Below are 230686 nucleotides of genomic sequence, written 5' to 3'. Positions count from 1 at the left end.
CTTTCTACAACTGCGGGCAGGTATGCCTGGCGCTGAAGCGGCTGTACGTGCATGCGTCGGTCCATGACGCGCTGTGCGACGCGCTGGCCGACCTGGCCGGGCGCACGGTGGTAGGCAATGGCGCGGAAGCAGGCGTCACGATGGGCCCGCTGCAGAACGCCATGCAGTACGACAAGGCCGACCGCTTCCTGGCCAGCGCGCGCCGCGACGGCAAGATCCTGGCGGGTGGCGCCTTGCTCAAGGGCGATGGCTACTTCGTCGCCCCGACCATCGTGCGCGACCTGACCGACCAGAGCGAGCTGGTGACCGAGGAGCAGTTCGCGCCGATCCTGCCGGTGCTGAAGTTCGACAGCATCGACGAGGCCGTGGCGCGCGCCAACGGTACGCCGTATGGGCTGGGTGGCTCGGTGTGGTCCAGCGACGAAGAGCGCGCCTATGGGGTGGCGTGGCGTCTCGACGTGGGTACGGCATGGGTCAACCACCACCTGCATTTCGGCCCGCACATCCCGCTGGTGGGCGCCAAGGAGTCCGGCGTCGGCGTGGAATTCGGGCCGGAAGGGCTGGCCGAGTATGCGCAACTGAGCGTGATCAATATCGCGCGCGCGCAGGCCTGCTGACGCGGCCACGCCCGCTGCGCGGCGGGCGACACAGGCAAGAAGAAAACCGGAAGTCGCGCAGCGCGACCGCGTCTATGCGGGTGGCAACGGCGTCGCCGGCGGCAACCTGGATTCGGACGTAGGCATTATTCGCTATGGGCGCTTCATGGAGGTCGGTGTTCTGACACGCCAAATCAATTAAGAAGACAGAGGAGACCAAGATGCATAGCAACAAGCAACGCCTGCTGGTGAGCATGGTGGCCGCGGCCAGCGTGGCGCTGCCGGCGCCGATGGCATTCGGCGCCGAAGGCAACGCCGCTCCCCGCCCGGCAAAAAAGGCGCACAAGCCGGCGAACGCCGCCGCGCGCGTGGACGGCGCCGCGATCCGCGCCAACGAGGCCGGCACGCCGAACTGGCCCAGCTACGGCCTGGATTACGCCGAGACCCGCTTCAGCAAGCTCGAGCAGGTCAACGCGGGCAACGTCAAGGACCTGGGGCTGGCCTGGTCCTACGACCTGGAATCGACGCGCGGCGTGGAGGCGACGCCGCTGGTGGTCGATGGCGTGATGTACGTCTCCGCACCGTGGAGCGTGGTGCATGCCATCGACGCGCGCACCGGCAAGCGCCTGTGGACCTACGACCCGCAGGTACCGCGCGACCAGGCCTACAAGGGCTGCTGCGACGTGGTCAATCGCGGCGTGGCGCTGTACCAGGGCAAGGTCTTCGTCGGCGCGTTCGACGGCCGGCTGGTGGCGATCGATGCCGCCACCGGCAAGAAGGTGTGGGAGCAGGACACCATCGTCGATCGCAGCAAGTCCTATACGATCACCGGCGCGCCGCGCGTCTACAAGGGCAAGGTGATCATCGGCAACGGCGGCGCAGAGTACGGCGTGCGCGGCTACATCACCGCCTACGATGCCGAGACCGGCAAGCAGCAATGGCGCTGGTACACGGTTCCGGGCGACCCCGCCAGGCCCTTCGAGAACGAAGCCATGGCAAAGGCCGCGGCCACCTGGGACCCCAGCGGCAAGTACTGGGTCAACGGTGGCGGCGGCACGGTCTGGAACACCATGGCGTTCGACCCCGGCCTGAACCTGATGTACATCGGCACCGGCAACGCCGGCCCGTGGAGCCGCAAGCTGCGCAGCCCGAAGGGCGGCGACAACCTCTACGCGGCCTCCGTGGTGGCGCTGAACCCGGACACTGGCGAATACGTCTGGCACTACCAGGAAACCCCGGGCGACAACTGGGACTACACCTCGACGCAGGACATCATCCTGGCCGACCTGAAGATCGACGGCCAGCCGCGCAAGGTGATCCTGCACGCGCCCAAGAACGGCTTCTTCTTCGTGATCGACCGGACCAATGGCAAGTTCATCTCGGCCAAGAACTTCGTCGACGTCAACTGGGCCTCGGGCTATGACAAGGACGGCCGGCCGATCGAGACGCCGCAGTCGGACACTTCGGGCAAGCCGGCGGATATCGTGCCGGGGCCGTTCGGCGCGCACAACTGGCATTCGATGTCGTTCCACCCGAAGCTGGGGCTGGCCTTTATCCCGGCGCAGCACGTGCCGCTGACGCTGGCCGACAACAAGGAGTGGGCCCACAACCAGAAGGACTCTCCCGAGGCGCATCGCGGCGTGGGCTGGAACCTGGGCATGCTGGTCAATGCCGAGCCCCCCAGGAGCAAGCCGATGGGGCGGCTGATCGCGTGGGACCCGCTGGCGCAGAAGGCGGTATGGCACCAGGACCATGCCGGCCCGTGGAACGGCGGCACGCTCGCGACCGCCGGCAACCTGGTGTTCCAGGGCACGGCGGACGGGCGGCTGGTGGCGTATCACGCCGGCACCGGCGAGAAGCTGTGGCAGGCGCCGACCGGCTCCGGCGTGGTGGCGGCGCCGGTGACCTACCTGCTCGACGGCAAGCAGTATGTGTCGGTGGCGGTGGGCTGGGGCGGCGTGTATGGCCTGAGCCAGCGCGGCAGCGACAGGCAGGCGCCGGGACGGGTCTACACCTTTGTGCTCAACGGCAAGAAGCCGATGCCCGAGTCGGCGCCCTACGCGATGGCGCCGCTGCTGAGCGGGGTGAAATACGACCCGGCCAAGGTCGCCGACGGGCAGAAGCTCTACGTCAACAACTGCGTCTTCTGCCATGGCGTGCCGGGTGTCGACAAGGGCGGCAATATTCCCAACCTGGCCTATGTCGGCGCGCCGATGATCGAGCACCTGGACAAGATCCTGTTCAACGGGCCGTTGGTGCAGAAGGGCATGCCGGATTTCACCGGCAAGCTGACGGCGGAGGACGTGGTCAAGATCCAGGCATTTATCCAGGGCACCGCCGACGCGGTGCGGCCGAAGAAGCCCTGACGGAAGTGCGCGCGCGGGCCGGCACTGGCCCGCGCGCTTCGTGCACGCCAAAGTGGCTGTTCGCCAAATCGGAATTGTTTGGGGCCGCGAATCGCGAGGAAATACCGCCTGGACAAATTTAGCCGTGGTGAGCAGTGAAATGAAAATCCAAGCAACGGAAATCGTGATGGAGGGTGGCGCCGGCGGCGGTTTCTCTCTCGACAATCCCGCCCTCGAAAGCATCGGTGTCCGCATCACGCAGTGGCGCCCCGATTACGTGGAGCTTGAACTGCCGGTCACGTCCAGCATGCTGAACCGCAGCCGCGTGGTCCATGGCGGCACGATCTGCACGCTGCTGGACGCCGCCACCGGCTATGCCGGCCTATTCTCGGCGCCGGGCGAGGCGGCGCGGCATGCGGTGACGCTGTCGCTGACTTCCAACTTCCTGAGCAACGGCACGGGCAGTGTGTTGACGGCCAAGGGCACCGTCGATCGGCGCGGGCGCTCGATTTTCTTTTCGCGTGCCGAGGTCTGGCTTGACCAGGAGTTGCTGGTGGCGACCGGCGTTGCCACGATGAAATACCTGAAGTAGGCCCACGGGGCGTTCGCGCCCCTTTCTCTTCTTCGGAGGCGGAGCCCGTCCGCCCGATCCGTTCCTCCGGTGCTCCGCGCACCACCCTGGCATCCTTCGCGCGTCTACCCCTTGCGCTTGCCTCGATACTGTATAAATATACAGTTATCGTAAATATCCTATTTCCTCGCTTCCCGCGAGCGACACCGACTTCACATGCCTGCGCAATCGTACGCAGCCCCGCCCATGGCGGCGGAGGGCGTTCTTTTCCCTGCGCCGACGCCGGCCAGGTCCGCAGCCCCGGCAGCCCCGGCAGCCCCGGCAGCCCACGCTACCCGGCAGCAGGCGCTGTCGGCGCTCGAGCAGCGCTATCCCGGCCTGTGGCGCGCCGGCCAGCTTGGCCGTGCCGGCAGCGCCGCGGTGTGCCCGACCGGGTATGACGCGCTCTCGGCCGAACTGCCGGGCGGCGGCTGGCCGGCGGGCGGACTGACCGAACTGCTGACCACGCAGGGCGGCGCGGGCGAACTGCGCCTGCTGCTGCCGGCGCTGCGCGTGCTGGCCGGGGCAGGGCGCCGCATCGCGCTGGTGGCGCCGCCTTGCTTGCCCAATGCCATGGGCCTGGCCGCGGCCGGCCTGCCGGCGCGCCAGCTGTACTGGCTGCGCCCGCCAGCCGGCGCGGCCAAGGCTGCGCAACAGGCCGACATGCTGTGGGCGGCCGAGCAGGTGCTGCGCAGCCAGGCCTTCGGCGGCGTGCTGGTGTGGCTGCCCGCGGCCCGGCCCGAGGCGCTGCGCCGGCTGCAGGTGCTGGCCCAAGCCGGCGACGCGGTGGTGTGGGCGCTGCGCCCGGCCGCGGCGCTGCGCGAGTCGTCGCCGGCGGTGCTGCGCCTGCTGCTGGCGCCGCAGCCTGGCAATGTGCTGTCGATCACCTTCCACAAGCGACGCGGGCCGGTGCGCGATACGCCGTTGCTGCTGCGCCTGGGCGGGATGGAGGCAGCCATGCGCACGGCCGCCTGGCCCGTGCCCGCCGGCGCCCCGGCCGCCGCGCCTTCCGTTGTGTCTTCGTCTTCTCAGTCTTCTACCGATGCCGTACTGGATCGCGGTGCACCTGCCGCGCCTGCCCCTGGACGCACTGCAGCCCAACTGGCCTGAGCCGGCTGCCTCCAGCCCATCCTCCGTCACCGGCACGCTGCACCATGCGCTGCCGGTGGCGGTGATGGCGCAGGAGCAGGTGGTGCTGGCCAACGGTCCCGCGATGCAGCTGGGCGTGCGCTACGGCATGCGCCGCGGCGGCGTGCAGGCGCTGTCGGCGGACATCGTGCAGCTGGAACGCGACCTGGTTGCGGAAGAGGCGCTAATGGAAACGGTGGCGCTGGCGCTGCTGCGCTTCACGCCGGCCGTGACCTTCGACGAGGAACCGGAAGCGGCCACCGTGATGCTCGACGTCACCGCCAGCCTGCGCCTCTTTGGCGGCCACCGCGCGCTGTGCCGCGCGGTGCGCGCCTGCGTGCGCCAGCTCGGCACCATTGCCCAGGTGGGCAGCGGCCCGACCGCGCACGGCGCCGCCTGGCTGGCGCGCCAGCCGCTGCGGCGCACCCGCCGCGGCGTGGTGCGGCCCGCGCGCCGGGCGGTGGGCATGGCGCGGCTGCACCGGCTGCTCGACCGCCTGCCGGTCGAGGCGCTGCACACGCTGGCCGACCCGGCCTGGCTCGACGGCATCGGCTGCCGCACGCTGGGCGAGGTGCGGCGCCTGCCGCGCGCCGGCCTGACCCGGCGGCTGGGCCCGGCGCTGCTGGCGCGGCTGGACCAGGCCTATGGCGAGGCCCCGGCGCGCTTTGCCTGGTACGCGGCGCCGCCCACGTTCGCGCAGCGCATGGACCTGCCCGGGCGCATCGAATCCGCCGAAGGCGTGCTGGCCGGCGCGCAGCGCCTGCTGCTGGCGCTGGCCGGCTGGCTGGCGCTGCTGCAGGCCGGCGTCACGCGCTGCGCGCTGGTGCTGGAGCATGAGCGCTACCGGCGCGGCGTCGATACCGAAGGGACGCCGGTCGCGCTCGGCCTCGCCCAGCCCAGCCGCGATCCCGCGCACCTGTCGCGGCTGCTGCGCGAAAAGCTCGACAAGCTCAACTTCCACGCCCCGGTCACCGGCCTGGCGCTGCGCGTGGAAGCGATGCAGGCCTGCGTGCCGCAGAGCGACGCGCTGTTCCCAGAGCCCGGCGGCTCGCCGGAAGACCTGGGCCGCCTGCTCGATACGCTGATGGCGCGGCTGGGCCGTGACAACGTGCTGCAGCCGCGGCCCTTGGCCGACCACCGTCCCGAGCGCGCCAACCGCTGGGTGCCGGTCGACGAACCGCAGCCCGGTGGCAAGGCTGGCGGCATGCCCGGCCCGCTGCCGGAGCGCCCGCTGTGGCTGCTGCCGCAACCGCTGCCGCTGCCGGTGCAGCAGCACCGCCCCAGCCACGGCGGGCCGCTGGCGCTGCTGAGCCGGCCCGAGCGCATCGAGGCCGGCTGGTGGGACGGTGCATTAGCCACGCGCGATTACTTCATCGCCGAGCGCGCCGACGGCCTGCGCTGCTGGATCTATCGCGAGCGCCCCGGCCACGGCGCGGACGAGGGCAGCGAGTACCGCTGGTTCCTGCACGGGCTGTTCGCATGACGCCGGTGATCCCTTCGCTGCCCGGCCTGCTGCCGGCGCTGCCGGACTACGTGGAGCTGCACTGCATCTCCAACTTCACCTTCCTCACCGGCGCCTCGCACCCGGGCGAGCTGATCGAACGCGCCTTCGGCCTGGGCTACCGCGGGCTGGCACTGACGGATGAATGCTCGGTGGCCGGCACCGCGCGCGCGCACGATGCGATCCAGACGCTGCGCAAGCGCCTGCACGACGCGGTGGCACGCAGCGCGGCGCGCGGCGCGGAGGCGGACATCGACGAGCCGCTGCTCGATCCCGAAGGCGACGCCGATACCGGCGAGGACGACCCTGCCGCGCACGCCAGCCGCCACCAGCGGCTGCAGGCGCTGGCCGCCGCCGCCGACGGCTTCGCGCTGCTGATTGGCAGCCGCTTCAGCCTGCCGCCTGCGGATCGCTCCGACCGCCCCGACCGCCCCCCGCTGCGGTTGGTGCTGATCGCCCGGCACCGCGACGGCTTCGGCAACCTGTCCGAGCTGATCACGCTGGGCCGCCGCCGCGCGCAGAAGGGCAGCTACCGGCTGCACCCCGAGGACATCGCCGCGCCGACCGGCGACGAAGCCCACCTGCGCGGCATGCCGGGCTGCCTGGCGCTGCTGCTGCCCGACTATTGCGCCGATCCCGAGCTGCTGCGCGAACAGGCGCAGTGGTGCCGCGACGTCTTCGGCGAGCGCGCATGGATCGCACTGGAACTGCTGCAAGGCCATGCCGACGGCTTGCACCGCGCGCGCCTGGAAGCCGTGTCGGCGCAGACCGGCGTGCCGCTGGCCGCCGCCGGCGCGGTCACCATGCACGTGCGCTCGCGCAAGCCGCTGTCGGACGTGATGACCGCGATCCGGCTCGGCCAGCCGCTGGCCGAATGCGGCATGGCGCTGGCGCCCAATGCCGAGCAGCACCTGCGCATGCGCCAGGTGCTGTCGCGCCTGTACCCGCGCGATGCGCTGGCGCAGACGCTGAAGATTGCCGCGCAGTGTGATTTCTCGCTGGGCATGCTGCGTTATGAATATCCCGAGGAGCTGGTGCCGCCGGGCTTCACGCCGATCTCTTACCTGCGCGAGGAAGTGAAGCGCGGCAAGGCCGAACGTTTTCCCAATGGCTTGAAGCCGGAATGGGAAAAGCAACTGGAGGAAGAGCTGCAGCTGATCGAGGAAAAACAGTACGAGCCCTTCTTTCTCACCGTGCACGACATCGTGCGCTTTGCCCGCGCCAACGGCATCCTGTGCCAGGGCCGCGGTTCGGCCGCCAACTCGCTGGTGTGCTTCTGCCTGTATGTGACCGAGGTCAGTCCCGAGCAGGCCAACCTGCTGTTCGGCCGCTTCCTGTCGCGCGAGCGCGATGAGCCGCCCGATATCGACGTCGACTTCGAGCACCAGCGGCGGGAGGAGGTGATCCAGTACATCTACCAGAAGTACGGCCGCCACCGTGCTGCGCTGGCGGCGTCGCTGATCACTTACCGTTCGCGCAGCGCGCTGCGCGACGTTGGCCGCGCGCTGGGCATCGACGCCAGCGTGGTCGAGCAGGTGGTCAAGGGCCAGGCCTGGTGGGACGGCCCCGGCTTCGTGGAGAAGATCGCGCGCTACGGGCTCGATCCCGACTCGCCGGCAGTGCAGCAGTGGGCCAGCCTGACCGCGCAGCTGCGCGGCTTTCCGCGCCATCTGTCGCAGCACGTGGGTGGCTTCGTGATTGCGCGCCACAAGCTGTCGCGGCTGGTGCCGATCGAGAATGCGGCCATGGCGGACCGCAGCGTGATCCAGTGGGACAAGGATGATCTGGAATCGCTGGGCCTGCTCAAGGTCGATGTGCTGGCGCTGGGCATGCTGTCGGCGATCCGGCGTGCGCTGGAGATGATCCCCAACCCTGACAAGACGCGTGCGGGCTTGCCGGCGCGCATGGAAGACATCCCCAAGGAAGACCCGGAAACCTACGACATGATCTGCAAGGCCGACACCATCGGCGTGTTCCAGATCGAATCGCGCGCGCAGCAGTCGATGCTGCCACGATTGCAGCCACGCGCGTATTACGACCTGGTGGTGGAAGTGGCGATCGTGCGCCCCGGCCCGATCCAGGGCGGCATGGTCCACCCTTACCTGAAGCGGCGCGAGGCGTTCCGCTTGACGAAGAAGCCGCCGGTCTACTTCAACGCCGTGATCGAGAAGGTGCTGGGCCGCACGCTGGGCGTGCCGATCTTCCAGGAGCAGGTGATGCAGCTGGCCATCGACGCAGCCGGTTTCTCGCCGGGACAGGCCGACCAGCTGCGGCGCTCGATGGCCGCGTGGCGCAGGCGCGGCGACCTGCGCCAGCACCAGGACGCGCTGGTGCGCGCGCTGACCGGCAATGGCTATCCGGAATCGTTTGCGCTGGCGATCTGCAAGCAGATCGAGGGGTTTGGCGAATACGGCTTCCCGGAGAGCCATGCGGCCAGTTTTGCCAAGCTGGTGTATGTCAGCTCGTGGCTCAAATGCCACCATCCGGCGGCTTTCCTGTGCGCGCTGCTGAACAGCCAGCCGATGGGATTCTATTCGCCGTCGCAGCTGGTGCAGGATGCGCAGCGGCATGATGTGGTGGTCTTGCCGGTGGACGTCACGTCGAGCCGGTGGGAAAGCACGCTGGAGCCGGTGGAGGCCGATGCCGCGCAAACGCATCCGCGCGTGCGCCTCGGCCTGAGCCGCGCCAAGGGCATGCGCGAGGAGGCCGCGCGGCGGATCGAGGATGCGCGTGCGCAGCGTGCGTTCGACAGTGTGGAAGACCTGGCGCTGCGTGCCGCGCTGGATCGGCATGATATCGACGTGCTGGCCGCTTCAGACGCGTTGGCGCCGCTTGCGGGTCATCGTCGGCAGGCGCGGTGGCAGGCACGCGCGGCGGCCGAGCATGCGGCGCACCGCGATCTGCTGTACGAGGCGCCGCCGGCGGAAGATGCGCTCGTGCTGCCCGCGCCGCGGCTGGGAGAGGATGTGACGGCGGACTACGCCAGCCTCGGGCTCTCGCTCAAGTCGCATCCGCTGGCGTTGTTGCGGGACAGGTTGAAGGCGATGCGGTTTGCTACCGCGAGTCAGCTGCAGCGCTGTGGCAATGGGCGGCGGGTGAGGGCTTGCGGGATTGTCACGGTGCGGCAGCGGCCTGCTACGGCCAGTGGAACTATTTTTGCGACGATCGAGGATGAGACTGGTACGGTCAATCTGATCTTATGGCCGGATCTGGTGGAAAGGCAGCGGAAGGAGGTGTTGGGGGCTACGTTGCTGGGGGTAGTGGGGACCTGGCAGCGGCAGGGGGACGTGCGGCACCTTGTGGCTAAGGAACTGGTGGATCTTAGTCCTTTGCTGGGGAGGTTGATGGTGGGGAGTCGGGATTTTCATTGAGGTCTTTGTTTTTTTGTTTTTTGTCCTGCGGCCTGCATCTGGTAGATATTTGATATGCCCTGGTTTCGCCCCTTTAGGCCGCCGAGGCTGCGGCGCGCGTCGATGCGCAGCACCAGCGGGAATTCCCTGGACACGGCGTATTCCGCAAACAGCTTGCCTTCCGGCGCGGGATTGATATTGCCCATGCCATCCGGGTGCGGCGATTCGTTTTGCCCGCGCCGGCCAAAGTTGTACGACAGCGCAATGCCGGCGCGCCAGTTCTTGCCGCGCAGCACGTTGACACCAATCCCTTCGCCGATCATTGCAAAGGCCAGGTCACGGTAGCAGATATCAATGCTGGGACCGCCCACGAAGATATATTCGGACGACCCGTCATAGCGCGGCCGTACCATGGCCGCGGCGCCCAGTCGAACCTGCCAGTCCGGGATGTCGTCCTCGAACAGTTTCTGCAGCGGGACGCCGGCAGAGAATTGCCATTCAGCCAGAGGCGCCGGGGTCTGGGGGCACGCCGCGGCGGGAAAGAGCGCTGCGCAAGAAGCCGCCAGCAGGGCGGCGAGGCACGGGGACGGACGCTTCAGGGTGGGGACGTTCACGGCAGCCTCCAGGCCCGCGGCGCGGACAGACAGGTCGCGGGCACTGCCCCGTGGCGACATCTCTCCATCGGAAGGCCGCTTGCGCAACCACCGGCGTGCCGTCCGGCCGTCAGTCCAGCAGCTTGTCGGGCGTCAGCGGCAGGTCGCGCACGCGCCGTCCGGTCGCGTGGTACACGGCATTGGCAATGGCGGCGGCGACCCCCACGATGCCGATCTCGCCGATGCCCTTGGTGCCCAGCGCATTGATATGCGGGTCGTGCCCGTCCAGCATGTCGACGTCGATCTCGCCCACGTCGGCGCTGACCGGTACATGGTATTCGGCGAGGTTGGCATTGGCCACGCGGCCGGTGGCGAGGTCCAGTTCGCTTTTCTCATGCAGCGCCATGCCGATGCCCCAGACGATGCCGCCCACCAGCTGGCTATGCGCTGTCTTGCGGTTCAGCACGCGGCCCACGTCGTAGCAGCCGGCCACGCGATGCACGCGGACCTCGCCCAGGTCGGGATCGACATGCACTTCGGCAAAGACCGCGCCGAAGGCGTGCATCGAGTACTGCTTGCGCTCATCGCCCGGCCTGGCGCTGGCGTGGGCCTCGACAGGCTGGCCGCCGGCGCGCGTGACGGCGGCGCCGACCGGCTCGCGGCGCGACGGGTCGCTGCGCAGCCGCAGCCAGCCGTCCACGACCTCCACGTCATCCGGGCGAGCGCCGTAGAACGGCGAGGCGGGATCGGCCACGGCCAGCGCCACCAGCTTGCCGCGCGCAGCGGCGCAGGCCTGCTGCACCGCCGGCGCGACGCTGGCTGCCGACTGCGATCCGCCCGAGACCGGCGCCTCCGGAAAATCCGTATCGCCCAGTTCAAAGCGCACGCGCTCCAGCGGCAGGCCGAGCGCGTCGGCCGCCACCTGCGTCATCACGGTATAGGTGCCGGTGCCAAGGTCCTGCGAGCCGCTGCGCACCAGCGCGGTCCCGTCCGGCAGGATGCGCGCCAGCGCGCTCGCGGCCGAACGGTTGGCAGGGTAGGTGGCGGTGGCCATTCCCAGGCCCACCAGCTTGCCGCCGGCCTGCATCGAACGCGGCTTCGGATTGCGGCGCGACCAATCAAAGCGCTCGGCCGCCACGCGATAGCATTCGCGCAGCGATTTGCTGGAGAAGGGCATCTGCTTGTGCGGATCGGTATCGGCGTGGTTGCGCAGGCGCAACTCAAGCGGATCGATGCCGAGCCGATCGGCCAGCTCATCCAGCGCGCACTCCAATGCGAAGCTCCCCGGAGCCTCGCCCGGCGCGCGCATGAAGGTCATGGTGCCGACCTGCAGCCGTACCACCCGGTGGCTGGTCTGCAGGTTGGGGCATGCGTAGAGCGATCGCGTCAGCACGGCGCAAGTCTCGAGCCATTCCTCGAGCTGCGCGCTGCCGATGACGACGTCGTGGCGCATCGCCTGCAGGCGGCCATCGCCGCCGGCAGCGGCGAGTACGCGCTGTTCGGTGACGGGCCGCGCGCCCACCGGCCCGAACATCTGCACGCGCTCGATTACCAGCTTGACCGGCCTGGCGGCCGCGCGCGCCGCCATGGCCGCCAGCACCACGTGCGACCACATCGAACCCTTGCAGCCGAAGCCGCCGCCGACGAAGGGGCAGCGCACGCGCACCTTGCCGGCCGGGATGCCGAACGTGGCCGCTACCGCCTTGCGCACGCCGCTGACGTACTGGGTGGAGTCGTACAGCGTCAGGTTGTCGTCGTCCCAGGCGGCGATGGTGGCATGCGGTTCCATCGGGTTGTGGTGCTCCATCGGCGTGGTGTAAACCGCGTCGACCGTCGCGCTCGCTGAATGCAGCGCGGCGTCGACATCGCCGCGATGGCTGTCGGCCTCGCCAGCGTCTTCGCCCCGCGGCCTGGCGGCGTGCAGGCGCGCCTGCGCGAAATCCAGCACGGCCGGCTGCTCGCGGTAGCGGACCACCAGCCGCGCCGCCGCATCGCGCGCCTGGTCCAGCGTATCGGCCACGACCACGGCGATGGGCTGGTTGTTGTAGTGGACCGCGGTGTCCTGCAGCAGCGTCATTACGTGTCCGGCGGTCGGCGTATCTGCCCCGGCCTTGCCGCCCCTGGGCAGCTTCGGCGCGTTGAAGGGCGTCATGACCAGCCGGACGCCGGGCAACTGCTGGCACGCGGCGCTGTCGATCGATTCCACCTTGCCATGCGGGATAGTGCTGGTGACCATCACCGCGTGGACCAGTCCCGGCAGGACATGGTCGGCCGTGTAGCGTGCGCGGCCGGTGACCTTGAGCACGCCGTCGGTGCGGTCGATGGGAGCGCCGGTAACGCTCATTGCAATGCTCCTTCAGGCGCCTTGCGGGCGGGCTGCCACCTGCAGCGCGCGCACCACGGCGCGTTGCGCCAGCCCGACCTTGAAGGCGTTGTGCTCATACGACCGGGCGCCGTCGAGCAACAGGCGGGCGGCTTCTGCCGCGCTGTGCGCGCTCAGCGGCCGGCCGGTCAGCGCCTGCTCGGCTCCGGGCACGCGCCAGGGCTTGTGTGCCACGCCGCCCAGCGCAATCCGCGCGCTGCGCACGGTATGGCCGGAAAATTCCAGCGCCGCGGCCACCGAGACCAGCGCGAAGGCGAAACTGGACCGGTCGCGCACCTTCAGGTAGTGCGCATGCGCGGCGTAGGGCGAGGGCGGCAGTTCCAGCGCCACGACCAGTTCGCCGGGCGCCAGCGTCGTGTCGATCTCGGGCTTGTCTTCCGGCAAGCGATGGAAGTCGGCGATCCTGATGCGGCGCTCGCCGCCGGGCGCGCGCACGACAATGACGGCCTCCAGCGCGGCCAGCGCCACGCACATGTCGGACGGATGCACGGCGATGCAATGCTCGCTCGCGCCAAGGATCGCGTGCATGCGGTTGATGCCGTCGAGCGCACCGCAGCCCGAGCCTGGCTTGCGCTTGTTGCAGGCCGGGAATCCCGTGTCGTAGAAATAGTGGCAGCGCGTGCGTTGCAGCAGGTTGCCGCCGACGGTGGCCATATTGCGCAGCTGCCCGGACGCGCCGGACAAGAGCGCCTGCGCCAGCAGCGGGTACTGCTCGCGCACCAACCGCAGGTTGGCCGCGTCGGTGTTGGTAAGCGTCGCGCCGATGCGCAGGCCGCCGTCTGGCAGCGCCTCGACCCGCGCCAGCGGCAGGCGGCTCACGTCGACCAGCTGTCGCGGCGTTTCGACACCAGCCTTGACCAGGTCGATCAGATTGGTGCCGCCGCCGATATAGCGCGCGCCCGGCTGGCTGCCCAGCCGCAGCGCTTCGTCAATGGTGTCGGGCCGCGCGTAGGAGAATGGCTGCATGCCGCGGCCTCAGTGCGCGCCTGGCTTGCCGCCGGCCTCGCGGATCGCGGCGACTATCTTGGGATAGGCGCCGCAGCGGCACAGGTTGCCGCTCATGCGCTCGCGGATCTCGTCGTCGCCAAGCGGCAGCGTGGGCGCTGCCAGCGGCCGCACCGCGCTGGCCTCGCCGGCGCGCGCCTCGGCCAGCATGCCGACGGCCGAGCAGATCTGCCCCGGCGTGCAGAAGCCGCACTGCAGTGCGTCATGCGCGACAAAGGCTGCCTGCACCGGGTGCAGCGCGTTGCCGCCGGACAGGCCTTCGATGGTGGTAAGGTCGCGGCCCTCCTGCATCACCGCCAGCGTCAGGCAGGCCTGGATGCGGCGCCCGTCGCTGAGCACCGTGCAGGCGCCGCACTGGCCGCGGTCGCAGCCTTTCTTGGTGCCGGTCAGGTGCATCACTTCGCGCAGCGTGTCGAGCAATGTGGCGCGTGGCTCGAGTTGCAGGGTGTGGGACTGGCCGTTGATCCTGAGCGTGACGGGTCGCGCGGCACTGCCTGCGGGCGCGGTGGCATCGCGCCGGGAGGGCTCCTTGTGTTCGGACATCGTGCTGGCCTCTTGTGGACTGGGCGGCACCACGGGGATGGCGTCGCGCCTGATAGTGCAGCAAGAAGGACAGCAAATTCGGTGCCCGTCGGCGGGGCAGGCTTGTACCAGCAGTGGCAGGGAAGCGGGGCCGCCGCGTGCGTCATAACTCCACGTGGGCTTGTAGAAATTACGCTCGCGCCAGCCGGCCAGCAAAAAGAAAAGCGGCGCACAATGGCGCCGCCCCTGGCATTGTTTGCGAAACCGGAAAGGCTTAGCCCTTCAGCACGCTGCCGATGGCCTTCGCCACGATGCCCACGTTGCGCTCGTTCAGGCCGGCCACGCACATGCGGCCGGAGCGCAGCAGGTAGACACCGTGCTGCTCGCGCAGGCGCTCGGCCTGGTCGGTGCTCAGGCCGGTGTAGGTGAACATGCCGCGCTGCGTCAGGTAGCGCGACAGCGCCTCGCCGCTGACATGGTCGCGCAGGTTGTGGTGGATCGCTTCACGCATGCGCGCGATGCGGCCGCACATCTGGGCCAGTTCTTCTTCCCACAGCTGGCGCAGCTCGGGCGTGGTGAGCACCTTGGCCACCACGCGCGCGCCGTGCGTCGGCGGGTTGCTGTAATTGGCACGCACCGCGCCGGTCAGCTGGCCGAGCACGTTGGCGGCTTCGCCGGCGGTGTTGCAGAACACGCTCAGGCCGCCGCAGCGCTCGCCATACAGCGAAAAGTTCTTCGAGAACGAATTGGCCACCAGGCACGGCACGTCCTGCGCCACCAGTTCGCGGATCGCAAAGGCGTCGTCCTCCAGGCCGGCGCCGAAGCCTTGGTAGGCCATGTCGACGAAGGGCAGCAGGTTGTTGGCCTTGACCAGCGCGATCAGCTGGCGCCACTGGTCCTGGTTCAGGTCCACGCCGGTCGGGTTGTGGCAGCAGGCGTGCAGCAGCACGATGCTCTGCGCGGGGATGGCGCGCAGCGCTTCCATCATCGCGTCGAACTTCAGGCCGCCGGTGGCGTCGTCGTAGTACGGGTAGGTGTTGACCGTGAACCCCGCGCGCTCGAACACCACGCGATGGTTTTCCCAGCTCGGGTCGCTGATCCAGACCTGCGACTGCGGGTAGTAGCGCTTGAGGAAGTCCGCGCCCACGCGCAGCGCGCCGGAGCCGCCCAGCGTCTGCAGCGTGGCGATGCGGCCGGCGGCGCGCGCCGGCGAGTCTTCGCCGAACACCAGCGCCTGCACCGCGCTGCGGTAGCCCGCCAGGCCCGACATCGGCAGGTAGGGGCGCGGGCCCATGTCGGCCAGCAGCGCGGCCTCGGCCTTGGCAACCGCCTGCATCACCGGCAGGCGGCCGTCATCGTCAAAGTAGATGCCGATGCTCAGGTTGACCTTGTCGGTGCGGGGATCTTTCTGGAAGTCCTCGTTGAGCGAGAGGATCGGGTCGCCAGGGAAGGCTTCGATGTGTGCGAACATGGGATGCGATGGAATCAGGTCGGAGAGGGCTGCTGCGTGGCGCAGGCAGGCGCCGGGCACCGCGCAGCAAGGATTCTAACCGGCGGCGCCCGCGGTTTGCAGGCGCCGCACTGGCCGTTCAGCGCAACTGCTGGGCGGCGACGCCGTCCTGCAGCAAGGCGGCTGCTTTCTTCTGGCGCACCAGGTAGCTGACGCCGAGCACCACCAGCCACACCGGGATCAGGTAGACGGAAAGGCGCAGGCCTTCGGTCAGGTACATCACCACCAGGATGCCGCCCAGGAACACCAGGCACAGGTAGTTGGTCAGCGGGTAGCCCCAGCTCTGGAACTTCGTGGCCTGGCCGGCGCGGCGCTTGTCGGCCCGGAACTTCAGGTGGATCAGGCTGATCATGGCCCAGTTGATGATCAGGGCCGACACCACCAGGCCCATCAGCAGCTCAAAGGCCTTGCCCGGCATGAAGTAGTTGATCACCACGCACACCGCGGTGGCCAGCGCCGAGAAGGCCAGCGCCGTCAGCGGGATGCCGCGCTTGTTGACCTTCAGCAGCGCCTTGGGCGCATTGCCCTGCTGGGCCAGGCCGTACAGCATGCGGCTGTTGCAGTACACGCCGCTGTTGTAGACCGACAGCGCCGCGGTCAGCACCACCACGTTCAGCACGTTGGCAACCCAGTTGCTGTTCAGCGCATGGAAGATCAGCACGAACGGGCTGCCCCCGGTGACTACGTTCTCCCACGGGTACAGCGACAGCAGCACTGCCAGCGCGCCCACATAGAAGATCAGGATGCGGTAGATCACCTGGTTGGTGGCCTTGGGAATGGTCTTCTCGGGCGAATCCGCTTCCGCTGCGGTAATGCCCACCAGCTCGAGCCCGCCGAACGAGAACATGATCACCGCCATGGCCATCACCAGGCCGCCCATGCCGTTGGGGAAGAAGCCGCCGTGCTGCCACAGGTTGGCCACGCTGGCCTGCGGGCCGGCATTGCCCGACATCAGCAGGTAGCCGCCGAAGCCGATCATGCCGATGATGGCCGCGACCTTGATGATCGAGAACCAGAATTCCATCTCGCCGAAGGACTTCACGCTCGACAGGTTGATCGCGTTGATCACCAGGAAGAACACCAGCGCCGAGACCCAGGTCGGGATTTCCGGCCACCAGTACTGCACGTAGATGCCGACGGCGGACAGTTCGGCCATGCTCACCAGGATGTACAGCACCCAGTAGTTCCAGCCGGAGAGAAAGCCGGCGAAGTGGCCGCAGTACTTGTCGGCGAAGTAGCTGAAGGAGCCGGCGACCGGCTCGTCCACCACCATCTCGCCGAGCTGGCGCATGATGAAGAACGCCACGATGCCGGCGATCGCGTAGCCCAGCAGGACCGAGGGTCCCGCCATCTTGATGGTCTGGGCGATGCCCAGGAAAAGGCCGGTGCCGATGGCGCCGCCCAGCGCGATCAGCTGGATATGCCGGTTCTTCAGGCCACGCTTGAGCGTGCCGTCATTGCTGCTTGCATGCATTCAGTTGTTTCCTCTACCCATTCTCATGGAATGCGGGCCCGCGCCTCTGGCTGTTTGGAGTCGGACGCTTGGGCCGGGGGGACGCAACCACCCGCGCGGCAGGGTGACTGCCGCGTGAGTGGTTCGCTTACCGGAACCGGCTGGTGCCTGGCACAGGCGGCCGGTCAGTGAAGGCCGATCCGGTCAGGCCTCGACCTTGAGCGTGCCGCGCTCGATCTGGTCGCGTTCCAGCGACTCGAACAGCGCCTTGAAGTTGCCTTCGCCGAAGCCTTCGTCGCCGCGGCGCTGGATGAACTCGAAGAACACCGGACCCAGCGCGGTCTTGGAGAAGATCTGCAGCAGCAGGCGGGGCTTGCCGCCTTCCGTGGTGCCGTCCAGCAGGATGCCGCGCGACTTCAGTTGCTCGACGGGCTGGCCGTGGCCGGGCAGGCGCGTGTCCAGCGCTTCGTAGTAGTAGTCGTTCGGCGCGGTCATCAGCGGCACGCCCGCGAGCTGCAGATTGTCGATGACCTCGATCAGGTTGTCGGTCAGGAAGGCGATGTGCTGGATGCCCTCGCCGTTGAAGGCCATCAGGAACTCTTCGATCTGGCCGGCGCCCTTGGACGATTCCTCGTTCAGCGGAATGCGGATTTTACCATCCGGCGCGGTCATGGCCTTGGAGGTCAGGCCGGTGTACTCGCCCTGGATGTCGAAGTAGCGGATTTCACGGAAGTTGAACAGCTTTTCATAGAAGTTGGCCCAATAAGCCATGCGGCCACGGTAGACGTTGTGCGTCAGGTGGTCGATCAGCTTGAGGCCGTGGCCGACCGGGTGGCGGTCGACACCCTCGATGAACTCGAAGTCGATGTCATAGATCGACTTGCCTTCCTCGAAGCGGTCGATCAGGTAGAGCGGCGCGCCGCCGATGCCCTTGATCGCGGGCAGGCGCAGTTCCATCGGGCCGGTCGGGATCTCCACCGGTTGCGCGCCCAGTTCCAGTGCGCGGGCATAGGCCTTGTGCGAATCCTTGACGCGGAAGGCCATGCCGCAGGCGCTCGGGCCGTGCTCGGCGGCAAAGTAGGCGGCGTGGCTGTGCGGCTCGCGGTTGACGATGAAGTTCACCTCGCCCTGGCGGTACAGCACCACGTCCTTGGAGCGGTGCTTTGCCACCAGCGTGAAGCCCATCTGCTCGAACAGCGGCTCGAGCACATTCGGGGTGGGCGAGGCGAATTCCACGAATTCGAAGCCCATCAGTTGCATCGGGTTGTCAAACAGGTCGGCCATGGCTTTCTCACTAAGGGAAGTTAATGATTGGATCGGTGCGGCGCCCGCAGAGTGCCGTCGGGCAGGACGGGCGCGCGCCGAAGATCGGGATTCCGGTTCAGCGCTCCGCGCCGTTGGCGCTGGCGCCCGGCGTGCCAGGCTGGGAAGGCAGGTTCATGGTCATGGGGGCGTTCAGAACCGGTCAGTCGGGAAATATTATTGCAGTGGCGACGCTGCCAGGATCGGGTGGCGCCGCCGCCAGTCATGCCGGCGTACCTGGTCTTGGCGCTGGCTTTATGTCGCTGGCTTGGGATGCAGTGTATATTCTGCCCAGCAAAATTGGATTTCGTTAGCCACGCAGGGAAACCCTAGCTTATGAAATCAAATTGCTTGAATCTCTGAAGTGAGGAAATCAAAGTGCAAACGATCGAGCTGGACCGTACCGATCGCCGACTGCTGGCGGTCTTGCAGGAGCGCGCGCGCGCCTCGAACCTGGAGCTGGCCGAGGCAATTGCGCTGTCTCCGGCACAAACGCTGCGGCGCCACCGCCGCCTGGAAGAGGCCGGGCTGGTCAAGCGCTACGAAGCGCGGCTGGATGCCGCTGCCCTCGGCCTGGGTGTCGTTGCCTTTATCCACGTGACGATGGAGCGCGGGCATATCCGCGAGCTGTCCAACTTCAAGCGGCTGGTGGCGGAACTGGCGCAGATCCAGGAGTGCTTTTCCGTGACCGGCGATATCGACTACGTGCTGAAGGTGGTCGCGAAGGACCTGAAGGCGTTGTCTGACTTCCTGCTCGATACGCTGATGCGCATCCCGGGCGTCAGCGCGGTCAAGTCCAGCGTCTGCCTGGACGAGATCAAGTGCACCAGCGCCGTGCCGGTGGAAGCCTGAAACCGGATGGGTTCCCGTTACTCCGGGACCGTGTCGATCCGGTCGCACGCCACGTTCATTGCGCGGCAAACGGCACACCAGGCCGCACAGGAGCCGGGCTTGCCGGCGTTCGGCGCATCTTCGGCGGGCGGCTCGGATCGCACCGCATGCACCGTCATCGACGGCCGCGGCGGCGGAAGGCGGCCGCTGCAGGCGCGTGCCACCGCTTCGTCCAGATCCTGCAGGCCCACCGGCTTGACGATCACCGCATTCATGCCGGCAGCCAGCGCGGCGGCGTGGTCTTCCGCCACGGCACTGGCGGTGCAGCCGACGATGGGCACGTCGCGGACCGCGTCATCACGGCCCCGCACCGCACGCGCGAACGCCAGGCCGTCCATCACCGGCATCGCGCAGTCGCAGACCACGACGTCGAACACTGCGCCATCGAGCCTGGCCAGCCCGTCACGGCCGTCCTTCGCGGTAGCCACATGGTGGCCCAGGTACTCCAGCTGGCGCTGCAGCAGCAGACGGTTGGGCGCGTGGTCGTCGATCACCAGGATGCGGGCATGGCAGCGCGCGCAGCCCGGCATTGGCACCGGCTGCGCCGGCTCGGCAGCGACGGCGTCGGCCAGCGCCAGCGGCAACGACACCGTCACGCGCGTGCCCTGGCCCGGCTGGCTGGCCAGCGCAATCTGTCCGCCCATCGCGCTCGCCAGGCGCCGGCAGATCGCCAGGCCGAGCCCGGTGCCGCCTGCGTGCGCGCGCGACTGGTCGTGTACCTGCGCGAACGGCTCGAACAGCCGCGCTTGCGCCGCCGGTGGTATGCCGATGCCCGTATCGGTAACAGTCAGCGTCACGCCTTGCTTGCCGTCCTCGGCCGGCTCGGCTTCGAGCTGGATATGGATCGTCCCGCGGTCGGTAAAGCGCACGGCGTTGGACACCAGGTTGCCCAGGATTTGCCGGAAGCGCAGGCCGTCGACCTGGTGCAGCGGCGCGACGCCGGCGCCGGTTTCGCCGGTCAGCGTCAATCCCTTCTGCTCGGCCACGGGACCGAATATCAGCAGGGTGTCGTTGACCAGCGCCGGCAGCGATGCCGGCGCCGGGTGGACGCTGAACTTGCCGGCCTCCATCTTTGACAAGTCCAGGATGTCGTCGATCAGCGCCAGCAGGCCGAGCGCCGACTGATGCGCGGTCACCAGCTGCAGGCGGTCGCGGTCAGGCAGCTGGCATTGCGCCAGTGTCAGCTCCAGCATGCCGGTGATCGCGTTCATCGGCGTGCGGATCTCATGGCTGACCGAAGCCAGGAAGGTGGATTTGGCGCGGTTGGCGGCTTCCGCCTCGGCCTTGGCGAGTGCCAGTTCGGCCAGCATGTCGTGGCGTTCGGTCAGGTCGACGCAGCCGCCCGCGAGGCCCTTGACCTTGCCGTCGGCGCCGCGCAGCGGCGTAATCCAGTTGAGCACATGATGGCTGCGCCCGTCGAGTTGCAGGCAACGGTCCTTTCGCAGCGGCGCGCCATCGTCGAGGACCTTGCGGTAGTCGCGCGCCAGCTCGGCCATGTCGGTGACGATGGGATGCGCATGGCCCGGCGCATCGAGCGGCTGGCCGCGCAGCAGCTCGCGCGTGACGCCGACGAGTTCCTCGTAGCTGCGGTTGCAGGTGATGAGCCGCAGCGAGGCATCGCGCAGGTAGACCGGCTGCGGAATGCCGTCAAGCAGCGCCGACTGGATCGCTATATGGTCGTTCAGCGCGCTCTCGGCCGCGCGGCGCCGGCGAACCTCGCGATGGAGCACGGCGATCCATGCCAGCAAGCATGCACTGAGGCCGCAGAACAGCATCGCGGCCCAGCCGTACAGGCGTTCATGGGCAGGCGACGCGGCGCGCAGCGGCGCCATGGTCTGGCCCACGGCGCCGGTCGAGAAAGCGAACAGGACCATCGCGGCCCAACGATGCAACACGGCAATGGCGTGGCGGGGTGGCGATGGGGCGCGGCATGCCGTGCTGGGGGATTTCGAACGGACCGGCAAGCAGGAAAGGAGGGAAAGGCAGGACAGGCGGGGCAAGGCGAACCAGGAAAATGCGGCTGGTATTCACTCTATGAGCCAAGCTGCACCACCTCATTCAGACAATGCCGAAAATGCCTGTGGAAATTTCCGATTCGAGTGCCGACAGTGCCTAACGCGCTGCCAAGGGCGGGCCTGCAGCGGGGATTTAGTGTGCGCCCACGCCGAAGTTATGCATGTCCGGCGACGCTCTCTGCACATTGCGAGTGTGATTGCGGCGCTATGATTCGCCCTGCCAACCGCAATGCCTGCGCGCTCCATCCATGCGGCATCGCTCGCGACCGAAACACGGGCCGGCATAGGACAATCAGCACAACCCGCTTGCCCGCTCACGAAGATAGGAAGATTCCTTTCACGCCTCGGAATCTTCAGGTGTATTCGTGGGCAAATGCTGCGCACAATTCTGCAACGCCTGACTTCTTCGCGCCCTTCGCGAAGGCACAGAAAAGTTTGCAATGGAGTAAATGCAGTGGCCACTATCCTGATCGTCGACGATCATCCGCCCGTGCGAGTCGTCCTCAAGACCCACTTGTCCCAGGTGCTGGGCGTCACGCATGTACTGGAAGCAGACAATGGCCAGGCCGCCGTGGAAATCGTGCGGCAGTGTGCGCCCGACGTGGTGATCCTCGACCTGGACATACCGAAGATCAACGGCCTTGACGTGATTCCCCGCCTCAAGGCCGTGCATCCGGGCGTGCGCATCCTGGTGATCTCGGGCCAGGACCAGAATACCTTTGCCCCGCGCGCGCGCCAGGCGGGCGCGCATGGCTTCGTGAGCAAGACCCAGGAGATTTCGGAAATCGTGCGCTGCGCCGAATCGGTGCTGGCGGGCTACACGGTAATGCCCGAACTCGAGGGCGGAAAATCCGAGTTCGGCGATGAGGCATTGCGCCTGGCCAGCCTGTCGGACAAGGAGCTGATTATCATGCAAATGCTGGCGAAAGGGATGAGCAACAAGGAGATTGGGGAAGTCCTGTTTATTTCCAATAAGACTGTCAGCACCCACAAGACGCGGATTATGGAAAAGCTGGGGGCGCGCTCGATCGTGGATGTCATCGATTTTGCGCGGCGCCACCATATTGCGATCGGCTAGCATGGCGGGCTTGGTTTCATTCGCATTGCCCAGGGAGTTGCCATGAACTGCGCGCTGCTGATTGCCGCCCTGCACGACGGACAGTGGGCCGCCAGCGTGGCGTCGCTGCTGCAGCGGCTGGGGTTTGCACCGCACCTCGCCGCGCCGGGTTCGGCACTTGCGCAGGCATCGGCCGGCAAGGCCGGGCTGGTCATCGCGGGGCCGGGCGCGCCCGTGCCGCCCACGCTGCTGGAAGGCTGGCATGCCGCCGGCGCGCTGTGCGCGGTCGCGGTACCGCCCGGGAAACCGGCGGACCATGGTGCCTTCGTGGCCCGATTGCCGGTGCCTACAACCGAAGCGGCGATTCTTGCCATGCTGGCCGAGCGCCATTACATTGCGCTCCCTGCGCACGAGGCGGCTGCGATCCCGGCTGCGATTGCCGCGCAGACCCTCGGCGACAAGGGGTTCGCAGCCGAATTGCTGCAGGCGCTGGTGACGTCGGCGCAGGACGACCTGGCACAATTGCGCGCCGCCGGCACCGAACTGGAAACGTGCGGCAGCATCGCACATCGGATGAAATCGTCTGCGCACTATGTCGGTTGCGACTCGCTGCGCGGGCTGGCGCAACGCATGGAAGACGCCGCCCGCGGTGGCGATGCCGGCACGGTGATGGCACTCCGCGCGGTTTTCGAACCGACCTGCGCGCGCCTGGTTGAGTTGCTGGCGGCTCTGGCGGCCAGGACATAAGGCCAGGCCAGTTGATGTGATTATCAGGCACGGTGATTTACCGGATTGGCGCAGGCGCGCCGCTTGATTATGCTGGATTGACGCTGGCGGGTTATTCTGGATATCCGGTAATGAATGCCGCCGATTCATTCCGGGTGGGTATGGAAGGATTTTGGCGCGGCAATTCCAGCCAGATTTTCCCTGGCTGGTCGCCGGCATTTTCCGGGGACGGGTCATGAACCATGCGTTGGCGGCATTGCCGGAATCGGCCTTCTATTTCCACCTGGCTGCGGTGGCCCTGCTGCTGCTGTCGTTCTTTTCCGGCCGCGCCATCTTGCAGGTGCTGGCCACACGCGAGGGGCGCCGCGAACGGGCGCAGCGCCTGGCCCGCGTTGCCATTGGCCGGCTGGCCGCGCTCGGCGCCATCTGGACGGCGATTGTCTATGGGCACGGCGCATGGGAGCGCGCCGGTGCCCACAACTGCCGGCACCTGCCGGCGGTGGATGCGGCTGTGCGCTACGCCGCGGAATATTGTTACCTGCGCCATGACCGGTTGCTGTTGCGCGTGTATGGCGAAGGGCGGGGCGATGGGCGTAGGGACGGGCGCGAGCACTTGCTGGCGCACCGCACCATCACCAGCGTCGGTCCGATCCACGTGAGCTGGGATGGCCAGGCGCTGGTTTACGCGTCCCCGGCCGCGGGAACGCAAGGACGGCTGGCGCTGCCACCCACTTGGCGCGACCGGTTGCTGGCGCGGCTGCCCTGAAGCCCTCGCATAGCCTTGCTCGATCAGCAAGGCTGCGGCGGCTTCGATCAGGGCCCCTGGCGGGTACTCGCGCTGCGCTCGGTCTGGGACGGCATGCCGGCCATTGTAGCAACGTGCCGGAGCCTGCCCCCAGGGGGCGCCGTCAGTGCGGAGCGGCCGCCGGGATATCGGTGCTGCAGCTGGGCGACGCGTCGTCGTGCGAATGCACGTGCAGCGCGCCCGGGACATGTCGGCTCTCCAGGCCCTTGGCCTGCAGCCACCGGGCGGTGGTGGCGGCGGCGCGGTCGATCAGTTCGCCGCAGCGCGTGTAGTCGTAGGGCGAGATATCGAGCGGGCACAGCGGGGGCACCACGCTGATATGCGCCCGGTCGGCAAAGTGCTGCAGGTCGTTCACCAGTTGGCGCGCCACCAGCAGCGACAGCGCATTGAAGGCATGTTCCAGCGCGCCGCGCGGCGCCCGGCGCTCGGCGCAGGTGAAGCCCGCGGGCAGCACGATCACTCGGGTGGCGCCGAGGGCGACCGCGGTGGATACGGGGGTATTGTTGGCCACGCCGCCGTCGATCAGCGTGCGGCCTTCGAACTGCACCGGCGGGAACACGCCGGGAATGGCGGCACTGGCCAGCACCGCATCCACGATGTTGCCGCGCGAGAGCAGCACCTCATCGCCGCTGTTCATGTCGGTCGCGACCACGTGGAGGGGCAGCTCGGCCGCTTCCAGCCGGCGCGGCCCGAAATGCCGCGCCAGCAGCGCACGCAGGCCCGCCGACTCGACCAGGTGTCCGCGGCTGCGCCCGACCATGCCGAGCACGCTGCGCCAGCCCCACGGCATGATGTCGGCGCGGCGGATGCCGCGCCACAACTGGTCCAGCTGGCCGGCGCCGGCAACGCCTGGGTTGCAGGCGAAATAGGCCCCGTTGATCGCGCCTGCCGAGGCGCCAATGACGATGTCGGGCGTCACGCCCCATGCCACCAGCTCGCGCAGCATGCCGACCTGGATTGCGCCGAGGCTGCCGCCGCCGGCAAATACGAAGGCTGTCTTGTCCATGGCTGTCGTGATGGCGCGGTGCGTCCGCGCTGTCTCCCCTTGCATGTCGGCTCGCGTGTCGCGACCCTGGCAAAAGCATAACCGACACCGGACCGGCTCGGCATGATGGTGTCCCCGAAGCGCCGGTCCGTCACGTCGGCGTTCTGTGCCTGAATAATGCAATTAACCGCCAGGCGCAAATTTTCCACAACTTCAGGCACGGCTGGCCTCAGGAGGATCCTCGCTGGCAGTACCCGGGGCCCCGGCAGAGCATGCCGGGACGCGGAAAGTTCTGGGTGCGCTATTCCAGGAATTCGTCGGGAGCAATCCCGAGCTGGCCGGCCATATGGTCGACGAGGGCCTGCAAGCGCGCGACCTTCTCCGAGAGCGCTTGGTGTTCCGCGCGCAGTTGGGCAAGTTCGCCGGTAGTCCCGGCGCCCGCGTCGGCACTACCTTGGCCGCCGCCGTAAGCCGCCTCCTGCGCGGCTTCCAGCCCCGCATCGCCGCCCAGCAGGTGCATCCAGCGGTGCTCGCGCGCGCCGGGCGCACGCGCCAGCCGGACCACGAAGGGCGGCTCGCGCTCGGCCAGTTCATCCAGGAACCCCTCCACCGCCGAAATATCGGCAAACGCGTGCAGGCGCGCCGTGTTCAGGCGCAATTCCGCCGCGGTCTGCGGCCCGCGCAGCAACAGCATTGCCAGCAGCGCGACTGACTGGCTCGGCACGGCCAGCGCGCGCTGCATATTGTGCTCGAAGCGCGGCACGCGGCTGCTGCTGCCCTCGAAGACCAGGCTCAGGTGCTTGAGCCCGTCGATGGCGTCGAGGATCTCGGGCTCGCTCACGTTCATGACGGGCGCGCGGGCGGTCTTCTGGTTGCAGCCGGAGGCGAGGGCATTGAGCGACAGCGGATAGGTGTCGGGGACGGTGTGCTGTTTTTCCACCAGCACGCCGAGCACGCGGCCTTCCACGGCTGACAGGGGCCGCGGCGCGGGGCGGGCGGGGCGTTCGCCAGGCTGGCTGGCGTCGGAGACGGAATCGGGTTGCATCAAGACTCTGGGTTGGACTCGGGCGGCGCCTGCCGGCCTGGCGGCGCGCTCCCATTCAAGCGCAAGGCAGCGCCAGGCGCAACTATGCCATGCCGGCGCTGCCGCGCCGCGGTTTGCGCCTGGTTCGTCCCTCGCATTCTGCGGCGTGCCGTCTACTATCGATAGGCCGCGCTGCCACCGGCTGCGCGCGTACCGACTACTGGGGGGCCAACATGGCGATTTCACAGGCGGAAGCGATGGCAACAGGTGCCACCGATGGCGAGGCTGGCGGAGCGGGCGCAACGTCCGACGGCGCCGGCCTGGAAGCGCCGTACTCCACTCTGGAGTCGCGCTGGCACCAGATGTTCCCGCAGCTTGGCGCCGAAGACATGGCACGGGTGAAGCGCTTCGGCACGCCGCAGCGCTGGCGCGCCGGCGAGAAGCTGTTCTCGATCGGCCAGACCGGGCGTGGCATGTACCTCGTCACCAGCGGCTGCGTGCGCATCGTGCGCCGCGACGGGCTGGGACGCGAGCACACGATCACTGAACAGGGACCTGGCCACTTCCTGGCCGAGGTCGGCACGCTCAGCGGCCGGCCGGCCCTGGTCGACGGCGTCGCCTTGAGCGACACCGACGGCTACGCAATCACGCCCGAGCGCCTGCGCGCGCTGCTGGTGGCCGAGGCCGAGCTGGGCGAGCGCATCATGCGCGCGCTGATCCTGCGCCGCGTCGGCCTGATCGAGTTCGGCAGCGGACCGGTCCTGGTCGGCCACGGCACCGAGCCGCTGCTGCTGGCGCTGCAGGCGTTCCTGCGGCGCAACGGCTACCCGCATACCGTGATCGACATGGACGTGGACGGCGACTGCTCGCTGCTGCTCGAGTACGCCCACGCGCCCGCGAGCGACTTCCCGCTGGTGATCTGCCCCGACGGCCGCGTGCTGCGCGCGCCGGACGAGGGCCAGCTGGCGTCATGCCTGGGGTTGTTGCCGGAGTTCGACCCGCACCATGTCTATGACGTGGTCGTGGTGGGCGCGGGGCCGGCTGGCCTGGCCACAGCGGTGTATGCGGCATCCGAAGGGCTGTCGGTCGCGGTGATCGACTGCCGCTCGCCTGGCGGCCAGGCTGGCGCCAGCGCGCGCATCGAGAACTATCTGGGCTTTCCCACCGGCATCTCCGGGCAGGCGCTGGCCGGACGCGCCTTCGTGCAGGCGCTGAAGTTCGGCGCGCATATCGCCATCCCGCTGGAAGTGAAGGCCCTGCATTGCGGCACCGACCCGATCCGGCTGGAGCTGGTCGACGGACGCATGATCCCGACCCATACGGTGGTGATCGCCACCGGCGCGCAATACCGCCGGCCCGGCATCGAGTCACTGGAGCGTTTCGAAGGGCGCGGTGTTTACTACTGGGCCTCGCCGGTGGAGGCCAAGCTGTGCCGCAACGAACCCGCGATGCTGGTCGGCGGCGGCAACTCGGCCGGGCAGGCCGCGGTCTACCTGGCGTCGAATGCCGCGCACGTGCATATGCTGGTGCGCGGCCCCGGGCTCGCAGCGACCATGTCGCGCTACCTGATCGACCGCATCGGTTCGCTGCCCAATGTCACGCTGCATACCCATGCGCATATCACCGCGCTGATGGGCAATGGCTGGTTGTCTCGGGTGCGCTACGACGCGCCGGGCGAAAGCCCCACGCCGGTGGAAATGGACGTGCGCCACCTGTTCCTGTTCATCGGCGCGGACCCTAACGCGAGCTGGCTGCGCACCTGCCATGTCGAGGTCGACGACAAGGGCTTTGTGCGCACCGGAGGCGGCGAACTTGGCTGCGCGGCGGCGGTGCCCTATCCGCTGCAGACCAGCGTGCCGGGTGTCTTCGCCATCGGCGATGTGCGCTCGGGCTCGACCAAGCGCGTCGCGGCCGCGGTGGGCGAGGGCGCCGCGGTGGTGGCGCAGATCCACGACTACCTGGCCAAGGTCCAGCTGGCGGCGGCCCGATAGCGCAAGCTTCAGCCTTTTGCTTCGCGCGCAAGCAAATCGCGCTTGCGCGCAACGCCCCAGCGGTAGCCTGACAGGCCGCCGTCGCTGCGCACGACGCGATGGCAAGGAATCGCCACCGCCAGGTGGTTGGCCGCGCAGGCCTGCGCCACCGCGCGTACCGCCCGCGGCGCGCCGATGCGGGCCGCGATCTCGGCATAGCTGGCGGTGCTGCCCGGCGGGATTTCTTGCAGCGCTTGCCAGACGCGCTGCTGGAAGGCGGTGCCGCGCACGTCCAGCGGCAGCGCCAGGCCGGTCGCTGGCGCCTCGACAAAGCCCACCACCTGCGCCACCAGTTGCTCGAACCGCGCGTCGCCGCCGATCAGGTTGGCGCGCGGAAACTGGTCCTGCAGATCCTGCAGCAGCGCCTGCGGATCGTCGCCCAGCAGGATCGCGCAGACGCCGCGCTTGCTCTGCGCGACCAGGATCGCTCCCAGCGCGGACTGGCCGATGGCGAAGCGGATATCCGTGCCGGCGCCGCCAGCGCGGTAGCGCGACGGCGTCATGCCGAGTACCGCGTCCGCGGTCTCGTAGAAGCGGCTGTTGGAGCCGAAGCCGGCGTCGTAGATGGCCTCCGTCACCGATTCGCTGCTGCCCAGTTGCGTGCGCAGCTTGCTGGCGCGGTGCGCGGCCGCGTAGGCGCGCGGGGTCAGGCCGGTCGCGGCCTTGAAGAGCCGGTGGAAATGGTAGGGGCTGACGCCGGCGGCGCGCGCCAGTTCGGGCAGCGCGGGCAAGGTATCGGCCGCTTCGATGCGGCGGCATGCGTCGGCCACCATGGCGGCGTGCTGTGCGGCCAGCGCGGGCGGCGCGGCGCGGCGGCTTGGCCGGTAGCCTGCGGCTTCGGCCGCCGAGGCGTTGTCGAAGAACTCGACATTGGCCGGATGCGGCAGCCGCGACGGGCTGCTGGGCAGGCAATAGACGCCGGTGGTCTTGACCGCGTAGACAAAGCTGCCGTCGGCGGCGGGATCGCGCGCCAGCACGCGCGCCCAGCGCGGGTCGTTCTCGATGGCGGATTTGTTGTCGGTGCTGCCGGCGTTGTGGCGCGGCCCTGGCATGGATGCAGGCATGTCGATCCTCAGCTGGCGTCGTGAAAGATGATGCCGAGCGTGTAGCGCTGGCCCGCATGCAGCCGGCTGACGCCATGCCGCAGGTTGACCCGGTAGCTGCCGCGGCTGCCTTGCACGGGCCGCTGGCTGACGGCGAACACCACTGCATCGCCCTGGCGCAGCGACACCACTTCGGCGCGCGACTGCATGCGCGGGCGCTGCTCGGTCATCACGAACTCGCCGCCGGTGAAATCGCGTCCGGGCTCGGACAGCAGCACCGCCACCTGCAACGGAAACACATGTTCGCCGTACAGGTCCTGGTGCAGGCAGTTGTAGTCCCCCGGGCCGTAACGCAGCAGCAGCGGCGTGGGACGCGACTGGCCGGCCTGGTGGCAACGCGCCAGGTAGTCCGCGTGCACGGCGGGAAAGCGCGTGTCGACGCCCATCGCGGCGTTCCAGCGGTTGGCGACGGGCACCAGGCGCGGGTACAGCGCCATGCGCAAGGCGCCGACGATGTCGGGCAAGGGATAGGCGAAGTACTTGTACTCGCCCTGGCCGAAGCCGTGCCGCGCCATCACGATGCGCGAGCGGTACAGCCCGTCCTGCTGGTAGCGCGCGGCGAGCGCCCGGCATTCCGCTTCGGCGAGCAGGCCCCGGATGGCGGCGCAGCCGTACGCGTCGAGCTCGCGTTCCAGCGTGGCCCAGTCGATGCCATCGACGCGCGCGCCGATGGGCGCTCGCACTGGCGGCTGGCGCCCGATTTCCTGCGGGGCCGGCACGGGGCGGCGTGGCCCGCCTACCGCCATCGCGCGTGGCTGGTGGCGCTGTGCCTGCTTGGTCGTCACTGCCGTTCTCCGGTGTTGGCTTGCATGGTGCCCACTTTAGGCCGGGTAGCCGGCGGTGGCACTCCGGGTCTTGCTTTTGAATTCTGCACGAGAAATCGCCTTGACAAGACAGATCTGTCTACAAATAATGAGACAGGTCTGTATCATTGCAACTCGTTTCGAGCGCCGATCCAGGCCGCCAACCCGTCCACCTTTTGCTTTGCAGGAGAACGCCGATGTCCGCCCAACCCGAAATCCGCCCGCCACTGCCTCCTTTCACCCACGATTCCGCCGTCGCCAAGGTCCGCGCCGCCGAAGATGGCTGGAACAGCCGCGACCCCGAGCGCGTGGCGCTCGCCTATACCGTCGACAGTGCCTGGCGCAACCGTGCCGAGTTTGTTAAGGGCCGCGCGGATATCGTCGCCTTCCTGCAGCGCAAGTGGCAGAAGGAACTGGACTACCGCTTGATCAAGGAGCTATGGGCGCACGACGGCAACCGCATCGCGGTGCGTTTTGCCTATGAATGGCACGACGATTCCGGCAACTGGTACCGGTCGTATGGCAACGAGAACTGGGAATTCGATGAGGCGGGACTGATGCGGCGCCGGTTCGCCTGCATCAACGATGCGCCGATCCGGGAGGCGGATCGCAAGTTCCACTGGCCGCTGGGGCGGCGCCCGGACGGGCATCCTGGGTTGAGCGAACTGGGCCTGTAAGCGAAGAACTGCTGTTGTTTGCTTCCCAACTGCTGTTGTTTGCTTCCCTCTCCCTGTGGGAGAGGAGAGCAAACAAGCGGCTTGCGGGTCAGCCCAGCGCTACTGCATCTTGTCCAGGTTGCCGATCCGCACCAGCATTTCCGTGAACATCTGCATGTCGAGGTTCAGGTCGGCCACTTCCTTGTACTCGCGCGCATTGTGCGCGGTGTACTTCTTGCCCGGCATCGCCGGCCCGAAGTTGATCGCATTGGGCATCAGCTTGGCGGTGGTGCTGCCCGCGGTCGCGACCGGCTTCGCTTCCAGTCCGGTCGTGTCGCCGAAGATATTGAGCAGCGTCGACAGCCAGGCGCCCTTGGGGTCGCGCGCCATCCAGTTGCCCTGGTCGTACTTGATCTCCACCGGCCCGTGCGTCGCGGCCCAGCCGAAGATGCGCTTGGTGATGCGGGCGCCCAGTTCATCAGGCGTGCGTCCGCGCGGCATGCGCACGTTGGTGACCACGTCGACATACTCGCCGCGCTCGCGCACCAGCGTGGGCGACATCGTCAGTGGCCCCATGAAGGCGTCGCGATATGCCAGCTCCATCTTGTTGCCGAGGTAGTCAAGCCCGTACAGGTCGTTCAGGTAGCGCACCGCGTTCAGGTAGTGGTTGTCGGCAAAGCGCACGCCGCTGGCCTGCAGGAACAGCGCCAGCCGCGGCAGCGGGTTGACGCCTTCTTCCGGACGCGAGCCGTGCGCGGAGGCGCCGGTGACCTTGACTTCGACTTCATCGCCCTCGCGCTTCACATCGATCGAGAACTTGCCGCGCGGCGCGTTGCGGCGCACGAAGTCCGCCTTCGCCTGTTCGAGCGCTGCGGCCACCGCGGCGGCATCGCCGCCGGCAATGCGCGCGGTGGCGGTCTCGGGAATGGCATTGGCCGAGGCGGCGCCGCGCATGGCCACGATGGCGGGGCCCTTGCTGTCTGCCTTGCCGCGCTCGGCCTTGCCGTCGGCCGACTTGATGCCGAACGAGACCGTCAGGGTGCCGGCGCCTTTCTCCGCGACCACGGCGGGGTACTTGCTGTCGAGCACGATGTTGTACTCCGGCAGCGTGGTGTGCTGGCGGTAGTACTTCATGCCGTCGCCGCCGGTCTCCTCGGTGGTCTCGATCATCAGGCGGATGGTGCGTTCCAGCGGCACGCCGCTTTCCTTGACGGTCTTCATCGCATACAGCACGGCTGCGATCGAGCCCTTGTCGTCGATGGTGCCGCGCCCGTAGAGCTTGTCGCCCACGCGCGTGAGCCGGAACGGATCGAGGCGGGTGCCGTCGTCCAGCACCCATTCCTCGGCCACGGCGGGAACCACGTCGGCGTGCGTCAGGATGCCGAAGGTGTCCTTGCCGCCGCCAGGCAGCGTGACTTCGAACACGCGGTTGTCCACGTTGCGGTAGGCCAGCCCGAAGTCGCGCGCCATGCCTTCCACCAGCTTGCCGAACTCCACGATGGCGGGGTTGTCGTGCTGGGCGATCTTTTCATCGCGCACGGTGCGCAGCGCCACCATCTTGCCGAAGGTGTCGATCACCGCCGTCTCGTTATGGACGCGGTTGTAGACGCCCAGCAGGCGGCCGATATTGACCAGGTTGTCGCCAGCCAGCGGCGCCCTGGCCTGCCAGGCGGCGACGGCCGGGGCGACCGCCGGCTCGGCCTTGGCGGCGGATGCCATGAAGGCCTGCAGGTCGGGCGGCGTGGCGGCGCGGGTGCTGCTCACCAGCGCGTCCAGCGCCGGCTTCTTCAGGGTTTGCGCCTGCCCCGGGTGCGCGATCAGCAGCGATAGCGCAAGCAGGGCAGCCCACCGGCGTGGCGTCGGCCGGTGGTGCGGGCGGCAAGTTGAGGTCATTGCGAAGCAGGGTGTCAGGTTGGATGCCGCATGATAGGGCACTCGCCGGGGTTTGCTGAAGAAATATGGCGTCGAATGCGCGCGCGCGGTGTGCCCCGGGCCGCAATAACCGATTCCAATGCTGTATCAATAGCCAAAGACAATCGGTTCATTTGAAATGATGAATTGTACAAATCACATCCATGTCGACAGAATGAGGCCTTCGCTGCAACACGCAGCCGAACAACCGAATGAACCCAGACCAAGGAGTGATTCCGATGCTGCAATCCCGTGAAGGCCAACGCGTTCCCAATGTTTCTTTCCGCGTCCGTGACGACAACGAGTGGAAGACCATCACCACCGGCGAGCTGTTCAGCGGCAAGACCGTGGTCGTGTTCTCGCTGCCGGGCGCCTTCACGCCCACGTGTTCGTCCACCCACCTGCCGCGCTACAACGAGCTGGCGCCGGTGTTCGCCAAGCACGGCGTCGACGACATCCTGTGCGTATCGGTCAACGACACCTTCGTGATGAACGAATGGGCCAAGGACCAGGAGTCCGGCAACATCACCATGATTCCCGACGGCAACGGCGAATTCACCGAGGGCATGGGCATGCTGGTGGACAAGGCCGACCTGGGTTTCGGCAAGCGCAGCTGGCGCTATTCGATGCTGGTGCGCGACGGCGTGGTCGAAAAGATGTTCATCGAGCCGGAAGAGCCGGGCGACCCGTTCAAGGTTTCCGACGCCGACACCATGCTGAACCACATCGCGCCGGGTGCGCGCAAGCCTGACCAGGTGGTGGTGTTCTCGAAGGTGGGCTGCTCGTTCTGCGCCAAGGCCAAGCAGCTGCTGGACGACAACGGCTTCGACTACATCGACGTGCCGCTGGACAACAAGGTGCGCGGCAAGGTGCTGGGCGCCGTGTCCGGCGAGATGACCGCGCCGCAGGTCTTCATCAACGGCAAGCTGGTCGGCGGCGCCGAGGCGCTGCAGCGGTACCTGGCCAGCTAAGTGGCTAACTAAGTGGCCAACCAAGTGGCCAACTAAGCCGCTCAGATCCCTTCCTTTCCGCTTGCGCGGACCGGCAGTCGCCGGACCCGATGGCACCGTCTTGCCCGCGTTCGCCGGCAAAGGGCGGGGCGGTGCCATCCAGCCCGTTGATTGACCCCTGAATCACGCCATGACAACCAAGGAACCGTACGCCATGACTACCATCCAGACCGACGTCGCCGTGATCGGCGCGGGCACCGCCGGCCTTGCCGCCTACCGCGCCGCGATTGCCGCCGGCAAGCGCGCCGTGATCATCGAAGGCGGCCCGTATGGCACCACCTGCGCCCGCGTTGGCTGCATGCCTTCGAAGCTGCTCATCGCCGCCGCCGAGGCCGCGCACGAACTGCGCCACACCGCGCCGTTCGGCGTGCACGTGGATGGCCAGGTCCGCATCGACGGCCGCGAGGTCATGGCGCGCGTGCGCGGCGAACGCGACCGCTTTGTCGGCTTTGTCGTGCGCGGCGTGGAGAATATCCCGGAAGCCGACCGGATCCGCGGCTACGCCCGCTTTATCGACAACACCACGCTGGAAGTGGACGGCCACACGACCGTGCGCGCCAGCCGCGTGGTCATTGCCACCGGCTCCAGGCCTGCGCTGCCGGCACCGTTCAAGGCCTTTGGCGACCGCCTCATCGTCAATGACGATGTGTTCGCATGGGAAGAACTGCCGGGCAGCGTGGTGGTGTTCGGGCCGGGCGTGATCGGGCTGGAGCTTGGGCAGGCGCTGTCGCGCCTCGGCGTGCGGGTGCGCGTGCTTGGCGTCAGCGGTTCGCTCGGGCCGCTGACCGATCCGGCGATTCGCGCCTATGCCGCCAAGGCCTTCAACGATGAGTTCTACCTCGACCCGGAGGCCAGGGTCAGCGAAATGGGCCGCGATGGCGACCAGGTGGTGGTGACCTATGCCGACCGCGAAGGCCGCAGCGCGACCGAGCGCTTCGACTACGCGCTGGCGGCCACCGGCCGCGAGCCGAACGTGCGCGGCCTGGGCCTGGAAAACACCGGTCTGGCGCTGGACCAGCGCGGCGTGCCGGTGTTCGATCCCGAAACGCTCCAGTGCGGCAATGCGCCGGTGTTTATCGCCGGCGACGCCAACAACATCCTGCCGCTGCTGCACGAAGCTGCGGACGAGGGCAAGGCCGCCGGCGAGAACGCCGCCAGCTATCCGCAGGTAAGGCGGCTGTCGCGCCGGGCGCCGCTGGCAGTGGTGTTCTCCGACCCGCAGATTGCGATGGTCGGCCAGCGCTATGCCGACCTGGCCGAGGGCAGCTTCGTCACCGGCGAAGTCAGCTTTGAAGACCAGGGCCGCAGCCGGGTAATGCTGAAGAACCGCGGGCTGATGCATGTCTACGCGGACAAGGCGAGCGGTCGTTTCCTGGGCGCGGAATGGATCGGCCCGCGTGCGGAAAACATTGCGCACTTGCTGGCGTGGTCGTACCAGCAGGGCCTGACCATCGAGCAGATGCTGGGCATGCCGTTCTACCACCCGGTGGTGGAAGAAGGCTTGCGCACGGCGCTGCGCGACGCGGCGGCCAGGCTTGCGGCGTGACCGGCGCGCACGATTGCTAGACAGGTCTGTCTGTCATAGTATTGACGTAGCGAGGCCGGCTGGCGTTTCCTCGCCGCCGGCCTGTTTGCCGATTCCCCTCACAGACCTTTCGCCGTGCCACCATGGCCAACCCCTCCGCCCGCGACCGCATCCTCGACACCGCCGCCCGCCTGTTCTACCAGGAGGGTTATCGCGCCACCGGCATCGACCGGATCATTGCGGAATCGGGCGTGGCCAAGATGTCGCTGTACCGGCATTTCGCTTCCAAGAACGACCTGATCTCGGCGTTCCTTGAGCGGCGCCATGACGAGTGGATGGCCTGGTTCCGCGGCAACGTCGAGGCCCGCCTGGCCGCGCGCCCGCATCTGGACGTGATTGCCGACGCGCTGGCCGACTGGTTCGCCGCGGACTTCCGCGGCTGCGCCTTCATCAACGTGGTCGCCGAGGCCGGCGGCGATGCCCGCGCGGCCGAGCAGGCTGCCGCACACAAGCAAGAACTGGCGTCATTCGTTGCCGATATCGCCACGCGACTCGGGCTGAGCGAGCCAGCACAGGTGGCGCAGGAAGCCATGCTGTGCATCGAAGGCATGATCGTGCGCTACCAGATGCACCGCGACCCGGCTGTGATCGAGGCCGGGCGGCGGTTGCTGGGCAGGTTGCAGGGCGACTGAAAACAGGCTGGCGCCGCGGCGGCATGCGATGCCGCTTGCCTTTCGGTCTGGCCGGGTAGCGCCGGCGTGCCACAAATGCCTTCGCTTTTTCCTGAGGCATCCCTGGAAAAAATGTATCGCCTCTGACACATTCAGGCTACAATCGAAATTTAATTGCGAATTGTTCGTATTCGCAATTAAGAATTTCCAATGGCAAGCCACCGGCGTCTGTGTGCACGCCACGCTACATTTCCGTTCCTGAGTGATGTCCTTCAATCCGATCTCCCGGGCCAGGCCAACCCTTGCCCCTACCCGGCTGGCGCCTCCCCGCGGCCTTTCGCTGACCACCCTGGCCCTGAGCCTGCATGCCGGCGGCGTGTTTGCCCAGTCGGCGGCCACACCGCAGGCTGCCTCCGGCGCGGCCGCCGAATTGCCAGCCGTGACCGTGCGTGCGTCTGCCGCGGATGAAACCGCAACCGGCTCTGTGCACGGCTTCGTTGCCAGGCGCAGCGCCACCGCGACCAAGACCGATACGCCGGTGATGGAGACGCCGCAGTCGATCACGGTGATCACGCGCGACCGGATGGAAGCGCAGGGTGCGCAGTCGGTGCAGCAGGCTATCGGCTATACCGCCGGCGTCTATGCCGGGCCGTACGGCAATGACGCGCGCGGGGACTGGGGCAAGTTCCGCGGCACGGACTTCACGCAGTACCGCGACGGGCTGCTCAACCAAGTCGGCTTCTACAACAACGTGCGCGCCGACGTTTACGGGCTGGAGCGCATCGACGTGCTGCGCGGCCCGTCGTCGATGCTGTTCGGGCAGGGCGCGGTGGGCGGCATCCTGAACCTCGTCAGCAAGCGTCCGCAGGCCGAGGCCGCGCGCGAGGTCGGCGTGCAGTTCGGCAACTACAACCGCAAACAGGTGCAGGCTGACCTGACCGGCCCGCTCGATGCCGAGGGCAAGTGGATGTACCGGCTGGTGGCGCTGGCGCGCGACAGCGACACGCAGGTGGACTACGTGCCCGACAACCGCTACCTGATCGCGCCGTCGCTGACGTACCGTCCCAATGCCGATACCTCGTTCACGCTGCTGACCAATTTCCAGCGCGACGAAAGCGGGACCTCGGTCGGTTTCTTCCCGTGGCGCGGCACGCTCTATCCGAACCCGGGCGGGCAGATTCCCGATCACCTGTTCATCAGCGAGCCGGGCTACGACCGCTACAACGCCGAGCAGACCTCGGTCGGCTACGAGTTCCAGCACAAGGTCAACGATGCGCTGACGGTCCGCCAGAACCTGCGCTACTCGCACAGCACCGTGGATTACCGCAGCATCTACGCCGCCGGCTTCACCGGCGCGACGCACGGCTGGGTGCCCGGCAGCAGCACGCTGATGCGCCGCACGGTCTACCTGAACCAGCCGACGCTGAATGCCTTCGTGGTCGACACGCAGGCACAAGGCAACTTCCGCACGGGCCCGGTCGACCATACGCTGCTGGCCGGCATGGACTACCAGCATGCCGAGATCACCGGCCGTTCGGGCGTAGGCGGCACCGCTGCGCCGCTGGATGTATTCAACCCGGTCTACGGCAATTTCACGCTGCCTGGCACGCGCGACCTGAACCCCAGCAAGCAGATCCAGACCGGCGTGTATGTGCAGGACCAGCTGTCGTGGAACAAGTGGCTGCTGATGCTGGGCCTGCGCTATGACTGGTCGCGCGCGGCGCAGGACAACACGCCTGCGGCCAGCCGCGAAGACAACGAACTGACCAAGCGCGCCGGCCTGATGTACCGCTCGGACATCGGCCTGAACCCGTACGTCAGCTACACCGAGTCGTTCCAGGGCCTGCCCGGTTTCAACCGCTCCAACCAGGCCTTCAAGCCGCTGCGCGGTTCGCAGTGGGAGGCGGGGATCAAGTACCAGCCGCCGGGCAAGAATGCTTCGCTGACCGTGGCGGCGTTCGACATGCGCGAGAAAAACCGGAAGGCGGCCGGGGTGGTCAACGGCATTCCTGACCAGGTGCAGGTGGGCGAGGCCCGCACCCGCGGCATCGAGGTCGAGGCACTGGCCTCGCTGACCAATCGCCTTGACCTGATCGCGACCTATACCTACCTGGATGCGCGCGTGATCGAAGGCAGCGCCGCCGAGGTCGGCAAGCGCCTGGCCAGCACGCCGTCGAACATGGCGTCGCTGTGGGCCAATTACCGCTTCAAGCTGTTCGGGCTGCCGGGCTTCGTGGCCGGCGGCGGCGTGCGCTATGTCGGCCCGAGCTATGACGGCACCGACCAGAACCGCGTCGGCGGCGTTACGCTGTACGACGCCATGATCGCCTACGACCACGGCCCGCTGCGCGTCGCGCTGAATGCCAACAACCTGTTCGACAAGCAGTTCCTGACCACCTGCCTGGCACGCGGCGATTGCTACTTCGGCGCGCGCCGTACCGTGGTCGGCAGCGTGACGTACCGCTTCTGACGCGGCCGGCTAGGCTGCCAGCGCGGTATCGATGGCCCGCTGCAGCCGCTCCATGCCGAAGGTCACATCCTGCACCGTGCCGTTGACGAAGAACGCGGGCGTGCCCCGCACCCGGCAGCGCGTGCCGCCGTGCTGGTCGGCGCGGATGTGCGGCAGGTGCCGGTGCGTGGACATGTCGTTGTCGTAGCGATCGAGATCCAGGCCGGCCATGCCGGCGTAATGGCGCAGGGCGTCGGGCTTCAGCCCCTGCGGGTGCTCGTAGAGCATGCGGTACATCTGCCAGAAGCGATCCTGTGCCGCCGCGGCCTCGGCGCACTCGGCCGCCGGCTCGGCGGAAGGGTGCCAGTTGGCCATCGGGTAGTGCCGGTAGACAAAGCGCACCTGCGGGCCATAGTGCTCCAGCAGGATCTTCATGGCGCCGTAGGCGATGCGGCAGTAGGAGCATTCGAAGTCGCCGTATTCGACGACGGTGACCCTGGCGGTATCGGGGCCGACGGCATGGTCGGCGGCGGTGACGGCGACTTCCAGCATTGGCGTTCTCCGGTGCGTGCGCGGCAAGGCATGCGCGGATTCGCGGTGGGAGGTTCCAGTGTAGACGCCGCAGACGCCAGGCCAAGGGCCCGGCGCCGGCTACGGCACGATCGACAAGAACAGGTAGGCCGCCAGGATCACCAGGTGCACGGCGCCCTGCAGGATTAGATTGGTCAGCCGGGCCCTGGCGGATCGTCCTTGGCAGCGCAAGGCGGCCGGGTGGGCGGGCGCTCGCGTAGCGCCGGATGGTTACGCAGGATCCAGCGCGCGGCAAACAGTAATGCGACAAGGAACCCGAAAAAATACGCGCACAACGCGATGACGTTTTGCATGATGGACTGACCCGGGGATGTCGGCTCTTGTGGCCGGTGTGCGCGGCAGTATGCGCAGCATTCGCAACGTCCGACACCCTCTTGAGGGAGGGCTCGCGGCGTTTGGTGCCGGCCTTGAACCGGATTTGAACCGGCCTTGAACCGGATTTGAACCGGATTTGAACCGGACTTACATCGGCCTGGCACCGTCTGCAGGCGGGTCAGTCGGCGTCCGGGATCGGCGCGCCGGTGATCTTGGGCGCCGGTTCTGCCTCCATGGCCGCGGCGGGAAGCAGCTTCAGGAAGGTGCGGGCGACTTCGGGGTCGCGACAGGCAAGCCACTCGTCCCATTGCTCGCGCGGGATGACGACCACTGAACGTTTCTCATCGCCTGGCTTGTGGAAGCGCTCCATCACCGGATGCTGCCCGGAGTTCACCGTCAGCATAGTGAAGGACAGGCTCGCATCGGGCCAGCCGCGCCACAGGCCGGCGATGCCGAAGGCGGGCTCGCCGGGCAGCCAGACGCGCCAGCGCACCGGCTTGCCGGGCGGGCCACCCGGCATCGCGACCTCGGGGTAGGCGTACTCGTAGAACGCCGTAGCCGGCACCAGGCACAGCTGCCCCTGGCGCCAGTAGCGGGCGAAGGCAGGGCGCTCGCCGACGGTTTCGCTGCGCGCGTTTGTGGTGTCGTAGCGGCGCGTGCCGGGCGGGATGCGCTGCCGCGGCACCATGCCGAACGACGCCAGCCCGGCATGCCGCACGCCGTCGTCCGTGGCGCGCACGATCGGCGCCAGGTAATCGGGATAGGTCTCGGCCTTGAAGACGCCCGGCGGCGGCTCCACGCCAAAGATGTCGCGCAGGATCTGGCGCTGGACCGGGGCGTAGTTGGTGCACATGCGCTGGCCTCCTTGCCGTGATGCACGTATCGTCGGCGCCGGGCCGCATGGCGTCAAGCGCACCGCGCGTTGCGTCCGGGGCATGGCAAAAACCGTCAGGCGCGCTGGCGGAATCGGTTATTGCCCGCCGGCCCGGCAGTGCCGCACACTGCTGCGGCAGCCGCGCCACGCGGCACCGATGATCACAGACCATCACAGACGATAACAGGCACCATGTCCCGGGCAGCGTCCGAGGCAGGAGCCGGACAAACTGGAGACACCATGCGCGACTACGCCCAGGCCTACGACGGCTTTTCCTATGACGAGGCGGTGGCCCGGCAACTGCACGGCAGCCTCGATGCGATCAACGCCTGCGTGGAATGCTGCGACCGCCATGCCGAGGCTGGCCGCATCGCGCTGTACTGGGAAGGCCGCGACGGCAGCGCGCGCAGCTGGACGTTTGCCGAACTGCAGGCGCTGTCGGCGCAGTTTGCCGGCTTTTTGAGGGCACAGGGCGTGCAGCCGGGAGATCGCGTGGCGGGGCTGCTGCCGCGCAGGGCCGAGCTGCTCGTGACCATCCTGGGTACCTGGCGCGCCGGTGCGGTGTACCAGCCGCTGTTCACGGCGTTCGGTCCCAAGGCCATCGAGCACCGGCTCAATAGCTCGGGCGCGAAAGTGGTGGTCACGGATACCGTCAACCGTCCCAAGCTCGATGAAGTGGAGGGCGCGCCGCCGGTCGTCACCGTGGCCGGCACCAGCGAGGCGCCCGGGGACGCAGCTTCCGGCGATTTCAGCTTCTGGGCCGAGCTGGCGCGCCAGCCTGCCAGCTTCGAGCCGGTCATGCGCGGCGGCGACGATCCCTTCCTGATGATGTTCACCTCGGGCACCACCGGGCCGGCCAAGCCGCTGCTGGTGCCGCTGAACGCCATTGCCGCGTTTGCCGGGTACATGCGCGACGCGGTCGACCTGCGCGACGAAGACGCCTTCTGGAACCTGGCCGACCCGGGCTGGGCCTACGGCCTCTACTATGCGGTGACGGGGCCGCTGTCGCTGGGGCACGCCACCACCTTCTACGATGGCCCGTTCACCGTGGAAAGCACCTGCCGCGTGATCCGCAAGTACGGCATCACCAACCTGGCGGGATCGCCCACCGCCTACCGGCTGCTGATCGCCGCCGGGCAGGCCGTGTCGGAACAACTGCGCGGGCAGCTGCGCGCGGTCAGCAGCGCCGGCGAGCCGCTGAACCCCGAAGTGATCCGCTGGTTCGCCAGCGAGCTGGACGCGCCCATCCACGACCACTATGGCCAGACCGAACTCGGCATGGTGCTGTGCAACCATCATGCGCTGTCGCACCCGGTGCGCATGGGCGCCGCGGGCTTTGCCAGCCCGGGCCACCGGGTGGTCGTGGTCGACGACGAGCAGCGCGAACTGCCCGCCGGGCAGCCCGGCACGCTGGCGCTGGACCTGGAGCGCTCGCCGATGTGCTGGTTCGGCGGCTACCATGGCACGCCCACCAGTGCGTTCGCCGGCCACTATTACCTGACCGGCGACTCGGCCGAACTCAACGACGATGGCAGCATCAGCTTTATCGGCCGCGCCGACGATGTCATTACCACCTCGGGCTACCGCGTCGGCCCGTTCGACGTGGAAAGCGCGCTGATCGAGCATCCGGCCGTGGTCGAGGCCGCGGTGATCGGCAAGCCGGACCCCGAGCGCACCGAGCTGATCAAGGCCTTCGTCGTGCTCGACCGGCAGCACGCGGCCACGCCCGAGCTGGCCGAGGCGCTGCGCCAGCATGTGCGCAAGCGCCTGGCCGCCCATTCCTATCCGCGCGAGATCGAGTTCGTCGCCGAGCTGCCCAAGACCCCAAGCGGCAAGGTCCAGCGTTTCATCCTGCGCAACCAGGAGGTGGCGCGCGCCCGCGAGGCGGCCGCGGCCTGAGCCCGGACGCCCCTGGACCGCTTCCTATAATGAGGAAGCGGTTGCCAGGTCCCCGGCGGTGATGGAGGCCGCGGCGCCGCGCCAGGCGCGCCCGCAGGCCGGGCGCACGTCTTCTCATCTCCAGACCATTCGGGCGAGGCGATCAAAATGCAGACTAGCGAAGCGGTGCTGACGCAGGCGCGCGCAGCCTTGGCGCATGTGCCTTATCAGGGGCATGTTCTCCATCCCACCATCCAGTTGCGGCTGTCGGACGGCGCGCTGATCCTGGAGGGCGAGGTAGCCGATATCGTCGACAAGACCCGCGCGGCCACCGCGCTGCGGCGCGTGGACGGCGTGACCAGCGTGATCGACCACCTGCGCGTGATGAACGGCAGCGTCACCGTCGGCGACGGCGAACTGCGCGATGCGGTATGCGAGCGCCTGCTCAATGCCATCGAATTCCGTAGCTGCAGGATCTGCGCGCGCGTCAAGGGCCAGCACGAGACCGTGCGGGAGCCCGTGGGCGAACGCAGCGGCTGGATCGAGGTCGAGGCGCATGACGGCGTGGTGACGCTGTGGGGCCAGGTGATCAGCCTGTCGCACATGCGCCTGGCCGGCGTGCTGGCCTGGTGGTCGCGCGGCTGCCGCTGCGTGGTCAATGAGCTGGTGGTGGCACCCGCCGAAGCCGACCGCGACGATGAGATCACCGAGGCGCTGATGCTGGTGCTGGAGACCGATCCCTTTGTCGACGCGGCCCAGGTCAGCGTGCGTACCGAAAATCGCGTGGTCACGCTGGAAGGCTGCGTCGCCAGCGAGAATACGCGCCGGCAGGTCGAGCGCGACGCGTGGTACGTGCAGGGCGTGGAGGACGTGGTCAACCACATCTCGCTGCGCGCCTGACCTTGCCCCTTGCCGCCGCCTAGCCCGGCATGCCGCGCCGGGCCGCCGCATCCTCCATGCGCCAGTAGCGCCGCCGCGCGCGCAGCGCGAAGCGCGCGCGATAGTCCGACATCGACATCGCCGCGATGCGCTGGAACAACCGCCTGAACGCGGCCGCGTCGCTGTAGCCGCAGGCTTCGGCGATCGCCTGCGTGCCGTGCAGCGTCACCTCCAGCAGCATGCGCGCGCGCTCCACGCGCAGCGTGTGCAGGTAGTCCAGCGGCGTCATGCCGGTGACCTGCCGGAAATGCCGCAGCAGGGTCCGCTCGCTGACCGCCGCGGCCTGCGCCACCGCAGCCAGCTGGTAGGGCTCGGCCACATGTTCCTGCAGCCATTGGACAGCCCGGTAGACCGGGCTGTCCGCCGTGCGGCTGAGCCAGCGCTGCGACACCAGCGCCGGCACGCTGCGCTGGCGTTCGGGCTGGTACAGCATCAGCTGCGCGGCGGCCTGCGCCAGGTCGGGGTCGTGCAGGTGGCCCAGCACGCGCAGCATGAATTCCACCTGCAGCGCGGGCGCCACGCATGAGAACACCTGCCCGTGCACGCTCATGGCCTGGTCCCCGCCCAGGTCCGCGCGCGGGAACTGGTGCGTCATCCAGCTCTGGTACATCCACGGCGCGCCGCTGCGGGCGCCGTCCAGCAGGCCGAGCTGCAGCGGCAACAGCATCCCCGACGAACACGCGGCAAGCCAGCCGCCGGCTGCCACATGGCGCTCGACCATGCGCAGCGCGGCGGTATCGCCGCGGACGATGTCGCCGAGCTGGTGCGCATTGCTGGCCAGCAGGGCCGGGATCACCAGCAGCGAGCGGCTGCCCGCGGCGCGGATGCGGCGCGTGGAGGCTTCCAGGCCCGGCAGGTCGGCCGACAGCATGCGGCCGTTGGCGCCGCACAACTGCCAGCTCAATGTCGGCGCGGCATCGGGGCGCTGCAGGCTGGCCACGCCGGCGACGGTGCGCAGCACGTCGAGCGTGGTGAAGAGGGTGCCGGGCATCGCATGGGGCAGCCATAGCAGGCGGACATGCAAGGGTGTTGCGGACGCGGCGGGGGTGTCGGGGACCAGTGGATCAGTGGGGGCGCGCATGTCAGGGGCAATTGGTGCAGGGTCGATCGCGGGCCAGGCGTGGCGGGATCGGCATTGTGATTGGCGATATTGATCCTCCCCATGCCCGCTGGCAAGGGCTAGCATCTTGCACGTTGTGCCGTGCATGCCGGCGTTGCGACACGGCATGGCCCCAACAAGCTTCCAAGATCCCAACAAGACCAACCCGAGGAGATTCCATGCCGTTTTCCGTTCGACACGTTGCCGTTGCCGCCGCCCTGGCACTTGCCGGCGCAGGCCACCTGGCCGCTGCCGCCCAGCCTGATGCTGCGCTGCTGGCCGCTGCCCGCACCGCCCAGCCGGCGGTGGTGCAGTCGCTCAAGGAGATGGTGTCGATCGAATCCGGCAGCGCCAACGCGCAGGGCCTGGCCCAGATGGCCAGCTACACCGAGAAGCGGCTGCAGGCGCTGGGCGCCAGGGTGGAGCGCGTGCCGGTCGCCAAGGGCCCGGGCACCATGGTCAAGGGCACGTTTATCGGCAACGGCAAGCGCCGCATCATGCTGATCGCCCACATGGACACGGTCTATCCGGAAAACACGCTGGCGACGCAGCCGATCCGCGAGGAGGGCAACCGGCTCTACGGCCCCGGCATTGCCGACGACAAGGGCGGCATTGCGGTCATCCTGCATTCGCTGGAGATCCTGAAGAACAAGGGCTGGCGCGACTACGCGCAGATCACCGTGCTGTTCAACCCCGACGAGGAAGTGGGTTCGGTCGGCTCCGGCGAAACCATTGCCACGCTGGCCGCGCAGCATGACGTGGTGCTGTCGTGCGAGCCCACTGCCGCCAAGGACGTGGTCAAGGCCGAGTCGCTGCTGCTGGGCGCGTCCGGCACCGCCACCGCCACCATGCAGGTCAAGGGCCGCGCCGCGCATGCCGGCGCCGCGCCCGAGCGCGGCCGCAATGCGCTGGTCGAGCTGGCCTACCAGCTGCAGCAGACCCGCGACGTCGGCGCGCAGGTGCCCGGCTCGCAGCTGAACTGGACCCAGGCGCAGGCCGGCACGGTGCGCAACCAGATCCCCGAAAGCGCGGTGGCCTATGGCGACGTGCGCACCACGGCCAGCGGCGCCGCCGAGAGGCTGAAAGTCGCGCTGCAGGACAAGGTCAGATCGGGCCAGCTGGTGCCCGACACGCAGACCACGGTGACGATGGAAGAAGGCCGCCCGCCGTTCATCGCCGACGCCCGCGGCCGCGCGCTGGCCAGGCGCGCGCAGGAGATCTACGCGGAGCTGGACGGCCGCACCCTGGCACTGGCCGAAAGCACCGGCGGCGCCACCGACGCCAGCTACGCCGCGCGCTCGGGCAAGCCGGCGGTGGTGGAGAGCTTCGGCCTGGCGGGATACGGCTACCACGCGCGCGACGAGTACATCGAGCTGGATTCGATCGTGCCGCGGCTGTACCTGATGACGCGGATCCTGGAGGATATTGGACGCAACTGAGCGGGGGCAACTAAGCGGGCGCAACTGAGCGGGGCGCGCCACCGAGGCCCGGGCCGGTGTGCGTAGGATGGCACCCGCGGGCGCCGAGGTGGCGCGTCAGGTATGAGCCATGCGCCGCCGGCGGCCACAGGCCCCGGCATCCTGCTACAGTGTCAACGCCGCCCGCAAGTGGCGGCCATGACAAGACATAGTGGGGAGACCGCAGCATGAACCGCAAAGGCCTGGTCGATGCCGCCTCGGCATTGGAAGACCTGGCGGCCGGCAATGTGCCGGCTGCCGCGCAAGTCGCGACAGGCGCCGCCGCGCTGGAGAAGATCCATGCCGATTACCCGGGCTGGCGCGACGTCGGCGATGCCCTGTTCGGCCTCAAGGCCCTTGCCAGCGGCAGTGCCATGGACCTGGACGCCAATGGCCGCCAGCGCGCCGGCCGCCTGGCCGACGTCGTGCGCAGCCTGATCGACCAGATCTGAACGGCCCGGCTACAGCATCGACTCGATCGGCAGGATCGACAGGAACCAGATGCCGAGCCGCCGCCACCAGCTGGTGTTGGGTTCGGTGTCGTAGCGCACCACCTCGTTGCCGCGCCGCTCCAGCCAGTACAGCTTGCCCTGCTCGTCGAGCTTGACCTGGTAGGCCGCTTCCGGCACCACCGTGGCGAAGGTCGATTCGATGCGGCCGGCCAGAGCCGGGCTGTCGATGACGAAGCCCAGCTCGGTATTGAGGTGGGCCGAGCGCGGGTCGAAATTGAACGAGCCGACGAACACGCGGCTGGCATCGACGCCAAAGGTCTTGGCATGGAGGCTCGAGCCGGAACTGCCGAACGGGCCGGCGCGGTTCTCTTTCTTGTCCGGTGTCGCCGACCGCCGCAGCTCATACAGGTCCACGCCTGCCTCCAGCAGCGCCTTGCGGCGCTTGGCATAGCCCGAATGGACGGCGGCGACATCGGTGGCCTCCAGCGCGTTGGTCAGCACGCGCACGGCAACGCCCTTTTCGGCCAGCTGCGAGAAATACGCGGTGCCCGCGGTGGAGGGGACGAAGTAGGGCGAGACCAGGTCCAGCTCGCGCTGGGGCTCCCCCAGGATCTCGCGCAGCTGGTGCGCGACCAGCGTGTCGCGTCCCGCCTCGCCAAGGGCCTTGGCGGGATCGTCGCTGACGATGCGCGCCCTGGCCCACTCGAACTCCAGCGTGCCGTCGAGCATGTGCCGCACGTCGGGCACCTCGCGCAACGCCGCCACGTAGGCCGCAGCGGCCGGGTTCTGCTCCACCGCGCGGGCGTTGCCGGCCAGTTCGTCCAGGCGCTCCATGCTGACCGGCGGCACCAGCCGGTCCACCGGGTATGCCGAAGCGCTCGCCCAGTAGCGGTCGAAGTCGTGCGCCACGTCGGCGGCGGCGGGGCCGATCGCAATCACGTCGAGGTCGGCGAACAGCACGCCGTCCGTGGCCCCGAAGTATTCGTCGCCGACATTGCGCCCGCCGATGATCGTGGCGACGCCGTCGGCGGTGAACGACTTGTTGTGCATGCGCCGGTTCAGGCGCCGGAAATCGGTCAGGAAATTGAGCGCCTTGGGCTGGCGCAGCACGAACGGGTTGAAGATCCGCACTTCGGCCTGCGGGTGCGCGTCCATGGCCGCGAGCAGCTCGTCCATGCCCGACAGCCCGTTGTCATCGAGCAGCAGGCGCACGCGCACGCCGCGGTCGGCGGCCTCGTGCAGCGCCTCCAGCAGCAACGTGCCGGTCAGGTCGTTGCGCCAGATGTAATACTGCACGTCGAGCGTGCGCTGCGCCGTGCGTGCCAGGTGGATGCGCGCGGCGAAGGCGGCCTGGGCGTTGTTCAGCGGGTGGATGCCGCTGAGCCCGGGGTGGCCGGCCAGCGCGGCCGCGATCGCGCGGCCCAGCGGCGTGGCCGCGGCCTCGGCGGGCGTGATGGCGGTGGATTCGGTGCGATTGTCCAGCGGCGGCAGCGCGCAGCCGCCCAGCAGGGCGGCGCAGCACAGCACGAGCGAACTGGCGTGCAGGCGGTGGTGGGGCACGAACGCAGCGTCTGTGGGCAATGGCATGGCGATGGTCGGCGCGTCCCGCGGGCGGGGCCGCGCGTGTCGGCAATGTCCGCCATGTTGCCATGCCCTGACCCTCTCCCGCGAGCGGAGATACTCAGGTGCGAAACACCTGCGACTTACGAAGCCGCCACTACCCCACAGGCAATGCGTCCGCCCGCATTGCCGGTCGGCTGCGTCTTGTAGTCGTCCGGATCCTTGTGCACCACCACTGCGCGCCCGATCACGCTGTTGGCTCCGGTACCCACCGACAGGTCCGGCAGCAGCATGCTGACCCTGGCATTGCCGCTCGAGTCGGCAGTGATGTTGTTCATGTCGCCGGCGTGGTGATCAGGCATGGTCATCTGGCCGTGCGGCTTGCCACCCGGATTGAAATGGCCGCCGGCGCTCATCGCGTCGGGCGCGGAACAGTCGCCCTTTTCATGGACGTGGAAGCCATGGACGGTATTCGGCGGCAGTCCGGTGATCGAGGCGGTCATCAGCACGCCGCCCGGCTGCTGCTGGAAAGTCACGGTGCCGGCGGTATTGGTGCCGCTCTTGGGCTGCAGCGCGGCCGCGGCGCGGGCACCGCTCGTGGTCGACGACGATGCGGCGGCAGCGCTGGCGCTGGCGCCGGTGGCGCTGGATGAGGCCGAGGCGCTCTTGCCGGAACCGGCGCAGCCGGCCAGCACCACGGTGGCGGCAACGCAGGCGGCCAGGGGGATAAGCACTTGTTTCATCGGAATCCTCTTCTCGTCGTGATTTCGGATGAAACAGTATAGGACGGGCAACGCGCTCGCGGCTTCCGGTTTTGTCCTGCCAGGCACGTTTCGGAGGCTCCGGCGCTTGCAACTTGCGCCAGGGCGCGCTCAGGCCGCCACCGCGAGGCGCTGCTGTACCGCACCAAAATGCGGGTGGCGCGAGAACAGGTCCGCCGCCCAGTTGACAAACACCCGCACCTTGGCCGACAGGTGCCGGTTCTGCGGATACATCGCCGAGATCGGCAACTCGTCGGTCTGCCAGTCGGCCAGGATCTCGACCAGCCGGCCGCTGGCCACGTAAGGCTCGGCCATGGCGCGCGAGATGCGGGCGATGCCATGGCCTTCCAGCGTGCAGCCCACGTAGACCTCGGGATCGTTGGTAGAGATCGCCGAGGGCAGCAGTACCTCGCCGCGCTCCGTGCCGCGCGCCATCGGCCACGGCATCTCGCGTCCGGTGCGGTTGGACAGGTAGTTCACCGCCTTGTGCTGCGCCAGCTCGGCCAGGTCGCCCGGCGTGCCGGCGCGGTTCAGGTAGATCGGCGAGGCGTAGAACGCCAGCTTTACATGGCCGATGCGTCGGGCCACCATCGATTCGTCCAGCGGGATCCCCACGCGCAACACCACGTCGACGCCTTCCTGCAGCAGGTCGATGGGCTTGCCGTTGATGGTCAGTTCGAGCTTCAGGTCGGGGTAGGCCTGCAGGAAGTCATTCAGTGCAGGCACGAGAACCAGATTGGCCAGCGGCGCGGTGGTGTCGACCGACAAGGTGCCGCGCGGCGAATTGTTCTGCCGAGTCAGCGACTGCTCGGCTTCTTCCACGTCCGCCAGGATGCGCACGCAGCGTTCGTAGTAGGCCGCGCCGTCGTTGGTCACGCTGATGCGGCGCGTGGTCCGGTGCAGCAGCTTGACGCCGAGGTGCGTCTCCAGGTTCTGGATCAGGCGGGTCAGCGTGGCCTTGGGCAGGTCCAGCGATTCGGCGGCGCGCGCAAAGCTGCCGACGTCCACGACCCGTGTGAATGCCTGCATTGATACGAGACGGTCCATGATGAGGTTCCGACGAGAGATCCGAACGGCGTGCCGCGCGCGCTCGTGACGCGCACGGCGTGGCTTGTGGTTGTGATTGGGGGAGTGCTGCCGGCTGGCTGGCGCCGGATGCGCGGGGGCGCGGGCCGGCGTGGGTTTGTCAGGGCGAGCAGCGCCCGCAACGAAGGCAGGGTTGCGGGTCGCCATGCGTGCCAGGAACTGGAGTGAATCACATTTTCGATGACCTTGTCACGCGTGGGGTTTCGGTCATCGGGAGTGGTTCGATTATTCCAATCCCGGAACAGTGCATTGGCGATCTCTCGCTTTATCCCATCCTCGTCAATCACCATAATCCGTTGCATCGCAACACTCAAGCGCATTGTTTTTCCCGTGCGCCGGACGCCATGCCAAACAAGCCAGGCCAACGCCAGAACGCCGCTCCCGCCGCCACCGGCCAGGGCGAGCCGCGCGTGGTCGAGCACACGGTAACGAGCGACGGCCGCGAGATCGCGGTGTGCGTGTGCTACCCGCCGGGCTATCCCGCGCCGGGCGCCGAGGCGGCCACGTGGCTGCCCTGGCTGGTGTACCTGCATGCCGGCGGCTTTGTCGATGGCGGCCTGGAGCGGGCGCGCAAGCTGGTGCAGGACCTGGCCAGGGCGGTGCCGGCCGTGGTGGTGACGCCGGCCTATTCGCTGGCGCCCGAAAACCCGTTCCCGGCCGCGCCTGAAGACGCGCACAGCACGGTGCAATGGGTGCTGCGCAACGCCCGGCGCCTGAAGCTGGACAAGACCCGCTTCGCGCTGGTGGGTGAGGAAGCCGGCGGTAACCTTGCGATCGCGCTGGCGCAGATGCTGCGCGACCGCGGCACCGCGCAGCCGCGCGGCCAGTGGCTGATCCGGCCGGTGACCGACCCCTGCCTGCAGCACGCTTCGTGCGCGGGCTTTGGCAGCGGGCAGGTGCTGATGGAAACGTTGCGGCGCATGGCCTGCAACTATCGCGATTACTTGCCGACGCCGGCGGACAGCGTGCATCCCTATGCCGCGCCGGCGATGGCTTCGCGCCTGGCCGGGCTGCCGCCCACGCTGGTCCAGGTCGCGGAACAGGATACGCTGCGCGCTGAAGGCGAGGCCTTCGCGCAGCGGCTGGGCAAGGCCGGTGTGCCGGCCCAGGCCATGATCATGCCCGGCGCCTGTGGCGACGGCGTGGAAGAGACCCATGACGCGTGTCAGGCATGGGTCGACGAAGGTGCGCGGTTCCTGCAGCGATGTCTGGCTGCGGCCGACGATACCTCACCCTGACCGAACGCCAGGCTGGCGCGAGCGCCAGCCGGCCTGGAGCCAAGCCCGCCGGCTGAGCCGCTCCAGCCAATCGCCAGCCGGCTCTGTATCGGCCAGAGCCAGGTCCGCCGGTTTGCATGGGCGGCCCTAAGTCCGACTATCCAATCTGAATCGGTTCCGATCCGCCCTGCGCGGACCGGCAGGCGGCGTTCGGCCATTTGCTTTTCCGGTTGAAGAAAACCCGAACAGGAGTTTGAGAAATGCAGCAGCATAAGCGACGTACCCTGATTGCCCTTGCCATCGTCGTGGTGCTCGGTGCCGGCGTGGCCGGCGCGGTCCTGCGCCCGTGGCACAGCGGCGAGGCCCATGCCAACACCCCGCCGCCGGCCCCGTCGATCGAAGTGGCCGCCGCGGTGGGCCAGACCATAACGGAGTGGGACGAGTTCTCCGGCCGACTGGAGGCGGTCGACCGCGTGGAGATCCGCCCGCGCGTGGGCGGCACCATCGATGCGGTCCACTTCCGCGAGGGCGCGCTGGTGAAGAAGGGCGATCCGCTCTTTACCATCGACCCGCGCCCCTACGCCGCCGAAGTGGCACGCGCCGAGGCCGCGCTGGCCGCCGCGCAAGTCCGCGCGGGGCACGCCAGGAGCGAGGGCGAACGCGCGCAGCGGCTGCTGGACGACAACGCCATCTCGCGCCGCGAGTTCGACGAGCGCATCCACGCCGCGCGCGAAACCAGCGCCAACGTGCGCGCCGCGCAGGCACAACTCGAAGCCGCGCGCCTGAACCTGACCTATACGCGCATCATCGCGCCGGTGTCCGGGCGCGTGTCGCGTGCCGAGATCACCGTGGGCAACCTGGTGGCGCCGGGCACGGCCACGCCGGCGCTGACCACGGTGGTGTCGGTGTCGCCGATCTACGCGAGCTTTGAGATCGACGAGCAGAGCTACCTGCGCTACACCGCGCCGGGCGCCGGCGGCGGGCAGGCCAACCTGCCGGTCTACCTCGGCCTGGCCAACGAAGACGGCCACCCGCACCAGGGCAAGATCCAGTCGGTCGACAACCGGCTCGATACCCGCAGCGGCACCATCCGCGTGCGCGCGGTGTTCGACAACGACGACGGCCGCCTGCTGCCGGGCCTGTACGCCAAGGTCAAGATGGGCGGCGGCGCGCCGCATGCGGCGGTGCTGGTCAACGACCGCGCCGTCGGCACCGACCAGGGCAAGAAGTTCGTGCTGGTGCTCGACAAGGCCAACAAGCTGGTCTACCGCGAAGTCGAGCTCGGACCCAACTACGAAGGCCTGCGCGTGATCCGCAAGGGGCTGAAGCCGGGCGAGAGCATCGTCGTCAACGGGCTGCAGCGGGTGCGGCCGGGCGACACGGTTCAGCCCAAGGCGGTGGCCATGGCATTCCGCAGCGAGCTGGAGCCGCGCCAGGCAACGCCTGACCGCAAGCAGGCCGCCGCCGGAAAAGGCGATGCGGACGCCAAGCCGGTGAGCTGATCCGCCTACCGACAGCAGAAAACCCCTAGCGCCCCCCTGCAGATGTGGATGGCGCCCGCCACGGCGGGCCGCCAGGGGGACCGCTACGCCAACGCAGGCAGAGACCAAGATGAACCTCTCCAAATTCTTTATCGACCGCCCCATCTTCGCCGGGGTGCTGTCGGTGCTGATCTTCCTGATTGGCGCCATCTCGATGTTCAAGTTACCGATCTCGGAGTACCCGGAAGTGGTGCCGCCGTCGGTGGTGGTGCGCGCGCAGTATCCGGGCGCCAACCCCAAGGTGATCGCCGAAACCGTGGCTTCGCCGCTGGAAGAGCAGATCAACGGCGTCGAGGACATGCTGTACATGTCGTCGCAGTCCAACAGCGACGGCCTGCTCACGCTGACCGTGACCTTCAAGCTGGGCACCGACCCGGACAAGGCGCAGCAGCTGGTGCAGAACCGCGTGTCGCAGGCCGAGCCGCGCCTGCCGGAAGACGTGCGCCGGCTGGGCATCACCACGGTCAAGAGCTCGCCGGACCTGACCATGGTGGTCCACCTGGTCTCGCCCAACGACCGCTACGACATGACGTACCTGCGCAACTACGCGGTAATCAACGTCAAGGACCGCCTGGCGCGGATCCAGGGCGTGGGCCAGGTGCAGCTGTTCGGCTCGGGCGACTACGCCATGCGCGTGTGGCTCAACCCCGAGAAGATGGCCGAGCGCCAGCTCGCCACCAGCGATGTCATCAAGGCCATCCGCGAGCAGAACGTGCAGGTGGCGGCCGGCGTGATCGGCCAGTCGCCGTCGCTGCCGGGCGCCGACCTGCAGCTGTCGGTCAATGCGCAGGGCCGCCTGGGCACGGTGGAAGAGTTCGGCGATATCGTCGTGCGCACCTCCGCCGACGGCGCGGTGACCTACCTGAAGGACGTTGCCCGCATCGAGCTGGGCGCGTCCGAGTACGCGCTGCGCTCGCTGCTGGACAACAAGCCGGCAGTGGCCATCCCCATCTTCCAGGCGCCGGGCTCCAACGCCATCCAGATCTCGGATGACGTGCGCAAGACCATGGAAGAGCTGAAGCAGAACTTCCCGGACGGCATCGACTACAGCATCGTCTATGACCCCACGCAGTTCGTGCGCCACTCGATCGAGGCGGTGACGCATACGCTGTTCGAGGCCATCGCGCTGGTGGTGCTGGTGGTGATCCTGTTCCTGCAGACGTGGCGCGCATCGATCATTCCGCTGCTGGCGGTGCCGGTGTCGATCGTCGGTACCTTCGGCCTGATGCATGCGTTCGGCTTCTCGATCAACGCGCTGTCGCTGTTCGGGCTGGTGCTGGCCATCGGTATCGTGGTCGACGACGCGATCGTGGTGGTGGAAAACGTCGAGCGCAACATCGAGGAAGGGCTGACGCCGAAGGAGGCCACCTACAAGGCCATGCGCGAAGTCAGCGGCCCCATCATCGCCATCGCGCTGACGCTGATCGCCGTGTTCGTGCCGCTGGCCTTCATGACCGGCCTGACCGGCCAGTTCTACAAGCAGTTCGCGCTGACGATCTCGATCTCGACCATCATCTCGGCGTTCAACTCGCTGACGCTGTCGCCGGCGCTGTCGGCCCTGCTGCTGAAGAGCCATGACGCGCCCAAGGACTGGCTGTCGCGCGGCATGGACCGCGTGTTCGGCGGCTTCTTCAAGCGCTTCAACAACTTCTTCGGCCGCAGCGCGGAAAGCTATGGCCGCGGGGTGAAGGGCGTGATCCGCCGCAAGGGTTCGGTGTTCGGCGTCTATGCGGTGATGCTGGCGCTGACCTGGGGCGTGTTCCAGCTGGTGCCCAAGGGCTTCGTGCCGGCGCAGGACAAGCAGTACCTGGTGAGCTTCGCCAAGCTGCCCGACGGCGCCACGCTGGACCGCACCGAGGACGTGATCCGCAAGATGAGCGAGATCGCGCTGAAGCATCCGGGCGTGGAATCGGCGGTGGCCTTCCCGGGCCTGTCGATCAACGGCTTCACCAACAGCCCGAGCGCCGGCATCGTGTTCGCCACGCTCAAGCCGTTTGAAGAGCGAAAGAGCGCAGAGCTGTCGGGCGCGGCCATTGCCGCCGACCTCAACCAGAAGTATGGGGCGATCCAGGATGCCTTTATCGCGGTGTTCCCGCCGCCGCCCGTGCAGGGCCTCGGCACCATCGGCGGCTTCAAGCTGATGATCGAGGACCGTGCGGCGCTGGGCTATGACGCGCTGTTCGAGGCAACCAATGCCTTCGCCACCAAGGCGCGCGCCACGCCCGAGCTGACCGGCATCTTCAGCAACTACCAGGTCAACGTGCCGCAGCTCGACGTCAAGCTGGACCGCGTCAAGGCCAAGCAGCTGGGCGTGCCGGTGACGGAGGTGTTCGACACGCTGCAGACCTACCTGGGCTCGGCGTACGTCAACGACTTCAACAAGTTCGGCCGCACCTATCAGGTCAAGGTGCAGGCGGATGCGCCGTTCCGCGCCCATGCCGAGGACATCCTGCAGCTGAAGACGCGCAACGCCGCCGGCGACATGGTGCCGCTGTCATCGCTGGTGCAGGTGAAGCAGGGCTTCGGTCCGGACAGCGTGGTGCGCTACAACGGCTTCACGGCTGCCGACATGAACGGCGGGCCCGCGCCGGGGTTCTCGTCAGGGCAGGCGCAGGCCGCCGCCGAGCGCATCGCCGCGGAAACGCTGCCGAAGGGCATGAAGTTCGAATGGACCGAGCTGACCTACCAGGACATCCTGGCCGGCAATGCGGGCGTCTGGATCTTCCCGCTGTGCGTGCTGCTGGTGTTCCTGGTGCTGGCTGCGCAGTATGAAAGCCTGACGCTGCCGCTGGCGGTGATCCTGATCGTGCCGATGAGCCTGCTGGCGGCGATGACGGGGGTGTGGCTGACGCAAGGCGACAACAACATCTTCACGCAGATCGGTTTCATCGTGCTGGTGGGGCTATCCGCGAAGAACGCGATCCTGATCGTGGAGTTTGCGCGCGAGCTCGAGCATAACGGCCGTACCGTGGTGCAGGCCGCGATCGAAGCGAGCCGCCTGCGCCTGCGTCCGATCCTGATGACGTCGTTCGCTTTCATCATGGGCGTGGTGCCGCTGGTGGTGTCCAGCGGTGCCGGCTCGGAGATGCGCCATGCGATGGGCGTGGCGGTGTTCGCGGGCATGCTCGGCGTGACTTTCTTCGGGCTGTTCCTGACGCCGGTGTTCTACGTGGCGCTGCGTTTGCTGGCCACCCGGGGCCAGCGCCGCGCGGCGGCGCAGGAGCAGGGCGCCGCCCGCCTGACCGCATCGGCTGAATAATGGTGATCAACATGAATGCTGCTGCAATGTCGACAACAAACTACTGGTTGCCGAAGCTGGCTACGCTGGCCGCCGCGCTGATCCTGGCCGGCTGCTCGCTGGCGCCGACCTACAAGGTGCCGGAGACCGCCACGGTGCCGGCCTACAAGGAAGCCGAGGCCGCGCAGGCCGAAGGCGCGCAATGGAAGACCGCGACACCGGCCGAAGGCCAGCATCGCGGCGAATGGTGGAAGATCTTCGGCGACGGCGAACTGGACCGCCTGATGGCCGCCGCCGGCGAATCCAACCAGGATCTCGCCATCGCCGCGGCGCGCCTGAAGCAGGCGCGTGCCTTCACCGGCGCGACCGAGGCGGATCTCTACCCGCAGCTCAGTGTGGGGCTCGATCCGACCCGATCCCAGCCGTCGGCCGCGTCGCAAGGCCTGCCTGATGGCACGCGGGTCTCGCCGCAGACCGTGCTGAAGGCCCGCGCCTTCGCCAGCTATGAGTTGGACCTGTTCGGCCGCGTCGCGTCCAGCGTCAATGCCGCGCGCGCCGATGGCGAGGCGGCCGAGGACCTGTACCGCTCGGTGCAGCTCGCGCTGCAGGCCGACGTGGCGCAGGCGTATTTTGCGCTGCGCACGCTCGACAGCGAACGCGACCTGCTGAATGCGACCATCCGGCTGCGTGAAGACGCGCTGAAGCTGCTGAAGAAGCGCTACGACGCCGGCGAGACCACCGACCTTGACCCGGCCCGCGCCGAGGCCGAGCTTGGCACCGCGCGCGCCGACCTGGCCGGCATCGAGCGCCGCCGCGCCAACCAGGAGCATGCGCTGGCGGTGCTGACCGGCGTGCCGCCCGCGGCGTTCTCGCTGCCGGCGCGGCCGTTCGATGCCGCGCCGATCGCGATCCCGGCCGGGCTGCCGTCCGAGCTGCTGGAGCGGCGCCCGGACATCGCCGCGGCGGAGCGGCAGATGGCTGCGGCCAACGCCCGCATCGGCGTGGCCAAGGCGGCGTTCTTCCCGCGCATCACGCTGACCGGGCTGTTCGGCTTTGAATCGGCCGACCTGTCCAACCTGTTCAAATGGTCGTCGCGCACCTGGATGCTGGGGCCACTGATCGGCTCGACCATCGCGCAGACGGTGTTCGACGGCGGCCGCAACAGTTCCAACCTGGCCGGCGCGCGTGCCGCGCACGAGGAAAGCGTGGCCGCGTACCGGCAGACCGTGCTGGTGGCCTTCCGGGAAGTCGAGGACAGCCTGGCCGATGTGCGCTGGCTGAGCCAGCAGGCGGGCGCGCTGGACAGCGCGCTGGGCGGCGCGCGCCGCGCGGCGCGGATCTCGCGCAGCCGCTACGATGCCGGCGCCGTCGACTACCTGACCGTGATCGATGCCGACCGCACCGTGCTGCAGTCCCAGCGCGAGGCCAATGCGGTGGCGGGCTTGCGCGCTGCCGCAACGGTGTCGCTGATCCGCCGGCTGGGCGGCGGCTGGGGGCCGGTGCCGGAGACGGTGGCGGCAACGCAGCCGGTGACCGCCACCGTGCCCGCGCAATGACGCGCCGCAGCGGCACGCCATGACGCGGTGCAACCGCGCGCCGCAAGGGCGTCGATAAGCGCGACAATAAGCGCACCAACAAGCGCACCAACAAGCGACGCCGATGCTGGCGCGATGCCCCGGAATCACTACACTGGAAGCATCGCGCCACGCGTCAGATTTGCGGGCGCCTGGGTTGCGCCGTCATGCTTCGCTTCAGGAAACCGGTCTGGGGATTGATCTTTGCCGCGCTCACGGTGGCGCTGCTGCTGGTGCCATTGCCGTGGGCGGACCGCACCAGCATCCACGACGAAGTGGTGATCGCCCGGACTCCGGCCGAGGTGTTCGACTACATTGCCACGCCGCAGCACTGGCCGGCGTGGTATCCCGCCTCGGGCGCGGTAGCGGGGGCCACGGACCATCCGCTGGCGCTCGGTGAGCGCGTGGCCGAAAGCTTCGTGGCGGGCGAGCGCAGCGCCGTGGTGATCTGGACCGTCACCATCAACCAGCGCCCGCGCGTCTGGGCGATTGCGGGCGAGGTGCCGGGCGGGCGCCGGGCCGGTACCATCACCTACAAGCTCACTCCGGCCATGACGCCGTCGCTGACGCCATCGGCGGAAAGCACGCGTTTCGAACGGGAATTCAGCTACCAGTCGCCCACGCTGCTCTTTGCGCTGCTCAATCGCCTGATGCTGCGCTCGCGCCTGCAGTCCGAGTCCGCCGAGGCCGTCAGGCGCCTGAAGGCGAGGCTGGAAGCACCGCAGGCGCCATAGCCTTGCACGGCGGGGCGATCGGCACTAAGTTGGAAACAGCGGCCCATGCCGCTGCAGGAGCTTTGCCATCACCATGACGTCCCGTACCCTTGGCCTTGATACCGCAGCCTGGATGTGGCGGCTGGCATTGGGCGCCGCGCTGGCACTGGCGTTGCAGTTCGGCGCGGCACCGCTGCGCGCCCAGCCGCATGAGTCGGGTCCGATCACGATCGGCGGATCGGCGCAAGTGCAGGGGCCGGTGCGGGTCCATGGCACCCTGACCGTCGCCGGCCACGTCTATGCCAGCGGCCCGCTGACCGCAGCATTCTTCACCGGCCCGGTCAGCGCCCGCTCGGTGCCGTATCGCGGCGGCTACCTGAAGGTGTTCAAGGGACCGTTGACCGTGCATGGCGACATGGTGGTCAATGGCGACCTGAACGTTGCCGGACCGCTGACCGTCGATGGCCCGCTTGCCGCCAGCGGCGGCATCGATGCCGACGGGCCGATGCGCGAGCGGGACTACGGCGACTACCGCCGCTGACTACCGCCGCTGCGGCCGTTGCACCAGCCCCGCTGCGTGGCGTTTCCCTGTTGCACAATACCGGCTTTGCAGTCACTGCAATCCGGACGGGGAACACGCATGGCAAAGCAGGGTGAGGGCGCTCTGGGCCTGAAGGGCATTGCAATGTTCGAGGCGGCCAAGGGCCTGCTGGTGATCGTCGCTGGCCTGGGGCTGGCCGCGCTGCTGCACCGCGATGCGCAGGCGCTGGCCGAAGCCATCATCCAGCGCCTGCACGTCAACCCCGCCAGCCGCTATCCCACCATCTTCCTGTCGCTGCTTGCGCATCCCGATAACGCGCGCCTGTGGGCGATCGGCGGCTCGGCGGCGGTCTATGCGCTGATGCGCTTCGCCGAGGCCTACGGACTTTGGCGCGGGCTCGCCTGGGGCAACTGGATCGGCATCTGGTCCGGCGGCATCTATATCCCGCTGGAGTTGTACGAAGCCTTTGTCCATCCGGGCTGGCTGCATGGCGGGCTGGCGGCGGCCAACCTGCTGGTGGTGCTGTACCTTGCGCAGGGATTGCTGCTGCGGCGCATGTCGGCCGGCTAGGGCGATCCGGCGGCCAGGGCGAGGTCGATCAGCAAGGGGTCGTGGTCGGAGGACCGGTATGCATCGGGGGCGTAGTAGGCCGGCACCGAAGGCGCGCCCGGGGCCGGCGCATAAGAGAACGCCGCCGGCTCGTCGGCATTGATATGCCACGGCTGCACGGCTACGACATGCCTCGCGGCCGCGGCATCCGCCAGCACATGGTCGAGGTAGCCGGCCTGTCCGTTGTAGACGTAGCTGTAGGCCTGCGGCCCCGCCAGCTTCGCCACCATGTCCGCATAGCCGCGCCGTGCCAGCAGCCGCACCGGATCTTCCATTGCATAGCTGTTCAGGTCGCCGATCACCAGCACGCCCGCGCCGGGGGCGCCGGTCGGCACCATGGCAATCCAGTCGGCCAGGGCGCCGGCGGCCTGCACGCGCGAGGGATTCCAGCATCCTTGCCCATCGCCCTGGTCGGCTTGCGCGCCAGCGGCTTCCGCGCAGTTCTTTGACTTGAGGTGGTTGACCACGACCGTCACTGGCGCGCCGCCGGCCTTTGCCCGGAAGCTGGCGGCAAGCGGCTGGCGGCTGCGGGCGCCCAGCCAGGTGGTGGCGGCACGGCCTACGATCTCCGTGGCGTGGGCATTGTACAGCAGGCCCACCGCGATGGCATCGCCGCCGAGCGCGGGCGTTCCGGGATCGACGACGCGCCAGTCGGGCCCGAGCCGCGCCGCCAGTTGCCGCACGGCGCTGTCCGGGCCAAAGCCGTTGTTCTGCAACTCCATCAGGCCGATCACGTCGGCATCCAGCGCACGCAGTGCGGCGGCCAGCTTGGCCTCCTGCCGGGCCAGCGCCGCGGCGGTCCGCGCGCCGCGGTTGTCGCCCGAAGCGAGGCCACCACTGCCGCCACCGCCGTTAAAGTAGTTCTGCAGGTTGAATGCCGCCACCCGCAGCGTTGCGGCGGGATGGCGCGCCGGCGCGCCCGGGCGCGGATTGGCGGCCTGGAACGCCGGCGCCCGCGCGCCGCGTACCGGCTGCAGGCGCCACTGCCCGTGGCGCTTCTCCAGCACGCCGGCCACGCCGCTGACGGTATCGCCGGTACGCAACGGATGGCTGGCGGCAAGCTGCGGCGGCGGGTACGGCACCACTTCCGGGTACTGGCGCGTCGAGCCATCGTCGAGCAGCAACCGGTTGCGCAAATTGGCCGCCGCGGCTTGCGCTGCGCCCGCGCCTGGCAAGGCGACCTGCGTGGGCGCGAACGGGCGCCCCACGCTCAGCGCCAGCGTGCCATAGCGCGCCAGTTCATGGGTTTCGCTGACCGTCAGCGTCTGCGGCATCCTGACCAGCATGCCGGCGCGGGCACGCAGGTCGGCATCGCTGGCCGGCAACACCAGCGTTGCCGGCGTGACCGGAATGCCGCTGGCGCAGACCGCCGGCGCATCGGACAAGGTCAGCTGTGTTTGTCCGAATTTTTCCTCGACCCTTCCGGACAGGCGCACGAGGTCGCCCGTGCGCGCCACTGCCCGCGGGGCATAGACGAACAGCCCTTCGGAAATGCCCGGCCGCTGCTGGCGCTGGGCGTCGGCCTGCTGCACGAAGAAGCCGCGCAGGCCGCGATCGCCGCTGAAATCCGCGGTGACCACCGCTTCGACCTCGACCATCCGGCCGGACCATGCGCCGCCGTCCTGGACCTGGGCAATGGCCGTCGCCGGCGCGCCGCATGGCTGCACGGCGCCAAACGCCGGCGCGGCACCGGGCAGGCAGAGAAGAATGGTGAGGGCAGGGATGCAAAAACTTTCGGGCAGCGGTCGCAAGCGGGTCGGCATGGCAGCTCTGGCAACGAAGTGGCAAGGTCCACGATGCTAGCCGAGCGGTGTAACGGAATGCTTTCCGCGGCATGCGGCGCCGTCGATCGTGCTAAGGTAGCAAGAACCCGCCGGCGTGCGCCGGCCTCCTACCCAAAGGTAATAGAACCGCCATGATCAAGGAAATCGCTCAACTCACCATCAAGCCCGGCATGGAGCAGCAGCTCGAACAGGGCGTCAGCCAGGCCAAGCCGCTCTTCCTGCGCTCGCGCGGCTGCCATGGCGTGCAGCTGTTCCGCTCGATCGAGCAGCCCGAGCAGTACACGCTGGTGGTCGACTGGGAGACCGTGGAGGACCACATGGTCCACTTCCGCGAATCGCCGGAATTCCAGCAATGGCGTGCGCTGGTGGGCGATACCTTCGCTGCACCGCCGAGCGTGCACCACGTATCGCAGGCCCTGTAAGCGCGCGATGAACACACGGCCGGAGCGTCCCCGCCATTTCTCGATGCTGCGCGAACTGCAGCTTGCCGACGTGTTCACGCTCGGCAATGCAGCCTGTGGCATGGGGTCGGTTTTCTTCGCCATGTTCTACGTGGCGGACCAGCAGCTGTCGCACTTCTACACGGCCGCGGCGCTGGCGCCGCTGGCCTTTATCTTCGACGTGCTCGACGGCCGCATCGCGCGCTGGCGCCATGCCCATTCGGCGCTGGGGCGCGAGCTCGATTCGCTGGCCGACGTGATCTCGTTCGGCGTGGGGCCGGCCACGCTGGCGTTTGCCGCCGGCATGCGCGGCGGCTGGGACCTGGCCATTCTGATCTACTTCGTCTGCTGCGGCGTGAGCCGGCTGGCGCGCTTCAACGTCACCGCCGAAACGCTGGCCGCCGGCAGCGACAGCGGCAAGGTGGCGTATTTCGAAGGCACGCCGATCCCGACCAGCGTGCTGCTCACCGCCGTGCTGGCATGGTGTGCCTGGCAAGGACAGCTGGGTGGCGACCTGCCTGGCGGCGCCTGGGTGCTGGGCCCTGCCGTGCTGCATCCGCTGGCGCTGCTGTTCGCGCTGTCGGGCACGCTGATGGTCAGCAAGACGCTGCGCATCCCCAAGTTCTGAAGAATGACCCGGTGCGTGCGGGAACCCGCGCGCACTGCGTGGGCTCACGCGCGAACGGGCTCCGCCATGCTTGCCGCACGCTTGCGGCTGGCCATCAGCGCCAGCAGCGCCGCCACCAGGCAGGCCGCGCCGGCGGCATACAGCGCCGGCGTATAGGTCAGCAGCAGCGTGCGGGTCATCCCCGCGCCGAACGCCGCCACGGCCGCGCCGATCTGGTGGGCCGCGAAGATCCAGCCGAACACGACCGGCGCGCGCTCGCGCCCGAACGCGGTGGCGGCCAGCTTGACCGTCGGCGGCACGGTGGCGATCCAGTCCAGCCCGTAGAACATGGCAAAGATCGACAGGCCGTACAGCGTGAAGGTCGAATGCGGCAGCCAGAACAGCGACAGGCCGCGCAGCGCGTAGTACCAGAACAGCAGCTTGCGGCTGTCATAGCGGTCCGACAGCCAGCCCGACAGGATCGTGCCGACGAAGTCGAAGGCGCCCATCATCGCCAGTGCCGACGCCGCCGGCACCGGGCCCATGCCGAAGTCGCCGCAGAGCGCGATGAAATGCGTCTGGATCAGGCCATTGGTGCTCAGGCCGCAGATAAAAAAGGTGCCGGCCAGGACCCAGAACGCCTGCGTGCGCGCCGCATCGCGCAGCACCGCGAACGGCGCGCGCAGCGTCAGCGGCGCCGGGGGGGCGGACGGCTGCACCGGCGCCGCGGCCGGGACTTCGCCGAACGCCGCCAGGCCCACGTCGGCGGGACGGTTGCGCATCAGGCCCAGCACCAGCACGGCCAGCAGCGCGCACGCGGCCAGCACGGGCAGCACGGCGACGCGCCAGCCCATATGCTCGATCAGCCAGGCGGCCACCGGCAGGAACGCGAGCTGGCCGGTGGCCGAACTGGCGGTCAGCAGGCCGATGACCAGCCCGCGCCGCGCGCTGAACCAGCGGTTGGCGACCACGGCAGCCAGCACCAGCGCGGTCAGCCCGGAGCCGACGCCCAGCATCAGCCCCCACGCCACGAAGAGCTGCCACAGCTCGGTCGACACCGTTGCCAGCGCCATGCCGCCCGCGATCAGCGCCAGCGCCGCGCAGACCACGTTGCGCACGCCGAAGCGCTCCATCAGGATGGCCGAGAACGGCGCCATCAGCCCGAACAGCGCAAAGCGGAAGGCAAGGATCGACGAGATCTCGTCGGTGTTCCAGCCCATCTCGCGCGCCAGCGGCGACAGGAACGCCCCGGGCAGGCCGAGCGCGGCCGAGGTGGTGAGCATCACCAGGAAGGTAAGGGCGGCGACCAGCCACGCGTAGTGGATGCCGCGCCGGTCGAGCCGGCGGGAAAGGGCTTGCGCGAACATTGGGTTTCTCTGACCTCGGAGTTGGGGTGGCGACAGGCGAAAGGGGCCCAGCCCGCCAGCCCATAGGTGGCAGGGGGAAGGGCCCGGCACGTGGTTAAGGGGCGGGCTAGGCGGAACTGCCCAGCAAACGGTTGCGGACGGCGTCGAGCATGGCCTCGGAAAGCGGATCGCCCGCGGTTGCGCGCGCCAGTGTCAGCGCGCCGACCAGCATGGCCATGCGGATCAGGGCTTCTTCCTCGCGCACCCGCGGGTCATCGCTGGCTACGGTCGTGGCCATCTCATCGACCAGTACCTTGAAGCCGTCCAGGTAAGCCTGCCGCACCGGCTTGTCGGCGGGCTCGCGCGCCACGTCCACCGCCAGCGATGAGGCAGCGCAGCCGGCGCCAGGGTTGGCGCAGTGCGCAGCCGTCAGGTACGGCTCGACCAGGTTGGCCAGCATGGTGTGCCGGTCGCCGTTGGCGCGCGCCAGCCGGCGTTCCCAGCGCGCGGCGGATTCTTCAAAGGCGCGCTTGCAGGCCTGCGCGGCGAGCGCGTCCTTGGAAGCAAAGTGGCCATAGAAGCCGCCGTGGGTCAGGCCGGCGCCGGCCATCAGCTCGGCGACGCTGACGCCGTTCAATCCGCGCTCGCGGAACAGCCGCGACGACGCTTGCTCGATCGCCTCGCGGTTCTTGTCGGCTTGTTCGCGTGATGCGCGTGCCATGTGAAGGACTCCTCGGAATTCTGCCTTGACTGCAGTTTAGATGATGGCCATACTTTATTCAATAGATGTCAGTCATCATCTATAGAACCGGAAAAACAGCAGCCATCCCCATTCAGGAGTTATTCATCATGCACAACCTTTTCGATCTGAGCGGCCGCGTTGCCGTCATCACCGGATCCACCCGCGGCATGGGCCTCGCCATGGCGCGGGCGCTCGGCAACGCCGGCGCCGCCGTGGTGGTATCGGGACGTGACGGCGAAGCCGCGCGCACCGTCGCCGCGCAGCTCGAAGCGGACGGCATCCGCGCCACCGGCATCGCCTGTGACATTGCCGACGTCGACAGCGTGCGCGCCTTCGCCGAGCAGGCTCTGGCCGCGTACGGCCGGGTCGATGCGCTGGTCCTCAACGCGGCGGCCGGCGCCACGCCGGGTTCGATGCTGACGCAAGGCCCCGAGCTGTTCGATGCGGCCATGGCCGGCAATGTGCGCGGCAACCTGATGCTGGTGAACGCGCTGGCGCCGCAGATGGCCGAGCGCCGCGATGGCTCGATCACTTTCATGTCGAGCATCGCGGCGAAGCGCGGCTCGGCGTTCCTTGGCCTGTACAGCGTGACCAAGGCAGCGATCGACCAGGCCATGCGCAGCCTTGCGCTGGAGCTCGGCCCGTCCGGCATCAACGTCAATGCCATTAACCCGGGCCCGGTGCGCACGGAATTCTCGCGCGATGCCTTGTGGGGCGACCCGGAGCGCGAAGCGCGGCTGGCCGCGGGCGTGCCGATGCGCCGCATCGGCGAGGCGGAGGACGTGGCGGGGCTGGCGGTGCTGCTGGCCGCGCCGGCCGGACGCTATATCCATGGCCAGAGCATCGGCGTGGATGGGGGCTTGTCGGCGCAGTAAGGCGATGCGCGGCCAGGCGCAGCGGCGCGATTGAACGGCCATCGGCAAATCACTATGATGAATTTCCCGATGGCCGATAAGGCCTGGAAATGCCGGCGTGGCGCCCCTGGCGAGCCGAGAGAGCGGAGCATTGCATCATGCAGACAACGAGCGCGAGCATTCCGTCGACCCTGGTGGCGGTGCGCCCGGACCGGGAAATCGCCACCAGCCAGAAGCTGCCGTATTTCGTTGGCATTTCCGGCACGACGGCAGGCGCGAGGGCATTGTCGATGCACCTTGTCGTGGTCCCACCCGGCGCGCACGCGGAAGCCCATGTCCATTGCGAGCACGAGACCGCCATCTACGTGCTGGAGGGCAGGGTGGAAACCCGCTACGGCCCCGGCTTGCGAGATTCCGTGGTCACCGGGGCGGGCGAGTTCCTGTTTATCCCGCCCGGTGTTCCGCACCAGCCATTTAATCTCAGCGCCACCGAGCCGGCCCGCGCCATCGTTGCCCGCAACAGCCCGGAGGAGCAGGAGCGGGTACTGCCGTACGATCCTGCCGCGGATACGACTACTCGGTCGCCGTAAAGCCGGAAGCCATGACTACAGGCTTCCACCGCCCCCGCTGGTCCTGGATGGTCTGACGCAGTGCCGCGGCCGGCTGGCCGTTCAGTTCCATGCCCAGCGTCGCCATCCTGTCGCGGAGGTCGCGCGCGCGGACCGCCTCCAGCAGCGCCTTCTCCAACCTTGCAACGGCGGCGGGCGGGGTGCCCGCCGGCACGAACGCAGAGTACCAACCGGAGGCCGTCTCGAAGCCGGGGGCGCCGGCTTCTGCCAGCGTCGGCACGTCAGGCAGCAGCGATGAACGCCTGGTGCCGGTAACGCCGAGGAAGCGGATCTTGCCGGCGCGGTACAGCTCCATCTGCCCGGCAATGGCGTCGATGCCGATGGGCAGCGTGCCGCCGATCTCATCGGTCAGCATCATCACCACGCCGCGGTACGCCGTGGGCGTCAGCGGCACGCCGATTTCCTTGCCGAGGGTGACGACGCCGAAATGAATGCTGCCGCCGAGGGTCACCAGTCCGACGCCGCCTTTCGAGGGATCGCGCTTCACCCACGCCAGGTATTCCTGCATGGTCCGGTACGGCTGGCCGACGCTGGTCGATGCCACCAGCGGCACATCTGCCAGGTACGCGACAGGGACCAGGTCCTTGTCCGGGTCGTAGGGCAGCTGTTTGTAGGTCAGTGGAAAGATCGTGAACGGCGGCGCCGGTGAAATCAGCAACGTCTTGCCGTCGCCGGGTGAGCGCCGGACATTGTCCAGCGCCAGCCGGGCTGAAGCGCCCGGACGATTTTCCACCAGGACCGGCGTGTCGAGGGAGGCGCGCAGCTTCTCGGCCAGCGCACGCGCAAAGATGTCGAGGGCGCCGCCAGGCGCGAATCCAACCACGATGCGCAGCGGGGTATCGGGGGGGGCCGCGAGCGCGGTGGCCGGCAAGACGCCCATGCCCAAGGCAAGGGAAATGCCGACTGCGAGGTTGCGCAGTGCGAATCGGACCGGCATGGTGTCTCCTTTGGGAAGCGAGAATACATCGATCATCAGAACGTCTGGAGCGCGGCGTGTTCGTCCAGCGGATAGATGGGGCGGCTCAGGTTGCGGAAGGGAAACTGGCTGTAGTCCGAGTTGCAGACGCCAGGGCCTGCCACCAGCACGATGTCCTTCGCGATCGGCTCGAAGCCGGCGCGGAAATGCTGGCGCGACTTGATCAGGACATACTTGCGGCGCGACAGGTCGATCCCGGCGTGGGTGAAGACGCCAGTATCGAATGGCTCCTGCGGCTTCTCGCAGACGACGACCAGCGTGCCGTCCACGTCAAGCACCGCTGTCCGGCCGAGGCTGAGCCGCATGCCCGTGAACATCGGCCCGGTCACCTGGTAGGCGCCATCGGTGATGGCGCGAACCTGTCCGGTCAGGCGTAGCGGCTTGCCTTTCAGGCCGAGCGCGGGCATGTCGGTCTTGCCGCCGACGTCGACCGTCACGGTCGTGCCCACACCCGCCTCGATCATCAGGGCTACGGCACCCGGATCCCAGAAGGGCCCGGCGACAACGTCCTTCAGTCCCTGCCGCAGCACCTCACCAAGCACCGTCATCTCGTCGGTCGGCCCGCCCGCACCGCAATTGTCGCCGTGGTCGACGAGGATCACGGGGCCGGCCTTGGCTTCGCGTGCGCGAGCGATGGACGTTTCCATGGGTTCGAGCGGAAAGACGAAGTCGGCGCGGCGCTCCCATGCTGCGGCGCTGAGTTCGTCGAGCAGCTGGGTGCCCGCCTCGGCATGGGCTGCATCGGCGACCACGACCACCGTCAGGCCGACATGTGGAATATCCGCAAGCGGAAAGCCGCCGAAGATCGACACGTTCAGCACCTCGCCATCGCGCTCCGCGGCGATGGCTCGATCCATGATGTCCTTCATCGGTTGCTCGCGCGGTGTCTGGCGCAGCATGTGGGTGAGCATCGGCAGCGTGCGCCACAGCATGACCGGGCGGACTTCGCCACGGATTGCCGCCATCAGCGTCTGCGCAGCGCGCGCTCCGGTCTCGTACACGTCCACATGCGGATAAGTCCGGTAGCCGGCAATGACCGTGGCATTGTCCACCAGTGCCTTGCTGAAGTTGGCATGGAAATCGAGCGATACCGCGATCGGCACCTCCGGCGCGGCGGCGCGGATCCGGGCAAGCAGTTCGCCTTCGGCATCCGCAAGGCCTTCGGCCACCATTGCACCGTGCAGGTCGAGCATGACGGCGTCGCAGCCTTCGCGCACGGCCTCGATGATGGTGGCCGACATCGATTCGAAGGCTTCCCGTGTCACCACGCCGCTAGGTACGGCATTTGCCATCAGGGGCATCACGAACTGGTCGCCCTGGGCGACCACCAGGTCCATGAACGCCGCCGCAGCGCTGTTGGTGCCCTGGCAGGCGCGCACGGCGTCGTCGCCATACAGCGGACCATCGGTGCTGCTGCTGCGGCTGAAGGCGGACAGCGGCGTGGGAATCGGCGAGAAGGTATTGGTCTCATGCCGCATCAGGGCGATGACGAAGCGCATTGGGCGAGCTCCAGAAAATGAGTCGGACGTGATGTCAGTTGGATTCGAGATTGACCGTGCGAGCGATGGCGCCGTAGCGCACGGTCTCGGCGTGGATCAGGCGGCGGCTCTCGGCGGGCGTGGTGAGGACCGGTTCGTAGGCGAGCGACTGCAGCCGCTCGACGAAATCAGGCTCCTGCATGCTGGCGCGCACCTCCCGGTACAGCCGCTCGACGACGGCTTCGGGTGTGCCGGCCTTGGCGACCAGCGCCAGGTTGGCGCGGACGAGCAGGGCATCCTTGCTGTCAGCGACCTGCCGCTGGAGCTTGGGGAACTGCGCGACCGCCGCCGTTTGCAGCACGGCCAGCGGCTTGACCTTGCCGTCGCCGACGTAGCTGATGGAGGAGCCGATGACATCCACATGGGCATCGGTCTGGCCGCCGATCAGGTCCGACATGGCCGGCGGAGAGCCGCGATACGGCACGATGGTGAAGTCCAGTCCGTTGCGTCGCTTCCAGTCCGCCAGGCCGAGATGCGCCGCGCCGGCGACAGCATTGATGCTGATCGAGACCTTGCCCGGGTGCTTGACGATGTAGTCCCTGAGCTCGGTCAGGTTCATCTGCTTGCGGTCCACCCGCGTGACGATCCAGTGCGGCACGGTACTCACGATGGTGACGGGCGTGAAATCCCGGTCGGGGTTGTAGCGCAAGCCCTTGACGGTATGCGGATTGATGTTCAGCGTGCCGTCGCTCGCGAGCAGCAGCGTATTGCCGTCGGCCTTCTCCTTCAGTACCGACATGACGCCCGGCACGGTAGCGCCGCCAGCGATGTTCTCGACCACCACCGGCTGCCCGAGCCGCTGTTCCAGCTTGCGCGCCAGGGTGCGGCCTACGATGTCATAGGAACCGCCCGCGGGAAACGGCACCACCAGCCGCAGCGGCCGATCCGGCCATGCCGCGGCAGCGGCGGGTTGAATCGCGACAAGCATGGTGCCCACCGTGGCGGCTGCCATGACCCCGCGTACGATCCTGGCAATAGTGTTCAGCGTGATCATCGGTTCTCCTCCTGGGGTCTTGCGCCGCCTTGTATTGATGGAATGCCGCCGACTATAAGGGATCGAGGTCTTTACCCAAAAGCGAATAAAAGTCACTGTAGATAAACCAAATGGTTAACTCTTAAAATGCGGCTATCTCCCCGTCACTAGTTTTCCACCGATGCCGAATGATCCTGCCCGCGCCGTCCGCGAATCCGCCCAGTCCATGCTTGGCCGCCTGAAACTGCGTCATCTCCGCCTCGTTCTTGCGCTCAGCGAAGCGGGTACGGCCGCGGCGGTGGCCGAGCGCCTGCACGTCAGTCCGGCTGCGGTGTCGAAGGCATTGGGGGAGATCGAGGATATTGTCGGCACGCCGCTCTATGTCAGGGGCCGACGCGGCCTGGTGCTGACCGAGCCCGGCCGCGAGATGGCGGCTCACGCCAAGGTGCTGCTGGCGCAGTTCGAGCGGCTGGCGGAATCGCTGCACGCGGTGCGTGCCGGCAGCCAGGGCGAGCTGCGCATCGCCTTTCGGACGATCTCGGTGCAGCCGCTGCTGGCGCAGGCCATGACCGATTTCCACCGTGACAATCCGCGCGTGGAAATCAGCGTGATCGAAGGCGGCATCGGCGAAATGACGGAGCAGCTTGTCGACGGCTCGCTCGACCTGCTGTTTGCCTACGACGACCCTCGCCTGTCCCGGCCGGAATTGCGGACCACGCCCGTGGTGCCGGCGCAGAAGGTCGTCATTGTGGCCAGCCGCGACCACCCGCTGCTGGCGCGCCGCAAGATCGCGGCACAGGCCTTGTCTTCAGAGCGGTGGTGCATACCTGCGGCCGGATCGCGCATGCTCCACCTGCTGCACACGGCCTTCCACGCCTTTGGCGTTGCGCCACCGGCATCGGGAATCCGCACGAGCGATGTCGCCGCGACCGCAAGCCTCATGCAGACAGGGCATTACCTGGCAGTCTTCCCCGAGCGCATCGCCGCGCAGCTCTGCGAGGCCAAGGTCGCACGCATTCTGCGCTTCGACCTGCGCAGCCACGTGGAGCCGGTGGTCGTGGTCTGGAATGGCGAAGTCACGCCGCGGCCCGCGGCGCAGCGTTTCCGTGACCTGGTCGTGGAACGGGCCAACCCCGGCGCCTGGCGGCACGAAGGCGTGCCGGTGCTGGGCGCGCGTGCCGTGGCCGCGGCGGGCATGGTGGATCGCGAACCGAAGCCGTCAGCGAATCGTAAGCCGCGCGCGTCCCACTGATGCCCAGATCGTGCCGCCCCAGCGCACGTTTACCCTAGTACGCGCCAGCACAAGTCTTTGGGGCGTATCGCCCTATCGGTCATGCACCGGCTCTTTCTAGTATGGATTCACCGCGCGGCACCGAAAGCACTGCGGCGCGGCATCCGGGCTTCCCTGCCTGGACGTGAATCGCCGGGCTCAATGACGGCGATTCATAAGAAACACGAATAGCCGATATCCCCCTCCCTGCCTGACCGGATACAGCCGATCACCGAGTGAGCGGCTGGGGATGCGGCTGCGAAAAAAATCCAGGAGACGACATGCTGCATGACCTGCCCGCCCGCCCCGAGACCATCCACTGGGGCTATTTCGATGCCACCAAGGCGCCCGCCCTGACCGTGAAAAGCGGGGACCTCATCCGCGCCGAAGCGGTGACCCATCACGCCGGCGATGCGCCAGACCTGATGATGGATGCCGCCATCCGCGAGATCTACCGGACCATCCCGCACGATGACCGCAACCCGGGCGTGCATATCATGACCGGGCCGATCTATGTCGAGGATGCCAGGCCCGGCGATATGCTGGAGGTGCGCTATCTCCAGATGATCCCGCGCTTTCGCTTCGGGGCCAACGTTGCGGCGCACTGGGGGCAGCTCTACCGGGAGTTCGAGAAAGAGCGGGTCACGATCTACGAGCTGGACCAGGCCTCCAACACCGCGCATGCGCTCTATGCCTTCGACTATCCCGGCAAGCTGACCACGCCCGGCAAGGTGGTCGACGACCGCGAATGCTGCCGCCAGCCGGCGCTTGCCGGTGTGCGCGTGCCGGTGCGCCCCCATCTTGGCACGGCCGGGGTCGCGCCCGACAAGCGCGGCCGGGTCACTACCGTCGAGCCCGGGCTCCATGGCGGCAATATCGACAACTGGCGTATCGGCGCGGGGGCCACCATGTACTATCCCGTCCAGGTCGATGGCGCGCTGTTCTCGATCGGCGACCCGCATATCTCGCAGGGCGACGGCGAAATCAGCGGCACGGCGATTGAAGCCTCGCTGAACGTGTTGTTCCAGGTGATCCTGCGCAAGGATTTCCACTTCCCTTCGCCGCTGCTGGAAACGCCCGACTGCTGGGTCGTGCACGGTTTCCACGAGGACCTCGATGAAGCCGGCAAGAACGCGGCCCGCGACATGATCCAGCTGCTGACCGAGCAACAGGGCCTGTCGCGCGACGACGCCTACTCGCTGATGAGCGTGTCGGCCGACTTCGGCGTGACGCAGGTCGTCGATGGCACGCAGGGCATCCATTGCACCATGCCGCGCGCGATCTTTCCCCCGAAAGGCAAGGGCTGAACTGGCATCCTCATCGAACCCTCGCACCGCCGGACGCCCACCGCCGCAAGGCGGGGAGGGCCCGCGCGGCTGCGGAACCGGAGATACGCGCATGCAATACGTCTACGTAGGACGCAACGAATGGGTGGCCCTGATCGTCGGCCTGGTCACCGGCACCCTGTATTCCTGGCTGGACTTGCCGATTCCCGCGCCCAATGTCACCGGCGGGATCTGCGCCATTCTTTTTACTTACCTCGGCTACCTGATCGTGCAGGCGTTGCGCAGGACGATCGCCTTCGGGCGCCCGCCGCAAGGCAGCCAGGGCAACGGAATTTCCTGAGAGCGGGAGAACGACATGGTCGAAATTGCATTGGGGACGACCGAGTTGCAGGCAGCGGCCGTCGGACTGGTGACTGGTATTGTCTACACTGCTGTTCGTGCGCCGATACCGGCGCCTAACGTGCTCGGCGGCATCTTCGCCATCTTCGGCACATTTGCCGGTTTCGTGCTGGTTGCCGCAATGCGGGGCCAACTGCTGGTCGGATAGCCCGGCGGGCTGAAGGACCTTGCATGAGATGCCTGAAGCGTTGGCGGACAACCATGTCCGCCAATTGCGCTGTTGCAGAACGCTGCCTGGGAGGCTGAATTGCACCTTTTGCGCTTTTCCACCGAAGCCTATCCGCACAACCGGCGCGGCGCCGCCTGGCGCGACGAACTCAGGGTCGCGCGCCTGCATTGCGAAAGCCTGTGCGCGGATCACACCCTGCACGGCACGATCCAGTCGCGGACAACGCCCGCGGGGGTCGAGCTGGCGTGCATCTCGTCGGTTCCACAGACCCTGAGCATTGCCGCGGGAGGCGGGCGCGGCATGATGCTGCTGATGCTGGTCGAAGGTAACGCCACCCTCGCCGCGCCGGACCTGCGCGAGCCGCTGCGGCCGGGCCAGCTGGCATGCGTGCCGCAGCAGGACTCCCGAAAGCTGGTGCTGAGCACCGGCTTCCGTCTGATGGCGGTACACATCGGCCAGGCCTTGCTCGGCGCAAGGATCACGGCCCCGCTGCCGGGCGCCGCGCTGGTGCTTTCCGGTGATTCGGCCGAGCTGTTTGCCCGGCTGCTGCAATCGATGGCGCTCAGTTTCGATACGGTAGTGGCCGCCGAGGGCAAGGCGCTCCAGCCGTTCGAGAACACCATCATTTCGTGCCTGGGCGCGGTCCTTGCGGACAGCCGGGCAACGCCGGCCGCGGACATGACGCCATCGCGGTCCGCCATCTTTGTGCGCGTCTGCAGCCGCATCAACGCCCGCCTTTCGGAACCCGAGCTCAGCCTTGCCGCCATTGCCGCGGACGAGCGCCTGTCGGCCCGCTACCTGCAGAAGCTCTTCGAGAAATCGGGCAGCAGCTTTTCATCCTATCTGCGCACCAGCCGGCTTGACCGATGCCGGGCCGATCTGGCCAACGCGCAGTATGAAAAGCTCTCGATTGCCGATATCTGCTATCGCTGGGGCTTCAACGACCCGTCCTATTTCAGCCACGCGTTTCGCGAACAGTTCGGGATCTCGCCGCGCGCATACCGCGACCAGATGGCGATCGCGCCCGCGCCCCGGCCACCGCAGAAAGTGTCGCGCGGACTTCCCGCGCACGCGAGGCTTGCGCCTGGCATGCGCGCAGCGCCGCCCGGTGATGGCCCGGTTGGCGCGCAACAAGCAGCCCCGGCCGTGGTTTCCATTGCCCAGGCGCGCGCGCATGCCGCACGCCACGAAGGCCGGCACCACTGGCTGCAGGCGACGGACAAGACCGTGCATTGGGGTTACCTGAGCCATGAACTGCAGCCGGTACTGGAGGTACAGTCGGGCGACACGGTCACGATCGAGACGCTGACCCAGCACGCATCGGACGACCGCGAGCGCATGATCGAGGGGGATCCCGGCGCGGAAAGCGTCTTCCACTGGACCGCGGAGCAGAAGAACGTGGACCGGCGCGGCGCCGGGCCGATCGATGCGTCGGTCTATGGCCGTGGTGCCGGAGAAGGCTTCGGCGTCCATATCTGCACCGGCCCGGTCGCGGTTCGTGGCGCCATGCCCGGCGATGTCCTCGAGGTGCGCATCCTCGACGTACGTCCGCGGCGGTGCGCCAACCCGCGCTTTGCCGGCAAGGCCTTCGGCAGCAACGCTTCGACCTGGTGGGGGTTTCACTACCGCGACATGCTGACGGAACCGCGCGAGCGCGAGGTGGTCACCGTGTTCGAGATCGATTGCGAACGTGCCGACGGTTGCGCGCGCGCGGTCTATAGCTTTCGCTGGACGCCGCAGCGCGATCCCTTCGGCGTGCTGCATCCGACCATCGACTATCCCGGCGTGCCGGTCGACCATGCCACCATCAGCAAGAACTACGACGTGCTGCGCGACGTGGCCATACCGGTCCGGCCGCACTTCGGCGTCATCGCCGTGGCGCCGGCGCAGGACGGGCTGATCGATTCCATCCCGCCATCGAGCTTCGCCGGAAACCTGGACAACTGGCGGGTCACGCGGGGCGCTACCGTCTACCTCAGGGTTGGCGTTCCGGGCGCGTTACTGTCGATTGGCGATCCCCATGCCTCGCAGGGAGACTCGGAACTATGCGGAACGGCCATCGAATGCTCGCTCACCGGAGACTTCCAGCTGGTCCTGCACAAGAGCACCATGATTGAACGCGGGGCTCCATTTGCCGACCTGAGCTACCCGTTGGTAGAGACCGCCGACGAGTGGATACTGCATGGCTTCAGTTCACCCAATCACCTGACCGAGCTGGGCAAGACGGCACAGAGCGATATCTACCTGAAATCCACGCTCGACGATGCCATGCGCGATGCCTTCCGCAAGGCGCGCCGCTTCCTGATGACGGTCAAGGGGCTGACCGAAGACGAGGCGGTCACCCTGATATCGGTCGCCGTCGATTTCGGGGTGACGCAGGTCGTCAATGGCAACTGGGGCATCCATGCCATCATCAAGAAGTCGTTGTTTGCCGGCACACCTGCCGGGCGTGATTACGGCCAGGGATGAGCCACGGCGAATCCTGTTCATGGCTTGCCGGTGGGCTTGCCTGCAGGTTTGTCGGCGAGCTTGTCCGCACGGGGCCGGATCAGCGTTTCGGGCCGCAACGCCTCGTCGAGCGCTTCGGCGGTCATCAGGCCCCGCGCCAGCACAACTTCGCGGATGGTGGTGCCCTTGGCATGGGCCTCGGCGGCGACGGAGGTCGCGTTCTTGTAGCCGATCACGGGATTGAGCGCGGTCACCAGGGCGATCGAGCGCTCGATGGTTTCGCGCAAGCGTTCAGGGTTGGCGGTAATGCCGTCGACGCACTTCTGCGCCAGCGTCAGGCAGCCATTGGTCAGGTGCCGGAAGCTGCGTAGCAGGCTGGCGGCAATCACCGGCTCGAAGGCATTGAGCTGCAACTGGCCGGCCTCCGCGGCAAAGGTGATGGTGGTGTCGTTGCCGAACACCTCGAAGGCGATCTGGTTGACGACCTCCGGAATGACGGGATTGACCTTGCCGGGCATGATCGACGAGCCCGCCTGCATCGGCGGCAGGTTGATCTCGCCGAAGCCCGCGCGCGGTCCGCTCGACAGCAGCCGCAGGTCGTTGCAGGTCTTGGACAGCTTGACGGCAATGCGCTTGAGCACGCCGGAGATCTGCACGAAGGCGCCGCAATCCTGCGTGGCCTCCACCAGGTTGGGCGCGAGGCACAGGTCGATGCCCGTGATCCGCCGCAACGCGGCCAGGGCCTTCGGCGCGTAGTCGGGATGCGCGGTGATGCCGGTGCCGATCGCGGTGGCGCCCAGGTTGATTTCGCGGATCAGCAAAGCGGTTTCGCGCAGGCGCGCCATGTCTTCCTCGAGCATGACCGCGTAGGTGGAGAATTCCTGGCCGAGCGTCATCGGGACCGCATCCTGAAGCTGGGTGCGGCCAAGCTTGAGCAGGCCGGAGAACTCCGTCGCCTTGCGGTCGAACGCGGCGCGCAGGACTTCCATCGCTTCGAGCAGGTGCTCGATGGCGAAATACGTGGCAATGCGCAGCGCGGTTGGATAGACGTCGTTGGTGCTTTGCGCCATATTCACGTGCTCGTTCGGGTGCAGGAACTGGTATTCACCCTTGCGGTGCCCCATGTGCTCGAGCGCGCGGTTGCAGATGACCTCGTTGGCATTCATGTTCGTCGATGTGCCGGCGCCGCCCTGGATCGTGTCGACAATGAACTGGTCGTGCAGCTTGCCTTCGCGCACGTCATGGCAGGCGGCCAGGATGGCGTCGCGCAGCGTGGCGGGCAGCAGGGCGAGTTCGGCATTGGCCTCGGCGGCGGCCTGCTTGACGGAGGCCAGCGCAATGATCAGCTCCGGCCACGATGAGATGGGGGTGCCGCTGATCTGGAAGTTCTCCCAGGCCCTGAGGGTGTGGACGCCGTAGTAGGCATCGGCAGGCACCTGGCGTTCGCCAAGCAGGTCGGCTTCGGTGCGATGGGTATTGGTCATGACGCGATTCGATAAGGGTTGATGCGGCTGCTCAACGTCGCAGGTGCTCCCGGGCCGCCTGCACTTCACTGGCCATCTCCTCCGCACGGCCACGGTAACGCGGCGAGAAATGGAACGGCGTCACCGCGCGGGCGCCAATGCATGACGCGATCCGGCCAGCCTGGGCGGCGGTCAGGTGGTTCTTGCGCAGGGCGTGGGCGCGATCCGCTTCCAGGAACACGCTCTCGATAAAGAGATGGTCGACGCCCTGCATCAGGTTCGACAGCGCCTGCATGTTGTCGCTGGTATCGCGCAGGTCGGTCGCATAGCGGATGCGCTGGCCAGGCGTGGCGTCAAGGATCAGGCGGCTTAGTTCGCCGACCGTTCGCGTTACCGCATGGTCGCCGCCGCTGTCGCGCCATTGCACGGGAATCGGCGTGTCGACGGGGGCACCGGTCAGGACCGCATGCTTAAGCTCGCGCAGCCACGCGCCTTTTGTCATGCCCGATGCGCCAAGGCGCTCCTTGTCGACGCCGAGCCGGACCTTTTCTTCGACGATGTAGGACAGGCAGGGAATGCCGTGGTCGACAAAGCAGGCGCGCACTCGGAATGTTGTCTCGTCATGCACGATATCGCCGCATTGCTCAGTCGTCGCGACTGCCACACTGGCAAAGCGGTCCCGGCTTGAAAACCGCGCGCTGCGGATGTGGCCATCCAGTGCAAGCTCGAACGCCTCAACGACCAACTCCAGGTCATAGCGGTGCACGACATTCCAGGTATAGGCACGCAGCTTATGCCCGACTTGCGCCACGAACCCGGGCCCGCCGTACAGCGCGATGGACGGCTTGCGCCCGAGCAGTACGCGCAGCAGGTGGTCGAAGCCGGAAAAGTGATCCATATGGGTATGCGTGACGAACACATGCGACACGCGCATCAGATTGCGCGGCATCAGCGCCGTGATGTCGCCCAGGTCGAAGAGCAAGGCGCGCCGTTCGTCGAGAAAGTCGACGAACAGGACGGGGTCGCCGAAGACGTCATTGACGAGGCGGGCTTGCAGCAGGGGACGCATGGTCACACGCGCGGGGGAAATCAGGAGAGGCAAGGTGCCTGTGCGGGCACATAGGCCGATTACCGGGCCCTTGTATCAGAATAGGACGCTCCGGTTTGCGGCGCTTCCACCGAATCCCTGTCTCCGACAGGTGGCCTTTTTTTCGCGTGCGCCGGGCGATTTCGCGGGGTTCTCATCCCTCACCGGCAGTGATGGAAGGCATCACCAAAGATGTTTTACGTGAGCGGTCCGGCCACCTGATTTAGGCATACCCAACCTTATCGGCATCCCTGCTGCAGATCAAGACATCACGCCGGCCGGCCCGCTGCATCGCTGACACGGCGGCCGGCACGGCGATGCTAGGCGGCCACGTGTTGCAGGGAGGCCAGGCGCGCAATCGCGTCCCGCAGTTCCGACTGCAGCCGTCCGACCAGTTCGGCCGCGGGCAGCGCTCGCGCCAGCGGCACCGCCTGTCCCGCCCACTGGGCCGCATAGTCGGCGCTTCCCGTGGCCTTGGCGGCAGCGTGGAGCGCCTTGCCGGCGTCATACGTGGTGGGGTAGTCGGGGATGGCGGGCGCGTCCGGATGCTCGCCCAGTGCCGTGAGGCGGTTCGCAAAGCCCCGGGCGGCGCGGCCGGAGATGGCGCGCGTGAGCGTGGTGGGGCGCTTGCTGTCCGCCGCGAGGGCGCTGCGATAGGCGGCGTCGACCGCCGTCTCGGGGCAGGCGATGAATGCGGTGCCAAGCTGCGCCGCTTGCGCGCCGAGCGCCAATACCGCGGCAATGCCCGCGCCATCCATGATGCCGCCGGCTGCGATCACCGGCAGGCTCGTCTTCTGCACCAGGACACGCACCAGCGCCAGCGTGCCGAGGCCCTCGTCGTAGGCGGCCGGATCGAACACGCCACGATGGCCGCCCGCTTCGATGCCCTGCGCGACAATGGCGTCGATGCCCGCCGCTTCGATCTGGCGCGCCTCTTGCAACGAGGTCGCGCTGGCCAGCAGCACGATGCCCGCGCTGCGCAGGGCATCGATCTTCTGCTGCGCGGGAAGGCCGAAATGAAAGCTCACGACTGCGGGTTTCTCTTCCAGCAGCATGCGCAGCATGTCCTCGTCTTCGACGAAGCTCTTGTAGATTTCGCGCAGCGTGGCGGGGGCCGTGCCGCCGTGCTTCAGGAAGTGCGGGGTGAGATAGTCCAGCCAGGTCTTTTCGCGCGCGGGATCGGGCTGGGCCGGCGCATGGCAGAACAGGTTGACATTGAACGGCCTGCCGGTCAGTGCCCGGGTCTCGCGGATCGCCTTGCGCGCGCCCTCGGCGTCCATGGCACCGACGCCGAGCGAACCAAGGCCGCCGGCCTCGGACACGGCAGCCGCCAGCGCGGGCGTGCCGACGCCTGCCATCGGCGCCTGGATGATCGGCGTGGAAATATGCAGGCGCGCAAGCAGGCCGCGGCCGTTGTCCAGGGGCTTCGATGTTTCCATGTGCAGTTCCTATGTTGAATCGCCCGGCGCCTAAACGCTCCGGGCAGAAAGCGGTTGCAGCCCGCAATGGCGCGCAAGCGGGCGCTGGTCAGTCATGGCGCAGTTCGCGCACGAAGGCCTCGTATGCGACGGGCTCATGAATGCAGGCGCTGGTCAGGCCCGGTCGCGATCGGTCGACGCACATTCTATCGACATCGGCGACGGTGCCGATAGGGCGGTGGCGCGCGCCTATTTCGATTGCGACGGGTTCGGCCCGCGTTCCAGGATCTTGTACAGGTGCGAGCGGGAAATCCGCAGTTGCTCGGCTGCGCGCTTCTTGTTGCCGCCATGGCGCGCGACCGCGTCCATCACCGCGGCATAGGCCAGTTCCTTCATGCCCGCGGCCGGGTCGCCCGGCGTGCGAAGTGCGGAAGAGGGCGATGGCAGCTCGTCCGCCGCGGAAGCCTCATATCGATGCGCTTGCCCGGCCGCATGCACATGGGGCTGGCTTTCCAGCCCCGATAGCCCGCGCGCCGATTCGCCGCGTGCGAAGTCCGCTACGCGCAGCGTCCGGCCATCGCAGAAGACCAGCGCTTCCTCGATGCGCTGGCGCAGTTGGCGCACATTGCCGGGCCAGGGCTGGCCGGCGAGGTGGCGCGCCACCTCGTGGTCGATGCCTGGCGCCGGCATGGCGTTGCGCGCGCAGAAGGCGTCGACGAAATGCTGCAGCAGAGCCGGGATGTCCTCGCGCCGCTGGCGCAGCGCGGGAATGCGAAGCACCACGCCGCTGAGCCGGTAGTACAGGTCGAGGCGGAAACGCCCGGCATCGATCAACTCGGGAATGTCGCGGTTGGTGGCCGAGACCAGCCGGAAGTCGACCCGCTGCGCGCGGCGGCTGCCCAGGCGTTCGACCATGTGGTCTTCGAGCACGCGCAACAGCTTGACCTGCATCTCCATCGGGATGTCGGCGACCTCGTCGAGAAAGACCGTGCCGCCCGCTGCCAGCTCGAGCTTGCCCGCCTGTCCCTGGCGCTGGCTCCCGGTAAAGGCGCCGGGCGCATGGCCAAACAGTTCGGATTCGATCAGCGTGGCTGGCAGGGCGGCCAGGTTCAGGCTGACCAGCGGACGGGCGCTGGCCGGCTCGGCTCCGGCGCCGTGGATGGCGCGGGCCACCAGCTCCTTGCCGGTGCCGCTTTCGCCCAGGATCAGCACCGGCACGTCAAGGCGTGCCACGGTCTGGATTTCGCGGCGCAGGCGCTGCATCGGCGCGCTTTCGCCGATCAGGCCAAAGGTCGGCTGCCGCTCGGGCAAGCCGTCGCGCAGGTGATCAAACTCGCGCTGGTAACGCGCCACTTCCGAACGCAGCTCGACCAGTTCCTTGTGCATGCGGCCCAGGGCTTCGGGCCCCTTGAACATGACCTGGCCGATGGCACCCACCACCTCGCCGTCCTGGCGGATCGGCATGCGGTTGACCACGCGGGTGGCGCCGTCGAGCTGCTGCAGCTGCCCGATCTCCGCCTTCCCGCTGGCCACCACCTGCGGCAGCCGCGAATTGGGGATGACCTCGGCCGCCGGGCGGCCGATGCCGGCACCGGTGTCGAGGCCCAGGAATTTCTCGTGGACGGGGCTGATGAAGCGCACCCGTCCCTCCTTGTCGACCACGGTGATGGCCTGGTAGGGATCGTTCAGGAAGTGGTCCAGGATCGCGCCGGCGAAGGGCACTGTGCCCAGGAAGTCGAGCAGCACGGCCTGTGTGTCGGTGCGATGCAGAAGGATCAGCTGGTGGTCGCCGTCTTCCAGGCTCAGGCCGATGAAGCGCCGGGTGCCTGCCTCGACGGGGAAAAGCCGGCGCCCCTCGCCCGGCGCCTGCGCGTGTGCGCATGCGGTGAACGCCGCGTCGGCAATGGCCGGGTCGGTACAGGCTCCGATCGCCGCCAGCCGGGAGCCGTCGCGAGAACAGACCAGCACCCCGAGCGCGATCCCGCTCATGTCTTGTGTCGTCACTGAGGACACTTGATGTCTCCATGCGTGCCTCTAATGCGGACACGTTTGTGTACTCATAGTGGACATCCTAACGGCGGCCGGGCATTTGTTCAATGAAATCAACGCGTAATCGAGCGCCCTGTGGCTGGCACGGCTCCTGCGGAAGTGTTGGCGACACATGTGCCGCGCAAAGACACAGGAGAGGACAGTGAGCTGGCAGCCCGAAATCGATGAACTGGCCTACCGCCGGCGGCTTGCCGCCCGGATGGGCGGCGAAGGCAAGGTGGAACGCCACAAGGCGGCCGGCAAGCTGACGGTGCGCGAGCGTATCGATGCCCTGGCCGATCCCGGCTCGTTCCGCGAGGTCGGGGGCCTGACCGGCAGCGGCCGCTATGACAGCAACGGGCGGCTGGTGGACCTGGTTCCCTCGAACCTGGTGATGGGCCGCGCGCAGGTCGGCGGCCGGCCGGCGGTGCTGGTGGGCGACGACTTCACCGTGCGCGGCGGCGCCAACGAAGGCGCAGTGGGCGACAAGCTGATCCACGCCGAAAAGATGGCGCACGACCTGCGGCTGCCGATGATCCGGCTGGTCGACGGCACCGGCGGCGGCGGTTCGGTGCGCAATATCGAGATCAAGGGCCATACCCTCATCCCCACCATGAAGGTCTGGCAGCACGTGGTGGAGAACATGTCCGTGGTGCCGGTGGTGTCGCTGGCATTGGGATCCGTGGCGGGCATGGGCGCGGCCCGCGTGGCCGCCAGCCATTATTCGGTGATGGTCAGGGAAACCTCGCAACTGTTCAACGAGGGCCCGCCGTCGGTGGTGGCCCGCGTGGGCGAGGAACTGAGCAAGAACGAGCTGGGCGGCAGCCAGATCCACACCCGCAACGGCGTGGTGGACGACGAGGTCGGCAGCGAGCAGGAAGCCTTCGCGTGCGCGCGCCGGTTCCTGTCGTATCTGCCGCCTTCCGTTTTCGAGCTGCCGCCGCGGAGCGAGCCCGACGACGACCCGGCGCGCCGCGACGAATGGCTGCTGTCGGCAATCCCGCGGGATAACCGGGCGGACTACAGCATCCGGCCCATCGTGCAGGCGCTGGTGGACGCCGATTCCTTCTTCGAGATCGGCATGCACTGGGGCTGCGCCGTCATCACCGCGCTGGCACGGCTGGATGGCTGGCCGGTGGCGGTGATCGCCAGCGACCCGTCCTTCCATGGCGGCAGCTGGGACAGCGCCAGCGCCGAGAAATTCACGCGCTTCGTCGACATGGCGCAGGCCTTCCACCTGCCGGTGGTCAACCTGGTCGATACGGCCGGGTTCCAAGTCGGCCTCGAGGCCGAAAAGGCGGGAATCATGCGCTACGGCGTGCGCGCGCTGTCGGCGCTCTACCAGGCCACGGTGCCGTGGTGCTCGGTGATCCTGCGCCGTGCCTACGGCGTGTCGGCAGCCGGCCACCAGCACATGGGGCGCTTCAATTTCCGCTACGCGTGGCCCTCCGCCAACTGGGGCGCATTGCCGATCGAAGGCGGCCTCGACGTTGCCTACAAGGCCGAGATCGAAGGCGCCGACGATCCGGTGCAGAAGCGCGCCGAGATCGAGCTGCGCGTGCGCAGCCTGACGTCGCCGTTCCGCAGCGCGGAAGCGTTCGTCATCGAGGACATCATCGACCCGCGCGAGACCCGCACGCTGCTGTGCGAGTTCGCCAACCTGGCGGCGCCGCTGCGCGAAGCCGGCATCAGCCGGTTCGGCATCCGGCCCTGAGCGGCCAGGCACCCACGGCACAGACATCGAAATACAAACGAGGAGACTGCATTGAAGAAGCTGTTGATCGCCAATCGAGGTGAGATCGCGCTGCGCGTGCTGCGTGCCGCACGCGATCTCGAAATCGGGACCGTCGCGGTCTATTCGCAAGACGACCAGGGCGCGCTGCACCGGATCCTGGCCGACGAGGCCGTTGCCCTCGATGGTGCCGGGCCGGCTGCGTACATCGACATCGCAGGCATCATTGCCGCGGCGAAAGCATCCGGTTGCGATGCCATCCATCCGGGCTATGGCTTCCTCAGCGAACGGGCCGATTTTGCCCAGGCCTGCCACGAGGCCGGCATCCGCTTTATCGGCCCCACCGTCGAGCAGTTGGCGCTGTTCGGCGACAAGGGGCGGGCACTGGAACTGGCGGCCGACAGCGACGTGCCGGTCATGCCGGCCACGCGCGGCGCAGCGTCGCTCGAGGAAATCACCAGCTTCTTCGACCAGCAAGGCGGCGCGGGCGTGGTGATCAAGGCGGTCGGTGGCGGCGGCGGGCGCGGCATGCGGGTGGTGCGCCGGCGCGAAGAACTGGCCGAAGCCTATGCGCGCTGCCGCTCCGAGGCGGGCTCGGCGTTCGGCATCGATGCCGTCTACGCCGAGCGGCTGGTGGCCCGCGCGCGCCATATCGAAGTGCAGATCGCCGGCGACGGCGCGCACGTCATTGCCCTCGGCGAACGCGACTGCACCCTGCAGCGCCGCTTCCAGAAGCTGGTGGAAATCGCCCCCAGCCCGGTGCTCAGGCCGCAGCTGCGCGAGCAGATCATCAAGGCGGCGCTCAGGCTGGCGCGCCGCGTCAACTACCAGAGCCTGGGCACCTTCGAGTTCCTGGTCGAGGAAACCGAATCCGGCGAGCAGAAGGATTTTGTCTTTATCGAAGCCAATCCCCGCCTGCAGGTCGAGCACACCATCACCGAGCAGGTCACCGGCGTCGACCTGGTCGCGCTGCAGATCGGAATCGCCGCGGGACAGACCCTCTCCGATCTCGGCCTGGACCCCGCTGCGCCGCCGCAACCCCGCGGCTATGCCATCCAGGTGCGCATCAACGCGGAAATGACCGACGCGCACGGCCTGGCGCGCCCTGCGCACGGCCGCCTGGAGCGCTTCGATCCGCCTTCGGGCCCCGACGTCCGCGTCGATTCCCATGGCTACGCCGGCTATGAACCGTCGCCCAACTTCGACACCTTGCTGGCCAAGCTGATCGTCAGCAGCGCGGCGCCGAAGTTCGATGCGGCCGTGCGGCGCCTGCAGCGCAGCTTGGCGGAGTTCCGCATCGCCGGCGTGCCGACCAACCTCGACCTGCTGCGCGCGCTGGTGCAGCGCGACGATTTCCTCGCGCAGGATGTCCATACCCGGCACTTCGAAGCGATCGTGCAGGAGCTGACCGCATCGGCGGAGGCCATCGCGCAGGCCGGGCGCGCGCAGGAAGCCTTGCTGGGCGGCCCGGCCCGTGCTTCGCACGCGCCTGCGCCGCGCCACGCCGATGCGGAAGAGGAGGTCGGCGAGGGACTGGTGGCGATCCGTGCGCCGCTGACCGGCAGGGTGGTGGAGATTGCCGTCGCGCTGGACGAGATCGTCAAGCCGGGGCAGACCGTCGCGGTGCTCGACGCCATGAAGATGGAGCATGCCATCGTCGCGGAATGCGGCGGGCGCGTGGTCGACCTGCGGCTGGAGCCGGGCGCGCTGGCCGCCGAAAACCAGGTGCTGATCGTGCTGGAGCAGCTCGAGGCCGATGGCATCGCCGTGGCTGCCGCCCAGCAGCTCGATCCGAACGCGATTCGCGCGGACCTGCAGCGCGTGCTGGACCGGCATGCCTACCTGGATGACGCCGCGCGCCCCGATGCCGTTGCCAGGCGCCGCTCGCGCGGGCAGCGCACCGCGCGCGAGAACGTCGCCGACCTGTGCGATGCGGATACCTTCGTCGAGTATGGAGCGCTGGCACTCGCCGCGCAGGCTTCGCGCCGCAGCCAGCAGGACCTCATTGCCAACACCCCGGCGGATGGCCTGATCACGGGCATCGGCAATATCAATGGCGAACTGGTCGGCAAGGATCGGGCGCGCAGCGCGGTGATGGCCTACGACGCCACGGTGATGGCCGGCACGCAGGGCAAGCGCAACCATATCAAGACCGACCGCATCGTGGAGGTGGCGCTGCGCGACGAGCTGCCGCTGGTGCTGTTTGGCGAAGGCGGTGGCGGCCGGCCCGGCGACGTGGATTTCCCTTCGGTATCCGGGCTGTACCAGCCGTCGTTCGCCGCCTTTGCCGAGCTAAGCGGCAATGTGCCGGTGGTGGGCATTGTCTCGGGGCGCTGCTTCGCCGGCAACGCAGCCTTCCTCGGCTGCTGCGACGTCATCATTGCCGACCGGTCGGCCAATATCGGCATGGCGGGACCGGCCATGATCGAAGGCGGCGGCCTCGGCATCTTCAGCCCCGAAGAGGTCGGGCCCGCATCGGTGCAGCATGCCAATGGCGTGGTCGATATCCTGGTCGACAACGAGGCCGAAGCCGTGCAGGCAGCGAAGCACTATCTGTCGATGTTCCAGGGCCGCGTGGCGCACTGGAGCGCACCGGAGGCGCTGGCGCTGCGCCATGTCGTCCCCGAGAACCGGCTGCGCGTCTACGACACCCGCAAGGCCATCGAGGGCATTGCCGATGCCGGCAGCGTGCTGATGCTGCGCAGCGGCTTCGGCGCGGGCATCCACACTGCGCTGGCCCGCGTGGAAGGGCAGCCCGTCGGCATCATGGCCAACAACCCCTATCACCTTGGGGGCGCCATCGATGCGGATGCCGCGGACAAGGCGTCGCGCTTCATGCAGCTGTGCGATGCGCATGGGCTGCCGATCGTCTCGCTGATCGACACCCCCGGGTTCATGGTCGGGCCGGAGGTCGAGGCCCGCGCACAGGTGCGGCACGTGTCGCGCATGTTCCTGACGGCGGCCAAGCTGCGTGTCGCGCTGCTGGCGGTGACGCTGCGCAAGGGCTACGGGCTTGGCGCCATGGCCATGGCGGGCGGCGGCTTCCGCTCGGCCAGCTTCACCGTGTCGTGGCCGACCGGCGAGTTCGGCCCGATGGGCCTGGAAGGCGCGGTCAGGCTGGGCTTCAAGAAGGAGCTTGAGGCCGTACCGGATGGTCCCGAGCGCAAGGCGCTGTTCGACCGGCTGGTGGCCCAGTCCTACGAGCGCGGCCACGCGATCAACACCGCGGCCGCCGTCGAGATCGACGCGGTGATCGACCCCGCGCAGACACGGAAGTGGATCGCACAGGGCATCGCCTCCGCGGAAGTGCGCAGCCGCAGGGAGCGCCGCGGCTTCATCGATGCGTGGTAAGCGCCGTGCCTGACGAGCCCACAGACAGAGCCAGGAGTTTTCATGATCAAGCATGGTATTGACCCGGCGCAGCTGGCGCTGGGTGGGTTGCGCGTGCTCGAAGTCGGCAGCGGGCCTGCGCTGGCGTACGCAGGCAAGCTGTTTTCCGATTTCGGCGCCGAAGTCATCAAGGTGGAAAGCCCGTCCGGCGACGCCTGGCGGCGGATGCCGCCCATGGTCAGCGCAGCGGGGGCCGCGCAGCCGGAAAGCGCGCTCTTTGCATGGCTGAACACCAACAAGCGCAGCGTCACCGCGCACGACGGTAACGCCGAGGACCGCGCATGGCTGGCCCATCTGGCGCGCACGTGCGACGTGGTGCTGGATGCCCGTGCGCTGGCTGAAGGCCCGGGCATCCTCGGCACGCCGGTCTGGCAGGGCATGGCCGATGAAGCGCGGGGGCAAGAGCCGATCGAGGTGGCACTCACCTGGTTCGGCGAAAGCGGACCATACAGCCATTACGCTGGCGCTGAAGCAGTATGCCGCGGACTTGCCGGCGCCGTGCATGGCAGCGGCCCCGCAGATGGGCCGCCACACATGCCGCACGACGTGCAGTCGGCGATCGTGGTCGGCTTGAGCGCATTCTCGGCCGCCGCCGCGGCGCTGATCGGGAGCGGGCAGGGCAGCCGCCGCTATGTGCTGAGCGCCCACGAATCCATCTTCAGCGTGGTCGAGATGGAAGCGGGCATGGTGCAGGACAAGCGCCATCCGCTCCAGCGCCTTGGCGTCAACCGGTTCTGCGGCACGCATCCGGCCGGGATCTACCAGACCGCCGAAGGGTGGATCGGCATCTTTACGCACACCCTGCCGCAGTGGAAGGGCCTGTGCGAGGCCATCGGGCGTCCGGACCTCGGCAGCGATCCGCGCTACGCAAGCGGCCCGGAGCGGATGGCGCGCGCGGACGAGATCGACGCGCTGCTTCTGCCTGCGTTCCTGGCGCGCACGGCCCGGCAGTGGTTCGAGATCCTGGGCAACAAGAAGCATCCCGCCGTGATCGTGCCGACGATGGAGACCCTGCTCGGCCAGGAAGTGCATCGGCAGCGCGGTGCCTTCGTGCCGGTCGGCGTGGGCGGCGCGTCGTTTGAAGGCCCGGTGGTGCCGCTACGCCTCGACGCGGCGGGTCCGCTGCCCGGCGGGAATGCGCCGGCAAAGGGCGAGCATGACCTGCACTATCGAACCTCGGGGCTGGATCATCGCCCGCGTCTGAGCCTCAGGCGAACGGCAGGGGAGCGCTTGCCGCTGCAAGGTATCCGCGTCATCGACCTGACGATGGGTTGGGCGGGACCGCTTGCGGCGCGGACGCTGGCCGACTTTGGCGCGGAGATCATCAAGGTCGAAAGTACCGGCTATCCCGACTGGTGGCGCGGCGCCAATTTCACCGAGGCTTTCTATCGGGACAGGCTGTACGAGAAGAACTCGAACTTCAACCTGATGAACCGCAACAAGCTGGGCATCACGCTGGACCTGACGCGCCCCGAAGGCAAGCAGTTGCTGCTGCAGCTGGTCGAAGGCGCCGACGCGGTCATCGAGAATTACTCCGCGGAGGTCTTGCCAAAACTAGGGCTGGACTACGAAGCGCTGCGCGCCAGAAACAAACGGCTTGTCATGCTGTCGATGCCGGCCTTCGGGCTCGGCAATGCGTGGAGCAATACCCGCGCCTACGGCGGCACGCTGGAGCAGGCCAGCGGGCTGCCGCTCTACACGGGGCACCCCGATGGCCCGCCGGCGATGACGTCATACGCCTACGGCGACCCGATCGGCGGCCTCAATGGTGGCGCGGCGATCCTGCTCGCGCTGTTTGCCCAGCAAGCGACGGGGCAGGGGCGGCACATCAACCTGTCGCAGGTGGAGGCCATGTTGCCGATGGCCGCGCCGTTCATGCTGGAGCAGTCCATCTCCGGCGCCGTATCGCCGCGCCAGGGCAATCGCCATCCGATGTACGCACCCCATGGTTGCTTCCGCTGCGCTGGCGACGATGCGTGGATCGTGCTGACTGTTACCGACGCGGACTGGCCCGCGCTATGCCGGGCGATCGGACGGGCGGACCTCTCCGCCGATCCGCGGCTGGAGCAGGGAGCGGGGCGGCGCGCCGAGGCGGACAGGATCGAGCAGGCGATCGGGTCCTGGTGCATGGCGCGGGACTCCGAACAGGCAATGCACCTGCTGCAACAGGCCGGGATCGCCGCTGGCGTGGTGCGTCCCATGTCGCAGGTGCTGCAGGACGCCCATCTGCGGTCGCGCGGATTCTGGTGCGAAGTCGAGCGCGCCCATATCGGCACCTACACCAGCAGCACTGCCTGGTTCAGGACCGGGCCAGGCCCTGTGCCCATCCGCAATGTCGCGCCGACGCTGGGCGAACACACCGAAGCGGTGTTGAGCCGCGTGCTTGGACTGGGCGCGGAGCAGATCGCAAGCCTGGAGCGGCAGGGCATCACCGGCACCGTCGCGAAACCAAAGCACGCGAAGGAAACGCCATAGGCCGGCAAGTATTCAGCACACCATTACTACGATACGGAGACGATATGAACAAACCGACATGGATCCAGCGCTGCCAGGCAAGCGCAAAGGCCGGCAAGTTCAGCATGGCGGCAGCCGCGCTGGGCATCCTGGCCGCGACGATGGCCGCGCCGGCTGCGGCGCAGAATAACGGCTGGCCCAGCAAGCCGATCCGCATGATTGTCCCGTTTCCGGCGGGGTCGTTCACGGATACCGTGGCGCGGGTGCTTTCGGAGCGCCTGACCAAATCCCTCGGCCAGCCCGTGGTCGTGGAAAACAAGGCCGGAGCGAACGGGCTGATCGGTGTCGGCGAGGCCGCCAGGGCCGCGCCCGACGGCTATACCTTGCTGGTCACCAACTCCAGCAGCATCACCATCAATCCGCAGATCTACAAGAAAGGGACTTACTCGCCGAAGGACTTCACGCCGGTCACCCTTGTCCTCGAAGCGCCATTCATCCTTGTCACCAATCCGGACTGGTCGCAGAAGAACTCGGTCGGGTCGGTACCGGAGCTGGTGCGCTACGCGACGCAGTATCCCGGCAAGGTCAGCTATGGCTCGGCCGGACCGGGCAATATCGCGCATCTCAGCTTTGCCATGCTGAACAACCGGGCGAAGATCAAGACCACGCACATTCCGTACAAGTCCGCGGCGCAGGCACAACTGGCCGTGATCAGCGGCGAACTGGATACTGCCTTCGATACTTGGACGGCACTGCCGCAGATCAAGGCCGGCAAGCTCAAGCCCATCGCCGTCAGCGCATCGAAGCGCATGGCGCAGTTGCCGGATGTGCCGACGCTGGAGGAACTCGGCATTGCGCCCTTCAACGTGACCTTCTGGATCGGCATGCTGGCACCGGCCGGCACGCCGCCGCAGATCGTCCAGAAGCTCCATTCGGTGATGCAGGGGGTTCTCGAGGACGGCAAGGCGAAGACAGCGCTGGGACAGCAAGGCGATGTCGTGATGATCGATCCGGCCAACTTTGCGAAGCGCGTGGAGAAGGAAGAGGGCAACTGGACGGCGGTGATCCAGCGTGAAGGCATCACGCTGGACTGACCCGGCAGACTGCACGGCGGCGGACGGGAATCCTGCGGGAAATGTGCATACATATGAAGCCCTCTTCAGCACGCTGAAGCGTTTTCCCGTATCGTGTCGGTCTGGTGCTGCCACTGGCGGCCACCGGTAACCGGCAACGACAGTGTCAAGCACAGCGCCCCTTCCCTCCGCGTCTGCCGCCGCCGCAGACAACGCCATGACAGCGCGCGAGCGCCGCGGCATGGCCGCCATCCTGATCGCGGTCGCCCTGGCGACCCTCGATACCGCCATCGCCAATACGGCGCTGCCCTCGATCGCCGCCGACCTGCGCGCCACGCCGGCGGCGTCGGTCTGGGTGATCAATGCGTACCAGCTGGCCATGGTCGCCACGCTGCTGCCGTTCGCGGCGCTGGGCGGCATCCTGGGGCACCGGCGCATCTATCTTGGCGGCGTCGCGGTATTCACCGTCGCGTCGGTCATCTGCGCGCTGGCGTGGTCGTTGCCGACGCTGGCGGCGGCACGTGCGCTGCAAGGCATCGGCGCGGCCGCGATCATGAGCGTCAACACGGCGCTGATCAGCTCGATCTTTCCGATGCACAGGCTGGGGCGCGGGGTGGGATTGAACGCGCTGGTGGTCGGGGTGTCGTTCGCGGTGGGGCCGACGGTGGCGTCGGTGATCCTGTCGTTCGGCACGTGGCCGTGGCTGTTTGCCGTCAACCTGCCGATCGGTCTGCTGGCGCTGGGGATCGCGCGCGGCGCGCTGCCGCAGACGCCGCGCGGCACGCAATCTTTCGACCGGGTCGCGGCGCTCCTCAACGTGGTGGCCTTTGCCGCGCTGATCTTCGCGCTCGGCGAGGGCGCGCAGCGCGCACCGCTGCACGAATCGCTCGCGGCCGCCGGCGTGTTCGTGGTGGCGTTCGGGCTGCTGGTCTGGCGCGAACGCGGCCGGCCCGCGCCGATGCTGCCGCTGGACCTGTTCCGCCGGCCGATGTTCGCGCTGTCTACGCTGACCGCGGTGTGCTCGTTCGCGGCGCAGGGGCTGGCGTTCGTGTCGCTGCCGTTCTACTTCCAGCATGTGCTGGGGCGAGGGCAGGTCGAGACCGGGTTCCTGCTGACCCCATGGTCGGTGGTGGTGGCGCTGATGGCTCCGCTCGCTGGCCGGCTTTCCGACCGCTATCCGCCCGGCCTGCTGGGTGGCGTGGGACTGGCGGTGCTGAGTGCGGGCATGGTGTCGCTGGCGCTGTTGCCGGACAATCCCAGCGCGCTCGATATCGGCATCCGCATGTGCATCTGCGGGGCCGGCTTTGGCTTTTTCCAGTCGCCCAACCTGAAGGCCCTGATGGCCAGCGCGCCGCGTGAGCGCAGCGGCGGCGCCAGCGGGGTGATTGCCACCGCGCGCCTGCTCGGCCAGGCCACCGGCGCCGCGCTGGTGGCGTTGTGCTTCGGCATCGGCGGAACCCACGGTCCGGGGCTGGCCCTGGCGCTGGGCGCCGCGTTTGCCGCGGTGGCGGCGATAGCGAGCTGGCTGCGGCTGGTCGCGCCCGACCCGCTGGCGCCGGCCTGACCCTTGCCTGACACTTGCATCGAGCATGGCCTTGTGTTTTGTATCGATCGATCTATAATTCGTTTCATAGCGAACGATACAAAATCGAGCGACCATGGCCAGACCCCGCAAATTCGACGAACAGACCGCGCTGACGGCGGCGCTGGATGCCTTCTGGGCGCGCGGCTACGAGGCCACGTCCACGCGCGACCTGACCAGTGCCATGGGTATGACCCAGCCCAGCCTGTACAACGCCTTCGGCGACAAGCGCTCGCTGTTCCTGCTGGCGCTGGAAGGCTATGTCGAAGCCAGCATGCGCGAGCGGATCGCCCGGCTGGGCACGACGCTGCCACCCGGCGCGGCCATTTCGGCGTACCTGTCTGAAAGCCTGGAGCGCTCACTGGCGGATCCGCTGCACCGCGGCTGCCTGCTGGTCAACACCGCACTGGAAGTCACGCCTGACGATCCAGGCCTGCAGCAGAAGGTCGCGGACGCATTCGCCGAAATCCGCGCATTCTTCCGCGACCGTTTCGCCGCCGCGCAGCAGCAGGGCGCGGCCAGCACCGGCGTGTCGGCCGACGACGCTTCGGCACAGCTGCTGGCGACGCTGCTCGGCATGCGCGTGCTGGCTCGCTCCGCCCCCCAGCGCGCCTTGCTCGAGGCGGCTGTGCGGCCGACGCTGGCGCTGCTCGGCCTGCCGCCACTGAGCGCGGCCGCGGTGCCCGGCACCGGCTGATTCCCGCCATCCCGGCCTGACCTTTCCCGTTTGTAGTTCCCGGACACGCCGCCCAGGCAGCGTGGCGGGCAGCTGCATGCCCTTTTTCCGGCGCCATGCCTGGCGCCGATGGCCCCGTTTTGCCCGGCGCAAGGGCGGGGGCCACACCGGAGATTCCCATGTCCAGACCTGCCGGCCTCTGCGCCGCCCCCACCGCGCCCGATCCCCTGGCATGGCGCGAGATCTACGCCGCGCTGTGCGGCCTGTGCGCGAGCCTCGTCGCCATCGGCCTGGCGCGCTTTGCCTACACCGCGCTGGTGCCGCCGCTGATCCAGTCGCACTGGTTCCCGGCCTCGCAGACCGTCGCGCTGGGCGCGGCCAACTTCGCCGGCTACCTGGCCGGCGCCTTGCTGGGCCGGCCGATGGTATCGGTCTGGTCCAGCCGCACGGTGCTGCGCGCGTTGATGCTTGCCGCCACGCTGGCATTCTTTGCCTGCGCGTGGCCTTTGTCGGTGGCGTGGTTCTTCGGCTGGCGCTTTGTCTCTGGGCTGGCCGGGGGCGGCATCATGGTGCTGGTGGCGACCTCGATCCTGCCGCATATCCCGGCGCCGCGCCGCGGGCTGGCGATGGGCACGATCTTCGTCGGGCTTGGCCTGGGTATCGCTGCCTCGGGCACGCTCGTGCCGCGCCTGCTGCAGTTCGGCCTGCGCGAGACCTGGCTGGGGCTGGGCGCGTTGGCGCTGGCGCTGACCGTGTTCAGCTGGTTCGGCTGGCCCGGCCCGCTGCCGCAATCCGGTGCGGGCGCGGCGGCAAAGGCACCGCCGGCAGCGGCGCGGCGTCGGCTGCAATGGCTCTACGCGCAATACGCGATCAATGCGTTCGGACTGGTGCCGGCGATGCTGCTGCTGGTCGACCTGGTCGCACGCGGGCTGGGGCGCGGCAGCGAGGTCGGCGCATCGTACTGGGTGCTCTATGGCCTGGGCGCGATCGCCGGGCCGCTGGTGTGCGGCTTTGCCGGCGAACGCATCGGCTTCGGCGTTGCCTATCGCGTCGCGCTGCTGCTGCAGGGACTTGCCGCGGCGATGCTGGCATTGTGCGGCGATCCGCTTGCGCTGGGCGGGGCGGCGGTGGTCCTCGGTGCCTTCACGCCCGGCATTGCGCCGCTCGGACTGGGCGCGATCCAGGAGGCGCTGCCGCACGACCCTGCCGCGCAGCGCGCCGCATGGAGCCATGCCACCAGTGCCTTTGCGCTGTTCCAGGCGCTGGCCGGCTACGGCTATGCATGGCTGTTTGCGCATTCGCATGAGAACTACGCGCTGATCTTCGGCTGCGGCGCGGCGGCGCTGGCACTGGCGCTGGTGTTGAGCCTGGCCGGCCAGCGCCGCGCGGCACCGTGAACGTCGCCGGCAGCAATCCCGGCATCGGCCTAGAATCCAGATTTCCCCCGGCCCCGCTGCGGGCCGGCATGACCTGCAAGGAGCAGCAACGCATGAGCCATCTGTTCGAACCGCTGGAAATCGGCAGCCTCCGGCTCGCCAACCGCATCATCATTGCGCCGATGTGCCAGTACTCGGCGCAGGACGGCAACGCCGGCGACTGGCACATGATCCATCTCGGCACGCTGGCGCTGTCAGGCGCCGGCATGCTGATCGTGGAAGCGACCGCGGTCTCGCCGGAAGGCCGCATCACGCCGCAGGACCTGGGCCTGTATTCGGACGACAACGAGGCGGCGCTGGGGCGCGTGGTGCAGGCGATGCGCGCGCATTCGCCCATCGGCATAGCGATCCAGCTCGGCCATGCGGGCCGCAAGGCGTCGAGCCATGCGCCGTGGGACGGGGGTCAGCAGATCGCGCCGGATGCGCCCGGCGGCTGGCACGCCGTGGCGCCGTCGGCGGTGCCGCATGGCGACGGCGAAGTGCCGCCGGCCGCGCTCGACCGCGCCGGCATGGACAAGGTGCGCGACGACTTTGTCGCGGCGGCGCGGCGCGCGGCACGGCTCGGGCTGGACGGCATCGAGATCCATGCCGCGCATGGCTACCTGCTGCACCAGTTCCTGTCGCCGCTGGCCAACCATCGCGACGACGAATACGGCGGCAGCCTGGAAAACCGCATGCGCTTTCCGATCGAAGTCTTCGACGCGGTGCGCGAAGCGTTCCCAGCGGAGCGGCCGGTGTGGATGCGCATTTCGGCCACCGACTGGGTGCCGGGCGGATGGGACATCGAGGGCACGGTGGCCTTGTCCAAGGCAGTGCAGTCGCGCGGCTGCGCGGCCATCCACGTCACCACCGGCGGCGTCTCGCCGCAGCAGGCGATCAAGCTCGGCCCGGGCTACCAGGTGCCGTACGCACAGCGCGTCAAGGCCGAAGTGGGGCTGCCGACGATCGCGGTGGGCCTGATCACCGAGCCCGAGCAGGCCGAAGCGATCATTGCCAACCAGGAGGCCGATGCGGTCTCGCTGGCGCGCGCCATGCTGTACGACCCGCGCTGGCCGTGGCATGCGGCCGCGCGGCTGGGCGCCAGCGTCCATGCGCCGAAGCAGTACTGGCGCTCGCAGCCGCGCGAACTGAAGGACCTGTTTGCCGGCGCCGCCTTCGGCCAGCGCTAGGCCCACCACATCTGCAGGAGGGTAGTGCCATGAAGCCTCGCATCACACTGGTCACGCTGGGCGTCGACGACCTGGAGCGCGCGGTGCGCTTCTATCGCGATGGACTGGGATTGTCGACACCGGGCATTGTCGGCCAGCAGTTCGAGCACGGCGCGGTGGCGTTCTTCGACCTGCAGTCCGGGCTGAAGCTGGCACTGTGGCCGCGCGCGAGCCTGGCGCACGACGCCGGGCTGACGGTGACACCGCGCGCGTCCACCGATTTTTCGCTGGCCCACAATGTCGGCGACAAGGCGGAAGTCGATGCCGTGATGGCGCAGGCGAAGGCGGCAGGCGCTACCGTGGTCAAACCGGCGCAGGACACGTTCTGGGGCGGCTATGCGGGCTATTTCCAGGATCCCGACGGGCACCTGTGGGAGGTCGCTTGGAACCCGGAAATGCTGCCCGCCGGCTGACCTGCCACGCCTCCCTTGCGGCGGCGCCCCAGCCGTGGTGCGCCGCCGCAAAGGGATTTCCATGATTGCCACGCCCGCGCGAACTCCCGACTATCCTTGGTAACAGACAGCCTTAGCATGGCGGCGGAGCGGCCCCCACGCAGTGCCTTTGCATCACGCTTCGCCGGCAGACCACCGAAGTAAAGCAATAAGAACAAAAGGCCAAGGGAGACATCCATGCAAGTCTATGACAGCCTGCTGTATGTGACTGCGATGGTGCTGGTGTGCTTGTACGTGTATCTGGGCGTGCTGTCGCGCAGTGCCGCGATTCGCCTGGGTTCGCCGGCGATCGTGGCGGGACTGGTGCTCGCTTACTCGCTGTCCCCGCTGCATTCGGGCGGCTGACGCCCGCAGCGGTGCGCGGCCATCCGGCTTGATGCGGGAGGGCCGTCCTAATCTGCTTCGGCCTGTGAATGGCCGCGGCGTGTTTCGCCCTGCGCGTCCTGCACATTCTGCGCGGGGGCATCGCGCAGCAGCGTGTCGATCGCCGCGTGCAATTCCTGCGGAACCACCGGCTTGTGCAGCAGCAGCGTGCCTGCCGCATGCGCGGTCCGCAGCCGGTCCGCCGCCGTATCTCCCGTGATGATGATCGCCGGCACATGACGGCCCAGCCGCTGCCGGATCGCGTCCAGCGCTTCCTGGCCGGTGCGATGGCCGCGCAGGCGGTAGTCGGCAAGCACCAGTGCAGGCTGGAACGCCGCGAGCATGGTCAGCGCCTCGTCCTCGGATTCGGCCGTGCGGCAGTCGCATTGCCATGCCCCCAGCAGCTCCGACATGGCGGTGCGGATCGCTTCGTCGTCGTCGATCACCAGCACGCGCAGCCCGTCAAGCCCGCCCGGTGCCACCGGGTGCGGCGTGTCTTCCGGCGTGCTCCACGCGCGCGGCATCACGAAGCGGAACACCGACCCCCGCCCCGGCCGCGAGCCCAGCGTGACGTGCGTGCGCATCGTCCGCGCCAGCCCCTCGACGATGGCCAGCCCCAACCCCAGCCCCTTGCGCTGGTCGCGCTCCGGATTGCCGAGCTGGTGAAACTCGCGGAAGATCTCGCGATGCTGTGCGGCGGGAATGCCGATGCCGGTGTCCCATACCTCGATCACGGCATGCAGCCGGCGCTGGCGGCACGCCACCAGCACGCCACCCTCCCGGGTATAGCGGATCGCATTGGCGATCAGGTTGCGCAGCACCAGTTCGACCAGCGTGGGATCGCCGTACAGCGTTGTGGTGGTATCGCGCGTGCGGTACACCAGCCCGCGCGCATCGGCCTGCGGCGCGAATTCGTTCTCGAGCTTGTGCAGCAGCGGCTGCAGCCGGAACGGCCGCGGCCGCGGCGTGACCACGCCGGCTTCGAGCTTGGAGAAGTCCAGCAGCGAGTTCAGCATTTCGCGTGCGGCGCCGGACGATGCCTCCACATGCTCCAGCAACTGGCGCTGGCGCGCATCCAGCGCGGTGCGGCCCAGCGACACCAGGAACAGCCCCATCGCATGCAGCGGCTGGCGCAGGTCATGGCTGGCCGAGGCCAGGAACACCGACTTGGCGCGGCTCGCTTGCTCCGCCGCATGCTGCGCGGCCTCGGCACGCGCGGTCTGCTCGCGCAGCTGCGAGATCAGCTCGATGTTTTCGAAGCGCAGCGCGATCGAATGCCGCGCCACGCGCGAATAGTTGCGTGCGAACATGATCAGCACGAACAGGTACAGCGGTGTGCCGAGGAACATGGGCAGGTATTCGATATCGCCGGTGACCAGGAACGCGATCCAGACCGGCACGATCGACGGAATAAAGAAGCCGATCGCCACCGGCAGGCAGGCGGAGAACACCGCCAGCGCCGCCGCGCTCATGCCGGCGATCAGCGACAGCACGCAGATCACCACCGCCGGCATGCTCACGTCCAGGTAGAGCCAAGCCACCAGTCCCCACAGCGCGCCGATCAGCGCGAGCATGGCGGTCATGCCGCGCGCATAGCGGCCCGCGCCTGCCTCGGTCAGCCGTCCGGCCAGCGCCAGCCGCCCGAAGTACGCCACCGCGCAGGCCACTGCCATCGCGCAGGCCCAGGGCAGGGCGCCGGGACGGTCGCCCGACAGCGTCAGGCCCGCGGCGAGGATAAAGGCCGCCAGCGAGCAGCCCAGCATGGCGATGCCGAAGCTCTGGTCGATCAGCGCCATCTGCGCGGCCAGCAGCCGCGGCTCGTCGAAGCGCGGCAGCAGCCGCAGGCCCTGCGGGCGATCCCCCCTTACGCGCGGCGGCGCCTGGTCCGCGGTCATCGCGCCGCCTGCACCAGCCCGCGGCGCTGCGCTTCCAGGATGGCTTCGACGCGGCTGACCACGCCGAGGTGGTCGAGGATGGCGGCCACATGAACGCGGACGGTGTTTTCGGACAGGCCCATGTGGTAGGCAATGACCTTGTTGGAGCGGCCCAGCGTGAGCTGGTGCAGCACCTCCAGCTGGCGCGGCGTGAGCGTGCTGGCGGCATACGGCGCCGGCGCGGCGGCACGGCCGGCCGCACTGGCGTCATCGGAGAAATGCATGCCGCCGGCGAGGCAGCAGGCGATCGCTTCCTCGATCTCGCGCGCATCGGCCGACTTGGGCAGGAAGCCGGCGATCTCGCGCCGCACGTCGGCCGGAATGGTTTCCAGTCCGGAAGTGCCGGAAACGATCAGGATGCGCGCCGCGGGGAAATGCCGCCGCAATACCTTGACGCCCTCCAGGCCGTTCAGGCCCGGCATCTGGATATCGAGCAGCAGGATATCGACCGCGGCGCCGGCATGGTCCTGTACCGCCTGCATGACAGAGCCGGCTTCGATGATCTGCCCGACGCTCGGGCTGTCGGCCAGGACCAGGCGCAGGCCGGTGCGGAACAGGGTGTGGTCGTCGATCAGCAGCAGGCGGGCGTGGGGCATGGGGAACAGGCGCCGTGAGCAGCGGGGCGCAGGTCAGTCTGGATGCCGTCGCAGCGGGCACGGGTCGACAGACATTGGACAAGAATCCATGGAGATTGTCCATGCACCAGACGCGTCAGCGCGACTAGTCCGGAAAGATTATTGGCCCGGCGCGGCGCCGGTGCGAAGATCCTCGTCGTGGACAGTTCCGCGACATGTCCGCACCACTTTTCGTTACCCACTACCACCCGGCTGTGGGTATTTTTTTGTCTGCGGTTTTGCGATCGGCAAAGAAAAGGCCGGCGTCGCGGGGCGGTGCCGGCCTGGAGCGAATCCGGACAACGGATGTCCGGATTCGCCGTGCGGTGGATTACGGACGGTTGAGCGAGATGCTGTAGAAGTTGACGTTGTTCACGCCGATCGACACGTTCACGCCGGTATTGCCCAGCACCATCGCGATCGACTCGGCTGCGGCGGTGCTCGCTTCGCGATAGCGCAGGCCAGGCGCCGGCACGTTCTGCTTCCAGCTGTCGAGGCGGCCGTCTTCGACGCGCTTGCGGGTATAGATGCCAGTCTGCGCGTCGGCCGATTCGACCACCGTGCTCCATTTCTCCGTACCGGTGAAGGTGAGCACAGGCGTGCCACCGCCCGCGGGCCGCAGGTACATCACCGCGTTATCCCAATACGCATTGGAATAGCCGACTGCCGGCAGCGCGCGGTCAACCTGCTTGCTGAAGATCATGAAGCCGTCTTCATGCGGGATCACCGCCATCATCTGACCATCGGTGCCCTTGAAGGTGTAGACGGGCTGCGCGCTGGCATAGAGGTCGTTGAAGCCGAAGATGCCGTTGCCGATTGCGGAGAAGGTCGGCAGCTCGGCTGCCGGCCAGCTTTCGCAGCTGTTGATGCCGGTGCAGTTGGCGCCCGCGGTCGCCTTGCCGTCGGCATCCAGGCTCAGTGTGACGCGGCTGGGCTTGAGTGGCGAGCCGGCGTCCTCACGCTCGTAGCCGAGGCCGTTCCAGTTGCCGGCAAGGTCGGCCAGGGTCAGCGACTGGGCGGGAATCAGCATGGCCACGCCGGGGTTCGGCATCGGCGCTGCCGGCACGGCCAGGCCCACGCCGGACTTCGACATCAGCACGGTCGTGACGCTGCCGCCGGACGAGACGGTGAAGCGGCAGGCTTCGGCGGCATCCGGGGTCAGCGTCACCGACGAACCGGAGGGTGCGTCCGCGGCGAAGCTGGACTTCTGCGTGATCGTCAGCGCGCTGGCATCGACTTCGGCAATGGTGCCGGACGGGTAGCTCAGGCCGACCAGGTGGTACTTGCCCGAGCGCAGGCCCGCGCAGCTTGCCGCCGCCGGTTGCAGCGCGGTCTGGATCGCCGTGGCGCCTGCATTGGAGGCGACTGCCGACGACAGCTCGTCCAGCGAGGTCTGCGACGACTCCAGGCGCTCGCCCAGCTGGTCGAGCAGCTGATCCTGAGCGTTGCCCGCAGTGCTGCCATTGGCCGCTACCAGCGTGCCCTTGAGCGGATCGACGCCGGTCAGGTCGACCACGCCGGTCAGTACCAGCTTCACGGCCTCGGTGGCCGTGTTCAGGCCGCTGGTGGTCAGCTTGGCCTGTGCGCTGGCATCGAACTGGTTGAAGAAGGCGTCGGTGTCGCCGCCGGCCAGCGATGCGGTGATCAGCTCGGTCAGCGGCGTGATGTTGGCCGTGGCGGTGGTACCGCTGCCGGCTTCCACGACCGAATGCAGCGTGGTGCCGTCCGGCGTCGTGACGCTCAGCACGCACGGGCGCGTGGCGTTCGGGATATCGATGGTGAAGGTGCCGTCCGCGGCGGTGGTGGCGGTGCCGCTGCCCGATGCGCACTTGGCCTGCACGCTGGCATTGCCCAGCGCCGCGCCCACTGCGGCCGTGCCGCTGATCTTGGTAGTCGGAGCCGAAGAAGCCGGCGCTTCGCTTTCTCCTCCGCCGCCGCATGCTGTCAGCACGGCGACAGCCAGACCCGTCAGAAACAAGTTTGTGGTTTTCATCCCTGTATTTGGCTTTATGTGGTTCTGGTTATGGCAGGGACCGCGCTGGTCGACCCGTGGCTCATGCAGCCCCGCCAACAGGGTGGCTCGCCCACCCTGCGGGCGCGAGTGTGTGCGAACGGCAGGGTTCAAGGTAACCCGCGTTCTGGTGATTGACACACAAATAAGACATATGGTTTGGCGGCCAGCGCCGCCAAACCTTGACCGCTACAGCTCTGACAGCCCGAAGCTGCGCAAGCGCGGCAGGTCGGTCACGCGGATGCTCTGGTAGGACAGATGCACCATGCCGGCGTCGGCCAGCCGTCGCAGCGCCTGGTTGACGCGTTGCCGCGACAGCCCGGTCAGCAGGCCGATTTCTTCCTGCGACAGCTCCAGCACGGGACTGGTGCGCGGATACAGGTCGGGATGGAACAGCTGCGCGATTGCCTGCGCCACGCGCGCATCGGCGCCGAGCAGGCGGTCGTTCTGCACCGTGGCGATGAACTGGCCCATGCGCTCGTTGAGCTGGCGTACGACAAAGCTTGCAAACGGCAGGCTCTGCGCCAGCAGCGTGTTGAAGACCGGCTCGGGCACCAGCAGCACTTGCGAGTCGCGGATGGCGATCACGTCGTAGCGGCGGTCTTCGCGCTTGATCACGCTGCCTTCGCCGCACCAGCCGCCGGCCGGCACGCCGGAGAAGGTGCAGCCGCGTCCGTCCGGCGTGTACACCGCCAGCTTGATCAGGCCGCTGTCGACCCCGATCCAGTAGCGCGAAGGCTCGCCGCGCCGGGCAATGAAGGCGCCCGCGGCGAAGGACTGCAGCAGTGTTTCGCGCGCGGCCAGCGCCTGGTGTTCCGCCGCCAGCGCGGCGTACCACACATGGCTGGCAAGCATGCTTTCAGGGGCGCGAGTGGGGTTCTGGGATGCGGTCATGACATCGGCGCGAGCGGCTGCGCGGCACTTTGTAAGATTTGCGTAAGCCTTGGCCGGCGCGGGTTTGCGGGAAGTTTGTCGTCCGGACGACAGTGCGCCGGGCGTGTGCGATGATAGCCTTGCCCCAGAAAAAGTGCGACTAGCGGAGACACAGCAATGCCAACCGATTTCGACAGCGGCCTGGCCCGCAATGCGGCCAATTTCGTACCGCTCACACCCATCGACTTCCTGGTCCGCGCCGCGGAGGTGTACGGCGACCGCCTGGCCATCGTGCACGGTCCGGTGCGACAGAACTGGCGCGACACGTATGCGCGCGCGCGCCGCATGGCCAGCGCGCTGGCGCGTGCCGGCGTCGGCAAGGGCGACACCGTGGCCGCGCTGCTGCCCAACACGCCGGCCATGGTCGAGGCGCATTTTGGCGTACCGATGGCGGGCGCGGTGCTCAATGCGCTCAATATCCGGCTCGACGCCGCCAACCTCGTCTTCATGCTGCGCCATGGCGAGGCCCGCGTGCTGCTCGCCGACACCGAGTTTGCCGACGTTGCGCGGCAGGTTGCGCTGGAAATTCCCGGGCTCAAGGTGATCGCGGTCCATGATGCGCTGGGGCCGCAGGCCGAGCCCTTCGGCGAGACCGACTACGAATCCTTCCTGGCTGCCGGCGATCCGGACTATGCATGGCGCATGCCTGGCGACGAGTGGGATGCGATCGCGCTGAACTACACCTCGGGCACCACCGGCGATCCCAAGGGCGTGGTCTATCACCACCGCGGCGCGGCCATCAACGCGATCTCCAACATCCTGGAATGGGACCTGCCCAAGCACCCGGTCTACCTGTGGACGCTGCCGATGTTCCACTGCAATGGCTGGTGCTTCCCTTGGACCATCGCGGCGCGCGCGGGCGTCAACGTCTGCCTGCGCAAGTTCGAACCCAGGCTCGTGTTCGACCTGATGCGCGCGGAAGGCGTCACGCACTACTGCGCCGCGCCGATCGTGCATACCGCGCTGGTCAACGCGCCCGCATCGTGGCGCGAAGGCGTGCGCGGCCCGGTGCGCGGCATGGTCGCCGGCGCGCCGCCGCCGGCAGCGGTGCTGGCGCAGATGGAGGCCATGGGCTTCGAACTCACGCACGTGTATGGCCTGACCGAGGTTTATGGCCCGGCCGCGGTCTGTGCCGAGCAGGACGACTGGCGCACGCTGTCGGAACAGGACCGCGCCGTGCGCAAGGCGCGCCAGGGCGTGCGCTACCACCTGCAGTCGCAGGTTGCGGTGCTCGATCCTGATTCTATGCAGCCCGTGCCCGCCGACGGCGAGACCATCGGCGAGATCATGTTCCGCGGCAACATCTGCATGAAGGGCTACCTGAAGAACGAGAAGGCCACGCGCGAGGCCTTCGCCGGCGGCTGGTTCCATACCGGCGACCTCGGCGTGTGCATGCCCGACGGCTATATCAAGATCAAGGACCGCAGCAAGGACATCATCATTTCCGGCGGCGAGAATATTTCCAGCGTGGAAGTGGAGGACGCGCTCTACCGGCATCCCGCGGTGCTTGCCGCGGCGGTGGTGGCTCAGCCTGACGCCAAGTGGGGCGAGACGCCGTGCGCCTTCGTCGAACTGAAGGATGGCGCCAGTGCCACCGCGGAGGACCTGATCGCGCATTGCCGCACGCTGCTGGCCGGCTTCAAGGTGCCCAAGGCGGTGTACTTCGGGCCGCTGCCCAAGACTTCGACCGGCAAGATCCAGAAGTTCGAGTTGCGCCGCAAGGTGAAATCGGACGCGGCCATCGATGTCTGAACGCGGCGGTTGCTAGGGCTGTACCGCTTCCTCGGCATCGCGCTGTCCGGCGATATCCGAGTCGATGGCTTCGCGGCCCCACGCCATGCCCGCGCGCGTGGCATCGCCGGCACAGCCAAAGCGCGTCTGCATCACGGGGCACGGCCATGGCAGCCGCGTGCCGCGATGCCAGACTTCGGCGCGCAGTGTCCACCAGCCATCGTGCTGGCTGCCATAGCGCAGCGCCGCGACATGGATGCGATAGCCGCGGTAGCTGGCGTTCTCGTCATGCAATCCGCTGGGCATGCGCTATCGGGCGTTCAGCGTGCCCGCGCTTCGTGTGGACTTCCGTGAGGGCGGGGACGGTGCCAGTCCTGGGCAATGTCGGGGACCACCTCGCATTCGCCACGCACGATATTCTCGATGGTGGCGCACACGCATTCAGTGCCGCGCGGCCCTACGCACACCAGGCTGCGCGGATGGTCGGTGTGCTGCGGAATGGCATAGACGCGCATGCCCTCCTGGTACAAGGGATGCTTGCTCAGGCGCTCGTTCATCAGCTCGACGAAGCGCTGCGGAGAGACGACCGGCTTTTCCATTTCATGCTCCTGCGGCCCTGCCACCGCACCGATGCCAAGCGCGGCGAGGCGACCAGGCCAGTTAAGGCCAGGAAGATGACAGGCAGGTGGCAGGGAAGCACCCAGGCTTCGGGAAGGCCCTGGGCGTGGCCGGAACGGAGAATCGCGGGCAAATAGCCTGCCCGCGTTGCCACTGCCACGATTCCAGACTAGGACATGCGCGGCAGCGCGCAAGGATCGGGGCCACCCGGACGCCCGCGCCTGCACATGGCAGCGCGGGCGGCGTGCTTCAGGTGGTGCGCAGTTCGCTCGCCGCGCGCGGGCCATCCAGCATGCCATTGCCGGCGGCCCAGCAGGCTGCCTCGGCCTCGGCATGCGAACTGTATGTGGAAGGCGCTTCAACAGTGCAGTCGGCATCGGCCGCGCCGCAAAGTTCTTCCATGACAATGCGCCAGGTGTACTGGCCGGATGGCTCTTCCAGCACGTGCAGTACCAGCGTGCGGTGATGGTCCGAAAGCGTAAGGGGCAGGGTCGACATTGGCTCCTCCCGTTGGCAGGTGGGACGCATTTGATGCTAGCAACTACAGGCGCATGGTGCCATCGGAGAATTGCAACCGCGGCATGGCAAGATACGCGTGCCGCGGCTTCCCCCGCTGCGCCGAATCCAGTAACCTTCTGCGCCTGGCGCCACGTGGCGCCTGCTTCTCGCCACCGACCATGCTCAATTCGACCGCACTCAACCAACAGGTCGCCGCCTTGACGGCGCACTACGACGCCACGGTGCTGCCGCTGTGGACTGCCAGCGGCTGGAATGCCGGCCTGTTCCTGCCTTATGAGGCCCTCGACGGCGCCACGGCCGCGCCGCTGCCGGCGGCGCGCTACCGTGCCATGGCGTGTGCGCGGCAGCTTTATGTGTTTTCGGTGGCGGGCCAGCATGCGCATGCCGATACGCTGTTCGGCTCGCTGCAGGCGTATTTCGGCGACGGGGCGGGCGGCTGGATCTACAGCGTGGGACCGGACGGTTCGCCGCTGGACACCACGCGCGACCTTTACACGCACGCCTTCGTGATCTTTGCCTGCGCCAGCTACCACGCGCTGCGCGGCAATCCCGATGCGCTCGAAGTGCTCGACGAAACCGTCGACGTCGTCGAGGACTTCTTCACCGAAGATGGCGGGCTGTACCATGCCGCGCTTAACGAGCACTTTCGCCCGAAAGGCGCAGGCGTGCTGCAGAACCCGGTGATGCACCTGACCGAGGCCTACCTGGCGGCGCTCGATGCGACCGGCGACGAATGGTATGCCGAGCGGCTGCGCGAGATCGCGATGGCCGTGTTCGAGCGCTTTGTCGATCCCGCGAGCGGCTGTATCGCCGAGCTGCCGCAGGGCAGTGCCGACAATCGCATCGAACCGGGCCACCAGTTCGAATGGTTCTCGCTGGTCGCAAGCCGGCCGCAGCTGTTCGGCGACCTGCCGCTGGAAGGCGCGCTGCGCCAGGCCTTCGACTTTGCGCAGCGGCATGGCGTGGCGCCCGGCACGCTGGGCGTCAGCGCGGCACTGGACGCGCGTGGCGGGCTGCTCGACGGTACCCAGCGCATCTGGGCGCAGACCGAGTATGCACGCGCACTGGCGCTGCATGGACAACCCGGGTCGCTGGCTACGCTGGAAGCGTGGGCCGGGCAGTTCCGCAATCGCTTCCTGCATGCGCAGGGATGGCACGAATGCCTCGCGCCTTCAGGCGACGTGGTGCGTGCGGAGATGCCGTCGACTTCGCCATACCACCTGGCAACGTCTTACCTGGCGCTGGCACAGGCCGCCGGCCTGTCCTGGCCGAACCAGTGACGCGACGCAATCGTTATCAATTCTTTGCAGTCGCGGCCAGGGGCCGCGACTAGACTCAAGCCCGCGCTCCGCCCGTGCGTTGTCCTTCTTAACTACCTGGTCGTCGTTCTGAAGTCGCGGGCCGGGGCGCACCCGCCTGCGGCGATACCTGCGTGCCTACGCGGACTTCCATCTGCCGTATGCGGGTGGCGGCACGGGTCTCTGCGTGGTCATTGAGGATCAGGCACAGCAGCGTCAGCAAGGCCGCTGCGATCATGCTCAGCGCGATCCAGGCGAGGCAGTGCTTGCGTTCCATGGTGGAATCGATGGGGGCATTATTGGAGCGCGCAGTGTAAGCGCCCCGCCGCAAAGCGATTGTCAACCTTTGCAAACACAGCGGTTATGCCACGTCTGGATGCTCTGGCAAGCTCTCCGGCAATCGCGCCCCATCCACGATTTAGCGTTTTCGCCAATTCCTGCAATGCCGGCGAGAAGCGCTAATTCGCAAATTCAATGATTCGCTTATTCCATCACGCCGTTCTCGCGCAGCAGCCGTTCGCATTCATCGAGCATGTCGTGCGCAAAGGCAGACTGATAGTTGGGATCGAGCGCTTCCATCATTTCGTGCGCGGCATACAAGCCCGCTTCTCGCGACAGCGTCTCGGCCAGCTGTCGTGCGAACTGGTCGCTGAGTTCCGACAGCAAACGCCGCTCGGACAGCGGCAGCTGCAGCCGCGAGCGCGACAGCCATTCGCCTGCGAGCGTCGCGCCTTGTGCGTCCGTCATCCACTTGCGGTGCTCGTAATAGGCCGACAGGCGCTCGGCGGTCAGCGCGAACAGCAGCGCCTTGCGGGTGTTGAAATTGATGCGGGGCAGTGGGGCGAGGCTCATGGGTACGGCTTGCCGCGCGGGCGTGGCCCTTGCGGCGATCTGTCAGGGTTATCGGCGTTTGATCAGGTCAGGCACCGGCAGGGCCGAAGCGCTCCGCCAGCCATGCGCCGATGGCAACGATCTCTTCCAGGCAGACCGAATGCCCCATCGGGTACGTCTGCCATGTCAGCGGATGCTGGCGCGCCTGGATAAAGTCGCGTGCCGCAACGCCCAGCTGCAACGGCACCACATCGTCCTGCGTGCCGTGCGCGGCAAACACCGGCGTGGCGGCATTCGCGGCGCTGGCCTGCGCTGCCACCGTGCCCGGCGCGGGAATATAGCTGGACAGCGCCACGATGCCGGCAAGCGGTTCCGGATGCGTCAGGCCCGCGGTATAGGCGATGGCGCCGCCCTGTGAAAACCCGGCCAGCACGATGCGGCTGCAGGGGATGCCGCGCGCATTCTCGCGCGCGACCAGCGCGCGGATGGCATTGCACGAGGCCTGGATGCCGGCCTCATCGGCGCGGCGGCCGGCCTCGTCGAGGGAATAGATGTCATACCAGGCCGGCATGACATAACCGCCGTTGCAGGTCACGGAAATCGCCGGCGCGTGCGGAAAGATAAAGCGCACGCCAGGCGAGGCGGGCAGCCGCAACTCCGGCACCACCGGTGCAAAGTCGCTGCCGTCGGCGCCCAGCCCGTGCATCCAGATCACGGCGCAGCGGGGATCGGGCGCGGTTTCGATTTCAATGGCGGGCAGCAGTTCGCTCATGGGGCAGGTTCCTGTGTGACGGCGTGCCCGCGCGCCGATGGGCGCGGCAGGCAGCGCGAGTATCGCACAGGTCAGGCCCGCTGATGCCGCACGCCCGCCATGCGGGCAGGGCGGCACGACTGCCGGTTCAGGCGGCGGACGGAACGATCGGCACGGTGGTCAGCCCCGGCGCGCGCGCATTCTGCGCGGCGGAGGGCAACTCGGCCATTGCCGGCACGGTGGCGCGGCGCTTGTCCACCACGTCCTCCACGCCCTTGGCCGAGACATCTTCCAGGAACGCGACCATGTCGCGGTAGTAGGCCACCTGCATCTGCGCCTCGAGCAACTTCCGCTCGGCCTGGAATAGCGTCAGCCTCATGTCTTGCAGTTCCCTTTCGGCGATTTTTTCCGGGGTCGGCGGACTGAACAAGTTTGCAAGCCAACGCATGGCAGTACCTCCAGTTCTGTCAAAGCGAAATTGCGATGCTTGTGCCACGAGGTCAAATATAGACAAGAAATCGATAAAAGGCCTCTTGGCCTTCTTGCCGTGGTGCCTCGCCCACAAGGATGATTGCCGCTTGCGGTAGCCTGCGGTAGATTGTCCTGCGACTTCGGATCGCCCCCTCACTGCTTGCCGGGCACGCGCATCGGATCGCTGTTTTTGTGCGGGTTTTCGAGCGGATTCCGGCCCTGGCTGCATTCCCCGCCTGCTTCCACGACCTCCACGCGCGCGCCGGTTTCATGCTGCGGGAGGGTGTCCAATTCATGTACGTAACGCACGATCGGCGACCAGAATGCGGCGATATGGTCTGGCTCGATGGCGGCGCCATGCGGCATGGCGTCATGCATCACCAATTGATGCAAGTGCCGCGCGGCGGCGGCCACGCGCTCCGCATGGACGTGCGCGAACACGGCATCGGCGCGGCTATGCACCACCAGCAGCGGACGTTCGAGGCGGCTGGCACGCGCGGCGTTGTTCCAGGGATCCGGCAGCAGCCACGCTGCCCAGGCCGGCACGCGGCCGGTCTGCACCGCGGCGCGCCGCGCCGAGCTGAAGCCGGCGGCAATGACATAGCCGTCGGGCTGCGGCGCGAAGTGCCGCGCCACGTCAAGCAGGATGCCCGAGCCCAGCGAATGGCCCAGCACCACGCGGCGCGACGCCGCGGGCGCGGCCGCAACAAACTGCCGGTATGCAGTCATGGCGTCCTGGCGCAGGTGGCGCACCGAAGGGCGCCCGCTGCTGCGGCCATAGCCGCTGTAGTCGAACACGAAGGATGCGATGCCGGACTCGGCCAGCATGGCCTGTACCGGCAGCCAGTCGGCCAGGGTTTCATTGTCGCCATGGCAGACCATCAGCGCGGGCGCATCGTGGCGGGCGGCGGGAACAAAGCGGGCATGCAGCTCCCGATCGCCGCTGGCGAACGTGGTATGCCGCACAGGCATGGATGACCAGGGCACGGGAGTCCCGGTGCTTGTTTCATCCGTTCGCGTGACAAATGCTTTGCGCTCCACCGCACGAAACAGTAGATGGCGCGCAACGCCGGCGGCCAGCGCGACGCCCGCCGCCACGGCAAGCCAGCGCAGCGTGCCCGGCGCCGCCGGAGCGGGGACGGTTGCAGCAGGGTCGGGATGCGGCGTGTCGAACATGCTAGGGCGGCGTGCCATGGTCGGGTCCGTGTTATTTCAGGCTAGCAGGCTACGATGAACATGTTAAGAAATGTCCATCCGGGCGGACGGATCTCTGCCCATGAGCCGTCCTATCGCGCCGATAGGAAAATTTTGCCTTGACTATCTACCTAGTAGTAGATAGCATTCTCTCCATGGAACCGCTGCACCGCCAGCAGCAAAGCAGGAAGGGCGGATAAGTGGCGATCCCATCGCAATACCGCTATGCGGTCTTTTTTTAGCGCCGTCCATCTATCTACTAGTAGATGGAAGTGCGAGAAAAGCCCAGCAGGAAGCCACTGACACCGATTGACGCGATCCGAAACATCGCCACCAGGAGCCCATCATGACCAAGTTCGCCAAGACCCTGATCACCGCCGCCACCCTTGCCGCCGCCTTCGCTGGTGGCGCCGCCCACGCCGCCGGCGTGCAGGACAGCAGCTTCGCCGGTGACAAGTACGGTTACCAGTTCCGCGTTGGCAAGACCGATGTCTTTACTGACGGTGCCCGCACCGGCAAGTTCGACCCGTTCACCGAAGGCGCGCGTGCCGGCAAGTTCGACCCGTACACCGATGGCCGTGCAGGCAAGGCTGATCCGTACACCGACGGTGCTCGCACTGTCAGCTACCGCAGCGGCCAGTTCGACCCGTTCACCGAAGGTGCGCGCGTCGGCAAGACCGACCCCTACACCGACGGCTTCCGTACCGTAGCCGGCCTGGACCGCAGCGGTGTGTCGTCCGAGCCGTCGCGCAGCTTCGACCCGTACACCGACGGTGCGCGCGTGGGCAAGGCCGACCCGTACACCGACGGCGCGCTCGCCTGATCCCTGCCGTCCACCGGCCGGCGGCTTAACCACCTTTACGGCGGCGGCCAGCAAGGCCGCTGCCCGATGGAGTCCATCATGAGTTTGCGTGACAGCATCCTGCTGCTTGGCGGATGGCTGGTGCTCTGCGTGACGAGTGGCTCGATGATCACCTTCGCCGCGCAGGTCCTGCCTGGCTAAAACCGTAAAGCCGATGCCTCGGCGCTAGGGGATTACCCGGGCGCCGGGGCATTTCAGCTTGAGCGCCTATCTTCGCGTAGATACACTGCCTTTATGAAAACGCAATCCGTACGCGAGCAACTGCTCGAGCACACCCTCGTCCTGATCCGACGCCGCGGCTTCAACGGCTTCAGCTATCGCGACCTGGCCGAGCTGGTGGGTGTGAAGACTTCCAGCATCCACTATTACTTCCCGACCAAGGACGACCTCGTCCTCGAGGCGGTGAAGGAATACAGCGCCCGCCTCAGCGAGCACCTGCGCGCCATCGACACGAAGCTGCCGGTCACCGAGCAGGCCGCGATCTACCTGGCGCCGTTCCGCAACAGCTGCGGCTCCGACCAGATCTGCCTGTGCGGCATGCTGTCGACCGAAACCCTGTGCCTGCCCGAATCCGTGCACCAGCTGCTGCAGGGCTTCTACCTGATGCACGAGAAATGGCTGACGGGACTGCTGGAGCGTGCCCAGCCGCTGCGCAGCACGCCATTCCCCGTGCCGCCGCCACGGCTGGCGCAGGTGGTGTTCGGTTCGCTGCAAAGTGGCCTGATCGCAGCCCGGCTGTTCGGCACGTCCGACCGCGTCGAGGCAGCGGCCGATACGCTGATGGCAGCCGTGGCTGGCTAAGGGTTAGCGTTCCGATCTATCGCGCTGTCAGTGGCGCGTCCAGAGCCGTCGGGTGGCGAAAGCTGCGCGGCGGCTTTTTTCATTGGCGGCTCGCGTCCGCTTTTTTTCTCGCTATATTCTTTTGGAATCAAAGACTTACTATCGGCTATCAGTCCCATAGAAATATTCTTCCTTGACTATCTACCTAGTAGTAGATAGTATTTGACTCATGGAAGCGCCGCAGCGCCAGCAGCAACGAAGAGCAGGGCCCAGCGACGATCCCATGCATGACCGAAGGCGGTCATTTTTTCAGGGCAGGTGATCTATCTACTAGTAGATAACTACCCCAAAAAAAGCACCGCGAAGCCACTGACACCGATTGACGCGATCCGAAACATCGCCCCCTGGAGCCCATCATGACCAAGTTCGCCAAGACCTTCATCACCGCCGCCACCCTTGCTGCCGCCTTCGCTGGTGGCGCCGCCCACGCCGCTGGCGTGCAGGACAGCAGCTTCGCCGGTGACAAGTACGGTTACCAGTTCCGCGTTGGCAAGACCGATGCCTTCACCGACGGTGCCCGCACCGGCAACTTCGATCCGTTCACCGAAGGCGCACGCGTCGGCAAGGCTGATCCGTACACCGACGGTGCCCGCATCGTCGCCGGCCTGGATCGCAGTGGCGTCTCGGCTTCGCCGGCGCGCAGCGGCCAGTTCGACCCGTTCACCGAAGGTGCGCGCGTCGGCAAGGCTGATCCGTACACCGACGGTGCCCGCATCGTCGCCGGCCTGGATCGCAGCGGCGTCTCGGCTTCGCCGGCACGCAGCGGCCAGTTCGACCCGTTCACCGAAGGCGCACGCGTCGGCAAGGCTGATCCGTACACCGACGGTGCCCGCATCGTCGCCGGACTGGACCGCAGCGGCGTCTCGGCCTCGCCGGCACGCAGCGCCGACCCGTACACCGATGGCGCACGTGTTGGCAAGGCTGACCCCTACACCGACGGTGCACGTGTCGGCAAGGCTGACCCCTACACCGACGGTGCAATCGCCTGAGGCAAGCGTCTGGAAAACGGCCGGCAAGTTGCCGGCCCCCTGTAACCACCGGGCTGCCAGCGAGCAGCCCGGTTCATGGAGTCGATCATGCGTTGGCTTGACACTGCGCTGATCCTGGGCGGATGGGTAGGGCTTTGCCTGGCAAGCGGGTCCCTCATCACGCTCGTCGCACGCGCGCTGCCGGCCTGAGCCGCGCGGTGCAGAACGAAGGAGTTGGAACGATGAAAACCCGGTCCGTACGTGAAGAACTGGTCGAACATGCACTGGTGCTGATCCGCCGTCGGGGGTTCAACGGGTTCAGCTACCGCGACCTGGCGGAACTGGTCGGGGTCAAGACCTCGAGCATCCACTATTACTTTCCGACCAAAGAAGACCTGGTGCTGGAAGCGGTGCGCGAATACAGCGCACGCAAGCAGGCACGGCTGGCGGCCATCGACAGCAGCCTGCCGCCGGCCGAGCAGGCGCGCCAATACCTGGCTCCCCTGTGCGCCGGCGCCGGCACCGACGAAGCGTGCCTGGTCGGCATGCTGGCGGCGGATGTGCTGATGCTGCCGGAGTCCGTGCGCAGCGCGATGCGCGACTTTGTCCGCCTCAACGAGCAATGGCTTGCGCGGCTGTTCGAGCGCGCGGCGGCGCAGCGGCAGGCGCCTTACCCGGCGTCGCCCCAACAACTGGCGGAGATTGCGTTCGGCGCGCTGCAAAACGGCCTGATCAGTGCGCGGCTGTTCGGCACCACCGACCGGCTCGACGCCGCCGCGGGGATGCTGACCGGCCTGATGCGGGCGGAGCGGGCGCTAGCCGTTGCCTGACACCATGCGCGCCACGGCCTCGCACAACCAGCCCGGATCGTCGTGGGGCAGGTCGTGGCCGGCCCAGTGATGCGTCAGCACCGGCGCGTTCCAGGCCTGTCCGATACGTGCGGAGCAGGCCGGGTCGACCAGCCGGTCCGATGACGATGCAATCAGCAGCAACTGGCAGCCAGGCGCGTTCGCCGGTGCCCGATAGCGTGCCGCGGCCACCAGTTGCGCCAGCGCGGCGCAGCGGCTGACCGGCGCGTCGGCGGCAATGGCTTGCCAGGCCGCGATGTCGGCGGCAAGCGTATCCGCGCGCGCGCAGGTGATGGCGTGAATGGTGCGCTCGCAATAGGCGCGGTCGTGCCAGCGCTGCGCGACGCGCAGCAGCTTGCCCCAGTTGCGTGGCCGCAGCCGCTGCATCGGCGTGCAGAAGGGCCGCATGCTGGTGTTGACCAGCACCAGCCCGCCGACTTCGTCCGGATAGCTGCTGGCCCACTCGGTGGCGACCATCGCGCCCAGCGACATGGCCAGCACGCGGTACGGCCCGCGCGCGCCGGCCGTCGACAGCTGCCGGCGCACCGCGCTGACCATGTCGCGCACGCACCAGGGCGCGGGCTGCACCGACAGCGCGCCATTGCCCGGCAAGTCGGGCAGCAGCGGCCGGCCCAGCCCGGCCGCTTCCCATTGCGCGGGCAGGTGCCCCCAATGGCGCGTCTCGCGCGTCAGTCCCCGCAGGAATACCCATCGGCTCATGCGATCCTCAACAGTTCATGGCAACGCCTCTGTCTGCCAGTGCGCGCGCGCCTGCTGCAGCAGTGCCTCGCGCTGCGGCCCGTGCGGCAGCCAGCGTTCCGGCGCAAACGCGACGCGCCCGAGGAAATCGAACAGGCTCACGTGGCGGCGCAGCACGCGCGCGGTGCGGTGCGCCTTGATCGGGTTGAAGATCCCCTCGCGCGAGAACAGCTGGCGCGGGTTTTTCTTGATCCACAGCCACGAGCCCAGCTCCAGCGTCATCGGCAGGAACAGGTTGCCGGCCGGCGTGAGGTCATACGCATGGTCCCACAGGTCGCCATGCAGCAGGTACTGGTGGCTTTGCGGCTCGAAGGTGTAGCCGTGGTGCGGGTGCGCCTGCTCGAACAGGGTCTTGAGCAGGTACATCTCGGGCAGGTGCGCCATCGGCCGGCGCGTGCGCGCGTACGGGAACCAGATGCTGTCGCGCCAGCCGTAGCCGGAGTGGCAGTCCACCGCAAAGCTGAGCGGGCGCGGCAGCAGTTCTTCCTGCACCACGCGCAGCAGCGCGCGGCTCTCCAGCTCCATCGGCCCGCCTTCCGGGCCGCGATACCAGGGCAGCCAGGCGCCAAGGCGCTGCCCGCCGGCCAGGAACGGCACGGGCGCGTCGGCGTCCTGCGGGCCGTTGCGCATCAGGTCGACGCCGTTGGGATTGGCCCGGGTGCCGGCCCACATGCCGCCGGGATTGACGATCGGCATGAACACCAGCCGCACGGCCTGCAGTTCGCGATGCAGCAGTTCGTCCCATGCCAGCCGGCCCAGCACGGAGCGCAGGTAGTCCAGTACCAGCTGCGTGCCAATCCGCTCGAGCCCGTGGATGCCGCCGAAGATGCCGATGGCCGGCGCCTGCGGGTCGCGGCTGCCAAGGGTGGCCACATGCAAGCCGAAGCGGTGGCCCTGCACCACGGCTTCGCCCACCACGCGGCAGTCGAGCACATGGCTGGCGGCGTCGAACAGCGCCAGCAGCTGGTCGTATTCAGGAAAGGCGTCGGCGCGCGCGATCATGCCGCCCGCGGCTCGGCGGCGGCATCGGCATCGGCCGCGGCATCGGTCGCCGTCAAGCAGGCCAGGAAGGCACCCACCAGGCGCGTGCCGCGCCGGCTCTGCAGGCAATACAGGTATTCGTTCAGCACGGGCGCGCCGCGCGCAAACGGCACCACCCGCAGCAGCGGGTCTTGCGGCACTTCGCCCAGCGGCACCACGCTCGCGCCGAGGTTCTGGCGGATCGCTTCGTAGATGGCCTCGCGGCTGCCGATCACGGTATGCCGCGGCAGCTGCTGCGCGCAGGCGGCGAGGGCATCCTCGGTCGCCTTGCGTGTCATCGAGCCATGCTCGCGCACCAGCAGATGGCAGCCGCGCAGCTGGGCCAGGTCCACCTGCGGCAGGCGCGCCAGCGCATGGTCCGGATGCACCACCAGCACCATCGGCGCGGAGGCCAGGCGGATGCGCGCAAGGCGGTCGTCTTCGACCGGATGCGACGACACGGCCGCGTCGATCCGGTACTCGAACAGTGCTTCCAGCATCTGCTGCGAATTGCCGATGTCCAGGCTCACCTCGATCGCCGGATAGCGCTGCCGGAACGCGGCCACCGCGCGCAGGATGTAGTAGGGACCCGTGGCGCCGAGGCGCAGGCTGCCGAAGCGCAGGTCGCCGGCGTTGCGCAGCAGGTAGTCGGCCTGGCCTTCGTGCTGCATCAGCTGCTCGACCACCGGCATCAGCGCCAGCCCCACGTCGCTCAGGTCGACCCGGCTGGCGCGGCGGTGGAACAGCTCAACGCCATACGATTCTTCGAGCTGGCGGATGCGGCCGGTGACGGTGGGCTGGCTCACGCGCAGCTGTCGGGCCGCCATGGTGATGCTGCCCTGGCGCGCCACTTCGAAAAAGGTCATCAGCAGGTCGCCGAGCATGGTCATCCGCGGTGGTTGGGGGGAGCGCACCGGACAGGTCCGGACGACCGCGCAGTCTAGCGGGGCAATATGACAATACGGCGACGCCCGCCGCGGTGTGGGCCGCGGCGGGGCTGGCGGGCTTGGCATAAGGCAGGCAGGCCTCAGCCGGTCACCCCCATGGCCGGATCCGACACGCTGTCCTTGCCGGTCTCGATACGCCCGGCAAAGCGCCGCGTGAAGCCGCCTTGCGACGCGGTCACGGTGAAGTCGTACCAGTTGCCCTGCAGTCCCACCGGCCAGTGCTGCTGCAGTTGCTTGCCGGCCGGCACTTCGAAACTCCACGGGCCGTCATTGCGGTAGGCATTGGGCCGCACGGTGAAGGTGGTGGCCGCGCTGCCGGTGTTGATCAGGTCCAGGTAGACCGCGGCGTTGGCGATGTCATAGCAGACGCGGATCTCGGGCGCGCTGGCGCCCGCTGCGCCGGCCGCGGCAACGTCGCCGACGAAGGCGCGATGGAAGCCGTTCGGACCCAGCACCCACAGGTCGTACTTGCCGCCATCGCTGGCGAATACATCCCAGCTGCCATGCAGTTCCTTGCCCGGCTCGACCATATAGCGGCGCGGCACGCGGTCCAGGTGCAGGCGGTCATAGACATGGAAAACGGCGGCGGCCGTGCCGGTGTTGGCGAACAGCAGCCGCACCACGCGTTCGCGCGCGTCTTCGCGGGCGCTGACATGCAGCTCGTACGGCAATGCGCGCGACGGACGCGTGCCGCGCTCCTGCGGCGGCATCGGCTGGGTGCCGGCCGGGGGCAGCGGCACCTGCGGCAGCACGCCCTGCGCGGTGCGGATGGCATCGGCGCTGGCCTTGTCGCGGTTGGGCAGCGAGGGCAGCGGATTGTCGTTGGGACTGACGAAGTTGAAGGCCGAGACCAGGTCCCCGGCCACCGCGCGGCGGAAGCTGCTGATATTGCTCTCCACGACGCCAAAGCGGGCCTCCAGGAAGCGCAGCACCGACGTGTGGTCGAACACCTGCGAGTTTACCCAGCCGCCGCGGCTCCAGGGCGACACCACATACATCGGCACGCGCGGGCCGGGGCCGTACGGGTGCTTGTCGACGTGGTATTCGGCCGCCAGTTCGCCGGCGGGCAGCGTGGTCGCGCCGGCCAGCGTGTCGCCGTCGTAGGCGGGGGCGCACGGCGGCGGCACGTGGTCGAAGTAGCCGTCGTTCTCGTCGAAGTTGATCAGCAGTACGGTCTTGCTCCACACCGCGGGATTGGCGGTGAGCGCGTTGAGCACCTCCTGCGTGTACCACGCACCCTGCACCGGGCTGGACGGCCCGGGGTGCTCGGAATAGGTGGCCGGGGCCACGATCCACGACACCTGCGGCAGCGTGCCGGCGGCAACGTCGTCGCGCAGTGCCTGCAGGAAGCCGCCGTCCGGCATGGTATTGGCCACGCCCTTGAGCAGCGGGCTGATGGCGTCGTCGGCACTGGTGTACGGCGGGTAGGGGCTGCCGTTGGCCAGGTTGCCGCGTGCGGCGTTGGCGTCGCGGTATTGCTTGAAGCCCGCGAGCGGGTTGTCGGTAAAGTTGTCCGGCATGTTCTGGTAGACCTTCCAGCTGACGCCGGCTGCGTTCAGCCGCTCAGGGTAGGTGGTCCAGGTGTAGGGCGTGTTCGAGCCGGTGAAGGAGTCGCCGCTGTTGTCGATGACCGGGCCGCCGTGCGTGCCGGCCGGATCGTTGGTGCCGGTCCAGTGGAACAGCCGGTTCGTGTTGGTGCCGCCGTGGAAGCTGCAGTGGTAGGCATCGCACAGCGTAAAGGCATTGGCCAGCGCCATCTGGAAGTCCAGCTCGGCCTCGGTGTAGTAGCCCATCGACTGGGTCTGCTTGTAGGTGGGCCACTTGTTCATGCGGCCCAGGTCCCAGGCGGCCTGCGCATCGGGATAGGAGTGCGGCGTGCCGCTGACGCGCTGCGCATTGCCGGCACTGCTGTCGAGGTGGTAGGGCAGCACGGTGCGCGTGGTGCCGCCGTTGGTATAGGTCTGCTGCCAGACGTTGAGGCCGCCCGCCAGCGGGATCGGGAAGCGGTCGCCGAAGCCGCGTACGCCGCGCAGCGTGCCGAAGTAATTGTCGAAGGAGCGGTTCTCCTGCATCAGGATGACCACGTGCTCGACGTCGCGGATGGTGCCAGTGGCGTTGTTGGCGGGGATTGCCAGCGCGCGGCGGATGGCTGGCGGGAACGCTGCCAGCGCGGCGGTTGCTGCGGCGCTGCCGCCGGCGAGCTTGAGGAAGTTGCGTCTGCTATGCGAATTCATTGGTTCTGGGCCGGATGGGTTCAGGATAGGCGAGGCGGTAGGCGAGGCGGGCGGCTGCCGGCGTCGGCTCAGGGCGCGCAGCGTAGTTGCGGCGTGACCGCGGGCGGCTGGCCGGGTTCGTTGCCGCCGGCGCCCGGGGTGCCGCCGGGCGTGCCACCCGGCGTGCCGGTGGCCGGGCTGTCGCCGGAATCGCCGCCGCAGGCGGCAAGCGCCAGGCACAGCAGCAGCGCGGCCAGCGTGGAAGATCGGAGAGTCATGGTGTCGTGCTCCTGCAGGGATGGGGCGCGCGGCGCCCCGGAGAGTGGTCGGACGCGGGGTCCGCGGTTCAGGGGTTCAGCGTGGACAGCGGCTGGCGCGCGCCGGTGATGGTCTTCAGCTCGTCGAGCGTCAGCACCCGCGTCCACATCGCCAGGTCGTTGAAGCCCATCACGCCTTTGAGCGCGCCGGGGTTGTTGCCCACGTAGTTGTGCGTGGCGTCGTCGTTGACGCCCCAGCCGGTGCCGAGCCCGGCCAGCTTGGTGACATCGGTGTTGGCGATGGCCTTGTTCTCGGTCTTCTGCAGGCCCAGCACCGGGTCGATGACATAGGCACTGAAGCGCCTGGCCGTGGCATCGACCGACAGCGCCAGGTAGGCCCACTGGTTGGCCGATACCTTCATGCCGTTGATATCGTCGCGCTTGCCGCCGCTGCCGAGGTTGAAGCGGAGTTCGCAGCTGCCGAACAGGCCGATGGCGATGCCCGGGTTGCTGCCCGAAAAGTAATTCTTGTTGGCCAGTACCGGCGCACCGGTGCCGTTGCCCTGGGTGCAGTCGGTGCGGAACCAGAAGCCGATGGTGAATTGCGGGCTCAGCGCGATGTCGGCGCCGTTGTGCACCAGCTTGTAGGCGTCGATATTGGAATCGACCCGCAGCGACTTGCCAGTGAAGTTGTCGTCGGCCAGCGAGCCGCCGTCGGTGCCGGCAACCCACGGGCCAAGTGTGGCGCCGCCCTTGCTGTCGGCAAACGGCTTGCTGTCCATGCTGAAGTACGTGGCCAGGCCATCGCGCAGCGTGGGCGCCAGCGTGACGGGCTTGACGTAGTGGATCTGCGCCAGGTACGACACCGGCACGTCGTTGCGTACCAGCGTGTAGTTGAAGCGGTACAGGCCGGTGGGCATGTCGAAGGCGCTGTCGGTAAACTCGCGCGCCCCGGGCGCCAGCGAAGCGATCACCACGCCGTCGCGCAGCACGCGCGTGGTGCCGAAGGATTCGGTGGGGTTCTGCCAGCTCAGCGTGATGGCGTCGCTGTAGCGGCCGACGCTGGCGCCGATCGCCCGCACGCCGGCAGAGGCCGCCTGCAGCGGTGCGCCGTCGAGCCGGCTGGCGGCGGGGTCGGCGGCCACGCCGGCGTGCGCGAGCATCGTCGGCACGAGATCGGCCTCGGTCGGCAGCGCCGACAGCTCTGCCGCGGTGATGGGCGCAGCGGCGCCGGGCCGGGCCAGCGCGGCGTTCAGCGTCTTGTTGGTGGCGAAGAATGCGGTGCGGTTTTCCACGGTCGGCGCCGTGGTGGTGGCGCCGGTGGCATCGAGGCCGTGACTGGTGGTGACCAGCACCAGCCAGTCTTCGCCCGGCTGCGCCTGGCGGCGCGCGGCGACGGCGGCCAGCAGCTCGCCCAGTGCCTTGTCGGTGTCGGCGAGGGCGCGCGCATAGGCGCCGCCGCCGAACCCGCCGCCGAATCCCCCGATTTCCGCCGCGGCAGCCGGGGCGCTGTACTGGGCAAACACCACGCCATAACCGGATTGAAGCTGGCGCAGCGCGTTCTGCGTGACGCAGCTGTCCACGCCGGCACAGTCAACCAGCGTATCGAGCGCCCCGGTTTCCTGTTCGGCCTTGAGCAGGGCCGGCAACACCGGCGAGCTGATGGTGGCGCCTTGCTGAAGCCCCGGCTTGCCGGCATCGCGAAGGTGGCGGAAGACGGTGGGCGCCTGCAGCGGCGTGCCGCCGGTGTCGTCGTTGACGCCGTGGCGGTTGACCCAGGTGCCGGTCAGCACCGTGGCCCAGCTGGGCGCGTCCAGCGTCGGTTGCGCGGTGACGGTGCCCGGCACGCCGCCGGTGGCGGCCGGCACCACGTTCAGCTGCGACAGGTTGGGCAGCTCGCGCCGCAGGATCGCGCCCTGGACCTGCGCATAGGTGGCGCCGTCGATGCCTACCAGCAGCACGCGCGGACCGCCCTGGCCGGCGGGCGCCGGCGCCGTCGTCACGTCGGCCGGCGCGGGCCCGCTCGCCGCGGTGTCATCGCCGCCGCAAGCCGAGAGCGTCGCGGCCATTGCCGCCGCCAGCGCGCCCAGCGCCGCGCGGGCCCGTGCGCGCCCGTTGCCGTGTGCGCTGCGCGCTGCATGCTTTCCTGACATCTGTCATTCCCCTGTCTGTCTGCTGTTCTGCGCCGGCGGCCGGTGCCGCGTGGCGGATTGCGCTTCCCGCAATGCGCTCGCAGAGTAAAAACAGGGGTTGTCACCGCGGTGACAGAGGGCGAAAGAATGCTGATGCGGTTATTCAGATTCTTGCAGGCATTGCAGACAAGGCAGATGTGACAATGCCGCGCGGGGGGAACGCCGCGCGGCATCGGGGGAAAAAGGGGGCCGTCAGCTACGGAAGCCGACGCCCTGCATGATGATGCGCAGCACCCAGGCGGCCACCCCCAGCGCCGCCACGCTCGCCAGCCAGATCAGCGCCAGCCAGCCCAGCCGGCGCAGCCACAACGGCGCGGCCATCAGTGATAGCCCTCGCCGTGGCGGACCTTGCCGCGGAACACGTAGTACGCCCACACCGTGTACATCAGGATGAAGGGGATGATGAACAGCGCCCCGACCAGCGCAAAGCCCTGGCTCTGCGGCGGCCCGGCCGCGTCCCAGATCGAGATCCCGGGCGGGATGATATTGGGCCAGACGCTGATCGCCAGGCCGCTATAGCCCAGGAACACCAGCCCCAGCGCGTACAGGAACGGCGCCATGTTCGGCTCGCGGCGCAGCGCGCGCATCAGCATCAGCATGCACAGCGCCACCAGGATCGGCACCGGCGAGAACCAGAACAGGTTCGGCAGGCTGAACCAGCGCTCGGCGATTTCCGGGTGCGTCAGCGGCGTCCACAGGCTGATCACCGCGATCACCGCCAGCAGCAGCCACGCCAGCGCCCCGGCCAGCCTGATCATGCGCTGCTGCAGGTCTCCCTCGGTCTTCATGATCAGCCAGGTGCTGCCCAGCACCGTGTACGCCACCACCAGCCCGACGCCGCAGAACAGCGGGAAGGGCGCCAGCCAGTCCAGCGGGCCGCCGGCAAAGCGATGGCCTTCCATCCTGATGCCGTCGATATAGGCGCCCAGCGCCACGCCCTGGAAGAAGCTGGCGGTGGCGGAGCCCAGGATAAAGGACGCGTCCCACACCGGGCGTTCGCGGTCGTTGGCCTTGAAGCGGAATTCGAACGCCACGCCGCGGAAGATCAGCCCCAGCAGCATCAGCATCAGCGGCAGGTAGAGCGCGCTCAGCACCACCGAGTACGCCAGCGGGAACGCCGCCAGAAGCCCGGCGCCGCCCAGCACCAGCCAGGTTTCATTGCCGTCCCAGACCGGCGCCACCGTATTCATCATCACGTCGCGGTCATGGCGGTCGGGAACGAACGGAAAGAGCATGCCGATGCCCAGGTCAAAGCCGTCCATCACCACATACATCATCACGCCGAAGAAGATGATGACGATCCAGAGAAGGGAGAGATCGATGCCCATGGTGTCAGCTCCGGGTGCGCACGGCGGGGTTGGGGGCAAGGACTTCGTCGTCGTCCACGGCGGAGAGCGGGCGGGCCGGCGTATGCTCGCGTCCCGGGCCGCCTTCCGGCCTTGGCGCTTCCATCACCGGCCCCTTGCGCACCAGCCGCATCATGTAGGCGATGCCGACGCCGAACACGAAGAAGTACGCGATCACGAAGATCCCCAGCGTCAGCGCCAGTTCGGGCACGCCGTGCGGCGAGACCGCGTCGGCGGTGCGCTGCAGCCCGTAGACCACCCACGGCTGGCGGCCCACCTCGGTGGTGTACCAGCCGGCCAGGATCGCAATCACGCCGGCCGGCCCCATCCATAGCGCCATATGCAGGAAGGCGCGGGCGCGGTACAGCCGTTCGCCCCGGCGCAGCAGCAGGCTCCAGGCGCCCAGCGCGATCATCAGCAGCCCCAGGCCCACCATCACGCGGAAAGACCAGAACAGGATGGTCGAATTGGGCCGGTCCTCAGGGGCAAATTCCTTCAGTCCCTGGATCTGCCCATCCCAGGTGTGCGTGAGGATCAGGCTGCCCAGGCGCGGCACTTCGACCGCGAAGCGGGTTTCCTCGCGCTGCATGTCGGGCCAGCCGAACAGCAGCAGCGGCAGCCCTTCGTTGCCGTGGTTTTCCCAGTGGCCTTCAAGCGCGGCGATCTTGGCGGGCTGGTGCTTGAGCGTGTTCAGGCCATGCAGGTCGCCGATCACGGCCTGGATCGGCGCGACGATCAGCAGCATCCACATCGCCATCGACAGCATCTTGCGGATGGCCTGGTTGTCGCGGCCGCGCAGCAGGTGCCACGCCGCCGACGCGCCGACGAACAGCGCCGTGGCCAGGAACGCCGCCACGCTCATATGCAGCAGGCGATAGGGGAAGGACGGGTTGAAGATGACCGCGAACCAGTCGGTGGGGACCACGCGGCCGTTGATGATCTCGAAGCCGGCCGGCGTCTGCATCCAGCTGTTCGACGCCAGGATCCACGTGGCGGAAATCAGCGTGCCCAGCGCCACCATCACGGTGGCAAAGAAATGCAGCCCGGGCCCGACGCGGTTCCAGCCGAACAGCATCACGCCGAGGAAGCCGGCCTCCAGGAAGAAGGCGGTCAGCACTTCATAGGTCAGCAACGGCCCGGTGATGCTGCCGGCGAACTCCGAGAAGAAGCTCCAGTTGGTGCCGAACTGGTAGGCCATCACCAGCCCGGAGACGACTCCCATGCCGAAGTTGACGGCGAAGATCTTGGACCAGAAGTGGTAGAGGTCGCGGTAATGCGGGCGCTTGGTGCGCAGCCAGCAGCCTTCCAGCACCGCCAGGTAGGCAGCCAGGCCGATGGTGATCGCGGGAAAGATGATGTGGAAAGAAACGGTAAAGGCAAACTGGATGCGGGCGAGGTCAAGCGCGGTCAAACCAAACATAGTTGTTCTCCGTGGCGCTGGCCTGGCGCACGCCTGCGGGACGGCGCGGCACTGCGGGAGCAGGCCGGCCAGCCGGCGGGGCGCGCCGGGGGCGCGGGCCGTAGGCGCGTGCGGTAAGCGTAGTGTACGCCGCGTGCAGCGCGATGGGCAGCAGGCCGGGCGAGTGACATTTCGCCGCAGTGGGCGGCGCGGGCACAACCTGGGCCGACTGCCGGAGATCATCCTACCGATCGGTCCTCAGGAATAACAGCATCACCTCCACGAAAAAATACCGTATCAGTTTTGCGCGGTGCAGCAGGTGCCACTGCGGGTGCCGGCGCTGCTGGCGCGGGGCTAGGCCACTTCCGCGGCGGCCTGGCGCAGGCAGGCGAGCATCTGTTCCGCGCTGAGCGACGGCGCGCGTTCGCGCAGCGTGATGATGCCGACCGGCGGCAGTTCCACCGGCACATCGATCGGCAGCACCTGCAGCCTGCCTTCCGCCTGCATGGCACGCGCCACCGATTGCGCCATGAACCCGGCCGCGCCGCGCTGGCCGACGAAGGTCGCCAGCGCCAGGTAGGACGACGTCTCGATCACGTCCTGCGGCGGATGCAGCCCGTAGCGGTAGAACGCCTGCTCGATCTTCACCCGCAGCGATGCCCACGGCGGCGGCAGCACGCACGGCATCGCGGCCAGGTCGGCCCAGCCCGGCCGCGTCTTGCGCGCGAGCTTGTGGCCGCGCTTGACTACCACCACCATCGGCTCGTCATACAAGGCCTCTGTCACAAGATCGGGCGCGGCGTAGCCTGGCTCCAGCCGGCCGACGATCAGGTCCAGTTCGCGCAGCCGCAGCTTGGGCAGCAGGTGCGTCAGGTCGCCTTCCTCCACCAGCACGGTGGCACGCGCATGGCGGTCCTTGAGCAGCCCCACCGCGCGCGCCACCAGAACAGGCAAGCCGGCGCCCATCGAGCCCACCTGTACGCGCCCCGACGCGCCGCTCTGCACCGCCGCGATCTCGTCGCGGGTCTGCTCGTACTGCGCCAGCACCGAGCGCGCGAAGCGCACCAGCGACTCGCCGGCGGGCGTGGGCTCGGTGCCGCGCGTCGAGCGCGTAAACAGCGTCAGCCCCAGCATCTTCTCGACTTCGGTCAGCACCCGCGACACCGCGGGCTGGCTCACCGACAGGAATTCCGCGGTGCGCCCGAGATGGCGGAATTCATCCAGCGCCACCAGCAATTGCAGATGGCGCAGCTTGATATTGGAGCGCAGCGCGCGATCGATCTTGACCATGGCCCGCAGTCTACCTAACGAAAACGTTATGAAGCAATGCTGGTTTTTGATTGGATTGTTATGTACGGCGGCGAGAGAATGCCTGGCATGACGACGCCGGGCCCGCACCGGTCGCCCATAATCAAAACATGGAGACACCCGCAAATGACCCAAGGACTCCCCATCGACCTGAAGCGCCGCAACCTGCTCATCGGCGCCGCCGCCGGCGTTGCTGCCGGTGCTGCCGGCGTGCTGCTGCCGGGCTCGCGCGCGCTGGCCTCCGCGTATCCAGAGCGTCCGATCACCTTTATCTGCCCGTGGCCGGTCGGCGGCACGGCAGACCAGTCGATGCGCGCGCTGTGCCAGGTGGCCGGCGGCATCCTCAAGCAATCGATCGTGGTGGAAAACCGCGCTGGCGCTTCCGGCATGATCGGCACCAAGGCGCTGGCGCGCGCCACGCCGGACGGCTACACCATCGGCCAGATCCCGATTTCGGTCACGCGCTTTGCCCAGCTCGGCATGCTGCAGCTGGACCCGCGCACCGAGCTGACCTACCTGGCGCGCACCTCGGGCCAGACCTTCGGCATCGCCGTGCCGACCGGCTCGCCCTACAAGACGCTGCAGGACGTGGTCGCGGCAGCCAAGGCGAGCCCCGGCAAGATCACCTATGCGCACGCCGGCATCGGCGGCGCGACCCATGTCGGCATGGAGCAGCTTGCGCTGGCCGCGGGCGTGCAGTTCAACGCGATCGCCTACAAGGGCGGTGCCGCCGCGCTGCAGGACGTGCTGGCGGGCCAGGTGGAGCTGCTGGCCGATTCCAGCTCGTGGGCGCCGCATGTGGAAGCCGGCAAGCTGCGCCTGCTGGCGACCTGGGGCGGGCAGCGCGCATCGCGCTTCAAGGACACACCCACGCTGAAGGAACTCGGCTACAACGTGGTGGTGGAAGCGCCCAATGGCATCGGCGCGCCCAAGGGCCTGCCGCCCGCTATCGAAAAGACGCTGCGCGATGCGTTCCGCGCCGCGGTGGCGAGCAATGAATTCAAGCAGGTCGCAGCGCGGCTGGATGCGCCGCTGATGTACCTGGACGGTCCCGACTACAAGAAGTACGTGGCCAGCGTCTATGCACAGGAAACCGAGCTGATCAAGCGCCTCAAGCTCAAGGAACTGCTGCAGCAAAGCTGAGCGCAGTTGCACCACCAGCCGTCCAACACAGCGAATCCCAAGTGAAGCCCAATCCCGTTATCCGCCTGCACGCCAACGACAACGTGCTGGTCGCCCGGCATGAACTGTCGCTGGGCCAGCAGCTTGTCGAGCCTGCCGTGCGTGTGCGCGCGCAGGTGCCGGCCGGCCACAAGATCGCGGCGTGCGCCATTGCGGCGGGCACGCCGGTACGCAAGTTCGATACCGTGATCGGCGTGGCCGCGCGCGATATCGTGCCCGGCGAGCACGTGCATTCGCACAACCTGACGTTGGTCGATTTCTACCGCGACCCCGCGTTCTGCCAGGATGTGCGGCCGATCGACTACGTGCCCGAGGCGCAGCGCGCCACGTTCAACGGCTTCGTGCGCGCCGATGGCCGCGTGGGCACGCGCAATTTCATCGGTATCCTGTCTTCGGTCAATTGCTCGTCGACGGTGATCCGTCAGATTGCCGAGCATTTCACGCCGGAACGGCTGGCGGCCTATCCCAATGTCGATGGCGTGGTCGCGTTTGCGCAGACCAGCGGCTGCGGCATGTCGTCGCCGAGCGAGCATTTCGATGTCCTGCGGCGCACGCTGGCGGGCTATGCGCGCCATCCCAACCTGGCTGGCGTGCTGATCGTCGGGCTGGGCTGCGAGCGCAACCAGGTCGCATCGCTGGTTGAATCGCAGGGGCTTGAGCCTGGACCCGCGGTGCACACGCTAGTCATGCAGGACACCGGCGGTACGCGCGCCACCATCGCGGCGGGCATCCGCGCGGTCGAGGCGATGCTGCCCGCGGCCAATGCCGCGGTGCGCCAGCCGGTGCCGGCCAGCCATCTCAAGATCGGCCTGGAGTGCGGCGGCTCGGACGGCTTCTCGGGCATCAGTGCCAACCCGGCGCTGGGCGCGGCGATGGACCTGCTGGTGCGCCACGGCGGCACCGCCATCCTGTCGGAGACGCCGGAGATCCATGGCGTCGAATTCATGCTGACGCGCCGCGCCGTCTCGCCGGAAGTCGGGCAGAAGCTGCTCGACCGGCTGGCCTGGTGGGAGCGCTACACCGCCGGCCAGAATGCGCAGTTCAACGGCGTGGTCGGCCACGGCAACCAGCAGGGCGGGCTGGCCAATATCTTCGAGAAGTCGCTGGGCTCGGCGATGAAGGGCGGCACCACGCCGCTGCAGGCGGTGTACGAGTATGCCGAGCCGATCGACCGGGCCGGCTTTGTCTTCATGGACTCGCCCGGCTATGACCCGGTCGCCGTGACCGGCCAGATTGCCAGCGGCGCCAACCTGATCTGCTTCACCACCGGCCGCGGCTCGATGTTCGGCTCCAAGCCCGCCCCGACGATCAAGCTCGCCTCAAACTCGGCCATGTACCAGCGGCTGGAAGAGGACATGGACATCAACTGCGGACTCGTGCTCGACGGCGAACTGACCGTGCCCGAGATGGGCGAGCGCATCTTCCGGCATATCCTGCGCGCCGCTTCCGGCGAGCCGACCAAGAGCGAGATGCTGGGTTTGGGCGACAACGAGTTCGTACCCTGGCACCTCGGCATCGTCAGCTGATTGCCGGCTGTCCCACCATTTTTTGAATCGATTCCCGATGGCCCTGAACCTTGCCGCGCCCGCGCTGCTGCGCACCCAGAACCTGATTGACGACCAATGGCGCGATGCCGGCCTGGGCGCTCGCCTGTCCGTGTCCGATCCCGCCACCGGCGAGGCCTTTGCCAGCGTGCCGGATAGCGATGCCGGCGATGCGCGCCTGGCGGTGGACGCAGCCGCCGCCGCATTTCCGGCATGGAGCCGGCGCACCGCGCGCGAGCGTGCGCAGTTGATCAAGCGCTGGCACGCACTGATCCTGCAGCACCAGGAAGACCTGGCGCGCATCATCTCCACCGAGCAAGGCAAGCCGCTCAAGGAAGCACGCGGCGAGGTGCAGTACGGCGCCTCCTACGTCGAATGGTTCGCCGAGGAAGCGACCCGCATCTGCGGCGACATCGTCGCGGAAGCGGTGCCGGGCCGCAAACTGCTGGTCCTCAAGGAGCCGGTAGGCGTGGTCGCCGCGATCACGCCGTGGAATTTCCCGCTGGCGATGATCGCCCGCAAGATCGCTCCCGCGCTCGCCGCCGGCTGCACCGTGGTGGCCAAGCCCGCCGAAGACACGCCGCTGACGGCGCTGGCGCTGGCATGGCTGGCACAGCAGGCCGGCATTCCGGCAGGCGTGCTCAACATGGTCAGCGCCTCGCGCGAGCATACGCCCGCCGTGGTCGATGCCTGGCTGGCCGACAGCCGCGTGCGCAAGGTCACCTTCACCGGCTCCACGCCGGTGGGCAAGCACCTGGCGCGCGAATCCGCCGCCACGCTGAAGAAGCTGTCGCTGGAACTGGGCGGCAACGCACCGTTCATCGTGTTCGAGGATGCCGACCTGGACGCCGCGGTCGACGGCCTGATGGCGTCCAAGTTCCGCAACGGCGGCCAGACCTGCGTCTGCCCGAACCGTGTCTATGTCCATGAGGCGGTCCACGATGACTTTGTCGAGCGGCTGGCGCAACGCGTCGGCGCGCTCCATGTCGGCCCCGCAACGGAAGACGCCGCGCAGATCGGCCCGATGATCAATGCGCGCGCCGTCGACAAGATCGCCCGCCACGTCGACGACGCCGTCGCCCGCGGCGCGCGCGTGGTCACTGGCGGCAAGCGCGTGCGCACGGAAGACGGTCCGCATTACTACGCGCCGACGGTGCTGGTCGATGCCACGCCGGCAATGGAACTGTCGTGCGAAGAGACCTTCGGCCCGGTCGCACCGATCTTCCGTTTCCGCGACGAAGCCGAAGTGATCCCCGACGCCAACGACACGCCGTTCGGGCTGGCCGCATACTTCTATTCCAACGATGTGCGACGCATCTGGCGCGTCGCACAGGCGCTGGAAACCGGCATGGTCGGCATCAACGAAGGCGCGATCGCCGCCGAGGCGGCGCCGTTCGGCGGCGTCAAGGAATCCGGCTACGGCCGCGAAGGCTCGCGCCACGGCCTGGACGATTACATGCATACCAAGTACCTTTGCCAGGGCCAGCTCGGCTGAAGCGCCGGGCAAACGCCAGATCGAACAGGAACAATTCACATGCCCGCAGACAATCCCTTCAAGACCGCGCTGGCCGCGCGCCAGCCGCAGATCGGCCTGTGGCTGTCGATGGCCACGCCGTACCTGGCCGAAGTCTCGGCCACCGCCGGCTTCGACTGGCTGCTGATTGACGGCGAGCACGCGCCCAACGACCTGCAGACCACTTTGCAGGCGTTGCAAGCGGTAGGCGCCTATCCGTCGCAGCCGGTGGTGCGCGCCGTGTCCGGCGACGTGGCCCTGATCAAGCAACTGCTCGATATCGGCGCCAAGACGCTGCTGGTGCCGATGGTCGACACCGCCGAGCAGGCGCGCGCGTTGGTCAGTTCCACGCGCTACCCGCCGCAAGGTATCCGTGGCGTCGGCAGCGCGGTGGCGCGGGCTTCGCGCTGGAGTTCGCGCACCGATTACCTCGACGTGGCCGATGACGAGGTCTGCCTGCTGGTGCAGGCCGAGACCGTCACCGCGCTGCAGAACCTGGAAGCCATCTGCGCGGTGGAAGGCGTCGACGGCGTTTTCATCGGCCCCGCAGACCTGGCCGCATCGATGGGCCATCGCGGCCGACCCGGCCATCCCGAAGTGCAGGCCGCGATCGAAGGCGCGATGCGCACCATCATCGCCAGCGGCAAGGCCGCCGGCACGCTGACCTCCGATCCCGCGCTGGCGCGCCGCTACCTCGAACTGGGCTGCACCTTCGTGGCCACCGGCATCGACGTGCTGGTCTATGCCAACGCCGCGCGCAAGCTGGCGGCATCGTTCCGCGAGCAACCGGCCGACGCTGCCGCCGTTTCCGCAGACATCAAGCCCTCCGCCGCGTACTGACCCGCTCCAGGACAACACATGCATGCCGTTCCCCAGAACCACGAATCCACGCTGCGCGCGATGGAAGCCATCGTCGGCGCCAACGCCTGCCGCACCGGCGAGGCCGACACCCAGGCCTATGTCACCGACTACCGCGGCATCTACCGCGGCCAGGCGCAGGTGGTGGTGCTGCCGTCCTCGACCGAGCAGGTCAGCCAGGTGCTGCAGTGGTGCCATGCCAACCGCGTGCCGTTGGTGCCACAAGGCGGCAACACCTCGCTGATGGGCGGCGCCGTGCCCGACGACAGCGGCACCGCGGTGGTCGTCAACCTGAGCCGCATGAACCGCGTGCTGGAGGTCGACACCATCAACGACACCATGACCGTGCAGGCCGGCGTGACGCTGAGCGCCACACGCAGCGCGGCCGAAGCGCAAGGGCGCCTGTTCCCGCTGCGCATCGGCTCCGAAGGCTCGTGCCAGATCGGCGGCAACCTGTCGACCAATGCCGGCGGCACCGCGGTGCTGCGCTACGGCAACATGCGCGACCTCGTGCTCGGCATCGAGGCCGTGCTGCCCGACGGGCGCATCTTTTCGTCGCTGCGCGGCCTGCGCAAGGACAACACCGGCTACGACCTCAAGCAACTGTTTATCGGCGCCGAAGGGACGCTCGGCATCATCACCGGCGCGGTGCTCAAGCTAATGCCGCAGCCGCGCAGCACTGCCGTGGCCCTGGTCGCGGTCAAGAACCCGGCCGCCGCGGTGGCGCTGCTCGGCGAAGCCAAGCGCCTCTCCGGCCAGGCCGTCAGCGCCTTCGAACTGATCTCGCGGCCCGCGCTGGAGCTGGTGCTGGAATACCTCGGCAACGTCGCCGCGCCGCTGCAGGACCGTCATGACTGGATGGTGCTGGTCGAACTGACTTCCGGCACCGACGCCGAAAGCCTCAACGCCACGCTGATGGAAATCCTGGAGTCCGGCTTCAGCCAGGGGCTGGTGCTCGACGCCGCCGTCGCCGCGAGCCTGTCCGACGTCCAGACCTTCTGGCGCATCCGCGAAGAGATCTCCGACGCGCAGACGCGCACTGGCGGCAGCATCAAGTGCGACGTCTCGGTGCCGCTGTCGCGCATCGCGGCGTTTGTGGAAGAGGCTTCGGCCAGGGTGCGGGAGCTGGTGCCGGATGCGCGCATGGTGATCTACGGGCATATGGGCGACGGCAATGTCCACTTCAACCCGCTGCGGCCCAAAGACCAGGAGGCGAAGGATTTCCTGGCGCAGTGGTATGAGCCGGTGTCGACGCTGGTGGATGGGCTGGCACATGCGGGTAATGGTTCGGTGTCGGCCGAACACGGCATCGGCGTGGCCAAGCGGGACGACCTGGTGCGGTACAAGTCGCAGGTCGAGCTGGAACTGATGTGGCAGGTGAAGCGGGCGCTGGATCCGATGAATCTGCTGAATCCGGGGAAGGTGCTGCCGGCGCCCTGAACCGTCACTCCTGGCAGGTTCTGGCGATTACCGGCCCGTTCGACCGCAACGGGCCGGGCAGGGCGCACAGCCGCCGTGGCAAGAATCTGCCGTCTCGGCTAAGGTGAGGGGTATCCAGAACGCCGGAACAGGCGCATGCCGGGCCACCGGCACACGCCCGGCCCCCCCGCCGAGACCAATATGAGCGCCCCTGCCACCGATACCGCCGCCGCCACCAATCCCCTCAAGAAACCCGAACTGGACTATCCCTGCGGCGACGCGCCCGAGCCCGGCCGCGCCAGCGAGATCGTCCCCGGCGTGCTCTGGATGCGCATGCCGATGCCGCTCGGCCTGAACCATATCAACCTGTGGGCCATCCGCGATGGTGCAGGCTGGGCCGCGGTCGACTCCGGCCTGCAGACGCCCGAAACGGCGCAGGCATGGCGCACGCTGTTTAGCGACGGCGGCGCGCTGGCCGATGGCCTGACGCGGCTCTTCGTCACCCACATGCATCCCGACCATATCGGCATGGCCGGCTGGCTCAGGCGCAAGTTCGGCTGCCAGCTGTGGATGACCCGGATGGAATACCTGATGTGCCGCGTGCTGGCCGCCGATACCGGCCGCGCCGCACCCGACGACGCCATCGAGTTCTACCGCCGCGCCGGCTGGGACGACGACGCCATCGAGGTCTACCGGACCCGCTTCGGCGGCTTCGGCAAATTCGTCCACGCCTTGCCGGAGAGCTTCCGGCGCCTGGAAGACGGCGCCACCATCCGCATCGGCGACCACGACTGGACGGTCGTCGTCGGCACCGGCCATTCCCCCGAGCATGCCTGCCTTTATTGCCCGTCACTGAAGCTGCTCGTCTCCGGTGACCAGGTCCTGCCGCGGATCTCGTCCAATGTGTCGGTGTTCCCGACCGAACCCGATGCGGATCCCATGGAAGACTGGCTGTCGTCGCTGGACAAGGTCAAGGCGGCGGTGCCGGACGATGTGCTGGTGCTGCCCGCCCACAACGAGCCATTCCGCGGGCTGCACGCCCGTATCGACTACCTGCGGGCGAGCCAGGTGCAGGCGCTGGACCGGCTGCGCGGGGCGCTGGCGGAGCCGAAGCGGGCGGTGGATGTGTTCGGCGAACTGTTTTCGCGGCCGATCACGGGGGCGGGCGGGTTGTTGGGGATGGCGACGGGGGAGAGCATCGCGCATCTGAACTACCTGCTGCATCGGGGGGAAGCGGTGCGTGAGCTGGGCGCGGACGGGTGCTATTGGTATCGGTTGGGGTAGTTGGCGGCGCTGACGCACAACGATCCCCGACCGCGAACCTTGGCCGAGCGAGAGCAAATCGCCTATTGGATGGCGGCAGATGTCTGCCGCCATTTTTTTCGCCGGACCGAGCCGATTGGCATGTCATCGATGCGGAAGAGCAATCGAGAAAATCCTTATCGGTAGGCTGTCTTTTAAGGGCTTCCACATGCTGCCGACGACCCGGCCCATCAAAAATTGCGGCATGTTCGGGAATGCCTCAACCCGCCCGCGACCCAAGCACGGCAGCCGAAGCTGTGTTCTGCATCCGTAGAAATAGAGGAGGGTTTCTGCTTATTTCTCAGTGACAAGTCCTGAGAACTCTGCGTCGGTTCGATGTCGTACAGACGATGCGCATGCCGGTGCACACGGGCCACCCCCGCGCTAAAGAGCAGCCTCCAGCAGGGCTTTTTACGTGTGCCTTTTTCGGCGCATCCATTTATGCCTGATGCGTCCCATGGACTAATTATTATCTCGCTGGATTGGCTGAGATAATATTTTCTCTGTCTATTTTTCGGCGGGCTCGGATTATTGCCGGTGTGATTGGAATGTTGATTATTAAAGCTTGATGTCAACATCAGAATTTTCTTATTTTGCAGTGCAGCAATGTTGGGGCAAGGAACCCCGGAACCCATGACCGGCGCGGCTTCTGCTAGTGCTGAGGTGTCCACCTGGACGCGTTGGAGTGCTCCGAAATGCATCTAAGTTGAAGCAAATGTGATGTCATCCCCCTTCTGGGGGATAGGTGTGGGAAATTGTTACCAGATGTTGCCTTTGCTGCAACCGCACCGTATTATTGCGCGCTGCAAAAGTGGGGGTGACGTAAAACGCCCCCTGGTCAGCAAAAAAACACAAACGAATAATGCGCGCAGCAAATCGGGAAGCGGTCGCAAGCAGTATGCTCGCGGCCCGAAGGTCATTGGTCGGCCAACAGCCCCTCACGGTTGTGTCGGCGCGGTCTCATCGGGGGGGCGCAATCACCACATCGCGTAGTGTTTGCGTGTGGGCTGCCGCACACAGATCTGACGCTTGCAGCCTTGACGCCCCGGCCCGGAACGACCTCAACCGATGAGCCGGGCCTCCGTCCGGTCGGACGTCTCCGTCGCGGTTTCCGTCTGGAAGGCGCTGTTCCTGCGCGAGGCCACTGGCCGCCTGGCAGGGGGACGTGCGGCCTGGCTCTGGATCCTGCTCGAACCGGCGGCACACATCGTCTTCCTGATGGTGGTCTTTGGCGTGATCCGCCACCAGGTGAGACAAGACGCAAATATCGAAGTCTTCGTGCTCGTCGGCGTGTGGGGATTCTTCCTCGTGCGGAACATTGCCCAACGTGGCATGGATGCCATCAGCGCTAACCAGTCGTTGTTCTCATACCGGCAAGTGCAGCCGGTCGATACGGTGTTGGTGCGCGCCTCTGTCGAGGCATTCCTGTATTTCATCGTCGGCGCCGTGCTGCTGCTCGCGCTGGCGCTGTTCGACATCGATGTAAGGCCGGCCGACCCGCTGCTCGTCATGTGGTCGGGATTTCTTCTATGGGCCTTCGGGCTTGGCCTCGGCCTGATGCTGTCCGTAGTCGGCACCCTGATGCCGGGGCTTGGCAAGCTCATCAAGATCGCTTTCACGCCGCTCTACTTCCTGTCCGCCGTTATGTACTCGGTGTCCAGTCTGCCGCTGGGCATGCGCAATGTCGTCCTGGTGAACCCGATCACGCATGGGCTTGAAGCCATGCGCAGCGGCTGGTTCGCGGCATATCACGGCGAAGCACATATCAGCCTGGGCTTTCTTGCCTTCTGGGCACTCGTTACCGTGTTCCTCGGCCTCGCCCTGCATAAGCGATACGCAACCAGGCTGACTGCGCAATGATCGAAATCACCGACGTCCACAAGCGCTATCGCACCGCCCATGGCTCCAAATGGGTGCTGAAAGGCATATCGCTGTGTATCCCGACCAAGAGCCGCGTGGCGCTGATCGGCGCGAACGGCGCAGGCAAGTCCACGCTGTTGCGGCTGGTCGGCGGGATTGACCAGCCCAACAGTGGGCGCATCGTGCGCAACTGCAGGGTTTCCTGGCCGCTGGGGCTGACTGGCGGATTCCAGGGCTCGCTCAGCGGCCGGCAGAACAGCAAGTTCGTCTGCCGCATCCATGGCGTCAGCGACGGCCTTGCCGACAAGCTCGAGTTCGTGCGTGAGTTTTCCGAGCTGAAGGATGCCTTCGATGAGCCGGTAAAAACCTATTCCTCCGGCATGCGATCGCGACTGGCCTTTGCCATGTCGCTTGCCTTTGATTTCGATACCTACCTGGTGGATGAGCTGACTGCGGTCGGCGATGCTGCGTTCAAGCGCAAGTCGCAGAAGGCCTTTGAAGACCTCGCTGGCCGGGCAGGCCTGGTGATGGTCTCGCACAGCGAATCCACACTGAAAAACTTTTGCCAGTCCGCGGTCTGGCTGCATCAGGGCCGCGCGCATTGGTTCGATTCCGTCGAGGAGGCCCTGGGCCAGTACAGGGAAAGCATTACAGCATGATGAAGACGATCACGTCGGGCGCCGCAGGCCAAATCGGCCGCCTGACACGCATGAACAGCCTGAACCGTATCTGGCAGGTGGCTATCGCCGCCTGCCTTGTCGCCGTTGTGTACTGGAGCGTGCTTGCCTCGGACCTCTACGTGTCGGAAGCCCGTGTTGTCATCGAGCGCAGCGACGGCGTGGGTGCCAGCGCGAGTGACTTCACCTCGCTGCTTGTCGGCAATACCGCGCCCCAGGACCTGCTGCTGCTGCGGGAATACCTGCTCTCCGCGGACATGCTCAAGAAACTTGACGAACGCCTGGGGCTGCGCAAGCACTACGCGGACAGCGGCCGGGACCCTTTGTCCCGGCTTTGGTTCGAGGATGCATCGCTTGAGCGTTTCCATGATTACTACCTTAAACGCGTGAGCGTCGAATACGATGACTTCGCCCGCGTACTTGTTATCAAGGTCCAGGCCTACACTTCGGAAATGGCCCACGCCATCAGCGCCGAACTGGTACGCGACGGCGAACGCTTCATGAACGAAATGACCCACCGCATCGCCAGCGAGCAGGTGGTCTATATCGAGAAGCAGGTCCACGACCAGGGCGAACGCCTGAAGGCGGCACGCCAGGCGCTGGTTGCCTACCAGAACGCCAATGGCCTGGTATCGCCGCGCGGCGAAGTCGAGAGCCTCTCGACCGTGGTTGCAAACGCCGAGGCAACCCTTGCCGAACTGCATGTCAAGCGCAATTCGCTCAAGGACGTCTTTACGCCCCAGTCTCCGGCAATCCAGCAGATTGACGCCCAGATCGCCGCAGTCGAGCGCCAGATGGCAGAACAGCGCGGCCGGATGGTCTCCACGAAAGGCCGCGGACTGAACCGCGTCGTGGAAGAGCACGACCGCCTGCAGGCTGCAGCGGAATTCGCCTTCGATATCTACAAGACCGCCATCGGCGCGCTGGAAAAAGCGCGGATCGAGGCGACGCGCAAACTCAAGAACGTGGCCGTCGTGCAAAGCCCGACGCGCCCGGAATATCCGCTCCAACCCAGGCGCATTTACAACATCGTGGTGTTTGTCCTGATGACGTTGATGCTTGCAGGCGTCGTGCAACTGATGAGTGCCATCATCCGCGACCACCGGGACTAGTCATGCTGAGAAGAATCATCACCCTTGCAGTGGTCGCCGCAGGTCTCGCGGCCGTCAATAGTGCGCATGCGCAGGCCGGCACGCGCATGTCGCAGTCGCCCGCCATCGGGCAAATGGACTACGCTGTCATCGCGGCGCAGGGCGGTACAGTGCCTGCCGGCTCTGCGTTCACTTCGGGCACTGCTGCCGCGCCGATGGTTCCCGCTCGAACCGAAACACCTCTGCCGGAAAGCGCTCCGCAAAACAACGACTACACCGCCAATATGGCCAGCGACGCCTTTGGCGCGCAGCTCTTCACGGGCGCTTTCAGTCGCGACAGCGCATCGATCTTCAACCCCAGCCATGTGATCTCCGTCGGCGACCGCATCCAGCTGCGGATCTGGAATGGCTACAACGTCGACACGGTGCTGACCGTAGACGCCGGCGGCACTATCCTGCTGCCGGAGATCGGGCCGTTCCGCGTGCAGGGCATCACCAACGGCAATCTGCAGGCGGCAATCAGCAATGCGCTGCGCCGGGTCTTTGCCAGCAAGGTATCGATCTATGCCAGTCTGCTGGCCGCCCAACCGGTGCGCGTGTATGTGACCGGCGCCGTGCGCAGGCCCGGCATGTACGACGGCACGTCGAGCGACAGCGTCCTGCGCTATCTGGATCAGGCCGGCGGTATCGATCCGGATCGCGGATCGTTCCTCGATGTCGCCATCAAGCGTGGCAACCAGACGCTGGAGGTCGTCAACCTGTATGACTTCCTGCTGAAGGGCGATTTGACCTCCCGCCAACTGAATAACGGCGACGTTATTTTTGTGCAGTCTCGCAAGAAGACCGTGAAAGTCAGCGGTCTGGCGGAAAACGCGAAGCGATTCGAGTTCATGGGCGAGCAGGCCCGCCTTGACCAGTTCGTCCGACTGGCGAAGCCGCTGCCTGAAGCCACTAACGTGCGGGTGGTGCGCAATACCGGAACTATCCGGAATGTTGAGTATTTCCCCATCTCGCAAGGCAACCAGATCGACCTGCGGGATGGCGACGAGATCGAATTCACGGCTGACAAGCGGCCGGGGACCATCACCGTTCGCGTTGAAGGCGAACACACCGGGCCGCAGGAATTCGTCTTGCCATATGGCAGCCGCATGGGCCAACTGCTGAGCCAGGTCCAGTTCACGCCGGAATCGGATCCTGAAAGCATCCAGCTGTTCCGCCAGAGTGTGAAGGCACGCCAGAAGGCGCTGCTCGGCGCCACGCTGAAGACGCTGGAATCAAGCGTACTGACGGCTCGTTCGGGGACCGCGGAAGAAGCGCAACTGCGGAAGGAAGAAGCTGCGCTGGTGCTGCAGTGGGTCGAGCGCGCCAAGAAGATCGAGCCGAGTGGTCAGACGCTGATTGCCAAATCCGCGGCCCGTAACGACTTGCTTCTGGAGAACGGCGACATTCTGCGTGTGCCGGTCAAGGACGGTCTTGTGCTGGTCAGCGGGGAGGTCCTGTTCCCCAATGCCGTTGCCTATGACAAGAGCATAGACCTGGATGAGTTTATCCAGCAGGCCGGTGGCTTCTCACAGAATGCTGACACGTCGCGGATCATCATCGCGCACCGTGATGGCAGCTTCTCGGATGGCAAGAAGGATGACGCGGTGCGAGCGGGCGACGAAATCATGGTGTTGCCTAAGGTCGATTTCAAGACGCGTCAGTTTGCGAAGGATGTATTCCAGATTCTTTACCAGATTGCGATCAGTGCGAAGGTTGTACTTGGTTTGTAATCCAATTCGGTACCGACGGCGACATATCTAAACTATCGAGGAACAAGGACAGCCATGCTTGGCGTCTTCTCTCGCGGCATCTACCGCATCAAACATTTGCACACCTTCCTTGGTGAAGAAGTGGTATTGATGCGTTCGGTTCTTTCCAATCTACGTCCGGACGGAATTGCGGCGTGGGGGCGCAGGCCGAGCGCGCGTCGCGCCGAGGAGTATGTACGCAAGCATGCGGTGCAGCACTTTCTGCGCCTTGAGGATGGCTTCATTCGTTCCATCGCCCCGGGGGCAGAATCTCCGTCCTGTTCGATGGTGGTCGATGATGTTGGCATTTACTACGACGCCACTGGCCCGTCGTTGCTCGAGCAACTCGCGCAGTTGCCGTTGAGCAGCGATGAGGCTAGGCGCGCGGAAGCGTTGATGCACGCTTGGCGTGAATCCGGTATCTCCAAGTACAACCACGCACCTGATCCGCAGGCGCTACCCGAGCGACCGTACGTGCTTGTTGTGGACCAGACGGCCAATGACGCTTCCGTGCAGTATGGTATGGCGGATGCTGCGTGCTTCGAACGCATGCTGGTGTCCGCGCAGGAAAGTTATCCGGACTGTGAGATTGTTGTTAAGGAGCACCCTGAAGTAGCCCTTGGGCGGAAGCGCGGTTATCTCGGAGCATTGCTGGAAAGTGGCCGCTTCCCAGGCGTTCGCCGCTTGCAGGACAATGTGCATGTGGTGCCCTGGCTGCGTTCGGCAACTGCTGTATTTACTGTGACATCTCAAGTCGGCTTTGAAGCGTTGCTGCATGGCCGACCAGTTCACGCATTCGGAATGCCATTTTATGCTGGATGGGGCCTCACGCGCGATGCGCAACCAGCGCCGGCGCGGCGGCAGCCCATCGCGCTGAAACAACTGGCATTTGCTGCGCTTGTGCGGTACACGCGCTATGTGGACCCCCATAGCGGCAAACGTTGCGAGCCGGAAGATGCGATCGCATATCTTGCGCTGCAGCGTCGCATGCATCAACAGTTTCCGCGCCATCTGCATGCCGTCGGCTTTTCGCGCTGGAAGCGACCCATTTTGCGCGACTACTTGCAGGGCTCCCAGGTTTTTTTTCATCGGAAATTGCAGGCAGTCCCAACCGGCGCAACCATTTTGCAATGGGGGCGTAAGCCAGGCCAACCGTCCAGGCGGGATGTCACCACGATCACCGTCGAGGACGGATTTTTGCGGTCCGTGGGACTAGGCGCACAACTGGTACGCCCCGTATCGTGGGTATTTGATCGCAGTGGTATCTATTATGACGCGACCAGATCTTCAGATTTGGAACAAATTCTTGCGACCACACGTTTTGATGAACTGCTGCTGCGACGCGCTAGCAATTTACGTGAATCTGTAGTGCGATCGCGGCTAACCAAGTACAACGTCGGACAGGGTGAATGGCAACGGCCGGTCGGTATGCGAAACATTGTGCTAGTGGTTGGGCAGGTGGAAAGCGATGCTTCGCTGCGTTATGGCGCACTGGGAATCCGAACGAATCGCGAATTGCTCATGGCGGTACGAGCGAATGAACCCGAGGCCTATCTCGTCTACAAACCTCATCCCGACGTCATGGCGGGCCTGCGCGGAAGCCGTGCAGAAGAGGCCGCGCTTGCTGCAGGTTGCGATGAACTGGTCATCGACTATCCGATGCACCAGTTGATCGAAGCCGTGGACAGCGTGCATGTGCTGACATCGTTGGCTGGTTTTGAGGCGCTCCTGCGAGGTAAGCCGGTAACTACGTACGGCACACCGTTCTATGCCGGTTGGGGACTGACTTCAGACCAGATGCCTGCGGTGCGACGCCGCCGCAAGCTAACACTGGACATGCTTGTCGCCGGAACTTTGATTCTCTATCCGCGCTATGTATTACGTGGTAGCGAAGCGGGGTTTGCTACGCCAGAGCAAGCGGTGAGTCATATGCTGGAATGGCGGCAAGAGGCTTCCAGGACCGGTTTGGGCAATCTATTGCGGCCATTGTTGCGCTACTGGGCCGTCGCACGGGACGGTGCGACTTAGGCCGTGTTGTAGTAGCCCGGCTTAGCAGGAAAAGGGGTGCAACCGCGCACAAGCAAAAATAAAAATTGAGAAAGAAGGGAACGGGCAATGCTGATGTTCAGAGAAATTGGTCATGATCGCAGCAGCAATCGCGTCACGTTATCCGGGCACTCAAATCCCGGAGGTGTCGGTCACGCCCCAATTCAAGGCTCGAGCGGGCCGGAGCGGGCGGGGTTGCACCAACTGACAAGGTACAAGCATTTACTTCTGCTGCAAGGCCCAAATGGCCCCTTCTTTGCCAGGTTGCGCGATTACCTCGAGACAGCCGGCAGGCGTGTTAGTAAGGTCAACTTTAACGGCGGCGACGACCTTTTCTATCGCCGTGGCGCAATCGTGCGGTTTACGCAGTCTATGCCGGCTTGGGAAGCGTTCCTTCGAGAGTTGTTGGTGGAGCGGCAAGTCGATGCGATTGTGGTGTTCGGCAGCAGCCGACGGCATCACCGCATCGCAGCGCGCTTGGCAAAGGAGCTGTGCATCACCTTCTGGGTCTTTGAGGAAGGTTATGTACGCCCGGACTATATCACTTTGGAGAATGGGGGCGTCAATGCGGACTCGCCTATTGCCTTATGGGATCTAGGCGAATTGCCTGTTGTACCCCTGCCTGCGCAAAAAAGGCACTTCAAACACGCCTTCGGAAAAATGGCATGGTATTCGTTCCTATACTTTGGTGGTGGTATTACCAATCGCCGGAAGTATCCTCACTACCGTCATCACAAGCCGTTTGGCTTTCATGAAATTGGACTGTGGTTGCGGGCGGCCTACCGCAAACATCGCTATCGTGTAGAGGAGCGGGAAATCTCGGCACGTCTCCTTGCTGAGAATCACCCTCCTTTTTTTCTGGTGGCGCTGCAGGTATATAACGACAGCCAGATCCGTGTGCATAGCCCATGGCGGCGCATCGAGGATTTCATCGAATGGACGGTGTACTCTTTCGCGCACCACGCCCCGGCAGACAGCCTGCTTGTGGTCAAGCATCACCCGATGGACCGCGGACATACGAACTATGCGGCGGCGATCGCGGACTGTGCAGCACGCTTCGGTGCAGCCGATCGCATTATTTATATCCATGATGCACATTTGCCTTCTTTGCTGCACCGATGCAGTGGTTTGGTAACCGTTAACTCGACCACCGGTTTGCAGGCGCTGTATCACCGCGTTCCAGTAATCGCACTTGGTCGGTGTTTTTACGCAAAGCCGGGAATTACTTATCAAGGATCGTTGGATAGTTTTTGGTTGGAATCGCCACCGGTTGATACACGAACTTTCACACGATTTCGTAACGGCCTGATTCATGCATCGCAGGTAAATTCGTCTTTCTATGCAGAAAAAGAGATTGGTAAATTAGGGAGACGAAATTTCCGAATTTGGCGTTGGTGCAGTCAGTTTGCATCAGCGGTGGGACTTATTGTAATTGACGCTTATGGTGGGTTGGATTTGACGTCAATGACTCGTTGGGTGGCGGCCGCGGTTGGCGCGCTGGTTGGTTAGTTTACATTTGCGGGTTCCACTAGGCGCAGGGGAAATTGAAAATCCAGATGCATGTCGTGATGCAGATGAGCGAATAATATGAACAAGATAATGATCGTGGGGCACCCCACTTCCGAATATCAGGATGTCGAGGCTCTTCTCGTCAAATGCGGGATGGCCCCGGCGCTGTCTTCACGCAGGGAAGGGCTTACACCCGCCGAAATCAGCTTGATGCTCCTCAAGGCACATCGATCCCCCGATCGCACCGTGCTCGGGTCTATTCGCAGCCTTCCTCAAGTCGAAGCGGGCCCGATCTGGCACGGGATGGCGCTGGATCTGATGCTCGGGAATATCGAACAGAAGCTTTGGGGGTGGGCGGACCCACATGCGCTGCAACTACTCGATTACTGGAAGAATCTCGATCCGAGCATTGCCTTTGTCTTGGTGTACGACTCGCCCGAAAGTCTTCTTGTCAGATCAATCGAATCGGGCAATGACTTCAATGTACTCGAAGCGATGGTGGCCGAGTGGTGTGCTTACAACCAGGCGTTGTTGCATTTCTTCTACCGAAATGCCGAACGATCATTGCTAGTCCACGCTCAACAGGTGAGGGCGTCGGCAAGTGGTTATCTTCAACAGGTGCAAGCGCGAATTAATGCGCCTATGAAGTCACTATTGGAAGTCCCTAGCAATGATACCGCTGAGAACGAATTGCAGCACGACTTGGATATTCGTGGCAGCGGATTTTGCAACCTACTTTCTTCTAAGACCGAGAAGGCGGGCGCAATCAGGCGCTATCTGGCGAAGGCGATAGTCTGCGAGTATCCGGAAGCTGAACAGCTCTACGAAGAACTGCAGACTGCTGCCAACCTACCGCTTGTAGTGTCCGGGGAGGGGGCGGGTATCGTTCACGAGGCTTGGCGCGAGCTAGTTGCGATTGAACATAACGAGGCGACGCATCGCGTCCTTCTTGAAACGCAAGAGTCTGAGTTTGCCGGCAGAATTGAAGAGCTACAGGCGTCGATGAGAACGATGCATGAAAAGCTCGGCAAAGTGCAGGATGAAAGTCTTGTCCAGCTCAAGAAGCTGCACGAAACACAAGAGCAAAGTGAGCGTTATCACAATGAACTGTTAGAGGAATCGGCCAGGGCATCGCAGCTCTTGAGTCTTTCCGAAGACAGGAAGAAGGCGTTCGAAAAGCTTGAGAAAGAATTACAAGATCAGAAATCGGTCGCTTCTGCCGCTCAGCAAGAGTTGACCTCGCTGAGCGAGGGCCATTCGAAGGATGGCGCTAGAGTCGTGCGGCTTGAGAAAGATCTGGATGCTCTGACCAAGGAGTCGGCAATCCTCCGTGTTCAACGACGCGAAATGGAAGCTGCGCTGCTGGGTGTTCAGGAAGAACTTGAGCGTAGCCATATCGAGCTTCGCAAGGCACTTGAAAAGGGTAACTCCAACTCGGCGGAGCAAAGCCGAGCGGGTGAGCAGTTGAAGCTCGCAAATCAGCATAAGGGCATGGCGGAAGCGCGCGTTGCCGAATTGGAGTCAAGCCGGATCGTACTGGAGAAGCGAAATGGCGGCCTGCAAAGGGAAATCAACGCCCTCGTTGATCGGATTCAACGAATGCAGGAAGAGTGGGAGGGGCGCGTACCTAGTAGCGGCGCAACCACCAAGCGCCAGGATCGCTACGGTGCGGCAGATCGTGTCCGTCGCCAACTGAGTTACCGATTGGGGGCAACCATGATCAAGCATTCGTATAGCGTCGGGGGATGGCTGACGATGCCCATGGGCCTGGCGAAGGAGGCTAAACGCTTTCGCACGGAAAGGCGCCAGCGTGGCAAGGAGAAGCTTCCGTCGATCGCGTCGTATCGCGATGCACAGGAGGCTGACCGGATGCGCCGTCATCTCTCATATCGACTGGGTGCAAAGATGCTCGGCAACGCGACTTCACCTTTGGGCTGGCTTCGGATGCCGTTCATTCTCAGAAAAGAAGTAATAGCTTTTCGTGAAGAAAAGCGCAATAAGTATTGAAGGTACCAATGTCCGATCTCTCGCTGTATTCATGCTTGCAGCACCTGCTTACGGTCATGCCGCCGCAGGCAGTAACTTACGTTGGTGCCGGCAATGGTACCGATCCGTTAATCCAATTCTTTGTGCAGGGTCCGGCCGTGGATCTCACCTTCGTTGAGGCGGAGGAGAGACATCTACCGCATCTGAAGAAGAATCTTGGGCACCGCCCAGGGATACGGGTGGTGCATCAACTGATTACGGATCGAACGCAACACGCGACCTACTATAAAGCAAATATCGGTTCTGAGAGTGGACTTCTTGACCCAGCAGTTCTCGCTCACCTTTGGCCTAATATCACGGTCGAAGACTCGGATACCCGTCCCGGGATATCCTTGAATGAGCACTTGACGGATTCATCAATCGCGCCGAACTGGCTTGTCATTGACTGCCTGCCGATGCTGTCGATACTTGGAGACGGTTTATGCCTGTGCCAGATCGATGTCCTGATGGGTCGAATCGTTCAGATGGAAGGGGACAAGTCCCTGCACGACTGCGCCAGCCTGGCTGATGCTAGGGAGTTCTTGTCGACCCATGGATTCATCCATGTCTTGACCCAGGCAGGAAGACATCCTGGTATCGGGCACGCGCTCTTTGTTCGCGACATTCGTATGAGCGTTAGTCAGGCTGAAGAAGCGCGTGACGCGCATGCGGCCACTAAGGCGCAACTGTTGACTAATCGCCTGGAGGCGGCTGATAAGGTGGCCTCTCTGGAGGGCTGCATTGCTCAACTCACTCGTCGCGTACTCGAGTTGGAGGGGGAAGCTGAAAAGGTGGCCTCTCTGGAGGACCGCATCGCTCAACTCACCCGTCGCGTGCTCGAGTTAGGCGAGGAGCGGAGGGTGGCGAGCGAAACAGAGGAATCTCGACAGCTCGCTGAGCATATGGAGGCCGCTACTACGAAAGCCGACGAGTTATACGACAGCATTCAGTCGGTACAGCAGCTTATCGTCTCGAAACTGGGCGCTTCTGAGGCGGCAATGGAACAGTATTTTGCCCAGAACTCACTCGATGCTATACGCGAAGTCGTGTTATCCAGCGTTGCCAAGTTTGTCGAGAGTAGTCTGGAAAAGCAGAAGGCGCTCTTCGTAGAGGCTGAGGGGCGACAGCAAGGCGAACTGCAGCGCGTTGTGCAACTGACTGAACGCGTTCTAGCGCTGGAGGTCCTTCAAGAAGCAACGCCGGCGAGCAATCAAATACACCAACTCGTAGAGCGCCTGGATACGGGGGTGGCCAAGATTTGCGAGCTACAGAAGAGCGTCAATGCTCTGGAAGAGGTTGTAGCGGCGCAAGTGGATTCGACTACCGCGGCAATGGAGTTGCTAACTGGCGGGGATGCCAACGCTAGAGAAGTGCGCCTGCTTGAGGAGCAGTTTGAAAAGCAAAAGGCGCTATTCGCGGAAGTCGAGGTGCGACAAAAACGTGAATTGGTGAATGCGACAGCTAATTCCGTAAAGCAGATTGAAGCATTTATCGGGATTCAACGGTGGCTGCCGCTAGACGATAGTGCCCTCGATTTTCATGGTTGGCCCATTAGTCCCGATTTGGGTATCTTCTTGCTTGGAAAGATCCATGAAGAAAAGTACGACGTTATCATTGAATTTGGCAGTGGCACGTCGACCATACTTTTGGCAAGGGCGGTTGCACAGATGAATCTCGAAAGTCGCGGTGAGCTGCCAGTCGGAAAAAAGGTTGTATCCTTCGAGCATGATCGGGCATATCACGAAAAGACATTAAAACTACTGAAATCACGCGATCTACTGGGCTACGTTAATCTGGTTCATTCCCCTTTGGTAGTTCATGAGGATAGCGGGGCCAAATATCTGCACTATGATTGTGCGACCTCATTGCGTCAGATCGCACAACTCAATGAGGGCCAGGATTTGTCAATTCTTGTGCTAGTTGATGGCCCGCCGGAACTGACTTGCAAGAATGCAAGGTATCCAGCAATTCCGAAGATTTTCGATTATTTAGGGAAACATCGTATCGACATCGTGCTGGATGATGCAAACCGGCCGGCAGAGAAAGAGGCGATCAAGATGTGGAAAGAATACTGGAAAGCTAGATCAATTAGAATTTTGGATAGACATGTTCCGAGCGAAAAAGGCATTTATTTCGCCTCTAACATGCTTTGAAATTGAAATAACCGAGTTTATTCGAATAGGCTAGAAGGCTACATTCGAAAATAGGGTTTAAAATGGTCAAAGAAGATTCGCAGGTGACATATTCACTAGCAAAGGTCGCGAATGCAGCGTACCGGGACGGTAACTATGCGCGTGCTATTGAGGCATATCGGAAGTTGGTCGTCGATCATGATCGCGTTCATTTTTCCGATAATATCAAGTGGAGTCATCGCCGCTGGTCGGAAGGTAAGTCGATGGGAGCTGCCACTGAGTGGCGTCCATCACTCCTTTTTGTAACAGCAGGGCTAAAAGGGCCCACTGCCGGCGGTGGTATCGCTACTTGCTTCTTTAACATGATTGCAGCCGTTGCAAGTGAAGGAAGCGCTCAGGTAACGGTTCTTTATGCGGCGCATCCATACTATTCAAAAGGCAATTTTGCCCACTGGGAAAAGGTGCTTCGCGAAGAGCATGGGGTAAAGTTCGTCGGTCTCGGTACCAACCTGAAAGACTATGGCTCCGTTGAGATGAAGCGCTCCTACGCAATCTCTCGGTTTCTTGAGCAGCGAGATGGCGCTTTCGACAAGGTTATCTTTCACGACTTCGGCGGTTTGGCCTTCTACAGTGCGTTAGCCAAAAAACAAGGCTTGATGCTTCAGAATACTGAACTTGTCATCTCAGCTCACGGGAATCATGAGCTGTCGTACTTTTTCGGTTCGAAGAAAGTGCAAACATGGTCCGAGTCGGCGGTGATGTACATGGAGCGAAGCTCACTACGACTCGCGGATAAAGTGCTAACGCCTAGTCAGTACTATGCTGACTGGTTCAAAGACAAATTCGGCATTAATGGGATTCGTGTCCAACCGAACATAATTTCGAAGGCAGATCCTGCTGTCGGCGATAAACCAATATCGCTGCCCACGGATGCTAAAAAGGATACCGTCGTTTTCTACGGTCGTTTTGAACGACTAAAAGGAATTGATGTTTTCATGGACGCCATTGATGCCTTGAAGAGTGCCGGGAAAGACTACAATGTTGTGTTCGCGGGAAACGGGACGAAGATTGACGGAGTGGATGCCAAGGACTACGTCTGCGAACGTTTAGGCGCGATTGGCGTCGCCCCACACTTTGTCTTTGATACTAAACCGGCATTGATTTTCGATTACGTGCGCCGTGTCAAGGGTTTGTGTGTATTTCCAACCTTGGGTGAAACATCATCCTGTGTAGTGGTGGAGTCGATTCTCGAATCGGTGGATTTTATTGTTTCCGATATTCCTGGCATCAAAGAACTCGTGGCCGAAGAGCACCATGCGGACGTATTTAGTAAAGCAGGCGACCACGCGGATTTAGCGGCACGGATCGACAAACATTTTTCGAGGTCAGGCAGTCGTAACCCCACGCGCCTCTCGTTTAATATGGACGATAACCGTAAAGAGTGGGTTGATCTGCTGACAAAAATTAATTATTCCTATTTGGATGATGCTGCGGATGATTTATTATCGGGACCTTTGGTTTCTATAGTCATTCCGACGGCCGACCGCCCGGATTTGCTGAAGCAAGCGCTTGACTCGATCGCCAATCAGAGCTACGCGAATACCGAGATAATCGTTGTTGACGATAATAGTGAAGCAGCGGAACTCAATGAAGAGATCTGCAGGGAATATGGGGCGAAGTACTTGAAGTTGAACGACAAGCGATATAAGGGCGCGGCGTGCAATTTCGGAGTTCAGCACGCTCAGGGCACTCTCGTATGCTTCTTTGATGATGATGATCTTGCGGACGTCGATATGCTCTCGACATACATTCGAACCTTCGCCCGGCAACCGGACGTCGACGTCCTAAGTTGCTTTGCTGGCGTGTTCGAGCACGCCAATCAGAAAGGGGTGCAGCTTCCTAATGTGGAATATGCGTCGTTGGCCTTAGGCGGTAACAACGAAACAAATTTCGCATGCAATTTTTTCGGAAAAGGCACCTTTATTATTAGAGCTGACAAATTTCGTGAGGTCGGAGGATACGAGATCGATTATGGCGCTGTACCGATGGTGGATTATCGGTTCTATATAAAGGCGGCTCTGAAGGGGCTTAAGATCGCGATTGTGCCGCGAGTGTTGTATTTGTATCGAAAGAATTCTCCGAATAGCCTTTTCTACAGTAAGACAGGTCAGAAGCGAATGATGTATCTGGCTAAGCACGGCGTACAGAAGGTGTTTATGGATCATTTCGGGGAAGAAATGGGACGTGCCTTTGTTCCGCATATTTGGAATATCGGTCAACCAAAATATGAATAAAGTCAATATTTTTTCGGCTTATTGAGATTTTGGGTGCTTGGATTAATGGTGTTGATGTGAATGATCTTGGGTTGATATTTTCGCACGCAGACGTGAGGGCATTTGCTAACGAATTTGTATGGGGAGGCGAGTGTGATCACCTCGTGGTGAGCTTTTCTGCATGGAATCCGAACGGGAACGGTGTTCCCTTTGGCCCAGGTTTTTTTCACTCTCGCCGGGTGCCGGCAATTTTCATCGTCCAGCACAAAAATCACTGGTGGCATACAGACGCGTTGCACGCAATAGCAAGTCGTGTAAGAGAGATTGCGGCCGACAGGGCTCGCGGCATTGTTTGTTACGGTAGTTCAATGGGAGGATACGGCAGCTTACATTTCTCTTCGCTGTTTCACGCCACTCGCTCAATAGCAATTGCGCCACAGATATTTATTAGTGATGCGGTAATTCCTGAGGAAACCAGGTGGGCTGTTGAGCGAAAAAAAGTTGAGTTGCAATTTGACGAAGTAAGGAATTTGCGCGACGTCCGCTGCAATTCTTATATTTTCTATGACTCTCGACATGCGCAGGATTCTCTGCATGTTGAGCGACTGCGCTCAGTGGGCGTTGGCGCCCAATTTCATGCACTTGAAGTTCCATTCGCGTTGCATGATGTTGCTCGTGCGCTGGTGAAAGTGCAAGAATTCAAAGATTTTGTCGTAAAACATCATCGTGACGACAACTTCGATATTGATCGTTTGCGAGTGGCGTGCGCCTCTGCTCATCAGTTTGATGACAAAGTGTTTTTGAATAGATTAAGACATGTTCCCGTTAAAAATATTATAGACAGCGAAAAAACGAGATTGCTGAATGTGATTTCTGACAATACCAAAATTCTGGATTTTGAAGCGCTTTATTTTGCGGCGGAAGGGCTTATGAGGCTTGGGTTGCATCAGGAGGCATTGGACTGTTCGACCCGTTCGCTAGAAAAGTATCCAATGAAGGTTTTGCCACGGTACCTGGAATTGAAGCACGAGCGCGTCCGCAAAGCATTTGAATCTGCTATGCATCCAGATTAACCGTTAAGTTAATTTTCGATTTGCTGGATTCGATTCACGTGATGATCGTGTTGAATCGTTCGCAAAAAGTTTTATACGTTTAAAAATGTTAAAAATTGCGATTGCCGGTACGGGTTACGTAGGCCTATCTAATGCGGTGCTTCTTTCGCAGCATCACAACGTGGTGGCGCTAGACATCGATGAAACAAAGGTTGCTCAGCTGAATGACAGGATTTCGCCTATTTCAGATTCGGATATTGAGCACTATCTTGCTACGAAAAATTTGTCGCTGCGAGCTACGCTGGATAAGAAAAAGGCTTACGGTGATGCGGATTTCGTGATCATCGCGACTCCTACTGATTATGATCCAGAATCTAATTATTTCAATACGAGATCAGTGGAATCGGTAATTCGTGACGTTATTGCAATCAACCCCGACGCGGTGATGGTGATCAAATCGACGGTGCCGGTTGGCTTTACGGAGCGAATGCGAAGGGAAGTAGGCTGCAGCAACCTCATTTTCTCGCCTGAGTTTTTGAGGGAAGGTAAGGCTCTTCACGATAACCTCTACCCCAGCCGCATTGTTGTGGGAGAACGGTCGAGCAGAGCTCTCCGGTTCGCGGATCTTTTGGTCGAGGGAGCCCTAAAAAAGGATATTGAGGTGCTGCTAACAGACAGTACCGAAGCGGAGGCGATCAAGCTTTTTGCAAACACGTTCCTCGCGATGCGTGTGGCTTATTTCAATGAACTTGATACCTATGCTAGGGTGCATGGCCTTGACACACGACAGATCATCGAGGGCGTATGTCTTGATCCCAGAATTGGTGCCCACTATAACAATCCTTCGTTTGGATATGGGGGCTATTGTTTGCCGAAGGATACTAAGCAGCTTTTGGCAAACTATAGTGACGTTCCCCAAAACTTGATTAATGCGATTGTTGAGGCTAATCGTACGCGGAAGGACTTTGTCGCGGAGGATATTCTTCGGCGCAAGCCAAAGGTGGTCGGGATTTATCGTTTGATCATGAAATCGGGGTCCGACAACTTCAGGGCTTCATCGGTCCAGGGCATCATGAAGCGTATCAAGGCCAAGGGCATTGAAGTGATCGTATATGAGCCAGTACTGAAGGAGCCTGATTTCTTTCATTCCCGTGTCGTGAATGATCTCGCCACATTTAAGCGTGAGGCCGATATCGTTGTCGCCAACCGGCTGACAGATGAGATTCGCGAGATCGAAGACCGGGTGTACACACGGGATCTCTTCGGCGGCGATTTTTGAATGGATTTTTTAGATGTTGAATCGCTTGCTTTCACTGTGGCATCTGCGCAAGCGGAGGTTTGCGTACGCACTCGCGTATATGAAAGGAGAGGGCAAACGAGCGAACGGATGGAGGCTGTGGTCGTACTACCGCCTTGGCATGTACGCCTCGGTGATCTCCCACGAGCCTGCCGATTATTCCTGGCAAGGGATCTTCGCTCGGGCCGTGTCGTTCGCTGCTTGTGGACACCGAAAGGAGGCGGAGGAGTGCGGACGGATGATGCTGCGTAGGGATGACTGTGCCTCCCAGTTGCCGGCTTTAGCGGCAGCTATGGCACCCTATCTTCCGGAATTCGCGCTTGAGCTCCTCGAATTCGATGTCAACGCTTGGTCGTTGAAGGCAGCGTTGCTGCTTCGTACTAACCGTTCGGAAGCTGCTGAGCGCTTTCTGATTTCCGCTTTTGCGGAAGGCCGTCAGAGACAATACCCCGAACTGCATCTGCATATGTCAAATGCATTAGGGGACGAGCCGGCAAAGCAACTGGCACGGCTGAATGCCTATTTAGAGACTTTTGATGTGCCTTCTGTGGCCTTGCGGGACGTGCGTAAGCCGCCCGCTCCGGCGAATTTGAAAGCCGCAGAGCCTTTGTCCCACGTCGATGGTCCGCTGGTGACTGTACTGATGACAACCTTCGAAACAGGTGATAGAGCGGACGTGGCAATCGCATCAGTTCTTGAGCAAAGCTATCGAAATCTTGAATTGATTGTGATTGATGATGCGAGCCGTGATGGTACGTCAGAGATTGTCCAGTCGTGGGCGCGCCGTGATAGTAGGGTCAAATTTCTTCGGCTCAAACGTAATGGGGGAACTTACTTGGCGAAGAACATTGGGTTTTCCCATGCGAAAGGGACGTTCGTAACCTGTCATGACTCCGATGATTGGTCTCATCCTTCAAAGATTGCTCAGCAGGTGAAGCCGCTTCTGAACGATGAGCGCTTGGTTGCAACGACGTCCAACTGGATTCGGCTTCAAGATGACGGCGTTTTCTTCTCGCGGCAAGTGCATCCGCTGGCGCGGATCAATCCGTCGTCGCCGCTATTCCGAAAAGACAAGGTCCAGCAACAGGTCGGGATGTGGGACAACGTGCGAACTGGGGCTGATAGTGAGTTTCTTGCCCGAATCCGCCTGGTTTTTGGGCCTGCTGCTGTACATCGCATCAGTCAGCCCCTAGCGTTCGGATCTCACCGTGAAGGGTCTCTGATGACTGCGAAGTCAACGGGATACTCCGCAAGCGGGATTTCAACCCAGCGACTTGCATATTGGGAAGCTTGGTCTCGCTGGCATATCAGGGCACTGAGGGCCGGCCGAAAGCCGCGACTGACGGCAGACATAATATCCGGATCGAAGCTACGACCTTTCCCTGCCCCGGATGGCATCGTCCTGAAAGAGTGTGATGTGAAAGAGGGTTTCGTCGGAGCAAGCCTTCACCGGAATGGATAGACGGTGCCCTTGTGGGTTGTTGATCTATCCCTATTGGCTTATCGCGATTTCTCGATTTATATATGTTCGTCCTGCCAATCCTCGGCGGCCGAGACAATCAGTACTGCGGCAAACGCGATAAATGCCAGTAGAGCAAGGCTGAGGGTCAGCATGCGTGTCCTTTATCGTGCGTTGGTGTCCTTCTGCTAAATAATGACCTTTGAGTGAGAGATTGGAATTGGCTAAAACCCTGTACATTGCCCAATTTTTGCTGGCATAGGGTTTCATTTTTGAGATGCTGGTGACTTTAGGGGCGCTTTGCTTAGGGAAAACCACACCCAAGAGTCGTGTTTCAAAAGTGCAACAGTGCAAACTCTAATCTCGACACAGTTGGCCTATCCACTGGCTAACCGACGGAACCAGCATGCAACTGTCGCTATACTATTTCGCGGCCAGACTCAGACCGTTTCCTTCCGTCAGCAACTGAACTGCCTTTGCTCCGCTGCGCCCCAGCACCAACCCCTTCATACCAACGCCCCCCGCCATGAGAGAACGCATCGCCGGCTTCCTGCTGATGATTTTTATCGTCCCGCTAGCCGTCCTCGGATACCTCCTGATCGTCTACATCGGCTTTTTCGGCAAAACCGAACGTGGCCGTGCGGGCGTGCGCGCGCTGGATCATTTCGTCAATGCGACGCTGCTCAACGGTTATGCCTGGGAGTCGGTGTCGTCGCACGCCTGGCGCGAGCAGCACCGCTGGTGGGCGCGCTTCATCATCTGGTTCACTGACAAGTTCCAGCAGGACCACTGCCGCCGTGCCAACAAGCGTGAGCAGCCAATCGTGGACCTGGTGCTGAAGAAGAACCTGCACCACCGGACGCAATGATGGACGCAGCGGTTCAGGATAAGCCTGCGCAAGCCACATCCAGCCAGGTGAAGCACCGCAAGGTCTATTACGTCAGCGGTTTCGATCCGCGCGGCGCGTCGTACTATCACCGCTTGTATCGCGAGGAGTCGGTCAAGCAAGCCGTGCATCATGGTGGAACGGTCAGCGTGGGTGCGCGGAACAAGCTGGGCGAGCATGTGAGTGCCTGGACCGTGGACGGTGAGTGGGGCGGGCATTCGGTGTCGACGCAATACCAGTTCCTGCATTGGGATGATCTGGTGCGCAGGCATTGGGAACCCAGTTTGCCTAAATTGGTGTTCTCGACCTTGGGCAGGTATGCGCGCTATATCGGATGTGGCGCATTTGGCCGGCTCAGCAAGACATTCCGCGGGCCTTTCTACAGTGCCCTGTATCCGCTGGTCTATCTGTTACTACTGGTGCTGCTGTCGGCCGGTTGTGGCGCCGGGGTCAAGGCGCTGCTGTCGGCCGTAGGCGGCAATGCGTGGTTCGCGTTGGCGGGAGGTATTGCTGCCGGCGCAGCCCTGTTTAGCGGTGGTATTGCGCTGGCAAACCGGCTGGCGGTGTTCTGGCTGCTGCAGATCTACCGCTTTGTGCAGGGATGGGGCGAGCGTGAGCCGGAGGACGTCAAGGGCCGGATCGCGGTTTTTGCCGAATGGATCCGCCAGGACCTGGAAGCGTCTTCGTGCGACGAGGCATTGGTAGTCGGCCACAGTGTCGGCTCGATCGTCGGCGTGTCGCTGGCGGCACGGTTGGTTGAGGTGCTTACGCCTGCGCAGCGCCGCCAGGTTACGCTGGTCACGCTGGGCCAGTGCATTCCGCTTCTCGGCCTGATGCCGAGCGCAAAGGCCTTCCGGCACGATCTCAAGCGTCTTTCCGAAGAACGCGACATGCAATGGCTCGACATGAACGCGCGCGCTGATTCGCTTTGCTTCTCGCAAGCCAATCCGCTGGACATCTCCGGCATTGCCGGTGCGGGCGTCGGCCGTCCGACTGCGCAAGTGGTGCGCCCGTTCCGCATGTTCAGCAAGCAGGACTACGCCCGCATGAAGCGCAGCAAGCAGCGCCTGCATTTCCAGTACCTGATGGCAAGCGCGTTGCCGAATGAGTACGACTATTTCCGGATGACGGCCGGCCCGAGCCGCGTCCAGCCCTATTGAATTCCCCCCATTGCAATGAATTTCCAGCCGCCTTACCCCAAGCCGCACACGCGCAAAAGTTCGTTCCTGTTGCGCTTCCTGCGCGGCTGGAACTCATGGATCGATGTGCTGTTCGAGCGCAGCTATTCGATGAAGATGGGCAAGATCTCGCAGCCCGGCATGGACATATTCATGGTGAACGATGCCGACTGGGTGCGTAAGATCCTGGGCGATACGCACGAGTATCCCAAGCACAAGCTGATGCACCGGATGCTGGAGCCGCTGCTGGGCACCAGCATTTTCACGACCAACGGCAAGGTGTGGGAGCGGCAGCGCCGGCTGGTGGAGCCGGCGTTCGCGCAGGCGCGGCTGAAGCTGGTGTTTTCGCTGATGGCCGATTCGGTGGCGGGGATGACGCGGCGGCTGGATGCGGTGGCGGACGGGCGGTCGTATGAGGTGGATGGCGAGATGACGTACGTGACCGCCGACATCATTTTCCGGACGATCCTGTCGGAAAACCTGGAGGAGTCTGCGGCGAAGGAGATCTACGACGCATTCCTGGAGTTCCAGCATCACGCGCAGCGGGCGATGATCCTGATGATCTATCGGTTGCCGCCGGTGATCTCTGCATGGAAGAGCAAGCGTGCGGCCAAAAAGATCCGTGTGATCCTGTCAGAGATCATCACGCGGCGACTGGCCGAGCGTGACAGCGGGCAGGGGAGTGCAACGCAGGACATCCTGGCCGGCATGATGGACGCGGTCGATCCGGTCAACGGCGACCGCTTCACCTATGAAGAGCTGGTCGACCAGGTTTGCATGCTGTTCCTGGCCGGCCATGAGACGTCCGCCAGTGCGCTGACGTGGGCGCTTTACTTGATCTCGCAATGCCCGCACCTGCAGGACAAGATGCTTGCCGAGATCCAGGAGGCCGTCGGTGATCGCGATTTCGAGCTGAGCGACATCAAGAGCCTGCCGGCGGTCGGCAATGTGTTCCGCGAAACGCTGCGGCTGTATCCGCCGGTCGGGTTCTTCGTGCGCGAGGCGGCGCAGTCGCAATGCATTCGCGACAAGTCGGTGAAGGAGGGCTCGCCGATCCTGATTTCGCCGTGGCTGCTGCACCGGCATCGTACGCTGTGGGAGCGGCCGGACGAGTTCGATCCCGACCGCTTCGATACGCAGGCCGGCAAGGAGTCGTCGAAGTGCGCGTATATCCCGTTCAGCAAGGGCCCGAGGGTATGCATCGGTGCGGCCTATGCCACGCAGGAGGCGGTGCTGATCCTCGCCAGCATCGTGCGGCGCTATCGGGTCGAGGCGGACCCTGGCCATGTGCCGAAGGTGGTGGGGCGCGTGACGATCCGATCCGGCAACGGCGTCCGGGTCCGCCTGCATCGCCGCTAACGGGCACGCTGCGCACCGCTAGAATCCGCTGATGCGCAGGCCGATCGAGAACAACGCAAATGACCGATCCAGCTTGCTGGCCGTGACCGGGTTGTAGAGCATCGGCACATATCCCATCAGGCTGTTCTGCGCGCCCTGGCCGCGCAAGAATACGTCTACGTAGCGATTGATCGCGTACGACGCCTGCAGCACGATGGTCTGGTTGAATTGCGACTTGGGCGCGCCATAGGCGGTATAGCGGTCGTCCAGTTCACGGAAGAAGTACTGCGCGTGGTAGCCGGCCACCAGGCTCCACGCCCCATAGCGCCACCGCCACGAGCCGCCGGCGCCGATGAATGCGCCGTCGTCATTGAAGCCCTCGCCCGCGTCCAGGCCGATCTGCCCGGCGTTCATGCGGAAGCCGCCGCTGGAGATGGTGGCGCGGCCGACCCGGCATGGCGCCGCAAGCGTGCCGAGGGCCATGTTATCGGCGCCGACCCTGACGTTGTACAGGCAGGAGCCCTGTTTCAGCGTGCCCTGGATATCGCCGGCGCGAACCCAGCTGTAGCCGGCGCTTAGGAAGCCTGTCAGGAAGTGGTTGGTCCAGGGCTGGCCTGTGTAGATCACGTCGGCCTGTACTTGCGTATCGTTCGGGTGCGCGATGGTGAAATCGCTGAACTTGCCGGACGAGGCGGAGCCGCTCTTGCTGAGGCTGCCGGTGTTGTTGCCCCACGCGGACAGGCGCAGGGTCAGCTTGCGGCCTGCATCGGGCGTCGTGACGAGGCCATAGCTGGTGGACGCCAGCCAGCTGTCGATGCCGGCGGAATCGTCGCCATACGTGACGTGCCGGCGCCAGTATCCCGCCTCCAGCGACCACGCGGGCGATAACTTGTAGCCCGTGCGGAAATGCCCGCCCTGGTAATGGCCGCCTGCGTCATAGGCCGCTTCCGCGAAGAACCCCCGCGCTGATGGAACCACCGGTTCCGCGCTCAGCAGTGCATCCTCCATGGCGCCGTGCGCCGTTCCCCATGGCGCCAGCATCATGGCACCGATACAGATTGCAGTGAGCCTGCGCTGCGTGTTGGCGGCCATGCTGTTTCCCCGGTAGCACTTGTTGTTCTTGAATCCATCTCTGTGCGGACACCGCAGCGTCTGTCGCGCTGCTTGGCGTTAAATGAATGTTGGAAAGCGGAGCGGGGACAATCAACGTGACTTGGTGCGGTATCGCACTCATTCGCCTCTGACGGCGCAGTAGGAGTTACAGCAGCCATGCGCTCCGCTTCGCACCTGATGCGTCACGCAATCATTAATTGGGGAAATCTTGACGACGACGGCTTCAGCGGGCCGCACCGATGGCTTTGACAACGAAGGCTCGCGCCGCGGCCGCAAGTTCAGGGCTCAGGGAAGTGCCGCTGACTGGCACTTCGATGCTGTGGCTGCCTGCGCCCAATTTTTGCGAATGTGCTCATACTGGCCGGCAGAGCCTTTCGCCATACTGGTCACGTCGCTGCCATCGTAGTGACCGGGTTTAGCAGCCCGAGTGAAAAGGCCGGACGACCGCCTTCTGGCGGTATTCTTACGTCCGTCGTGCCTGCGCACGCCCCTTTCATGGGCGGGCCTGGCAGGGGAGCCCTCGGGCTCGCCGGTTCCTTTTCTCGGTCTGCTAACCCTGCCTTGCGCCCGCCCACCCCAATTAGCAGCGGGGAGCGGGACTGAAACCGTATGAAAAGGGAGGCCGTTCCATGATCCAGTCTTTGCTTGCCCATACTGGGCGATTGGCATTTTCACGCACCTGCACAATGCACCAGAGCGCGCCCGCGCATGCGGAGGTGCACCATGTATAGCCATAGCCATCACGGCATTACAGCGGAACACAATGGTGTCGACATGCTCGTGACCGCCCACAGCCAGGGCGAAAATCCTCTGAGCCTTGCAGCAGAACGCGCGGCCCAGCTTCATGGCTTGTTATTGATGGCCAGCGACTATGGGGCCTCCGGCGAGAATTTAAGCGCCCTTAACCAGCAGACTTGGGAGAGCCTGCTTTCCCTTGCAGCCAAGCTGGCCCATGAGACTGAGGTGTTGAGTGAGTTGGCCTTGGTACATGGCGCGGCATTGCTGCGCGACTAATGTCGCGGGTGGCCGCGGCATTCCGCAGCTGCCGAGCAACCCGGCCCTGCAGAGTGGCACAGGCGGGGCCATATCTGGAAGCCGTTGAGGCGCAGCCCAATCGTTATCAGGCCATATGACCGGCCCCGTCGACTCGCGGTCACGGGGTTGTAGAGCTCGGCACATGGCCAATAAGTGGGTTGACTTTAGATCGTACGATATATATCGTACGATCTATCTAACGATATACGCATTGCTTATGCGCCACCATGCTCATCACCAAAGCCACCCACACGCCTCTCACGGCACGGTACGAGAAGCATTCATGCGACTCGCTCCGCACCCCATGCGTCACGCCATGGGCCGAGGCGGCGCCGGCTTCTGGGGCAACCGTGACGACGACGGCTTCAGCGGCGGTGGCCCTGGCGGCTTCGACGACGAAGGCTGGCGCCGCGGCCGCAAGTTCAGCGCCGATGACCTGCAGCTGCTGCTGCTCAGCCTGCTCGAAGAAAAACCCAGCCACGGCTACGAACTGATCAAGGCGCTCGAAACGCGCACCAACGGCTTCTACAAGCCGAGCCCCGGCGTGGTGTACCCCGCGCTCACCTACCTGGAAGAAGTCGGCTACGCCACCGTCGACACCGAAGGCAACAAGAAGCGCTACCAGTTGTCCGAAACCGGCAAGGCGCACCTCGCTGCCAACCGCGAGCGAGTCGATGTGATGGTGGCCAAGCTGCGCCATGTGGCCCGCAAGATGGAGTGGATGCGCCGGGCCATGAGCGGCGAGCCGCAGCCGGAACCGGAGCAGGGCGGCTGGCTGCCCGAGCTGATGCAGGCGCGTGGCGCGCTCAAGCGCGCCATGGTGATGCGCAGCGAAGCCGGCGCCGACGAGCAGCGCCGCATTGCCGCGATCCTGATGCGCGCAGCGGCCGAGATCGAAGCCGGTCCCCAGGCCTGAACCGTGGCGCTGACGCTGGCATCTGCGATCGGCACCCGGGCCCGGCAGGTGCCGGGCCTGCAACCAAGGAATTCCTCTATGACTGCAAACGCTACTGAATCCAATCGCGATCTGTCCGTGCAGCGCGTGCGCCATCCGCTCAGGATGCGCCTGCTGCAAGTGGTGCGCACCGCGCAGGTCACGCCGCAATTGCTGCGGGTCACGCTGGGCGGTGCCGAGCTGGAAGACTTTGTGTCGGCCTCGTTCGACGACCACGTCAAGGTGTTTTTCCCCGTGAACGGCGCCGACAAGCCGGTGCTGCCGCAGGTCGGCCCGGACGGCATCAGCTTCCGTGAAGGCCAGCCTCGTCCGGCCGCGCGCGACTACACGCCGCGCCGCTACGACGCCGCCGCGAAAGAGTTGGATATCGAATTCGTGCTGCACGGCGACGGGCCTGCGTCGACGTGGGCGGCGCAGGCGCGGCCGGGCCAGTACCTGGGCGTTGGTGGTCCGCGCGGCTCGTTCGTGGTGCCGGCGGGCTTTGACTGGCACCTGCTGGTCGGCGATGACACAGCACTGCCCGCGGTGGGGCGCCGGCTGGAAGAGTTGGGTGCGGCGTCGCGCGCTATCGTCGTGCTTGAGGTGCCCGATGCCACCGCGCAGATTGCGTTGCCGAGCGAGGCGCAGGTCGAGGTGCACTGGCTGCATCGCGGCGATGCTCCCGAGGGCAGTCTGCTCGAAGCGGCGCTGCGCCAGGTGACGCTCCCGCAGGGCGAAGGCTATGTCTGGGCCGCGGGAGAGGCCGTGGCGATGAAGGCCGTGCGGCAGTACCTGGTCGGCGAGCGCGACATCGACAAGAAGCGCATCCGCGCATCGGCCTACTGGAAGCGCGGCGATGCGGCGGTGCACGAGACGCTGGACGACTGAGCCCACGGCGGCGGCACGATGTACGCGGGCACGGCGTTGCCATAAGATGGCAGGCAACGTCACCGCCGGGAGGACTGCCGTGCTGCCTGCATCCAAACCGTTGCGCATCATCGCGGCCGCCGCGGCATCCGTTGCCATGCTGGCCGCCTGCGCGCCGGACGCCGTACGCAACCGCCAGGCCTCCGACTTCAATGCCTATCTCGATTCGCTGAGGACCGCGTGCCCGAACATGATCGTCGGGACGAACAATATCAGCGACTGGCTGCGTACCAGCGGCAGCCGCAGCGACGACGATTACGTCTACTGGCTGGACCAGACCTCGCGTCTGTACTACCAGCGCATCTCGGTGAAGCAGTACCGGGATTCCATCAGTGCGGCACTGGGTGGGCGTTCGGACGCACCCGCCCTGGATTGCATCGTTCGCAACCTGCCGACTGACAGGCCAACCCACTTGCCGGGCGGCAGGCTGTGAGTGCATGGGACGGGGCGCTGGGCCCTCGCATGCTCAGTTTGATTAGGTGGCTTTTTCCTCTGACCAAAAGGTCAGGTCCACCGACACACGGGTGCAGCCCAAGTCGCGTAGGTAGTACAAGGTGCGCTCAAGATTATCAAATCGGTGCGGCTCTTTTTTTCGCGAGCGCAGCCACTGGAAACCATTGATACGTACATACCAACCGTCGCGTGCCGACAGCACCTCAACAAATTCCACCAAGTGGCGTGAAAGCAAAGCAACAAATTCCATTTCAAAGAGATCAGTCATGTATTGCTCCTTGCCGAAATAGCTTCGGATGATGATAAAAATAAAGTCGATGCCACGCATTGGATTTATATTGAGCGGCGTCTATCAATGCTAACGACCTAGATAAACTGCAGTAATTTCCTCGCGATTGTGGCCCAGTTCCGAAGACACCTGCAGTCGTGCTACGCGATCAATGTTTCGCTGTTCCGGGCTGAGTTGGGGTGCGATCGGGCCTCCCGCCGCGGGGGCGAGCCAGCCCGTTAGCTGCTGGTATCGTCGCTGGGCATATTGATGTCGAAGCCCATGCAACTTCGATAGACCAGCTTTCTTTACAGCCCGGACATAGCGGCGAACCTGATCGATATAGCGGAGCTGTTTGGGGATCATGGAGCCGTTTCCGCAGAATACAATGGCACGTGCAAGGACTGCGCGCTGATGTTCATCTGTGATTGGTACAATACGTGATCGTCCACCTTTACACCAAGACGATTTAAGTTTGATCTCACTCACTTCATCCAAGGGCCTGCCAGATAGCGCGTATTTCGCCTGAAACTTCAGGCATTCCTCACGTCGTAGTCCGAAGGCAAACTGCAATTCGATAGAGCACCTCAGACGTTCATCAGAGATCTTTTGTAGATACTCATCGTCAATAGTCAGTGCTTTCGAAATATTCGTCACATAGCGGCGCTTCGCAATCTGCAGTTCGCCATTGCTGCGCGGCACGCAGTTTTGCTTGCCGACTTTCTCCGCCCACCACCTTACATGGGACATGCGGTTTTTCATGGTGCTTGCCGCGATGCCGCTGGCCTTCCATCGTGCCACCAAGGCTTCAACATGCTTTGGCTTTAAACCGGTCGCAGGGAGCGTTCGGAAACCCATGTCCTTGAGGTCATGAGCTACTTGTGCCAGCACGTACTTGCGAGCAGCTTGCGTCGCATACGAGCCATCACGATTGCGCTTTACCAAGCGCATCAGGTCAGCAAAGATATCGATCTTCATTTCACTCCTTCAATTTTGTCTGCGTCAATTCTGGTCAGTGATAAATGCGACTGGCTGATACCAGTCCTGGCACCGTGCCCCTCAGGACGCGATACGGGTACGTACAGCCGCTAGCCTCGGCATCACCATCAAGGCCGGTGCGTCCCGCTTGGGGTACGTACAGACGTGTTGGCGACGACATGCCGGGCCCGCGTGAGGCGGAAACCAATCTCCGCCTCCATTGCTTTCCAACAAACAACTGCTTGCACTGCCGGATGTCCGCTTTTAGAGTGCGGACAAACTCTCCGAAGATGCTTCGGATATGCTCAGGATGGCCCGAGAAAAATGCGCAGGAAGAAGTGAGTAAAGGAGTCTTTACATCGATGCGAAGTAAGTGTAGAAAAACGTATATCGTGTCATTCGAATAAATAAGCGATTAGCTATCGATCAAGGAAACTGAAGTGAAAGAAGGTAATCGTAAAGGGTGTGATTTTCATGTTTAAAGGGTTGACCAAAAATATATGCTCATGTACTTCGATGGTAAGGAATATTGGTAGCATGAATAAATGAACGAAAAAATCATGGAATGCCGGATCTTCTACATGAAGAAATATCATCTTGTAGATTTGGTGTGATCTCGATGAGCCTGGCACGTCTCATGAAAATTCATAAAGAAACGTAAGTAAAATCTTTAAATAAATGGAGTGCTTGATTGAATGCGCCGCTATGGAAATGTATGCGTAGTAGGCCTTGGTAGGCCTTTAACTATGTCTGTGAAATCGAGCTGTGAAGGCCTTCAAGTCGATGGGGTGCTTCAGTGATCGACCCATCAAAACGACGTTGGGATCGCTGGAAGTGGCTCGTTTAACGAGCCGGTCCAGACTGGAAAAATGAAGAAATTACGCGTGATACCAGTGAGCTCACGCCTCGCAACGAGCTAATTTATTCGGTGTAGGAGCTTGCAATGCGGCTGCCTCGAACGGGCGAAACGTGTCATCCCGCGTATATGCAGGACAAATTCTCACACTGGCGTCGATCTTGGGCGCGCCCATGTCAATTGAACTCAAAGGCCGACTGCGGTGCGGCGTACGCAACAGTAAAAGGTCTCGCAGCCCTGCTCAGAAGCGAGAGAAGGTCTGTGGAAATCGCGCCAGTTGATGCCTGGTCGAACTAGGGAGCCCAGTCAGGAGCGCTAAAAGTGGCCGAGTTACGGCTGAGGCGGCAGTCACCGAGATAAGGTGCCCGCCCGAATAAGTCATGCCGCGTATAGCTTGTGGCGAGTAGCGCAGAGGGTCGATGCGCGCGAGGCGGGAAGTGACATTGGCATAATGTGCGAAATCGACTTTTCTAAGTCGCAACTCCGCCGGACCTTTAGTCCATGTCGGAGTTGTCGCTATGCATCGAGGCGCACAAGCGTGTACCGCGATGAGCCTGTCAAGTCGGTTGAGCTGAGGCTGGAAAAACTGCCGTGCGGCGCGCGCAACGAAATATCGTTCCGCCGCGTTCAGGGGCAGTGGGGCCAATTGTAACCCGGCCAGCTTGCGCAATGGACGGACTTAGAGAGCCCAGCCAAAGGCCAAAAAATGAACGCGTTATGACTTAGGCGATAGACACCGTAGTGAGGTGCCCGGCCGGAGAAGTCCTGCCGCGTACAGCTTGTGGCGCGCAGCGCCAAGGTCGATGCCCAGAGGGCGAGAAGTAACCCTAGCTTAATATGCGATATCGACTTTTGCAAGTCGCAACCGCGCCAAACCTTTGGCCTACGTGGAACGCTGCCAGTTCGCCGCCCTCATGGTCGCCCATTGGGTATGTTTAGTTGGTTTTCACAAGCGGTTCGGACCCAGAGGGTTGACAGGCGCGCTCATAACGTGCTGAAGAGTTCCGCTACGCTGATGCGGAGCGCGGTGGCCAGTGCTTCGATGGCGTCCAGGGAGGGGTTTGCGGCACCCGTTTCTATACGGCTCATGTATGTGCGCGCAAATCCCACATCATCGGCAAAGGCCTCTTGGGACAGGCCGGTGGCCTGCCGAAGCTCGCGAATTCGTTCGCCGAAGCGATGGCGTAAGGTTTTCTTCATACCCGCCACTCTCGGAGTATGAACACTAATCGGCCACACACTAATCGTGACATAAGTTGCTGGATGGCGTATGCTGTTTCTGCGCGGGAGGCTGTTGCCGTGCAATCGCACAACGGCTTACTGGCACTACGATCAGTGCTAGGCTGGCCTTTACAAGTCAGCTGTACAAAGGGGTGACTGCTTGTAGCAGCTATTGGGGTGCCAGCTTCTCTTGATCGCTGCCGGACGAATCCGAGAGGGAGTTGCCGGGAGAATTCGGTCTAGTATTTCTCGTATGCTCATTGACCTGCGTTTGTGTGGTCAGGCAGGAACTCTCCTGCTGCGACACACAAAATATTCGGGGAGTCGTTATGACGATCGGCTTAGCCGCGTTGGCGGTGGGTCTACCTATCGCTGCATTTTTCATCTGGGTTGCACAGAACAGCCTGCGCGCGCAGGAAAATGAGCGCGAGGAGCGCCGCAGGCAAAGTTTCGAGTGTCAAAGTCTACGTTGCAAAAGAAATCGGACGAGTAAATTGCCCATGGCCTTTGGTAATTTTCGTCTACGCAGAAACAGCGCTCTAACGGTTCGTTCCTCTCGCTCGCTTTGGGGTCATTGCGCACGCTGTCGATTTCCTTCCCGCAGCTAAGTATGGGTGTGGCGCGTGTTGTGGCTCGCCAGGAGAGTGCAACGCCTTGAGCCTTGCCCCCTTGCTGTCGCGCAGTTGTGGTAGTCCATCCGTCGTAATCGAGTCTTATCCTGTACTCGCATGTCCAGACCTTTCTTTGGCGAGGACGTTGCGACGGTTGTTGGTCACGAAGACCAAATGAACACGAATCTGGAAGACGCAGTGGCGGCAGCTTCAGAACCCTTTCCTCATGGTCCCAGTGTAAAAAGGCCCGATGCAACGTTTCCAAGCCTTCAAGTTCGAGCTAAGGCCGAATGGCGAACAGCAGCGCAACATGCAGCGCTTTGCTGGTTCGTGCCGATTCGTCTACAACAAGGCACTCGCGTTGCAAAAGGAGAACTACGAGGCGGGCGGTAAATTTATCGGCTATGTGGCAATGGCCAAGCGCCTGACTGAGTGGCGTAATGGGCCGGTAACGCCTTGGCTCAAGGACTCTCCAGTTCACCCACTACAACATGCGCTCAAAGACTTAGAGCGGGCCTACAAGAACTTCTTCGCCAAGCGAACTGCATTTCCGTGCTTCAAGAAGAAGGGCCTGCGGGACAGCTTTCGCTACCCCGACTCGAAGCAGATCAAGCTGGATCAGGGAAACAGCCGCATCTTCCTTCCCAAGCTTGGATGGATTCGATACCGCAATAGTCGGAATGTGCTCGGCGAGGTGCGCAACGCCACCGTGTCCCAAAGCATGGGCAAGTGGTTTGTCTCGATCCAGACGGAGCGCGAAGTCGAGCAGCCGATGCCGCAGGCAACCAGTGCCATTGGCATCGACGTTGGTATTGCCCGTTTCGCAACATTCAGCAACGGCTCGTTTCTCGAGCCGCTCAACAGCTTCAAACGCCACGAGGCTCAACTGCGCCGTGCACAGCGGTCGATGAGCCGCAAAACGAAGTTCAGCAACAACTGGAAAAAGGCGAAAGCCAGGCTTCAGCGTATTCACGCCCGCATTGGAAACACGCGCCGCGACTTCCTTCACAAGGCCACGAGCACAATCAGCCAAAACCACGCGATGGTGTGTATCGAGGACTTGCAGGTGGGGAACATGTCTAGGTCGGCAGCAGGCACGGCCGAGACGCCAGGCAAGAACGTTCGAGCTAAGTCCGGCCTGAACAAGGCCATCCTCGACCAAGGCTGGTACGAATTCCGTCGCCAACTAGAATACAAAATAGCATGGAATGGCGGCTGGCTCATAGCCGTGCCGTCTCAGCACACTAGCCGGATCTGCCCCAGATGTGGCCACGCAGCTGCGGAGAATCGGCAGACCCAAGAGCGCTTCGCCTGCGTGACCTGCGGGTTCGAGGGGCATGCCGATCTCGTCGGCGCGATCAATATTCTGGCGCGGGGACAACGCGTTGCAGCCTGTGGAGAGCCGGTGCAGTCATGCCGCTCAGCGAAGCAGGAACCCACCGAGACGATCTGAAATGGCGATTGTCGTTTCAGACGTGGTAGGAGTCCTCGGCCGTCAGGCAGGGGTGGATGTCAACAGCCCGTCCGCGCGGAACATCGCCTTGATCCCTCGCACCGCCTGCCGAATGCGCGATTCGTTCTCAATTAGCGCAAAGCGTACGTATTCGTCGCCGTAGTCGCCAAAGCCGATGCCCGGTGACACGGATACCCTGGCCTTTGCCAGCAACTGCTTGGCGAACTCCAGCGAGCCCAGGGCGCGGTAAGGTTGCGGTATGCGCGCCCAGATATACATAGACGCCTTCGGGATATCTACCGGCCAGCCGGCTTCGATCAGCCCCTTCGCCAGCACGTCACGGCGCGACTGGTATTGCGCGGCGATCTCCTGCACGCATTCCTGGTCGCCTTCCAGCGCGGCGATGGCCGCGATCTGCACCGGCGTGAAGGTGCCGTAGTCGTGATAGCTCTTGATGCGCGTCAGCGCCGCCACCAGGTCCGGATTGCCGACCATGAAGCCGATGCGCCAGCCCGCCATGTTGTAGCTCTTGGACAGCGTGAAGAACTCCACCGCGATATCCTTGGCGCCCGGCACCTGCATGATCGAAGGCGCCTTCCAGCCGTCGAAGACGATGTCAGCGTAAGCCAGGTCGTGCACGACGAAGATATCGTGCTTGCGCGCCAGCGCGATCACGCGCTCGAAAAAATCGAGCTCGACACATTGCGCGGTAGGGTTGGACGGAAAGCCCAGCACGATCATCTTGGGCTTGGGATAGCTGCCGCGGATCGCGCTTTCCAGCTCGGCAAAGAAATCGATGCCCGGCACCAGCGGCACCGAACGGATATCGGCCCCGGCGATCACCGCGCCGTAGATATGTATCGGGTAGCTGGGATCGGGCACCAGCACCGTGTCGCCGCGATCCAGCGTGGCCAGCATCAGGTGCGCCAGGCCTTCCTTGGAGCCGATGGTGACGATGGCCTCGGTATCCGGGTCGATCTCGACGTCATACCGCTCGCGATACCAGTGCGAGATCGCACGCCGCAGCCGCGGGATGCCCTTCGATGCGGAATAGCCGTGCGTGTCGGGCCGCTGCGCCGCCTCGGTGAGCTTAGCCACGATATGCGCCGGCGTGGCGCCGTCGGGGTTGCCCATGCTCATGTCGATGATGTCCTCGCCACGGCGGCGGGCGGCCATCTTAAGCTCAGCGGTGATGTTGAAAACGTACGGAGGAAGACGATCGATGCGCGCGAAGCGGCGCTTGCCGGAGGAAGCGGCAGTCATGTGGAGTCCTTTACGTAAGCGCCCGGAACCGTCCGAGCGACGTCGGCAGCTGTTGTCTCAGCTGCCGTGGACTCATGTTAGCGGGGAAGTTGAAATTGCACAACGGATGGAAGTATATTCGTTCAGGCGGGAAGGACCAGCGGCAACGGTTGCTCGCCAGGCGCCCACCATGGCCGGAACAGTGCCTGCACGTCATCCGGCGCCACCGCCTCATAGCTGGTGGTGCGCCAGCGCGGCGCGTTGTCCTTGTCGACGATCAGCGCGCGCACGCCTTCGATGAAATCCCCTTGCGAGAAGGTGTTGACCACCACTGCCAGCTCCATGCGGAAGCAGTCGGCAAGGTCCATGCGCCGGCCGCGAAACAGCAGTTCGCGCGTGGCACACGCCGACAGCGGCGAGCGCGTACGCAGCACGTCGATGGTGCGCGTGGCCCAGGCGGTGTAGCGCGGGTCGTCCTGGCACGCCAGGCCGGCGAGGATTTCCGGCAGGGTGGCATGCGCGGGGAAGTGGCGTAGCAGCGCGGGCAGCACCTGCAGCAGCGGTGCGTCGGCGGCGCTCGTCACGGGTTCGCGCACCAGCGCATGGCGCAGGTCGGCGAGCACGTCGCGGCCCCACGTAATGCCGGCCAGTGTCTGCTCCAGCGTGGCCAGCGTGCCGCTGTCGACGGCGGCATCGGCCAGGCCGCACAGCAGCGCATCGGCGGCGCCGATGGTGACGCCGGTCAGGCCGAGATACAGCGCCAGCTGCACCGGCAGCTTCGACAGGAAATGGCTGGCACCGACATCCGGCACCAGCCCGATGCCGGTCTCCGGCATGGCCACGCGCGAGCGCTCGGTGACGATGCGCAGGTGCGCGGCCTGCGCCAGCCCCATGCCGCCGCCCATGACGACGCCGTCCATCAGCGCCACCAGCGGCTTGGGATAGCGGTGCAGGCGGTAGTCCAGCGTGTATTCGTCGATAAAGAAGCGCCGGTGCAGCGGTGTGCCGTCGCGGTAGCTGTCGTACAGGGCGCGGATATCGCCGCCGGCACAGAAGGCCTTGGGACCCGCGCCGCGCAGCACGACGGCGCGGATGGCGTCGTCCTGCGCCCAGGTTTCGAGCTGCGCGCCCAGCGCGACGATCATCGGGTACGACAGCGCATTGAGCTGGCGTGGCCGGTTCAGCGTGGCAATGCCGACGCCGTTGACGACGTCGAACAGGACCTCGGGCTCGGCGGCGTCCTGCGTGCCGGCATTGCGCGGCGAGATGGCCGATTCGGTCAGGCGCATGGCGGCTCCTAGGCGTTGCGCCATTGCGGCGCGCGTTTCTCGAGGAAGGCGTTGACGCCTTCGCGCTGGTCGGCGCCGTCGAACAGGTCGACAAAGCGCTCGCGCTCCAAGGCCAGCGCTGCCTGGCGCGGCACGCCCTGGCGTGCCAGGTGCACCAGCTGCTTGCTGTACGCCGCGGCGCGCGGGCTGACCTTGCAGGCGCGTTGCGCCATCTCCAGCGCAGTGGCCAGCGCCTGTCCGCGCGGCACCACTTGCTCGACCAGTCCGATGCGCAGCGCGGTGGCCGCGTCGACGCGTTCATTGGTCAGGATCATGCGCTTGGCCCAGCCTTCGCCAACCAGCCACGGCAGCGTCTGCGTGCCGCAGCCGCACGGCAGCAGGCCCACGGCGGCTTCGGGCAGCGCCATCTGCGCGTGTTCCTCGGCGATGCGGATATCGCAGGCGAGCGCGCATTCCAGGCCGCCACCCATGGCGTAGCCGTTGATGGCGGCGATGACCACGGGGCGCGCGTTCTGCAGCGCTTCGAAGGCGCTGCCGAATTGCTGCGCCATCGCGCGCGCATGGGCGCGGTCGCCGTCGGCGAAGCCGTTCAGGTCGGCGCCCGCGCTGAAGAACTTCTCTCCGGCTCCGGTCACGACAACGGCGCGGATCTCGGGATTGGCATCGATCTTTGCCACCAGATCGCGCAGTTGCTGCAGGCCGTCGGCGGTAAACGCGTTGGCTGGCGGGCGGCTCAGCGTCAGCGTGGCGACGTGGCCATCGAGGGCGAATTCGATCATGGCTGGCGCTCCTTGTCGGTGGCGGACAGGTACTGGCGGATCACGCCGGAGAAATCGAGCTGGCCTTCGCCGGCGTGGCTCATGGCCTGGTAGACCTGCTGCGCCAGCGCGCCCAGGAACAGCGGCTGCTTCACGCTGCGCGCGGCATCGGCGGCGAGGCCCAGGTCCTTGAGCATCAGGTCGGCGCCGAAGCCGCCGCTGTAGCCACGGCCGGCCGGAGCGGTATCGATCACGCCGGGCCACGGGTTGCAGGTATCGGACGCCCAGCAGCGGCCGGTCGAGGTATTGACGATGCCGGCCAGCACGTTGGCGTCGATGCCCAGCTTCACGCCCAGCGCCATCGCCTCGGACACGCCGATCATCGAGATGCCGAGGATCAGGTTGTTGCAGATCTTGGCGACCTGCCCGGTGCCGGTGCCGCCGCAATGGACCAGGTTGCGGCCCATGCCGGCGAGCACCGGGCGCACCTGCGCGAACAGCGCTTCGGGGGCGCCGACCATGAAGGTCAGCGTGCCGGCCTGCGCGCCGACAGTGCCACCGGAAACCGGGGCATCGGCCAGCGCATTGCCCTGGGCCTGTGCGGCGGCGGCGAGCTCGCGCACGGTGGCCGGATCGATGGTGCTGGAATCGACCAGCGGCACGCCCGGGCGCACGCCGGCGAGCACGCCGTCTTCGCCAAGGTAGGCGCTGCGCACGTGCGCGGCGGCGGGCAGCATGGTGATGACGAAATCCGCTTCCGCCACGGCCTTGCGCGCGGTATCCGCGCTGGCGGCGCCTTCGGCGCACAGCGCGGCGACGGTGGCGGCATTGAGGTCGAATACGGTCAGGGTATGGCCGGCCTTGAGCAGGTTGCGCGCCATGGGCGCGCCCATGTTGCCCAGGCCGATGAAGGCGATATGCATGGGGTGTCTCCTTCAGCGAAGGTATTTGAACAACGTTTGTTTTCTCCCCTCTCCCGCTTGCGGGAGAGGGGAGCAGACCGTCGGCCGTTGCGACGTGCCACGCCTCACTTCAAACTGATCGTCGTATTCACCCCGTCATTCACCGTCGCATCGTCAAACCACCGCGCCGTCACCGTCTTGGTCTGCGTGTAGAACTGCACCACCTGCTTGCCATACGGCCCCAGATCGCCCAGCTTGGAACCACGCGAGCCGGTGAAGCTGAAATAAGGCACCGGCACCGGGATCGGGATATTGATGCCAACCTGGCCGACGTCAATTTCGCTCTGGAACTTGCGCGCGGCGGCGCCGCTCTGCGTGAACACGCCGGTGCCGTTGCCGAACGGGTTGCGGTTGACCAGCGCGATGGCGTCGTCCAGGGTCTCGACGCCGATCACCACCAGCACCGGCCCGAAGATTTCCTCCGTGTAGATCGTCATGTCGGTGCCGACCTCGGTGAAGATGGTCGGCCCGATGAAGTTGCCCTGCGGATAGCCCGGCACCTGCACGTTGCGGCCGTCGAGCACCAGCTTCGCGCCTTCGCGCTCGCCGGCGGCGATCAGGCCGAGGATGCGTTCCTTCGCTGCCACCGAGACCACCGGGCCGACATCGGTGCCAGGCTCCGCGCCTGCGCCGACCTTCAGGGTCTTTGCGCGCTCGACCAGGTCAGGCACCCAGTCGCGCGCCGCGCCTACCAGCACCACCACGGAGGTGGCCATGCAACGCTGGCCCGCCGCGCCAAAGCCCGCGCCCGCCAGCGCATTCAGCGTCTGTTCCTTGTGCGCGTCGGGCAGCACCACGGCGTGGTTCTTCGCGCCCATCATCGACTGCACGCGCTTGCCATGCGCGCCGGCCAGGTTGTAGACGTGCGTGCCGACCGCGGTCGAGCCGACGAACGACACCGCCTTGATGTCCGGATGCGTGCACAACGCATCGACCACATCCTTGGCACCGTGCACCACGTTCAGCACGCCCGCCGGCACGCCGGCTTCCAGCGCCAGCTTGACCAGTTCCATGGTCGACAGCGGGTCCTGTTCCGACGGCTTGAGCACGAAGGTGTTGCCGCAGACGATCGCCATCGGGAACATCCACAGCGGGATCATCGCCGGGAAGTTGAACGGCGTGATGCCGGCGCAGACGCCGATCGGCTGCTGCAGCGTGTAGGTGTCGACGGTGGAGGCGACGTTCTCGGCAAAGCCGCCTTGCTGCAGCGTGCCGATCGAGCAGGCGTGCTCGACCACTTCCAGGCCGCGGAAGATGTCGCCCTCGGCATCGGCTAGCGTCTTGCCCTGTTCGGCGGTCAGGATGGCGGCGATGCGCTTGCTGTGCTCGCGGATCAGCGCCTGGTAGCGCAGCATGATGCGCAGCCGCGCGCCGATGGGCGTGTGGCGCCACGTGGCAAAGGCGCGGTGCGCGGCGCCGACGGCGGCGGCGACTTCGCTGGCGGTGGCCAGCGGCACGCGCGCCAGCACTTCCTGGGTGGCGGGGTTGACCACCTGGCGGAACTCGGTGGCGGACGATTCCACCCATTCGCCGTTGATCAGCAGCGGTACGGTCGGCACGGCATTGTCGGTCTTGGGCACTGCGCTCATGGTTGTCTCCGGACGGTGTGTTGGTATGAGGTGGGCAAGGGATTACAGGCTGCGCGCGATCAGCATGCGCTGGATCTCGCTGGTGCCTTCGTAGATCTGGGTGATGCGGGCATCGCGGTAGTGGCGCTCGACCGGGTAGTCTTCCAGGTAGCCATAGCCGCCGTGGATCTGCAGCGCCTTGGAGCAGACGCGCTCGGCCAGCTCGGACGCGTACAGCTTGGCCTGCGAAGCTTCGGACAGGCACGGCACGCCCTCGCTGCGCATGCGCGCGGCACGGTGCACCAGCAGGCGCGCGGCGTTCAGCTCGGTGGCCATGTCGGCCAGCATGTTGGCGATGGGCGGATGCTCGCGCAGCGGGCGGCCGAACTGGATGCGCTCTGATGCATAGCGGCACGCGGCCTCGAACGCCGAACGCGCAATGCCGATCGCCTGCGCGGCAATGCCGATGCGGCCGCCTTCGAGGTTGGACAGCGCGATGCGCAGCCCCTCGCCAGGCTCGCCCAGCAATGCGTCGTGCGGCACGGTGCAGTCTTCCAGCGTGATGGCGCAGGTGTCCGAGGCGCGGATGCCGAGCTTCTTCTCCGGCGCGTGGACGACAAAGCCCGGCGTGTCGGTGGGCACCAGGAAGGCCGAGATGCCTTTCTTGCCGCGCTCCGGCTCGGTCGAGGCAAACACTACGGCAACGCCGGCGCGCTGGCCGTTGGTGACGAACTGCTTGCTGCCGTTGAGCACCCAGCCGTTGTCGGTAAAGCGGGCGCGCGTGCGCAGGTTGTGCGCTTCCGAGCCGGCCTGCGGCTCGGTCAGGCAGAAGGCACCGATCAGTTCGCCGCTGGCCAGGCGCGCCAGGTAGCGTTCCTTCTGCGCATCGGTGCCGTAGTGCAGGATCGGGCCGCAGCCGACCGAATTGTGCACGCTCATCAGCGTGGCGCAGGCGGCGCAGCCCGCGGCGATTTCTTCGATGGCGAGCGCGTACGCGACATAGTCGGTGTAGGTGCCGCCCCAGTCCTCCGGCACGATCATGCCGAGCAGGCCCAGCGCGCCCATTTCGGCGACGACCTCTTCGGGCAGGCGGCCGTCGCGGTCCCACTGGGCGGCGCCGGCGGCGAGGCGCTCGCTGGCAAAGGCGCGCGCGCTGTCGCGGATCATCTGTTGCTGTTCGGTGTAGTCGCTGTGCATGGCAGGTTGGCGTGGTGGTGTTCCGCGGGGGGCTTTATGTAAAGCGCGTTGGCGCGGCGCCGCATCTGAGGCAGAATGCGCGCTCGGCGTCGTGGCCTGCGGGCAGTGTAGGAACGCCGCGGGCGGGCTCCTATGCCAAAATCCGCCAATCTTCATGAACTCGTTTGCCACCCGCCGGACCATGGAAAAAGGCAGCGTCGCGCTTTGTTTTGTCCACCATGCCATCGCCGGGCTGCAGGCGCGCGGGATCGACCCGGGGCCGGTGCTGCGCAGCGCCGGCATCGCGCCCGAATTGCTGGCAGTGCCGCAGGCCAGGGTGTCGGCGGCCAGCTACAGCGAACTGTGGCTGGGGGTCGCCGCCGCTCTGGACGACGAATTCTTCGGCCAGGATTCGCGCAGCATGAAGTGCGGCAGCTTTGCCATGCTGTGCCACGCGGTCTTCGGCAGCCGCACGCTTGGGCAGGGGCTGGAGCGCATTACGCGGTATTTCCGGCTGCTGCTGGACGATATCGGCGTGCGCCTGGACCGGCACGGGGACGAGGCCGCGCTGGTGCTGACCGCGCCCAACGCGGTGCTGGGGCGGCAGCCCGGCGTGTTCGCCAAGGAAACCATGCTGATCATGCTGCATGGCTTGATGAGCTGGCTGTTGCGCCGGCGCGTGCCGGTGCGGCTCGCGGCGTTCGACTACGCTGAGCCGCCTTACAGCGCCGAATACCGCGTGATGTACTCGCGCCAGCTTGCCTTTGACCAGCCGGCCACGGCGCTGGTGTTCGACGCCGCGCTGCTGGACCAGCCGGTGCGCCAGGACGAGCGCAGCCTGAAGGCGTTCCTGCGCGATGCGCCGCACAACGTGGTGGTGAAGTATTCCGACCGCAGCAGCGTCGGCGCGCGCGTGCGCAGGCTGCTGCGCAACCAGCGGCCCGAACTCTGGCCCACCTTCGAGGCGCTGGCGGTCAGCCTGAACCTGTCGGCTTCATCGCTGCGGCGCCGCCTGATGGACGAGGGCGTGAGCTACCAGGACCTGAAGGACGGGCTGCGGCGCGACCTTGCCATCGAGGCGCTCAGCCATTCGGGCCGCCCGGTGGCGGATATCGCGGCGGAACTGGGGTTTGCCGAGCCGGGCGCGTTCCACCGGGCATTCAGGCGCTGGACCGGCTCGCGGCCCGGCGCTTACCGCCGCGTGGTGGAAGAGGATTGACGGGATTGACGGGATTGACGGGATTGACGGGGGATTGAAGCGACTCAGGCATCGAGCGCCTGCGCGGTCTCCGTTGCCGCCTGCGTAGCCGCGGCAGGCCCGCTGTGCGCCGCGATGCGGTTGCGCCCGCCCACCTTGGCGCGATACAGCGCCGCATCGGCACGCGCGCTCAGCTGCGCCAGCGTCAGGCCCGGATGCCAGCCGGCGGTGCCGCCGCTGACGGTATAGCGCACGGTGTGGGTGCCGCCGTCCGCCGCTGCCGTCGTGACCGCATGGCGCTGCACGCAGGCGCGGATGCGCTCGGCCACCGCGCCTGCGCCGGCCTCGCCGGTGGCGGGCAGCAGCACCATGAACTCTTCGCCGCCGAGACGGCCCAGCAGGTCGCCGGGCCGCAGTTGCGCCGCCACCAGCCTTGCGAACGCCTGCAGCACGGCATCGCCGGCCGCGTGGCCGTAGGTGTCGTTGACCGACTTGAAATGGTCGATGTCGACGATCAGCAACGCGGGGGCCGGCTTGCCGCCGGCGGCGCGCGCCAGCTCGCGCTGTGCGCCTTCCTCGAACGCCTTGCGCGACAGCACGCCGGTCAGCGTATCGGTATTGGCGACCGCTTCGAGCCGGCGCACGATGGCGTCATGGATCATCAGCACCGCGCCCATGGTCATCGCGGGCATCACCAGCGCACCCAGGGTCAGGAACACCGTGTTGAGGAACATGGATTCCTGCAGGTAGGGATTGCCCAGCCACTGCAGCGCCGACAGCGTGCCGCGCACCGCATGGCCGGCGGCGAAAAACAGCGCGAAGCAGGCGGTCGTGATGAAGAACCGTGCCGATTGTCCGCGCGGGCGGCGGCGCAGCAAGGTCAGCGCGATCAGCGCGCACAGCACCGCATGGAAGACCGAGACAATGACGACGCGCGTGGTGAAGACGTCGACGGCATAGCGCCAGACGATCACGCCTGCAGTCGTCACCGCCGTCGCCGCCAGCAACCGCCGCCACGGCGGCACGCCGCCGCAGAAGCGCACGCTGCCGGCGTAGAACAGGGCCAGCGACCACGCCAGCGCGGCGTTGGCAACGCCAACCGACAACAAATCCGGGATCATGCCGCGCAGCGAGAACAGCACCAGCGCCCCGGTCGCGGTCAGGTTGGCATTGCACCATTCGCCTACACCCGGCAGCCCACAGCGGCGCAGCGACCACACGATGGCCAGCATCATGGCGCTGAGCGCGGTCGTGATGGTGAGCAGGGCGATCGGGACGGACATCGGACAGGGCTGGCTGCGGCGTGACGGTAATGCGCCGGTCCGGCGCGACCCGTAATGATACGGGGCGAGCAGGGCCAGCGGGCGCCGCCAGGGGCGCGCCGTCGTGCCGTCCGTGGGATGTGAGGTTGCCGCCGCTTGTGCCGGCGCTGTCGCGGCGCCTGGCTAGTCGGTTCGTCGTGGCGGTTCGTGCGGCTCGTCGGTGCGCAGCACCGGGTCATTGCGCAACAACCATCGCACCGCGATCAGCAGCGCTGCCAGGCAGCCGAGGATATAGCCGCCGAGGGAGACGACGTGGTTCATGATGTGACCCCATCTTGTTCCGGCTCTGAGGCCGGTCGAGCAGCAATTATGGGATCGGGCCCGGCACCGGGCATCCCCTGAATGGGGGCCGGTGCGGGGCTATGGGTGCGCTTGAGCGCTCAGGCGCTAGAGCTGCCCGGCGTGGTGCCGGATATGGTCGGCGATGAAGGTCGTGATGAAGTAATAGCCGTGGTCGTAGCCGCTGTGCCGGCGCAGCGTCAGCGGCTGGCCCGCCGCCTGGCAGGCGGCCTCGAATGCGTCGGGGTGCAGCTGGGTCTGCAGGAACTGGTCGTCCAGGCCCTGGTCGACCAGGATGCCGGCCGGGAACGGCGCGCCTTGCTGGCGCACCATCAGCTCGGTGGCGTCGTACTGCGTCCATGCCCCACGGTCGATGCCGAGATAGCCGGTGAAGGCCTTCTCGCCCCACGGGCAGCGCATCGGCGCGGCGATCGGCGCGAATGCCGACACCGAGCGGAAGCGCCCGGGGTGGCGCTGCGCCAGCACCAGCGCGCCGTGGCCGCCCATCGAATGCCCGAAGATCCCCACGCGCGACGCCTCGCCCGGCAGCGCGGTGGTGACCAGGTCGAACAGTTCCTCGGCGACATAGCTTTCCATGCGCCAGTGCCGGCTCCAGGGCGCCTCGGTGGCGTCGACGTAGAAGCCCGCGCCCACGCCGAAGTCCCACGCATCGGCCTCGCCCGGCACGCCCGCGCCGCGCGGGCTGGTGTCGGGCGCGACCAGCATCAGGCCGTGTTCGGCGGCAAAGCGCTGCGCGCCGGCCTTGATCATGAAGGTTTCTTCTGTGCAGGTCAGGCCGGCCAGGTAGAACAGCACCGGCACCTTGGCGCCGCCCTGCGCCTGCGGCGGCAGGAACACCGAGAAGCGCATCGGCAGCCCGATCGCCGCCGAATCATGGCGGTAGAAGCGCTGCACGCCGCCATGGCAGCCGTGTTGCGAGATCAGTTCCAACAGTTCCATGTCGGCGCCGTCCTCAGTACAACACCACCGAGCGGATCGACTCGCCGCGCTTCATCAGGTCGAAGCCTTCGTTGATGCGCTCCAGCGGCAGCGTGTGCGTGATCAGGTCGTCGATATTGAGCTTGCCTTCCATGTACCAGTCGACGATCTTCGGCACGTCGGTGCGGCCGCGCGCGCCGCCGAAGGCCGAGCCTTTCCACTCGCGCCCGGTCACCAGCTGGAACGGGCGCGTCGAGATCTCGGCGCCAGCCTCGGCCACGCCGATGATGATCGACTTGCCCCAGCCCTTGTGGCAGCACTCCAGCGCCTGGCGCATGACCTGCGTATTGCCGATGCATTCAAACGAGTAGTCCGCGCCGCCATCGGTCAGCTGGATGATGTGGTCGACCACGTTCTCGACCTGCTTCGGGTTGATGAAATGCGTCATGCCGAACTTGCGTGCCATGGCCTCGCGCGCCGGGTTCAGGTCCACGCCGATGATCTTGTCGGCACCGACCATCTTTGCGGCCTGGATCACGTTCAGGCCGATGCCGCCGAGGCCGAACACCACCACGTTGGCGCCGGCTTCCACCTTGGCGGTGAACAGCACCGCGCCGACGCCGGTGGTCACGCCGCAGCCGATGTAGCAGACCTTGTCGAACGGGGCATCGGGGCGGATCTTGGCGAGCGCGATCTCCGGCACCACGATGTGGTTGGCGAAGGTCGAGGTGCCCATGTAGTGGAAGATCGGCTTGCCGTCGAGCGAGAAGCGCGAGGTGCCGTCCGGCATCAGCCCCTTGCCCTGCGTGGCGCGGATCGCCTGGCACAGGTTGGTCTTGCGCGACAGGCAGAACTTGCACTGGCGGCATTCCGGCGTGTACAGCGGAATCACGTGGTCGCCGGGCTTGAGCGAGGTCACGCCGGGGCCGACGTCGGTGACGATGCCGGCGCCTTCATGGCCCAGGATCGCCGGGAAAATGCCTTCGGGATCGGCGCCGGACAGCGTGTAGTAATCGGTATGACAGATGCCGGTGGCCTTCACTTCCACCAGCACTTCCCCGGCGCGCGGGCCGTCCAGGTCCACGTCTTCGATGGTCAGCGGGGCGCCGGCTTTCCAGGCGATGGCGGCTTTGGTCTTCATGGGGTCCTCCGGGGAAAAGATGTACGGATGGGCTCGGCGGCGGGCAAAGACACCGGCAACGCAGGCCCGAGCGCAAGAGCAAGACTATACGACCATCCGGTGACACCAGGCCAGTGCCAGGTTCTGAAGCAGGGATCAGCGCGAAGTCGTGGTCGCGCCTTCGGCCCCGGCGTGGCGGCTCGCCTCCCGCGGCGCCAGCTCGGTCTCGTGCCGCCGCCCCAGCCACCATCCCAGTGCTGCCCATGCCAGCGCCAGCCCGGCACCCGCCAGGGCGACCGTGGCGGGTTGGCCGGAAATCGTATCGATGGCGGTCTTGACCCATGCGCTGACCGCATCGCCGGCGCGATAGACCGCGGTGTCGATCACGTTCTTGGCCTTGTACTTGGTCTCGGGATCGACCACCGTGAACAGCATCTCGCGCCCGGGCCGCAGCAGCGCATACTCGCCCACGCGCCGCAGGATCATCACGCCCGCCAGCACGCCGAAGGTCGGCACCAGTGCCAGCACCACGAAGCCCGCCGCGACCGCCAGCGGCACCGCGGTCAGCAGCAGCGTGACGCCGTAGCGCCGCGCCATGCGGCCGGTGAAGAACAGCTGGACCAGGATGGTCAGCGCCTGGACCGTGGCGTCGAGCGCGCTGAAGACCTGGGTTTGCCGTGTGCGCTCGGGGAAGGCCTCGGCCACCAGCCGCGCCTGCTCGAAATACAGGAAGGTGCTGGCCGTGGCCAGCAGGATCACGAACAGCCCGATGCCGAGCAGGTAGCGCGAGCGCAGCAACAACGCCAGCCCCGCCCACAGGCCGCCGCCGACCGGGTTGGCGGGATCGCTGGCGGCATCCGCGGGCACTTCATGGCCCGCGCCGGCTCGGCGGCGCCAGCCGAACAGCCAGCCCACCCCCGGCAGCGTCGCGGCGAGCAGCGCCGCGGACAACAGCATCAGCCCCGTCAGCCCGATGCGCGGCACCAGCCAGCCGCCCAGCACCGGCCCGGCCAGCCCGCCCGCGCTGGCGCCCGCGGCCAGCAGCGCGAACAGCCGCCGCGCCTGCTCCGGCCGGAACACGTCGGCCATCAGGCTCCACGCCACGGACACCACGAACAGGTTGAACACCGACAGCCACACGTAGAACACGCGCGCCAGCCAGACATCGTCCGGCCGTGCGCGCGTGGCGAAGGCAAAGGCGAGCAGGTTGGCGATAAAGAACGCGTAGACCCACGGCACGAAGCGCCGCCGCGGCAGCCGCGCGCACACCGCGCCGTACACCGGGATCGCCGCCAGCATGACGACGAAGGTCGCGGTAAACAGCCATTGCAGGTTCTTCACGCCGCCGGCGATGCCCATGGTCTCGCGCACCGGGCGCAGCATGAAATAGCTGGCGAACAGGCAGAAGAAGAACAGGAAGCCGGCCACCACCGCGCCGGCCTCGCCGGGGCGGATGCCGAAGCCGCGCCGCAGCCGTGCCAGGCCGCCGCCGGCGGATGCGTCGCGATCGGGTTCGTCCATGCGGCCCGTCGCGCCTCAGGCCAGCAGCGCGGCGATGCGCTCGCGCTGGCCCGGATCGGGCATGCGCCCCAGCGCGGCGCCGAGGTTATCGGCCATGTTGCGCGGCTTGGAGGTGGCGGGGATGGCGGCGGTCACCGCCGGATGGCTGACGATGAATTTCAGGAACAGCTGGCCCCATGAGCCGCAGTCGATGTCTCCGGCCCACTGCGGCAGCGGCCGGTCCTTGACCACGCGGAACAGGCGGCCGTCCTGGTACGGGCGGTTGATCAGCACCGCGACGCCGCGCTCCTGGCACAGCGGCAGCAGCACGCGCTCGGCATTGCGCTCGGCCACCGAGTAGTTGACCTGGACGAAATCGACGCGCTCGTTGCGCACGATCCGCTCCAGCGCCTCGTGCGCGTCGTCGCGGTAATGGGTGATGCCCAGGTAGCGGATGCGGCCCTGTTCCTTCAGCTCCCGCAGGAAGCGCAGGTTGCCTTGCCAGTCGATCAGGTTGTGCACTTGCAGCAGGTCGACCTTGTCCACGCGCAGGTCGGCCAGCGAGCGCCCCCACTGCGCCTGCGCCGGGGCACCGGACTGGGCCGAGATCTTGGTCGCCAGGAACACGCGTTGCCGGGCGTTGGCCGCGCGCAGCAGGTCGCCGGTCACTGCCTCGGCGTTGCCATAGCTGGGCGCGGTGTCGATGACCGAGCCTTCGGTGCGCAACAGCATCGCCATGACTTCGGCCAGCGGCTTGCGCTCGGTGGCTTCGCTGCTGACGTTGAAGGTGTCGGCCGTGCCCATGCCCACGACGGGCAGGGCCTCGGTGGTGCCGGGAATGTTGCGGCGCATGGGGACGGCAACGGTGGCGGCCCCGGCGGATAGCGGGGCGATGGCGGCGGCGCTGGCGGTCAGCCCGGCGGCCAGGGCCAGGAATGAGCGGCGGTCGATTGGCATGGAAGCGCTTCGGGACGGGTCATACACTGGTTGACCTTAGGCGCTGGCCGGAGCCTTGTAAACCGCTGCTTCAGTGCGCTATCCGGCACGCCGCGCATCGCGGGCACCGCCGCGCGCATCCTGCTGACGGGGTGCGCGGTACGTCGCGGTACGTCTTTGGCGCTTCAGATCACCGTGGCCAGGCCCAGCGTCAGCAGCAGCGCCACCACCGAGATGATGGTCTCGCACACCGACCAGGTCTGGAAGGTCTGCGTAACGGTCATGTTGAAGTACTCCTTGACCAGCCAGAAGCCGCCGTCGTTCACGTGCGACAGGATCAGCGAGCCGGCGCCGGTGGTCAGCACCAGCAGCTCGGGGCGGGTGCCCGGCACGCTGGCGGCGATCGGCGCGACGATGCCGGCGGCGGTGGTCATGGCGACCGTGGCCGAGCCGGTGGCGATGCGGATCATCACCGCGACCAGCCAGCCCAGCACCAGCACCGACACCTGCGCGCTGGTGGCGACATCGACGATGGCCGTGGAGATCCCCGAGTCGCGCAGGATGCGGCCGAAGCCGCCGCCGGCGCCGACCACCAGCGTGATGATGGCGGTGGGCGCCACGCACTCGTTGGTGAACTTCAGGATGGTTTCGCGGTTGAAGCCGCGCGCCTTGCCGAAGGTGTAGAAGCTCACCAGCGCGGCGATCAGCAGCGCCATCACCGAGTTGCCGATCAGCTTGAGGAAGTCGTTGGCAAAGGTCTTGGGCGTGGTGAAGACGTCGGCCCAGCTGCCGATCAGCATCAGCATCACCGGCAGCAGGATGGTGAACACCGTGATGCCGAAGCCCGGCAGTTCGTGCGATTCCTTGACGCGCTCATCCTCTTCGGTGAACTGGTCGGCCAGCGGGTTGATCTCGGGCAGCTTGACATAGCGGTCCATCAGCTTCGCAAACAGCGGGCCGGCGATGGCCGCCGTGGGAATGCCCACGATCAGCGCGTACATGATGGTCTTGCCAATGTCCGCGCCGTACGCGGTCACGGCCAGCAGTGCGGCCGGATGCGGCGGGATCAGGCCGTGCACCACCGACAGGCCGGCAACCATCGGGATGCCGACCACCACCATCGACGTGCCGGTGCGCTTGGCCACGTTGAAGGCGATCGGCACCAGCAGCACGAAGCCGACCTCGAAGAACACCGGCAGGCCGACGATAAAGGCGATGGTCGCCATGGCCCAGTGCACGTTCTTGGCGCCGAAGAAATCGATCAGCGTGTTGGCGATGCGTTCCGCGCCGCCCGACTCGGCCATCATCTTGCCGAGCATGGTGCCCAGGCCCACCACCAGCGCGATATGGCCGAGGGTGCCGCCGACACCGGCTTCGAATGACTTGACGATGTCGCCCATCGGCATGCCCACGGCAAAGCCGAGCAGCACCGAGACGACAACGAGGGTAATGAAGGGGTTGAGCTTGTAGCGCGCGATCAGCACCACCAGTGCGATCACGGCGATCAGCGCATACACCAAGAGCGTGGTTCCGGTGACGGGACCCATATTGTCTCCTTGTGTGGAATAAAGGCCGCTTGTGGCGGCAGCAGAGGTTTAGGCTTGTTGTTTTCTTCCCTCTCCCGCTTGCGGGAGAGGGGTTGGGGAGAGGGCGGGCGCGTGGCAAGCACCGTGACGGCTCACTTCGTGGTGACGCCGGCCCTCTCCCCCGCGCGGGAGAGGGGAGCAAACAGTCGGGAAGCAGTTAATCAACCAGGCAGCAGGCTCAGGCCGCCGGCTTCTTGTACGCGATGCAGTCCACTTCGACCTTGCAGTCCACCACCATGCTCGACTGCACGCAGGCGCGTGCCGGGGGGGTGGCGCCGAAGTATTCCTTGAAGATCTTGTTGAACGAGGCGAAGTCGCGCGCATCGTCCAGCCACACGCCGCAGCGGACCACGTGCTCGGGGCCGTAGCCGGCCTCGGCCAGGATCGCCAGCACGTTCTTGATGGCCTGGTGGGTCTGCGGCACGATGCCGCCATCGATCAGCTCGCCGCCGACCATCGGCACCTGGCCGGAAACGTAGAGCCAGCCGTCGGCCGCCACTGCGCGCGCAAAGGGCATGTGCGCGCCGCCCTGGCCGGTGCCGCCTTCCACGCCGAATCGTTTGATGTCCATGGGTACTCCTGGAATTTGTTGCCGGGAAAAAATTGAAAGAAAAGGGAGAGGGAGCGAATCAGTCGGCGCCGCGCGCCAGGAAGCGTCCTGCGCGGATGCCGGTCGGCTGCCGCTGCTGCCATGACAGCTCGCCATTGACCCAGACCGCGGCAATGCCTTCGGCGGGCTGCATCGGGTCGGTGAAGCTGGCGGCGTCGCGGATGGTCGCGGCGTCGAACAGCACCAGGTCGGCCCAGTAGCCTTCGCGCACGAAGCCGCGGCCATGCAGGCCGAAGCGCTCGGCGGACAGGCCGGTCATCTTGTTCACGGCGACGGTGAGCGGGAACAGCTCGCGGTCGCGCGCATAGTGGCCCAGCACGCGCGGGAACGCCCCCCACAGGCGCGGATGCGGCAGCGGGTCGTTGGGCAGGCCGTCCGAGCCGACCACGGTGGCGGGGTGGCTCAGGATGCGGTCGACGTCTGCATCTTCCATGCAGTGGTAGACGGCGCCGGCGGGCATCAGCCGGCGCGCGGCCTCGTACAGGTCGACCTGCCATTCGGCGGCGATATCGGCCAGCAGCCGGCCGCCCATCTCGGGCGCGCCTTCGGACCACGTCACCATGATGTCGAAGTCGCTGGTGACCTGCTTCAGGTCCAGCGTCGACGAGCTGGCGGTATAGGGATAGCAGTCGCAGCCCACGGGCTGCCAGCGCTGCGCGCCGTCGAGTGCGTCGAGCACTTCGGTGCTGCGGCCCCAGTTGTCCACGCCCGCGCATTTCAGGTGCGAGATCACCACCGGCACGCGCGCATGGCGGCCGATGCGGAAGGCTTCGTCCATGGCGTCGAGGATCTCGGCGAACTCGCTGCGCAGGTGCGTGGCGTAGAGCGCGCCGGCATGGGCCAGCGGCTCGGCCAGCGCCAGCACTTCCTCGGTCGGCGCGTTGAAGGCATTGGCGTAGGCAAGTCCGGTGGACAGGCCCAGCGCGCCGTGCTGCAGCGACTCTTCCAGCTGCGCGCGCATGGCCGCGATTTCCGCGGGCGTGGCGGCGCGGTCGAGCCGGTCCATATGGTTGCTGCGCAGCGCGGTATGGCCCACCAGCGCGGCGACGTTGATCGCGGGCTGCGCGGCATCGACGGCGTCGACGTAGGCCTTGAAGCTGGGGTAGCGGAACGCGTCGGCATGGCCGAGCAGGTTCATCGGGTCGGGCGGCTCGCCGGAGAGCGTCACCGGCGCGGCGCTGATGCCGCAGTTGCCGACGATCACGGTGGTCACGCCCTGCGACAGCTTGGGCGTCATCTCGGGCTGGCGCACCACGTTGGTATCGTCGTGCGTATGCACGTCGATAAAGCCCGGTGCCAGCACCAGGCCGTGGCCTTCGACCACGTGCGCGGCGGCATCGGGATCGATCGCGCCGCCTTCATCGATGCGGGCAATGCGGCCGTCGCGCAGCGCCACGTCGGCCAGGCGCGCGGCGGCGCCGGAGCCGTCGATCAGCGTGACAAGGCGGATCAGGGTATCGAACAGGTGTGGCATGGTCAGTCTCCCAGCGGCTGGCGGCTGTCCGGGCCCAGGGTGGGGCCGCTCTCACCGCGGTGGCTGTCCAGCACGTACTTGAGCCGGCGCAGGCGCTCCTTGCTCTGGTCCTGCTGCAGCAGCGCACACTGGGTGGCCAGCACGTCCAGCACCATCAGCATCGCGTAGCGGGACGCCGACGGCTTGAAAATGAAATCCGTCTCCAGCGTGCGCACCGGCAGCAGCACGTCGGCGCGTGCGGCCAGCGGCGAGCCCAGCGCGGTCACCGCGACCAGCTTTGCGCCGTATTCGCGCGCGATCTCGCAGCTGGCCAGCATCTCCGGCACGCGCCCGCTGGCCGAGAACGCCAGCACCACGTCGTCGCGGCTCAGCGTGGCCGCCACCATCTTCTGCAGCAGGCCGTCCTGGTAGCTGGCCACCGGCTGGCCCAGCCGCGCCAGGCGGTGGCGTGCCTCGTCGGCCAGGAACGACGAGCCGCCACCCATGCCAAAAGCGTAGACCATGCGTGCGCCCAGCAACAGGCGCGCGGCGTCTTCGATGCGCTGCGCGTCCAGCAGGCCGCGGTTGACTTCGAGCGCGGTCAGGATGTCGGCATGGATGCTGTCGGCCAGCGTTGCCGGGGCTTCGGCAGCTGCATCGGCGCCGCCGGGTTGCAGGAAACGCGCACCCACCGCGGTGGCCTGTGCCAGCCGCAGCTTCAGGTCGCGCACGTCGCGGCAGCCGATGGCCTTGGCGAAGCGGGTCACGCTCGCCTCGCTGACGCCGGCCTTGCGCGCGAGTTCGTTGATGCTCGCGGCAGCGGCGCCGGCCAGGTCTTCCAGCACCACCTGCGCGACCTTCTGCTCGGCCAGGCGCAGCGCGGGGCCGCGCTCGGCGATGCGGGTCAGGATGTCGAAGGGCGCGGTCATGGTTGGGTGGCTGGGGGCAGGGCCGTGAGGCAAAGTGACGCAGGCGGCGGACGCTGTCCGCAAGGGCTATAACAGTGACGGGCGCGAGCTTGGGCGTTGTCTCTGCGGTTCCCTGTGTGCTGTCAGCGTGTTACTTTATAACAAGGATGAAATATCTTATTTTCAGGGCTATCATTACGTCAATCAGATTTTTTCAGGGTGATGACAAGCATGCGTGAAATAAAGTATCAGGCCGGCGTGATCGATCCGCTCAACAAGGCACTGGGGCGGCTGGAGGCCCCGCTGGCCCCGGACGCCGCCCGCACCGGCTGGAGCCTGCTGCAGGAAGAACTGAGCCTGCCGGCCGCGGTGCTTTACGAAGACCGGCTTGCGCACAACCTGGAATGGATGCGCCGCTTCATGGGCGAGTACGGCGTGCAGCTTGCGCCGCACGGCAAAACCACCATGGCACCCAAGCTGTTCGCGCGCCAGCTTGGCGCCGGCGCGTGGGGCATCACGCTGGCAACCGCGCACCAGACCGCCGCGGCGCATGCGCACGGCGTCAAGCGGGTGCTGATGGCCAACCAGCTGGTGGGCCGCCGCAACATGGAAATTATTGCGGACCTGCTGCGCGACGATCCGGGCTTCGAGTTCTTCGCGCTGGTGGACTCCGCCGCGCTGGTCGACCAGCTCGGCAAGTTCTTCAAGGAGCGCGGCCAGACGCTGCAGGTGCTGCTGGAGCTGGGCGTGGCGGGCGGGCGCACCGGCGTGCGCGACGACGCGCAGCAACAGGCCGTGCTCGACGCGCTGGCGCGCTGGCCGCAGGCGCTGTCGCTGGCGGGTGTCGAGATCTATGAAGGCGTGCTGAAGGAAGAGGCCGATATCCGCGCCTTCCTGCAGCGCACCGTGGCGGTGACGCGGCAGCTGGCGCAGCAGGGCCGCTTCGGCCGCAGCCCGGTGGTGATGTCGGGCGCGGGCTCGGCCTGGTATGACGTGGTTGCCGAGGAATTCGCGCGCACCGACATCGGCACGCCGATCGACATCGTGCTGCGTCCCGGCTGCTACCTGACCCATGACGTGGGCATCTATCGCGCCGCGCAGCAGCGCATCCTGGCCAGCAACCCGGTCGCGCAGAAGATGCGCGAGGGCCTGCTGCCGGCGCTGCAGCTATGGGCCTACGTGCAGTCGATCCCCGAGCCGGACCGCGTCATCATCGGCATGGGCAAGCGCGATGCTGCCTTCGATGCCGGCATGCCGACTCCCGCGCAGCTGTACCGCCCGGGCAGCGAGGCGCCGGTCGACGTGCCCGCGCACTGGGAAGTGACCGGCATGATGGACCAGCACGCCTACCTGCAAATCAAGCCGGGCGACGACATCCAGGTCGGCGACATGGTCGCCTTCGATATCTCGCACCCTTGCCTGACCTTCGACAAGTGGCGCCATATCCCGGTGCTGGATCATGACCTGCGCGTGATCGACATTGTGCAAACCTTCTTCTGAGGCGGGCCACCCCATGAGCATCGATATCCTGGCCTACGGCGAGCCGCTGGTGGAGTTCAACCAGCAGCCCGACGATCCCGACCGCTACCTGCAGGGCTTTGGTGGCGATACCTCCAACTTCTGCATCGCCGCGGCGCGGCAGGGCGCCAGCACCGGCTATATCAGCGCTGTGGGCGCCGATACCTTCGGCGAGCGCCTGCGCGCGCTGTGGACGCAGGAGCGGGTCGATACGCGCCACGTCCACGTGGACCCGTCCGCGCCGACCGGCGTCTACTTTGTCTCGCACGACAACCACGGCCACCGCTTCGACTACCTGCGCGAAGGCTCCGCCGCTAGCCGCTACCAGCATGAGCAGCTGCCGCTGGGCGCGATCGCCGCGGCGCGCTATCTGCACCTGTCGGGCATCAGCCTGGCCATCAGCACCAGCGCCTGCGATGCGGGCCTGGCGGCGATGGAGCATGCGCGCAAGGCCGGCACCAAAGTCACGCTCGACACCAACCTGCGCCTGCGGCTGTGGTCGCTGGCGCGCGCGCGCGGCATCATGCGCGAAGCGTTCGCGCTGACCGACGTGTGCCTGCCCAGCTGGGACGACATCACCGTGCTGACGGGGCTGGACGACCGCGATGCCGTCGTCGATTACCTGCTCGGCTGCGGCATCGGCCTGGTGGCGCTCAAGCTGGGCGAGGAGGGCGCTTACGTGGCCACGCCCGAGTCGCGCACGCTGGTGGCGCCGTATCCGGTCAAGCCGGTCGATGCCACCGGTGCCGGCGATTGCTTTGGCGGCAGCTTCGTCGCGCGCCTGGCGGCGGGCGCCGACCCGTTCGAGGCCGCGCGCTACGCCAACGTGGCCGCGGCGCTGTCCACCACCGGCTATGGCGCGGTGGCGCCGATCCCCGATGCGCAGACCGTGATGGCCCGGCTGGCCGAATCGGTTTCGGTGATTGGCGGCTGAGCGGCGGCTAAGCCGGCTGCATTCCCTGACTTTGCTTTCCTGAACCCTTTATCCCGAGACCGACATGCAAAACCAGACTTCCCCGCTGCTCCCCCTGCTGGCCGATGTGCCGGTGATCCCCGTGCTGGAATTCCATTCGGTGGATGAGGCCCTGCACGTCAGCGAGGCGCTGGTCACCGGCGGCCTGCCGCTGCTTGAGATCACGCTGCGCACGCCGGTCGCGCTGGAAGCCATCAAGGCCGTGGCCGCCGCGCTGCCGCAGGCGTACGTGGGCGCCGGCACGGTCCTGACGGTCGAGCAGCTGCATGCCGTGCGCGATGCCGGCGCCAAATTTGCCGTGTCGCCCGGCCTGACCCCGTCGCTGGCGCAGGGCGCGCAGGGCGCGGGGATCTCGCTGTTGCCGGGCGTGGCCACGGCCAGCGAGGCCATGCTGGCGCTGGAGGCCGGCTTCACCTTCCTGAAGTTCTTCCCGGCGCAGGCGGCCGGCGGGGTGCCGATGCTCAAGTCGCTGGGCGGACCGCTGCCGCAGTTGCGCTTCTGCCCGACCGGCGGCATCGATGCCGCGCTGGCGCCGACCTACCTGGCCTTGCCCAACGTGGTGTGCGTGGGCGGGTCGTGGGTGGTGCCCAAGGACGCGGTTGCCGGCAAGGACTGGGGCCGTATCCGTTCGCTGGCCGAGCAGGCACGCGCGCTGCGCAGCAAGGGCTGAGCGCAATGCAAAAACGGCACGCCGCGGGGCGTGCCGTTTTTGCTGCAGACGCGGCCAGGCCGCGTCATTGCGCGGTTGTGGCGGTCCGGCTTACTTGTGCCGGTCCGCCGAGCTTTCCAGCTTCTGGCCGCCGCGCTGAATGTCTTGTCCGAGTCCTGCCATCGTGTTGCAGCCAGCCAACAGGGTGGCAAACAGAACGCACCAGATCCAACCTTTCTTCACGCCGGGCTCCTTTCCATTAGGTTGAGGGTTTGAGGCAGATTTTACCGCCGCTGTCAGCGCGGTTGATATCTGGTATGTGCCAATTTGTAAATCGTGCAATCGGTACAACAGCTGGTACAACAGCTGGCGCCGCTGGCGCCGCCCGGCTTGGCCGCTTCAGCCTGCCGGCGACAGCAGCTCGCGGGCGCGCCGCCGGATAGCGGCGTGCGTCTGCACCAGCCAGGCCGCCGGGAAAGGTTGCGCCAGCAGGTAGCCGGCGCAAGTCTGCAAAGCAATCGAGGATACCGGCGACCGGGGGCACCGCGCTGGCGGGCAGCTCGATGCACAGGCGCTCCGCGGCAATGCCGCCGGTGTCGATGGCCCGTGCCAGGGCACCGACCATTTGCGGGCGGTGCAGCTGCGCGCTTGAGGCCAGCAGCGTAAATTGCAGCGGCGCAAACGCTTCGGTGCTGCGCACCAGCGGCAGCACGCTGTCGAGCAGCCAGCCGCCGAAGCGTTCAACCAGCCCGAGCGTTTCCAGCGCCGGCAGGAAGTCCTGCGGCGCCACGCGCCCCAGCACGGGGCTGCGCCAGCGCAGCAGTCCGGCCGGCCGCGCCGGGGCGTCCGCATCGGATGGCGCTTGTGGGCTTCCCGATGCGCCCAATGGCGTCCCGCCGGGATCGTCGGCATCTGGATACATGAATCGTGCTGCGGGCGGAGGCCGTGCTGGCGGCGCTGTCCCGCGTCTCCCCGTTGTCAGTGGTCCACGTCTGGCAGGACCGCTGGCGCGGGCCGGCTGCTCTCGTCAGGCGTGACTGCGCGCGCCTGCTGCAGCGCAACGGGCTGCAAGGCCAGATCTTAAGCCAAGCCGGGGGCAAGACCTTGCAATTTGCGACAAGTTGCGGACTACGCACCTATCGTTTGACGGGGGGGCAATGTGGTGCTGGCGCTTCACTCGAAGAGGTTGCCTGAACACCGCGCGGCATCAGCCGGTCGTTTCTTCTTCCGGGCCGTCTTCAGGTGGCAGGCGCGAAGCCAGCACCTTGTCGATGCGCTTGCCATCCATGTCGACAATCTCGAAGCGCCAGTCGCCCCACTCGACGCGGTCGGCGATCTGTGGCAGCCGTCCGAGCAGCAGCAGCAGCATGCCCGACAGCGTGTGGTAGCGCTCCTTTTCTTCCTCAGGCACCTGGCGCAGCCCGATGCGGTCCTTCAGTTCGGGGATGGGGATCAGGCCGTCGAGGAGCCACGAGCCATCGTCGCGCTGCACCGCCCATTCCTCGCCGGCGGCCTCGGCCTTGAACTCGCCGGTGATGGCTTCGATCAGGTCCTGCAGCGTCACCAGCCCCAGCACCTCGCCGTATTCGTCGATGACAAAGGCCACCTGGCCGCCCGAGGCGCGGAAGTTTTCCAGCAGCTCCATCCCGGTGACGCTTTCGGGCACGAACACCGCCGGCTGCATCACTGCCATCAGGTCGGCCTCTTCGCCGCGCAGTCGGCGCGCCAGCAGCTGGCGCGCGCTGACCACGCCGACGATGTCGTGCATGCCGCCGCGCACCGCAGGGAAGCGGGAGTGGTCGGATTCCTCGATACGGCGCAGGTTTTCTTCCAGCGGTGCGTCCACGTCCAGGTAGATGACGTCGCCGCGCGGCACCATCAGCGAAGCCAGCTGGCGGTCGTCGAGGCGGAACACGTTGCGCACCATGGTGTGCTCGTGCTGCTCGATCACGCCGGCCTCGGAGCCTTCGACCAGCAGGGCGTGGATTTCTTCCTCGGTCACGCCCGGGCCGCTGTCGGTCTTGGTGCCGAGCAGGCGCAGCACCAGCCGGGTGGAGCTCGACAGCAGCTTGACGAAGGGGGTGGACGCCACCGCGAGCCAGGAGATCGGGCGCGCCACCAGGCGCGCAATCGCTTCGGGGGCCATCTGGCCCAGGCGCTTGGGCACCAGCTCGCCCAGCACGATGGAAAAATAGGTCAGGCCCGCCACCACGATCGCGGTGGCGACGTAGCCGGCGGTGGACTCTGACATGCCAACACTGCTGTGCAGCCAGTCGCCGAAGGGCTGCGCCAGTGTCGATTCGCCGACCACGCCGTTGAGCACGCCGATCGACGTGATGCCGATCTGCACCGTCGAAAGGAAGCGCGTGGGATCCTCGCCCAGCTTGACGGCTTCGATCGCGCCCCGGTCGCCGTTCTCGATCTGCCGCTGCAGGCGCGCCTTGCGCGCGGTGACCAGCGCGATCTCGGACATCGCGAATACGCCGTTCAGCAAGATCAGCGCCAGTAATATGGCAATTTCCATCAAAGTGCGCGCCCTTTGCGCGCCGGGAGTTCAAAGAGGGCAAGCATACCATTCGGACTATTACAGGAAGTCGTCGCTGTGACGCCTGCGTCGCAGCGGCGGCAAGGCAATCACTGACAGGGAATTGCTGCTATTACCTGGCAGGTAGTCGCTCCCAGCACCAGGCCATGCTCTAATAAGTGCATGGAAACGCTGACCCCCGCCTCCGAAACCACTCTCGACTTCCCCGGCCTGCTGCGCTACTGGCGCAGCAAGCGCGGCTACAGCCAGCTGGCGCTGTCGCTGGCCGCCGGGGTGTCGCAGCGCCACATCTCCTTCCTGGAATCCGGCCGCGCCCGCCCCAGCCGCGAAATGGTGCTGGCGCTGGCCGAGCGACTCGGCGTGCCGCTGCGCCAGCGCAACCGCATGCTGCTGGCGGGCGGCTTCGCCCCGGCCTACAGCGAGCATGCGCTGGCCTCGCCGCCGTTGCAGATGGTGCAGCAGGCGATCGCGTTGATCCTGTCCAAGCAGGAGCCGTACCCGGCCGTGGTGCTTGACCGGTTCTGGAACCTGGTCGACGCCAACCAGGCTTACCGGCGCATGCTCGATACGCTGCTCGACGGACGCGCGCCCGCGTCGCTGGAGGACGAAGGCGGGCGGGGCGGCGGGCATGGCGGCGGTCCGCGCCGGGTCAACCTGATGCTGTCGGTGTTCGATCCACAGGGATTGTGGCCGGTGATCGAGAACGCGCGCCAGGTCGGACGCTACCTGCTGCGGCGCGTCTGGCAGGAGTTGCAGAGCCAGGCCCACGACCAGACCGCGCGCGAGATCTTCCGGCGCATCGCCGCGTGGCATCCCGACATGGTCGGCCCCGGCGGCGCACTGCTCCCCGATGACAACGGCGCCGAAGGACCGCCGCCGCCGGTGCTGCCGGTCGTGCTGCATGCGGGCGCGTTCCGTGCGTCGCTGTTCTCGACGCTGACCACGCTTGGCATTCCGCAGGACATCACGCTGCAGGAGCTGCGCATCGAGTCCTTCTTCCCCGCCGATGAAGCCACGCGCGCCCTGTTTGAAACGCTGGGCGCCGCGCAGCCAGCGGCGCTCAGAAGCGGTAGCGCAGATAGATGACGTGGAAGCTGGTGCCAGGATTGGGCTCCTTGATGCCGGCATTGGACAGGTGCTGGAAGCGGTAGCCCGCGGTAAAGCGCCGGTCCGAGCCGAAGGTTACGCCCAGGCCCGCGTATTCCGAGAACTGGAACGCCGTGGAAATGACATGGTCGTCCGAGGTGCGCGTTCCCGTCAGCAAGCGCGGACCGACCGACAGTTCGAGGAACGGCGCCCACGCGTGCTTCCACCAGCCGATGCGGACCACCGGCGAGGCGCCGAACTCCCACAGGTCATGCGGATTGTTGTCGCTGCTGCTGTTCCAGCGCGCGATATTGACTTCCCATTGGAGGTCGATCAGCCAGCCCTGCGGATTGCCCCACGCAAAGCCTGAATCCCACAGCATGGCCATTTCGACCTTCTGCACGTGATGGGTCTCGTCGAAGCCGTAGCCCAGCTGCACGGCCGGCGCGGCGTGGGCGGTGCCGAGGCAAAGGGGGAGGGCCAGCAGGCTCGCCGCGGCGGTGTGTCGGACGACTAGCGGCATTGAGCGTGCGGCAAAGCGACGCTGCCGGTGCCCCCGACGACCGGTACGCGCTGTGGGCGCGGGAGCGAGATCGCAACAACTTGCATGGCGGTCCTGACAGGCTTCTTGGTCTTGTCGTGGCATGGGAAGCAAGGCTTGGGATGCTGCGTTGCTGTCGGACCTCGCATGGGGCGGCGCCGCAACGGGCGTCGCCACGCATGGCCGGCCTCCATACCCTATTTGTAGTACACGAGTTAGCACATTGCTGGCCCGGAGGGCGGGGCGACGACATTTGCGTGCGTGTGCGCAACCGGTGCATGGCGGCCACATCGTGCCTTTCGTGTGCGACAATGCGGCTCGCTTTTCCCGTCTATACGAGGGCAATTCAATGATGTTCCGTGTTTTTGGGCATGCGGCCGCGCTGGCGGGCTGCATGTTCGGCCTGGCCGTCCCGGCCGCTCATGCCGAAGGCAGCGCCATGCCGGCCCAGCGTCCGGCCGCGGCCGCCGGCCTTTACGAGTGCCAGGCGCCGGACGCCGGCACCGTGTTCCGCTCCACGCCCAGGGAAGGCTGCCGTCTGGTGGCAGCGCCCGACCCTGGTGCACCCGACCCGCAGCGCTGGTTGCCGCTGATGGGGGCCAACGGCGTGGTCTCGTACTTCGACCAGTCGGCGACCCGGCGCCAGGGCACGCAGGTCGGTGTCGTGCTGATGCGCAACTCACCGTCGGGGGTGATCCGCACCGCCAACGGCGAACCGATCCGCTCGTCGCTCAAGCGCATGGTGCTCGACTGTGCCACGTCGATGTTCGCGGTGGTCGAGCAGACGCTGTACAGCAAGCGCTACGCGCGCGGCAATTCGCTCTATACGATCCGCGCGCCGCAGTACGGCACCTTCCAGCCTGCCGGCCCCGGCACGATCGCGGGTGAACTGCTGCGCAGGCTGTGCCGCTGAGTTGAGGCGCTGAGTTGAGCCGGACCCCGCCGGCGGCGTCGATGCTCCTGTCAGGGTTTGTCCCGGTCAACCGCGTGCAAACCGTCCTCGTTGATGCAAATGACCCGGCGCGAATCGCGTGCCGGTCATTGCAGGCATTCCTACACGCAGGGCTCACGAGGAGACCGAAATGAAGAAGTGGATCGTCATGCTGTCGCTGGCAATGTTCGGTGCGGGCGCGATGGCGCAGGCAACGCCGGCCACTCCGGCAACCCCCGCCACGCCGGCGGCACCGGCTGCCGACAAGGCTGCGCCGGCCAAGGCCGACGGCACGCAGAAGGCCAAGGCCAAGAAGACCAGCGCCAAGAAAAACAAGAGCCACGCTCCCTCTACCAAGGACCCGATGACGAAGAAAGGCGCCTGAGCGCGCTGCCGATGGCGGCGGGCGCCCGGTGCCCGGTTCCCCGGCAAGCGGGGAAGCGGCCGGCGTCCGTGCCGCCATGCCGCTGCGCTGCGATGGCGTGGCACGACGGCGGGGTCATGTCCACATGACCCTGCCGCGTGAACAACAGCCCTGTGGCACGCCATGCCGTGCCTTCCGGGGGGAAAGGCAGGGTCGTTGCGGCGGATCGAGACAGGAGGCTACGGCCTCCTTTTTTTCGTTCCTGCGCGACGGCTTTGCGTGCGCAGCTGTGCACGCTATGCTAGCGGGCATCGTGCCGGCCTGGCCTGCAGTGCCGGGCCAGCGCAATGCAACCCTCGGACAGGAGCGTCTATGGCAGCGCTTGCAGCTTGGTGGCGGCGAATCGCAATCCTGTGGACGCTGGCGCTGCTGTGCCTGCCGGCATGGGCGGCCACGCTGGCACCGGCAACGGCACCAGTCCCGATCGCCGTGCCCAGCGGCGAAGTCGCGGAACTGCGGCTGATGGACCGTCCCATCGCCACGCTGCGCGCAGCCATCGGCGGCGCGACGCCGGCCATGCGCGTAGCGCGCGCCCAGCAGTTGTTCGACGGTCTCACCGAAGCCGAACTGGCCCAGCCGCTCGGGCAGCTCAGCGGCACCCTCGGCGACGCGCCGATGATCGCGTTCCGGCTCGGCGACCGGTTGCTGTTCGCCCTGGCCATGCAAGACCTTTCCCCGGAAGACAACCTCACGCTGGAAGCTGCCGGCGCGCAGGCGGCGGCGGCGCTGCGCCAGGCCATTGCCGCGCGGCGCGCGCACCTGCACTGGCCCAACCTGTTCCGCGGCGGGGCGCTGAGCCTGCTCGGCCTGGGCGTGCTGGCCGCGCTGGCCTGGGGCGTCGCGCGCGCCAGCGTGACGCTGCGCGCGCGCCTGCGCTCGGCATTGCAGCGCCACGTGGCGCTGCACCTCGAACGCCGGGCCGGGCAGTTCGACTGGACCGGCACGCTCTACCAGCTGGTTGCGCGCCTGGTGCAGATCGTTGCCGTCGGCGTGGTCCTGGTGCTGGCCTTTGCCTGGCTGGACTTCGCGCTCGAACAGTTTCCGCTGACGCAGCCGATGGGCGACCGCATGGGCGCGTTCATCCTCCACCTGCTGTCAGGCATTGCCGTGTCGATGGTTGGGGCGGTGCCAGGGCTGGTGACGGTAGTGGTGATCCTGCTAATCACGCGCGCGGTGCAGCGGCTGGTATCGAATATCTTCAAGGCGGTGCAGAAGGGCCAGATCTCGGTGCCCGGGCTGCATGCCGAGACCGCCGGCGCCACGCGGCGCCTGGCCGCGGCGTTGATCTGGGCGCTGGGCTTCACCTTCGCCTACCCGTATATCCCGGGCTCGGAAAGCGATGTGTTCAAGGGCCTGTCGGTGCTGCTCGGCTTTATGGTGACGCTGGGCTCGGCCAACGTGGTCAACCAGCTGATGAGCGGCATGGTGGTGGTGTACTCGCGCGCGCTGCGGCGCGGGGACATGGTATGCATCGGCGATACCGTCGGCACGGTGGCCTCGCTCGATGCGCTGTCGGTCAAGGTCATCAACCTGCGCAATGAAGAGGTGACGCTGCCGAATGCGGTGGTGGTCGGCAGCGCGATCCACAACTACACCCGGCACGGCAGCGTGCGCGATACCGGCACGAAAGAGGTCTGGCAGGCCGCGATGATTTCGACCTCGGTCACCATCGGCTACGACACGCCGTGGCGGCAGGTCCATGCCATGCTGCTGGCCGCGGCCGCGCAGGCCGAGCACGTGGCGGCGTCACCGACGCCGTTCGTGCTGCAGCGTGGCTTGTCGGACTTCTATGTCGAATACGAACTGTTTGCCGCGCTGGATGATCCGCGCAACCGCTTCTATGCGCTATCCGCGCTGCACGCGGCGATCCAGGACCAGTTCAACACGCATGGCGTGCAGATCATGTCGCCGCACTTCATGGCGCAGCCGGAGCAGACTGTCTACGTGCCTGAAGCAAAATGGTTCGAGCGGCCGGGCAGCGCGCAGATCGATCCGGCCGCGCGGCCGCAGCGGGCGCAGTCGCGCGCCGCATGAGCGTGGCCTAAGCACTGCGCGCGCGGGCTGCCTGCTTCAGCCGTCGACGTGGCGGGCCTTCCATTGCCCGCTGGGCTGCTTGCAGAACCAGCCTTTCCAGTGCTCCTGCGAACTGCCGCGCTTGAGTTCCGACTCCAGCCGCCGGCACTGCTGGCCCTTGTCGGTCTTGCTTTCAACAGGGGTGATGGTGCCATCCACCTGCTGGCGCCGGCCGCTGGCCGGATAGGTCCACGTCACCGACTGGCCGTCGGCGGTATCGTTCAGCGCCTTGCGCACCGATTGCGACAGCGAGGCACCTTCCTTCTCGTTGAGCGTGCCGATGATGGAACCGCTCAGGTAGTTGTCGAAGTACGCTTGGGCCGGCGCGGCCACGGCCAGCAGCAGCGTGGAGCCGAGCACGCCGGCGATGGCGGCACGGATGGCGGCGCGGGTGGCCGGGCGGGCAGTGCGGTCTGTTTGCCGAGGCAGCATGACGATTCCTTTGGCTTCATGTTGGCGTGCCGCGAGCCGACGGAAGGCATTGCGCGGGCAAGCCGGATGGGTCGTTTGGGTGGCATTGTAAGCGCAATGCCGGGCTGGCGACGACCACTTTGCCGCATTGCGGCGGCGCCGGCGCGGTTGACACCGGCGTAGCGCTGACCTAGCGTTGATTGCTGCCCCAACGCTTGCCATCCCCTGTTCCGCAGCGGCTGTCAGCGGCGCACACGCAAAGGCAAGCGCCTTTCCCCCGAGAGGAGATTCCATGAAGCTGCGCTATCTCATCATTGGCCTGGCCGGTGCCTGTGCCTTCGGCACACTGCACGCCCAGACCGGCAAGGCCGACAAGTTCAATCCCTACACCGACGGCGCCAAGCAGGACAAATTCAGCACGTACACCGATGGGGCCAAGCAGGACAAATTCAGCACGTACACCGATGGCGCAAAAAGCGACAACGTGACTTCGCTCAACCCCGGGGCGCGGCCTGACCAGATGGAGCCGATCCAGGGCGGGGCGCAGAAGTTCGATTCATACAGCCAGGGCGGGATGAAGAGCGGCAAGTTCGATACCTATTCCGAAGGCGCCAAGAGCGGCAAGTTCGATCCCTACAGCGAAGGCGCTAAAAAGTAACACCGTATTAAAAGTGTCGAGCGCGGGGTGACGGCCGCACCCCGGCCGATCACGCTGGTCCGGAGGTCCGGCGAGCTTTGCGCTCGCCGGCGCTTGACCCGGTGTGACCTGAACGCCCGCAAAGCCTTGCCCGGAGCGGCTTTCGGGCAACCCCACCAACATTTTGTTTCAAACCTTGCGTGGTCGAAACGTGACTTTGGCGTCTCGAATTGTTATGGTTTATTGCGCATCGCAACAAACCGGACACAGTGCCTCGCGGGCGCCGAGACCCGTGTTCGGGCCACGCCATATTGGACCCGGCCCGCCTCTTGCTGTGTCGTGCCTTGCGGCGCCGCCTGCAAGGCTCTTCGCCCCGACCGCCGATGCCGGTCATTCCGTTTTAACTGTTCCCCTGGCATACATGTCACAGATCGCCACGCCACGCTTGTCCGCAATATTTTCCGCGCCCGCCCCCGGGCCGGCCCGTCGCCGCAGCGCGCGCGCCGGGGTACGGATCGCGGCATGGCTGGGCGGCAGCATCCTGGCACTGTGCGCCATGACGGCGCAGGCGTTCGATTTCGATACCGTCGCCGCGCGCGCCAAGCAACTGGCAGCATCGCCATACAAGGCCCCGCTGCAGAACCTGCCGCGCGAACTGCGCGAACTGTCCTACGAGCGCTACCGCGAGATCGAGTACAAGCCCGAGCGTTTCGCCTGGCGCGGCACGCGCTCGCCGTTCGAGCTGTCGTTCTTCCATGAGGGCATGGTGTTCGACCAGCCGGTGCGCATCCATGAAGTGGTGGGCAACAGCGTGCGTGAATTCCGCTTCGATCCCGCCGCGTTCAACTACGGACCCCACAAGGTCGACGCCGCCAAGCTCAAGGGGCTTGGCTTCGCCGGCTTCCGCATCCTGTATCCGCTGAACCAGGGCAAGCGCAAGGACGAACTGGCGTCGTTCCTTGGTGCCAGCTATTTCCGTGCGCTCGGCAAGGACCAGTGGTATGGCCTCTCGGCGCGTGGCCTGGCGGTGGACACCGCGCTCAATTCCGGCGAGGAATTCCCGCGCTTCGTCGAATACTGGATCGAGCGGCCTGGCCCCAATGCCAAGGAGCTCATCGTCTATGCACTGATGGATTCGCGCCGCATGAGCGGCGCCTACCGCTTCACCATCAAGCCGGGCGCCGAGACCGCGATGGAGGTCAAGTCGCGGCTGTTCCTGCGCGAGAACGTGACCAAGCTGGGCCTGGCGCCGCTGACCAGCATGTATCTGTTCGGCGAGAACCAGCCGTCGCCGGTGCAGGATTTCCGCCCCGAGGTGCATGACTCGGACGGCCTGTCGATCCACCTGGGTACCGGCGAATGGGTCTGGCGCCCGCTGGTCAATCCCAAGCGCCTGCTGGTGACGTCTTTCGCGGCGACCAACCCGCAGGGCTTCGGGCTGATGCAGCGCGACCGCAGCTTCAACAGCTACCAGGAACTGGGCGCATGGTATGAACGCCGCCCGAGCGGCTGGGTGCAGCCGCGCGGCAACTGGGGCTCGGGCCGGGTCGAGCTGGTGCAGATCCCGACGCCGGACGAGACCAACGACAACATCGTCGCGTACTGGGTGCCGGACAACCCGCCCAAGCCGAAGCAGGCCTTCGACTACGAGTACCGGTTGCTGTGGCAGAAGGACGGCGAACAGCTGCCGCCGCTGTCATGGGTGAGCCAGACACGGCTGGGCCGGGGCCAGTCGGCCAGCAAGGAGGACACGAGCTTTTCGCTGGTGGTGGACTTTGAAGGCCCGGGCTTCCGCAGGCTGCCCGCTGACGTTCGCATCGACCCGGTGGTTTCGGCCGATGCCAACGGTGAACTGCTGAAGACGTCGGTACAGCGCAATGAAGCGACCGGCGGCTGGCGCATGACCATGGTGATGCGCCGCAAGGATGAAACCAAGCCGGTAGAGTTGCGCGGCTATCTTCGCAACGGCAATACAACCCTATCCGAGACGTGGAGCTACATCTTACCCCCAGGCTAAAGCAGCGACCGGCCCAGGCAGCGGCATGCGAGCGCTATGTCGACCGCCTGCCCGTATCGCCTGAAATCCGCAGCGAACTGCTGGCCGACATGCCCGCCGCGGCCGCGGCGCCGGTGGCATCGCTGGCACCGGTCAGCACGGTCATGCCGGTCGGCGGCGATGGCCGCGACGCGCAGGAAGCGATCTCGCGCCTGCAGTCGCGCCTTGCCGCCAAGGACGCGCCCGCCGCGCAGGGCGGCGGCGCCTACGCGTCGGTCGGCCGCCGTTTCACCATCGCCTACGGCAACCCTCAGGTTGGCGGCGAGCCGCTGCTGCAGCGCCGCGACGATGGCACCGTCAAGGTCGACACCGGCCCCGAGCCGGAGCGCAGCTCGATGGTGCCGCGCCAGTGGCCGCCGCATATCGTCACCGGCTGGCTGCGCAATGCCTGGCGCCGCATGCTGGGCCGCCCGCCCGTGCCCGAGACCTGGGACACGCTGCACGACGGCCCCGATGCCGAAGGCATGTGGCATCCGGCCGGCTCGCACCGGCGCTGGGTCCTGCTGGGCCTGGTCCTGATCCAGACCGTGCTGGCCACCTACTTCATGACCAGCGTGCTGCCATACCACGGGGCCGATCCGCTCGAGATCGCGATCCTGGGCCTGTTCGCCATCCTGTTCTCCTGGGTGTCGGCGGGCTTCTGGACCGCGATGATGGGCTTCCTGGTGCTGGCCAAGGGCGGCGACCGGCATCTGATCTCGCGCTCCGCCGCACCCGAAGGGCCGCTCGCGCCCGAGGCGCGCACCGCGATTATCATGCCGATCTGCAACGAGGACGTGACGCGGGTGTTCGCGGGCTTGCGCGCGACCTATGAATCGCTGGCGCGCACCAGCCACCTGTCCAATTTCGATTTCATCGTGCTGTCCGACAGCGGCAATCCGGACCTGCGCACCGCCGAGCACGATGCGTGGATGGAACTGTGCCGCGCGGTCGGCGGCTTCGGCCGCATCTTCTATCGCTGGCGCCGCCACCGCGTCAAGCGCAAGACCGGCAACGTCGCCGACTTTTGCCGCCGCTGGGGCAGCAAGTATCGCTACATGGTGGTGCTCGATGCCGACAGCGTGATGAGCGGCGAATGCCTGGCCACGCTGGTGCGGCTGATGGAGGCCAACCCCGGTGCCGGCATCATCCAGACCGCGCCGCTGGCCGTGGGCCGCGAGACGCTGTATGCGCGCGTGCAGCAGTTCGCCACGCGCGTGTACGGGCCGCTGTTCACCGCGGGCCTGCATTACTGGCAGCTGGGGGAATCGCACTACTGGGGCCATAACGCCATCATCCGCGTCAAGCCGTTCATCGAGCATTGCGCGCTGGCGCCGCTGCCGGGCCGCGGTCCGCTGTCCGGCGAAATCCTGTCGCACGACTTCGTCGAAGCCGCGCTGATGCGCCGTGCCGGCTGGGGCGTGTGGATCGCGTACGACCTCGAGGGCTCGTACGAAGAACTGCCGCCGAACCTGCTCGACGAAGTCAAGCGCGACCGCCGCTGGTGCCAGGGCAACCTGATGAATTTCCGGCTGTGGCTCAAGCAGGGCTTCCACGTGGTGCACCGCGCGGTGTTCCTGACCGGCATCATGGCCTACCTGTCGGCGCCGCTGTGGCTGTTGTTCCTGCTGCTGTCCACGGCGATGCTGGCCAAGCATGCGCTGGTGCCGCCGGAGTATTTCACGCAGCAGTACCAGCTGTTCCCGACCTGGCCCGAGTGGCACCCGGAGAAGGCGCTGGCGCTGTTCTCGGCGACCGCCACGCTGCTGTTCCTGCCCAAGCTCGCCAGCGTGGTGCTGCTGATGAAGCAGGCGCGGCGCTACGGCGGCGCGGTGCAGCTCTTTGCCAGCATGCTGGTCGAGGTGCTGCTGTCAGCGCTGCTGGCGCCTACGCGGATGCTGTTCCATACCAAGTTTGTGATTGCCGCCTACAGCGGCTGGGGCATCTCGTGGAAATCGCCGCCGCGCGAAGACGCCGAGACCACCTGGGGCGAGGCGTTCCGCCGCCACGGCTGGCACACCGCGCTGGGGTTTGCGTGGGGCGGTCTGGTCTACTGGCTGAACCCGTCGTACGTGCTGTGGCTGCTGCCGATCGTCGGGTCGCTGGCAATGTCGATCCCGTTGTCGGTGATGCTGTCGCGCGTGTCGCTGGGCCGTGCCTCGCGCAATGCGGGCCTGTTCATGATCCCGGAAGAAACGCTGGTGCCGCGCGAGATCGTCGAGACGCAGCAGCATGTCGAGAACGCCGCGGACACGCCTGACTTTGTCGATGCGGTGGTGGACCCGGTCACCAATGCGCTGATGTGCGCGACCGCGACGGCGCGGCCGGTGCAGCCCGAAGCGGCACGCCGGCGCCACGAAACGCTGGTCGAGCATGCGCTGACCCATGGTCCGCGCGCGCTGACACCGGCGCAGAAGCACCTGCTGCTGGGCAACCCGTTCGCGCTGGCCCGGCTGCATGAGCTGGTGTGGGGTTCGCCGCTGGCCGATGCCGGCTGGAAAGATACGCGCATGCTGGTGCGCAGGGCGGCCAACGTGCTGCCATTGCGGCCGCGCGCGGCGTGACGCCGATTGCCTGCTGAACAAGAAATGGCCTGCTGATGCGGGCCATTTTTTTGCTGGCGGCGGTACCGGCACCAACCACCGCCAACCGGCACCCATCGGCATTACCGTGGTGTCATTTGCAATCGATTCTTGTTTCCTGGCGGGTTGCGGCTTCAGCGCAGCGCCGACGTGCAGATCGGCGCATTGATGTAGACATCGCCGATGCGGCGCTCTCCGCGGTCCTTGCGGGTCATGTAGCGGAACATCAGGCTGACGCCGAGCTTGGTCAGGATTTCCACGTCGCGGTTGGCGCAGATATTGCGCTGCAGCGGCGCGGCATAGTTGACCTCGAAGCTGGCGAGATCCAGCATCGGCCCGCGGTAATTGGTCAGTTCCAGCTGGAACAGCACGTGCTTGCCGGGCACCGACTGGCAGCGGCGCAGCCGCGTTTCGCCGTCGATTTCGATCGGCAGGGCATCGTTGAGCTGGCGGCAGGCGCGCGCCAGCACGTTGTCGGGGCGCGTGGTATTGCGCAACAGTTCGGGCACGCCGGCGGCGCCGGTATTCTGGCCCGTGGCCGCCCCCTTGAGCATGCGCGACAGGGGTTCGGCTTCGTCGACCGCGGCAGCCGGCGCCGACGCCGCGGCGGCATTGCGCACCGGCACCGGCACCGGTGCCGCATGCAGCGCCAGCGGCAACAGCAGCGCGGCCACCCATGCAGGGGTGGCCAGGCCAGGCGAAGCGGAAATCGGCGTGTGTCGTGTTCTCATGCAGGCTAACGTTGCCGGGAGCGGTACTGTCGTCCGTCTCTGCGAGGCCGGCCGCGCATGTCACGCGACACTCACGCCGACAGGCTGGCATTGTACCCTTCACCTTGCCAGGCGTGAAAGGCACGCCACGCCTGCCATCATGGCGTCAGTGCACGCATGGCATGCATTCCGGTCAGATGCTCGCTTGATTCCAGCATCTGGCAAGTTTGCCAATCCTGCCAACTTCATCGAACCCGACCTTGGCAGGGCAATATTCCTGAACGAGTGCTTCAAACCTGTGCAACCCGCTGCGGCATCGCTTTCGTTATGTTGTGCAACAATTGCCCCTTTCCAACGGCTTGCAGCCGCGCCCCGGCATCGCCCGCGGCGGTGATCGCCACGCAACCGCATGCACCGGATTTCTTCCATGTCCCGTTCCCCGAGCGCTGCCTCGACCGCGCGCTTTCCCGCCTGGCTTTTGATATGCGGCTCGCTGATGGCGATCGCGCCGCTGTCGATCGACATGTACCTGCCGAGCTTTCCCGCGCTGGCGGGCGACCTTGGCGTCGATATCGGCCAGGTACAGCTGACCCTCGGCACGTTCCTGGTCGGCCTTGCCGTGGGGCAGGCGTTCTACGGGCCGTTCAGCGACCGCTTTGGCCGCAAGCCGCCGCTGTATCTGGGACTGGGACTCTATGTGGTTGCGGCGATCGGATGCGCACTGGCGCGCAATGCCGAGACGCTGATGCTGTGGCGCTTCCTGCAGGCGCTGGGCGGCTGCGCCGGCATGGTGATGGCGCGCGCCGTGATCCGCGACCGGCTCGAGGCCCATGAATCGGCGCGCGCGTTTTCGTCGCTGATGCTGGTGATGGGGCTGGCGCCGATCCTCGCGCCGGTCATCGGCGGCGCGATCCTTACGGCGGCCGGCTGGCGCACGATCTTCTGGGTGCTGGCGGCGGCCGGCCTGGCCATCCTGTTGCTGGTGCACTGGCGCATGGAGGAGTCGCTGGACCGGCGCCAGGCGGCGCCGCTGCGGCTTGGCACCGTGGCCAGGAGCTACGGCGAGCTGCTGCGCGACCGTGAATTCGTCGGCTACTCGATGTCGGCCGGTTTCGGGTCGGCGGGGATGTTCGCGTATATCTCGGGTTCGCCGTTCGTGCTGATCGAGCTGCACGGCATTGCGCCGTCGCACTATGGCTTCGTGTTCGGCGCCAATGCGCTGGGCCTGATCGTCATGTCGCAGCTCAACAGCCGGCTGGTGCACGGTCGCACGCTCGACCAGGTCCTGGGACGGGCGCTGCTGGCGCCTTGCGCCGCGGGCGCGGTGCTGGCCGTGGCGGCGCTGGCCGGACTGGCGACGCTGCCGGTGCTGCTGGCGGCGTTCTTCGTCTTTATCGGTGCGCTGGGCTGCGTCACGCCCAATGCTTCGGCGCTGGCGCTGGCGCACCAGGGGCATCGCGCCGGCACGGCTTCGGCACTGATGGGTACGCTGCAGTTTTCGCTGGGCACGCTCGGCGGCGCGGCCGTGAGCGTGTGGCGCGACGGCACCGCGCTGCCGCTGGCCGTGGTGATGGCGCTATGCGGCGCTGGCGCGGTGTTGATGCGTTACTACGGCAGCTCCGGCGCTGGCCGGGCGGCTGCCTGACGAATCAGGCGGCCTGCTGCAAGGCGGCGGCCTGCTGTACGACCACCATGTGTGCCGGCATGGGCGCGGCATAGCCGGCCTGGCCGAAGCACTCGCGGATGATGCGGTTGGTGTCGAAGTACACCTGCCAGTAATGGTCGTTGTGGCAATGTGGGCGTACCGCCAGCACCGGCCCGACCAGCGTGAATTCCAGGATCTCCACGTCGACCGCGGGTTCCGGCAGCACGTTCGGGATCTGCGCGATGCGCGACTTGAGCAGCGCCGCCGCATCGGCCACGTCGGTGCTGCCCGCCAGCTGGGCCTTCAGTTCCACGCGCCGGTACGGATTGGCGGTGAAGTTCTGGATGGTATCGCTGAAGATCTTGTTATTGCCGATCACGGTCTGCACGTTGTCCGGCGTATCGAGCGACGTGGCGAACAGCCCGATCTCGCGCACCGTGCCGGTGACGCCGCCAATGGTAACGAAGTCACCCACCTTGAACGGCCGCAGCACCACCAGGAACGCGCCGGCCGCGAAATTCGACATCAGTCCCGACCATGCCATGCCAATGGCCACGCCGGCGGCGGCAATCAGCGCGGCGAAGGTGGTGGTCTGGATGCCGAAGTAGCCGAGGATGCCGATCACCAGCACCACGTTCAGCGTGACCGTGACGATCGAACCCACATAGCGCAGCAGCGTCGGGTCGACCTTCTGCTTGCCGAGCGCGTTCTGCACCATCCGTACCACAAAATGGATCAGCCATCGGCCGATGACCCAGAACGCTAGGGCTGCCAGGATCTTGACCCCGAACTGCGTGGCATAGGCGACCACCAGGGTCTTGAGGTTGTCGAAAGTCGTGGCATCCATCGGCGTGTCCTCTCGGTTTGGGTGAGTGGTGCAGCCCTGCGCGCTGACGCGGCGCAATACGTGGGCACGGCAATTATTGGAATGCCGTGCCTCGAAGTGCAAGCAAATAATTGTCAAGGCAAGCGGGCCGGCAGGCCAGCTTGCCCAGGCGCTGCCGGGCGGCGCAACCGCCTTACCAGTTGGTTTCGCGCTCCGGCGTGGCGGAGATGCGGTGCAGCGTCAGGTCCGCGCCGTTGAACTCGCCTTCGGCATCGAGCCGGATGCCGACCAGCTTCTTGAGCGCGCCGTATACCAGCGTGCCACCCGCCAGCGCCACCACGATCCCCAGCACCGTGCCGATCAGCTGCGCGCCGAGCGACACGCCGCCCAGCCCGCCCAGTGCCCTGGCCCCGAAAATGCCCGCGGCGATGCCGCCCCAGGCGCCGCACAGCCCGTGCAGCGGCCAGACGCCCAGCACATCGTCGATATGCCACCTGTTCTGCGCCAGCGTAAACATATAGACGAAGAGGGCGCCCGCAACTCCGCCCGTGATCAGTGCGCCCAGCGGGTGCATCAGGTCCGAACCGGCGCATACCGCCACCAGCCCGGCCAGCGGGCCGTTGTAGGCAAAGCCGGGATCATTGCGCCCGGCGGCCCACGCCGCCAGCGTGCCACCGGCCATCGCCATCAGCGAATTGATCGCAACCAGGCCGCTGATCTTGTCGACGGTCTGCGCGCTCATCACGTTGAAGCCGAACCAGCCCACTGCCAGGATCCACGCACCCAGCGCCAGGAACGGGATATTGGAAGGCGGATGGGCGCTGATGCGCCCGTCCTTCTGGTAGCGCCCGCGCCGCGCGCCGAGCAGCAGCACCGCCGGCAGCGCGATCCAGCCGCCCAGCGCATGCACGACCACCGAGCCGGCAAAGTCATGGAAGGGCGCGCCGGCAACCTGTGTGATCCAGTCCTGCACCCCGTAGCGCTGGTTCCACGCAATGCCTTCGAAGAAGGGATAGACAAAACCAACCAGAACGAAGGTCGCGACCAGTTGCGGATTGAAGCGCGAACGTTCGGCAATACCGCCCGAGATAATCGCCGGAATGGCGGCGGCAAAAGTCGCCAGGAAAAAGAACTTGACCAGGTCGTAACCGCTTTTCTGGGCCAGCGTTTCTGCCCCGGACATGAATTGCACGCCGTAGGCAATGGTGTAACCGATAAAGAAATAGGCAATCGTGGAAACTGCGAAATCCACCAGAATCTTTACCAGTGCATTGACCTGGTTTTTCTTGCGCACCGTGCCTAGCTCGAGGAAAGCAAAGCCGGCGTGCATGGCCAGCACCATGATGGCGCCAAGCAGGATAAACATGGCGTCGGTGCCGGTCTTCCAGTTGTCCATAGTGACCTCATGCTCAAAATGGGCGCATGGGTATGCAAAAAGCATTCCAGTTGCGGCTGCATCCTGGTGCCGGCTGCACCGGAGTGGGCGGAATCCGCACCGGAATGCCGCGCGCAGGGAACCGGGCCCGCAGGACGTCGGAGCCGGGCGCCGGCGGCCGTGCCTGATATGCGCCAGAATGGCGCTTCGCCGGCATGTTCGGCTGACCCGTTTTGGTGCGACGCCCCAATTCCGGGCGTTTGCCGGGTCCGGGCCCGTGACAGCGTTGCCTTGCGGCGCAACGCCGCAGCCAGCCGAAGCGGGCCCGTGACAAGCGCGAAAAGAGCGGGAAATTGCCCGCTAACCGGCCTCAAGCAAGGATTTGCGGGTTTTTTCGTTGCATTGGTGCCACTGGGGATTGCTCAACGCACAAGGGGCAGATTAGACTGCGCCGATCGATGTTTTGCCGCCAGGCAAGCACATCGGTGACGACGACCAACAAGGGAAATCAGCCATGAATAAAGGTGAACTGGTATCGGCCATCGCCACGGAAGCAGAACTGAGCAACGCCGCCGCTGAGCGCGCGCTCAACGCAGCGCTGGACAGCATCAAGAAGGCAGTGGCAAAGGGTGATTCGGTCACGCTCGTAGGTTTTGGCAGCTTCAGCGCCGGCAAGCGCGCCGCGCGCACCGGACGCAATCCGCGCACCGGCGAAACCATCAAGATCCCGGCCGCCAAGACGGTCAAGTTTTCCGCCGGACAGGGTTTCAAGGACGCGGTGAACAAGAAGAAGTAAGCAGTTTGCGTCCACAGCGTGAAAGAGCGGCCAGGCAGGCCGCTTTTTTGTTTTGCGCGCCGTGCGCGATGACCGGCAACGGCGGGGCCGATCCGGGTTAAACTGCCGGCGCCTGGATGCCGCCAGCCGGCCCGGGCGACCGCCCCCGCAATCCGCGCCCCCGATCCGAACTCCCCGCATCATGAACGACCTGTCCCACCAGCTTTCCATGACCGTGCTGATGACGCCGGACATGGCCAATTTCTCCGGCAACGTCCACGGCGGTACCATCCTGAAGTACCTGGACATGGTCGCGTATGCCTGCGCCAGCCGCTATGCGGGCCGCTACGTGGTGACGCTGTCGGTTGACCAGGTGGTGTTCCGCCAGCCCATCCACGTGGGCGAGCTGGTGACCTTCCTGGCCTCGGTCAACTTTACCGGCCGCAGCTCGATGGAGATCGGCATCAAGGTCGTGACCGAGAATATCCGCAGCAAGCTGGTGCGCCACACCAACAGCTGCTACTTCACCATGGTGGCGGTCGACGACAACGGCGCCCCGGCGGAAGTGCCGCCGCTTGAGCCGCGCGATGAAGTCGAGCGCCAGCGCTTTGCCGCCGCCCAGCAGCGCCGTGCACTGCGCCAGGAAATGGAAAAGCGCCACGGCGACATCAAGTCGTCGGTGACCTGACACGTTGCCATCCACCATGATGAAGCGATCCTGCACGATCCTGGCCCTGGCCGCCTGCGCGGCGGCCACGGGCGGCGCGCATGCCGAGGAGATCGGCAGCGTCAGCACCAATTTCCGCGTGACCGGCTCCGACAAGGTCGTCATCGAAGCCTATGACGACCCACAGGTCGAGGGCATCACCTGCTACGTGTCGCGGGCCCGCACCGGCGGCATCAAGGGCCAGCTGGGCATGGCAGAAGACCCGCCGGAAGCCTCGATCGCGTGCCGGCAGGTGGGGACCATCGCCTTCAAGGGGCCGCTGAAGCAGCAGGACAACGTCTTTTCCGAGCGCATGTCGGTGCTGTTCAAGACCCTGCATGTGGTGCGCGCGGTCGATCGCAAGCGCAATACGCTGGTCTACTTGACCTATTCGGACCGCATCGTCAGCGGCAGCCCGCAGAACAGCGTGACCGCCGTGCCGGTTCCGGCCGGCACGACGATTCCCGTCAAGTAGAGCGCCGCCAGCTGGTCAGGCTGCCTGGTCGAACAGCTTGCGCAGGTTCGACTTGAGGATCTTGCCATTGGCATTGCGCGGCAGCATCTCCCGGTAGAGCAGGATGCGCACCGGCACCTTGAACGCCGCCAGCCGCTCGCGCACGAACTCCTGCAATTCGGCTTCGGTTGCGTGCATGCCTGGCTTGAGGCTGACCACGGCCGCCGGTTCCTCGCCCAGCGTCTTGTGCGCCATGCCGACCACCGCTGCGTCCATCACCGCAGGATGTTCGTACAGCGTGCTTTCCACCTCGATGCAATAGATGTTCTCGCCGCCGCGGATCAGCATGTCTTTCATGCGGTCGACGATATAGACATAGCCTTCCTCGTCCAGCCGCGCGATGTCGCCGGTGCGCAGCCAGCCGTCGACAAAGGTCTGCGCCGTGGCTTCGGGCTTGTTCCAGTAGCCGCGCACGACGTTGGCGCCGCGTACCAGCAGTTCGCCGGTCTCGCCCGGCGGCAGCGCCTGGCCGCGTCCGTCGACCACCTTCATTTCGCCGATCGGCAGCGCCGGACCGCTGCTGTCGGGCCGCAGCACGTATTCCTCGGCGCTGTGGCTGGTGAAGGTCGAAGAGGTTTCGGTCATGCCCCAGCCGATGCCGGGCGCGGCCGTCGGGAACACGTCGCCGATGCGCCGCACCAGTTCCGGCGACGCCGGCGCGCCGCCGTAGTTGACGTTCTCCAGCGAAGACAGGTCGAAGCGCGCGCGCTCCGGATGCTCGAGGATCTGCCAGGCGATGGTGGGCACGCCGCCGGCGGCGGTGCAGCGCTCGCGCTCGATCAGCTCCATGCCGCGCAGCGCGTCCCAGCGGTGCATCAGCACGATCTTGCCGCCGGTGGCGAGCGCGCCGTTGAGTACCGCCATGCAGCCGGTGACATGGAAGAACGGCACCGCCAGCAGCATGGCCTTCTGCGGGGCCGCGGGGTCCGGCGCCGGAATCGGCTCGCCGCGGCGCAGCAGGTTGCGTAGCGGGCTGAAGCTGCCAGCGGCCGCGACCGTGGCGGAGTTGCGGTGCGTGCCCAGCGCCCCCTTGGGTTTGCCGGTGGTGCCGGAGGTATAGAAGATGGTGGCATCGTCCTCGGGGTCGATACCGACCTGCGGCGGCGATTGCTGCGGCAGCGCGGCCCAGTCGGCGCTGGTGCCGATCACGCTTTCCAGTGCGGCGACGCGAGGATCGCCGGTCGCAGCGCCGGTGCGCGAGACGTAGACGCGTTCCAGCGACGGGCAGCCGGGCAGATGCTCGAGGATGCGGTCGAGCCGCTCGGCATCGACGATGGCCACGCGGCTGCCGGAGTCGGCCAAGCCGTATTCCAGCTCGGCGCCGGTCCACCACGCGTTCAGCGGCGTCACGATCGCGCCCGCGAGCAGCGCGCCGTAGAACGCCACCGGCCACTCCGGCAGGTTGCGCATCGCCAGCGCCACGCGGTCGCCCTTGCGCACGCCGTCGCGCACCAGCGCATGCGCCAGCGCGATGGCGGCGCGTCGGAAGGCATCGTAGGAAACGCGCTCGTCCTCGTAGACCACGAAGGTGCGGTCGCCGAAGGCACTGGTCGCGCGGAACAGTTCGCACAGCGTCGCGGGTGCGTGCTTCCAGACTGTGGTGGGGATGCCGCGGATCACGCGCGACTCGGTCTCGAACGGCGAGCCGGGCGCGGTCAGCCGGGCATGGGCCTCGGCCAGGGACATGACCGGCCAGTTGCCGGCCGCTTGCGGATTGCTTGACATGACTGCCTCCCGTAACTGCGCTGCAGGTTGAGGGCAATGCAAAGAAAGCGGCGTGCGCCCGGACAGGCCGGCGCACGCGCAACGCTTGCGTCAGAAGCTCAGGTACAACTCAGGATACCGGTCAGATCGTCACGCCGCCATCGACCACCAGCGCCTGGCCGGTCATGAAGCTGCTCGCGGCGGAGGCCAGGTACACGGCCGCGCCGGCAATCTCGATCGGCTCGCCGATGCGGCGCAGCGGGGCGCCCTGCGTGGACTGCTTGTAGCGCTCCGGATCTTCCCACAGCGCGCGCGCGAAGTCGGTCTTGATCAGGCCCGGCGCGATGCAGTTGACGCGCACGTTGTGCGGCCCGAATTCCACCGCGAGGTTGCGCGCCAGCTGGAAATCCGCAGCCTTGGAGATGTTGTACACGCCGATGGTCGGCGAGCCGCGCAGGCCGCCGATCGAAGACACGATGATGATCGAGCCGTCCTTGCGGTCGATCATCTGCGGCGCGACCATCTGGATCAGCCAGTGGTTGGAAATGACGTTGTTGTCCAGCACCTTGCGGAACTGGTCGTCCGAGACGCCGCCCATCGGCCCGTAGTACGGGTTGGATGCGGCATTGCAAACCAGTACGTCGATCTTGCCGAAGGTCCGGTTGGTTTCGTCGACCAGGTGCTGCAGGTCTTCCTTCGACGAGATATTGGCGGGCACCGCGATGGCCGTGCCGGCGCCATGGCGTGCATTGAGCGCGTCAACCACTTCCTGGCAGGCCTCTGCCTTGCGCGAAGAAATCACTACCTTGGCGCCCTGGACGGCCATCTGCTCGGCGATGGCGCGGCCGATGCCGCGCGAGGAGCCGGTGACGATGGCAACCTTGCCCGTCAGATCGAACAATGACATGGAGTCTCCTGTATAGCTGCGCCGGCGTCAGCGGCCGGCTTCATGCAGGCGGCGGGTCTGCCGCGCTGTGGTCCTGGCGATGCGGCGCAAACGCTGCATCGACGGATCATTATGGTGGTGGCGCGCCAGCCGAGTCCACAGCGCAACGGCCCGGATGACGGCCATATCAGCATTCTTTCTGCGGGCAATGCGCGGCGTGCATGAAGGTCTGGTGCAGCGCGGCACGGCAACGCTGCAAGGTGGCGCGCACGCCGCGCATTTCATGCGGTCATGCGTGCGCGTTAGCCGCGAGCAAGGGCGGCAGCGCCGCCATCAGTTCGTGCCGCAGGGCATCGTCGAGCCGTATGCCGAAGCGTTCGTCCAGGACCTGCACCACGGCCTCAGGCGTTTCCAGCCGCTGGCGCCGCACGCTGCCGTCCGGCGCGCGTTCGGCCAGATCGCCATCGGCCAGCGTCACGCGCGTGCCGCCGTCGGTGCGCGCGGCCATCAGCCGGCGCAGGAACACACTGTCCGGATGCGTCGAGACATACCAGTTGCGCGGCCCGAAATCGATCCATGGCTGCGGCGTCAGGTCGAAGCGGTAGACCTTGAGCCAGCCCGTATCGCCGCGCGCCTCCAGGTCGAAGCTGTGGAATGCGCTGCCGGCCGCTTCCGGCGGGGAGCTGGCGAGCCGGTAGGGGAAGTCGTCGTCGGCAGGCGCGGACAGCGCCATCGCGCGAAACGGCGTGGGTCCGCCGAAGCCGACATCGGCGACATAGCTGCGATGCGCCACTTCCACGCGCAGCAGCATGTGCGACGCCACGGTCTCGACCGCATCGGGCACGCCCCAACGCACGCGCGCGGCCAGCGGCGTCACGCTGAAGCCGAACGCTGCCAGCGCCGCCGCCAGCAGCGTGTTGAGTTCGAAGCAGTAGCCGCCGCGCCCGCGCGTGACCAGCTTGTCGAAAACGGCGTCGACATCGATGCTGACCGGCCGCCGCAGCAGCGGGTCGATGTTCTCGAACGGAATGCTGGCCAGCTGCGCGCCGAGCACGGCGTCGAGCGCCTCCAGCGTGGGCGAGGGCGGGGCGGCGATGCCCAGCCGCGCGCAATAGGCGTCGAGTTGGGCGGCTTCTAGCGTGATCATGGCAGGCAGGCCTCCACGGTGGCGGATTCAGTTGAGCACTTCCAGCGCGGCCAGGTCGAGCAGCTCGATACCGCCGTATTCCAGCCGCAGCAGGCCGCGGGCTTCGAGTTCGCGCAGGGCGTGGTTGACGGTCTGGCGCGACAGTCCCAGCATCTGCGCGAGCTGTTCCTGCGGGATGCGCACGCGCAGCACCGCATCGGCACGCGCCGGCAGGTTGCCGTAGCCGTGCGCGATCGCGGCCAGGCGCCGGGCAATGCGTGCCGCGGGCAGCAGCAGCTGTGTCTCCTCGACATAGTCGAAGGCCAGGCGCGTCCTTGCGGCAAGCAGCCGCCCGAACGCCTGCCACCATGCCGGATGCTGCGCCAGGCGCCGCTCCAGCGGCGCGCGCGGCACGTGCCACAGCGCGGCGGCGCTGACCGCGCGCGCGTCGTGCGTGCGCGGCAGGCCGTCGAACAGGCAGATCTCGCCGAACCAGCTGCCGGGCTCGAGCAGTCCCAGCAGCGCCGCCTTGCCCGATTCGCCGCTGGCATGGATCTGCACGGTGCCGCTGGCCACGCAGTACAGGCCGTCGAAGCGGTCGCCTCGGGCAAACAAGGTCTCGCCGGGCACCAGCCGGCGCAGGCAGCCGTCGTCGAGCAGTGCCTGGCGCAACCCCGGCGGCAAGTGGCTGAACCAGGCGCCGGCGCGCACCGCGGCCAGCGGGTCGTCCTCCGGCAGCGAGTTGTGCGGCCGCGCGCGCGCTGGCGCGGCACGGGCCGGCAGCGGGGCGTGGCGGTGCGGCGGGGGCGCGGATCCCATGCCGGTCTCCTGTTTCCTGTTGGGGCGAAAGGTCGTCAAAACCGGTGTGCCGGCAGATTGTCAAAGACCAGACAGACCCGCCGGTATGCGCCCACTACTATAAATCCACATCGCGACCCGAGCGCGGACAGCAGCAGGCGGCAGCTTCCGCGCACGCCTGCGCACACAAGGAGACGCCCCGTGAAAACCCTGATCGAGTACCTGGCCAACTACGCCGCCTACCACCGAGATTCGCGCAATATCGTCACCCATTTCATCGGCATCCCGATGATCGTGCTGGCGGTGACCACGCTGCTGGCGCGGCCGGCCATGCCGCTGGGCGACGGCTCCGCCCACCTGACCCCGGCGATGCTGGTGTATATCCTGTCGTGCCTGTTCTACCTGCGCCTGTCGCTGGGCTTCGGCGTGGCGATGGCGTCGATCCTGGCGCTCTTCCTCTATGCCGGCGCGCACATTGCCGCCATGCCGACCGCTGCGTGGCTGGCCACCGGGGCCGGCCTGTTCGTGGCGGGGTGGATTATCCAGTTCATCGGCCATTACTACGAAGGGCGCAAGCCGGCGTTTGTCGACGACCTGGTGGGCCTGCTGATCGGCCCGCTGTTCCTGGTTGCCGAAACCGCTTTCGCGCTGGGGCTGGCGCGCGACACGCGCGACGCGATGGCGGCACGCGCGCACTGACAGGGCATTGTGAAGCGGATCAGGGCAGGCCTGCCGGCAAGCGCAGACGTGCCGACAGCCCGCCCAAAGGGCTGGTTGCCAGCGTCAGGCTGCCTTCGTACATCGCAGCGATCTCGGTGGCGATCACCAGGCCCAGCCCGCTGCCGGCAGCCGCCTCGTCCAGCCTGCCGACGCGGGCGGTGGCCAGTTCGCGCGCCTCGGGCGGCATGCCCGGCCCATCGTCCTCGACCGCTATTTCCAGTTCGCCGCCAGCCTCGCGCAGCGTGACGCGCACGCGCGTGCGCGCCCACTGGCAGGCGTTGTCGAGCAGGTTGCCGAGCATCTCGACGAGGTCCTGGCGGTCGCCGGCAAAATGGCCGTTGCCTTCGACTTCCAGCGCCAGTTCGCGCCCGGCTTTCTAGCGAGCGAGGTCAGCACCACCGTCCCGCCGTTGACGGTGACAGTGCCGGCGCGCGGATTCATCCGAACCGGGCCGCATTGCAGCTCCGGCACAGCCGTGCCGTGCGCGCACGGATCAGCGCGCAGATGCGCGCCGGCAGCTCTTCCATGCGGAAGGGCTTGGCCACGTAGTCGTCGGCGCCAGCGTCGATGCCTTCGACCTTCTCGGTCCGGTTGTCGCGCGCGGTCAGGATCAGAATCGGCATGTGCGGCAGGCATGGCCGCGAGCGCCAGCAGCGCTGCCAGTGCGGCAGCGGACAGCATGCGGGCGGGGCGCCGCAGCGGCGCGGAAAAGCGCTTCATGGCCCGAAGCTTGCAACAAAAAGCCTGAACGCGGGCTGAACGAAACGCTCAGGCAGGGTTCAGCCAGCGCCGCCGACAATGCCCCGCATCCCATCCAAGGAACCGGACATGTCCCCCACCCGAGACCCTCGCCAGCGATTCGCCGCCCCTTGGCAACAGGCCTCTGCGCACGCTGGCGCTTGCGGCCGTTGCACCGGTTTCGCTGCTGTGCGTGGCCAGCGTGTTCGGCATGCAGGCCAGTCTGCCGGCACTGTCGCACGCATGGGCGCAAGCTGATGCATCGCTGCCGCTGCTCGCGCTCGGCGCGCTGTTTGCAGGCCCGCTGCTTGCGCTTCCGGTGCGCGGCTGAGGCACGCAATCCGGTCCGCATGTTCGCGTCGCGCAGCGTGCGCAAACGCCAAAACGGGGGTACGTAGGCCCTCTTCGCGTTTTCACTGAGGCAAAGCTACGACAAAACCCGGGGTTTTCACGGGGTTTTGCGCTTCGCATGCACGAAAACCCCTTGACTTACGGTTGTTTCCGCTATGATTCAGTGGGCGCCGACAAGGCGTTTTGCGCAGCGCTGCTGAGCGATGCAAAACGATGAAGCCGGCATCCATCGTTCAACTTACGTATATCGATATGGCGACCAAAGCGAAACCGACCGCGAAGACTGCAACCAAGCCCGCTGCCAAGAAGGCCGCGGCAACCAAGGCACCCGTGAAGGCTGCCGCCAAGAAGGCCGCGCCGGCCAAGAAGGCTGCTTCCGCCGCTGCGCCCGTTGCGCGCCCGCTGAAGGACACCTTCAACAAGTCGAGCCTGGTCGCTCACCTGGTAGCCCAGACGGAACTGGAAGCCAAGACCGTGAAGACGGTCCTGGCCCATCTGGAAAACACCATCGTCAGCGCGCTGAACAAGAAGGGCGCTGGTGAATTCACGCTGCCGGGCCTGCTGAAGGTGACGGCACAGCAAGTCCCGGCCAAGAAGAAGCGCTTCGGCAAGGACCCGTTCACCGGTGAAGAGCGTTGGTTCCCGGCCAAGCCGGCCAGCGTCAAGGTGAAGGTGCGCCCGCTGAAGAAGCTGAAGGACGCCGCGGCCTGATCTGCGCCACAGCCTGTCCCAATGAAAAAGGAGCCGCTCGCGGCTCCTTTTTTCATGGCTGGGACAATGTGGGCCATTTAATCCAGGTCAATCCGCCAGCGCGGGCGTCCCCCTAGAATCCCAGACGTCATGGGTGCGGGGGCGCTCCCCATGACAGGCTTCGGCGTCTTCCCCGAAGCTGGTGCCCGCGGCCTGAGAGGGTCGCGGGTTTTTTGTTGGCCGGGAATTACTGGCCGGCGATTGCCGGCGCGTTGCCGTGGCTCAGCCAATGACCTGCTTGGCGAAGGTGGCGCGCTGCATCTCGCACACTTCCACCGATACCTGCACCGACTGGCCACCGTCCACGCCCGTGCGCACGGCGTCGGCGATCACGTCGCAGACGGCCTGGCCCAGCGCCTGGCGCACGGCAGTGTCGCGGCCATCGAGGATCGACAGGCGCGCATGGACGAACGCGCGTTCCGCGGCATCCACGCCCTGGCGGTAAGTCGACAGCGTGATGCAGCGCGACTTGATATCGGCCTCCTGGAACTGCCCCGATGCCAGCAGCGCGGCGTTGGCTTCGTCGAGCAACTCTTCCTGCGAGCAGTTCAGGCGGGTGTTTTCCGTGAGTTCGATGACGAGGTGGGGCATGGCGGTATCCTGGATGATCCTGGCGATGGGGCCGGCGGGAATGCCGGCGAGAGCGAGCATGATACGGGAACAAGCGGGGATCGCGCGCCACGTGGAATGCAACGGGGCGCCCGAAGGCGCCCCGCTTGGCTTGCCGCGAAGGTGGCTGCGGATCAGGCGTGGACGTACTCACGCATGACTTGCGCAGCCTGCTCCGTGGCGAAGCGCGCCGGGTTCTCGCGCGCCAGTTGCTGCAGCTGCTCCAGCTTGGCCTTCAGCCCGGCATCGAGCTTGGGCGCGGGCATCACCGTGGACGGGCAGGCCACCCCAAGGATGCTGAGCGCCTGCTGGAAGTTCTCAAGCGTCAGGCCGAGCGCCGGATCGACGCTGACCAAGTGATCGCGCATGGCTTCCGGCATGGACTCGGGCGCGGCGCATGACAGGATCGCGTAGTGGACGGGCGCCGCAGCCTGCGCAAAATAAGCGGCGATCTCTGCGCCGTGGCCGCCGGTGGCGGCCGGGGTCATGGCCTCGATCTGCAGGTCCAGCTGCTGCAGGATCGCCGCCGGCGTGCCGCGACGCCAGGCATCGGACACCACCACGCGCGCACCGGCGACACCGAACAGGCGGCGGACGAAGCCGAGCGCGATCGGGTCGAAGAACCTGACATCGCGCAGCGTGCCCGAATCCGGAATGCCGCCGAGGCGGGCGCGGGAGCGGTCGGAGTACAGGACGCCGGGCACGTCCAGCATGATCAGTCGTTCAGCCATGGTTTCCTGGGCGGATGCCAGTTCAGTTGGTGTGAGGCAAGATTACTAGGCAGCCAGCGCCCTGCACGTAACCGGCACCGCTTCAGTTGAAACAGTTCTGTAACTTTGTCGAGGAAGTCGTAAATGCCGGTTACTTCCCCATGTCAAATGTTTCGGACAGACACATCTGTCCGACGCATCGCCGATAACGGCGCGCGACAAAGGGCTGTTCAGAAGCGGAAACGCGCCACATCCTCGGCCAGAACCGCGGCCTGGTGATCGAGGCGCCCGGCCTGTCCGCCCAGCTCATCCACCAGCGCGGCGTTCTGCTGGGCGGTCTGGCGCAGCTGCGTGACGGATCCGGCAGCCGCCTGCACACTGGCGGCCTGCTGGTCGGCCAGCGTGCACAGGGTTCCGGCCAGCGCATGGCTGTGCTGGACCGCGGTGGCGATACGCTCCATGGCTGCCACCACGTCGCCGCTCAGGCGCGCGCCCAGGCCGATTTCATGCGTGGCCGTGCCGATGATGCCGCCGATCTCGCGCGCGGCATCGGCGCTGCGCTGGGCCAACGCGCGCACTTCCTGCGCGACCACGGCAAAGCCGCGCCCGGCCGCACCCGCGCGGGCGGCCTCGACGGCGGCGTTGAGCGCCAGGATATTGGTCTGGAACGCGATGCCCTCGATCACGCTGACAATCTCCGCGATATGGCGCGAGTGGCCGTGCAGCGCGTCCATGGCGCCGCGCATCTGCCGCACCACATCCGCGCCGGCATCGGTGGCGGTGCGCGCCTGGTTGGCCAGCAGGCTCGATTCGGTCGCCTGGGCGTGTGCGTCGGCAACGCGGCCCGCCAGCGCCTCCATGCTGGCACCCGCGGCATCGAGTGCGCTGGCCTGCAGCTGTGTGCGGGCCGACAAGGCGTGGTTGTCGGCGGCGATCTGCTGGCTGGCCGCGGCGATCTCCCGCGCGGAGCCATGAATGCGGGCCAGCACGCCGGCGAGCTGGTCGCGCATGCCCGCCACGTGGTGCAGCATGCTGCTGCGATCCGCGGGATGCAGCGCGATCGTGGCGGTCAGGTTGCCGGCGGCAATGCGCCGCGCAATCTCGGCCGCGTCGCGCGGCTCGCCGCCCAGCTCGGCCCGCAGGCTGCGCGCGGCGATCCACGCGAGCCCTGCCGCGGCCAGCAGGCTGGCGCCGAGCAGGGCCACCATCCACGCCTGCGCGCGCAGCTGGCTGCTGGCGACGCTTGCCACGGTGGCGGCGGCCTGCCGCTCCTGCCGCACGCGCACCGCCTCGATACGCTGGCTCAGTGCCTGCAATTGCTCGGTGACAAAGTGGCCCTCGACCGAGACCGCGCTGTCAAACTGGAGCGGATCGAGCGGCTGCTTGCGCAGCAGCGCGACATAGCCCTGCACCAGCTCGGCGGCGCGCTGCCGCGCCTCGAGCAGCGGTCCGGCCTGCGTGGCATTGGCCTGGCGCACGCCGGCCAGCGCCGTGTCGAGCCGCGCCAGCGCCTGGTCGATCTCGGCGGCGGCGGTGTCGCGCTCGGCGCCGCTGGTGGCCATGGTCAGCGCCAGCTGGGCGCGGCCGAGTGCGGCCAGCGCCGAATGCGCACGCTCGGCCGACATGGCGCCATGCATGTCCTGCTGGTAGAGGGTATCGGTGCGCGCCTTGATCGACACCAGGTTGGCGATACCGGTCAGCCCGACCGCGGCCCCGAACAGGTAGACCAGGGCAAAGGCGGCGCACAGGCGTGCGACCAGCGGCAGGCGGTTCAGGCGCGAGGCCGCCCGGCCCAGCGCGGCAAAAGCCGGGCGGCGGCCCGGCAGGCTTGACTTGATGACGTGCAACACGGAGATGACTCCTGACGGGCGCGCGTCCAGCCAACCGCAGCGGGCGGCAGCGCAGCCCGGGCTTGACCCGGTTTGCCGTCGCGCCTTCCTCGTGCGGGAGGGTCGCTGGCGGCGCACGGATGGTGAACGATCAATGTGACGAAACCGTGACATGACAAGCATGGGACTGTCATCGTGCTGTCATATCAATGTCATGCAATGTGGCCCGCCCTCAGGGCCGTGCTGCCCTGCCCATCTGTTCGCCTCCCGGATCGACTCATGCCCGGCCACGACGCCGCACAGCCACAGTTCCTCCTCATCCCGGGCGTACCGGCCGGGCCGGTGGTGCCACGCGCGCAGATCCCGCCGCTGCATGCGGTGTTCCAGCCGATCGTGCACGCCGGCAATGCCGAACTGCTCGGCTACGAAGCACTGGTCCGCGGCCCCGCGGGATCGCCTTACGCATTGCCGGAAGCCCTGTTCCGCCTGGCGCAGGGCGTGGAGAACACCATCGCGCTGGAAATCGAGGCGGCGCGCACCGCGCTGGCCGCCTGGCGCGGTTTGGAACTGCCGGGCAAGCTGTTCCTGAATTTCAGCCCGATGACGTTGCGGCATCTGCTGGCCGATCGAGAGCGCTTGTCGGGGGCATTGCTGCGCGCCGGTATCGCACCGTCGCGGCTGGTGATCGAGGTCACCGAGCAGACCCCGATCGGCGATGCCGCGAGCTTCGGCACGGCCATGTCGCTGCTGCGCGAGCTGGGCATGCAGTATGCGCTGGACGACTTCGGCTCCGGCCATGCCAACCTGGACCTGCTGGCGCAACTGTCGCCGCAGTTCGTCAAGATCGACAAGTCGCTGATACGCGGCATCGGCTCGTGCTCGCGGCGGCTGGAGATATTGCGTGCGGTGATGCGCATGATGAGCGCCTTTGGCGGGCGCGTCATTGCCGAGGGCATCGAGCATGAGGATGAGCTTGCGGTGGTGCGCGACCTCGGCGTGACCGGTGCGCAGGGCTACTACATCGGCAGGCCGTCGGCGCGCCCGGATACGCAGGTGGCACCGCAGGTGCTGCGCACGCTGGCGTCCCGGCATATCGCGGTGTTTCCGCAGGTGGTGCGCTCGGGCTGGTCCGGCATGACCGCCGGGCGGCTGTTGCGTCCGGCACCGACCGTGTCGCCCGCCGCCAGCAACGACGCGGTGCTGCGCATGTTCCAGAACCAGCCCGAGCTGGATGCCGTGGCGGTGGTCCATGACGATGGACGGCCGCTTGCCATCATCGGCCGCCAGGGCTTTATCGACCGCTACGCCGCGCCGTTCCACCGCGAGCTGTATGGCAAGAAGGCCTGCATTGCCATGGCCAACCGCGAGCCGGCCTGCTTTGAGCGCAGCGCGACGCTGGAGGAAATGGCGCAGATCCTGTCCGGAGAGAACACACGCTCGCTGGCCGATGGCTTCCTGATCACCGAGCAAGGCCGCTATATCGGGCTGGGCACCGGTGCCGACCTGATCCGCGCGATCACCGAAGTGCGCATGGAGGCGGCACGCTATGCCAATCCGCTGACGTTCCTGCCCGGCAATATCCCGCTCAACCAGCATATCGAGCGCCTGATCGACGCCGCCAGCGAGTTCCACGCGTGCTATGTCGACCTGAACCACTTCAAGCCGTTCAACGACAAGTACGGCTACTGGAAGGGCGACGAAATGCTCAAGGGCGCCGCCGCGATCCTGGCCGAGGCGTGCGACCCCGCGCGCGATTTCATTGGCCATGTCGGCGGCGACGACTTCCTGGTGCTGTTCCAGAGCAGCGACTGGCCGGCGCGGATGCGAGAGGCGATCCGGCGCTTCAACGATGCGGCACTCGCCATGTATGCGCCGGGGGATCGTGCCGCAGGCGGCATGCAGGGCGAAGACCGGCGCGGCCTGCCGGTGTTCTTTCCGCCGGTATCGATGGCGGCGGGCGTGGTGTGCGTCAGCGGGGAGGGCGTGGCTGCGCTGCAGCGCCTGGGCAGCCAGCATATCGGCGCCGCCGCGGCAGTCGCCAAGCGCGAGGCCAAGCGTTCGGCCACGGGCATGGCGGTGCTCGAGTTCCTGTCGCTGGCGCCAGCGCTGCAGGCCTAGCAACCAGAGGGCTTGCGCGCGGCCAGCTCACGACCTGTTACCGGCAGCCGCGGCAGGCTGCTTTCCTCCAGCACATCGAGGCGATAGCCATGGGCGTAGACGACGGTGACGATGATGCCGTTCTCGATGCCAAGCCGCAGCGTCTTGCGCAGCCGCGACATCAGGCCCGCCAGCGCCCGCGACAGCGGCGGCAGTTCATGGCGCCATACCGTCTGCTCGATGCGGCTGTTGGGCAGCACCCGGCCGGCGTTGGAAAACAGCAGCATGGCCAGGTCGAATTCCTTCGGCGTCATTTCGATGCGCTCGTCGCGCAGCGTGGCGAAGCGCCCGACGCTGTTGAGCTGGTACGGGCCGGCCCGCACCACCAACCCCTGGCGCAAACGCTCGCCGGTCACGCGGCGGCGCAGCGCGGCGATGCGCGCCAGCAGCACGCGGTGGCTGAGCGGACGGCACATGTAGTCGTCAGCACCGGCATCCAGCGCGTCGACCAGGCGGTCTTCGCTGCTGTCGCTGCCCAGTATCATGATCGGCACATCGCGCGAGCGTGCGCTGCGCACCGCGCGGATCACGTCGATGGCCGGGATGTCGGCGACTTCGTCGGGAACCAGCAGCATGTCGTAGGTCTGCTGCAGGGCGCTGTGGATCAGGTCGCGGCCCGCGTCGAAGACGCTGCAGCGAAAACCCGAGCGCACCAGCAGGTCGGGAACGTCCTGCAACTGGGGCGACCTGCCCAGCAGCAGCGCAATAGTGATCGGCGACGGCATACGAAGCGAGCGTGACGGGGTGTGAGAACGGCAGGAAGGAGGCGGCTATCGGACAGCGTTGAACGGGATCGGAACCGAAGCGCGGCGCATGCCAGGCTGCGAATGACGGAGCACCTTGCGGCCTCAAAGGGTAAAAAGCCTGATGCCGTGGATCAATCGGACCTTTCCGAACAGTTCGCCGTTTTTGCCCTTTTTGTTCCGGCGCGGTAAGGGGCAGCCAATGATGGCCTGGGGGGAGCGAGAGCGCAGAAGTTGTCCACAGATCCTGTGGACAACGGGCCTGCACCATGCCTGGCGGCCGCATGGCACCGTCATCCCGTCGGCGTGCCAAAAAAGAAGGCAGGCGTGCGACGCGGCATCAACATCCGGCCCGCGGTGTGCCAAAATAGCGCGCATCGTGTTCCGGTCCGGGGACTCAAGCCACCGATGCTGCAGAGCCCGAGTGTCATCGCCTTCATCCTCCTGGCCTTTCACGTCGTCGGCGTGATGGCGGCGCTGCACGCCGTCATGACGGTGCGCACCGCGCCTGGCGCGATCGCCTGGGCGGGGTCGCTGGTGATGATGCCGTACTTCACGCTGGTCCCGTACCTGATCTTCGGGCGCAGCACCTTTGCCGGCTATGTCGATGCGCGGCGCTTCAATGACGACCGGCTGCGCGAGATCCGCCACGGCATGACCCCGCGCGAACGCGAGGCCCGCAGCGCCTGCGTGGTGCACGCGCCGACGCAACTCTGCATGCGCGCGCTGCCGCGGCTGACCGGCATGCCATGCCTGGCCAACAACGACGTGCGCCTGCTGGTCAACGGCACGCAGACCTTCGATGCCATCTTTGCCGCGATCGCCCAGGCCCGGCAGGTGTTGATCGTGCAGTTCTTCATCGTCCACGACGATGCGCTGGGCCGGCGCCTGCAGGCGCTGCTGTGCGAGCGCGCGCGGGCCGGCGTCGAGGTCTACTTCCTGTTCGACAGCATCGGCTGCCATGCGCTGCCGCGCCGCTACGTGCGCACGCTGCTCGAGGCGGGCGTCGATGCGCGGCCGTTTTCCACGCATCGCGGCTTCGTCAACCGCTTCCAGCTCAACTTCCGCAACCATCGCAAGCTGGTCGTCGTGGACGGGCGCGAGGCGTTTATCGGTGGCCACAATGTCGGCGTGGAATACCTGGGAGAGCGTCCGCCGCTGGCGCCGTGGCGCGACACCCATATCGCATTGCGCGGCAGTGCCGTGCTGGACCTGCAGATGTCCTTTGCCGAAGACTGGTACTGGGCCGCGCGCGAAGTCCCGCATCTGCTGATGCCGCCACCCGAGGTGGGCGGCCGCATGACCTGCCAGGTGGTGCCAACCGGTCCCGCGGACTCGCAGGAAACGTGTTCGCTGTTCTTTGTCGAGGCGATCCAGTCGGCGCGGCACCGGCTGTGGATCACGTCGCCGTATTTCGTGCCGGATGAGGCGGTGTTCGCCGTGCTGCGGCTGGCGGTGCTGCGCGGCGTCGATGTCCGCATCCTGATACCGGCGCGTCCCGATCACCTGGTCGTCTACGCCGCGTCGACCATCTATGCATATCAGGCAGTCGCCGCCGGAATAAAGCTGTATCGCTACCAGCCGGGCTTCCTGCACCAGAAGGTGATTCTGATCGACGATGAAGCCGCCGCGGTGGGCACGGCAAACCTCGACAACCGTTCGTTCCGGCTCAACTTCGAGCTGATGGTGATGACGGCGGACAAGGGCTTCGCTGCCGACGTGGCGGCCATGCTGGAAACCGATTTTGCCAACGCCAGACGGGTCGGGCTGGAAGAGTTCCTGGGCGCGCCCGCGCCGCTGCGCGTGGCCATGCACGTGGCCAAGTTGTTCGCCCCCATCCTCTGATTCCGGCTGCGGATGCCGGCCTGCGGCAAGCCGGTGGCGCTTTGCTTGTGTACACTGTTCACTATAAGCGCCTACAGATAATGAACCGAATCCAGCATCACAGGGGAACCGCATGAAGCCGGCCGTCCCCGCGCCGCCGGCGCGCGCCACTTACCGCCATGGCGACCTGCGCCGAGCCTTGCTTGACGCCGGCATCGACCTGGCCCGCGAAGGCGGCCCCGACGCCATCGTGCTGCGCGAAGCCACGCGCCGCGCCGGCGTCGTTCCCAATGCGGCGTACCGGCACTTTGCCAGCCGGCAGGACCTGCTGCAGGCGGTGCGGGCGTCGGCCTTGTCGTCGCTGGCGATCGCCATGGAGGCCGAGATCGGCGGACTGCGCCCGGGCCGTGGCGCGGCTGCCCATGCGCGCGCATGCCTGCGCGCGGTCGGCACGGGGTACCTTCGCTTCGCGCTGGCGGAAACCGGCCTGTTCCGCACGGCATTCTCCGTGCCAGATGAAGTCGAGGATGACGCCGATCCCGCTAAGGCGGGCAACAGCGGACTCAATCCGTTCCAGCTTCTTGGCGCCGCGCTCGACAAGCTGGTGGAGGCCGGTGCCTTACCACCCGAGCGGCGGCCCGGCGCCGAGTACCTGGCCTGGTCCGCCGTGCACGGCCTGGCGATCCTGCTGATCGACGGCCCGTTACGCAGCCGCGCGCGCGAAATGGCGGAGCCGCTCGGGCAACGGTTGCTGGAAATGGTCGAGAAGGGCCTGTAAGCCCGCGTCGCGGCCAAAAAAATTGCCACGATGGCGGGGACCATCGTGGCAGTGAAAGGAACCAGGAAGGGGGGCAACCTGGCTCTGTCGGGGCACCCGCGGGCCGGGTGCAAGGGCAATGTAATACGGGCTTTCTCATGCGAATATCGGACAATTCCTAAATATGTCCCTGAATTGTCGTTACTCGCATTGTGCTGGGCGCAGTGCTTGCCAAGTCATCGCAAATCGCGGGCCGGGCGCCGGTGCAAGCCGGTTGAATTGCATGCCAGCCGCTGCGGTCTAACCCTGTGCCCGCAATCCAGGCTGGCGATGCAAGGAGGACCTATGCGTTACGGTTATGGAGTGTTGCTTGCGGCGGCGCTGGTCAGCGGGTGCGTGGCCTATCCCTACCCCTATGCCGGCGACGACTACCTGGCCTATCCCGCATACCCGGTCAGCTCGCCGTACTACAGCGGCTACCCGGTCACGCCCGGCTACCCCTATTACGGCCCCGGATATGGCAGCTACTACGGCAGCTTTGCATTTATCTATGGCGGCGGTCACGGCTGGAAGCACGGACACCATGGACACCACGGCTGGCATGGCGGCGGCGGTCGTGGCAGAGGCGGCTGGGCCGCTGGCGGACGTGGCGGAGGCAGGGGCCGGTGACAGATGTCCGGCAAGGATGGCTGCGGGGATGACCAGGGCGCACGGCTCCCGGCCATCCCGTTTGAAGACGAGGGGCGCTACCGCCGGGCGCCTGACGCTGTGTCCGGACCAGACGCTACGGCAGCCAGGCAGCTAAGGCAGCTAAGGCAGCTAAGGCAGCTAAGGCAGCTAAGGCAGCTAAGGCAGCTAAGGCAGCTAAGGCAGCTGCCGCAACTGGCCGATCACGGACATCAGGCGCCCGTGCGCCACGATCACGCCCGACTCATCCTGCAATGCTTCCTGGTAGCGCTTGCGAAAACCCGGATCGGCGCCGTCGCTGAAGAGCTTTTCGGCAGCGCGCGCCACGGCGCGGCAGGTGTCGTCGTGATGTTCCCTCGATTCAAGTTCCTCATCGACCTCGATGATCAGCCGCGACAGCGGATCGAGCCAGCGAAAGAAGTTGTCCTCCGTGACCAGCTGGACAAACAGTCCGGCAGGGATCGGGCCGTTCAGCCTTTCGTACTGGCTGCGGTCGTAGCCGATGACTTCCTTGTGAACTTGCAGCAAGGCCGCCCGCAAGGCTTGCAGCCCCGAGCGGCGAGTTTCCTGGGTGGCGAGGAATTGTTCATTGGGCATGCCCATCTCCGTGTTTCCACTGGTATGGCCCGGCAGCCGGCTCGGTCGCTCCGGCACGCTTGCGGCGCACATCGCGGGCTTGTCCGGGCGGGTCGCCATCACGTGGCCCGGATCTCAGGGTGCTGCCGGCCATCGCATCTGGCATTGCCGGCGCGCCTGCCAGTATAGGCACCGGGCGCATCCCGGGCCAGCGCACGGGGATAGCGAAATACCCGCATTTGCGGCGCGTTCTGCGCCCGCTAGCCGTTTTTCTCTTCCGCTTCCCCGAGCAGGTCCGCCGCGCGCGAGCGCTGCATGTCCGCCGCGCGGAAATAACGCACCACCGTGGCGACGCTGGCGTGGCCTGTCATTGCCATGGTCTCGGCCAGCGGCACCTGTTGCGATGCCGCTTCGGTGACGAAACCCGCGCGCAGCGAATGCGCTGAGTAGTCGCCCTCCAGTCCCGCCTGTGCGCAGCGCGCCTTGACGATGCGGCTCACGGCAGCGTCGGACAATCCGTCGGACAGCCCTTCACCCACATGGCCCCCGCGCCGGATGCGCCGGAACAGCGGTCCGCTCGCAATGCCCGATGCGGCCAGCCATGCCTCCAGCGCCTGCCCCGCTGCACCGCTCACGGGCTTGGCGGCATCGGCATGATCGCGGCCTGACTGGTTGGTCTTGGACCAGCCCAGCACGTAGACAAATTCACCCGGTGCGATGCGCGTCAGGTTCTCCACCGTCGCGCGCGCGACCTCGGAACGGCGGCGGCCGCCGCTGGCCCATGCGAACAGCAGTAGCGCGCGGTCGCGCATGCCGCGCAGCGAGTCGTCGCAGGTGGCGAGCAGCCGCAGCAGCGGGTCGCGCGTCAGCGCGGCCTTGCGCGCCTGGCGTTGTCCGCGGCGCGCATAGGCGCGCCGGATGCCGGACATCAGCTCGCGCACCGACGCGTCGGCACACGGATTGGGCAACTGCTGCAAGCGGTGGGCCTTGGCGAGCACAGCAAGCCGGTGCGTCAGCGTGGACAGCGCGGGCGCGCCGGGTCGTGCCTTGTATCCATCAGCGACCAGCGCCTGGTCGATCGCCGGGGGCAGCTCGCAAACAGGCCCGTGCGGCGTCTGCCGCGTAGCGTGGTCGACGATGAACTGAACCACGACGGCAGGAGCAAGCGGAAGGCGGGCCGGCTGGCGGTAACGCAACCCGTGCCAGGCAGCCCAGTAGCGCAGGGCTGAGCGGTAGCTCGCCACGGTGTTGGGCGACTCGCCTTCGCGGCGAAGCGCGTCTGCGGCCTGCTCGGCGAGGGGATCCAGTTCAGACGGGCGAAGCGGCGCCGGGAGTTCGACATCGGAGGCAAGCTGGGATGGGTTGGCTGATATCATAATAAATATGACGTATGCTGTATCATATCATACAGAGACAACGAATAGCGCTCGATAAGTCTCCATTATCGAACCTTATTTTGGCTTTCCCGGACCTGACCATGGAAACACTCCGCTCCCGAGGCATCACCCGCGACGACGTCTGGGCTGCCGCCGACAGCCTGCTCAAGGCAGGCCAGCGTCCGACCATCGAACGCATCCGCTTGCATCTGGGCCGCGGTTCGCCCAACACGGTCAGTCCGCACCTCGACGCCTGGTTTGCCGCGCTCGGCGGGCGATTGGAGGATCCGCAAGGCTTCGCGCCCAAGCCGGGTTGCCCCGAACCCGTCACTGAAGCGGCGCGCTACCTGTGGGAAGCCGCGTTGCAGGTCGCCCGGGCGCAGGCGGAAGCCGCGCTGGCCCAGCGGGAAACGGCGCTGGCCGAGGCGCAGGCGACATTGGCCAGGGAACGGGAAATGCTGGAGCAGGAGCGGCTGGTCATGCAGGCGCGGCTGGACGGTGCTGAAGCGGCCATGGCGGAAATGACGCGCGCGCGGGACGAGACGCTGGAGCGCGGCGCGCAGGCCGAAGCCCGCGCTACCGCCTTGCAGCAGCAGGTCGAGACGCTGCGCGCCGAGGCGGGCGCCGCGCTGGAGGCCCGGGTCTCGTTGCAGCGTGAATTCGCCGCGGAACGCGCCGCGTGGGACCAGGAGCGCGAAACCATGACCGCCCGCGCCACGGCCAGCGAACGCCGGCTGGCGCTGGAACTGGATGCGGCCCGCGTGGCGGGCAAGGATGCGCAGAAGTTGCTGGAAACAGAGCGCAAGGCCGCGCTGGAGCGGCTTGCGCACGCTGCCGAAGCGGCTTCACGCCAGGGCAGCGAAATGACGCGCCTGAGCCAGTCGATTGCCGTACTGGAGGAACGCGTCCGACAGCGCGAGGCGATGCTTGCCGAATATCGCGAACAGAAGAAGGAGGCAGCCAGCGCGGGCGTGGCCGCCGTGGGCCGGCGTGGGCGCCCGGCCCGGGGCACATTGGCCGGCGGCGCCAGCGGCCTGCTGCGTATCCGCGCGGTGCCGGGCGGCTGAGCTGCGGCGCAGCGCTACGCCGCCTGCGCGCCGGCGCGCAGCATGTGCTTCTGGATCTTGCCGCTGGTGGTCTTGGGCAGCGCGTCCAGGAAGTGATAGCGGCGCGGCCGCTTGTAAGCGGCCAGCCGGTCGCCCTGCAGCAGGAAGGCATCTAGCTGCTCGGCACTGACCGGCGCATCGCCGCGCGCCACCACGTACGCACCCACCACCTGGCCCCAGGTCGGGTCGGGCTCGCCGAGTACCGCGACTTCCAGCACCGCCGGGTGCTCGATCAGCGCGTCCTCGACTTCGCGCGGATACACGTTCTCCGCGCCGGAGTTGATCATGTAGTCGATGCGGTCGCGGATCCACAGGTAGCCGTCGGCGTCGAGGCTGCCGAGGTCGCCGGTGTGGTACCAGCCATGTGCCAGCGCCCGCGCATTGGCGTCGGGCCGGTTCAGGTAGCCCTGCATCATGCAGGCGCCGCGCACCAGCACCTCGCCGACTTCGCCGGGCGCGCACGGTTGCGCGGGATCGGTCGGCGCGCCATCGTCGCGCAGTTTCGCCACCACCAGGTCATGGCCGAGCGCGGGCAGGCCCGCCGAGCCGGCACGGGTCAGCTGTTCGTGCGGGTAGAGCACTGACATGCACGGCCCCATCTCGGTGGTGCCATACACCTGTACCAGGCCGGCGCCGATCTTGCGGTCCCATTCGCGGATCAGGTGCGGCGCCATCGAGGCGCCGCCGTATTCGACCAGCCGCAGCGACGAGAGGTCGCGCGTTTCCGCCCCGGGGTGGTTCAGCAGCATGCCGACCATGGTCGGTGCGGCGAAGAAGTGGGTCACGCGCTCGCTTTCCACCAGTTGCCAGGCCTCGCCCGCATCGAAGCGGCGCTGCAGCACCTGCGTGGCACCGACCTGCAGCCGCGGCAGGAAGCTGGTGTGCAGCTCGGCGGTATGGTTCAGCGGCGCCACCGACAGGCCCACGTCTTCGCGCGACAGCGTCATGGCCTGGTGCATGATCGCGTTGTGCTGGAGCTTGCTGCGATGGGTGTGCACCACGCCCTTGGGGCGGCCCGTGGTGCCGCTGGTGTACATCAGGATGCAGGGGTCGTCCTCGTGGACGTCGGCCGCTGGCAGCGTGGCCGGCTGGCCGGCGGCGAGCGTGTCGAGGCGGTGCGTGGCAAGAGCCGGAGCCGGGTCCGCGTCGGCATAGATGCGCAGCGCGGTGCCGGGGGCCAGTTCCGTCGCCTTTTCCACGACGGCGGCGCCTTCCTGCTCGAACAGCACCGCCCTGGCAGCCCCGTCGTTCAGGATGTAGGCCAGTTCCTGCGCCGCCAGCCGGTAGTTGACGGGGTTGAACACCGCACCCAGCCGCGCCGTGGCCAGCAGCGTGAAGACGAAGGCCGGCGTGTTGTAGAGGAAGGCGGCCACGACGTCGCCCTTGCCGATGCCCAGCGCCTGCAGTCCGTGGGCGTGGCGGTTGACCTCGGCATCGAACTCCGCATACGACCAGGACCGCCGCGCGGCGCCGATGCCGCTGACCAGCGCGGTCTTGCGGGGCAGGTAGCGTGCCGGCCAGGAAAGGGTATCGCCAAGGGTGAGGCCGCGGTTCAAGGTCATGCTCCAGTCGTGTGCCGGCCGCCGGGTAAAACAGGCCAGCCGATATTCTTGTGTGAGCCGGAGACTATAGGGCGCAGTACGGGGCACATGGAAATAACGATTTGCTCTTTCCTTATGCCCGCCGTTGCCGCGCAGAGCCTGAGAATCGGTCCTGATACTGTATATTCATACAGTCTCAAGCCGTTCCACCCCAGTGTCCGTCGATACACCCGCCGCCCCCGTTCCGGTCCCAGCCCCAGAGCAGGCCCCTGCCTACGTCGTCGCCGTGCGCGCGTTGTGCGATTTCACCGCCAAGGCGGGCGACCTCGACCTGCGCTTCGTGCCGACGCCAACCGCGCAGGAGGGCGTCGCCGGCCATGCGCTGGTGACCGGCAGGCGCGGACCGGGCTACCAGGCGGAAGTGCCGCTGTTCGCGGATTTCGGCCCCTTGCATGTCCGCGGCCGGGCCGATGGTTATGATCCGCACGCCAACCGCCTGGAAGAAATCAAGACCGTGCGCGGCGAGGCCGCCGTGCCGGACAACCACCGCCACCTGCACTGGGCGCAGGCAAAGATCTATGGCTGCCTGATGTGCCGCAAGCTTGGGCTACCCGGGATCGACGTGGCCGTGGTCTATTTCGACATCGTGGGGCAGCGCGAGCACCCGGTGGTGCAGCACTTCAGCGCGGACGATCTCGATGCGTTCTTCGTCCAGACCTGCGAACGCTTTTTGCAATGGGCACAAGCCGAACTGGCACACCGGCAGGCCCGCGATGCTGCGCTGACACAGCTGGCCTTCCCGCATCCGGCATTCCGCACCGGCCAGCGCGAGCTGGCGCAGGCCGTCTACAACGCCAACCGCGCCGGGCGCACCCTGCTGGCCCAGGCGCCGACAGGCATCGGCAAGTCGATCGGCACACTGTTCCCGCTGCTCAAGGCGATGCCGGGGCAGGCTATCGACAAGGCGTTCTTCCTGTCGGCGCGCTCCACCGGCCGCGGCGTCGCCTTGCACGCGGCGCAGGCGCTGCGCAGCCACGGCGCGCAGCCGCTGCGGGTGATCGAACTGGTGGCGCGCGACAAGGCCTGCGAGCATCCGGAGCTGGCCTGCCACGGCGAATCCTGCCCGCTCGCGCGCGGCTTCTATGATCGCCTGCCCGCCGCGCGCGAAGCCGCCCGCGAGGTGCCGGTGCGCGACCGTGCCGCTGTGCGCACGCTGGCGCTGGCGCATGGCATCTGCCCCTACTACCTGGCCCAGGAACTGGTGCGCTGGAGCGATGTGGTGGTGGCGGACTACAACTATTACTTCGACCGCAGCGCGCTGCTGTACGCGCTGACCGTCGCCAACGGCTGGCGCGCGGGCGTGCTGGTCGACGAGGCGCACAACCTGGTCGAGCGCGGCCGCGCCATGTACACCGCCGAGCTGGATCCGCAGGCGCTGCGCGACGCCCGGCGCGGCGCGCCCGCGGCGGTGGCCAGGCCGCTGGCCCGGCTGGCGCGACACTGGGGCGCACTGGCGCGGCAAGCCGACGTTGCCTATGAAGTCTTGCCGGAAGTGCCCGCGCCCCTGCTGCGCGCGCTCGATGATTGCTGCGCGGCAGTGCTGGCGCACATGACCGAGCAGCCCGCGTCGGTCGACCCGGCGTTGCAGCGGTTCTATTTCGATGCCTTGCATTTCGGCCGGCTGGCGGAGCAGCTCGATGCGAATTCGCTGTTCGATATCCAGCGGCCAACCGCCGCCGCAAAGGCCGGACGCGGCAACCATGCGCTCCTGTGCCTGCGCAATGTCATCCCTGCGCCGTTCCTGCGGCCGCGCTTTGCCGCGGCGCATTCCGTCACGCTGTTCTCGGCCACGCTGGACCCGGCCGCCTACTACCTTGATACGCTGGGTTTGCCCGCCGACTGCGCGCGCGTGGCGGTGCCGTCGCCATTCCGGGCGGAACAACTGTCGGTACGCATCGCCAGCCGGATTTCGACCCGCTATGCGCGGCGCGGCCAGTCGCTGCCGGCCATTGCCGCGCTGATGGCGGACCAGTTCCGCGCGCGCCGCGGCAACTACCTCGCGTTCTTCAGCAGCCACGAATACCTGCAGCAGGCCGTGTCGAACTTCACGCAGGCGCATCCCGACATTCCGCACTGGGTCCAGTCGCGCGGCATGGACGAAGCGGCGCAGGCCGCTTTCCTGTCAGCCTTTGTCGCGGGCGGCGCAGGCATCGGCTTTGCGGTGCTGGGCGGCGCCTTTGCCGAGGGCGTGGACCTGCCCGGCGAGCGCCTGATCGGCGCCTTCGTCGCCACGCTGGGGCTGCCGCAGTTCAACGCCGTCAACGAGCAGTTCCGCGCGCGCATGCAGACGGCCTTCGGCCAGGGCTACGACTATGCCTATCTCTATCCGGGCTTGCGCAAGGTGGTGCAGGCCGCGGGCAGGGTGATCCGCACGCAGCAGGACGAAGGCGTGGTCTACCTGATCGACGACCGCTTTGCCGCGCCGGAGGTGCGCCGGCTGCTGCCGGAATGGTGGCAAATCGGCCCGGCGGCGTAGAAATTACACGGCGCGCGGGCTTGGCCTGGCCCTTGCCGACCGCTTGCCGGCCTTGCCGGGGCGGTGCGGATCTGGCACGAATCCGGCAGCAATGCGACCATGCGTGCCGACCGCAAACCGTCGTCATCGAATCAAGGACCCGACCATGCCCATGACCCAGCATTACGCGGCCACCGAGCCGCCCCGTACCGAAGTGGATGCGCTGAACGGCGGCACCGTGCTCGAATTCGGCGCTCCATGGTGCGGCTACTGCCAGCGCGCGCAACCGGCGCTCGCCGAAGCGTTCGCGGTGCATCCCGCGCTGCGCCATATCAAGGTCGAGGACGGCAGCGGACGCCCGCTCGGCCGCTCGTTCCGCATCAAGCTGTGGCCGACTCTGGTGTTCCTGCGCGACGGGCAGGAAGTGGCCAGGCTGGTAAGGCCGACCGAGGCGGATCCGATCCGGGAGGCCATGCGGCGCATCAGTTGATCATGTCGGGTAGCTAATACTTAACATTGCGGCAATTTTCTGCCAGCGCAGGGCGCTCAACCCTGCTTTGGGAGGGGACAAGCCGGAGCATTTCTGCCGTTTGTGCAGAAGTCGCCTCCGCGCAATGGCCCTGCTGGCTGTGCGGGGCGGCCAGCCCGGCAACGGCCCGCGCGCCCGGCGCGCACGAAACAAGACGGTCTCAACCGCCAATTTCGACAGATGAGCGCCCTAAGCACCGACCGGCGGCCGACAGTCCTGGTCGTCGACGACGTTCCCGAAAACATTGCGGCCATGGTCGCGCTGCTGCAGGACCCATACCGCGTCAAGGTGGCGACCCGGGCGGCCACCGCGCTGCAACTGGCGCGCGAAGCGCCACCCGACCTGATCCTGATGGATGTGTCGATGCCTGGCATGGACGGCTACGAGGCATGCCGCCAGCTCAAGGCCGATGCGCGCACCGCGTGCGTGCCGGTGATCTTCCTGACCGCACGGGCCGAGGCCCATGACGAGGCGCTCGGCTTCGAGGTCGGCGCGGTCGACTACATCATGAAGCCGGTCAGCGCGCCGGTGGCGCGCGCGCGCATTGCCAGCCAGCTGGCGCTCAAGCAGGCGCACGATTTCCTGCGCGACCGCTCGGCCTGGCTCGAGGCCGAGGTGCAGCGCCGCACGCGCGAGATCGAGCAGATCGAGGACGCCACCATCATCGCGCTGGCGGCGCTGGCCGAGACCCGCGATAACGAGACCGGCAACCATATCCGCCGCACCCAGCACTATGTGCGCGCACTGGCGCGCAAGCTGCAGCACGAGCCGCATTTCGCCGGCAGGCTCGACGACAAGGCCATCGACCTGATGTTCAAGTCCGCGCCGCTGCACGATATCGGCAAGGTCGGCATCCCCGACCGCATCCTGCTCAAGCCCGGCAAGCTCACCGCGGAAGAATTCGAGGTCATGAAGACCCATACCACGCTGGGCCGCGATGCCATTGCCGATGCCGAGGCGCAGTGCGGCACCACCAGCTCCTTCCTGCGCTACGCGCGCGAGATCGCGCATCACCACCACGAGAAATGGGACGGCAGCGGCTATCCCGACGGCCTGGCCGGCGAAGCGATCCCGCTGTCGGCGCGGCTGATGGCGGTAGCCGATGTCTATGACGCGCTGATCTCGCGCCGCGTCTACAAGCCCGCGTTTGCGCACGATGACGCGGTGCGCATCATCGGCGAGGGCCGCGGCCGCCATTTCGACCCGCGCGTGATCGACGCCTTCCTGGCGATCACCGGCGAATTCCATGCGATCGCGCTGGAATATGCCGATCCGTCCGGCGCCGAGCCGGTGCCGGCCCCCGCGCAGGGCTGACCGGCATGCCATCGCTGCGCATGGCACTGCGCCGCCGCGCCGGCGTGCGGCCGTTCGGCCCGCTGCTCGCCTATGCCGCGCTGCTGGCGGTGGCGGTATGGCTGCTCGCGCTCGGTGCAGCGTCGGTGGTGCGCGAGAACGAGCAGGCCAGCGTGGGCGCGCGCCTGGGCGCCACCGTCAACACCACCGCGCGGCTGCTGGAGGTCTGGGCGGGCGAGCAGCGCCGCCGCGCCGTGTCGATCGCCGCAATGGACCACACCGTGCGGCTGGCGCTGCCGCTGCTGGCCAGCCATGGCGGCGCCACCCCGGCGCAGGCTGCCGAATTTGCCCGCTGGATCGCGCCGCTGATGCGTTCGCACGGCTATATCGGCTTTGCGCTGGTGAACGCGGACGACCGCATCGTGGCCTCCGAACTGGCCGACCGCACCGGCCAGCTGCTGTTGCCCGAGTCCGCCCGCACCGCGCAGCGTGCGCGCCACGACGGCGCCGCGGTGTCCGCGCCGTATCCCGGCCCGCAGCCGATCCCCAATGCCAGCGGTCGTGCCGGCGTCCCGACATTCCAGGTGGTATGCGCGCGGCTGTCGGATCTTGCCGGACAGGATGCCAGGCGCGCGGCCGGCACCCTGTGCCTGCGCATCGACCCGCATGTGGTCATGCTGCAGATCGTCATGGCGGCGCGCTATGGCCGCAGCGGCGACCTGTACATGATCGACGGCCAGGGCCGCCTGGTGTCGCCCGCGCGCTTCGATGAAGAACTGGCCGCGCAGGGGCTGCTGGCGCCCGGCATGGCGTCGATGTTCCATACCGTGGCGCGGATTCCCGCGGCTGACGGCAACGGCACCTACCGCCTGCCGCCGGGAGCGCCGCTGACCCGGCTGGCGCAGCAGGTGCTGTCGCACCAGACCCTGCAGCTTGCCTTCGGCTACCGCGACTACCGCGGCCGGCGCGTGGCCGGCGCCGGGCTGTGGGTGCCGGCGCTGGCGAGCGGGCTGATCGTCGAGCAGGACATGGAGGAGGCCTTCCATTCGTACTTGTCGACCCGCACCGTGGTCATCGGCATGGCACTGGCGATCCTCCTGCTGATCGGCCTGGCCGCGTGGGCGCTGCGCCGCGGCCAGCTGCGCCTGGCGCACAGCGAGGAGCGGCTGCGCGCCATGCTCGACCATT

197 protein-coding genes and 1 tRNA gene (2 of these 198 only partly in view) are annotated in these 230686 nt (G+C 66.3%); 105 read left to right on the top strand and 93 right to left on the bottom strand.

Annotation, left to right across the window (positions count from 1 at the left end; all coding sequences use genetic code 11):
• The 6 genes from IPF36_RS05185 to IPF36_RS05160 all read left to right on the top strand — a co-directional run.
• Positions 1 to 617: the end of an aldehyde dehydrogenase family protein gene (locus tag IPF36_RS05185; RefSeq protein WP_195427461.1), read on the top strand. 802 nt of this gene lie to the left of the window's left edge; the window shows 617 of its 1419 coding nt (coding positions 803–1419); the start codon falls outside the window, past its left edge; it ends in the stop codon at positions 615 to 617.
• 200 nt (positions 618 to 817) lie between these two features.
• Positions 818 to 2962: a PQQ-dependent dehydrogenase, methanol/ethanol family gene (locus tag IPF36_RS05180; protein WP_255519678.1), complete on the top strand. Its 2145-nt coding sequence runs from the start codon at positions 818 to 820 to the stop codon at positions 2960 to 2962.
• Positions 2963 to 3101: 139 nt separating this feature from the next.
• Entirely contained in the window at positions 3102 to 3533 is a 432-nt protein-coding gene (locus tag IPF36_RS05175) for a PaaI family thioesterase (RefSeq protein WP_240745773.1), read from the top strand.
• A gap of 195 nt (positions 3534 to 3728) precedes the next feature.
• Positions 3729 to 4661, top strand: coding sequence for a translesion DNA synthesis-associated protein ImuA (imuA, locus tag IPF36_RS05170; RefSeq protein ID WP_195427460.1), 933 nt, complete (start codon positions 3729 to 3731; stop codon positions 4659 to 4661).
• Positions 4594 to 6162: a DNA polymerase Y family protein gene (locus IPF36_RS05165; protein WP_195427459.1), complete on the top strand. Its 1569-nt coding sequence runs from the start codon at positions 4594 to 4596 to the stop codon at positions 6160 to 6162. Before imuA ends, IPF36_RS05165 begins: the two co-directional genes overlap by 68 nt.
• Positions 6159 to 9551 (top strand): error-prone DNA polymerase, encoded by a 3393-nt coding sequence (locus tag IPF36_RS05160; protein WP_195427458.1) that lies wholly within the window; start codon positions 6159 to 6161, stop codon positions 9549 to 9551. The genes IPF36_RS05165 and IPF36_RS05160 overlap by 4 nt, the downstream gene beginning before the upstream one ends.
• On the opposite strand, the gene IPF36_RS34520 is transcribed toward IPF36_RS05160, so the two are convergent.
• From IPF36_RS34520 to hppD, 7 genes are all read right to left on the bottom strand, one after another.
• Positions 9545 to 10144, bottom strand: a complete 600-nt coding sequence (locus IPF36_RS34520; protein ID WP_368671116.1) for a MipA/OmpV family protein — start codon at positions 10142 to 10144, stop codon at positions 9545 to 9547. The genes IPF36_RS05160 and IPF36_RS34520 overlap by 7 nt on opposite strands.
• A 109-nt stretch (positions 10145 to 10253) precedes the next feature.
• Positions 10254 to 12467: a xanthine dehydrogenase family protein molybdopterin-binding subunit gene (locus IPF36_RS05150; RefSeq protein WP_195427457.1), complete on the bottom strand. Its 2214-nt coding sequence runs from the start codon at positions 12465 to 12467 to the stop codon at positions 10254 to 10256.
• Positions 12468 to 12479: 12 nt separating this feature from the next.
• Complete coding sequence (locus IPF36_RS05145; RefSeq protein ID WP_135703859.1) at positions 12480 to 13472, bottom strand: xanthine dehydrogenase family protein subunit M; 993 nt, start codon at positions 13470 to 13472, stop codon at positions 12480 to 12482.
• Positions 13473 to 13481: 9 nt separating this feature from the next.
• Positions 13482 to 14054 (bottom strand): (2Fe-2S)-binding protein, encoded by a 573-nt coding sequence (locus tag IPF36_RS05140; RefSeq protein WP_135703860.1) that lies wholly within the window; start codon positions 14052 to 14054, stop codon positions 13482 to 13484.
• A 253-nt stretch (positions 14055 to 14307) separates the two neighbouring features.
• A complete protein-coding gene (locus IPF36_RS05135; RefSeq protein ID WP_195427456.1) occupies positions 14308 to 15504 on the bottom strand; it encodes an amino acid aminotransferase in 1197 nt (398 codons plus the stop codon).
• 118 nt (positions 15505 to 15622) lie between these two features.
• Positions 15623 to 17017, bottom strand: a complete 1395-nt coding sequence (locus IPF36_RS05130) for an amino acid permease (protein ID WP_133093323.1) — start codon at positions 17015 to 17017, stop codon at positions 15623 to 15625.
• 183 nt (positions 17018 to 17200) lie between these two features.
• Positions 17201 to 18280: a 4-hydroxyphenylpyruvate dioxygenase gene (gene hppD, locus IPF36_RS05125; protein ID WP_133093322.1), complete on the bottom strand. Its 1080-nt coding sequence runs from the start codon at positions 18278 to 18280 to the stop codon at positions 17201 to 17203.
• A gap of 396 nt (positions 18281 to 18676) precedes the next feature.
• Here hppD and IPF36_RS05120 point away from each other — a divergent pair, with 396 nt between their 5' ends.
• Positions 18677 to 19150, top strand: coding sequence for an Lrp/AsnC family transcriptional regulator (locus tag IPF36_RS05120; protein WP_063240375.1), 474 nt, complete (start codon positions 18677 to 18679; stop codon positions 19148 to 19150).
• A 17-nt stretch (positions 19151 to 19167) separates the two neighbouring features.
• On the opposite strand, the gene IPF36_RS05115 is transcribed toward IPF36_RS05120, so the two are convergent.
• Positions 19168 to 21084 (bottom strand): PAS domain-containing sensor histidine kinase, encoded by a 1917-nt coding sequence (locus IPF36_RS05115; RefSeq protein ID WP_240745775.1) that lies wholly within the window; start codon positions 21082 to 21084, stop codon positions 19168 to 19170.
• A gap of 574 nt (positions 21085 to 21658) precedes the next feature.
• On the opposite strand from IPF36_RS05115, the gene IPF36_RS05110 reads away from it, so the two are divergent.
• From IPF36_RS05110 to IPF36_RS05100, 3 genes are all read left to right on the top strand, one after another.
• On the top strand, positions 21659 to 22282 hold the full coding sequence (locus tag IPF36_RS05110; protein WP_133093342.1) for a response regulator transcription factor: 624 nt from the start codon (positions 21659 to 21661) through the stop codon (positions 22280 to 22282).
• 42 nt (positions 22283 to 22324) lie between these two features.
• Complete coding sequence (locus tag IPF36_RS05105) at positions 22325 to 23008, top strand: Hpt domain-containing protein (protein WP_135703862.1); 684 nt, start codon at positions 22325 to 22327, stop codon at positions 23006 to 23008.
• Between the two features lie 214 nt (positions 23009 to 23222).
• Positions 23223 to 23753, top strand: a complete 531-nt coding sequence (locus IPF36_RS05100; protein WP_135703863.1) for a hypothetical protein — start codon at positions 23223 to 23225, stop codon at positions 23751 to 23753.
• Positions 23754 to 23895: 142 nt separating this feature from the next.
• Here IPF36_RS05100 and IPF36_RS05095 read toward each other — a convergent pair whose 3' ends face one another.
• Positions 23896 to 24798, bottom strand: a complete 903-nt coding sequence (locus IPF36_RS05095) for a patatin-like phospholipase family protein (protein WP_135703864.1) — start codon at positions 24796 to 24798, stop codon at positions 23896 to 23898.
• 280 nt (positions 24799 to 25078) lie between these two features.
• Positions 25079 to 25822, bottom strand: a complete 744-nt coding sequence (locus IPF36_RS05090; protein ID WP_135703865.1) for a YceH family protein — start codon at positions 25820 to 25822, stop codon at positions 25079 to 25081.
• 212 nt (positions 25823 to 26034) lie between these two features.
• On the opposite strand from IPF36_RS05090, the gene IPF36_RS05085 reads away from it, so the two are divergent.
• Positions 26035 to 27792 (top strand): FAD-dependent oxidoreductase, encoded by a 1758-nt coding sequence (locus tag IPF36_RS05085; RefSeq protein WP_195427455.1) that lies wholly within the window; start codon positions 26035 to 26037, stop codon positions 27790 to 27792.
• Between the two features lie 8 nt (positions 27793 to 27800).
• Here the strand turns inward: IPF36_RS05085 and ada are convergent, their stop codons facing one another.
• Positions 27801 to 28895, bottom strand: a complete 1095-nt coding sequence (gene ada, locus IPF36_RS05080; protein ID WP_240745776.1) for a bifunctional DNA-binding transcriptional regulator/O6-methylguanine-DNA methyltransferase Ada — start codon at positions 28893 to 28895, stop codon at positions 27801 to 27803.
• 8 nt (positions 28896 to 28903) lie between these two features.
• Positions 28904 to 29719, bottom strand: a complete 816-nt coding sequence (locus tag IPF36_RS05075) for a 2OG-Fe(II) oxygenase (protein ID WP_368671115.1) — start codon at positions 29717 to 29719, stop codon at positions 28904 to 28906.
• Positions 29720 to 29934: 215 nt separating this feature from the next.
• On the opposite strand from IPF36_RS05075, the gene IPF36_RS05070 reads away from it, so the two are divergent.
• Positions 29935 to 30414, top strand: a complete 480-nt coding sequence (locus tag IPF36_RS05070) for a nuclear transport factor 2 family protein (protein WP_133093316.1) — start codon at positions 29935 to 29937, stop codon at positions 30412 to 30414.
• 99 nt (positions 30415 to 30513) lie between these two features.
• Here the strand turns inward: IPF36_RS05070 and IPF36_RS05065 are convergent, their stop codons facing one another.
• On the bottom strand, positions 30514 to 32286 hold the full coding sequence (locus IPF36_RS05065) for a dipeptidase (RefSeq protein WP_195427454.1): 1773 nt from the start codon (positions 32284 to 32286) through the stop codon (positions 30514 to 30516).
• Between the two features lie 257 nt (positions 32287 to 32543).
• Between IPF36_RS05065 and IPF36_RS05060 the strand changes: the two genes are divergently transcribed.
• The 4 genes from IPF36_RS05060 to IPF36_RS05045 all read left to right on the top strand — a co-directional run bounded on the left by IPF36_RS05060 (position 32544) and on the right by IPF36_RS05045 (position 37980).
• Complete coding sequence (locus tag IPF36_RS05060) at positions 32544 to 33275, top strand: glutathione peroxidase (protein ID WP_135703868.1); 732 nt, start codon at positions 32544 to 32546, stop codon at positions 33273 to 33275.
• Between the two features lie 193 nt (positions 33276 to 33468).
• Positions 33469 to 34860, top strand: a complete 1392-nt coding sequence (locus tag IPF36_RS05055; protein WP_195427453.1) for a dihydrolipoyl dehydrogenase — start codon at positions 33469 to 33471, stop codon at positions 34858 to 34860.
• 122 nt (positions 34861 to 34982) lie between these two features.
• Positions 34983 to 35531, top strand: coding sequence for a TetR/AcrR family transcriptional regulator (locus IPF36_RS05050; RefSeq protein WP_135703870.1), 549 nt, complete (start codon positions 34983 to 34985; stop codon positions 35529 to 35531).
• Positions 35532 to 35775: 244 nt separating this feature from the next.
• Positions 35776 to 37980, top strand: a complete 2205-nt coding sequence (locus tag IPF36_RS05045) for a TonB-dependent siderophore receptor (protein WP_135703871.1) — start codon at positions 35776 to 35778, stop codon at positions 37978 to 37980.
• Between the two features lie 9 nt (positions 37981 to 37989).
• Here the strand turns inward: IPF36_RS05045 and IPF36_RS05040 are convergent, their stop codons facing one another.
• The 3 genes from IPF36_RS05040 to IPF36_RS05030 all read right to left on the bottom strand — a co-directional run bounded on the left by IPF36_RS05040 (position 37990) and on the right by IPF36_RS05030 (position 39718).
• Positions 37990 to 38511: a thioredoxin domain-containing protein gene (locus IPF36_RS05040; protein WP_135703872.1), complete on the bottom strand. Its 522-nt coding sequence runs from the start codon at positions 38509 to 38511 to the stop codon at positions 37990 to 37992.
• 435 nt (positions 38512 to 38946) lie between these two features.
• Positions 38947 to 39022 (bottom strand) — tRNA-Leu (locus IPF36_RS05035).
• 21 nt (positions 39023 to 39043) lie between these two features.
• On the bottom strand, positions 39044 to 39718 hold the full coding sequence (locus tag IPF36_RS05030; protein ID WP_195427452.1) for an SOS response-associated peptidase: 675 nt from the start codon (positions 39716 to 39718) through the stop codon (positions 39044 to 39046).
• 261 nt (positions 39719 to 39979) lie between these two features.
• On the opposite strand from IPF36_RS05030, the gene IPF36_RS05025 reads away from it, so the two are divergent.
• Positions 39980 to 41638 carry an AMP-binding protein gene (locus IPF36_RS05025; RefSeq protein WP_195427451.1) on the top strand — a complete coding sequence of 553 codons (1659 nt, stop codon included), beginning with the start codon at positions 39980 to 39982 and terminating at the stop codon, positions 41636 to 41638.
• Positions 41639 to 41785: 147 nt separating this feature from the next.
• Positions 41786 to 42517, top strand: a complete 732-nt coding sequence (locus IPF36_RS05020; RefSeq protein WP_133093307.1) for a BON domain-containing protein — start codon at positions 41786 to 41788, stop codon at positions 42515 to 42517.
• Between the two features lie 19 nt (positions 42518 to 42536).
• Here IPF36_RS05020 and IPF36_RS05015 read toward each other — a convergent pair whose 3' ends face one another.
• Entirely contained in the window at positions 42537 to 43637 is a 1101-nt protein-coding gene (locus IPF36_RS05015; protein WP_243736804.1) for a helix-turn-helix domain-containing protein, read from the bottom strand.
• Between the two features lie 197 nt (positions 43638 to 43834).
• Between IPF36_RS05015 and IPF36_RS05010 the strand changes: the two genes are divergently transcribed.
• Together IPF36_RS05010 and IPF36_RS05005 are read left to right on the top strand one after the other, a co-directional pair.
• Positions 43835 to 45094 (top strand): M20/M25/M40 family metallo-hydrolase, encoded by a 1260-nt coding sequence (locus tag IPF36_RS05010; protein ID WP_195427450.1) that lies wholly within the window; start codon positions 43835 to 43837, stop codon positions 45092 to 45094.
• Between the two features lie 206 nt (positions 45095 to 45300).
• Complete coding sequence (locus IPF36_RS05005) at positions 45301 to 45564, top strand: hypothetical protein (protein ID WP_195427449.1); 264 nt, start codon at positions 45301 to 45303, stop codon at positions 45562 to 45564.
• Between the two features lie 9 nt (positions 45565 to 45573).
• Here the strand turns inward: IPF36_RS05005 and IPF36_RS05000 are convergent, their stop codons facing one another.
• The 3 genes from IPF36_RS05000 to IPF36_RS04990 form a co-directional block, all read right to left on the bottom strand.
• Positions 45574 to 47151, bottom strand: coding sequence for a phospholipase D family protein (locus IPF36_RS05000; RefSeq protein ID WP_135703877.1), 1578 nt, complete (start codon positions 47149 to 47151; stop codon positions 45574 to 45576).
• A 116-nt stretch (positions 47152 to 47267) separates the two neighbouring features.
• A complete protein-coding gene (locus IPF36_RS04995) occupies positions 47268 to 47867 on the bottom strand; it encodes a superoxide dismutase family protein (RefSeq protein ID WP_133093302.1) in 600 nt (199 codons plus the stop codon).
• A 129-nt stretch (positions 47868 to 47996) separates the two neighbouring features.
• Positions 47997 to 48932 carry a LysR family transcriptional regulator gene (locus IPF36_RS04990; protein ID WP_133093301.1) on the bottom strand — a complete coding sequence of 312 codons (936 nt, stop codon included), beginning with the start codon at positions 48930 to 48932 and terminating at the stop codon, positions 47997 to 47999.
• A gap of 383 nt (positions 48933 to 49315) precedes the next feature.
• On the opposite strand from IPF36_RS04990, the gene IPF36_RS04985 reads away from it, so the two are divergent.
• From IPF36_RS04985 to IPF36_RS04955, 7 genes are all read left to right on the top strand, one after another.
• Entirely contained in the window at positions 49316 to 50209 is an 894-nt protein-coding gene (locus IPF36_RS04985) for an alpha/beta hydrolase (RefSeq protein WP_135703878.1), read from the top strand.
• A 239-nt stretch (positions 50210 to 50448) separates the two neighbouring features.
• Complete coding sequence (locus IPF36_RS04980; RefSeq protein WP_195427448.1) at positions 50449 to 51690, top strand: efflux RND transporter periplasmic adaptor subunit; 1242 nt, start codon at positions 50449 to 50451, stop codon at positions 51688 to 51690.
• Positions 51691 to 51799: 109 nt separating this feature from the next.
• Positions 51800 to 54988, top strand: a complete 3189-nt coding sequence (locus IPF36_RS04975; protein WP_135703880.1) for an efflux RND transporter permease subunit — start codon at positions 51800 to 51802, stop codon at positions 54986 to 54988.
• 11 nt (positions 54989 to 54999) lie between these two features.
• Entirely contained in the window at positions 55000 to 56523 is a 1524-nt protein-coding gene (locus IPF36_RS04970; protein ID WP_243736803.1) for an efflux transporter outer membrane subunit, read from the top strand.
• A gap of 185 nt (positions 56524 to 56708) precedes the next feature.
• A complete protein-coding gene (locus IPF36_RS04965; RefSeq protein ID WP_135703882.1) occupies positions 56709 to 57275 on the top strand; it encodes an SRPBCC family protein in 567 nt (188 codons plus the stop codon).
• A gap of 73 nt (positions 57276 to 57348) precedes the next feature.
• The gene (locus tag IPF36_RS04960) at positions 57349 to 57795 is read left to right on the top strand and encodes a hypothetical protein (RefSeq protein ID WP_195427447.1); all 447 of its coding nucleotides are present in this window, start codon (positions 57349 to 57351) and stop codon (positions 57793 to 57795) included.
• A 99-nt stretch (positions 57796 to 57894) separates the two neighbouring features.
• Entirely contained in the window at positions 57895 to 58365 is a 471-nt protein-coding gene (locus tag IPF36_RS04955; RefSeq protein WP_135703884.1) for a DUF2127 domain-containing protein, read from the top strand.
• Here the strand turns inward: IPF36_RS04955 and IPF36_RS04950 are convergent.
• A complete protein-coding gene (locus IPF36_RS04950; RefSeq protein ID WP_195427446.1) occupies positions 58362 to 60167 on the bottom strand; it encodes an ExeM/NucH family extracellular endonuclease in 1806 nt (601 codons plus the stop codon). The genes IPF36_RS04955 and IPF36_RS04950 overlap by 4 nt on opposite strands.
• 152 nt (positions 60168 to 60319) lie before the next feature.
• Between IPF36_RS04950 and IPF36_RS04945 the strand changes: the two genes are divergently transcribed.
• Both IPF36_RS04945 and IPF36_RS04940 read left to right on the top strand, forming a co-directional pair.
• On the top strand, positions 60320 to 60610 hold the full coding sequence (locus IPF36_RS04945) for an antibiotic biosynthesis monooxygenase (RefSeq protein ID WP_135703886.1): 291 nt from the start codon (positions 60320 to 60322) through the stop codon (positions 60608 to 60610).
• Between the two features lie 7 nt (positions 60611 to 60617).
• Positions 60618 to 61256 carry a phosphatidylcholine/phosphatidylserine synthase gene (locus IPF36_RS04940; protein ID WP_135703887.1) on the top strand — a complete coding sequence of 213 codons (639 nt, stop codon included), beginning with the start codon at positions 60618 to 60620 and terminating at the stop codon, positions 61254 to 61256.
• 44 nt (positions 61257 to 61300) lie between these two features.
• Here IPF36_RS04940 and IPF36_RS04935 read toward each other — a convergent pair whose 3' ends face one another.
• Together IPF36_RS04935 and IPF36_RS04930 are read right to left on the bottom strand one after the other, a co-directional pair.
• Entirely contained in the window at positions 61301 to 62602 is a 1302-nt protein-coding gene (locus IPF36_RS04935; protein ID WP_135703888.1) for an MFS transporter, read from the bottom strand.
• A gap of 106 nt (positions 62603 to 62708) precedes the next feature.
• Complete coding sequence (locus tag IPF36_RS04930) at positions 62709 to 63302, bottom strand: TetR/AcrR family transcriptional regulator (RefSeq protein WP_135703889.1); 594 nt, start codon at positions 63300 to 63302, stop codon at positions 62709 to 62711.
• A gap of 128 nt (positions 63303 to 63430) precedes the next feature.
• Here IPF36_RS04930 and IPF36_RS04925 point away from each other — a divergent pair, with 128 nt between their 5' ends.
• Together IPF36_RS04925 and IPF36_RS04920 are read left to right on the top strand one after the other, a co-directional pair.
• Positions 63431 to 64198, top strand: coding sequence for an SDR family NAD(P)-dependent oxidoreductase (locus tag IPF36_RS04925; protein ID WP_135703890.1), 768 nt, complete (start codon positions 63431 to 63433; stop codon positions 64196 to 64198).
• A 137-nt stretch (positions 64199 to 64335) separates the two neighbouring features.
• Positions 64336 to 64767: a cupin domain-containing protein gene (locus IPF36_RS04920; protein ID WP_133093288.1), complete on the top strand. Its 432-nt coding sequence runs from the start codon at positions 64336 to 64338 to the stop codon at positions 64765 to 64767.
• On the opposite strand, the gene IPF36_RS04915 is transcribed toward IPF36_RS04920, so the two are convergent.
• From IPF36_RS04915 to IPF36_RS04905, 3 genes are read right to left on the bottom strand one after another with little or no spacing between them, the layout of a single operon-like run.
• On the bottom strand, positions 64751 to 65743 hold the full coding sequence (locus tag IPF36_RS04915) for a tripartite tricarboxylate transporter substrate-binding protein (RefSeq protein WP_135703891.1): 993 nt from the start codon (positions 65741 to 65743) through the stop codon (positions 64751 to 64753). The genes IPF36_RS04920 and IPF36_RS04915 overlap by 17 nt on opposite strands.
• A 35-nt stretch (positions 65744 to 65778) precedes the next feature.
• Positions 65779 to 67281, bottom strand: coding sequence for a M81 family metallopeptidase (locus IPF36_RS04910; RefSeq protein WP_195427445.1), 1503 nt, complete (start codon positions 67279 to 67281; stop codon positions 65779 to 65781).
• A gap of 34 nt (positions 67282 to 67315) precedes the next feature.
• Positions 67316 to 68314 (bottom strand): tripartite tricarboxylate transporter substrate binding protein, encoded by a 999-nt coding sequence (locus tag IPF36_RS04905; RefSeq protein ID WP_195427444.1) that lies wholly within the window; start codon positions 68312 to 68314, stop codon positions 67316 to 67318.
• A 205-nt stretch (positions 68315 to 68519) separates the two neighbouring features.
• Between IPF36_RS04905 and IPF36_RS04900 the strand changes: the two genes are divergently transcribed.
• From IPF36_RS04900 to IPF36_RS04880, 5 genes are all read left to right on the top strand, one after another.
• On the top strand, positions 68520 to 69545 hold the full coding sequence (locus tag IPF36_RS04900) for a LysR family transcriptional regulator (RefSeq protein ID WP_255519677.1): 1026 nt from the start codon (positions 68520 to 68522) through the stop codon (positions 69543 to 69545).
• 299 nt (positions 69546 to 69844) lie between these two features.
• Positions 69845 to 70870: an acetamidase/formamidase family protein gene (locus IPF36_RS04895; RefSeq protein WP_133093283.1), complete on the top strand. Its 1026-nt coding sequence runs from the start codon at positions 69845 to 69847 to the stop codon at positions 70868 to 70870.
• 91 nt (positions 70871 to 70961) lie between these two features.
• Entirely contained in the window at positions 70962 to 71189 is a 228-nt protein-coding gene (locus IPF36_RS04890; RefSeq protein WP_135703896.1) for a XapX domain-containing protein, read from the top strand.
• Between the two features lie 15 nt (positions 71190 to 71204).
• Positions 71205 to 71396: a DUF1427 family protein gene (locus tag IPF36_RS04885; protein WP_063240339.1), complete on the top strand. Its 192-nt coding sequence runs from the start codon at positions 71205 to 71207 to the stop codon at positions 71394 to 71396.
• A 99-nt stretch (positions 71397 to 71495) separates the two neighbouring features.
• On the top strand, positions 71496 to 73886 hold the full coding sequence (locus IPF36_RS04880) for an acetamidase/formamidase family protein (protein ID WP_195427442.1): 2391 nt from the start codon (positions 71496 to 71498) through the stop codon (positions 73884 to 73886).
• Positions 73887 to 73903: 17 nt separating this feature from the next.
• Here IPF36_RS04880 and aspA read toward each other — a convergent pair whose 3' ends face one another.
• The 4 genes from aspA to IPF36_RS04860 form a co-directional block, all read right to left on the bottom strand.
• A complete protein-coding gene (gene aspA, locus IPF36_RS04875; protein WP_195427441.1) occupies positions 73904 to 75349 on the bottom strand; it encodes an aspartate ammonia-lyase in 1446 nt (481 codons plus the stop codon).
• A gap of 31 nt (positions 75350 to 75380) precedes the next feature.
• A complete protein-coding gene (locus IPF36_RS04870; protein ID WP_195427440.1) occupies positions 75381 to 76397 on the bottom strand; it encodes an MBL fold metallo-hydrolase in 1017 nt (338 codons plus the stop codon).
• 338 nt (positions 76398 to 76735) lie between these two features.
• Entirely contained in the window at positions 76736 to 77854 is a 1119-nt protein-coding gene (locus IPF36_RS04865; protein ID WP_195427439.1) for a nitronate monooxygenase family protein, read from the bottom strand.
• A gap of 228 nt (positions 77855 to 78082) precedes the next feature.
• Entirely contained in the window at positions 78083 to 79822 is a 1740-nt protein-coding gene (locus IPF36_RS04860) for a sigma-54-dependent Fis family transcriptional regulator (RefSeq protein ID WP_218959483.1), read from the bottom strand.
• A 202-nt stretch (positions 79823 to 80024) separates the two neighbouring features.
• Here IPF36_RS04860 and IPF36_RS04855 point away from each other — a divergent pair, with 202 nt between their 5' ends.
• The 10 genes from IPF36_RS04855 to IPF36_RS04810 all read left to right on the top strand — a co-directional run bounded on the left by IPF36_RS04855 (position 80025) and on the right by IPF36_RS04810 (position 94209).
• Complete coding sequence (locus IPF36_RS04855; RefSeq protein ID WP_135703901.1) at positions 80025 to 81575, top strand: acyl-CoA carboxylase subunit beta; 1551 nt, start codon at positions 80025 to 80027, stop codon at positions 81573 to 81575.
• A gap of 51 nt (positions 81576 to 81626) precedes the next feature.
• A complete protein-coding gene (locus IPF36_RS04850; RefSeq protein WP_195427437.1) occupies positions 81627 to 84944 on the top strand; it encodes a carboxyl transferase domain-containing protein in 3318 nt (1105 codons plus the stop codon).
• Positions 84945 to 84986: 42 nt separating this feature from the next.
• Entirely contained in the window at positions 84987 to 87458 is a 2472-nt protein-coding gene (locus tag IPF36_RS04845; RefSeq protein ID WP_195427436.1) for a CoA transferase, read from the top strand.
• A 44-nt stretch (positions 87459 to 87502) separates the two neighbouring features.
• Positions 87503 to 88531, top strand: coding sequence for a tripartite tricarboxylate transporter substrate binding protein (locus IPF36_RS04840; protein WP_195427435.1), 1029 nt, complete (start codon positions 87503 to 87505; stop codon positions 88529 to 88531).
• Between the two features lie 196 nt (positions 88532 to 88727).
• On the top strand, positions 88728 to 90074 hold the full coding sequence (locus tag IPF36_RS04835; RefSeq protein ID WP_195427434.1) for an MFS transporter: 1347 nt from the start codon (positions 88728 to 88730) through the stop codon (positions 90072 to 90074).
• A 94-nt stretch (positions 90075 to 90168) separates the two neighbouring features.
• Entirely contained in the window at positions 90169 to 90789 is a 621-nt protein-coding gene (locus tag IPF36_RS04830; protein ID WP_133093271.1) for a TetR/AcrR family transcriptional regulator, read from the top strand.
• 158 nt (positions 90790 to 90947) lie between these two features.
• Complete coding sequence (locus IPF36_RS04825) at positions 90948 to 92165, top strand: YbfB/YjiJ family MFS transporter (RefSeq protein ID WP_195427433.1); 1218 nt, start codon at positions 90948 to 90950, stop codon at positions 92163 to 92165.
• Positions 92166 to 92257: 92 nt separating this feature from the next.
• Positions 92258 to 93373 carry an NADH:flavin oxidoreductase/NADH oxidase gene (locus tag IPF36_RS04820; protein ID WP_135703908.1) on the top strand — a complete coding sequence of 372 codons (1116 nt, stop codon included), beginning with the start codon at positions 92258 to 92260 and terminating at the stop codon, positions 93371 to 93373.
• 29 nt (positions 93374 to 93402) lie between these two features.
• Positions 93403 to 93825, top strand: a complete 423-nt coding sequence (locus IPF36_RS04815; protein ID WP_135703909.1) for a VOC family protein — start codon at positions 93403 to 93405, stop codon at positions 93823 to 93825.
• A 216-nt stretch (positions 93826 to 94041) separates the two neighbouring features.
• Positions 94042 to 94209 carry a hypothetical protein gene (locus IPF36_RS04810; protein WP_165971435.1) on the top strand — a complete coding sequence of 56 codons (168 nt, stop codon included), beginning with the start codon at positions 94042 to 94044 and terminating at the stop codon, positions 94207 to 94209.
• A 47-nt stretch (positions 94210 to 94256) separates the two neighbouring features.
• Here the strand turns inward: IPF36_RS04810 and IPF36_RS04805 are convergent, their stop codons facing one another.
• From IPF36_RS04805 to IPF36_RS04790, 4 genes are all read right to left on the bottom strand, one after another.
• Entirely contained in the window at positions 94257 to 96122 is a 1866-nt protein-coding gene (locus IPF36_RS04805; protein WP_195427432.1) for a hybrid sensor histidine kinase/response regulator, read from the bottom strand.
• Positions 96119 to 96757, bottom strand: coding sequence for a response regulator transcription factor (locus tag IPF36_RS04800; RefSeq protein ID WP_135703911.1), 639 nt, complete (start codon positions 96755 to 96757; stop codon positions 96119 to 96121). The genes IPF36_RS04805 and IPF36_RS04800 overlap by 4 nt, the downstream gene beginning before the upstream one ends.
• Before the next feature lie 349 nt (positions 96758 to 97106).
• Positions 97107 to 98768, bottom strand: a complete 1662-nt coding sequence (locus IPF36_RS04795) for a hypothetical protein (RefSeq protein ID WP_195427431.1) — start codon at positions 98766 to 98768, stop codon at positions 97107 to 97109.
• Between the two features lie 207 nt (positions 98769 to 98975).
• Positions 98976 to 99680 carry a Crp/Fnr family transcriptional regulator gene (locus IPF36_RS04790; protein ID WP_133093265.1) on the bottom strand — a complete coding sequence of 235 codons (705 nt, stop codon included), beginning with the start codon at positions 99678 to 99680 and terminating at the stop codon, positions 98976 to 98978.
• 156 nt (positions 99681 to 99836) lie between these two features.
• Here IPF36_RS04790 and IPF36_RS04785 point away from each other — a divergent pair, with 156 nt between their 5' ends.
• Positions 99837 to 101471, top strand: coding sequence for an acyl-CoA synthetase (locus IPF36_RS04785; protein WP_195427430.1), 1635 nt, complete (start codon positions 99837 to 99839; stop codon positions 101469 to 101471).
• A 12-nt stretch (positions 101472 to 101483) separates the two neighbouring features.
• Here the strand turns inward: IPF36_RS04785 and IPF36_RS04780 are convergent, their stop codons facing one another.
• From IPF36_RS04780 to IPF36_RS04770, 3 genes are all read right to left on the bottom strand, one after another.
• Positions 101484 to 101756 (bottom strand): hypothetical protein, encoded by a 273-nt coding sequence (locus IPF36_RS04780; protein ID WP_135703913.1) that lies wholly within the window; start codon positions 101754 to 101756, stop codon positions 101484 to 101486.
• Between the two features lie 14 nt (positions 101757 to 101770).
• The gene (locus IPF36_RS04775) at positions 101771 to 102049 is read right to left on the bottom strand and encodes a hypothetical protein (protein WP_135703914.1); all 279 of its coding nucleotides are present in this window, start codon (positions 102047 to 102049) and stop codon (positions 101771 to 101773) included.
• A gap of 268 nt (positions 102050 to 102317) precedes the next feature.
• Complete coding sequence (locus IPF36_RS04770) at positions 102318 to 102566, bottom strand: hypothetical protein (protein WP_133093261.1); 249 nt, start codon at positions 102564 to 102566, stop codon at positions 102318 to 102320.
• A gap of 179 nt (positions 102567 to 102745) precedes the next feature.
• Between IPF36_RS04770 and IPF36_RS04765 the strand changes: the two genes are divergently transcribed.
• Positions 102746 to 103867 carry an AGE family epimerase/isomerase gene (locus tag IPF36_RS04765; RefSeq protein ID WP_135703915.1) on the top strand — a complete coding sequence of 374 codons (1122 nt, stop codon included), beginning with the start codon at positions 102746 to 102748 and terminating at the stop codon, positions 103865 to 103867.
• Between the two features lie 88 nt (positions 103868 to 103955).
• Here IPF36_RS04765 and IPF36_RS04760 read toward each other — a convergent pair whose 3' ends face one another.
• The 5 genes from IPF36_RS04760 to IPF36_RS04740 all read right to left on the bottom strand — a co-directional run bounded on the left by IPF36_RS04760 (position 103956) and on the right by IPF36_RS04740 (position 107132).
• Positions 103956 to 104162 (bottom strand): hypothetical protein, encoded by a 207-nt coding sequence (locus IPF36_RS04760; protein ID WP_084402732.1) that lies wholly within the window; start codon positions 104160 to 104162, stop codon positions 103956 to 103958.
• Between the two features lie 206 nt (positions 104163 to 104368).
• On the bottom strand, positions 104369 to 104737 hold the full coding sequence (locus tag IPF36_RS04755) for a hypothetical protein (protein WP_195427429.1): 369 nt from the start codon (positions 104735 to 104737) through the stop codon (positions 104369 to 104371).
• A 67-nt stretch (positions 104738 to 104804) separates the two neighbouring features.
• On the bottom strand, positions 104805 to 105488 hold the full coding sequence (locus IPF36_RS04750; RefSeq protein ID WP_133093258.1) for an alpha/beta hydrolase: 684 nt from the start codon (positions 105486 to 105488) through the stop codon (positions 104805 to 104807).
• A gap of 127 nt (positions 105489 to 105615) precedes the next feature.
• Entirely contained in the window at positions 105616 to 105915 is a 300-nt protein-coding gene (locus tag IPF36_RS04745) for a hypothetical protein (protein WP_133093257.1), read from the bottom strand.
• 176 nt (positions 105916 to 106091) lie between these two features.
• A complete protein-coding gene (locus tag IPF36_RS04740; protein WP_255519676.1) occupies positions 106092 to 107132 on the bottom strand; it encodes an alpha/beta hydrolase in 1041 nt (346 codons plus the stop codon).
• A 346-nt stretch (positions 107133 to 107478) separates the two neighbouring features.
• Between IPF36_RS04740 and IPF36_RS04735 the strand changes: the two genes are divergently transcribed.
• The 4 genes from IPF36_RS04735 to IPF36_RS04720 all read left to right on the top strand — a co-directional run bounded on the left by IPF36_RS04735 (position 107479) and on the right by IPF36_RS04720 (position 110632).
• The gene (locus IPF36_RS04735) at positions 107479 to 107955 is read left to right on the top strand and encodes a copper resistance protein CopQ (RefSeq protein WP_195427428.1); all 477 of its coding nucleotides are present in this window, start codon (positions 107479 to 107481) and stop codon (positions 107953 to 107955) included.
• A 273-nt stretch (positions 107956 to 108228) separates the two neighbouring features.
• Positions 108229 to 108795, top strand: a complete 567-nt coding sequence (locus IPF36_RS04730; RefSeq protein ID WP_133093255.1) for a TetR/AcrR family transcriptional regulator — start codon at positions 108229 to 108231, stop codon at positions 108793 to 108795.
• A 395-nt stretch (positions 108796 to 109190) separates the two neighbouring features.
• The gene (locus tag IPF36_RS04725; RefSeq protein WP_135703918.1) at positions 109191 to 109823 is read left to right on the top strand and encodes a copper resistance protein CopQ; all 633 of its coding nucleotides are present in this window, start codon (positions 109191 to 109193) and stop codon (positions 109821 to 109823) included.
• Between the two features lie 221 nt (positions 109824 to 110044).
• The gene (locus tag IPF36_RS04720; protein WP_135703919.1) at positions 110045 to 110632 is read left to right on the top strand and encodes a TetR/AcrR family transcriptional regulator; all 588 of its coding nucleotides are present in this window, start codon (positions 110045 to 110047) and stop codon (positions 110630 to 110632) included.
• Here the strand turns inward: IPF36_RS04720 and IPF36_RS04715 are convergent.
• The 10 genes from IPF36_RS04715 to IPF36_RS04670 all read right to left on the bottom strand — a co-directional run bounded on the left by IPF36_RS04715 (position 110618) and on the right by IPF36_RS04670 (position 122073).
• Positions 110618 to 111370, bottom strand: coding sequence for an alpha/beta fold hydrolase (locus IPF36_RS04715; protein WP_135703920.1), 753 nt, complete (start codon positions 111368 to 111370; stop codon positions 110618 to 110620). The genes IPF36_RS04720 and IPF36_RS04715 overlap by 15 nt on opposite strands.
• A 15-nt stretch (positions 111371 to 111385) precedes the next feature.
• The gene (locus tag IPF36_RS04710; protein WP_133093251.1) at positions 111386 to 112411 is read right to left on the bottom strand and encodes a M14 family zinc carboxypeptidase; all 1026 of its coding nucleotides are present in this window, start codon (positions 112409 to 112411) and stop codon (positions 111386 to 111388) included.
• The gene (locus IPF36_RS04705) at positions 112408 to 113313 is read right to left on the bottom strand and encodes a LysR substrate-binding domain-containing protein (protein WP_135704038.1); all 906 of its coding nucleotides are present in this window, start codon (positions 113311 to 113313) and stop codon (positions 112408 to 112410) included. The genes IPF36_RS04710 and IPF36_RS04705 overlap by 4 nt, the downstream gene beginning before the upstream one ends.
• A gap of 143 nt (positions 113314 to 113456) precedes the next feature.
• Complete coding sequence (locus IPF36_RS04700; protein WP_195427427.1) at positions 113457 to 115610, bottom strand: phosphocholine-specific phospholipase C; 2154 nt, start codon at positions 115608 to 115610, stop codon at positions 113457 to 113459.
• Between the two features lie 68 nt (positions 115611 to 115678).
• Positions 115679 to 115867 (bottom strand): hypothetical protein, encoded by a 189-nt coding sequence (locus tag IPF36_RS04695; protein WP_133093249.1) that lies wholly within the window; start codon positions 115865 to 115867, stop codon positions 115679 to 115681.
• 68 nt (positions 115868 to 115935) lie between these two features.
• On the bottom strand, positions 115936 to 117915 hold the full coding sequence (locus IPF36_RS04690) for a LamG-like jellyroll fold domain-containing protein (protein ID WP_195427476.1): 1980 nt from the start codon (positions 117913 to 117915) through the stop codon (positions 115936 to 115938).
• A gap of 315 nt (positions 117916 to 118230) precedes the next feature.
• Positions 118231 to 118359: a DUF2474 domain-containing protein gene (locus tag IPF36_RS04685; protein ID WP_133093247.1), complete on the bottom strand. Its 129-nt coding sequence runs from the start codon at positions 118357 to 118359 to the stop codon at positions 118231 to 118233.
• Positions 118359 to 119366 (bottom strand): cytochrome d ubiquinol oxidase subunit II, encoded by a 1008-nt coding sequence (cydB, locus tag IPF36_RS04680; RefSeq protein WP_133093246.1) that lies wholly within the window; start codon positions 119364 to 119366, stop codon positions 118359 to 118361. Before cydB ends, IPF36_RS04685 begins: the two co-directional genes overlap by 1 nt.
• Before the next feature lie 4 nt (positions 119367 to 119370).
• The gene (locus tag IPF36_RS04675) at positions 119371 to 120804 is read right to left on the bottom strand and encodes a cytochrome ubiquinol oxidase subunit I (RefSeq protein ID WP_135703925.1); all 1434 of its coding nucleotides are present in this window, start codon (positions 120802 to 120804) and stop codon (positions 119371 to 119373) included.
• A 333-nt stretch (positions 120805 to 121137) separates the two neighbouring features.
• Positions 121138 to 122073: a LysR substrate-binding domain-containing protein gene (locus IPF36_RS04670; RefSeq protein WP_135703926.1), complete on the bottom strand. Its 936-nt coding sequence runs from the start codon at positions 122071 to 122073 to the stop codon at positions 121138 to 121140.
• A 144-nt stretch (positions 122074 to 122217) separates the two neighbouring features.
• Between IPF36_RS04670 and IPF36_RS04665 the strand changes: the two genes are divergently transcribed.
• The 21 genes from IPF36_RS04665 (at position 122218) to IPF36_RS04565 (ending at position 152543) form a co-directional block, all read left to right on the top strand.
• Complete coding sequence (locus tag IPF36_RS04665; protein WP_195427426.1) at positions 122218 to 123234, top strand: tripartite tricarboxylate transporter substrate binding protein; 1017 nt, start codon at positions 122218 to 122220, stop codon at positions 123232 to 123234.
• Positions 123235 to 123275: 41 nt separating this feature from the next.
• Positions 123276 to 124799, top strand: coding sequence for an altronate dehydratase family protein (locus IPF36_RS04660; RefSeq protein WP_195427425.1), 1524 nt, complete (start codon positions 123276 to 123278; stop codon positions 124797 to 124799).
• A 37-nt stretch (positions 124800 to 124836) separates the two neighbouring features.
• Positions 124837 to 126312: an NAD-dependent succinate-semialdehyde dehydrogenase gene (locus IPF36_RS04655; protein WP_195427424.1), complete on the top strand. Its 1476-nt coding sequence runs from the start codon at positions 124837 to 124839 to the stop codon at positions 126310 to 126312.
• 39 nt (positions 126313 to 126351) lie between these two features.
• Positions 126352 to 127170: a 4-hydroxy-2-oxoheptanedioate aldolase gene (gene hpaI, locus IPF36_RS04650; protein WP_195427423.1), complete on the top strand. Its 819-nt coding sequence runs from the start codon at positions 126352 to 126354 to the stop codon at positions 127168 to 127170.
• Positions 127171 to 127188: 18 nt separating this feature from the next.
• A complete protein-coding gene (locus IPF36_RS04645) occupies positions 127189 to 128628 on the top strand; it encodes an FAD-binding oxidoreductase (protein ID WP_255519675.1) in 1440 nt (479 codons plus the stop codon).
• Between the two features lie 180 nt (positions 128629 to 128808).
• Positions 128809 to 129891 carry an MBL fold metallo-hydrolase gene (locus IPF36_RS04640; RefSeq protein WP_195427422.1) on the top strand — a complete coding sequence of 361 codons (1083 nt, stop codon included), beginning with the start codon at positions 128809 to 128811 and terminating at the stop codon, positions 129889 to 129891.
• Between the two features lie 1086 nt (positions 129892 to 130977).
• A complete protein-coding gene (locus tag IPF36_RS04635; protein WP_195427421.1) occupies positions 130978 to 131769 on the top strand; it encodes an ABC transporter permease in 792 nt (263 codons plus the stop codon).
• Complete coding sequence (locus tag IPF36_RS04630; RefSeq protein WP_195427420.1) at positions 131766 to 132428, top strand: ABC transporter ATP-binding protein; 663 nt, start codon at positions 131766 to 131768, stop codon at positions 132426 to 132428. The genes IPF36_RS04635 and IPF36_RS04630 overlap by 4 nt, the downstream gene beginning before the upstream one ends.
• Positions 132425 to 133558, top strand: coding sequence for a chain-length determining protein (locus IPF36_RS04625; protein WP_195427419.1), 1134 nt, complete (start codon positions 132425 to 132427; stop codon positions 133556 to 133558). Before IPF36_RS04630 ends, IPF36_RS04625 begins: the two co-directional genes overlap by 4 nt.
• Positions 133559 to 133560: 2 nt before the next feature.
• On the top strand, positions 133561 to 135309 hold the full coding sequence (locus IPF36_RS04620; protein ID WP_195427418.1) for a polysaccharide biosynthesis/export family protein: 1749 nt from the start codon (positions 133561 to 133563) through the stop codon (positions 135307 to 135309).
• Between the two features lie 54 nt (positions 135310 to 135363).
• Positions 135364 to 137355, top strand: a complete 1992-nt coding sequence (locus IPF36_RS04615; RefSeq protein ID WP_195427417.1) for a capsular polysaccharide biosynthesis protein — start codon at positions 135364 to 135366, stop codon at positions 137353 to 137355.
• Positions 137356 to 137442: 87 nt separating this feature from the next.
• Positions 137443 to 138882, top strand: coding sequence for a capsule biosynthesis protein (locus tag IPF36_RS04610; RefSeq protein WP_255519674.1), 1440 nt, complete (start codon positions 137443 to 137445; stop codon positions 138880 to 138882).
• A 78-nt stretch (positions 138883 to 138960) separates the two neighbouring features.
• Positions 138961 to 140889 carry a hypothetical protein gene (locus IPF36_RS04605; RefSeq protein ID WP_195427416.1) on the top strand — a complete coding sequence of 643 codons (1929 nt, stop codon included), beginning with the start codon at positions 138961 to 138963 and terminating at the stop codon, positions 140887 to 140889.
• A gap of 8 nt (positions 140890 to 140897) precedes the next feature.
• On the top strand, positions 140898 to 143060 hold the full coding sequence (locus IPF36_RS04600; protein WP_195427415.1) for a hypothetical protein: 2163 nt from the start codon (positions 140898 to 140900) through the stop codon (positions 143058 to 143060).
• Positions 143061 to 143122: 62 nt separating this feature from the next.
• The gene (locus IPF36_RS04595; RefSeq protein WP_195427414.1) at positions 143123 to 145333 is read left to right on the top strand and encodes a glycosyltransferase; all 2211 of its coding nucleotides are present in this window, start codon (positions 143123 to 143125) and stop codon (positions 145331 to 145333) included.
• Between the two features lie 56 nt (positions 145334 to 145389).
• A complete protein-coding gene (locus tag IPF36_RS04590) occupies positions 145390 to 146385 on the top strand; it encodes a hypothetical protein (protein WP_195427413.1) in 996 nt (331 codons plus the stop codon).
• Between the two features lie 85 nt (positions 146386 to 146470).
• Positions 146471 to 147643: a nucleotide sugar dehydrogenase gene (locus tag IPF36_RS04585; RefSeq protein ID WP_195427412.1), complete on the top strand. Its 1173-nt coding sequence runs from the start codon at positions 146471 to 146473 to the stop codon at positions 147641 to 147643.
• Between the two features lie 13 nt (positions 147644 to 147656).
• Entirely contained in the window at positions 147657 to 149123 is a 1467-nt protein-coding gene (locus IPF36_RS04580; protein WP_195427411.1) for a glycosyltransferase family 2 protein, read from the top strand.
• A gap of 523 nt (positions 149124 to 149646) precedes the next feature.
• Positions 149647 to 149988, top strand: coding sequence for a hypothetical protein (locus tag IPF36_RS04575; protein ID WP_135702510.1), 342 nt, complete (start codon positions 149647 to 149649; stop codon positions 149986 to 149988).
• Positions 149985 to 151166: a hypothetical protein gene (locus tag IPF36_RS04570; RefSeq protein ID WP_255519673.1), complete on the top strand. Its 1182-nt coding sequence runs from the start codon at positions 149985 to 149987 to the stop codon at positions 151164 to 151166. The genes IPF36_RS04575 and IPF36_RS04570 overlap by 4 nt, the downstream gene beginning before the upstream one ends.
• A gap of 15 nt (positions 151167 to 151181) precedes the next feature.
• Positions 151182 to 152543, top strand: coding sequence for a cytochrome P450 (locus IPF36_RS04565; RefSeq protein WP_195427410.1), 1362 nt, complete (start codon positions 151182 to 151184; stop codon positions 152541 to 152543).
• A gap of 18 nt (positions 152544 to 152561) precedes the next feature.
• Here IPF36_RS04565 and IPF36_RS04560 read toward each other — a convergent pair whose 3' ends face one another.
• A complete protein-coding gene (locus IPF36_RS04560; RefSeq protein WP_195427409.1) occupies positions 152562 to 153614 on the bottom strand; it encodes a hypothetical protein in 1053 nt (350 codons plus the stop codon).
• Positions 153615 to 154358: 744 nt separating this feature from the next.
• On the opposite strand from IPF36_RS04560, the gene IPF36_RS04555 reads away from it, so the two are divergent.
• The 4 genes from IPF36_RS04555 to IPF36_RS04540 all read left to right on the top strand — a co-directional run bounded on the left by IPF36_RS04555 (position 154359) and on the right by IPF36_RS04540 (position 156964).
• Positions 154359 to 154649 carry a hypothetical protein gene (locus IPF36_RS04555; protein WP_167884537.1) on the top strand — a complete coding sequence of 97 codons (291 nt, stop codon included), beginning with the start codon at positions 154359 to 154361 and terminating at the stop codon, positions 154647 to 154649.
• 304 nt (positions 154650 to 154953) lie between these two features.
• The gene (locus tag IPF36_RS04550; RefSeq protein ID WP_368671113.1) at positions 154954 to 155586 is read left to right on the top strand and encodes a PadR family transcriptional regulator; all 633 of its coding nucleotides are present in this window, start codon (positions 154954 to 154956) and stop codon (positions 155584 to 155586) included.
• A 78-nt stretch (positions 155587 to 155664) separates the two neighbouring features.
• Positions 155665 to 156492, top strand: coding sequence for a siderophore-interacting protein (locus IPF36_RS04545; RefSeq protein WP_195427408.1), 828 nt, complete (start codon positions 155665 to 155667; stop codon positions 156490 to 156492).
• Positions 156493 to 156571: 79 nt separating this feature from the next.
• Entirely contained in the window at positions 156572 to 156964 is a 393-nt protein-coding gene (locus IPF36_RS04540) for a hypothetical protein (protein ID WP_195427471.1), read from the top strand.
• A gap of 42 nt (positions 156965 to 157006) precedes the next feature.
• Here the strand turns inward: IPF36_RS04540 and IPF36_RS04535 are convergent, their stop codons facing one another.
• The 3 genes from IPF36_RS04535 to IPF36_RS04525 all read right to left on the bottom strand — a co-directional run bounded on the left by IPF36_RS04535 (position 157007) and on the right by IPF36_RS04525 (position 160286).
• The gene (locus IPF36_RS04535) at positions 157007 to 157252 is read right to left on the bottom strand and encodes a hypothetical protein (protein WP_195427407.1); all 246 of its coding nucleotides are present in this window, start codon (positions 157250 to 157252) and stop codon (positions 157007 to 157009) included.
• Positions 157253 to 157342: 90 nt separating this feature from the next.
• Positions 157343 to 158230 carry a phage integrase N-terminal domain-containing protein gene (locus IPF36_RS04530; protein ID WP_195427406.1) on the bottom strand — a complete coding sequence of 296 codons (888 nt, stop codon included), beginning with the start codon at positions 158228 to 158230 and terminating at the stop codon, positions 157343 to 157345.
• 1840 nt (positions 158231 to 160070) lie between these two features.
• Positions 160071 to 160286, bottom strand: a complete 216-nt coding sequence (locus IPF36_RS04525; protein ID WP_116321080.1) for a helix-turn-helix domain-containing protein — start codon at positions 160284 to 160286, stop codon at positions 160071 to 160073.
• Positions 160287 to 161168: 882 nt separating this feature from the next.
• On the opposite strand from IPF36_RS04525, the gene IPF36_RS04520 reads away from it, so the two are divergent.
• On the top strand, positions 161169 to 162371 hold the full coding sequence (locus tag IPF36_RS04520) for an RNA-guided endonuclease TnpB family protein (protein ID WP_195427405.1): 1203 nt from the start codon (positions 161169 to 161171) through the stop codon (positions 162369 to 162371).
• A gap of 42 nt (positions 162372 to 162413) precedes the next feature.
• Here IPF36_RS04520 and alaC read toward each other — a convergent pair whose 3' ends face one another.
• The 6 genes from alaC to IPF36_RS04490 all read right to left on the bottom strand — a co-directional run bounded on the left by alaC (position 162414) and on the right by IPF36_RS04490 (position 169387).
• Positions 162414 to 163634 (bottom strand): alanine transaminase, encoded by a 1221-nt coding sequence (gene alaC / locus IPF36_RS04515; RefSeq protein WP_195427404.1) that lies wholly within the window; start codon positions 163632 to 163634, stop codon positions 162414 to 162416.
• Between the two features lie 122 nt (positions 163635 to 163756).
• Positions 163757 to 164902, bottom strand: a complete 1146-nt coding sequence (locus IPF36_RS04510) for an enoyl-CoA hydratase/isomerase family protein (protein ID WP_195427403.1) — start codon at positions 164900 to 164902, stop codon at positions 163757 to 163759.
• Positions 164903 to 164910: 8 nt separating this feature from the next.
• Positions 164911 to 165681 (bottom strand): enoyl-CoA hydratase, encoded by a 771-nt coding sequence (locus tag IPF36_RS04505; protein WP_135702524.1) that lies wholly within the window; start codon positions 165679 to 165681, stop codon positions 164911 to 164913.
• Entirely contained in the window at positions 165678 to 166583 is a 906-nt protein-coding gene (gene mmsB / locus IPF36_RS04500) for a 3-hydroxyisobutyrate dehydrogenase (protein WP_195427402.1), read from the bottom strand. The genes IPF36_RS04505 and mmsB overlap by 4 nt, the downstream gene beginning before the upstream one ends.
• 104 nt (positions 166584 to 166687) lie before the next feature.
• The gene (locus tag IPF36_RS04495; RefSeq protein ID WP_195427401.1) at positions 166688 to 168211 is read right to left on the bottom strand and encodes a CoA-acylating methylmalonate-semialdehyde dehydrogenase; all 1524 of its coding nucleotides are present in this window, start codon (positions 168209 to 168211) and stop codon (positions 166688 to 166690) included.
• Positions 168212 to 168253: 42 nt separating this feature from the next.
• Positions 168254 to 169387 (bottom strand): acyl-CoA dehydrogenase family protein, encoded by a 1134-nt coding sequence (locus IPF36_RS04490; protein ID WP_195427400.1) that lies wholly within the window; start codon positions 169385 to 169387, stop codon positions 168254 to 168256.
• Positions 169388 to 169568: 181 nt separating this feature from the next.
• On the opposite strand from IPF36_RS04490, the gene IPF36_RS04485 reads away from it, so the two are divergent.
• The gene (locus IPF36_RS04485) at positions 169569 to 170585 is read left to right on the top strand and encodes an AraC family transcriptional regulator (protein WP_195427470.1); all 1017 of its coding nucleotides are present in this window, start codon (positions 169569 to 169571) and stop codon (positions 170583 to 170585) included.
• Between the two features lie 44 nt (positions 170586 to 170629).
• Here IPF36_RS04485 and IPF36_RS04480 read toward each other — a convergent pair whose 3' ends face one another.
• The 10 genes from IPF36_RS04480 to IPF36_RS04435 form a co-directional block, all read right to left on the bottom strand.
• Complete coding sequence (locus IPF36_RS04480) at positions 170630 to 171847, bottom strand: GGDEF domain-containing protein (protein WP_195427399.1); 1218 nt, start codon at positions 171845 to 171847, stop codon at positions 170630 to 170632.
• A gap of 162 nt (positions 171848 to 172009) precedes the next feature.
• On the bottom strand, positions 172010 to 172147 hold the full coding sequence (locus IPF36_RS04475; RefSeq protein ID WP_165971434.1) for a hypothetical protein: 138 nt from the start codon (positions 172145 to 172147) through the stop codon (positions 172010 to 172012).
• A gap of 126 nt (positions 172148 to 172273) precedes the next feature.
• Positions 172274 to 173116, bottom strand: coding sequence for an S-formylglutathione hydrolase (fghA, locus tag IPF36_RS04470; protein WP_167884568.1), 843 nt, complete (start codon positions 173114 to 173116; stop codon positions 172274 to 172276).
• Positions 173117 to 173138: 22 nt separating this feature from the next.
• A complete protein-coding gene (locus IPF36_RS04465; protein ID WP_063240278.1) occupies positions 173139 to 174245 on the bottom strand; it encodes an S-(hydroxymethyl)glutathione dehydrogenase/class III alcohol dehydrogenase in 1107 nt (368 codons plus the stop codon).
• A 135-nt stretch (positions 174246 to 174380) separates the two neighbouring features.
• Positions 174381 to 175745, bottom strand: coding sequence for an NTP/NDP exchange transporter (locus IPF36_RS04460; protein ID WP_135702534.1), 1365 nt, complete (start codon positions 175743 to 175745; stop codon positions 174381 to 174383).
• Between the two features lie 15 nt (positions 175746 to 175760).
• Positions 175761 to 176681: an aldo/keto reductase gene (locus IPF36_RS04455; protein WP_135702536.1), complete on the bottom strand. Its 921-nt coding sequence runs from the start codon at positions 176679 to 176681 to the stop codon at positions 175761 to 175763.
• 164 nt (positions 176682 to 176845) lie between these two features.
• A complete protein-coding gene (locus IPF36_RS04450) occupies positions 176846 to 178207 on the bottom strand; it encodes a GntP family permease (protein WP_195427398.1) in 1362 nt (453 codons plus the stop codon).
• Between the two features lie 217 nt (positions 178208 to 178424).
• Complete coding sequence (locus IPF36_RS04445; RefSeq protein ID WP_195427397.1) at positions 178425 to 178817, bottom strand: RidA family protein; 393 nt, start codon at positions 178815 to 178817, stop codon at positions 178425 to 178427.
• A gap of 58 nt (positions 178818 to 178875) precedes the next feature.
• The gene (locus IPF36_RS04440; protein ID WP_135702538.1) at positions 178876 to 180330 is read right to left on the bottom strand and encodes an amidohydrolase family protein; all 1455 of its coding nucleotides are present in this window, start codon (positions 180328 to 180330) and stop codon (positions 178876 to 178878) included.
• A gap of 2 nt (positions 180331 to 180332) precedes the next feature.
• On the bottom strand, positions 180333 to 181238 hold the full coding sequence (locus tag IPF36_RS04435) for a MurR/RpiR family transcriptional regulator (protein ID WP_135702540.1): 906 nt from the start codon (positions 181236 to 181238) through the stop codon (positions 180333 to 180335).
• A 210-nt stretch (positions 181239 to 181448) separates the two neighbouring features.
• On the opposite strand from IPF36_RS04435, the gene IPF36_RS04430 reads away from it, so the two are divergent.
• The 3 genes from IPF36_RS04430 (at position 181449) to IPF36_RS04420 (ending at position 184378) form a co-directional block, all read left to right on the top strand.
• A complete protein-coding gene (locus tag IPF36_RS04430; protein WP_195427396.1) occupies positions 181449 to 182717 on the top strand; it encodes an amino acid deaminase in 1269 nt (422 codons plus the stop codon).
• 13 nt (positions 182718 to 182730) lie between these two features.
• Positions 182731 to 183669, top strand: a complete 939-nt coding sequence (locus IPF36_RS04425) for a sugar kinase (protein WP_195427395.1) — start codon at positions 182731 to 182733, stop codon at positions 183667 to 183669.
• A 64-nt stretch (positions 183670 to 183733) separates the two neighbouring features.
• Positions 183734 to 184378: a bifunctional 4-hydroxy-2-oxoglutarate aldolase/2-dehydro-3-deoxy-phosphogluconate aldolase gene (locus tag IPF36_RS04420; protein WP_133093220.1), complete on the top strand. Its 645-nt coding sequence runs from the start codon at positions 183734 to 183736 to the stop codon at positions 184376 to 184378.
• Between the two features lie 90 nt (positions 184379 to 184468).
• Here IPF36_RS04420 and IPF36_RS34355 read toward each other — a convergent pair whose 3' ends face one another.
• The 3 genes from IPF36_RS34355 to IPF36_RS04405 form a co-directional block, all read right to left on the bottom strand.
• Positions 184469 to 184585 carry an entericidin A/B family lipoprotein gene (locus IPF36_RS34355; protein WP_226797783.1) on the bottom strand — a complete coding sequence of 39 codons (117 nt, stop codon included), beginning with the start codon at positions 184583 to 184585 and terminating at the stop codon, positions 184469 to 184471.
• 31 nt (positions 184586 to 184616) lie between these two features.
• Positions 184617 to 185147 (bottom strand): EAL domain-containing protein, encoded by a 531-nt coding sequence (locus tag IPF36_RS04410; RefSeq protein ID WP_368671112.1) that lies wholly within the window; start codon positions 185145 to 185147, stop codon positions 184617 to 184619.
• Between the two features lie 417 nt (positions 185148 to 185564).
• Positions 185565 to 186881 carry a hemolysin family protein gene (locus IPF36_RS04405; RefSeq protein ID WP_135702550.1) on the bottom strand — a complete coding sequence of 439 codons (1317 nt, stop codon included), beginning with the start codon at positions 186879 to 186881 and terminating at the stop codon, positions 185565 to 185567.
• A gap of 183 nt (positions 186882 to 187064) precedes the next feature.
• Between IPF36_RS04405 and IPF36_RS04400 the strand changes: the two genes are divergently transcribed.
• Positions 187065 to 187988, top strand: a complete 924-nt coding sequence (locus IPF36_RS04400; protein WP_195427394.1) for a helix-turn-helix domain-containing protein — start codon at positions 187065 to 187067, stop codon at positions 187986 to 187988.
• On the opposite strand, the gene IPF36_RS04395 is transcribed toward IPF36_RS04400, so the two are convergent.
• Positions 187963 to 188511: an acyloxyacyl hydrolase gene (locus tag IPF36_RS04395; protein ID WP_240745788.1), complete on the bottom strand. Its 549-nt coding sequence runs from the start codon at positions 188509 to 188511 to the stop codon at positions 187963 to 187965. The two genes, IPF36_RS04400 and IPF36_RS04395, sit on opposite strands and share 26 nt — an antisense overlap.
• 367 nt (positions 188512 to 188878) lie before the next feature.
• On the opposite strand from IPF36_RS04395, the gene IPF36_RS04390 reads away from it, so the two are divergent.
• From IPF36_RS04390 to IPF36_RS04380, 3 genes are all read left to right on the top strand, one after another.
• Positions 188879 to 189442: a surface-adhesin E family protein gene (locus IPF36_RS04390; protein WP_133093215.1), complete on the top strand. Its 564-nt coding sequence runs from the start codon at positions 188879 to 188881 to the stop codon at positions 189440 to 189442.
• Positions 189443 to 189611: 169 nt separating this feature from the next.
• Positions 189612 to 189845, top strand: coding sequence for a hypothetical protein (locus IPF36_RS04385; protein ID WP_195427393.1), 234 nt, complete (start codon positions 189612 to 189614; stop codon positions 189843 to 189845).
• Positions 189846 to 190196: 351 nt separating this feature from the next.
• On the top strand, positions 190197 to 191918 hold the full coding sequence (locus IPF36_RS04380) for a mechanosensitive ion channel family protein (protein ID WP_195427392.1): 1722 nt from the start codon (positions 190197 to 190199) through the stop codon (positions 191916 to 191918).
• Positions 191919 to 191954: 36 nt separating this feature from the next.
• On the opposite strand, the gene IPF36_RS04375 is transcribed toward IPF36_RS04380, so the two are convergent.
• Entirely contained in the window at positions 191955 to 192389 is a 435-nt protein-coding gene (locus tag IPF36_RS04375; protein ID WP_195427391.1) for an RT0821/Lpp0805 family surface protein, read from the bottom strand.
• Positions 192390 to 192660: 271 nt separating this feature from the next.
• Between IPF36_RS04375 and IPF36_RS04370 the strand changes: the two genes are divergently transcribed.
• The 3 genes from IPF36_RS04370 (at position 192661) to mdoH (ending at position 197604) form a co-directional block, all read left to right on the top strand.
• On the top strand, positions 192661 to 193026 hold the full coding sequence (locus tag IPF36_RS04370; protein ID WP_195427390.1) for a hypothetical protein: 366 nt from the start codon (positions 192661 to 192663) through the stop codon (positions 193024 to 193026).
• 400 nt (positions 193027 to 193426) lie between these two features.
• Positions 193427 to 195022, top strand: coding sequence for a glucan biosynthesis protein G (locus tag IPF36_RS04365; RefSeq protein ID WP_133093210.1), 1596 nt, complete (start codon positions 193427 to 193429; stop codon positions 195020 to 195022).
• The gene (gene mdoH, locus IPF36_RS04360) at positions 194995 to 197604 is read left to right on the top strand and encodes a glucans biosynthesis glucosyltransferase MdoH (RefSeq protein WP_195427389.1); all 2610 of its coding nucleotides are present in this window, start codon (positions 194995 to 194997) and stop codon (positions 197602 to 197604) included. Before IPF36_RS04365 ends, mdoH begins: the two co-directional genes overlap by 28 nt.
• Positions 197605 to 197756: 152 nt before the next feature.
• Here mdoH and IPF36_RS04355 read toward each other — a convergent pair whose 3' ends face one another.
• A complete protein-coding gene (locus IPF36_RS04355) occupies positions 197757 to 198353 on the bottom strand; it encodes a hypothetical protein (RefSeq protein ID WP_135702564.1) in 597 nt (198 codons plus the stop codon).
• Positions 198354 to 198759: 406 nt separating this feature from the next.
• On the opposite strand from IPF36_RS04355, the gene IPF36_RS04350 reads away from it, so the two are divergent.
• Entirely contained in the window at positions 198760 to 199977 is a 1218-nt protein-coding gene (locus tag IPF36_RS04350) for a Bcr/CflA family multidrug efflux MFS transporter (protein WP_133093208.1), read from the top strand.
• Between the two features lie 4 nt (positions 199978 to 199981).
• Here the strand turns inward: IPF36_RS04350 and IPF36_RS04345 are convergent, their stop codons facing one another.
• The gene (locus IPF36_RS04345; protein WP_135702566.1) at positions 199982 to 200824 is read right to left on the bottom strand and encodes a mechanosensitive ion channel family protein; all 843 of its coding nucleotides are present in this window, start codon (positions 200822 to 200824) and stop codon (positions 199982 to 199984) included.
• Positions 200825 to 200996: 172 nt separating this feature from the next.
• Positions 200997 to 202199 (bottom strand): ammonium transporter, encoded by a 1203-nt coding sequence (locus IPF36_RS04340; RefSeq protein ID WP_133093206.1) that lies wholly within the window; start codon positions 202197 to 202199, stop codon positions 200997 to 200999.
• Between the two features lie 493 nt (positions 202200 to 202692).
• On the opposite strand from IPF36_RS04340, the gene IPF36_RS04335 reads away from it, so the two are divergent.
• The 3 genes from IPF36_RS04335 to IPF36_RS04325 all read left to right on the top strand — a co-directional run bounded on the left by IPF36_RS04335 (position 202693) and on the right by IPF36_RS04325 (position 204134).
• Positions 202693 to 202974 (top strand): HU family DNA-binding protein, encoded by a 282-nt coding sequence (locus IPF36_RS04335; RefSeq protein WP_029047409.1) that lies wholly within the window; start codon positions 202693 to 202695, stop codon positions 202972 to 202974.
• 181 nt (positions 202975 to 203155) lie between these two features.
• Positions 203156 to 203641 carry an acyl-CoA thioesterase gene (locus IPF36_RS04330; RefSeq protein WP_133093205.1) on the top strand — a complete coding sequence of 162 codons (486 nt, stop codon included), beginning with the start codon at positions 203156 to 203158 and terminating at the stop codon, positions 203639 to 203641.
• 19 nt (positions 203642 to 203660) lie between these two features.
• Positions 203661 to 204134: a CreA family protein gene (locus IPF36_RS04325; RefSeq protein ID WP_133093333.1), complete on the top strand. Its 474-nt coding sequence runs from the start codon at positions 203661 to 203663 to the stop codon at positions 204132 to 204134.
• Between the two features lie 15 nt (positions 204135 to 204149).
• On the opposite strand, the gene IPF36_RS04320 is transcribed toward IPF36_RS04325, so the two are convergent.
• The 4 genes from IPF36_RS04320 to IPF36_RS04305 form a co-directional block, all read right to left on the bottom strand.
• Positions 204150 to 205898 carry a class I adenylate-forming enzyme family protein gene (locus IPF36_RS04320; protein ID WP_195427388.1) on the bottom strand — a complete coding sequence of 583 codons (1749 nt, stop codon included), beginning with the start codon at positions 205896 to 205898 and terminating at the stop codon, positions 204150 to 204152.
• Positions 205899 to 206019: 121 nt separating this feature from the next.
• The gene (locus IPF36_RS04315) at positions 206020 to 206784 is read right to left on the bottom strand and encodes an SDR family oxidoreductase (protein WP_135702570.1); all 765 of its coding nucleotides are present in this window, start codon (positions 206782 to 206784) and stop codon (positions 206020 to 206022) included.
• A 268-nt stretch (positions 206785 to 207052) separates the two neighbouring features.
• Positions 207053 to 207910 (bottom strand): arylamine N-acetyltransferase, encoded by an 858-nt coding sequence (locus IPF36_RS04310; protein ID WP_195427387.1) that lies wholly within the window; start codon positions 207908 to 207910, stop codon positions 207053 to 207055.
• Between the two features lie 27 nt (positions 207911 to 207937).
• Complete coding sequence (locus IPF36_RS04305; protein WP_135702574.1) at positions 207938 to 208708, bottom strand: Crp/Fnr family transcriptional regulator; 771 nt, start codon at positions 208706 to 208708, stop codon at positions 207938 to 207940.
• A 180-nt stretch (positions 208709 to 208888) separates the two neighbouring features.
• Here IPF36_RS04305 and IPF36_RS04300 point away from each other — a divergent pair, with 180 nt between their 5' ends.
• On the top strand, positions 208889 to 209386 hold the full coding sequence (locus IPF36_RS04300; RefSeq protein WP_135702576.1) for a DUF962 domain-containing protein: 498 nt from the start codon (positions 208889 to 208891) through the stop codon (positions 209384 to 209386).
• Between the two features lie 19 nt (positions 209387 to 209405).
• Here IPF36_RS04300 and IPF36_RS04295 read toward each other — a convergent pair whose 3' ends face one another.
• Together IPF36_RS04295 and IPF36_RS34515 are read right to left on the bottom strand one after the other, a co-directional pair.
• Entirely contained in the window at positions 209406 to 209762 is a 357-nt protein-coding gene (locus IPF36_RS04295) for an ATP-binding protein (RefSeq protein ID WP_255519681.1), read from the bottom strand.
• Positions 209763 to 209844: 82 nt separating this feature from the next.
• Complete coding sequence (locus IPF36_RS34515) at positions 209845 to 210030, bottom strand: response regulator (RefSeq protein WP_304524019.1); 186 nt, start codon at positions 210028 to 210030, stop codon at positions 209845 to 209847.
• 308 nt (positions 210031 to 210338) lie between these two features.
• On the opposite strand from IPF36_RS34515, the gene IPF36_RS04285 reads away from it, so the two are divergent.
• Positions 210339 to 210476, top strand: a complete 138-nt coding sequence (locus IPF36_RS04285; RefSeq protein ID WP_195427386.1) for a hypothetical protein — start codon at positions 210339 to 210341, stop codon at positions 210474 to 210476.
• 272 nt (positions 210477 to 210748) lie between these two features.
• Entirely contained in the window at positions 210749 to 211207 is a 459-nt protein-coding gene (locus tag IPF36_RS04280) for an HU family DNA-binding protein (protein WP_063241379.1), read from the top strand.
• Between the two features lie 261 nt (positions 211208 to 211468).
• Here IPF36_RS04280 and IPF36_RS04275 read toward each other — a convergent pair whose 3' ends face one another.
• From IPF36_RS04275 to IPF36_RS04265, 3 genes are all read right to left on the bottom strand, one after another.
• A complete protein-coding gene (locus tag IPF36_RS04275; RefSeq protein WP_133093198.1) occupies positions 211469 to 211837 on the bottom strand; it encodes a 5-carboxymethyl-2-hydroxymuconate Delta-isomerase in 369 nt (122 codons plus the stop codon).
• 152 nt (positions 211838 to 211989) lie between these two features.
• Positions 211990 to 212586, bottom strand: coding sequence for an HAD domain-containing protein (locus IPF36_RS04270; protein ID WP_135702580.1), 597 nt, complete (start codon positions 212584 to 212586; stop codon positions 211990 to 211992).
• 209 nt (positions 212587 to 212795) lie between these two features.
• A complete protein-coding gene (locus tag IPF36_RS04265) occupies positions 212796 to 214415 on the bottom strand; it encodes a methyl-accepting chemotaxis protein (protein ID WP_195427385.1) in 1620 nt (539 codons plus the stop codon).
• Between the two features lie 258 nt (positions 214416 to 214673).
• Between IPF36_RS04265 and IPF36_RS04260 the strand changes: the two genes are divergently transcribed.
• The gene (locus IPF36_RS04260; RefSeq protein ID WP_195427384.1) at positions 214674 to 216512 is read left to right on the top strand and encodes a phosphodiesterase; all 1839 of its coding nucleotides are present in this window, start codon (positions 214674 to 214676) and stop codon (positions 216510 to 216512) included.
• Here IPF36_RS04260 and IPF36_RS04255 read toward each other — a convergent pair.
• The gene (locus IPF36_RS04255) at positions 216509 to 217276 is read right to left on the bottom strand and encodes a response regulator transcription factor (RefSeq protein ID WP_218959480.1); all 768 of its coding nucleotides are present in this window, start codon (positions 217274 to 217276) and stop codon (positions 216509 to 216511) included. The genes IPF36_RS04260 and IPF36_RS04255 overlap by 4 nt on opposite strands.
• Positions 217277 to 217702: 426 nt before the next feature.
• Here IPF36_RS04255 and cls point away from each other — a divergent pair, with 426 nt between their 5' ends.
• The 3 genes from cls to IPF36_RS04240 all read left to right on the top strand — a co-directional run bounded on the left by cls (position 217703) and on the right by IPF36_RS04240 (position 220544).
• On the top strand, positions 217703 to 219139 hold the full coding sequence (gene cls / locus IPF36_RS04250) for a cardiolipin synthase (RefSeq protein ID WP_135702586.1): 1437 nt from the start codon (positions 217703 to 217705) through the stop codon (positions 219137 to 219139).
• A gap of 112 nt (positions 219140 to 219251) precedes the next feature.
• Positions 219252 to 219896 carry a TetR/AcrR family transcriptional regulator gene (locus tag IPF36_RS04245; protein WP_135702588.1) on the top strand — a complete coding sequence of 215 codons (645 nt, stop codon included), beginning with the start codon at positions 219252 to 219254 and terminating at the stop codon, positions 219894 to 219896.
• 324 nt (positions 219897 to 220220) lie between these two features.
• The gene (locus tag IPF36_RS04240; RefSeq protein WP_135702590.1) at positions 220221 to 220544 is read left to right on the top strand and encodes a hypothetical protein; all 324 of its coding nucleotides are present in this window, start codon (positions 220221 to 220223) and stop codon (positions 220542 to 220544) included.
• Between the two features lie 195 nt (positions 220545 to 220739).
• Here IPF36_RS04240 and IPF36_RS04235 read toward each other — a convergent pair whose 3' ends face one another.
• Positions 220740 to 221165: a hypothetical protein gene (locus IPF36_RS04235; RefSeq protein ID WP_135702592.1), complete on the bottom strand. Its 426-nt coding sequence runs from the start codon at positions 221163 to 221165 to the stop codon at positions 220740 to 220742.
• Between the two features lie 233 nt (positions 221166 to 221398).
• Entirely contained in the window at positions 221399 to 222514 is a 1116-nt protein-coding gene (locus IPF36_RS04230; RefSeq protein ID WP_195427383.1) for a site-specific integrase, read from the bottom strand.
• 101 nt (positions 222515 to 222615) lie between these two features.
• Between IPF36_RS04230 and IPF36_RS04225 the strand changes: the two genes are divergently transcribed.
• Positions 222616 to 223581 carry a DNA-binding protein gene (locus tag IPF36_RS04225; protein WP_195427382.1) on the top strand — a complete coding sequence of 322 codons (966 nt, stop codon included), beginning with the start codon at positions 222616 to 222618 and terminating at the stop codon, positions 223579 to 223581.
• A gap of 14 nt (positions 223582 to 223595) precedes the next feature.
• Here IPF36_RS04225 and IPF36_RS04220 read toward each other — a convergent pair whose 3' ends face one another.
• Positions 223596 to 225176 (bottom strand): fatty acid--CoA ligase, encoded by a 1581-nt coding sequence (locus IPF36_RS04220; protein ID WP_195427467.1) that lies wholly within the window; start codon positions 225174 to 225176, stop codon positions 223596 to 223598.
• 199 nt (positions 225177 to 225375) lie between these two features.
• On the opposite strand from IPF36_RS04220, the gene IPF36_RS04215 reads away from it, so the two are divergent.
• The 4 genes from IPF36_RS04215 to IPF36_RS04200 all read left to right on the top strand — a co-directional run.
• Entirely contained in the window at positions 225376 to 227697 is a 2322-nt protein-coding gene (locus tag IPF36_RS04215) for an ATP-dependent DNA helicase (protein WP_195427381.1), read from the top strand.
• Positions 227698 to 227842: 145 nt separating this feature from the next.
• A complete protein-coding gene (locus IPF36_RS04210) occupies positions 227843 to 228166 on the top strand; it encodes a thioredoxin family protein (RefSeq protein WP_133093187.1) in 324 nt (107 codons plus the stop codon).
• Between the two features lie 219 nt (positions 228167 to 228385).
• A complete protein-coding gene (locus IPF36_RS04205) occupies positions 228386 to 229519 on the top strand; it encodes an HD-GYP domain-containing protein (protein WP_135702604.1) in 1134 nt (377 codons plus the stop codon).
• A 5-nt stretch (positions 229520 to 229524) separates the two neighbouring features.
• Positions 229525 to 230686, top strand: partial view of a response regulator gene (locus IPF36_RS04200; protein WP_195427380.1) — the 5' portion only. 2684 nt of this gene lie beyond the right edge of the window; 1162 of the gene's 3846 nt are visible here — the first part of the coding sequence; the start codon lies at positions 229525 to 229527; its stop codon lies beyond the right edge, outside the window.

Source organism: Cupriavidus sp. IK-TO18, from assembly GCF_015549295.1.
GTDB lineage: Bacteria > Pseudomonadota > Gammaproteobacteria > Burkholderiales > Burkholderiaceae > Cupriavidus > Cupriavidus oxalaticus_A.
Note: the sequence above shows the minus strand (reverse complement) of the source record. Positions and strands in the feature narration are given on the sequence as shown.

Excerpts from the sequence above, each read along its gene's own strand:
- IPF36_RS04715 (WP_135703920.1), bottom strand. The coding sequence starts at position 111,370 with ATGAGCCGATGGGTATTCCTGCGGGGACTGACGCGCGAGACGCGCCAT.
- IPF36_RS04445 (WP_195427397.1), bottom strand. The coding sequence starts at position 178,817 with ATGGACATCAAACGATTCGGCGTGGAAGGCGGCACCGGCCAGGGCGGC.
- IPF36_RS04430 (WP_195427396.1), top strand. The coding sequence starts at position 181,449 with ATGCGTGAAATAAAGTATCAGGCCGGCGTGATCGATCCGCTCAACAAG.
- IPF36_RS04935 (WP_135703888.1), bottom strand. The coding sequence starts at position 62,602 with ATGTTCGCGCAAGCCCTTTCCCGCCGGCTCGACCGGCGCGGCATCCAC.
- IPF36_RS05030 (WP_195427452.1), bottom strand. The coding sequence starts at position 39,718 with ATGTGCACCAACTACGCCCCGGTCCAGCGCCAGATCCTGCGCGACATC.
- IPF36_RS04770 (WP_133093261.1), bottom strand. The coding sequence starts at position 102,566 with ATGTCGACCCTGCCCCTTACGCTTTCGGACCATCACCGCACGCTGGTA.
- IPF36_RS04780 (WP_135703913.1), bottom strand. The coding sequence starts at position 101,756 with ATGCCCAGCGGATTGCATGACGAGAACGCCAGCTACCGCGGCTATCGC.
- IPF36_RS04775 (WP_135703914.1), bottom strand. The coding sequence starts at position 102,049 with ATGGAAAAGCCGGTCGTCTCTCCGCAGCGCTTCGTCGAGCTGATGAAC.
- IPF36_RS04820 (WP_135703908.1), top strand. The coding sequence starts at position 92,258 with ATGAGCCATCTGTTCGAACCGCTGGAAATCGGCAGCCTCCGGCTCGCC.
- IPF36_RS04230 (WP_195427383.1), bottom strand. The coding sequence starts at position 222,514 with ATGATATCAGCCAACCCATCCCAGCTTGCCTCCGATGTCGAACTCCCG.
- IPF36_RS04995 (WP_133093302.1), bottom strand. The coding sequence starts at position 47,867 with ATGAAACAAGTGCTTATCCCCCTGGCCGCCTGCGTTGCCGCCACCGTG.
- IPF36_RS04505 (WP_135702524.1), bottom strand. The coding sequence starts at position 165,681 with ATGATCGAATTCGCCCTCGATGGCCACGTCGCCACGCTGACGCTGAGC.
- IPF36_RS04695 (WP_133093249.1), bottom strand. The coding sequence starts at position 115,867 with ATGACTCTCCGATCTTCCACGCTGGCCGCGCTGCTGCTGTGCCTGGCG.
- IPF36_RS04320 (WP_195427388.1), bottom strand. The coding sequence starts at position 205,898 with ATGTCAAGCAATCCGCAAGCGGCCGGCAACTGGCCGGTCATGTCCCTG.
- IPF36_RS04930 (WP_135703889.1), bottom strand. The coding sequence starts at position 63,302 with ATGGCACGCGCATCACGCGAACAAGCCGACAAGAACCGCGAGGCGATC.
- alaC (WP_195427404.1), bottom strand. The coding sequence starts at position 163,634 with ATGACTGCCGCTTCCTCCGGCAAGCGCCGCTTCGCGCGCATCGATCGT.
- IPF36_RS05105 (WP_135703862.1), top strand. The coding sequence starts at position 22,325 with ATGAACTGCGCGCTGCTGATTGCCGCCCTGCACGACGGACAGTGGGCC.
- IPF36_RS04270 (WP_135702580.1), bottom strand. The coding sequence starts at position 212,586 with ATGGCTGAACGACTGATCATGCTGGACGTGCCCGGCGTCCTGTACTCC.
- mmsB (WP_195427402.1), bottom strand. The coding sequence starts at position 166,583 with ATGCATATCGCCTTCATCGGCCTGGGCAACATGGGCGCGCCCATGGCG.
- IPF36_RS04885 (WP_063240339.1), top strand. The coding sequence starts at position 71,205 with ATGGTCGAAATTGCATTGGGGACGACCGAGTTGCAGGCAGCGGCCGTC.
- IPF36_RS04980 (WP_195427448.1), top strand. The coding sequence starts at position 50,449 with ATGCAGCAGCATAAGCGACGTACCCTGATTGCCCTTGCCATCGTCGTG.
- IPF36_RS04465 (WP_063240278.1), bottom strand. The coding sequence starts at position 174,245 with ATGAAGACCAAAGCCGCCATCGCCTGGAAAGCCGGCGCCCCGCTGACC.
- IPF36_RS04860 (WP_218959483.1), bottom strand. The coding sequence starts at position 79,822 with ATGAGCGGGATCGCGCTCGGGGTGCTGGTCTGTTCTCGCGACGGCTCC.
- IPF36_RS04945 (WP_135703886.1), top strand. The coding sequence starts at position 60,320 with ATGATCAAGGAAATCGCTCAACTCACCATCAAGCCCGGCATGGAGCAG.
- IPF36_RS04275 (WP_133093198.1), bottom strand. The coding sequence starts at position 211,837 with ATGCCCCACCTCGTCATCGAACTCACGGAAAACACCCGCCTGAACTGC.
- IPF36_RS04460 (WP_135702534.1), bottom strand. The coding sequence starts at position 175,745 with ATGGACGAACCCGATCGCGACGCATCCGCCGGCGGCGGCCTGGCACGG.
- IPF36_RS04420 (WP_133093220.1), top strand. The coding sequence starts at position 183,734 with ATGCAAAACCAGACTTCCCCGCTGCTCCCCCTGCTGGCCGATGTGCCG.
- IPF36_RS04920 (WP_133093288.1), top strand. The coding sequence starts at position 64,336 with ATGCAGACAACGAGCGCGAGCATTCCGTCGACCCTGGTGGCGGTGCGC.
- IPF36_RS05055 (WP_195427453.1), top strand. The coding sequence starts at position 33,469 with ATGACTACCATCCAGACCGACGTCGCCGTGATCGGCGCGGGCACCGCC.
- IPF36_RS05065 (WP_195427454.1), bottom strand. The coding sequence starts at position 32,286 with ATGACCTCAACTTGCCGCCCGCACCACCGGCCGACGCCACGCCGGTGG.
- IPF36_RS04790 (WP_133093265.1), bottom strand. The coding sequence starts at position 99,680 with ATGACCGCATCCCAGAACCCCACTCGCGCCCCTGAAAGCATGCTTGCC.
- IPF36_RS04630 (WP_195427420.1), top strand. The coding sequence starts at position 131,766 with ATGATCGAAATCACCGACGTCCACAAGCGCTATCGCACCGCCCATGGC.
- IPF36_RS04280 (WP_063241379.1), top strand. The coding sequence starts at position 210,749 with ATGGCGACCAAAGCGAAACCGACCGCGAAGACTGCAACCAAGCCCGCT.
- IPF36_RS04610 (WP_255519674.1), top strand. The coding sequence starts at position 137,443 with ATGCTGATGTTCAGAGAAATTGGTCATGATCGCAGCAGCAATCGCGTC.
- IPF36_RS05070 (WP_133093316.1), top strand. The coding sequence starts at position 29,935 with ATGTCCGCCCAACCCGAAATCCGCCCGCCACTGCCTCCTTTCACCCAC.
- IPF36_RS04675 (WP_135703925.1), bottom strand. The coding sequence starts at position 120,804 with ATGTTTGGTTTGACCGCGCTTGACCTCGCCCGCATCCAGTTTGCCTTT.
- IPF36_RS04700 (WP_195427427.1), bottom strand. The coding sequence starts at position 115,610 with ATGAATTCGCATAGCAGACGCAACTTCCTCAAGCTCGCCGGCGGCAGC.
- imuA (WP_195427460.1), top strand. The coding sequence starts at position 3,729 with ATGCCTGCGCAATCGTACGCAGCCCCGCCCATGGCGGCGGAGGGCGTT.
- IPF36_RS04475 (WP_165971434.1), bottom strand. The coding sequence starts at position 172,147 with ATGAACCACGTCGTCTCCCTCGGCGGCTATATCCTCGGCTGCCTGGCA.
- IPF36_RS04235 (WP_135702592.1), bottom strand. The coding sequence starts at position 221,165 with ATGGGCATGCCCAATGAACAATTCCTCGCCACCCAGGAAACTCGCCGC.
- ada (WP_240745776.1), bottom strand. The coding sequence starts at position 28,895 with ATGCCTGCATCCATGCCAGGGCCGCGCCACAACGCCGGCAGCACCGAC.
- IPF36_RS04740 (WP_255519676.1), bottom strand. The coding sequence starts at position 107,132 with ATGGCACGCCGCCCTAGCATGTTCGACACGCCGCATCCCGACCCTGCT.
- IPF36_RS05000 (WP_135703877.1), bottom strand. The coding sequence starts at position 47,151 with ATGCCATTGCCCACAGACGCTGCGTTCGTGCCCCACCACCGCCTGCAC.
- IPF36_RS05025 (WP_195427451.1), top strand. The coding sequence starts at position 39,980 with ATGCGCGACTACGCCCAGGCCTACGACGGCTTTTCCTATGACGAGGCG.
- IPF36_RS04385 (WP_195427393.1), top strand. The coding sequence starts at position 189,612 with ATGAAGAAGTGGATCGTCATGCTGTCGCTGGCAATGTTCGGTGCGGGC.
- IPF36_RS04990 (WP_133093301.1), bottom strand. The coding sequence starts at position 48,932 with ATGGACCGTCTCGTATCAATGCAGGCATTCACACGGGTCGTGGACGTC.
- IPF36_RS04730 (WP_133093255.1), top strand. The coding sequence starts at position 108,229 with ATGAAAACGCAATCCGTACGCGAGCAACTGCTCGAGCACACCCTCGTC.
- IPF36_RS04345 (WP_135702566.1), bottom strand. The coding sequence starts at position 200,824 with ATGGATGCCACGACTTTCGACAACCTCAAGACCCTGGTGGTCGCCTAT.
- IPF36_RS04670 (WP_135703926.1), bottom strand. The coding sequence starts at position 122,073 with ATGGTCAAGATCGATCGCGCGCTGCGCTCCAATATCAAGCTGCGCCAT.
- IPF36_RS04725 (WP_135703918.1), top strand. The coding sequence starts at position 109,191 with ATGACCAAGTTCGCCAAGACCTTCATCACCGCCGCCACCCTTGCTGCC.
- IPF36_RS04575 (WP_135702510.1), top strand. The coding sequence starts at position 149,647 with ATGAGAGAACGCATCGCCGGCTTCCTGCTGATGATTTTTATCGTCCCG.
- IPF36_RS05045 (WP_135703871.1), top strand. The coding sequence starts at position 35,776 with ATGTCCTTCAATCCGATCTCCCGGGCCAGGCCAACCCTTGCCCCTACC.
- IPF36_RS04925 (WP_135703890.1), top strand. The coding sequence starts at position 63,431 with ATGCACAACCTTTTCGATCTGAGCGGCCGCGTTGCCGTCATCACCGGA.
- IPF36_RS04365 (WP_133093210.1), top strand. The coding sequence starts at position 193,427 with ATGTCACAGATCGCCACGCCACGCTTGTCCGCAATATTTTCCGCGCCC.
- IPF36_RS04635 (WP_195427421.1), top strand. The coding sequence starts at position 130,978 with ATGAGCCGGGCCTCCGTCCGGTCGGACGTCTCCGTCGCGGTTTCCGTC.
- IPF36_RS04825 (WP_195427433.1), top strand. The coding sequence starts at position 90,948 with ATGTCCAGACCTGCCGGCCTCTGCGCCGCCCCCACCGCGCCCGATCCC.
- IPF36_RS04910 (WP_195427445.1), bottom strand. The coding sequence starts at position 67,281 with ATGCGCTTCGTCATCGCCCTGATGCGGCATGAGACCAATACCTTCTCG.
- IPF36_RS04335 (WP_029047409.1), top strand. The coding sequence starts at position 202,693 with ATGAATAAAGGTGAACTGGTATCGGCCATCGCCACGGAAGCAGAACTG.
- IPF36_RS05090 (WP_135703865.1), bottom strand. The coding sequence starts at position 25,822 with ATGCAACCCGATTCCGTCTCCGACGCCAGCCAGCCTGGCGAACGCCCC.
- IPF36_RS04605 (WP_195427416.1), top strand. The coding sequence starts at position 138,961 with ATGAACAAGATAATGATCGTGGGGCACCCCACTTCCGAATATCAGGAT.
- IPF36_RS04970 (WP_243736803.1), top strand. The coding sequence starts at position 55,000 with ATGAATGCTGCTGCAATGTCGACAACAAACTACTGGTTGCCGAAGCTG.
- IPF36_RS04795 (WP_195427431.1), bottom strand. The coding sequence starts at position 98,768 with ATGAAAACCACAAACTTGTTTCTGACGGGTCTGGCTGTCGCCGTGCTG.
- IPF36_RS04595 (WP_195427414.1), top strand. The coding sequence starts at position 143,123 with ATGGTCAAAGAAGATTCGCAGGTGACATATTCACTAGCAAAGGTCGCG.
- IPF36_RS04600 (WP_195427415.1), top strand. The coding sequence starts at position 140,898 with ATGTCCGATCTCTCGCTGTATTCATGCTTGCAGCACCTGCTTACGGTC.
- IPF36_RS04380 (WP_195427392.1), top strand. The coding sequence starts at position 190,197 with ATGGCAGCGCTTGCAGCTTGGTGGCGGCGAATCGCAATCCTGTGGACG.
- IPF36_RS04545 (WP_195427408.1), top strand. The coding sequence starts at position 155,665 with ATGACTGCAAACGCTACTGAATCCAATCGCGATCTGTCCGTGCAGCGC.
- IPF36_RS05050 (WP_135703870.1), top strand. The coding sequence starts at position 34,983 with ATGGCCAACCCCTCCGCCCGCGACCGCATCCTCGACACCGCCGCCCGC.
- cls (WP_135702586.1), top strand. The coding sequence starts at position 217,703 with ATGCTGCAGAGCCCGAGTGTCATCGCCTTCATCCTCCTGGCCTTTCAC.
- IPF36_RS04355 (WP_135702564.1), bottom strand. The coding sequence starts at position 198,353 with ATGAGAACACGACACACGCCGATTTCCGCTTCGCCTGGCCTGGCCACC.
- IPF36_RS04640 (WP_195427422.1), top strand. The coding sequence starts at position 128,809 with ATGAGCGCCCCTGCCACCGATACCGCCGCCGCCACCAATCCCCTCAAG.
- IPF36_RS04815 (WP_135703909.1), top strand. The coding sequence starts at position 93,403 with ATGAAGCCTCGCATCACACTGGTCACGCTGGGCGTCGACGACCTGGAG.
- IPF36_RS04985 (WP_135703878.1), top strand. The coding sequence starts at position 49,316 with ATGCCAAACAAGCCAGGCCAACGCCAGAACGCCGCTCCCGCCGCCACC.
- IPF36_RS04865 (WP_195427439.1), bottom strand. The coding sequence starts at position 77,854 with ATGGAAACATCGAAGCCCCTGGACAACGGCCGCGGCCTGCTTGCGCGC.
- IPF36_RS04565 (WP_195427410.1), top strand. The coding sequence starts at position 151,182 with ATGAATTTCCAGCCGCCTTACCCCAAGCCGCACACGCGCAAAAGTTCG.
- IPF36_RS04325 (WP_133093333.1), top strand. The coding sequence starts at position 203,661 with ATGAAGCGATCCTGCACGATCCTGGCCCTGGCCGCCTGCGCGGCGGCC.
- IPF36_RS05060 (WP_135703868.1), top strand. The coding sequence starts at position 32,544 with ATGCTGCAATCCCGTGAAGGCCAACGCGTTCCCAATGTTTCTTTCCGC.
- IPF36_RS04710 (WP_133093251.1), bottom strand. The coding sequence starts at position 112,411 with ATGATCGCGCGCGCCGACGCCTTTCCTGAATACGACCAGCTGCTGGCG.
- IPF36_RS04375 (WP_195427391.1), bottom strand. The coding sequence starts at position 192,389 with ATGCTGCCTCGGCAAACAGACCGCACTGCCCGCCCGGCCACCCGCGCC.
- IPF36_RS04750 (WP_133093258.1), bottom strand. The coding sequence starts at position 105,488 with ATGAGCGAACTGCTGCCCGCCATTGAAATCGAAACCGCGCCCGATCCC.
- IPF36_RS04585 (WP_195427412.1), top strand. The coding sequence starts at position 146,471 with ATGTTAAAAATTGCGATTGCCGGTACGGGTTACGTAGGCCTATCTAAT.
- IPF36_RS05135 (WP_195427456.1), bottom strand. The coding sequence starts at position 15,504 with ATGTTCGCACACATCGAAGCCTTCCCTGGCGACCCGATCCTCTCGCTC.
- IPF36_RS04755 (WP_195427429.1), bottom strand. The coding sequence starts at position 104,737 with ATGAGCCTCGCCCCACTGCCCCGCATCAATTTCAACACCCGCAAGGCG.
- IPF36_RS05145 (WP_135703859.1), bottom strand. The coding sequence starts at position 13,472 with ATGCAGCCATTCTCCTACGCGCGGCCCGACACCATTGACGAAGCGCTG.
- IPF36_RS04440 (WP_135702538.1), bottom strand. The coding sequence starts at position 180,330 with ATGCCACACCTGTTCGATACCCTGATCCGCCTTGTCACGCTGATCGAC.
- IPF36_RS04840 (WP_195427435.1), top strand. The coding sequence starts at position 87,503 with ATGAACAAACCGACATGGATCCAGCGCTGCCAGGCAAGCGCAAAGGCC.
- IPF36_RS04520 (WP_195427405.1), top strand. The coding sequence starts at position 161,169 with ATGCAACGTTTCCAAGCCTTCAAGTTCGAGCTAAGGCCGAATGGCGAA.
- IPF36_RS04785 (WP_195427430.1), top strand. The coding sequence starts at position 99,837 with ATGCCAACCGATTTCGACAGCGGCCTGGCCCGCAATGCGGCCAATTTC.
- IPF36_RS04950 (WP_195427446.1), bottom strand. The coding sequence starts at position 60,167 with ATGCCGACCCGCTTGCGACCGCTGCCCGAAAGTTTTTGCATCCCTGCC.
- IPF36_RS04665 (WP_195427426.1), top strand. The coding sequence starts at position 122,218 with ATGACCCAAGGACTCCCCATCGACCTGAAGCGCCGCAACCTGCTCATC.
- IPF36_RS04830 (WP_133093271.1), top strand. The coding sequence starts at position 90,169 with ATGGCCAGACCCCGCAAATTCGACGAACAGACCGCGCTGACGGCGGCG.
- IPF36_RS05040 (WP_135703872.1), bottom strand. The coding sequence starts at position 38,511 with ATGCTGGAAGTCGCCGTCACCGCCGCCGACCATGCCGTCGGCCCCGAT.
- IPF36_RS04550 (WP_368671113.1), top strand. The coding sequence starts at position 154,954 with ATGCGACTCGCTCCGCACCCCATGCGTCACGCCATGGGCCGAGGCGGC.
- IPF36_RS05180 (WP_255519678.1), top strand. The coding sequence starts at position 818 with ATGCATAGCAACAAGCAACGCCTGCTGGTGAGCATGGTGGCCGCGGCC.
- IPF36_RS04490 (WP_195427400.1), bottom strand. The coding sequence starts at position 169,387 with ATGCACAGCGACTACACCGAACAGCAACAGATGATCCGCGACAGCGCG.
- IPF36_RS04555 (WP_167884537.1), top strand. The coding sequence starts at position 154,359 with ATGTATAGCCATAGCCATCACGGCATTACAGCGGAACACAATGGTGTC.
- IPF36_RS04690 (WP_195427476.1), bottom strand. The coding sequence starts at position 117,915 with ATGGCCGCGACGCTCTCGGCTTGCGGCGGCGATGACACCGCGGCGAGC.
- IPF36_RS04495 (WP_195427401.1), bottom strand. The coding sequence starts at position 168,211 with ATGAGCGCAGTGCCCAAGACCGACAATGCCGTGCCGACCGTACCGCTG.
- IPF36_RS04560 (WP_195427409.1), bottom strand. The coding sequence starts at position 153,614 with ATGGCCGCCAACACGCAGCGCAGGCTCACTGCAATCTGTATCGGTGCC.
- IPF36_RS04480 (WP_195427399.1), bottom strand. The coding sequence starts at position 171,847 with ATGTCCGTCCCGATCGCCCTGCTCACCATCACGACCGCGCTCAGCGCC.
- IPF36_RS04400 (WP_195427394.1), top strand. The coding sequence starts at position 187,065 with ATGGAAACGCTGACCCCCGCCTCCGAAACCACTCTCGACTTCCCCGGC.
- IPF36_RS04340 (WP_133093206.1), bottom strand. The coding sequence starts at position 202,199 with ATGGACAACTGGAAGACCGGCACCGACGCCATGTTTATCCTGCTTGGC.
- IPF36_RS04395 (WP_240745788.1), bottom strand. The coding sequence starts at position 188,511 with ATGCCGCTAGTCGTCCGACACACCGCCGCGGCGAGCCTGCTGGCCCTC.
- IPF36_RS04705 (WP_135704038.1), bottom strand. The coding sequence starts at position 113,313 with ATGCTCGGCGACCTGCTGATGACCTTTTTCGAAGTGGCGCGCCAGGGC.
- IPF36_RS04625 (WP_195427419.1), top strand. The coding sequence starts at position 132,425 with ATGATGAAGACGATCACGTCGGGCGCCGCAGGCCAAATCGGCCGCCTG.
- aspA (WP_195427441.1), bottom strand. The coding sequence starts at position 75,349 with ATGACCAATACCCATCGCACCGAAGCCGACCTGCTTGGCGAACGCCAG.
- IPF36_RS05085 (WP_195427455.1), top strand. The coding sequence starts at position 26,035 with ATGGCGATTTCACAGGCGGAAGCGATGGCAACAGGTGCCACCGATGGC.
- IPF36_RS04760 (WP_084402732.1), bottom strand. The coding sequence starts at position 104,162 with ATGGAACGCAAGCACTGCCTCGCCTGGATCGCGCTGAGCATGATCGCA.
- IPF36_RS04260 (WP_195427384.1), top strand. The coding sequence starts at position 214,674 with ATGCCCGGCCACGACGCCGCACAGCCACAGTTCCTCCTCATCCCGGGC.
- IPF36_RS05150 (WP_195427457.1), bottom strand. The coding sequence starts at position 12,467 with ATGAGCGTTACCGGCGCTCCCATCGACCGCACCGACGGCGTGCTCAAG.
- IPF36_RS04960 (WP_195427447.1), top strand. The coding sequence starts at position 57,349 with ATGACGTCCCGTACCCTTGGCCTTGATACCGCAGCCTGGATGTGGCGG.
- IPF36_RS04890 (WP_135703896.1), top strand. The coding sequence starts at position 70,962 with ATGCAATACGTCTACGTAGGACGCAACGAATGGGTGGCCCTGATCGTC.
- IPF36_RS04510 (WP_195427403.1), bottom strand. The coding sequence starts at position 164,902 with ATGCGCCTGACCGAATCGGCCATCTCGCCGCGCAATGCCGGCACGCAG.
- IPF36_RS04800 (WP_135703911.1), bottom strand. The coding sequence starts at position 96,757 with ATGCCCCACGCCCGCCTGCTGCTGATCGACGACCACACCCTGTTCCGC.
- IPF36_RS05010 (WP_195427450.1), top strand. The coding sequence starts at position 43,835 with ATGCCGTTTTCCGTTCGACACGTTGCCGTTGCCGCCGCCCTGGCACTT.
- IPF36_RS04745 (WP_133093257.1), bottom strand. The coding sequence starts at position 105,915 with ATGCGTTGGCTTGCAAACTTGTTCAGTCCGCCGACCCCGGAAAAAATC.
- IPF36_RS04900 (WP_255519677.1), top strand. The coding sequence starts at position 68,520 with ATGCTTGGCCGCCTGAAACTGCGTCATCTCCGCCTCGTTCTTGCGCTC.
- IPF36_RS04835 (WP_195427434.1), top strand. The coding sequence starts at position 88,728 with ATGACAGCGCGCGAGCGCCGCGGCATGGCCGCCATCCTGATCGCGGTC.
- IPF36_RS04350 (WP_133093208.1), top strand. The coding sequence starts at position 198,760 with ATGTCCCGTTCCCCGAGCGCTGCCTCGACCGCGCGCTTTCCCGCCTGG.
- cydB (WP_133093246.1), bottom strand. The coding sequence starts at position 119,366 with ATGGGCATCGATCTCTCCCTTCTCTGGATCGTCATCATCTTCTTCGGC.
- IPF36_RS05165 (WP_195427459.1), top strand. The coding sequence starts at position 4,594 with ATGCCGTACTGGATCGCGGTGCACCTGCCGCGCCTGCCCCTGGACGCA.
- IPF36_RS04315 (WP_135702570.1), bottom strand. The coding sequence starts at position 206,784 with ATGTCATTGTTCGATCTGACGGGCAAGGTTGCCATCGTCACCGGCTCC.
- IPF36_RS34515 (WP_304524019.1), bottom strand. The coding sequence starts at position 210,030 with ATGCCGATTCTGATCCTGACCGCGCGCGACAACCGGACCGAGAAGGTC.
- IPF36_RS04435 (WP_135702540.1), bottom strand. The coding sequence starts at position 181,238 with ATGACCGCGCCCTTCGACATCCTGACCCGCATCGCCGAGCGCGGCCCC.
- IPF36_RS04530 (WP_195427406.1), bottom strand. The coding sequence starts at position 158,230 with ATGAAGATCGATATCTTTGCTGACCTGATGCGCTTGGTAAAGCGCAAT.
- IPF36_RS04450 (WP_195427398.1), bottom strand. The coding sequence starts at position 178,207 with ATGGGTCCCGTCACCGGAACCACGCTCTTGGTGTATGCGCTGATCGCC.
- IPF36_RS04895 (WP_133093283.1), top strand. The coding sequence starts at position 69,845 with ATGCTGCATGACCTGCCCGCCCGCCCCGAGACCATCCACTGGGGCTAT.
- IPF36_RS04255 (WP_218959480.1), bottom strand. The coding sequence starts at position 217,276 with ATGCCGTCGCCGATCACTATTGCGCTGCTGCTGGGCAGGTCGCCCCAG.
- IPF36_RS05020 (WP_133093307.1), top strand. The coding sequence starts at position 41,786 with ATGCAGACTAGCGAAGCGGTGCTGACGCAGGCGCGCGCAGCCTTGGCG.
- IPF36_RS04735 (WP_195427428.1), top strand. The coding sequence starts at position 107,479 with ATGACCAAGTTCGCCAAGACCCTGATCACCGCCGCCACCCTTGCCGCC.
- IPF36_RS04455 (WP_135702536.1), bottom strand. The coding sequence starts at position 176,681 with ATGCCAATCGACCGCCGCTCATTCCTGGCCCTGGCCGCCGGGCTGACC.
- IPF36_RS04940 (WP_135703887.1), top strand. The coding sequence starts at position 60,618 with ATGAACACACGGCCGGAGCGTCCCCGCCATTTCTCGATGCTGCGCGAA.
- IPF36_RS04905 (WP_195427444.1), bottom strand. The coding sequence starts at position 68,314 with ATGATCACGCTGAACACTATTGCCAGGATCGTACGCGGGGTCATGGCA.
- IPF36_RS04810 (WP_165971435.1), top strand. The coding sequence starts at position 94,042 with ATGCAAGTCTATGACAGCCTGCTGTATGTGACTGCGATGGTGCTGGTG.
- IPF36_RS05005 (WP_195427449.1), top strand. The coding sequence starts at position 45,301 with ATGAACCGCAAAGGCCTGGTCGATGCCGCCTCGGCATTGGAAGACCTG.
- IPF36_RS04805 (WP_195427432.1), bottom strand. The coding sequence starts at position 96,122 with ATGACCGCGGACCAGGCGCCGCCGCGCGTAAGGGGGGATCGCCCGCAG.
- IPF36_RS04330 (WP_133093205.1), top strand. The coding sequence starts at position 203,156 with ATGAACGACCTGTCCCACCAGCTTTCCATGACCGTGCTGATGACGCCG.
- IPF36_RS04370 (WP_195427390.1), top strand. The coding sequence starts at position 192,661 with ATGAAGCTGCGCTATCTCATCATTGGCCTGGCCGGTGCCTGTGCCTTC.
- IPF36_RS04225 (WP_195427382.1), top strand. The coding sequence starts at position 222,616 with ATGGAAACACTCCGCTCCCGAGGCATCACCCGCGACGACGTCTGGGCT.
- IPF36_RS04535 (WP_195427407.1), bottom strand. The coding sequence starts at position 157,252 with ATGACTGATCTCTTTGAAATGGAATTTGTTGCTTTGCTTTCACGCCAC.
- IPF36_RS04720 (WP_135703919.1), top strand. The coding sequence starts at position 110,045 with ATGAAAACCCGGTCCGTACGTGAAGAACTGGTCGAACATGCACTGGTG.
- IPF36_RS04240 (WP_135702590.1), top strand. The coding sequence starts at position 220,221 with ATGCGTTACGGTTATGGAGTGTTGCTTGCGGCGGCGCTGGTCAGCGGG.
- IPF36_RS04685 (WP_133093247.1), bottom strand. The coding sequence starts at position 118,359 with ATGGCCGCGCCGTTGTGGCTGCGCCGGCTGGGCTGGCTGGCGCTGATC.
- IPF36_RS04845 (WP_195427436.1), top strand. The coding sequence starts at position 84,987 with ATGATCAAGCATGGTATTGACCCGGCGCAGCTGGCGCTGGGTGGGTTG.
- hppD (WP_133093322.1), bottom strand. The coding sequence starts at position 18,280 with ATGGCCGACCTGTTTGACAACCCGATGCAACTGATGGGCTTCGAATTC.
- IPF36_RS05175 (WP_240745773.1), top strand. The coding sequence starts at position 3,102 with ATGAAAATCCAAGCAACGGAAATCGTGATGGAGGGTGGCGCCGGCGGC.
- IPF36_RS05140 (WP_135703860.1), bottom strand. The coding sequence starts at position 14,054 with ATGTCCGAACACAAGGAGCCCTCCCGGCGCGATGCCACCGCGCCCGCA.
- IPF36_RS04975 (WP_135703880.1), top strand. The coding sequence starts at position 51,800 with ATGAACCTCTCCAAATTCTTTATCGACCGCCCCATCTTCGCCGGGGTG.
- IPF36_RS04525 (WP_116321080.1), bottom strand. The coding sequence starts at position 160,286 with ATGAAGAAAACCTTACGCCATCGCTTCGGCGAACGAATTCGCGAGCTT.
- IPF36_RS04390 (WP_133093215.1), top strand. The coding sequence starts at position 188,879 with ATGATGTTCCGTGTTTTTGGGCATGCGGCCGCGCTGGCGGGCTGCATG.
- IPF36_RS04615 (WP_195427417.1), top strand. The coding sequence starts at position 135,364 with ATGCTTGGCGTCTTCTCTCGCGGCATCTACCGCATCAAACATTTGCAC.
- IPF36_RS04570 (WP_255519673.1), top strand. The coding sequence starts at position 149,985 with ATGATGGACGCAGCGGTTCAGGATAAGCCTGCGCAAGCCACATCCAGC.
- IPF36_RS05100 (WP_135703863.1), top strand. The coding sequence starts at position 23,223 with ATGAACCATGCGTTGGCGGCATTGCCGGAATCGGCCTTCTATTTCCAC.
- IPF36_RS04655 (WP_195427424.1), top strand. The coding sequence starts at position 124,837 with ATGGCCCTGAACCTTGCCGCGCCCGCGCTGCTGCGCACCCAGAACCTG.
- IPF36_RS04965 (WP_135703882.1), top strand. The coding sequence starts at position 56,709 with ATGCTTCGCTTCAGGAAACCGGTCTGGGGATTGATCTTTGCCGCGCTC.
- IPF36_RS04405 (WP_135702550.1), bottom strand. The coding sequence starts at position 186,881 with ATGGAAATTGCCATATTACTGGCGCTGATCTTGCTGAACGGCGTATTC.
- IPF36_RS04205 (WP_135702604.1), top strand. The coding sequence starts at position 228,386 with ATGAGCGCCCTAAGCACCGACCGGCGGCCGACAGTCCTGGTCGTCGAC.
- IPF36_RS04765 (WP_135703915.1), top strand. The coding sequence starts at position 102,746 with ATGCTCAATTCGACCGCACTCAACCAACAGGTCGCCGCCTTGACGGCG.
- IPF36_RS04305 (WP_135702574.1), bottom strand. The coding sequence starts at position 208,708 with ATGGGATCCGCGCCCCCGCCGCACCGCCACGCCCCGCTGCCGGCCCGT.
- IPF36_RS05095 (WP_135703864.1), bottom strand. The coding sequence starts at position 24,798 with ATGGACAAGACAGCCTTCGTATTTGCCGGCGGCGGCAGCCTCGGCGCA.
- IPF36_RS04870 (WP_195427440.1), bottom strand. The coding sequence starts at position 76,397 with ATGCGTCCCCTGCTGCAAGCCCGCCTCGTCAATGACGTCTTCGGCGAC.
- IPF36_RS04485 (WP_195427470.1), top strand. The coding sequence starts at position 169,569 with ATGGAAAAAGGCAGCGTCGCGCTTTGTTTTGTCCACCATGCCATCGCC.
- IPF36_RS05160 (WP_195427458.1), top strand. The coding sequence starts at position 6,159 with ATGACGCCGGTGATCCCTTCGCTGCCCGGCCTGCTGCCGGCGCTGCCG.
- IPF36_RS04245 (WP_135702588.1), top strand. The coding sequence starts at position 219,252 with ATGAAGCCGGCCGTCCCCGCGCCGCCGGCGCGCGCCACTTACCGCCAT.
- IPF36_RS04620 (WP_195427418.1), top strand. The coding sequence starts at position 133,561 with ATGCTGAGAAGAATCATCACCCTTGCAGTGGTCGCCGCAGGTCTCGCG.
- IPF36_RS04425 (WP_195427395.1), top strand. The coding sequence starts at position 182,731 with ATGAGCATCGATATCCTGGCCTACGGCGAGCCGCTGGTGGAGTTCAAC.
- IPF36_RS04210 (WP_133093187.1), top strand. The coding sequence starts at position 227,843 with ATGCCCATGACCCAGCATTACGCGGCCACCGAGCCGCCCCGTACCGAA.
- IPF36_RS04580 (WP_195427411.1), top strand. The coding sequence starts at position 147,657 with ATGTTGAATCGCTTGCTTTCACTGTGGCATCTGCGCAAGCGGAGGTTT.
- hpaI (WP_195427423.1), top strand. The coding sequence starts at position 126,352 with ATGCCCGCAGACAATCCCTTCAAGACCGCGCTGGCCGCGCGCCAGCCG.
- IPF36_RS04310 (WP_195427387.1), bottom strand. The coding sequence starts at position 207,910 with ATGATCACGCTAGAAGCCGCCCAACTCGACGCCTATTGCGCGCGGCTG.
- IPF36_RS04955 (WP_135703884.1), top strand. The coding sequence starts at position 57,895 with ATGGCAAAGCAGGGTGAGGGCGCTCTGGGCCTGAAGGGCATTGCAATG.
- IPF36_RS05130 (WP_133093323.1), bottom strand. The coding sequence starts at position 17,017 with ATGCATGCAAGCAGCAATGACGGCACGCTCAAGCGTGGCCTGAAGAAC.
- IPF36_RS05015 (WP_243736804.1), bottom strand. The coding sequence starts at position 43,637 with ATGCGCGCCCCCACTGATCCACTGGTCCCCGACACCCCCGCCGCGTCC.
- IPF36_RS04915 (WP_135703891.1), bottom strand. The coding sequence starts at position 65,743 with ATGCCGGTCCGATTCGCACTGCGCAACCTCGCAGTCGGCATTTCCCTT.
- IPF36_RS04645 (WP_255519675.1), top strand. The coding sequence starts at position 127,189 with ATGCATGCCGTTCCCCAGAACCACGAATCCACGCTGCGCGCGATGGAA.